Here is a 190,290-nt window from a genome sequence, read left to right as displayed (position 1 = left end):
GGAAACGCCCGGCCCCATTCCGAACCCGGAAGCTAAGCCCTCCAGCGCCGATGGTACTGCACCCTAACCAGTGTGGGAGAGTAGGACACCGCCGAACACAACATCCCACGATGCCCCCGCCTCACGGCGGGGGCATCGTGCTGTTCCGGGGGTTTTTCGGCGCTCGGATCATCGGGTGAGGAAGACACCCCAGGCCGCGATCGACTGGGCATCGACCATCAGGCCGGAGCGGATCGCATCCGTGACCTCGTCCCGTGTCCACCACGTCCACCGCAGGTCCGCCTCGGTGGCATCGCGGGCCGGCGTGCCCACGGCGAGATCATCGGCGAGGACGATCGTGGTGCGCTGCGACGTGAAGCCCGGTGCGACGTCGAGAGTCGCCAGGACCTGGACTGTCGTCGCGACCATGCCCGTCTCCTCGCGGAGTTCTCTGGCTGCCGCTGCGAGTGTGTCGAGCTCATCGACCTCGGCGGTACCGGCGGGGAACTCCCACCGTCTCGCCGCGAGCGGATAGCGGTACTGCTCGACGACGCAGTACGACTCGGTGTCGCCGAAGCGCCGTGCGATCACCACGACACCGGGGCTGCGGTGGACGACCCCGTAGATCCCGGTCGACCCGTCGCTCCTGCGGACGACGTCCTCGGTCACCGTCATCCATGCGTTCCGGTACACCTCGCAGCCGCTCTCGCGCTGTACGGCGGGCGGGTGGGTGTCGTGTCGGGATGGTTCGGTCACGCCACTAGGGTGACACCGTGCGTCTGGTGATCGCGGAATGTCAGGTCGACTACGTCGGGCGGCTGACCGCCCATCTGCCGCGGGCCAAGCGCCTGCTGCTGATCAAGAACGACGGCTCGGTGAGCGTGCACGCGGACGACCGTGCCTACAAGCCGCTGAACTGGATGAGTCCGCCGTGCACCCTCGTCGAGCATCCCGCACCGGAGGACGCCGACGCGTCGGCTCTGTGGATCGTGACGAACAAGGCGGGGGAGGAACTGCGCATCCTCGTCGGAGAGGTCGAGCACGACTCGGCCCATGAGCTCGGCGTCGACCCGGGCCTCGTCAAGGACGGTGTCGAGGCCCACCTGCAGGAGCTGCTCGCCGAGCACGTCGAGACGTTCGGCCCCGGGTACACCCTGGTCCGCCGTGAGTACATGACCGCGATCGGCCCTGTCGACCTCCTGTGCCGGGACCCCGCCGGCGGCACCGTGGCGGTCGAGGTCAAGCGTCGTGGCGAGATCGACGGTGTCGAGCAGCTGACGCGCTACCTGGAACTCCTCAACCGGGACAGCACTCTCGCGCCGGTCGCCGGCGTCTTCGCCGCCCAGGTCATCAAGCCGCAGGCGCGCACCCTCGCCGAGGACCGCGGGATCCGGTGCGTCACGGTCGACTACGACGCGTTGCGGGGCATCGAGAGCACCGAGTTCCGGTTGTTCTGAGCATGCCCCGCCGCAACCGTCGACCGCCCGCGGGTCCCCGCGGCGTATCCGGCGGGACGACGCGCACGGAGAGCGGTCCCGCCGGTCTGGACCGAGACCACTCCGTGCGCCCGATCTCCGCCGACCGTGCCGTGAAGCCCTACCTCTGCCCCGGCTGCAACCAGACGATCGTGCCCGGCACCGCGCACGTGGTCGCCTGGCCCGCCGACGATCGATCGGGTGACGAGCGTCGACACTGGCACACCGGCTGCTGGCGCGGACGGCGGACCCGTACCGGCTTCCGCTGACGCGCCTCAGGACCGCGAGATCTGCGCATCCTCCGACAGGCCCTGGTTGAGCAGGTCGGTGCTGTCGAGTTCGACGAGGTCCTCCTCGCCGTCCAGTTCGGCCAGCAGGCGGGGGAGCTCGTCGAGCTGGGTGCGCACCTCGGTGAGCTGGGCCAGCATGCGACTGCGGAGCTGGCGCGCGCTCTGGACGAGTTCGGCCGATCGGGTGACGCGCTCGGTCGCCAGTGAATGCGACCGCGCGAGCAGGCGTTCGGACTCGGCGCTCGCGTTGTCGATCAGCTCGCGAGCCGTGGCCTCGGAGGTCAGCTCGAGCTCCTTGACCGCCTGCACCGCCTTGTCCCGACGCGCGGCCATGGTGACGTCGAAGTCCTCCTGCGTCCGTTCGCGATCGCGTCGTGCCTGTGCGTCGAGCTCCTCCGCCTCGGCGCGGGCGTTCGCGACGATGCGCTCCGCCTCCTCCTTGGCCGCGGTCATCGTCCGCGTGTGCTCGGCCTCCATCGCCGCGGTGCGCTCGGACACGAACCGCACGTTCTCGTCGTGTGCAGAACGTGCCTCCTCCTCGAGACGGGCGGCCTCGCCACGCAGCCGCTGCGACTCCACCTTCGCCGACGCCAGCTGCGAGTTGGCCTCCTCGGATGCGTCCTCTCGCAGCTGCGCCGCCTCCTGACGTGCGACCGACAGGATCTCGGCCGCCTCGGCCTGGGCGTTCGCACGCATCTCGGAGGCCTCGTCGGCGGCGAGCTGCAGCATGCGCGAGATGCGGTCGCTCATCCCCTGGGCGGTGGTCACCGGTACCGACAGGGAGTCGACCTCGCGCCGGAGCTGCTCGATCTCGTCGCGTGCGTCGTCGAGGTGTTCGGCCAGCTCGCGCGCGTTGGCTGCGGCGGCATCGCGGTCGGCGGCGATGACGCGCAACTCCGCGTCGGATCGGGCGAAGAACTCGGCCACCTGGTCGCGGTCGTACCCGCGCATCGCGATGGCGAACGGGAGTCCGTGCGATGGGCCCTGATCGTGTTCCGGCATGCCGCGTAGCTTACTTGGCCCTCGTACGGTGTCTGCAGGTCCGGCGTGTGGGGATCAGTGCACGTCGGCGGCGGGTTCCACCAGTTCCAGCAGGACACCACCGGCGTCCTTGGGGTGGACGAAGTTGATGCGCGAGTCCGCGGTCCCCCGGCGCGGTTCGGGGTACAGGACACGCAGACCCTGCCCGGTGAGCCGGCGGACGACCTCGTCGACGTCGGTGACCCGGACGGCGAGTTGTTGCAGCCCGGGTCCGTTGCGATCGAGGAACTTCGCGATGGTCGACGAGTCGTCGAGCGGCGCCAGCAACTGGATCTGCGCAGCCCCGGTCCGTCCCGCATCGGCGGGTCCGACCATGGCCTCGACCACGCCCTGATCGGTGTTCGTCTCCTCGTGCAGGCAGACGAAGCCGAGGGTGTCGGCGTACCAGGCCTTGGCCGCCTCGAGGTCGGGTACGGCGATGCCGACGTGGTCGATCGCCGTCACCAGATCGCCGATGGCGGCCGTCGCCGACGACGAGGCCGACGTGGGGGAGGTGGATGCGCTTGTCGACATGCTCTGACGGTACCGTTGTCACCGAGTGATCGCTCGGGCCGGGCCGGTCCCGGTCACCCCAGTGCAGATGCGACCGCGGTCGCCCCGAGAACGAAGAGGTATCCATGTCGTCGGTCATCGTCGCCGGAGCCCGTACCCCCGTCGGACGCCTGATGGGTGCGTTCGCGGATGTCAGTGCCGTCGACCTCGGCGCCACGGCGATCCGCGGTGCGCTCGACAAGGCGGGCGTCCCGGCGTCGGCGGTCGACTACGTGATCATGGGTCAGGTCCTCACGGCCGGGGTGGGGCAGATGCCCGCCCGGCAGACGGCGATCAAGGCCGGCATCGGGTGGGATGTCGCGGCCCTGACGATCAACAAGATGTGCCTGTCGGGTATCGACGCGATCGCGCTGGCCGATCAGCTGATCCGGGCCGGTGAGTTCGAGTGCATCGTCGCCGGCGGGCAGGAGTCGATGTCGCAGGCGCCGCACCTGCTGCCGGGCAGCCGCAGCGGGTTCAAGTACGGCTCGACCGAGCTCGTCGACCACATGGCCTTCGACGGTCTCTACGACCCGTTCACCGATCAGCCGATGGGGGCACTCACCGAGTACGCCAACGACGTCACCTCCGACGTCGCCGGTACGTTCACCCGTGAGCAGCAGGACGAGTTCGCCGCGCGGTCGCACCAGCGTGCCGCGGCGGCGTGGAAGAACGGTGTCTTCGCCGACGAGGTCGTGCCCGTGCGCATCCCGCAGCGCAAGGGTGACCCGGTCGAGGTGACCGAGGACGAGGGCATCCGTGCCGACACCACCGTCGACTCGCTGTCGCGTCTGCGTCCGGCGTTCCGCAAGGACGGCACGATCACCGCCGGCAACTCGTCGCAGATCTCCGACGGTGCTGCGGCCGTGATCGTGATGAGCAAGGAGAAGGCGACCGAGATGGGCCTGACCTGGCTCGCCGAGATCGGGGCGCACGGCGTGGTGGCCGGGCCCGACTCGTCGCTGCAGGCCCAGCCCGCCAACGCGATCGAGAAGGCCTGCGCCCGTGCGGGGATCAGTCCCGCCGATCTCGATCTCCTGGAGATCAACGAGGCGTTCGCCGCCGTCGGACTCGCCTCCACGCAGCAGCTCGGCGTCGATCCGGAGAAGGTGAACGTCAACGGTGGCGCCATCGCGATCGGCCATCCGATCGGGATCTCCGGGGCCCGCATCGCCTTGCATCTGGCCTTGGAACTGCAGCGTCGCGGTGGCGGCACCGGGGCGGCGTCGCTCTGCGGTGCCGGCGGCCAGGGTGACGCCCTGATCCTCACGGTGCCCGCTCGGTCCTGACCTGCACGGTGACCTCTACTACCTCTGGTAGTAGGAGTTGGCGGCATCGGGCACAATGGGGGCCATGAGTTCCGTCCTGGACCCCCGCACCGTCGCCCGCGTCTTCCGCATCGTGGCGATCCTCGAGGCCATCACCTGGCTGGCGCTCCTCATCGCCATGTACTTCAAGTGGGTCGAGGGCCACGCCCAGGCGGTCGCGGTCCCGGGCATGGTGCACGGGATCGTGTTCATCGTCTTCGTGATCGTCTCGCTGGTCACCGCGCGCGTTCTGCGGTGGTCGGTCCCGACGACGGCGTGGGCGCTGTTCTCGAGCATCCCGCCGTTCGGGACGCTGGTTTTCGAGGTCTGGGCCCAGCGCAGCGGTCGCCTCGAGCAGGACGGCGACCGTCGCGCCGTTGCCAAGCGCGCTGCTTCCGTGTGACCGTGGACAGGTGATCGTCGCCTTCAGCCTTGCCCCGTCCGGTGGTTCTGCCGTCGCGGACGACGGCAGCATGAGCGCCGCTGTCGCGGAAGCCGTCCGCGTCGTCCGCGCGTCGGGTGTCAGCCACCAGACGACAGCGATGTTCACCTACCTCGAGGGTGACTGGGACGAGGTGATGGCGGTGGTCAAGGACGCCACCGACGCGGTCCTCGCCCTCGCGCCCCGCGTCTCGCTCGTGCTCAAGGCGGACATCCGGCCGGGCCTCGACGACCAGCTCACCGCGAAAGTCCGTCGCGTCGACGAGCATCTGGCGTGAGCCACCGGCCGAGGATCGGCCGGTGACCGTCTCGGCCGTTCCGTCGACCCCGACGATCCCGTGGCCGGCGCGCCGACGCGCGGTCTCCACCGTCTTCCTCGTCAACGGGCTCCTCGCGGCGATGTGGGTGGCCCACATCCCGATCATCTCCACCACCACCGGCATCGATCACGGCACGCTCGGTGCCCTGCTGTTGTTGTTGGGCGGCTGCGCGTTCCTCGGGATGCAGATCTGCGGGCCGATCATCGACCGGCGGGGGTCCCGCGGCGTCGTCGTCGTGGCGGCCGCCGCGCTCGCGGTCGTCACCGTGACGCCGGTGTTGGCCACCACCGCCTGGCAGCTCGCGATCGCGCTCGGGTTGTTCGGGCTCGCCAACGGTGCGCTCGACGTCGCCATGAACTCGCACGCCGTCGTCGTCGAGAAGGACCGCGGGCGCCCCGTCATGTCGTCGTTCCACGGGTTCTTCTCCCTCGGGGGTGTCGTCGGGTCGGCGATCGTCGCGGCCGGCCTCTTTCTCGGCGTCCCCGTCGTCGCCACGGTCGTGACCGTGGCGGTCGCGTCACTCGGTGCGATCGCCGTGATCCGCAGCTCCCTCACCCCCGGACGACACCGATCCGACCACGACGGTCCCGACCCGGATCCCGCCGACGGGGCTCGGTTCCCCGCCGGCGTACGCGGACGCATCGTCGTCATGGCCGCGGTCGCCTTCGCGCTCATGCTCGCCGAGGGGACCGCGTACGACTGGAGTGCCCTGCACACCACCGAACGGTTCGATGTGGGTGACGGTGTCGGTGCGGTGGCGTTCGGCGCGTTCAGCGCGACGATGCTCGTCGGACGGTTCCTCGCCGACCGTGTGACCGCGCGGTTCGGCCCGGTCGCCGTCGTGCGCGGTGGCGCAGCGGTCGCGGCGGTCGGGATGGCGATCGTGATCGCCGCGCCCGTACCCGCCGTCGGCATCCTCGGGTGGGCCGTGTTCGGGATCGGGGTGGCGGGAGGGGTCCCGCAGTTGTTCACCGCGGCGGGCAACCTCACGGCGCGACCGAGTGGTCGCGTCATCTCGACCGTCGTCGGTTGCGGCTATCTGGGGATGCTCGCCGGTCCCGCCCTCGTCGGGTTCATCAGTCGCGCGACCACATTGGGGACCGCACTGTGGGTCGCCGTCGCGGCGATGGCCTTCGGGTGCGTCGCGGCCGGGGTCGTCGGCCGGGGCGGCTCCCGAGGCGCACGGGCGCGTGGTGACACGCCGACGATCCGTGCCAGACTGGACGTGTGAGCCGACCTCAGAACCGCGCGCAGCCAGGCGCGCTCGCCCGGGCCGCGGCCATGTCCGGGGCCGTCGACCTCTCCGGCCTCAAGGAACGTGCCGACGCCGAGCGCAGCCGGGCCGCGGCGCCTCCGCGTCCACCGCAGCAGCCCACCGATCGACCCGCCGCGGCCGGATCCGTCCCGTCGATCGTCGAGATCACCGAGGCCACCTTCGAGTCCGAGGTCATCGCCCGGTCGGAGCAAGTACTCGTCGTCGTCGACCTGTGGGCCACCTGGTGCGGCCCGTGCAAGCAGCTCTCACCCGTCCTCGAGCGCCTGGCCGACCAGGCCGACGGTCGGTGGATCCTCGCGACCGTCGACGTCGACGCCAACCCCCGCATCGCCCAGGCGTTCGGCGTGCAGTCGATCCCGACGGTGGTCGCCATCGCCGCGGGACAGCCGGTCTCGGCGTTCCAGGGTGTGCAGCCCGAGGCGCAGATCTCGGCATGGATCGACGAGATCCTCGGCAAGGTGTCCGACCGGCTCACCGGTCTGCCCGCAGGGGACGACGACGTGCCCGTCGAGGAGCCCGGCGACCCGCGCATGGACGCGGCCGGCCAGCTCCTCGACGACGGTGACTTCGAGGGCGCCCTCGAGGCGTATCGCGCACTCGCCGAACAGGACCCGCAGAACGTCGAGGCGGCATCGGCTGCCCGGAACATCGAGTTCGTCGTCCGCGCACGCGCGCACGACCCGTCCGTCGTCGACACAACCGATCCGACCGACGTCGACGCGACGCTCGCCGCGGCCGACGTGCTCCTGCTCGACCAGCAGCCCGACGCCGCCTTCGACCGGCTCATCGCCACCATCCGGGCGACCGGTGGCGACGACCGGTCCCGGGTACGGGAACGACTGCTCTCGCTGTTCGAACTGTTCGACCCGGCCGAGCCGTTCGTGACCGCCGCACGGCGGAAGCTCGCCAGCGCGCTGTTCTGACCCCGCGCCGCCCCGCCCGGGTCAGGACTCGGGGACGATCCAGACCGCCCCGTTGGCAGGCAACGTCATCCGCGCCGATGCGGGACGACCGTGCCAACTCTCCCCGGACGCGGTGACCGACCCGAGGTTGCCCTCGCCCCACCCGCTGTAGTGCGGGGAGTCGGTGTTGAGGACCTCACGCCACACACCCGCCCGAGGGAGGCCGACCCGATAGTCGGTGCGGGTCGCGCCGGAGAAGTTGTACACGGCGGCGAGTACGCTGCCGTCGCTGCCGAACCGCAGGAAGCTGATGATGTTGCCCGCGGTGTCGTTCGCGTCGATCCACGAGTAGCCGTTGGGTGTGGTGTCCTGGCTGTAGAGCGCAGGCGTCCGCCGGTAGACGGCGTTCAGATCGGCCACGAGCGACGCGATCCCCGCGTGCAACTCGCCCTCCCACCCGGACCGCTGATCCCAGTCCAGCGACCGCTCCTCCGACCACTCGGCGGTCTGCCCGAAATCCTGCCCCATGAAGAGCAACTGTTTGCCGGGGTGTCCCCACATGTACGCCAGCGCGACCCGCACGCCTGCTGCCTTCGTGCGGGCGTCGCCCGGCATCCGCGACCACAGCGTCCCCTTGCCGTGTACCACCTCGTCGTGGCTGATCGGCAGGATGAAGTTCTCGCTCCACGCGTACATGAGCGAGAAGGTGATCTCGTGATGGTGGTGGCTGCGGTGCACCTGGTCGCGGCCGAGATAGCCGAGGGTGTCGTGCATCCAGCCCATGTTCCACTTCATGGTGAAACCGAGACCGCCCAGAGCCGTGTCGCGGGTGACGCCCGGCCACGACGTGGACTCCTCGGCCGCGGTGACCACACCGGGGAACGTCTTGTGCACCGTCGCGTTCATCTCCTGCAGGAACTGCACCGCCTCCAGGTTCTCGCGACCGCCGTGCACGTTGGGGGTCCATCCGCCGTCGGGGCGGGAGTAGTCGAGGTAGAGCATCGAGGCGACGGCGTCGACGCGCAGGCCGTCGATGTGGAACTCGTCGAACCAGTACAGCGCGTTGGCCACGAGGAAGTTCCGCACCTCGTTGCGTCCGAAGTCGAACACATAGGTGCCCCAGTCGAGTTGCTCGCCGCGTCGGGGGTCGGCGTGCTCGTACAGCGGGGTGCCGTCGAACCGGGCGAGGGCCCACTCGTCCTTGGGGAAGTGGGCGGGCACCCAGTCGACGATCACGCCGATGTCCCGGGCATGCAGTGCGTCGACGAAGGCGCGGAAGTCGTCGGGCGTGCCGAATCGCGAGGTGGGCGCGTAGTAGGACGTCACCTGGTACCCCCACGAGCCGCCGAAGGGGTGCTCGGCGACGGGGAGGAGTTCGACGTGGGTGTACCCCATGTCGGCGACGTAGTCACCGAGTTCGACCGCGAGCTGCCGGTAGTCCAGGCCGGCCCGCCACGAGCCGAGGTGGACCTCGTAGACACTCATGGGCTCGTCGGTGGGCACCGACGCGGCGCGGCGGGTGATCCACGCTTCGTCGCCCCATGTGTGGGTGGAGTCGTCCACGACGGAGGCCGTCGCCGGAGGTACCTCGGTCCGACGCGCCATCGGGTCGGCCTTCTCCCGCACACCGCCGTCCCGGCCGGTGACACGGAACTTGTACTGCGTGCCGACACCGACGTCGGGGACGAAGACCTCCCACACGCCGCTGGACCCGAGCGAGCGCATCGGCGCCGAGCGACCCGTCCATCCGTCGAACGAGCCGATCACGGTGACGCCCACCGCATCCGGGGCCCACACCGAGAACGATGTCCCCGACACCGTCCCGTCCGGGGTCTCGAAGCTGCGGAGATGGGCGCCGAGGATGTCCCACAGTCGTTCGTGACGGCCCTCGGCGAACAGGTGGAGATCGAGCTCGCCGAGCGTCGGCAGGAAGCGGTATCCGTCGGCGACGACGTACTCCGTCGTCCCGCCGGCGGCGTCGCGGTAGGAGACCCGGTAGCGGTAGTCGATCAGGTCCTCGTACTCGACGAGACCGACGAAGACACCGTCGGACTGGTGCGTCAGGGGATGGTCCACCCCGCCGACGACCGCGGACACCGCCACGGCGTCCGGGCGGATGGTGCGCAGTACGGTCCCGCCGGACACCGGGTGGGCGCCGAGGACGGAGTGCGGATCGTGGTGGGTGCCCGACCGCAGCAGGTGCAGGTCGGTCCCGGACACGGTCGGGTCGGGTCGTCGCGCGCTGTCGGTGGTGCTCACCCGGTCGCCTCCTCGGACGGCAGTCGGTACGCCAGACGGGTCGCCGTGACGGGATCGAGCGGCGGCAGCGCCACGATGTGGGCCACCGCGTGCCAGGGTTCCAGACGCACGTAGTTCGCCTGGCCCCAGTGGAAGTGCTCGCCGGTCACCTCGTCGACGCCGGAGAAGCGGTCGTTCCAGTCCTGGCCGATCGCCGGCATGTCGAGCCACAGCGTCGACTCCTCGGCGCCGAACGGGTTCAGGTTCACGACCACGACCACTCGGTCACCGGTGACGGGGTCGATCTTCGAGTAGGCCACGATCGCGTCGTTGTCGACGTGGTGGAAGGTGATCTGGCGGAGCTGCTGCAGTGCCGGGTGGCGCCGGCGTATGGCGTTGAGCGCGGTCAACCACGGTTCGAGCGAATCGCCGCGGGACGAGGCGGCCTTGAAGTCCCGCGGTCGCAGCTCGTACTTCTCCGAGTCGAGGTACTCCTCGCTGCCGTCGCGGACGGGCTGCGACTCGAAGAGTTCGTACCCCGAGTAGACACCCCACGTCGGCGACATCGTCGCGGCGAGAGCGGCGCGCAGTGCGAACATCCCCGGCCCCCCGGTCTGCAGGCTCGCGTGCAGGATGTCCGGGGTGTTGACGAACAGGTTCGGCCGGGCCTCGTCGGCGTGCGCCGCGATCTCGGTGCCGAACTCCGTCAGCTCCCACTTCGCGGTGCGCCACGTGAAATACGTGTAGCTCTGGGTGAACCCGAGCTTGGCCAGCCCATACAGCCGAGCCGGCCGCGTGAACGCCTCCGAGAGGAACAGCACGTCGCGGTCGCGCTTCTTGACCTCGGCGATGAGCCACTCCCAGAAGTCCGGCGGCTTGGTGTGCGGGTTGTCGACGCGGAAGATCTTCACGCCGACCGACACCCAGTGCAGGACCACCCCGAGCACCGCCCGGTAGATCCCGGCACGGTCGTTGTCGAAGTTCAGCGGATAGATGTCCTGGTACTTCTTCGGCGGGTTCTCGGCGAAGGCGATCGTGCCGTCGGGGAGGACCGTGAACCACTCCGGGTGGTCGGTCGCCCACGGATGGTCGGGGGCGCACTGCAGGGCGAGGTCGATGGCGACCTCCATGTCCAGCTCACGCGCCCGCGACAGGAACCATCGGAAGTCGTCGAGTGTGCCCAGTTCGGGGTGGATGGCGTCGTGGCCGCCCGCGGCGGAACCGATGGCCCACGGTGAGCCGGGGTCGGTCGGTGCGGGCGTGAGCGTGTTGTTCGGGCCCTTGCGGTTGATCTCGCCGATCGGGTGGATGGGCGGTAGGTACACCACGTCGAAGCCCATGTCGGCGATTCGCGGCAGATCGGCGGCAGCGGTCAGGAAGGTCCCGTGGACCGGCCGCCCCTCGTCGTCCCACCCGCCCGTCGAGCGCGGGAACATCTCGTACCAGGAGCCGAACAGGGCACGGGGGCGATCCACCCACACGCGATGCCCGCGACTCTTGGTCACCAGCTCGCGCACGGGGTGCTCGGCGAGGACGGCCGCCACCTCCGGCGACAGGGCCGGCCGGACCCGGATCGCCAGGTCGCGATCCTCGCGGAGTGCGGCGGCGGCGTCGTCGAGCAGTCGTCGATCCGACGACGGGACCCCGTCGGCGGCGCGTGCCAGGAGACGCGCTCCGATCTCGAGGTCGTTGGCGAGTTCGCCGGGGCCCTGACCGGCGTCGAGCTTCGCGGTGACCGCGTGGTGCCACGTCGCGTACGGATCGCTCCACGCGTCGATCCGGAAGGTCCAGTACCCGACCGTGGTCGGGACGAAGCCCGCGTTGTACGTGTCGGGCTCGTGAGCGCGCACCATCGGCACCTCGATGCTCGACGCACGCCCGGGACCGTCGACGTGGAGTGTCGCCGCGACGGCGTCGTGACCCTCCCGCCACACCGTGGCGCTGACCGGGACGAATTCTCCGACAACGGCTTTCGCGGCGAACTGCCCGCAGGTGATCACCGGGGCGACGTCGTCGATGCCGATTCGTCCGATCACGCGGGCGCCCGCCTCTCTGCCGTGGAGACGCGGGGACCCCCGCGCTCCTGCTCTGGGCTCAACCGTAGGGGATGGGCGTCCCCGGCGGGGACGCCCCGGCGCGCGGCGTCAGACGGTGGAGCGGTCGCCGAGCCGGGCGAGCGCTGCGCGGACGACGGCGGGATCGGTCGTCTGCCAGTACGGCGGCAACGAGGCGCGCAGGAAACCGCCGTACCGGGCGGTCGCCAGACGCGGGTCGAGGACTGCGATCACACCGCGGTCGTCGGTGCTGCGCAGCAGACGACCAGTGCCCTGGGCCAGCAACAACGCCGCGTGGTGCGCCGCCACCGCGAGGAACCCGTTGCCGCCGCGCGCGGCGACCGCGCCCTGGCGGGCGACGAGAAGCGGATCGTCGGGGCGGGGGAACGGGATCCGGTCGATGAGGACCAACGACAACGACGGGCCGGGGACGTCGACGCCCTGCCACAGCGAGAGGGTGCCGAAGAGGCAGGTCGCCTCGTCGTCGGCGAAGCGTTGCACCAGCTGACCCGTCGGCGCGTCGCCCTGGCACAGGATCGGCAGCGAGACCCGTTCCCGGACGGCGGCCGCCGCATCCTTCGCGCCGCGGGTGGAGGAGAACAGCCCCAGTGTGCGCCCGCCGGCCGCCTCGATCAGCGAGACCATCTCGTCCAGGGTGGCGCTCGACATCCCCGACCGGCCGGGCGGGTCGAGGTGGGTGGCGACGTAGAGGATCCCCGACCGGGCGTGGTCGAACGGCGAGCCGACGTCGACGCCCGTCCACCGCACGGACGCCGCGTCCGACGGGACGGTCTTGCCCGAGGCGGTCAGGTCCGACAGGGCGTAGACGGACTCGTCGGTACCCGGCGGACCGCCGCCCGACGTCGTCGGCGGCACGACCTCGGCGGCGCTGCGACCCGCGATCGGCAGACCCCAGGTGGCGGCCAGTGCGTCGAAGTTCCCGCCGATGGTGAGCGTCGCGGAGGTGAGCACGACCGTCGCGTCGGCGAACAGCGACGACCGCAACAGCCCACCCACCGACAGGGGAGCGACCCGCAGGACCCGGCGGCGGTCGTCCTTGACGGTGTCCTCGTCCACCCAGACGACATCGCGTCGCCGCGACTCGTCCGGGTCGTCGAACGCGCCGAGGATGCGCACCGCGGTGTCGTGCGCCTCGTCGAGTCCGGTCATCGCGGCCGACCGTGCCGCCGCGGCCGCGGAGTCCGTGCCGGCCTGTGCGGGACCGATCGCGGACCGTGCCCGCCACAAGCGGTCGCGGACGGCGGCGAACACCGCGGCGGCCCCGTCGGGAAGACGCGACCACCGCCCCGGCGAGGTCTCGTCGAGCAGACGGGCGAGCAGTTCCCCGGCCCCGGCGACGTCGTCGGCGATCTCGTCGTCGACCAGCTTGCCGCACCGACGGGCGAGCATCCCCAGCGTCGCCGACGCCATCTCGGCGGTCGCGACGGACGTGATCCGGTCGACGAGTTCGTGGGCCTCGTCGACGACGACCACGTCGTGCTCGGGGAGGACGTTGAAGCCGCTGATGGCGTCGATCGCGAGCATCGCATGGTTGGTGACCACCACGTCCGCGCTCCCGGCGCGCCCGCGCGACCTCTCGGCGAAGCAGTCGGCGCCGTAGGTGCACGAACTCGCGCCGAGACACTCGCGGGCACTGACGCTGACCTGGCGCCACGAGCGGTCGATGACCGCGGTCGGCAGGTCGTCCCGATCACCGGTCTCGGTGTCGCTGACCCACTCCCGCAGCCGCACCACCTCCCGCCCGACGCGGGAGGAGGTGAACGGGTCGAAGAGCTCGCCGGTCTCCTCTTGCGCCTCGCCGGAGTGGATCTTGTTCAGACAGATGTAGTTCGCCCGGCCCTTGAGGATCGCGAACACCGGCTCGCGGCCCAGCGGCTTCGTGAGCGCCTTCGCCAGGCGCGGCAGGTCGCGATCGACGAGTTGGCGCTGCAGGGCGATGGTCGCGGTGGACACCACGACGGTCGATCCCGACTCGACGGCGTGCCGGATGGCGGGGACGAGATAGGCCAGCGACTTGCCCGTGCCGGTGCCGGCCTGCACGGCGAGGTGTTCGCCCGTGTCGATGGCGTTCGCGACCGCCGAGGCCATCGCGAGCTGGCCGTCGCGGCGGGTGCCGCCGAGCGCCGTGACGGCGTCGGCGAGGAGGTCGCCGACCGGGGGGATCGCCGTCACGGCAGGAGATACCGCGTGGGGATCGCGGGGTCACCGGACGACAGGCCGAGGCCCTCCCACGGGAGGCTGATCACCGCGTCGGCGAGGTGTGCCCGGGCGTCGGCGAGTGTCGGCAGGCCGCCGACGGGCTCGCCGTCGCGCACGAGCGGGATCTGCAGCGGTCGGACGGTCAGGCCGGGTACCGACGGCGGCTCGGCGCCCGCGGCGTAGACGATCTCCTCGACGATGGTCCCGGTCTCGCGGGCCGAGCGCACCGCGGACTTCGCCCCGCCGCGGGACTCCTTGTGGCTGGCACGTTTCGCGACCCCGATGCCGTCGACCTCGACGAGCTTGTAGACCATCCCCGCGGTCGGCGCGCCGCTGCCGGTGACCAGCTGGGTGCCGACGCCGTAGGCGTCGACGGGCTCGGCGCGCAACGCGGCGATGCCGTACTCGTCGAGATCGCCGGAGACGACGATCCGGGTGCGGTGGGCGCCGAGGGAGTCGAGTTGCGCACGGACCTGCCGGGCGAGCACACCGAGGTCCCCGCTGTCGATGCGGACACCCCCGAGGTCGGTGCCGGCCACCTCGACCGCCGTCGCGACGCCTTGGGTGATGTCGTAGGTGTCGACGAGAAGGGTCGTCCCGACCCCCAGTGCGTCGACCTGGGCGGCGAACGCGGCGCGTTCGTCCGGGCCGTCGGGTCCGGTGTGGGCGAGGGTGAACGAATGGGCGCTGGTGCCGGCCCCGGGGACGCCGTAGCGCCGCGTCGCCTCCAGGTTCGACGTCGACGCCATGCCTGCGAGATATCCGGCCCGGGCCGCGGCGACGGCGGCGGACTCATGGGTGCGGCGCGACCCCATCTCGATGATCGGTCGGCCGGCGGCCGCGCTGACCATGCGTGCGCCGGCCGACGCCACGGCGCTGTCGTGGTTGAGGATCGACAGGATCACGGTCTCCAACACGACCGCCTCGGCGAAGGTTCCGCGGACGGTGAGGATCGGTGACCCCGGGAAGAACAGCTCGCCCTCGCGGTATCCGTCGATGGACCCGGAGAAGCGGTAGTCGCCCAACCAGGTGAGCGTGTCGGGGTCGAGGAACTCGCGCAGCGCCGTCAGGCTGTCGGCGTCGAAGCGGAACCCGGCGAGCGCCTCGACCAGCCGACCGGTGCCCGCGACGACCCCGTATCGGCGGCCGTCGGGCAGACGCCGCGCGAACACCTCGAAGGTGCACCGGCGGTCCGCGGTGCCGTCGCGCAGCGCCGCCGAGACCATCGTCAGCTCGTACCGATCGGTGAACAGAGCCGTGTTCTCGATGCTCACCATCACCTACCCTTGTGGCCATGCGCGGACTGAGGCCGACCGCAGGCGCACGCCCCGACCGGTGTCGTGCGGCCCATTCCGGACCGTCACGGACAGGTGCCGTCGCGGTCGACGGACGGCACGAGGCTACCCCGGGTGGGGCGGCCGTCGCCGACCCCGACACGGCCGATGCGGACACCTCCGACGACCGACCCTGGGTCACGATCGTGTGGGACGACCCGGTGAACCTGATGCGCTACGTCACCTACGTGTTCCAGAAGCTGTTCGGCTACTCCGAGACCCGCGCCGCGGAACTGATGATGCAGGTGCACACCCAGGGCAAGGCCGTGGTGTCCAGCGGCGATCGGGACAAGGTGGAGATCGACGTCCGCAAACTGCACGCGGCCGGTCTGTGGGCGACGATGCAGCGCGACAGCTGAGCCGGTGCAGAACTGGAAGCGACGTGGTCGCGGTGAGTCGATGCGGATCACGAGCCGCCTGGACGGGCACGAGAGCGAGCTGATCGCGTCGCTGGTGGCATCGATGACCGAACTGCTCGACGAACGCGCCTCGACCGCCCCCGACGACGAGCTCGCCGCGATGACCGGGATCACCGTCGGTCACTCGTCGGCCCCGCAGGACGCCACGCTCGGACGGCTGCTGCCCGACTTCCACCGGCCCGACCAGGACCGCCACCTCGCGGCCGACGCCGTCACCGGTGACCTCAACGGCGCACTGCGCAGTGTCCACGAGCCGCACATCATCGAGGCCAAGTCCCGCGCGCTGCGGACCGTCCTCGAGACGTTGCCGCAGGGCGGCGGCGACGTCTCCCTTTCGCGGGCGCAGGCCGAGGAGTGGATGACCGCGATCAACGACGTGCGTCTGGCCCTCGGTGCGATGCTTGGGGTCACCGAGACGACACCCGATCACCTCCCACCCGACGACCCGCAGGCCGCGCATCTGGACGTCTACCACTGGCTCACCGTGGTGCAGGAGCTGCTCGTCGTGGCCGTGATGGGCGCCCGATGACGCGCACCGCGGCCCGGTCGACCACGTGAGCGGACTCGGCGCCGTCACCGACGTCGGGGGCGTCGGTGTCGGCCACGCCCATCGGATCGACCACGACGCCGTGGTGGCGACGCCCGACACACCCGGCTCGGGCTGGGCGACCGGCGTCACCGTGGTGACGCTCCCGTCGGGATCGGTTGCGGCGGTCGACGTCCGCGGGGGTGGTCCGGGCACGCGCGAGACCGACCTGCTCGACCCCGTCAACACGGTGCAGACCGCGCACGCGGTCGTCCTCAGCGGGGGCAGCGCGTACGGGCTCGCCGCCGCCGACGGCGTGATGGCCGGGTTGGAGGACGACGGGATCGGGCTCCGCATGGACGACCGCGGCGGTGTCGTGCCCATCGTTCCCGCCGCCGTCGTGTTCGACCTCCCCGTCGGCGGGTGGCGGAACCGTCCCGACGCCGACCTCGGGCGTGCGGCGCTGGCCGCGGCCGGGTCCGACGCCGGTCGGGGATCGGTCGGGGCCGGTGCCGGGGCCCGCGCCGGCGTGCTCAAAGGCGGTGTCGGCACCGCGTCGGTCACCGTCGACCTCGGCGACGACCACGTGGTCACCGTCGCGGCGATCATGGTCGCCAACCCCGTCGGCGACGTCCTCGACCCGCGGACCGGTCTGCCGTGGGACGCCGCACCCGACGAACTGGCACTGCACGGTCTCGTCCCGCCGTCGCGGGAGGAGATCGCGGCGCTGAGCGAGCTGCGGGCCAAGGCGACGGTCCTGAACACCACCATCGGCGTGGTCGCGACCGACGCCAGGCTCGACCCGGCCGCGACGCGTCGTGTCGCCATGTCCGCCCACGACGGCCTCGCCGAGGCGATCCGTCCCGCGCACTCACCGCTCGACGGCGACACCGTCTTCGCCGTCGCCACCGGCGCCGTCGACCCGCCGTCGCATGCCGACATCCCACCGGGGATGCACCCGGCGGTGGCGTCGGTCGCGCGGATCGGTGCCGCGGCGGCGGTCGTGACCCGGCGGGCCATCGTCGACGCCGTGGTCTCCGCCACCGCCGTGGCGGGGATCCCCGCGTACCGCGACGTGCTGCCCTCGGCAACCCGACACTGAGACGATCGGACGCCGGGGCTCTCGGGTGCCGAACAGCGCACCGAGTCCGCGGCCACGCGTCGGTATCCTCGGGGTACCCGATTCGAGGAGTGCGTGCCCATGGTCTCCACCGGACCGTCCCAGGGCGGTTTCCCACCTGTCGGCGCCGGCACGACCGGTGCGGGCGGCCCCGGTCGGGAGCCGCGCCGGGCGCTGTGGATCCGCTCCGCCGTCGTCATGGCGGTCGTGATCGGTGCGCTCTACGCGATCGAGGCGGTCGACGCGGCGACGAACAACCGCCTCGACGACGACGGCATCCATCCCCGTGACGCGGACCGCTGGTGGGGTGTGCTGACCTCCCCGTTCCTGCACGCCGGGTTCGACCACCTCACGTCCAACGCGGTCCCCGCCGCCGTCCTCGGTTTCCTGCTGCTCCTCGCTCGGCGATTCGTCGTGACGACCCTGGTGGTCTGGGCGTTCTCCGGGATCGGTGTGTTCCTCTTCGGGCCGAGCAACGCGGTGACGATCGGAGCGTCCGGCATCATCTTCGGCTGGCTGACGTTCCTGCTGGTCCGCGGACTGTTCAACCGGTCGCCCGCGCAGATCGGGATCGGACTGCTGCTGCTCGTCGTGTACGGGTCGGTGCTCTGGGGCGTCGTCCCCGGGCAGCCGCAGATCTCGTGGCAGGCGCATCTGTTCGGCGCGATCGGCGGTGTGGTCGCGGCGTGGGCGCTCGCCGGACGCGACCGTCGTCGCCGGCGAGCCGTCACGGCGGGCACCACACCCCTGTCCGAGCACGGCCGGTGACCGGGCCCGTCGTCGACGCACGGCACGACGCCCCGATCGGCATCTTCGACTCCGGTGTCGGCGGGCTCACCGTCGCGCGGGCCATCGTGGACCAGCTCCCGGACGAGGACATCCTCTACGTGGGTGACACCGCGCACGGCCCGTACGGGCCGCTCAGGATCCCCGAGATCCGTAGGCATGCGCTCGCGATCGGCGACGATCTCGCGGACCGCGGGGTCAAGGTCATGGTGATCGCCTGCAACACCGCGTCGTCGGCCTGTCTGCGCGATGCGCGAGAGCGGTATCCGGTCCCGGTCGTCGAGGTGATCCTGCCGGCGGTGCGGCGGGCCGTCGCCACCACACGCACCGGCCGCATCGGGGTCATCGGTACGGCGGCGACCATCGCCTCCCGTGCGTACGACGACGCGTTCGCCGCGGCGGCCGGGATCGAGCTGACCACCGTGGCATGCCCCCGCTTCGTCGACTTCGTCGAGCGCGGCATCACCTCGGGCCGCCAGATCCTCGGGCTGGCACAGGGATACCTCGAACCGCTGCAGCAGGCCCGGGTCGACACGGTGGTCCTCGGCTGCACGCACTACCCGTTGTTGTCCGGGGTGATCCAGCTCGCCATGGGCGACGAGGTCACCCTGGTGTCCAGCGCGGAGGAGACGGCGAAGGACGTCCTGCGGGTGCTCACCGAGCAGGACGCGCTGCGACCCCACGGCGACCGCACCGCTCGTCGCGACTTCACCGCGACCGGCGACCCCGACTCGTTCGCCCGTCTCGCGGCCCGGTTCCTCGGCCCCGCGCTCGGCGCGGTGCACCCTGTCTAGGCCGGTCCGGTCGCACGTGTCGAGCGAGGCTCGTCGCTGTGGTCGGCGTCACGTGGCACAGTGAACGGCATGCGAGTGACCGTCCTGGGGAGCTCGGGGAGCGTGATGGGCCCCGAGAGTGCGGCATCGGGGTACCTGCTCACCGTCGACGGCCACCAGCCCGTCGTCCTCGACTTCGGGCCGGGGGTGTTGGGTGCGCTGCAGCGAGTGCACGATCCCAACGACGTGACCGTGATGCTGAGCCACCTGCACGCCGATCACTGTCTGGACCTGCCCGGTCTGCTCGTCTGGCGTCGCTACCACCCCGTGCCGGCCTCGCTGAAGGTCCCGCTGTGGGGTCCCGAGGGGACGGGGCTGCGGATCGGGGCCGCGTCGTCGGAGTACGCCGGTCAGATCGACGACATCGCGGACACGTTCGACGTCCGCCGTTGGGTCGACGGGGAGGCCGTCGCGGTCGGTCCGCTGACGGTGACCCCCCACCGCGTACTGCATCCGCCGGAGACCTACGGGTTGCGCATCGTCGACCCGGACGGCCGGGTGTTCGCCTTCAGCGGCGACACCGCGGAATGCGACGCCGTGGTCGACCTCGCACGCGATGCCGACGTCTTCCTGTGTGAGGCCTCGTGGACGCACGCTCCCGACGAACGGCCCCCCGGTCTGCACCTGTCCGGTACGGAGGCGGGACGGATCGCGACGCGCGCAGGGGCGAAGTCCCTGATCCTCACCCACATCCCACCGTGGACCGCGGTCGACGACGTGGTCGCCGAGGCGAAGGCCGAGTACGACGGGCCCCTCGACGTGGCACGACCAGGCCAGGTCTTCGAGGTCTGATGACCGGCGTACGGACCCGCACCGGCGGCACTCCCACGGTGCCGTCCGCGGCGTCGTTAGAGTTGGCCGCGTGAGCAGACGAGCAGACGGTCGCACCGACGACGAGATGCGGCCCATCCGGATCACCCGTGGATTCACCGACCACCCCGCCGGGTCGGTGCTCGTCGAGTTCGGACGCACCCGGGTGATGTGCACCGCGAGCGTGGAGGAGGGTGTCCCGCGGTGGCGGCGCGGCTCGGGTCTCGGATGGCTGACCGCCGAGTACGCGATGCTCCCGGCTGCCACCCACACCCGCTCGCAGCGCGAGTCGGTGAAGGGCAAGGTGGGCGGCCGCACGCAGGAGATCAGCCGACTCATCGGCCGCTCGCTGCGCGCCTGCATCGACCTCGCCGCGGTGGGCGAGAACACCATCGCCCTCGACTGCGACGTCCTCCAGGCCGACGGCGGTACCCGCACGGCGGCGATCACCGGGGCCTACGTCGCCCTCGTCGACGCCGTGGCCTTGCTCAACGAGCGCAACCTGCTCGCCGATCCGCAGCCCATCTCGTGCGCGATCGCCGCGGTGAGTGTCGGCGTCGTCGACGGCCGCGTCCGTCTCGACCTGCCCTACGAGGAGGACTCGCGGGCCGAGGTCGACATGAACGTCGTCGCGACCGACGCCGGGACGCTGGTGGAGATCCAGGGGACCGGTGAGGGCGCGACGTTCTCGCGGGCCACCCTCGACAAGATGATGGACATGGCGGCTGTGGGCACCGAGAAGTTGTTCGAGGCCCAGCGGGAGGCCCTCGGATCGCCTCTGCCGACCGCGCCCGGCGTGTGAGCGGTCCCGCCACGACGACGCTGCTCGTCGCGAGCCGCAACGCCAAGAAGTTGACCGAGATGCGACGTCTCGTGACCTCCGAGGGGATCTCGGGCATCGCGATCATTGGTCTCGACGAGGTGCCGCCGTTCCCGGAGACCCCGGAGACGGGCGCGACCTTCGAGGAGAACGCGCTGGTGAAGGCCGTCGACGGATGCGCTGCGACCGGCTTCGCCTGCCTCGCCGACGATTCCGGGCTCGAGGTCGACGCGTTGCGCGGCATGCCCGGGGTGCTCAGCGCCCGGTGGTCGGGGCGACACGGGGACGACGAGGCCAACCTGCGACTGCTGCTGGCCCAGATGTCCGACGTCCCCGACGGGCGGCGTGGCGCGGCGTTCGTGTCCGCGTGCGCACTGGTCACCCCCTCGGGCGGTCGGCATGTCGTGCGAGGGGAGTGGCGCGGTCGAATCGTCGGCGAACCACTGGGCGACAACGGTTTCGGATACGACCCGATCTTCGTGCCCGACGACGACGAGCAATCGGGCGGATCGGTCGCCGGTCGGACCGCGGCGCAACTCTTGCCCGCCGAGAAGGACGCGCTGAGTCACCGCTCGCGCGCACTGGTCCAACTCCTACCCGCCCTCCACGGGCTCGGCGCGGGGTCCTGACAGCACTCCCGCGACCATCACCGTCCGGCGCGACCGTGGGGTCGCGGGGAGGTGGGGCGGTCGCGCGAGGTGCGGTCAGACGTCGAACTGCGCGCGCACCTCGCGGGTGCGGATGTGCTCGAAGTAGAACGACAGGAACGGGATGGTGCCCGCGATGAGGGTCACCACCGTCTTGCCGATCGGCCAGCGGACCCGGATGGACAGGTCGATGGCCATGATCAGGTAGACGAAGTAGACCCAGCCGTGGACCACGGGTACGAAGTCCAGCGAGTCGACACCGAACCCGTATTTCACGATCAGCTCGACGACCAGCAACAGCAGCCAGAGTCCTGTCACCCACGCCAACACCCGATACCGCAGCAGCGCACCGCGGATCTTCGTCGTCGACTGCGTCGCCGGCTCCGAGGTGGTCGTGGTGGTGGGATCCGAGCTGCTCACAGCATCTCCTGGGTCGATCGGCGGATGGATGTCACCGTGCGTCGCGGCGAGCGAGCTCGGACAGGTACCTGTTGTACTCCGCGTGGGCGCGATCCTCCGGGGAGGCGTCGTCGTCGACGTCGACCCGGATGGACCGCTGCTCGGGCCGCGGCGGCATGACGTCCGCGCTGACCTCGGTCGGGCCGTGGCTGCCGGGGTGGAGTTTCGCGACCTCCTCGGGGTCGCTCTCGAGCACGACGAACCGACGGTAGGCGTAGACGAAGAACGCCGCGAACGCCGGCCACTGCAGGGCGTATCCGAGGTTCTGGCCGGAACCCGACGACGACTCGAACCGCGTCCACTGCCACCAGGCCAGGCCCAGGCACACGACGAACGCCACGACCACCAGCACGATCAGTGCCGGTCGGTGTCGACGGGGGCGTGTACTGCTCACGTGTCGACGGTACCGCGAGCCCGATCGCGCCTGGTCGGCCGACCAGGGGTGTGCGCTGCACACGCGGGTAGGGTGTCCCTGCACACGCGCGAGTGGCGGAACTGGCAGACGCGCTGGATTTAGGTTCCAGTGGGGCAACCCGTGGGAGTTCGAGTCTCCTCTTGCGCACCGTTCGACTCGTCACCTCCGATCGTCGCCGTCGATTGTGGCCGGTCCCAGCGATCCTTCGACCCGGTGCCGGATCCCTCATGGCCTGTCAGGCTGCGGTGAGCAGCTGCCGCGGATGCGGCGCGACGGTGAGCGAGGGGGCCGGGTGACGCCGATCGAGGTCGAGGTGGCGATCGTGGGGGCCGGCCTGTCCGGCGTCGGTGCAGCCCACCACGCGCGCGAGGCCGTGGGCGACGGCTTCGTGGTGATGGAATCGCGGGAACGCATCGGGGGTACGTGGGACCTCTTCCGCTACCCGGGCGTCCGATGCGACTCCGACATGCAGAGCCTGAGCTACCGACACAACCGATGGACCGACTCCGACTCCATCGTGTCCGGCGCCCGGATCCGCGACTACATCGAGTCGACCGCCCGTCGCGACGGCACGCTCGACCACATCCGCTTCGGCCATCGGGTGACCGCTGCCGACTTCGACACCGCCACCGCCCGGTGGACCGTCAGCGCGACCGACCGCGACGGCGAACCGGTGGTGATCCGCGCACGCTTCCTCTACCTGTGCACCGGCTACTACGACCACGAACGGGGCCACGAGCCACCCATCCCCGGTCTCGACCGGTTCGACGGACCGGTTGTCCATCCACAACGGTGGCCGGACGATCTCGACCACTCGGGCCGCCGCGTCGCCGTCATCGGCAGTGGTGCGACGGCGATCACGCTGGTGCCCGCACTGGCACGGGCCGCGGAACACGTGACGATGGTGCAGCGGTCACCGACGTACGTCATGTCCTTCCCGAGCCGTGACGCGTCGGACGAGCGGCTCGCGCGTCTCGTCGGGCGGCGCGCGGCCTCGGCCGTCACGCGGGCGAAGAACATCGCCATCGACACCGCGCTCTATCAGGCATGCCGCCGGTGGCCGGACCGCATGCGCGGGGTCATCCGATCGGAGAACGCGGGTCAGTTGCCCGACGACTTCGATCTCGACAGGCACTTCACGCCCCGCTACGACCCGTGGGACCAGCGGATGTGCCTCGCGCCGGACGGGGACCTGTTCGGGGTGCTCTCGGACGGGTCGGCCTCGATCGTCACCGACACCATCGACCATGTCCGCGCCGACGGGATCGTGATGGCATCCGGGGAGGTGGTCGCCACCGACATCGTCGTCACCGCGACGGGCCTGCAGATGCTCGCCTTCGGGCGGATCACGCTCTCCGTCGACGGCGTCGAGAGACCGATCCCGCAGACGCTGTCCTACAAGGGGATGATGCTCAGCGGCCTGCCGAACCTGGTGTTCACGATCGGGTACACGAACGCGTCGTGGACGCTGAAGGCCGACCTCGTCGGCGAACACTTCCGGCGGCTTGTCCGGCACATGCGCAGACACGGTCACGACACCTTCGTCCCGGTCGCACCGGCGGACCTGAACACGCAGCCTCTGCTGGACTGCGAGGCCAACTACATCACCCGGTCGATCGACAGCTTCCCGCGTGCGGGCGGGCGGCGACCCTGGCAACTCGGGATGAGCTACTACCACGACGTGTTCATCCTGCGGAGACGTCGACTGCGCGACCCGGCGCTGCGATTCGGACGGGTGGGCGACCGCGCCGCCGGCCCGCGCGCTCCGGTGCACGCTCGGGTCACCGGGGGCGTCTCATAAGCTGAGGCGATGACCAGCGAGCCCCGCCGGATCGACATCACGTTGCCCGAACTGCGTCTGGCCGCACTGACCTGGGGGCCGCAGGGGGGACCCCTCGCGGTGCTCCTGCACGGCTACCCCGACTCGGCCTGGTCGTGGCGTCATCTCGGCCCCGTCCTCGCGCAGCGCGGGTACCGCGTCGTCGCGCCCTTCAGCCGCGGCTACGCCCCCAGCGACATCCCGGCCGACGGGGACTACCACGTCGGCGCGCTCATGCACGACGTGATCGGCGTGCACCGTGAGCTGGGTGGTGACGAGCGCGCGGTGCTGGTCGGGCACGACTGGGGTGCGGTGACCGCCAACGGCATCGCCGCGTGGCCTCGGTCGCCGTTCCGGCGTGTCGTGTCGATGGCGGTGCCGCCGGTCCCGGCGATGACCCGGTCGGTCGCGTCGCCCGCGGAGACGGCCCGCATGCTCGCGCGCCAGGCCCGGATGAGTTGGTACATGGCGTTCAACCAGATCCCCCGGGTGGCGGAGGCATCACTCGACCGGCTGATCCCGCGCCTGTGGCGCGACTGGTCACCGGGTCACGACCCGAGCGAGGACCTGCCGCATGTCTTCGACTCCCTGCCCGATCGTGACCACCGCCGGGCCGCCCTGGGGTACTACCGCGCGCAGGTCCGGCCACGCCGTCCCGCGGCGCGCTACCGCGAGCTGCAGGACTACTGGCGCAAGGCGCCCGTCGTGCCCCTGCTCTACCTGCACGGTGCCGAGGACGGGTGCATGCAGGTGGGTTACACCGCCGCCGTGGGCGACGTCCTCCCCGACGGCAGCGCGGTCGAGATCGTCACGGGCGCAGGGCATTTCCTGCAGGTGGAACGTCCCGACGAGGTCGATCGGCTGATCGTCGACTTCCTCGGGGCGCCCTGAGTCCCGCGGTGGGCCGGACCGTCAGTCGACCTGCATCTCGCCCATCGGGCCCCAGTCGTCGGCACCGATCTTCTCGCTGATGATCCTCGGGGTGCGGGCGAGGTACCTCGGCAGCTCGTCGACGGCCTTCCGGAAGTGAGCGCTGCCGACGTGCGCCTGCGCGGCATCGTCGGCGAATCCCTCGGTGAGCACGTACTCGGTGGGGTCCTCGAGGCTGCGGGACCACTCGAAGAAGAGGTTGCCGGGCTCCGCGCGTGTGTCTGCGGTGAACTCGGCGACGAGAGACGGCCACTCGTCGGCGTGCTCGGGCTTCACCGGGAACCGGACGACGATGAAGATCACTGAATCCTCCTGGGACGACGGACGTGTGGTGTCGGACGGGCCTGCGGCCGGGCTCACGACAGAGGTGGGTGCCGGACGATGGTCGGGCACCCACCTCGTGGGTCGTGCGGTGTCGCGGCCTACCTCTTGGTGTAGAGCTTCTCGATCTCGGCGCCGTGCGCCTCGTGGATGACGTTGCGCTTCAGCTTCATCGTGGGGGTGATCTCGCCCGACTCGATGGTGAAGTCACTGTCGAGGATGGTGAACTTCTTGATCTGCTCGGCCTTGGAGACCTTGGTGTTGGCCTGCTTGACGGCCTCGTCGATCTCCGCGCGCAGATCCTCGTTGGTCGCGAGATCCGAGATGGAGGTGTCCGCGGGCAGCGAGTGCCGCTCGAGCCATCCCGGCGCCGCCTCGGCGTCGATGGTGATCAACGCCGCGATGAACGGCTTGTTGTCGCCGACGACGAGGCACTGGCTGACCATCGGGTGTGCACGGATGGAGTCCTCGAGCGGGGCGGGGGAGACGTTCTTGCCGCCCGCGGTGACGATGAGTTCCTTCTTGCGGCCGGTGATCTTGAGGTAGTCGTCCTCGAGGGTGCCGATGTCGCCGGTGCGGAACCACTCGCCGTCGAAGGTGTCCTTGGTGGCCTCGTCGTTGTGCCAGTAGCCGGAGAACACCATCGGGCCCTTGAGCAGCACCTCACCGTCGTCGGCGATCTTCACCGCCGCGCCGGCGACCGGGCGCCCGACGGTGCCGATGCGCTGCGCCTCAGGCGAGTTGACGGTCACCGCCGCCGTGGTCTCGGTGAGGCCGTAGCCCTCGTAGACCGGGATGCCGATGCCGCGGAAGAAGTGCCCGAGCCGCTCGCCGAGCGGCGCCCCGCCGGAGATGGCGTCCTCGCACTGTCCGCCGAGCGCGGAACGCAGCTTGGCGTACACGAGCTTGTCGAAGACGGCGTGCTTCGCCTTGAGGGCGAAGCCGGGGGATCCCTTCTCCAGAGCACGCGAGTACTCGATCGCGGTGTCGGCGGCGCGGTCGAAGATCCTGCCCTTGCCGCCGTCGTAGGCCTTCTGCTTCGCGCTGTTGTAGACCTTCTCGAACACGCGCGGCACCGAGAGGATGTAGCTGGGCTGGAACTTCTCGAAGTCGGTGAGCAGGTTCGCGATGTCGTTGGTGTGACCGAGGACCACGCCGCTCTCGATGGCTCCGACGGCCACCATGCGCGCGAAGACGTGCGCGAGGGGGAGGAAGAGCAGGGTGGAGCGACCCTCACCCATGACGTGTCCGAGTGTCTGGCGGACGCTCTCGCACTCACCGAGGAAGTTCGCGTGGGTCAGGGCGACGCCCTTCGGGTTGCCCGTGGTGCCCGAGGTGTAGATCAGGGTCGCCATGTCCGAGGCGCGCATGCCGGACCGGCGACGCTGGAGCTCCGCGTCGTCCACGTCGGCGCCGCGACGGCCGAGTTCACCCAGGATGTCGTCGTCGATGACCAGGGTCTCCCGGAGACCGGCCTCGTCGATCACCTTCTGGTGGCTGTCGCGCTGGGCACCGGACTCGACGAGGAACATCGTCGTGCCCGAGTCGGTGAGGATGTACTTCACCTGGTCCGACGCCGAGGTCTCGTAGATCGCGACCGTCGCGCCACCGGCGCGCCAGATCGCGTAGTCCAGGACGGTCCACTCGTACCGGGTCGACGACAGGATCGCGACACGGTCACCCGCCTCGACGCCCGAGGCGATGAGTCCCTTGGCGGCGGAGTCGACCTGGTCGGCGAACTCGCGGGCGGTGACGTCGTTCCACACACCGTCGACGCGACGCCGGAACAGCCGCAGCGATCCACGCTCCTCGCGCAGTCGCATCGGACGGTCGACGATGATCGTGTCGTCGTCGACCACGATCTCGTGCGGGCTGGTCGCTGCTGCGGTCACTGGGGGATCCTCCGATCGTGAATGGTCGCCCGCCGAGTCGGACAATCCGGTCGGGGCGACGATGTGACCCAGATTACCCGCGGCGTGACTCCCAGAACCGTAGCAACGAGCGATGAAACATTTTCGACAGGGTGTGTCATCGGCCACTCGGGCCGTGGGACGCGTCGTCGCGATGCGTCCGTCCGGGGGGTCGGCGACTAGAGTGCTGTGGGCAGGTCGGACACAGCTCACCGCGGAGTGAAGGGCAACGGTTCGACACGATCGAATCGACGGCCGGGTGGTCGGGAACAGCGGAGTGTGTGGTGGACGGCAGTGAGTCGGGTAGTGGCAACCAGCGTGCGGGAGACGACCCCACGCCGGGGGTGACCTTCGCGGATCTCGACATCGCGTTCCCGGTGCTGCGCGCTCTCGAGGACGTCGGCTACGAGACGCCGTCGCCCATCCAGGCCGAGACCATCCCGCCCCTGATGGCGGGGCGTGACGTGGTCGGACTCGCGCAGACCGGCACCGGCAAGACCGCCGCGTTCGCCGTCCCGGTGCTCTCGCGCATCACCACCGACGGCAAGGCGCCCAAGGCCCTCGTCCTCGCGCCGACACGGGAACTGGCGCTCCAGGTCTCCGAGGCGTTCGGCAAGTACGCGGCGCACCTGCCCGAGGTCCGCGTGCTCCCCATCTACGGCGGCCAGTCGTACTCGGTGCAGCTGTCGGGTCTCCGTCGTGGCGCCCAGATCGTGGTGGGCACCCCGGGGCGTGTCATCGATCACCTCGACAAGGGCACCCTGGACCTCTCGCAGTTGGAGTTCCTCGTCCTCGACGAGGCCGACGAGATGCTCACGATGGGCTTCGCGGAGGACGTCGAACGCATCCTCGCCGACACCCCCGACTCCAAGCAGGTGGCGCTGTTCAGCGCCACCATGCCCAGCGCCATCCGACGGTTGGCCCAGAAGTACCTCGACAAGCCGGTCGAGATCACCGTCAAGTCGAAGACCGCGACCGCACAGAACATCACCCAGCGCTATCTGCAGGTGTCGCACCAGCGGAAGCTCGACGCCCTGACGCGTGTGCTCGAGGTCGAGCAGTTCGACGCGATGATCGTCTTCGTCCGGACCAAGTCCGCGACCGAGGAACTCGCCGAGAAGCTCCGGGCACGCGGGTTCTCCGCCGTCGCCATCAACGGAGACATCCCGCAGGCACAGCGCGAACGCACCATCGCGTCGCTGAAGAGCGGATCGATCGACATCCTCGTCGCCACCGACGTCGCCGCCCGCGGGCTCGACGTCGACCGCATCAGCCACGTCGTCAACTACGACATCCCGCACGACACCGAGTCCTACGTGCACCGCATCGGTCGCACCGGGCGCGCGGGACGGTCGGGCAACGCGCTGCTGTTCGTGTCCCCACGGGAACGCCACATGCTGCGGGCGATCGAGCGTGCGACCCGCCAGCCCCTCACCGAGATCGGGCTGCCCAGCGTCGACGACGTCAACGCCCAGCGGGTGGCGAAGTTCGGGGAGTCGATCACCGAGAACCTCGGTTCCGACGACCTCGACACGTTCCGCAAGCTCGTCGAGGACTACGCCCGCGAGAACGACGTCGCCATGGCCGACATCGCCGCGGCGCTCGCCCTCGAGACGCGTGACGGCGGCTTCTTCCTCCGGCCCGACCCGCCGGCGGGTGAGCGCGCCCAGCGCGGCGATCGGCCAGAACGTCCCCGCCGCGAGGGGCAGCCGCGGTTCGCGACCTACCGGATCGCCGTCGGCAAGCGGGACCGCGTCACGCCGGGCGCGATCGTCGGGGCGATCGCCAATGAGGGCGGCCTCACCCGGGCCGACTTCGGCCACATCAGCATCCGCAACGAGTACAGCCTCGTCGAACTCCCCGACGACCTGGGGCGCGAGACCCTGGAGTCGCTGCGACGTACGCGCATCAACAACAAGGCGATCAACATCGGTCCCGACCAGGGGCCGCCACGCCAGCGGTCGTCGTCGCGGTCCCAGCGTCCCGACGGGCCCGGGCGGCGCGGGGCACCGAAGGTCGCCGGCCGCGGGGCACGTCGCTGACCGTTCTCCTCCGACCGTCGGTCACATCGCCGTAACACGGAGCACGCGTGGTGCGACTCACTGGTGAGACGCCCGCCCCGGTACGGGGTCGGGTCCAGGAGATCGGGACACGAGGATCGGTGAGTCCACATGAGCGTGGTGGATCGCATCTCGGCGACAGAAGCAGCCGAACACACACTGCACGGACAGGCCGTCGTGCTCGACATGCGGCCGCAGGTCGTCCGTCACCAGGGCTCGCTGCCCGGGGCGGTCGTGGTGGAGCCCGGCGACCTCGAGGACCTGCTCGCACCGACGTCCCCGCGTCGGATGGCGTGCATCGCCGGTCTCGACACGGAGATCGCGGTGGTGTCCGTGCGTGCGCACGCCCTGCGGATCGCCGAGCAGATCGCCGGTCTGGGCTACACCAACGTGCGCTGGGTCGACGGCGGGTTCCCGGCGTTCCGCTCCGCGTTGCGGGCGAGCTGATCGAGCGGGGCGACCGGAGCGCCTCGACACCACCGTCGCCGTGGGGTCCGTGCGTTACGTCCTCGCCCAGGTCACCAGGTAGCGTTCTACCTACTCGGGTCGAGTGTCGACCTGAGCTTGACCTCGAGGGAGCGCAACGACCTCGACCGACGGTGGCGCGGGCGAAGAGGACCTGATGACCGAAGCGATGTCCGGGGACGATCGACGGGGCCGTGTCCTGCGTCTCCTGCAGTTCCTGCACGAACTCGTCGCGGCCCGGTCCACCGTCGTCCGCGATGTGAACGACCACCCGTCGGTGCTGTGGCTCGGCGACGACTGGAACCTCCCCGTCACGGCGAAGGCGGCCCCCGGCGGCGCGGTCGTGCAGATCCGCTCCGACGCTCCCGCCACCGGTGCCTACCCGCAGGCCGCGGCCATGCTCGACGATCTGGCCGAGCGGCCGGAGTCACTCGAACTCGTCCTCGCGCAGGGTCTGCTGACCGTCTCCGATCCGGATGCGCCCGACACCGAGCCCACCATCGTCGCGCACCTGCTCACCCAGTCCGTCGTCGCCGACCACGACCACACCGCGGGTGTGATCACCGTCCGGCTGACCGGTGACTCCGTACCCCGACTGCAGGACGGCCTCCTGCTGAGCGGTGTGGACGGATTCGACCTGGGGCGTTCGGCCGCGGTCTCCGACGCGTTGGCCGGGGTCCCGTCGGTGGTGGCGCCGGGTGTCGACGACATCCTCGACACGTGGCGGTCGACGGTCGCCGAGGACGTCGACGGCGTCACCGTGGACTCCCGGCCCGCGCTCGTCCTGCGCGACAGGGGATCGGGTGCGGTGCTCTCGTACTACGAGACGATGATGACCGCGCTGCGGGAGGACTCCGCCGACATCCCGATCGGGCTGGCGCAGCTGGTGGAGCCCATCGAGGCCCCGGAGCGGCTCGACCGCCTCGCGGCGACCGGCGCGATGAGTGCCGGCGAGTTGGTGGAGGACGCCCTCTACCCGCTCCCGTCCAACGTCGAACAGCGCGACATCCTCGCGCAGCTCGGCGTCGACTCCGGTGTCGTGGTGGAGGGTCCGCCCGGGACCGGCAAGACCCACACCATCGCGAACCTCATGTCGGCGCTGCTGGCCAAGGGGCAGCGTGTGCTCGTCGTCAGCGAGAAGGCACAGGCGCTGCAGGTCCTGCGCGACAAACTGCCGGCCGAGCTGCGGGAGCTCGCCGTGGCCATCACCGACGTCACCAAGGACGGATCGGCCTCGCTCGCCGACAGCGTCGCGGCGATCGCCGCGCGCAAGGGCACCTTCTCCGAACGGGTCGCGACGTCGGAGATCAAGAACCTGCGGTCCAAGCGTGACCAGGCACGCGCCAAACGCGAACAGATCCTCCGCGAGATCTGGCAGCTGCGGGAGTCCGAGACCGAGAAGCACGAATGGGTGGCGCCCGGGTACAGCGGGACCGCCGCGCAGATCGTCCGTGCCTGCCAGGACGTGGCCGACCGGTACGACTGGCTGCCCGGCCCCCTCGACTCGGTGCTGCCTCCGCTCGACGCCGACGAGATGACCCGCCTGCTCGGCCTGCTCCGCGAGCGAGACGACTCGTGGGCGCAACGTCTGGGTCAGCGACTGCCCGATCTCGAGGACCATCTGCCCGACTCCGTCGCTCTGGAGTCGATCTGCGCACGCGTGAACGCGCAGCCGCACGAGAAGATGACCGGCAACGGATCGCTGCTCGCGATCCTCTCCGACGTCGACAGCGGGCGGTTGGCGGAGATCAAGTCGCAGTGCGATCGCCTCGCGGCCGCCGTGCGCGAGGTGCGGACATTCGACACCCCGATGCAGGACATGACCGAGCGGTTGCTGTCGGGATCGGCCGCATACCTGTGGAACCGGGTCACCCAGATCTCGGCGGTCATCGACGAGGCCACGCGGCGGGATGCCGCCATCGGCACCCACGACGTGATCGTGGACCCGGTCACTCCCGGTGCGGCGGAGACCTTCGCCGACGCCGCGGACCACCTCCGCGCGGGCGGCACCTGGCGGTCCCGCTTCCGCAAGTCGCCGCAGCAACGCGCCGTGGAGGCGCTCGAGCTCACCGCGACCGTCGACGGCCGCCCCCCGGTCGACGCCGACGCGCTGCAGATGGTCGCCGACCATCTCCGGGTGCTCGAGAACGTCGCCACGGTCCAGTCGGTCCTCGCCGACGTCGAGGTCGACGTCGACACCTCCGGATCGCGGTCGGCGCAGCTGGGTCGTCTCGTGTCGCTCGACGAGCAGCTGGGATGGGTGTCCGAGCTGCTCACCGGACGGGACGCGCTGATCCGTCGGCTCGAGTCCATCAGCCCCGGCGGTCCCCGTCCGAAGAGCATCGACGAGGTCGAGGAGGTGGCCCGCCAGACCGGCGCCATCGCCGCCACCAACGACGCCGTGCTGGCGCGGCGTGAACTCGACGCGGCCGCACGGAGTCTGGCCGCCGAGACCGATCAGGGGCCGTCGGTCGAGGCGGACGCTCTGATCGCCGCGCTGACCGCGGCCGACGGCGACGCGATCAAGGACGCGCGTCGGGCGTTCGCGGTCGCCCGTGCGCAGCGCGAACGGCAGGGCGCCCTCGACCTGTTGGAGTTGCGGCTGAAGCAGAAGGCGCCCGGACTGCACCGAGTCCTGGTCGACACCGCCCAGGAGACGGTCTGGGACGCGCGCCTTCGGGATCTCGGCGACGCCTGGTCCTGGCGCCGGGCCTATGCGTGGGCGCACGACCGCAGCGATCCCGATCGCGAGGCGCGGCTCGCCGCCGACCTCGACTCGGTCGAGGCCGACATCGCGCACTTCACGGCGGGACTGGCCGCCGCGGCGGCCTGGCGTGAGTGCCTGGAACACATGACGGTCACCCAGGTGCAGGCGCTGCAGTCCTACCGCGACCACATCACGAACCTCGGCAAGGGATCGGGCAAGCACGCCGAGCGTTTCCGGACCGCCGCGCGGTCGGCCATGACGCAGGCCCAGGGCGCGGTGCCGGCGTGGATCATGCCGATCTCGCAGGTGCTCTCGTCGATCGTGCCGGAGCAGAACTCCTTCGACGTGGTGATCGTCGACGAGGCGTCCCAGGCCGACATCACGAGCCTGTTCCTGCTCTGGCTGGCGCCGCGGGTGATCGTCGTCGGTGACGACCGACAGTGCGCGCCAGGCGGTTTCGGCGGGGCGGGCCTCGACGAGGTCTTCGCCAAACTGGACAGCTACCTGCACGACGTTCCGCAGTACATGCGAGACAGCCTCACGCCGCGCTCGAGTCTGTTCTCGATGTTGCGCACCCGGTTCGGACACGTGGTCCGTCTGCGGGAGCACTTCCGGTCGATGCCGGAGATCATCGAGTACTCGTCGCGGCAGTTCTATCCCGACTCGCCGCTCGTCCCGGTGCGTCAGTTCGGTGCCGACCGACTGCCGCCGCTGCGGTCGGTGTTCGTCGCCGACGCCGTGGCCACCGGGGACGGGTCGGCGCTGACCAATGTCGACGAGGCCGACGCACTCGTGGCCGAGGTGGTCCGCTGCCTCGGCGACCACCGGTACGACGGGATGACATTCGGTGTGGTCGTCCTGCAGGGGCAGAGGCAGGTCGACGTCATCACACAGAAGTTGCGCGCGGCGGTCGGCGTCGAGGAGTGGCACGCCCGGGCCCTGCGGGTCGGCACGCCGCCCGACTTCCAGGGCGACGAGCGCCATGTCGTCTTCCTGTCGATGGTCGTCTCGATCGACAGGAACCCGGTGTCGTTGACGCGCAGCGAATCCCAGCGCCGGTTCAACGTCGCGGCGTCGCGGGCGATGGAACAGCTGTGGCTGTTCCACAGCGTCTCCTCTCAGGACCTGCGCCCCAACGACCTCCGCTACTCGCTGCTGACCTATCTCGAGCGCACCCAGAACGCGCTGGTCGACCCCATGCCCGTCGACATCGGCACCGACGAGCGGGCCGAACCGTTCGAGAGCCTCTTCGAGCAGCGCATCTTCGGTGAACTCCGTGACCGGGGGTATCACGTCGTCCCGAAGGTCTCGGTGAACAACCGGGTGATCGACCTCGTGGTGACCGGTGCCGACGGCCGACTGGCCGTGGAGTGTGACGGCGACGAGTTCACCAGCACCCCCGAACAGGCCCGGGCCGACATGGAACGCGAGCGCGAACTGCGCCGGTGCGGCTGGCGGTTCTGGCGTGTCCGGGAATCGGAGTATCTGCTCGACCCCGAGCGCGCCCTGTCCGGACTGTGGACCGAACTCGAGACCCGCGGCGTCCGTCCCGACACCGTCGGCGTCCGCGACGGTGTCACGGTCGCCGACCCCTGGGAGCCGATCGACCTCGGCGGGGAGTGATCGTCCGGCGGTCGTCAGTCGACGATCGCCGCGCGGATCGCCGCGGCCGTGCCGTCGGCATCGGGATCGCGTCGGGTCATGAACCCCTTCGCGAACGACAACCTGTCGCCGTGATGTCGCGGCACCACGTGCATGTGGGTGTGGAACACGGTCTGACACGCCGCGCGCCCGTCGTTGAGGGCGAGGTTGACCCCGTCGGCGGCGATCGTCGACGCCCGTAATGCGGCGGCGACACGACTCGCGCCCGCGAACACCGCGGCCGCGTCGTGCGGGGCCAGGCCGACGAGGTCCGGGGTGTGACGCCGCGGGATCACCAGGGTGTGACCGGGTCGCACGGGTCGGATGTCGAGGAACGCGACCACGTCGTCGTCGGCGTACACCTGCCGGGACGGCGCTGTACCGGCCACGATCGCGCAGAAGACGCAGTCCATGGACACACAGTACGAAGCGTCGCCGCGGTCGTCGGACACCGCCGGTTGAGATAACGATCCGATAACAACCGCGGCGGTCCGGGGGATCGTCACGCCGTGGCCGGGGTCGTCGCGCTGACCTGCGGCGGTCCGTTCGTCGCATGACGGCAGGGAGGGGGAGCCGTTTGTTACCCGCGGGGATACCGGTGGGTATACCCACGGGTCGGCCCAGAACATGAGGGATCCCTCATTTTCATGTGCGACGATGAGTCGCGTCCACACGGAGGACGAGGCACGCCGCACCCGGCACGGGGCGCGCTGTCCACCTCCGGGACAACGACTTCCGCCGTCGAACGGCGGAGGGCCGCGGTGATCCACCGCGTCTCGTCGCGATGGTGCCCCACCGGGCCCCGGCGCCGAGATGTCCACCGGCCCGCCCCGACATCGACGTCGACCGCCCGATCGCGCGCAGACGCGCCCGAGCACCCCGCCCCCGAGTCCGCGACACCCGAGGAGATCCCCTGTGACGGTCAACGAGTTCCGCAACAGCACGGACGGCACACCGTCGTCCGGTCGCCACACCGACACGCTCATCGCACGACTGGCGGCCGGCACGCCGTACGCCGTCACCTTCGGCGGTCAGGGGACGCCCTGGCTGCCGGCGCTGGCCGAACTCGTGATCGACGCCGAACTCGACCACTCCCTCGCGCAGACGGTCGACGCCGCGGAGCGTCTCGTCGCACCGGTCCTGGGTGCGATCGACGCCGTCCGCCCCGACGGCTTCGACCCGCTCGCGTGGGTGCACCGCCTCGCCGCCGACCGGACCGTTCCCGCCGCGACCGTCCTCGCCGGTGCCGCCCAGTCGGTGCCGGGCATCCTCCTCACCCAGATGGCCGCACTGGCGGCGCTGGCCAAGCAGGGCCTCGACACCGCGGAGATCGCGCCGCGCGCGGTCGCGGGCCACTCGCAGGGCGTCCTGGCCACCGATGTCGTCGCGGACGCCGGTGGTCGTGGTGCTCTGCTCGCGCTCGCCCACCTGATCGGTGCCGCGGGCGCCACGGTCGCCCGTCGCGTGGGTCTCGGGGCCACGGCGGACGGCACCCCGATGGTGTCGGTCTCCCGGGTCGACCCCGCACGTCTGGACACCATCCTCGACGAACACCGGGCGTCGCTGGTCGGTGACGACGTCGCCATCGCCCCGGTCGTCGCGATCCGCAACGGTCGTCGCTCGGTCGCAGTCTCGGGCGCACCGCGTCAGCTGCGGGCGTTCGAGCAGCGGTGTGCAGCCGTCGCCGCGGCCGAGGCCGCCGACCGCAAGGCCAAGACCACCGGCGGTGCCCCCTTCGCGCCGACGTTCGACCCCGTGGACGTCTCCGTCGCCTTCCATCACCCGGCGCTGCACGCCGCCGTCGACCTGGTCGGGGAGTGGGCACAGCAGTGCGGTCTCGACGTCGACTGGGCCCGCGGCCACGCCCACGCGATCCTGGTGGCGCCGTGCGACTGGGTCCAGCGCCTCGACGACGTCGCCGACAGCGGTGCGCTCTGGCTGCTCGACCTCGGCCCCGCCGACTCCGCGACGCGCCTGTCGGTGCCGAACGTCCGCGGTCGCGGCATCGGGTGCATCCCGGCCAGTTCGCGGGGCGGCCAACGCAACGTCTTCGCCCCCGGCGGCGTTCCGTCGGTACCGGCTCCGTGGGATGTCCACGCGCCGTCCCTGGCCGAGCTCCCCTCGGGGCGCACAGTGGTGGAGACCGCGTTCACGCGTCTCACCGGCCGGTCGCCGATGCTGCTCGCGGGCATGACCCCGACCACCGTCGACCCGGCCATCGTCGCGGCCGCCGCCAACGCCGGCCACTGGGCCGAGCTGGCCGGCGGCGGGCAGGTGACCGAGGCGATCCTCGCCGACAACCTGGACCGCCTGCACACGCTGCTCGAACCGGGCCGGCAGGCACAGTTCAACGCGCTGTTCCTCGACCCCTACCTGTGGAAGCTCCAGCTCGGCGGCAAGCGGCTCGTGCAGAAGGCCCGCGCGGCCGGATCACCCGTCGACGGTGTCGTCGTCTCCGCGGGCATCCCCGAACTCGACGAGGCGGTCGCACTGGTCGACGAGCTCGTGGACGCGGGGATCCCCTGGGTCGCGTTCAAGCCGGGCACCGTCGAACAGATCCGGTCCGTGGTGCGTATCGCCGCCGAGGTGCCCGCGCACCCGGTGATCGTGCACATCGAGGGCGGTCGCGCCGGCGGTCACCACTCGTGGGAGGACCTCGACGACCTCCTGCTGGCCACCTACGCCGAGCTGCGCGCGCGCCCGAACGCCGTGATCTGCGTCGGCGGTGGCATCGGGACACCCGAACGTGCCGCGGACTACCTCACCGGACGGTGGTCGACCGCGCACGGGTTCCCGGCGATGCCGGTCGACGGCATCCTGCTGGGGACCGTCACGATGGCGACCCTGGAGGCGACGACCTCGCCGGCGGTCAAGCAACTCCTCGTCGACACACCCGGATGCGACAGCTGGATCGGCGCCGGAGGCGCCCGGGACGGGATGGCCTCGGGCCGCAGCCAGCTCGGTGCGGACATCCACGAGGTGGACAACGCCGCATCCGCGTGCGGCCGCCTGCTCGACGCGGTCGCGGGCGACGCCGACGCGGTGGCGGAGCGTCGCGACGAGATCGTCGCCGCCCTCGACGCCACGGCCAAGCCGTACTTCGGTGACGTCGCCGCGATGACCTACCGCCAGTGGCTGACCCGCTACGCCGATCTCGCCGTCGGCGCCGACCCCGGCCCGACGCCGGACTGGGCCGACGTCACGTGGCGCGACCGGTTCCGACAGATGCTGCAGCGCACCGAGGCCCGCATGCACCCGTCCGATCGCGGCGAGGTCGCGACGGCGTTCGCCGACGACGCCTCGACCGCAGCCCCGCACACGGCGATCGACGTGCTCGGCGGCCTGTACCCCGAGATCGACTCCGACGTACTGCATCCCGCCGACGTCTCCTTCTTCCTCGGTCTCTGCCGCACTCCCGGCAAGCCCGTCAACTTCGTGCCCGTCGTCGACAAGGACGTGCGTCGGTGGTGGCGCAGCGACTCGCTGTGGCAGGCCCACGACGCCCGCTACGGCGCCGACGAGGTGTGCGTGATCCCCGGACCGGTAGCGGTCGCGGGCATCACCCGCGTCGACGAGCCCGTCGGTGACCTCCTCGACCGGTTCGAGGCGCACCTCGTCGCCGAGCTCGGCGCCCGCGGCGTGACCCCGACCGCCGTGCCCAGCCGTCGAGCCGGGATCGGTGGGCGCGCCGGTGTTCTCGCGACCGTCATCGCGGCCGACTCCGTCGAGTGGGCCGGACGTATGGTGCCCAACCCGATCGGCCGTCTCGGAGACATCCGGCAGTGGGAGTTCCTCGACGACGGCGACGACCGCGCGGAGCACGCACCGACCGGGGCCACCCTCACCCGTGTCGACGGTGGCGTGGAACTCGTCGTGCCGATCGCGACCACCGCGGTCACCATCCCGATGCGCGTGGACGCGTCGTTCCTCGACGGCGGTGTGCCCCGTGTCGATCTCGACGACGCCTCCGCCGCCATGCGGACCATCCTCGGTGTGGCCGCCGGCGATCTCCCCGAGGTCGTCGACGGTGTCGCGACCGTGGCCGCGCGGTGGATGTCCGACCTGCCCGCCGACCACGCCGGCGTGACGGCGCACGGCCTGCCGCAGCGACTGTCGGCGTCGACGCCGTCGGGCAGCGGCGGGTTCGCCGTTCCCGACGCGATCGTCGGTCTGGCCTGGCCCGCGGTGTTCGCCGTCATCGGGTCCGCACGGACACCGTCCGGCCGTCCGGTCGTGGAGGGCCTGCTCGATCTCGTCCATCTCGATCACGCCGTGTCCGTCACCGGGGAGCTGCCCCGGGTCGACACCGACGTCACGATCACCGCCACGCTGCGCTCGACGGACGACACCGCCGTCGGACGTGTGGTCACCGTCGACGTCGAGATCGTCGACGGGTCCGGTGTGCTCGCCGGACTCACCGAGCGCTTCGCGATCCGCGGCCGCAGCGGTGCCGGCGACCTCTCGGACCCCGTGCGCGCCGGTGGCGCCGTCGTCGACGAGCGGCAGGCCACCCGCGCCCTCGTCCGTTCGGTCACGGTCACCGCACCGGCCCGCATGCACGGCTTCGCCGCCGTGTCCGGCGACCACAACCCCATCCACACCGACCTGCGTGCCGCCCGACTCGCCGGGTTGGGGGAGCCGATCGTCCACGGCATGTGGCTGTCGGCGCTCGCCCAGCACGTGGTCACGGCCACCGACGTCGACCGCCCCGTCCCGTCGGCGCGTCCCCTGCTCGGATGGACCGCCCGGTACCTGGGCATGGTCCGCACCGGCGACGAGGTGACCGTCCGCGTCGACCGCGTCGGTCTCGACCGGGGCGCGGAGGTCGTCGAGGTGACCTGCTCGGTCGACGGCGACCTCGTCCTCGCGGCGACCGGCCGTCTCGCGGCACCGCGGACCGTCTACGCCTTCCCCGGCCAGGGCATCCAGAGCGCCGGGATGGGTCTCGCGGCCCGTGCCCGGTCGGCCGCCGCCCGTGACGTCTGGGACCGCGCCGATGCGCACACCCGGTCCGCCCTGGGCTTCTCGATCCTCGCGGTCGTCCGTGACAACCCCACCCGACTGGTCGCCCGCGGGACCACCTACACCCATCCCGACGGCGTGCTGTTCCTCACCCAGTTCACCCAGGTCGCGATGGCGACCCTCGGCGTCGCGCAGATCGCCGAGCTGCGCGAGGCCGGCGGATTCGTCGAGGGCGCGATCACCTGCGGCCACTCTGTCGGCGAGTACAACGCGCTGGCGGCCTGCGCCGGTGTCCTGCCGTTGGAGGCGGTCCTCGAGGTCGTGTTCCAGCGCGGCGAGGCCATGCACCATCTCGTCCCGCGAGACGAGCTGGGCCGCAGCAACTATCGACTCGCCGCCATCCGTCCCAGCCAGTTCGGCGTCGCCGACGACGACGTCGTCGGCTTCGTCGCCGACGTGTCCCGGTCGTGCGGGGAGTTCCTGGAGGTCGTCAACCTCAACCAGCGCGGCACCCAGTACGCGATCGCGGGCACGGTGCGCGGTCTGGAGAACCTCGAGGCGCACATCGAACGCAAGCGCGCCGAGGTCGGCGGCAAGCGCGGGTTCATCGTCATCCCGGGCATCGACGTGCCCTTCCACTCCAGCGTCCTGCGGGACGGCGTGCCGGAGTTCCGCGCGCGCCTGCAGGAACTGCTCCCGGCGCAGCTCGATCCCGAGGTGCTGATCGGGCGGTACATCCCGAACCTGGTCCCGCGTCCGTTCACCCTGGACCGTGACTTCGTCGCCGAGATCGCCGACCTGGTCCCCTCCGAGCCGTTGGCCGAGGTGCTCGCCGACTACGACGCCGCGGCCGCGGACCGGGCGGGTCTCGCCCGGACCATCCTGGTCGAGCTCCTCGCCTGGCAGTTCGCGAGCCCGGTCCGGTGGATCGAGACCCAGGACCTGCTGTTCTCCGGGCGTGAGACCGGCGGACTCGGGATCCAGCGGTTCGTGGAGGTCGGAGTCGCGACCGCGCCCACGCTCGCGGGACTGGCGACGAACACCCTCAAGCTCGACGCGTTCGCCGGCTCGGCGGTGCAGGTCCTCAACGTCGAGCGGGACACCCAGGTGGTGCTCGCGCAGGACGAGGCCCCCGAGGAGATCGACGAGGCGCCCGTCGAGACCGAGTCCACCGAGTCGTCGTCGGCCCCGGTGGCGGCACCGTCTGCGCCTGCGGCGCCGGCTCAGGCCGCCGCGGGTCCGCGTCCCGACGACATCACGTTCGTCCCGGCCGACGCCGTCCGTGCCGTCATCGCGCTGTGGACCAAGATGCGCCCGGATCAGATCGGTGCCGCCGACACGATCGAGGCCCTGTGCGACGGTGTCTCGTCGCGCCGCAACCAGTTGCTCCTCGACGTCGGCGCGGAGCTCGGGCTCGGGGCCATCGACGGGGCGGCCGAGGCGGACATGGCCTCGCTCGCGTCGACCGTGGACTCACTGGCCCGCGGCTACAAGCCGTTCGGGTCGGTGCTCACCGACGCCGTCGGCGACGCCCTGCGCAAGGTGCTCGGCCCGATCAACAAGCGTCCGGCCCACATCGAGGATCGCGTCACGTCGGTCTGGCAGCTCGGACCGGGATGGGCGCGGCACGCGACGGTGGCGCTGGCCCTGGGTACCCGCGAGGGTGCCTCGGTGCGCGGTGGCGACCTCGGCGGCCTCGTCGACGGTCCGCTCGGATCGGTCGATGCGCTCGACGCGGCGATCGACGCCGCCGTCACCGCGGTCGGCGCGCAGCGCGGTGTCGCCGTGAGCAAGCCCGCGGCCGACTCCGGTGGCGGCGCGACCGTCGACGCCGCGGCGCTCGGAGCCTTCACCGAACAGATCACCGGTCGCGACGGGGCCCTGGCCTCGGCAGCGCGGACGGTCCTGCGCAAGCTGGGCCTCGACGAGCCGACCGACGACGCCACCGACGCCGACGCCGACGAGGCGCGTGCGGCCCGGATGCTCTCCGATCGCGTCTCGGCGGAACTGGGAGCCGACTGGTTGCGCACCGTCACACCGACGTTCGACCCGCGGACCGCTGTCCTCGTCGACGACCGATGGGCCACCGCGCGTGAGGATCTCGCCCGCCTGTGGCTGGCCGACGACCACGACCTCGACACCGATTTCGACGCGGTCACCCGCCGGTTCGCCGGCGCGGGTCACACCGTCGCCCAGCAGGCGACGTGGTGGCAGGGCAAGGCGCTGCACGTCGGTGACGGTGTCCGTGCCCGCGTGTACGCACAGATCGCCCATCTCGCCGAGGATCCCACACCCGGCGTCCACACCGGCGAGGTCGCCGTGGTGACGGGTGCGTCCTCGGGCTCGATCGCCGCGGCCGTGGTCGGGCGTCTGCTCGCCGGCGGCGCGACGGTCGTCGCGACGACCTCGCGGCTCGACGGGTCCCGGCTGGCCTTCTTCAAGGAGCTCTACCGCGAGAACGCCCGCGACGGGGCAGCCCTGTGGGTGGCCTCGGCGAACATGTACTCCTACACCGACGTCGACGACCTCGTCGAGTGGATCGGGTCCGAACAGGCGGAGACCGCGGGTGGATCGACCACCGTCGTCAAGCCGGCTCTGCGACCGACACTGCTGTTCCCCTTCGCCGCGCCCCGCGTGGCGGGCGACCTGTCCGACGCCGGCCCCCGCGCCGAGCTGGAGATGAAGGTGTTGCTCTGGTCGGTCGAGCGGTTGATCGCCGGTCTCGGCGAGCTGGGTGCCGACCACGACGTCGACGGTCGGGTGCACGTGGTGCTGCCCGGCTCACCGAACCGTGGCATGTTCGGTGGCGACGGCGCCTACGGCGAGAGCAAGGCCGCCCTCGACGCGCTCGTCGGGCGCTGGTCGGCGGAGTCGTCGTGGAACTCCCGTGTCACCCTGGCCCACGCCATCATCGGGTGGGTGCGCGGCACCGGCCTCATGGGCGGCAACGACCCGTTGGTCGAGGCCGTCGAGGCGGCCGGGGTGCGCACCTGGTCGACCGCGGAGATGGCCGCCGAACTGCTCGCGCTGTGCGGACCGCAGCAGCGGACATCCGCGCGGACCGCGCCGATCGTCGCCGACCTGACCGCCGGTCTCGCCGACGCCGACCTGGACCTGTCCGCGCTCGCCTCGGTGGCCCAGGCCGCTGCGGCGACCGGGGAGACCGACGCCGAGCCCACGGCCCCGACGGTCCCGGCCCTGCCCGCACCCGCTCGCCCCGAGACGGGCACGACGCCTTCGTGGCCGGAGCTGACGGTCGACCCGGCGGACCTCGTGGTCATCGTCGGTGCCGGCGAGCTCGGTCCCTACGGCAGCGCTCGGACGCGGTTCGAGATGGAGGTGTCCGACGAGCTGTCGGCGGCCGGTGTCCTCGAACTCGCCTGGTCGACAGGGCTGGTGCGCTGGGAGGACACGCCCCGACCGGGCTGGTACGACGTCGAGTCCGGTGACGAGGTCGCCGAACACGAGATCGCCGACCGGTACCACGACACCGTCGTCGAGCGGTGCGGCATCCGCCGCTACGCCGACGACGGCGCGATGGTCGACAACGCGGCACCGCTGCTGACGTCGGTCTTCCTCGACGAGGACCTCACGTTCACGGTGGCGTCGGAGGAGGAGGCCCGGGCGTTCGCGACGTCGGACCCCGAGCGCACCAGGGTCCGCGCCCTCGAGTCGGGGGACTGGGAGGTGACCCGCACGGCGGGAACCGAGATCCGTGTCCCGCGTCGTTTCGCCCTGAGTCGCACCGTCGGCGGGCAGATCCCGACCGGATTCGACCCGACCGCGTACGGCATCTCGGCCGACATGGCGTCGTCGCTCGATCGCGTCGCGCTGTGGAATCTCGTCGCCACGGTCGACGCGTTCCTCGGGTCGGGCTTCGACCCCGCGGAGCTCATGCGCTGGGTGCACCCCGGTCTGGTCGCCAACACGCAGGGCACCGGTATGGGCGGCATGGAGTCGATGCGCTCGCTGTACATCGACACCCTGCTGGGGGAGTCGAAGGCCAACGACATCCTGCAGGAGGCTCTGCCGAACGTCATCGCGGCGCACGTCGTGCAGTCCTACGTGGGCAGCTACGGCGCGATGATCCATCCGGTCGCCGCCTGCGCGACCGCCGCGGTCTCCGTGGAGGAGGGCGTCGACAAGATCCGGCTCGGCAAGGCGTTGTTCGCGGTCGCCGGCGGGTTCGACGACCTGTCGGTGGAGGGCATCGTCGGATTCGGTGACATGTCGGCGACGGCGGACTCGGCGGCGATGGCCGCCCGCGGGATCGATCCGCGCCGCTACTCCCGGGCCAACGACCGACGACGCGGCGGGTTCGTGGAATCGCAGGGTGGCGGAACGGTTCTGCTGGCGCGCGGTGACGTGGCCGCCGACATGGGTCTCCCCGTACTCGGGGTCCTCGCATGGGCGCAGAGCTTCGGCGACGGCGTCCACACCTCCATCCCCGCCCCGGGCATCGGTGCGCTGGGTGCGGCGCGCGGTCGCCTGGAGTCGCCGATGGCGCGCGCACTGCGTGATCTCGGTGTCAGCGCCGACGACGTCGCGGTGGTGTCCAAGCACGACACGTCGACCCGCGCGAACGATCCGAACGAGGCGGACCTGCACGAACGCGTCGCCTCGGCACTGGGTCGCCACGACGGTGCCCCGTTGTTCGTGGTGTCGCAGAAGTCGCTGACCGGTCACGCCAAGGGCGGGGCGGCAGCCTTCCAGCTCATCGGGCTGTGCCAGATGCTGCGTGACGGCGTCATCCCGCCCAACCGCAGCCTGGACTGCGTCGACGACGCGATGCGCGAGCACCCGCACCTGGTGTGGGTGACCGAGGCCCTGGAACTGGGAGATCGCTTCCCGCTCAAGGCCGGTCTGCTCACCAGCCTCGGGTTCGGCCACGTGTCCGGCCTGGTCGCCGTCGTGCACCCGGAGGCGTTCGTGGCCTCGCTCGACGCCGATCGTCGTGAGGCGTACCGGACGGCTGCGGCACAGCGCTCCCGCGAGGGTGCGCGACGTCGACTGGCCGCGATGTGCGGTGGTGACCCGCTGTACCAGCGGCCGCCGAACCGCCGTCTCGGTGACGCCGGCGCCGACCCGGACCGGGAGGCCGCGATGCTCCTCGACGAGACTGTGCGCCTCGACGCCGGCGGCGACTACCCGGCCCCGACCGATGCGACGCTGTCGGGCGCGACCACGCGATGAGCGTCATCGGCATCGGCATCGACATCGTGTCGATCCCGGAGTTCGCCGAGCAGATGACGCAGTCGGGCACGACGTTCGCCGACCGGTTCACGGTCGGTGAGCGTCGTGACTCGGCGGCCGGGACCGGTGACGACGCACGGCATCTCGCGGCGCGGTGGGCGGCGAAGGAGGCCGTCGTCAAGGCGTGGTCGGTCAGTCGCTTCGCGCTGCCCCCGGCGATGGCGGCCGTCGAACACGGTGACATCGAGGTCGTCACCGACGCGTGGGGCCGGCCGTCGATCCGTCTCGGCGGGACGATCGGTGAGCATCTCCGGGACACCTGTGTGCACATCTCGCTCACCCACGACGGGCCGTCGGCAGCGGCTGTCGCGGTGATCGAGAGCCGCTGAGCCGGAGCGGGACTCAGGTGGTCTCGGTGTCCTCGAGCAGGAGGTACCCGGCGAGCATCCGCTTGAGCTCGGCGACGGTCCGGGCGTGGTCGTGGCCGTCCTGCACCGAGAAGCTCAGCAGCGAGTAGGCGGTGTGCACCAGCACCTCCGACATCATCGTGCGTCGCCCCCGCTGGCTCGGGGTGAGCGGTGCGATGATCCGCGCCACCATCTGGGCGAGCGCGCGTTCGTGCACGAGCGCGGTCGCCCGCGTGGCCGGTGTCGACTGCACGGCCAACCACACCGCCCGCCGCGACGGGTCGTCGCGCCACAGCGAGGCGAGGTGGTCGAGGAACTTCTCCAGCAGCCGCGGCCAGTCGAGCGACGGGATCTCCTCGCCGAACGCCGCGAGCGCCTCCTGCACGCCGACGGCGTCCTGGCGGTCGAGCTCGCAGACGATGACGTACTTGTTCGCGAAGTACTGGTAGAGGGTCCCGATCGGCACGTCGGCGCGCGCGGCGATCTCCTCGCAGGTCAGTGACTCGAAACCGACCTCGATGAGCAGCGCGCGCGCCTCGACGAGCATCGCCTCGAACCGGCGGCGGCTGCGCTCCTGTGTCGGCCGCTTGCGGGGGACCAGGGGCGTCGCGGGGTCACCCATGAGCGGGTCGACTCACACCGCGATGTCGCGGCGCAGCTTGGCGACGTGTCCGGTCGCGCGGACGTTGTACTGCGCGACCTCGATGGTCCCGTCCGCGTCGACGAGGAAGGTCGAGCGGATGACCCCGGTGACGGTCTTGCCGTACATCGTCTTCTCGCCGAACGCACCCCACTCGGTGAGGACGGTCTTGTCCGGGTCGGACAGGAGCGGGAAGGTCAGTCCCTGCTCGTCGCGGAACTTCGCGAGCTTGGCGGGCTTGTCGGGGGAGATGCCGACGACGTCGATCCCGGCGCCCGACAACTCGGCCAGGTTGTCGCGGAAGTCGCAGGCCTGTTTCGTGCACCCGGGAGTGGACGCCGCGGGATAGAAGTAGACGACGACCTTGCGGCCGGAGTAGTCCGAGAGCGAGACGGGATCACCGTTCGCGTCGGGCAGGGTGAAGGCAGGGGCGGTGTCACCAGGAGCGAGCCGTCGAGTCGTCACGCGTGACACGGTAGCCGAGCGGCCGCGGGGAGAAGGACACGCGACGGCCTTCTCGGGCGGAGGGACATGACCGTCGTGGCGCCCGGTGAACTACGGTTGCTCCGAGAGCGCCCCGACCGTCGCGTCGGAGCCGAGCACCCACCGGGCCCCGATCGTCGACGACGGCCCGGGACGACGATGGAGGACACGTGGCACGCGACCCCGACAGCATCGAGCGCGACATCGTCCGCGCACGCGAGGATCTCGCCTCCACCCTGGACTCCTTGGCCGAGCGCGCGAACCCGCAGCGCCTGGCCGAGGACGCCAAGAACGGGGTGGTCGCGACGCTCAACACCCCGGCCGTGAAGTACCCGCTGATCGGTGTGGGTGTCCTCGTTCTCGCCCTCACCGTCAAGAAGCTCGTCAGCTGACGTCGACGGCGACCAGGCCGTTCACACGCTCTCAGCGGTGAACAGGGCGATCGTCGCCGCGATCGCGCATGCGGTGATGTCGGCCGGTGCCGCGCCCGCCTCGACCTGAGCGGCGATGAGTTCACGCAGGCCGCCCACCAGCAGCACCGCCATCGGTCGGGACGGCGGGCGGAAACCCTCCCGCCGGAGGTCGTCGCTGTCGGCGAGATCGCCGACCAGGTCGACGAAGCCCTCCCGCGTGGCCCGTTCCACCTCCCGCGCCCCTGCACGCAGCGTCGGGGCATCCCGGATCCAGCTGAGCGTCAACGCCGGCTCGGCGGCCGCGCCCGCGATCCACGACTCGATGCCCGCCCGCACCTGATCCCGCCAGGGGGCGGAGCGGTCGACCGCGCGGTAGATCAGGTCCATCTGACCCCGGTTCACGGTGGCGAGCATGGCGGCGAAGCACTCTTCCTTGTCGCCGAACTGCTCGTAGAACGTCCGGCGGGACATCCGCGCGATGCGCACGACGTCGGCCACCGTCGTGTCGCGGAACCCGCGCTCGACGATGGACGTGGCCAACGCGTCGATCAGGCGTCCGCGCACGTCGCCGGTGCGCGCCACCGCCCGCGGCGACGGGAGTCCACCCGGGGCGACCGCGTCGGTGTCCATGGGCGTCGAGAGTATCGGCAGCACCCCGCTCCGCGGTCCGTGACGACTCTTGTGAGCCCGTGGTACGTCTGCGTACCATCGGCTCTGTCGACCCGGGCGCCGGGGCTCGACGCGAACGCAGGAGCGAGGTCCCGATGAGCATCGACACCACCGATCGCGCCGGCCTGCCGGTCGTACCGCCACGGCCACGCGTCCCCCGTGCGCTGATCGCGGCAGCCGCGATCGCCCATCGCCGGGCCGGCCTGGAGTGGCTGCGATCGCGACACGGCTCGGCGTTCACCATCGACATCCCCGTGTTCGGGTCGACGGTCGTCGTCGCCGACCCGGTGGTGGCGCGGGAGGTGTTCCGGGCTCCGACCGATGTCCTGGAGTCCGTGGAGCAGAACCTGGGGCGGGTGTTGGGGCCGAACTCGATGTTCGCGCTGACCGGGGAGCGGCACCGCCGAGAGCGCAAGTTGCTCGCGCCGCCGTTCCACGGTCGACGCCTGCGCGCCTACGCGGACGTGATCACAACCGAGGCTCGCGCGGAGATGGCGACGTGGCCGGTCGACCGTGAGTTCGCGACGATGCCGTCGATGATGCGGATCACCCTGAACGTCATCATCAGGGCCGTGTTCGGGGCCAGTGGCCCGGAGTTCGACCGGCTGCGGATCCTGTTGCCGCGCCTGGTGGAACTGGGCTCATGGCTCGCGCTGGTCCCGATGCCCCACGCCGAGTGGCTCGGTGACCGCGGTCCCTGGGGGCGGATGCGTCGACTGCGCCGGGAGTACGACGCGATCGTCGGTCGACTGATCGACGCGGCACAGCGTGCCGACGACCTCGACGCACGCGACGACGTCCTGTCGATGATGGTCGCCAGCCGCTACGACGACGGCAGCCCGATGACCCGCGACGAGATCGCCGACGAACTGTTGACGATGCTCTCGGCCGGACACGAGACGACGGCCACCACGCTGGCCTGGGCGGTCGAGCGTCTCCGTCGCCACCCCGGGTTGCTGTCGCGACTCGCCGCGGAGCGTGAGGCGGGTGGCAGCGCACTCCTCGAGGCGACGATCCTCGAGGTGCAGCGGTCACGGCCGGTGATCGACGTGACGTTCCGGACCGTCGTCGCCGACGAGGCCCGGATCGGCGACTGGACGGTCCGCCGGGGGCAGTCGGTGATGGTGGGGATCGGTCTGATCCACTCGGACGCGTCCGTGTGGCCCGATCCCAAGCGGTTCGACCCGGGTCGATTCGCCGACCGCAGACCGGATCTCACCGACTGGATCCCGTTCGGCGGAGGATCCCGGCGCTGTATCGGTGCGTCCTTCGCGTCGATGGAGTTGCTGGTGGTCCTGCAGACGATGCTCGACGACCTGGTGCTCGAACCGACGACGGACCGCGGCGAACGGTGGCGACCCCGCGGCGTCGCCTACGCGCCGGCCCGCGGCGGACGTGCCCGGGTCAGCAGGCGTCGCAGCGCCTGACACAGACGCGGGAGCAGGCCCGGTGCGGATGACGACGGCGTCGGGACGTCCTGGGTGACGCCGTCGGCCGCCGACCACCGCAGCGTCGCGTGCTCGAAGTCCTGGCGTCGACCACCCCTGTCGTCGTATTCGTCGTATTCGTCGGATGTCGGCCACCCGAGTGCACCCGCCTGCGCTCCCAGTTCGGCGTACCGTGCACCGATCGCGCCGTGTGTCCAGTGCCCCGCCCGGGATCCGTTCTGTCGGAACAGGACCCCACCCGCGAACCCCTGGACGCCACCGCCGTCGACGACGGCATGCGGGCGGGCCGGGTAGCCCAGCGGGCCGCGTTCGAACCCGAGCGCGGCCCACGCCTCGAACAACCCGTCGTGGGGGATCGGGAGCGCGTGGATGCGGCCGTCGGGGGTACGCGGCATCGTCGGTGACCAGTAGATGTGGGCGTGCTCGAACTCGGCGAAGCGGCCGACGCCGTCGGGGCAGGGGATCTCGCCGACGGTCAGGCGGCGACCGATCCACGCCGCGGCGATCCGTGCGGCCTCGTCGATCTCGTTCAACGAGGGAGGCCCGCCGATGCCACACGCCGCCGCGAATCCCTCGGCGGTGAGACCGTCGGCGGAGTTCATGTCGCAGTTGCCGAACGGGGGAGCGCCCTCGGGCAACCCGCCGCCCCACCCCGACCCGTCGGTGTACTGGTGGGCGATCTGTCCCGGCAGGTTCGGATTGCTCCCGTACCCGGCGCCGATCACCCGCAGCCCGGGAGGGCGCGTGCGCCACATACCGGCGAAGTCGGCGGCGTTCGCGTATCCGATGACCCTGCGGGCGTCGCCGCCGCAGAAGTCGACCAGGTCGGCGAACGTGCGGTTGATCCAGTCCGACCCGTCACCGGGCGGGTTGCCACCGGATTCGACGTCGAGCATGAGGACCACACGGGGGTGCAACCCACCGTTGCGCAGGATCTGATCCCGCATCGTCTCCGCCGTCTCCTGCCAGTTCGGCCGGACATAGCAGTAGACGATCCCGACGGTGAGTCGTCCCGAGTCCAGTGAGCGCCGCACCCAGGCGTAGTTCACGCCGAAGTTCGGGTCGCGGAACGTCCCGTCGTTCGATCGGATGGACAGGATCGGGTACGGATACGTGTCGTCGACGGGCGGCTGGAAGTACGAGACGTCGGCGAAAAGCGTGTCGGGCATCGGAACCCACTGTGCCCGCTGGTCCCGACAGGCCGCGACGGCGCCCCGCCACCACGGGATTTCCGGACGCGCGGGTCCACCTGTTAATGTCTCTTCTCGCGTCACAACACGCGCCATTAGCTCAATTGGCAGAGCAGCTGACTCTTAATCAGCGGGTTCGGGGTTCGAGTCCCTGATGGCGCACCGGAGATCGGCCCCCGCCACGACCATCTGGTCGGGCGGGGGCCGATGTCGTCTGTGGGTGCGGGCGCGCCGTGACGTCGGCGTGATCGGAGTGCTCGTACACTGATCGTGTCTGCCTGAGGGGGTCGGGCGTGAGGGTCGTGATGCGGATGTATGCGCGGCCGCAGCAGCGCAGCGACGCGCACGAGTCGGTGAACAGATGTATTCGGGAGTGCAATGGTGTTCGGACGTACGGGTCGACGTCTCTCGTGGTCGGTGGCGCTCGTCGCCCTGGTGACCGTGGTCGCGACGGCGTGTTCGTCGGGGACGGCCACGCCGACCTACAGCGACCAGGTGGGGACCAACGTCGGCTTCGACGATCTCATCAAGCCGGCGATCTCGGTGACGGGTTTCGCGGGTCAGCCGTTGACCGACCGTGCCGCGGGTGTCCAACCGGGTGCACCGCTGACGGTCACCGCGAAGTCGGGGCGCCTCACCGACGTCCGCATCCCCACGTCCGAGGGGGGTGAGGTCGCCGGCACCTACAACGCCGACCACACGTCGTGGACGTCGACACAGCCACTCGGGTACGGCCGTACCTACACGCTCTCGGCGGACGCCCGCGGCATCGCCGGTGCGTCGGCGACGCAGCTGTCGTTCTCCACGCGCTCGCCGACCAACCTCACCGACGCATATCTCCTGCCGGAGAACAACTCCACGGTCGGCATCGGCCAGCCGGTCGCGATCAAGTTCGACGAACCGATCACCGACCGCAAGGCCGCGCAGAACGCGATCACCGTCCGCACCGACCCTCCGGTGGAGGGAGCCTTCTACTGGCTCAGTGACACCGAGGTGCGCTGGCGGCCGGAGAACTTCTGGAAGCCGGGTACCAAGGTCCACGTCGACGTGAACACCTACGGCATCGATCTCGGTGACGGCGTGTTCGGGCAGCAGGACAAGTCGCTCGACTTCACGATCGGCCGTGCGCTGGTCGCGACGGGGGACGATCGCACCAAGGAGGTGTCGGTGGCGATCGACGGCAAGGTGGTCCGCACCATGCCGGTGTCGTTCGGCAAGGACAGCTCGCCGACCAATCCCGGCACCTACATCGTCGGTGACCGTGTGCCGAGCATCATCATGGACTCGTCGACCTACGGCGTCCCGGTGAACTCGCCCGGCGGGTACCGCGAGACCGTCTACTTCGACACCCAGCTGTCCTACAGCGGCATCTATCTGCACTCCGCGCCGTGGTCGCTCGGGGACCAGGGGAACACCAACGTCAGCAACGGATGTCTCAACGTCAGCCCCGCCAATGCCGAGTGGTTCATGAACACGGCGCTGCGCGGTGACATCGTCATCGTGAAGAACACGATCGGTCCGGTCCTTCCCGGTACCGACGGGCTCGGTGACTGGAACATCCCGTGGAGCGTCTGGAAGAAGGGGAACGCCGGCGGCAACGACTGACCGGCTCCACCACGCTGCCATCGGCCAGTGTTACGCTCCGCGTTGACACGATGGCCGGGGTGATCGGCCGTCTCGAGCGGCGCGACGCGCCCGAGGAAAGGCAGTTCCCCCGATGGCATCTCGTTCCCCCTGGATGACCGACGACCTCGACGACCTGCGCCGCATGGTGCGGGCGTTCATGGAGAAGTCGGTCGCACCGAACGTCGACAAGTACATCGAGCAGCACCACGTCGACCGGGACCTGTGGAATCAGGCAGGCGAGCTCGGGCTGTTGTGCATGTCCATCCCCGAGGAGTACGGCGGCGGAGGCGGGACGTTCGCGCACGAGTCGGTGCTGATCGAGGAGCAGGCCCGGATCGGTGACTCGTCGTGGGGCGTGACCCTGCACAACGGGATCATCGCGCACTACCTGCTGGCCTACGGCTCGGAGGAGCAGAAGACCACGTGGCTGCCGAAGATGGCGTCGGGTGAGGTCGTCGGCGCCATCGCGATGACCGAGCCGGGCACGGGCTCGGACCTGCAGAACGTGACGACCCGCGCCGTCCGCGACGGGGACGAGTACGTGATCGACGGGTCGAAGACCTTCATCACCAACGGATCCCAGGCCGACCTGATCGTCGTCGTGGTCAAGACCAACACCTCGGAGGGTGCCAAGGGCATCTCGCTGGTCCTCGTCGAGGGCGACCGTCCGGGATTCCGACGGGGTCGCGTCCTGGACAAGATCGGTCAGCGCGGTCAGGACACCTCCGAACTGTTCTTCGACGGTGTCCGCGTCCCGACGTCGAACCTGCTCGGCGCCGAGGAGGGGCAGGGCTTCATCCAGCTGATGCAGCAGCTGCCGCAGGAGCGGCTCATCATCGCCGTCGCGTCCATCGCCGGCATGGAGGCGGCGATCGACCACACCCTGCGCTACACCAAGGAGCGGCAGGCGTTCGGGCGTCCCGTGTTCGGTTTCCAGAACACCAAGTTCAAGCTCGCCGAGGCGGCGACCGAGACGCGCATCGGCCGCGTCTTCGTCGACGACTGCATCGTCAAGCACCTCGACGGTCAGCTCGACATCCCGACCGTCGCGATGGCCAAGTGGTGGACCACCGACCGCGCGATGACCGTGCTCGACGAGTGTGTGCAGCTCTTCGGCGGCTACGGCTACATGAGTGAGTACCCCGTCGGCCGTATGTGGGCGGATGCCCGCGTGCAGAAGATCTACGCGGGCACGAACGAGATCATGAAGGAGATCATCGCCCGGTCGCTGTGATGTGACCGCGTCCGGCCCTGACACGACGATGGCCCCCTCCGCACGGAGGGGGCCATCGTCGTCGGGGTGGATGACGGGACTCGAACCCGCGACAGCCAGGATCACAACCTGGTGCTCTACCAACTGAACTACATCCACCATCGGTCCGGTCGCCCGGAACCAGGGTCACACTCTATCCGCACCGGCCTCCGCAAGACCAATCGGTTTGCCCGTCGGCCCCCTCACGCGTCGCCGAGGCCGCGGACGACCTCCTGGATCTCCGTGGTGTCGGGTCCGGGAGGAGCGACGAAGACGGTCTCGCGGTAGTACTTCAACTCGCGGATCGACTCGCGGATGTCGGCCAGGGCACGGTGGGCGAGCCCCTTCTCGGGCTGGCCGAAGTAGATCTTCGGGTACCAGCGGCGCGAGAGCTCCTTGATCGAGCTGACGTCGATCATGCGGTAGTGCAGGTAGGCGTCGAGCGTCGGCATGTCGCGGGCGATGAACCCGCGGTCGGTGGCGATGGAGTTGCCGGCCAGGGGAGCCGCGCCCGAGGAGGTGACGTGTTCGCGGATGTAGTCGAGGACCATCTTCTCGGCGTCGGCGAGCGTCACCGTCGACTCCCGCACCTCGGTGGTCAGACCGGATGTGGAGTGCATCTTCTTGACCACGTCGGGCATGGCGTCGAGATCGGCGTCGTCGGCGTGGATGACGACGTCGACACCGTCCCCGAGGATGGTGAGGTCACTGTCGGTGACCAGCGCGGCGATCTCGATCAGCTTGTCGGATCCGAGCCGCAGACCGGTCATCTCGCAGTCGATCCACACCAGTTTGTCCTGCACCCGACAACCTTAGCGGGCCGTTAGGGTTGGTCCCGGCTCGAGTGGGCGGGACGACGAGGGATGGGGGTCCGGACGATGACGCAGGCTGAGGGATCGCAGCAGGGCGCGGCACAGGAGATCGCGGCCGGGTACGTGGTCGACGGTGCGGCGCTGCAGCTCGGCGCTGTGAGCGTCGACGGTGTCGTCGACGCCGGGGCCCAGGTGCGTATCCCACTTGCCATGATGAACCGCCACGGCCTCGTCGCCGGCGCGACCGGCACCGGGAAGACGAAGACCCTCCAGGTGATCGCCGAGCAACTGTCCACCGCCGGGGTGCCGGTCGTCATGGCCGACATCAAGGGCGACCTCTCGGGGCTCAGCCGCCCGGGCGAGGCCTCCGACCGGGTCAGCAAGCGCGTCGCCGAGATCGGTGACGACTGGGCGCCTGCGGGCAGCCCGTGCGAGTTCGTCTCGGTGGGGACCGGGGGAATCGGCGTGCCCATCCGGGCGACCATCACCTCGTTCGGACCGATCCTGCTCAGCAAGGTGTTGGGTCTCAACGACACCCAGGAGTCGACGCTGCGACTGATCTTCCACTGGGCCGACACCCGAGGCCTGGCGCTGCTGGACCTCAAGGACCTCCGCGCGGTCATCGGTCACCTGACGAGCGACGAGGGCAAGGCCGACCTGGCCGAACTCGGCGGGGTCTCGCGGGCGACGGCCGGTGTCATCCTCCGCGCCCTGACCACCCTCGAGGCCGACGGTGGCGACACGTTCTTCGGCGAGACCGAGATCGACCCCGCCGACCTGCTGCGCACCACACCCGACGGCGCGGGGATCATCACGCTGTTCGAGCTCGGTGACCAGGCCGCGCGCCCGGCCCTGTTCTCCACCTTCCTGATGTGGATCCTGGCCGACCTCTTCGGGTTCCTCCCCGAGGTCGGTGACACCGACAAGCCGAAGCTGGTCTTCATCTTCGACGAGGCGCACCTGCTGTTCGCCGACTCCTCGAAGGCGTTCGTCGAGCAGGTCGAACAGACGGTGAAACTGATCCGATCCAAAGGTGTCGGGGTGTTCTTCTGCTCGCAGCTGCCCACGGACATCCCCAACCAGGTGCTCTCGCAGCTCGGCGCGCGCATCCAGCACGCGCTGCGTGCGTTCACGCCCGACGACCAGAAGGCGTTGTCGAAGACGGTGAAGACCTACCCGACCTCGACCGCCTACGACCTCGAGAAGGCGCTGACATCACTGGGGATCGGCGAGGCGATCGTGACCGTGCTGTCCGAGCGCGGCGCCCCGACCCCTGTCGCCTGGACCGTCGTGCGACCGCCGCGGTCGCTGATGGCCGGTATCGGCGCCGAGGCCATCACTGCCGCCGCGACGGCGAGTCCGCTGCACGCCAAGTACGCGGAGACCATCGACCGGGAGTCGGCCTACGAGAAGCTGAACGCGAAAGTCCTCACGCCCGCGGAGCCACCCGCCGCGGAACCGGCCGCCGCGCCGTCGCCGGCACCCGAGGCGTCCGCGCCCGCGGGCAAGACGGAACCCGGTGTGGTGCAGGAGATCCTGGGCAACCCGGCCGTGAAGAGCTTCATGCGCTCGGCCGGCAGTGCACTCGGCCGCGAGATCACCCGATCGCTGTTCGGGACCGGGCGCCGCCGGTAGCGTTCAGCCGCCCAGCTTGCGGTAGAAGCCGCCGACGATGGGGGCGACGATCGCGCGGGGGGTGTACCCGCCGGCCACCGACATCGCCTTCGACAACGCGCCCGGCACGACGCGCATCTTGTTGCGTGCCAGAGCATCCAAGCTGAGGCGCGCCACGCCCTCGCTGTCGTCCCAGAGGAATCCCGGAACCATCTTGTCGACGATGCTGGCGTCCTCGGGCGACGGCTCCTCGGTGCGGACCGGTCCGGGTGCGAGCAACGTGACATGCACGCCGGCAGAGGCGACCTCTCCGCGGACGGACTCGCTGAAGGTGTTCACGAACGCCTTCGACGCGGCGTAGGTCGCGTTGTTCGGGATCGGCATGTTCCCCGCCGCCGAACCGACCATGAGGATCCCACCCGAACCGCGCCGCACCATCTGCGGCAGCACCGCGAGGGTGAGGTCATGGACTGCTCCCACGTTCAACCGGACCTGCGCGCGCTCGTAGTCGGCGTCGAGGTCGACCAGGGCGCCGAACGTCGCGATGCCGGCGTTGTTGCACAGGAGCGCGATCTCCCGGTCGGCGAACTCCGCGCACAGCACCTCGACCGCGGCGGGGTCGGACAGGTCGGTCGGGCGGACCTCGACGTCGACCCCGTGCGCCGCGCGCAGCTCACCGGCGGTCTTCTCGAGGATCTCACCGCGCCGGGCGACGAGGATCAGCGAGTAGCCACGACGGGCGAGCTCGCGGGCGAGGGCGTCGCCGATGCCGGACGAGGCGCCCGTGACGACGGCGCGGTTGGACTGCGACGGTGCGGTCAGTGCCATGGCGCCGATCGTAACGGTGGACTACAGGGACGCGGCGACCTCGGTGCCCTGACGGATGGCGCGCTTCGCGTCGAGCTCGGCGGCGACGTCGGCGCCACCGATGACGTGGGTGGCGATGCCGGCCACGGTCAACGGGTCGACGAGGTCGCGGACGGATTCCTGTCCCGCGCAGACGACGACGGTGTCCACCTCGAGGACACGCGGGTCACGATCGGAGTCGGGAAAGCTCAGGTGCACGCCCGCGTCGTCGATGCGGTCGTAGCGAGCACCCGAGATCTGCTCGACGCCCTTCATCTTCACCGTCGCGCGGTGCACCCAGCCGGTGGTCTTGCCGAGCGACTTCCCCTGCGATCCGGGCTTGCGCTGCACGAGATAGACCGTCCGGGCGGGAGGCGTCGGGCGCGGCTTCGTGACGAACCCCCGGGTGTCGAGGTCGTCGGTGACACCCCACTCCTGGTCCCATTCCTTGGCGTCGAGGGTGGGGGAGTCGGTGACGGTGAGGAATTCGGTGAGGTCGAATCCGATACCGCCGGCGCCGATCACGGCGACGCGGTCACCGATCGGGCGGTCGCCGAGCACCGCCTCTGCGTAGGTCATCACCGAGGGGTGGTCGATGCCGGGGATCGACGGCACGCGCGGTGTCACCCCGGTGGCGACGACGACGTCGTCGAATCGCTCGGCGATCAGGCGCTCGGCGTCGACCCGCGTGTCGAGCGCGACGGTGACACCGAGGACCTCGAGACGGCGGGTGAAGTAGCGGATGGTCTCGGAGAACTCCTCCTTGCCCGGGATGCGGGCGGCGATGGAGAACTGGCCGCCGATGGTCGGGCCCGCCTCGAAGAGGGTCACGCGGTGGCCGCGTTCGGCCGCGGAGACCGCGGCGGCGAGCCCGGCCGGGCCGGCCCCGATGACGGCGACCCGTCGGGCGGTGCGGGTGGGGGAGAGGACGAGTGTGGTCTCGTGACCCGCGCGTGGGTTGACCAGACAGGACACCTTCTTGCCGACGAAGGCGTGATCGAGGCATGCCTGGTTGCAACCGATGCACGTGTTGATCTCGTCGGCCCGCCCCGCCTGCGCCTTCTCGGGGAGGTGGGGATCGGCGAGCAGCGGCCGCGCCATCGACACGGCGTCGACGCGACCGCCGCCGAGGACCTCCTCGGCGACCTCGGGGGTGTTGATGCGGTTGGAGGCGATCAGTGGGATCGACACCTCGTCGCGCAGGCGCTCGGTGAAGCGCACGAACGCCGCCCGAGGGACAGAGGTGGCGATGGTCGGGACCTTCGCCTCGTGCCAACCGATGTCGGTGTTGATGGCGTCCACGCCGTGGGCCTCGAGAGTGCGTGCGAGCAGGGCGATCTCGTCCCAGGTCTGACCACCCTCGACGAGGTCGGCGATCGACTGCCGCATGATGATCGGGTAGTCGGCACCGACCCGTGAGCGGATCTCGTCGACGATCGCCACGACGATCCGCTGTCGGTTCTCGGTCGACCCTCCCCAGCGATCGGTGCGGCGGTTGGTGCGAGGGCACAGGAAGGTGTTGAGCAGGTAGCCCTCGCCACCCATGATCTCGACCGCGTCGTACCCGGCGGCCCGGGCGAGGGCCGCGCTGCGACCGTAGGAGCGGATGACGTGACGGATCATGGCGTCGGTCATCTTGATCGGTCGGAACGGGTGGATGGGGGACTTCTCCCACTCCACCGACCATTTGAACGGGGTGTAGCCGTAGCGTCCGGCGTGCAGGATCTGCATCGCGATGTGGCCGCCGGCCTGGTGGACGGCCGCGGTCGCGCGGCGGTGGCGCCACACGTCGAACCGGTTGGTCATCTTGGCGCCGAACGGCAGCAGCAGCCCGGTGCGGGTGGGCGCGATCCCACCGGTGATGATGAGGCCGACGCCGCCACGGGCGCGTTCGCCGACGTACGCGGCCAGGCGGCCGCGATCCCAGAAGCGCTCCTCCAGTCCGGTGTGCATCGAGCCCATCACGATGCGGTTGCGGATCGTCATGGTCCCGATGGTCAACGGCCGGAACAGGTTCGGGTAGTCGTCGGTCATCGTCATGCCTCCGCGTGTTCGGTGTGGATGGGTGGGGTGTCGGCGCGGTCTCCCGCGATCTCGTCCTCGAGCGCCGTGATGACCTCGTCGCACCATGCGATGAGTCCCTCCTCGACGCGGATGCCGCCCTGCAGGACGAGGCGCTGATGCAGTCGGCGTCCGTGGGTGGCCGTCCCCTCGGTGAGGTCGGTCTCGGCGAAGCGCCGGTACAGCGTGAGCTGATCGTGGTGGGCATCGCGGTGGCGGCGGAACTCGCTGACGAGGTCGCACAGGTCGCCGTGCTCGGCGGCGCGTAGTCGCACACTCAGCTCGTCCCGCAGGCGGGGGACGGGGGCGGGATCGGAGATCCACGCGCGCAGCGCATCGCGGCCCGATGCGGACAACGTGTAGACCTTCTTGTCCGGGCGACCGTCCTGCGGGACGTCCTCCATGTCGACGAGACCGTCGGCGTGCAGCTTCTTCAGCGTCCGATAGATCTGCTGATGCGTCGCGGACCAGAAATAGCCGATCGAGCGCTCGAACTGACGGCCGATCTCGTACCCCGTCCCGGGGCGTTCGGCGAGCGACACCATGATCGCGTGCTCGAGGGCCATGGTCGAAGGCTAATACGCACTCACGCACAGTGCAACAAGGTGCATATGCGCGGACGAGGTCGGGTGCCTAGGCTCCCGGGCATGACCGACCCCGATGTGCCCGGCCGCGACGAGCCACCCTTTGCCGCAGACGAGGTCACCACCCTGCGGACCTTCCTGGCCTATCAACGCGCGACCTTCGCCTGGAAGTGCGAGGGCCTCGACGAGGCCGGGCTCGCCACGACCGTCGGGGCGTCGTCGATGACGTTGGGCGGCATGCTCAAACACCTCGCGTTCGTCGAGACGCAGTGGGTGATGCACCGGCTTGCCGGACGCCCGTGGGCGGAGCCGTGGGCGTCGGCCGACTGGGCTGCCGACCCCGACTGGGACTGGACCTCGGCCGCCGACGACACCCCGGACGAGCTGTGGGCGCTGTGGCGTGGCGCGGTCGCCGAGGCCGACGGTGTCGTCGACGGGGCGATCGAGACGGACGGTCTGGACGTCGTCGCGCGGCGGCCCCGCGGTGACGGGGCGCTGGTCAGCCTGCGGTGGTTGCTGGTGCATCTGATCGAGGAGTACGCGCGCCACAACGGCCACGCCGACCTGATCCGCGAGGCGATCGACGGTCGCGTCGGGGAGTGATTCCACCGGGACCGCTGCGGGAGTGCCCCCGGCAGGACTCGAACCTGCGACCTAGGGATTAGAAGGCCCTTGCTCTATCCACCTGAGCTACGGAGGCGCGCGGCAAGTGTATCGGTGGACTTCGCCGCGATGAGGACCCCACACTCGCGCGGCCGACGGGGACTCTCGCGGCTGCGACGACCGTCGCGAATGCGCTTCGCCACGGCGGGAGGGTCCCCTCGGCGCGGATAAACTCGCCGCCATGACCGCGCTCGCACCCGACAGGCTCGACCTGCGCCGCAGTGCGGCGGGTGCGGTCGCCTGGGCGATGGGGTGGGGGACCGTCGCGGTCGCGGTGATCGTGACCGCGGTGTCCGCGTCGACGGCCGTCGAACTCGCCGGGATCCCCGATCCGGGCTGGATCACCACCTACGGCATCGCCGCGGTCCAGGGCGTCGGCGAGGTGGCGGCGGCCGTCGCGGTGGGATCCGCGCTGTTCGCCGCCTTCTTCGTCCCGCCACAGCGCGACGGGGTGCTCGACGTCGGCGGATATCGCGCGATGCGGTGGACCGCGGGCGCGGCGCTGGTCTGGGCCGTTGCCTCGGTCCTGATGGTCCCGCTGTCACTGTCCAACGTGTCCGGGCGGCCGCTGTCGGAGGCGCTCGCACCCGATCGGTGGGCGACAGCGCTCGACCAGGTCGCCGACGCGCGGTCGTGGCTGTGGACGGCGATCTTCGCGGTCCTGGCCGCGATCGTCGCCCGGATCGGTCTGCGCTGGTGGACCACCCTCGTCGCGCTGGCCATCGCGGTGCTCAGCCTGATGCCGCTCGCGCTGAGCGGGCACTCGTCGGCCGGCGGCGACCACGATCTGGCCACCAACAGCCTCATCCTCCACATCGTCGGTGCGTCGGTGTGGATGGGTGGACTGTTCGCCGTCGTCGCCTACGCCCGCGGGAGCGGCGGACACACCGCGCTGGCGGTACGCCGGTTCTCTCGCGTCGCGCTGTGGTGCATCGTCGTCGTCGGCGTGAGCGGGGTGATCAACGCCCTCATCCGGGTCCACCTCGACGAACTCGCGACGACGACCTACGGGCGGGTGGTGCTGCTGAAGGTGCTGGCCCTCGTCGTGCTTGGGGCGCTCGGTGCATTGCACCGACGGCGAACCGTCACCGCGTTGACCGCCGATCCGGCCGACCGGGGAGCGTTCATCCGCTTCGCCCTCGTCGAACTCGGCGTGTTCGCGGCCACGTTCGGCCTCGCCGTCGGCTTGGCACGGACGCCCCCGCCCGCCCGCGACACGGCGTCGATCTCGGTGCAGGCGGTCGAACTCGGGTACGACCTGCCCGGCAAGCCGACGCTCGAGACGATCTCGACCTTCTGGCGACCGGACCTCATCCTGGGATTCGCCGCGATCGTCCTCGGCGTGACGTACCTGCGCGGCGTCGTCCGTCTGCGTCGTCGTGGCGACGACTGGCCGGTCGGGCGGACGATCTCGTTCACCCTCGGTGCGGTGTTGCTGCTGGTCACGACGTCGTCGGGGTTGGGTGCCTACTCCGCGGCGATGTTCAGCGTCCACATGATCGCCCACATGATGATGTCGATGCTGATCCCGGTGCTGCTGGTGCTGGGCGGTCCGGTGACGCTGGCCCTGCGCGCCCTGTCCCCGGCCGGGGCGTCCGCGCCGCCGGGACCGCGCGAGTGGATCCTCGCCGCGGTCCACAGCCCGGTGTCACGATTCCTGACGCATCCGTTGGTGGCGTTCCTGCAGTTCGTCGGCAGCTTCTACGTCCTGTACCTCAGCGGCCTGCTCGATGCCGTCGCGACGTACCACTCGGCGCACATCCTGATGAACATCCACTTCCTGCTCAGCGGGTACCTCTTCTACTGGGTGGTCATCGGCATCGACCCGGCGCCGCGGTCGGTGCAACCGCTGATCAAGGTGGCCATGGTGTTCGCCGCGCTGCCGTTCCACGCGTTCTTCGGCGTGATCCTGATGTCGCAGAACACCGTGATCGCCCGCGACTGGTACCGGACCCTGGCGCTGCCGTGGAACACCGATCTGCTTGCCGACCAACGGACCGGCGGCGCGATCGCCTGGGCCGCGGGCGAGGTACCGCTGGTCATCGTGCTGATCGCCCTGTTCATCCAGTGGACGCGCCACGACCAGCGCGTCGCCCGGCGGATCGACCGCCGCGCCGACCGCGACCACGACGCCGAGCTCACCGACTACAACGCGATGCTCGCCGGACTCGCCGGGCAGCAGGCCGGCGCGACGGCCGATCGCCCCGACGCCCCGCTGTCCGACGCCCACCGGTCCGACACCGACCGCTGAGGTGGGTGTCAGGGCGCGTCGAACCGGACGGCCCGACCGCTAAGGTTGATGGCGACCTCTGCCGCATCGGCACGCCGAGCCGCCCACCCGGCGGCACGCCGGTCGCAGCGACGACGGCAGACACTCGACCACATCGCGTGAGCACGACCACCGCGCACGGAAGGACACGACATGGCCGAATTCATCTACACCATGAAGAAGGTGCGGAAGGCGCACGGCGACAAGGTGATCCTCGACGACGTCACGATGTCGTTCTACCCGGGTGCCAAGATCGGCGTCGTCGGCCCGAACGGCGCCGGCAAGTCGTCGATCCTCAAGATCATGGCCGGCATCGACCAGCCGTCGAACGGCGAGGCCTTCCTCGACCCGAACGCGACCGTCGGCATCCTCATGCAGGAACCCCAGCTCGACGAGAACAAGACGGTCCGGCAGAACGTCGAGGACGGTCTGGGCCAGGTCAAGACCGATCTCGACCGCTTCAACCAGATCGCCGAGCAGTTGGCCACCGACTACTCCGACGAGCTGATGGAGGAGATGGGGCAGCTCCAGGAGAAGCTCGACCACGCCGACGCCTGGGATCTCGACTCACAGCTCGAGCAGGCGATGGACGCGCTGCGCTGCCCGCCCGCCGACGAGCCCGTCACCCACCTGTCCGGTGGCGAGAAGCGTCGCGTCGCGCTGTGCCGGCTGCTGCTCTCGAGCCCGGACCTGCTGCTGCTCGACGAGCCCACCAACCACCTCGACGCCGAGAGCGTCCTCTGGCTCGAGCAGTTCCTCGCGAGCTACCCCGGCGCCGTTCTCGCCGTGACGCACGACCGGTACTTCCTCGATCACGTCGCGGGCTGGATCTGCGAGGTCGACCGCGGCAAGCTGCACCCCTACGAGGGCAACTACTCCACCTACCTGGAGAAGAAGGCCGAGCGCCTCGAGGTGCAGGGCAAGAAGGACCAGAAACTGCAGCGGCGCCTCAAGCAGGAGCTGGAGTGGGTGCGGTCGGGGTCGAAGGCCCGCCAGACCAAGAACAAGGCCCGCCTGGCCCGCTACGACGAGATGGCCGCCGAGGCCGACAAGATGCGCAAGCTCGATTTCGAGGAGATCCAGATCCCCACGCCGCCCCGCCTGGGCGACGTGGTGGTCGACGTCAAGAACCTCGACAAGGGTTTCGACGGACGCGTCCTCATCAAGGATCTGTCGTTCACGTTGCCGCGCAACGGGATCGTCGGTGTCATCGGCCCCAACGGCGTCGGCAAGACGACGCTGTTCAAGACGATCGTCGGGCTCGAGGAGCCGGACTCGGGCACGGTGCGCGTCGGCGAGACCGTGAAGCTGAGCTACGTCGACCAGAACCGCGCGAACATCGACCCGAAGAAGAACGTCTGGGAGGTCGTGTCCGACGGTCTGGACTACATCGAGGTCGGCCAGAACGAGATGCCCTCGCGTGCCTACGTCAGCGCGTTCGGCTTCAAGGGGCCCGACCAGCAGAAGAAGGCCGAGGTCCTCTCCGGTGGTGAGCGCAACCGCCTGAATCTGGCTCTGACACTGAAGGAGGGCGGCAACCTGATCCTCCTCGACGAGCCCACCAACGACCTCGACGTCGAGACCCTCGGCTCCCTGGAGAACGCGCTCGACTCGTTCCCCGGCTGCGCCGTGGTGATCTCGCACGACCGCTGGTTCCTCGACCGGACCTGTACCCACATCCTCGCGTGGGAGGGCAACGTGTCCGAGGGGCAGTGGTTCTGGTTCGAGGGCAACTTCGAGGGCTACGAGAAGAACAAGGTGGAGCGCCTCGGACCCGATGCGGCCCGTCCGCACGCCGTCACCCACCGCAAGTTGACGCGGGACTGACGCGGTGAGCCGCGCGGCGGGGGATGTCGGTTCGACGGCGATCTCGGCCGCGGAGGTCGCGCGCGCGTACGACGCGCGGGCCTCCCGTCGCGCGGACGCGTCGACACGTTTCGACGCCGATCGGGTCCGCGAGCATCTCGCGCTCGCCCGGACCCGTTCGCCCGGGCAAGTTCTCGTCGACGTCGTCGAGATCCCTGGTGGCGGTGTCGCGGTACTCGTCGTCGTCGACGACCAGCCACTGCTCGTCGAGGCGGCGGTGGGGGCCGTCGAGCGTGAGGGTGTCACCGTCGACCGCGTGGACCACCCGATCCTGCGGGCGCAGCGCGACGAATCCGGCGTCCTGACCGGCGTCACCGCCGACGCCGGTTCCGACGACGACCGCGCCGGTGTGAGCGAGTCGTGGATCTGCCTCGAGGTCGGCGCCGCCGGTGTCGACGACGCGCCGCGACTGCGTGAGACGGTCGCCGCCGTCATCGACCGGGTGGTCGCCGTCCACGCCGATGCCCAGGCGATGCGCGCCGTGCTCGACGACGCTGCGGACGCCGCGCCGGCCGGACAGACACGGGACCTGTTGCGGTGGTTGAGCGATGGGCACTTCCACCCGATCGGAGTGGTGTCGGCCGGACCCGACGACGCCGAATGGACCGAGGTTCTCGGCGTCTTCGGCGACGCCGCCCTGCCCCGACCGCCGCTCGTACCCGACGACTCCGACGGAGTCGTCGTGGGGCGGATGCACCTGCCCGCAGGCGTCCACCGCACCGCGTACCCGACCGTCGTCCGTGTGGGAGCGGCGCAGGGCGGCGGTGCCCGCGCCGTCGTCGGTGTGTTCGCCACCGCCGGCATCACCGCCGACGTGACCACGGTGCCCGTGCTCCGGGACATCGTCGCGCAGACACTGCAGCACGCCGGGACGAGCCCCGACTCGTACTCGGGTGCCACGATGATCGAACTGGTGCAGAACCACCCCCGCACCGATCTCTTCTCCGCCGAACCCGCCTCGCTGGCAGAGGATCTGGTGGACGCACTCGAGGCCGTCACGGCGCGTGAGGTCCGGGTGTTCCTCCGGTCCGAACCGCAGACCGCGATCGTCTCCGCCCAGATCCATCTCCCGCGCGACCGCTACACGACGCGGCTCCGGGCGACGATGCAGGAACACCTCGCCAACCGTCTCGGTGGGCACGACGCCGAGTACTCCGCGCGGATCACCGACGCACCACTCGCCGCGATCCACGTCCTCATGCGCACCGAGGGTGGGCAGGGTGTGCAACCCGCTGCGGACAGCCCGACCGCCGACATCGACGGGGACGTCCGGGCGTCGATCCAGGACGACCTCGCCGAGGCGGCGCGCAGCTGGGACGAGCACTTCTGTGCACTGGCCGGCCACGCCGACACCGATCTCGACGCCGCGACGGCCGCCGCGTTCGCCCCGATCCTGTCGCAGGCGTACAAGGACCACCGCGATCCCCGCACCGCACTCGACGACACCGCGGTGTTGTCGGCGATGCAGCCCGACGGTTTCGACGTCCGACTCGCCCGGCACGACGATGCCGACCGACGGTGGACGTTCGACCTGTACCTCTGCGGACGGTCGGCGTCGCTGACGGCGGTGCTCCCGATGATCCAGAGCCTCGGGGTCGAGGTGCTCGACGAACAGCCACTCGCGGTCACACGACCCGACGGGATCGACTGCTGGATCTACGAGTTCACCCTCGAGGCCACCGGTGGACTCACGATCTCCGAGGACGGTGGCGACGATCTCGACCACCGGTTCACCGATGCGTTCTCCCATCTGTGGTCCGGCATCGCCGAGGTCGACGAGTTCAACGAACTCGTCCTGCGTACCCGGCTCGACTGGCGGTCGATCGTGATGCTGCGGGCATACGCGAACTACCTGAGGCAGTGCGGGTTCGCCTACAGCACCCACCGGATCGCCTCCGTGCTCGGCGACCACGCCGAGCTCACCGAGGCGTTGATCGAGGTCGTCGTCGCGTCGTTCCACCCCGATCGCGCGGACGACGACACCCGCGATGACGCACTCGCCCGGGTGGACCGCCTGTCGGGGGACGTGATGAGCCTGGACGCGGACCGGATCGTCTCGGCGTTCGTCGACCTGGTGCGAGCGACGGTGCGTACCAACTTCTTCACCGAGGGGGTGTTGCGCCGGGCGCTGGCGATCAAGCTGATCCCGGATCGGATCCCCCAGGCGCCGCAACCCCGTCCGCACCGCGAGATCTACGTGTACTCACCGCGCGTCGAGGGGGTGCACCTGCGTTTCGGAGCCGTCGCGCGGGGCGGCATCCGATGGTCCGACCGCGCCGAGGACTTCCGCACCGAGATCCTGGGTCTGGTGAAGGCGCAGGCGGTCAAGAACGCGGTCATCGTCCCGGTCGGCGCGAAGGGTGGGTTCGTCGTGCGACGTCCCCCGGTGCCGACCGGCGACGCGTCCACCGACCGGGAGGCCACGCGCACGGTCGGCGTCGCCTGCTATCGCGAGTTCATCTCCGCCCTGCTGGAACTCACCGACGACGTCGCGCCCGACGGATCCGTCGTCCCTGCGCCCGGGCTGGTCCGTCGCGACGGCGACGACACCTATCTCGTCGTCGCGGCGGACAAGGGGACCGCCGCGTTCTCCGACATCGCCAACGAGGTCGCCGCCGACCACGGGTTCTGGCTCGGGGACGCGTTCGCCTCCGGAGGATCGGTCGGATACGACCACAAGGCGATGGGCATCACCGCCCGCGGCGCGTGGGAGTCGGTGCGCCGTCACTTCCTCGAACTCGATCTCGACGTCGACACCGACGACTTCACCGTCGTCGGTGTCGGCGACATGAGCGGCGACGTGTTCGGCAACGGGATGCTGCTGTCCGACCACATCGGACTCGTCGCGGCATTCGACCACCGGCACGTGTTCGTCGACCCGACACCCGACCGCGCCGCGGCGACGGAGGAGCGCCGTCGGCTGTTCGGGATGGCGCGATCATCGTGGGCGGACTACGACACCGACGCGATCTCGGCCGGGGGCGGCGTCTGGTCCCGCGAGTCGAAGACGATCCCGGTGAGCCGGCAGATGCGGACGGCGCTCGGCATCGACGACGACGTGGAATCGCTGAGCCCACCGGAACTGATCACCGCGATCCTGCGTGCGCCGGTCGATCTGCTCTGGAACGGCGGTATCGGCACCTACGTGAAGTCGTCGGCCGAGAGCCACGCCGACGTGGGTGACAAGGCGAACGACGCGATCCGTGTCGACGCGCCGTCGGTCCGTGCCCGCGTGATCGGCGAGGGCGGGAACCTCGGCGTCACCGAACGCGGTCGGGTGGAGTTCGACCTGCACGGCGGACGGATCAACAGCGACGCGCTGGACAACTCCGCCGGCGTGGACTGCTCCGACCACGAGGTGAACATCAAGATCCTCCTCGACGCCGCTGTCGCCGCGGGGGAGCTCGACGGGTCGGAACGCGACTCGCTGCTGGCGTCGATGACCGACGAGGTGGCGCGACTGGTGTTGAGCGACAACATCGCCCAGAACACCGCACTCGGCATCGCCCGCGCGCAGAGTGCCTCGATGGCCGAGGTGCACGTCCGGTTGCTCCGTCATCTCGCACGTGAGCACGGCGTGGATCTCGAGCTCGAGGTGCTGCCGACCGGTCGCAGCCTGGCGCGCCGCGGACCGGACCGCGACCGCACCGGACTCACCTCGCCCGAACTCGCGACGACGATGGCGCACGTCAAGCTGGCGGTGAAGGGTGTCCTGCTGGACGGCGACCTGCCCGACAACGACGTGTTCGAGGAGCGTCTGGCCCGCTATTTCCCGGCGCCGCTGCGAGATCGGTTCGCCGAGAAGATCGCCGGCCATCGACTCCGTCGGCAGATCGTCGCCACGACCCTGGTGAACGACGTCGTCGACTGCGCCGGACCCGAGCACGTCTTCTCGCTGACCGAGGGGTCGGGTGCGTCGGAGACCGACGCCGTCCGTGCCTTCGTCGTGGTCTCGGAGATCTTCCGACTCGACGAACTGTGGCGTGACATCGTCGACGCGCAGGCACCCGCGGCGGCTGTCGACGCGATGGTGATCCGCTGGCGCCGCCTGCTGTTCCGTGCCTCACGGTGGATGCTCGCCACCCGCCCGCAGCCACTGGCCGTGTCGGCGGAGGTGACGCGCTACGCGCAGCGGGTGAGTGCGCTCATACCCCACGTCGACGGATGGCTCGGGCCTCGGTCACGTCGCGAGATCGACGCGGTCGCACATGATCTCGGTGACCGGGGCGTCGCCGGCGGTGTCGTCGACGCGGTGGCGGGGTGTCTGCACTGGTTCTGCCTGCTCGACATCGTCGATGCCGCCGAGATCTCCGACCGCGACGAACGCGAGGTCGGGGAGCTGTACTTCGCGATCATGGAGTACCTCGGAGTGGAGGATCTGCTGACCGCGGTGTCCGGTCTCGAGTCCGGCGATCGGTGGCAGTCCCTGGCGCGACTCGCCCTGCGCGACGACCTCTTCGCCGTGATGCGGTCCATCACCCTCACCGTTCTCGAACTCGGTGAGCCCGACGAGACCGCCCAGGAGAAGATCGACGAGTGGCGCATGCACACCGCCAGTCGCCTGACCCGCGCACGGGCGACGTTGGAGGAGATCGACACGTCGGGACACCATGACCTCTCGACGCTGTCGGTCGCGGCGCGGGCGCTGCGGAGCATGATCCGGTGAGCGACAGGGGTTTCACCACCTCGGTGCCCATCCGATGGTCGGACATGGACGTCTTCGCCCACGTCAACCACGCACGGATGGTGACGCTGCTCGAGGAGGCGCGGATCCCGTGGCTGTTCGCCGAGGGACGGCCGACCCGCGACATGCGGAGCGGTTGTCTCGTGGCCGACCTGCACGTGCGCTACCAGGGGCAGATTCGGCACGAGGACACGCCCGTCGAGGTGACGATGTTCACCGTCGCTGTTCGTGCGGTCGACTTCACGGTCGGATACGAGGTACGTCGTCGCGACGAGGACTCGACGGTCAGGCCGTCGGTGGTCGCGTCCACGCAACTGGTCTCCTACGACGTCGACACTCAGGCGCCCCGACGGATGTCCGACGCCGAGAAGGACTATCTGCGTGGCTTCCTGCGCCCGGATGCGCGGGTCCCCGGCCGATGATCGACCTGCCCGACCTCGCCGATCGGTACGACCTGTCGGCCTTCGTCTCCCGGGCACGGGCGCTCGACGAGGCCGCCGTCATCCGACTGCGTCGCCGACCCGACGGTGCGGTCGGTGCGTGGGTGCACACACCGTTCGACGTGCTGGCGACACGATCGGTGCGCGTCGGCATCGACGACCCCGACGTCGTGTTCGACGCCACCGCGCTGCAGACGGCGCTGCGTACACCGGCGGCCGCGCACGAGGGGTCGACCGGCCCGGCGCAGATCGACCCGGGGTTCTCCATGCCGAGCGCGTGGGAATGGGGTGCGCTGCCACCGGACTCCGGCTTCGACCACGTCGACGACGTCCCGGCACGGACCGTCGTCGGCCTGTCGCGCGACGGCGCCGAGGTCGCCCGGACCGAGGGCGGGCCGCAGGGGCCTCCGCCGTCCCTGCTCGATCAGACGGTCCTCGAGGTGAGTGCCGTGCAACCGTCGGGTGGCGGTGTCGAGATCCCCATGCGCGCGGTGTTCGCGGTGACCGCCATGGGCTTCGTCATCGACGGCAGCGGGCGGATGGTCACGGCGACGACGCCGGTCGACGCGATCGACGCCGACGAGCCGGTGCGGGTCCGCGCCTCGTCGACATGGGTGCGCCTCGACGCACGCTTCGGGTCGGTCTGCTTCCGACGGGCAGGCCGGATCCCGCTGACCCCCATCTGACCCCGAGCGGGCCCGCTCGGTGGGGTGTTGCGGCCCGCTCGGCGCGCGGTTGTGGCCCGCTCGCGGACCGGGGTCGGTTCGGTCAGACGAGCCAGGCTGCGGCGTTGGCGGGGAGGCGGCCGTCGACCAGCGGTGCGCTCGACAGGAGCACCTCACCGCCGGGCAGACCGACCGGACCGTCGGTCGCGTTCAGCGCACACACGAGACGCCCGACGGACCGTCGGAACGCGAGACATCCCGGGGGAGCGCCGTACCACTCGACCTCATCGCCCGCGAACTCCGGTCGCGTGCGGCGGAGTTCGATCGCCAGGCGGTAGAGCGAGAGCGTCGAGTCGACGTCCTCGAGCTGGGCCTCGGCGCTCAGCGATGCCCAGTCGTCGGGCATGGGCAGCCAGGTGTCGGGGGAGTCGCTGAACCCGTAGGGAGGCGATTCGCCGGTCCACGGGACGGGGATGCGGCACCCGTCGCGACCACGATTGGTGTGACCGGACCGTTCCCACACGGGGTCCTGCAGGGCAGAGTCGGGCAGGTCGACATTGGGCAGCCCGAGTTCGGATCCGTTGTAGAGGAACACCGTGCCGGGCAGCGCCAGCTCCACCATCACCATCGCCCGCGCGCGGTCGCGACCGATCTGCTCGGTCGTCCCCTCGGCGTAGCGGGTGACCTCGCGCTCGACGTCGTGGTTGGACAGCGTCCACGTCGGCACCCCGCGGACGGAGTCGACGGCGGCGAGGGAGTTCTCGATCGCGTCGCGGACGGAGTCGGCGGTGAACTCGGCCTCGGCGAGGCGGAAGTTGAAGCCCAGGTGCAGCTCGTCGGGGCGTACGTACTCGGCGAAGCGGGCGTTGTCGCGGACCCAGATCTCGCCGACGGTCACCGCGTCGGGGTACTCGTCCATCACCGAACGGATACGGCGGTGGATCGCGTGGACGCCGGGGTTGTTGAACCGTGGATCGTCGTCGTCGTTGATCAGCAGACCGGTCTGCAGCTCCTCGGGCATGTCCGGCAGTCCCGGCGGCTTCGCCATGCCGTGGGCGACGTCGATGCGGAAACCGTCGACGCCGCGGTCGAGCCAGAACCGCAGGGTGGTGGCCAGGTCCTCGAAGACCTCGTCGTTCTCCCAGTTCAGGTCGGGCTGCTCGGCGGCGAAGATGTGGAGGTACCACTGGCCGGGCGTGCCGTCGGGCTCGGTGACCCGTGTCCAGGCCGGCCCGCCGAAGATGCTCGGCCAGTTGTTCGGCGGCTCGTCGCCCTCCTCGCCGAGGCCGTCGCGGAAGATGTACCGCTCCCGTTCGCGACTGCCCGGCTCCGCGGCGAGGGCCTCGACGAACCAGGGATGCTGATCGCTGGTGTGGTTGGGCACCAGATCCATCGTGACCTTGATGTCCCGGGCGTGGGCCTCCTCGATGAGCGCGTCGAGGGCCTCGATCCCGCCGAACAGCGGATCGATGTCGCGGGGATCGGAGACGTCGTAGCCGTGGTCGGCCATCGGCGAGCGCATGACGGGGCTGATCCACAGGGCGTCGACGCCGAGCAGCTCGAGGTATCCGAGCTTGTCGAGGACGCCGGGCAGATCGCCGACGCCGTCACCGTCGCTGTCGGAGAAGGACCGGGGGTAGATCTGATAGAAGACCGCATCCGACCACCACGGGGCGACCGTGTCGGGGTTGTCCGGGTGTCCGTCGGCGACGGAGGCGTCCGGTGACTCGTCGTTCACATCGCCCATCTTGCCTCACACGTCGCACCGTTCCGGGTGTCCGCGACCGTTCGGCGTGGTGTCCATCACACGGACCGGCCGCAGGTGTCCTGCGCCTCATCGCCTGTCCGCGTTGTGGATTCGCTTCTCAGAGTGGGGTGTTCACCATCGACTGCGCGGCCATCTCCATGTACTCGACCAGTGCTCGACGGTGGTCGCCGTCGAGGCGGTCGTCGCCGATCGACGCGATCGCGGTGTGCATGCACCGCAACCAGGCGTCCCGCTCGATCGCACCGATGCGGAACGGCTGGTGCCGCATCCGCAACCGGGGATGGCCGCGTTCGTCGGAGTACGTCCGCGGTCCGCCCCAGTACTGCTCGAGGAACATCCTGAGTCGGCGCTCGGCGCCCTCCAGATCGTCCTCGGGGTAGAGCGGACGGAGGATCTCGTCGCGCGCCACCTCCGCGTAGAACCGCCGTGTCAGGTCGGCGAAGGTGGCGGCCCCGCCGACCGCGTCGTAGAACGTCTCGCTGGCCTCGGTCACCTCACCAGTGTCGCGCATCGACCATGCGCCGACCGCACCACCCGAGGAGTCACCGGGGCGTCACCCGCACGACACCTGGCGTCACCGTCTCGACAGCGTGTCCATGCACTTAAAGGCATGCAGTCGGGCGACGAACGTGGTGCACTGGTGTGCCGAGGGGCATCGGCACCCCCGGACGCTCGGAGGACGGATGGCGCGCACGCGGTCGCAGCAGTCGGAGGTCGTGACCCCACTCGCCGGCGGCGCGCGCCATCATGCCGGGACCGTCACCCCGGATGCGCCCCAGCGCGCCGACGTCGGCCGTGGTGGCCCGGTCTGGGGCAAGCACCGCGTCCTGCTCCTCAACGCCACCTATGAGCCACTGACCGCGATATCGATCCGTCGGGCGGTCGTGCTCGTGCTCCGTGAGCGCGCCGACGTCGTGCACACCGACGAGCGTGGCCCGCACATCCACTCCGCGGACGTCTCGATGGCGGTCCCGTCGGTGATCCGTCTGCGCACCTACGTGCGGGTCCCGTACCGGGCGAAGATCCCGATGACCCGTGCCGCGCTGATGCACCGCGACCGGTTCCGCTGCGGCTACTGCGGCGCGAAGGCCGACACCATCGACCACGTCGTCCCGCGCAGCCGCGGCGGTGCGCACAACTGGGAGAACTGCGTCGCCTGTTGCGCGTCGTGCAACCACAGGAAGGCCGATCGGTTGCTCTCCGAGCTCGGCTGGACGCTGCGCACGGCCCTGACCCCACCGAAGGGGCGTCACTGGCGGCTGCTCGCGACGGTGAAGGAGATCGACCCGTCGTGGTCGCAGTACATCGACGTGGGCGCCGCCTGACCGACCCGTCCACGCAGACAACGACACGGTGTCGTACCCGGCTGGGACACGGCGGTGCGGTTCCGATAGGTTTTCTGCGAACACTCCCGGCGAAGGGTCTCGAGGCTGATGGAAGATCTCATCATCGCGATCGGACTGCCCGTGACGATCATCTGCATCATCATGGTCGTCCTGTGCGTCCTGTCCATGGCGTGGGCCTTCGGATCGGGGCACAAGCCCGCGGTCCGCTACACGCTGGACAAGGAGTGGGACCGTGACCCACTGCTGTTCAGCGCGGTGGATGTGGAGCCCGTCGCGCCGCCCGCCCATCACGAGCCGTCGACCGACGAGCTGACCGGAGGTTCCGCACATGGCAAGTGGTGAGGTCAAGCCGGTCGTCACCGCTCCCGACGCCCTCCCGTTGGGTGCGGTCGTCACGACGAGCGGGCGCATCTCCGCAGCCCGGACCCCCGGGTCGGTCGCCCAGACGCCGCCGTTCGCCCCCGACGAGTTGGTGGCTCTCGACGAGGCGCTGTCCCGGTCGACGGAGCTCGCGCTCGTCCGCTTCTCGGTCTACATCGGCGATCTCGGTGACGATCCGGTCGCCAAGGCGGGCGAGATCCTGCCGCAGGTGCCCGAGCCCGAGCACGCCGCGTTGATCGCGGTGTCGCCGAACACCAAGGACGTCGTCGTGGTCTCCGGTCGCGCCGTCGCCGGCCGCGTCAACGACCGTGTCGCCCAGCTCGGTGTCACCGCGGCCATCGCGGGATTCCGCGAGAACGACCTCGTCGACGGCCTGATCGCCGCGCTGCGGGTCATGGCCACCGCGGTCGCCCGCTCCTGACCACGACGCACTGATCCACACCGCCTCCGGCGCCCGACCTCGCGGTCGGGCGCCGGAGGCGTCTGTGGTCTGCCCCTGGGGGCTCCCCGTCAGCCCTGGTCGCGGTCGGCGCGACGGATCCGCAGCGAGCGCGCGACCGTGTCGCGCCCCTCGAGGACGAGGCGCCGGAGCGCGGGCGGGTGGTCGCCGGCCAGGAACGCGTCCGCACGTTCCAGCGACGCGTCGTCGATGGCCCACTGGGGGTACAGCCCGATGACGACGCTCTGCGCCACCTCGCTGGACCGGCGTCGCCACACGTCCTCGACGGAGTCGAAGTACTTGTCGACGTACGGTGCCAGCAGCTCGTCCTGGCCCGGGCGGGCGAAGCCGGCGATGACGGCCCGTCCGACGGTGTTGGAGAGCGTGTCGTCGGAGACGGTCCGCTCCCAGGCCCGCGCCTTCGCCTCGGCGAGAGGTCGTGCCGCGCGGGCGGTCTCGGCCTTGCGGGCACCGGCGGCGGTGTTGTCGCGCTGCTCTTCGGCGTCGATGACCGGTGTGGTCGTGGGGTCGGTGTCGATGGCACCGGCGGTGGCCAGCGCCGTCACGATCGACCAGCGCAGATCGGTGTCGACGACGAGTCCCGGCAAGCCGACCGACTGCGGATCGTCGCCGTCGAGCAGCGCGCGCAGGACGGTCACCCCCTCGTCGGTGACGAGGCCGGACAGCAGTGCGCCGACGAACGCCAACTGGTGGTCCGATCCCGCGTCGGCGGCGCGCGCCAGTTCGAGCATGCGGTCGGCGAACCGGGGCCACCCCGTCTGCACCGCCCAGTCGGTGTCCGCGTAGCGATCGACGGCGGTCTGCGCCTGCATCAGCACGCGCTGCACCACGGCGATCTCGGTCTCGGCCCCGATCCCGCGCAGCACCATGTCGACGAAATCCCGCGGCCGCATCTGCGCGTCGCGGGTGCGCTCCCACGCCGCGGACCACACGAGCGTGCGGGGGAGGGACTCGGCGATGTCGGCGACGCGATCGGTCGCGACGCGCCACGAGTCGTCGTCGAATCCGATGGTGCAGTAGGTCAGATCGTCGTCGTTGAGCAGGATCATCGCCCCGCGCCGGACCCCCACGAGAGCGGGGACCTCGGTGCGCTCACCGACGACGTCGAGCTCCACGCGGTGGGTGCGGACCAGCTTCCCGTCCGCGTCGTCGTAGACGCCGACGGCGATGCGATGCATCCGCGTCTCACCGGCGCCCGGTTCGGCGCCGGTCTGCACGACGGTGAACGATGCGAACGCACCGTCGTCGTCGACGGTGAACTCCGGCCGGAGACCGGTGATCCCGGTGGTGCGGAGCCACTGGTCGCCCCAGTCCGACAGGTCGCGACCCGAGGACCGCTCGAGCGCACCGACGAGGTCGGCGAAGGTGGCGTTGCCGAACTCGTGCGCGGTGAAGTAGTCCCGCAGGCCGGCGAGGAAGTCCTCGAGACCCACATAGGCGACGAGCTGCTTGAGCACGGATGCGCCCTTGGCGTAGGTGATCCCGTCGAAGTTGACCTCCACCGCCGCGATGTCGGGGATGTCGGCGGCGACCGGATGGGTCGACGGGAGTTGATCCTGGCGGTAGGCCCACGACTTGTCGACGGTGGCGAACGTGGTCCACGCGCTGGTGTACTCGGTCGCCTCGGACTGGCACAGGACCGACGCGAACGTCGCGAAGGACTCGTTGAGCCACAGGTCATCCCACCACTGCATGGTGACGAGGTCGCCGAACCACATGTGCGCCATCTCGTGCAGGATCGTCTCCGCGCGACGCTCGTAGAGCGCCGTGGTCACCTTCGACCGGAACACGTAGTCCTCGAGATAGGTGACCGCACCGGCGTTCTCCATCGCGCCGGCGTTGAACTCCGGGACGAACAGCTGGTCGTACTTGCCGAACGCGTAGGGCACCCCGAAGTTGCGGTGGTAGAACTCGAAACCCTGCTTGGTCTCGGTGAACACCCGATCGGGGTCCATGTGTTCGGCCAGTGATGCGCGGCAGTAGATCCCGAGTGGGATGGTGCCGTGATCGTCGGAGTAGGAGTCCTCCCACCGCGCGTAGGGGCCGGCGACGAGGGCGACGAGATAGGTGCTGAGACGTTCGGTCGGGCGGAAGCGGTGCACCCCCGGCTCCGCGGCGAGTGTCTCCGTCACGGCGGCGTTCGACACCACCTGCCAGTCCTCCGGCGCGGTCACGGTGATCGCGAACGTCGCCTTGAGGTCCGGCTGGTCGAAGCACGCGAACATCCGCTTCGCATCGGCGGTCTCGAACTGCGAGTACAGGTACACCGCACCGTCGGACGGGTCGACGAACCGGTGGAGGCCCTCACCGGTGTTCGAGTAGAGACACTGCGCGACGACGGTCAGCTCGTTGTGCTCCGCGAGATCGGGCAGGGTGATCCCGTCCTCGGCGGCGTAGTCCGAGACGTCGAGTTCGGTGCCGTTGAGTGTCGCGGAGGTGACGCTGTCCGCGACGATGTCCACGAAGGTCGAGGCGCCGACCGTCGCATCGAAGGTGATCGTCGACGTGGAGGCGAACGTGCGCTCGCCCGGTGCGCCGGCGCCGTCGGTGAGATCGAGCTCCACGGAGTAGGCGGAGACGCTGATGGTCCGGGCGCGCTCGACGGCGGCGTCGCGGGTGAGATTGGGTGCGGTCACGATCGGTTCCCCTTCGAGCGGTCGGTGATGCGTTCACACTTACCCCATGTCGGCCCCGGGCCGGGCGGTGGAATGCCGTCGCCGGTGGGAATGCGACGTCGTCGGGCCTGTTGTATCCCTTGAGCACCCGCACGACCGGAGACGACGCCCTCAGCGGCGTAGAACGAGGAGAACACCATGACCGCCACCGACACCGCGCCCGCCGCGTCGGACGCCTCGACCCGTGACCGCGTCGACTTCTGGCTCGACCCGCTGTGCCCGTGGTGCTGGATCACCTCGCGCTGGATCCTCGAGGTCGAGAAGGTGCGTGACATCGGCGTCACCTTCCACATCATGAGCCTGGCCGTCCTCAACGAGGGCAAGGACATCCCCGCCGAGTACGCGGAGAAGCTGAAGGACGCGTGGCGTCCCGTCCGTGTCCTGCAGGCCGCGGTCGACGCGCATGGGCACGAGGTGCTCGACCCGCTGTACACCGCGATGGGCACCCAGATCCACAACCGCGGCGTCTCCGACTTCGACGCGGCCATCGCGGCCGCTCTGGCGGACGCCGGACTGCCCACCGATCTCGCCTCGGCCGCCGACTCCGACCGCTTCGACGAGACGATCCGCGCCAGCCATCACGAGGGCATGGACAAGGTCGGCGACGACGTCGGCACCCCCACCATCCACATCAACGACGTCGCGTTCTTCGGTCCCGTGCTCTCCCGGATCCCGCGGGGCGAGGACGCGGGGAAGGTGTGGGACGGCGCGGTCGCGCTGGCCAACTACCCGCACTTCTTCGAGCTCAAGCGCAGCCGCGACGAGGATCCGCAGTTCGACTGACACCCGGGGGAGTCCCGCGGGCCGCTGACCAGGCGGTCGCGACCCGCGGGGCACCTGTCATGCTGGTCGCCATGCGCGTCTACCTGGGGGCCGATCACGCCGGCTTCGACCTGAAGAACACCATCGCCGACCACCTGCGGACGAACGGCCACGACGTCGTCGACTGCGGCGCCCACGCCTACGACGCCGCGGACGACTACCCGGCGTTCTGCATCGCGGCCGCCGCACGTACCGTCGCCGACCCCGGGAGCCTCGGGATCGTGCTGGGCGGCAGCGGCAACGGTGAGCAGATCGCCGCGAACAAGGTCCCCGGCGCACGGTGCGCGTTGGCGTGGAGCGTCGAGACGGCGCAGCTGGCCCGGCAACACAACAACGCACAGCTGATCGGGATCGGTGGACGGATGCACTCCACCGAGGACGCGCTGGCCATCGTCGACGCGTTCCTGGCGACCCCGTGGTCGGAGGAACCCCGACACCAGCGGCGGATCGACATCCTCGCCGACTACGAGACCACCCACGAGGCACCGCCGGTACCCGAGAGCTGATCGGGGCGGGGAGGAGGACCGATGCCCGAGGGGCACACCGTCCATCGCCTCGCCCGCCTGCACACGCGGCGGTTCAGGAGATCCCCGGTGCGCGTGTCGAGCCCGCAGGGGCGGTTCGTCGCGGAGGCGGAGCGTCTCGACGGCCAGGAGTTCTCCCGCGCGCAGGCGTGGGGCAAGCACCTGATCCACGAATACGCCTCCGGGGACATGGTGCACATCCATCTCGGGCTCTACGGCACGTTCAGCGACGTCCCCGCCCCGATGCCGCCACCCGTGGGCCAGGTCCGTATGCGGATCGAGAACGAGACGCGCGGAGCCGACCTACGCGGGCCGACCGCGTGCGAGTACTTCACCCCGGCCGATCTCGACGCCCTCGTCGCCCGTCTCGGTCCGGACCCGCTGCGATCCGACGCCGATCCCGAGCGGGCGTTCGCGCGCATCCACAGATCGCGGCGCGCAATCGGCGCGATGCTGATGGACCAGAAGGTGATCGCCGGTGTCGGCAACGTCTACCGCGCCGAGGTGCTCTTCCGTGCGGGTGTGCACCCCCTGCGACAGGGCACCCTCGTCGACGAGGCGGTGTGGCGGGACATGTGGGACGACATCGTCGACCTGATGGCCGTCGGCGTCCGCAAGGGGAAGATCGTCACGGTCCGACCCCAGGACGACCACGGCACCCCGGGACGCCGAGGCCGGCCGCGCAGCTACGTCTACCGCCGCCGCGGCGAACCGTGCCGGATCTGCGGGACGACGGTGCTCGGCGAGGTGATGGAGGGCCGCAACCTCTTCTGGTGCCCCACCTGTCAGCCGGACTGACCCGCCCCGGCCGTCGACACACCCGATCGTCACCGTGTTCTTGGGCTTTCCACAAGAAGCACGAGCACCATGGACGTCATGGAGACGATGACGCTGCTCGTCGTGGGTGGGACCGGGGAGGCGACCACCGCCGACCCGCCGACGCCCGTGCGCGGTCTGCTGCGCTGCGTGGTCGACGACCTCGACACCCGTTTCGATCCGCGGTGGGTCGGCTACCCCGCCAGCTACGGCCCGGTGCCGGTGCGTGACGGTCCGAGCTTCGTCGACAGCGTCGCCGAGGGCGTCCGGGCCCTCCGCGCGACGATCGCCGCCATCGACGGACCGTACGCGACCATCGGCTACTCCCAGGGGTGTGTCGTGATCCGGGAAGCTCTCGGCGACAACGCTGTCCGGCCGCCGGCCGCGATCGGCCTCGTGGCCGATCCGCACCAACCCGCCGGGTGTGTGCGGGGATGCGACGGACACGGCGTGGCCGGGCCGGGACGTCCGTTGCCCGCGGTGCCCACCATGTGGATCGGCGACCGCGACGACGTCATCTGCAACGCCAGCCCCGACTCGCTGATCCGCGATGTCGCCGACCTCACCCGCGGTCTGACGGTGGCCACCCCGCGGGTCTGGGTGCGACAGATGCTGCGTGCCGTGCGCACCGGGGCCATGCAGAACGCCCGCGCGACGTCGATCCGACCGTCGCAGTGGCGTCGCGACATCACCCGGTTGGCGGTGGCGGCGCACGAGGCCCGCGGATATCTGCCGTGTTCGTTGCGCATCGGACCGTTCACCGTGCGCAACCCCGTCGGCGGGCGCCATGTCGCCTACGCGACCGATCGCAGCCGGGACCAGGCCGCACTCACCGGATGCGCCGCGCTCGCCGCGTGGCTGCAGGTCGTCGCGACGGTGCATCTCGGTCCCGTCGAGACCGCGGCTCCCAGGGCGTTCACGTCGGTGTCGTCGTCTCGACGCGCGCCGCGAACGGGTCTGGGCGACACTGGCTGAGCCGCCGCACGGCGGCGAACGTCCCCACCGAGCAGCGGAGCGTGCGCGTGGACCATTTCGACCTCGTGGTCATCGGATCCGGCCCGGCGGGTCAGAAGGCGGCCATCGCGGCCGCCAAGCTGGGCAAGCGTGCCGCCGTCGTGGAGCGGCGCGACATGGTCGGCGGCGTCTGCACCAACACGGGGACGGTGCCGTCGAAGACCATGCGTGAGGCGGTCATGTACCTCACCGGCCTCAACCAGCGCGAGCTCTACGGGCAGTCCTACCGCCTCAAGTCCGACATCACCGTGTCCGATCTGTCGGCGCGCACGCACCACGTGATCGGTCGCGAGATCGACGTCGTCCAGAGTCAGTTGGCGCGCAATCGCGTCGCGCTGATGATCGGCAACGCCTCCTTCGTCGACGACCACCAGATCGCGATCCAGGGTCCCGACGGCGACCTGAGGACGGTGAGCGCCGACCACGTCGTGATCGCCGTCGGCACGCGTCCCGCTCGCCCCTCGACGGTCGACTTCGACGGGGCGACGATCGTCGACTCGGACCAGATCCTGGGGATGGATCATGTGCCGCAGTCGATGGTGGTCGTGGGCGCCGGTGTCATCGGCATCGAGTACGCGTCGATGTTCGCCGCACTCGGAACCAAGGTGACGGTGGTGGAGAAGCGGCACACCATGCTCGACTTCTGCGACCGCGAGATCATCGAGGCCCTGCAGTATCAGCTGCGCGAGCGCGGCGTCACCTTCCGCTTCTCCGAGTCGGTGCAGACCGTCGAGAAGCACAGCGGCGGCACGGTGACGATCCTGGAGTCCGGCAAGAAGATCCCCGCCGACACCGTTCTGTACTCGGCGGGCCGACAGGGTGTCACCGACGAGTTGGACGTCGCCGCAGCGGGTCTGGAGTCCGATCCCCGCGGTCGCCTCGCCGTCGACGAGCACTACCGCACGTCGGTCGACCACATCTACGCCGTCGGCGACGTCATCGGGTTCCCGGCCCTGGCCGCGACCTCGATGGAGCAGGGTCGTCGTGCGGCGTACCACGCGTTCGGCGAGCCCGTCGGGAACGGCACCTCCATCCAGCCCATCGGCATCTACTCGATCCCCGAGGTGTCCTACGTGGGACGGACCGAGGACGAACTGACCGCGGACATGGTGCCGTTCGAGGTGGGCGTCGCGCGCTACCGCGAGCTCGCACGCGGGGCGATCATGGGCGACTCGTACGGCATGCTCAAACTGCTCGTCCACGCCGGGGACCGGTCGCTGCTGGGCGTCCACGTGTTCGGCAGCAACGCCGCGGAGCTCGTCCACATCGGGCAGACCGTCATGGGGTGCGGCGGCACCGTCGACTATCTCGTCGACGCGGTGTTCAACTATCCGACCCTCGCGGAGGGGTACAAGGTCGCCGCACTCGACGCTGTCAACAAGATGCGGGCGATCTCGCGGGTGACAGGGTCGGGCTCCGGCGCGGTGCACGACCTCGGCACGGAATGACACATCCCCCGCCGGCCGATGGCCGACGGGGGATGGGGTGCGTGTGCGCGGCCGGTCAGCCGCGCGCGGCGGGTCGCGTCAGCTGCCCTGCACGTACTGGCCGCCGACGGTGCCGCGGACCACGATGGGCGTCCCCTCGGGGAAGTTCTCGTAGGCCCACTTGCCGTTCTCGGTGCTCACGTTGATGCAGCCGTGGCTGACGTTGGTCTTGCCCTGCTGGGCGACCGACCACGGGGCGGCGTGCAGGAAGATGCCGTCCCAGCTCATCCGGATGGCGTACTCGACATAGGTGCGGTAGCCGCCGGGGGAGTCGACCGGGACGCCGTACGTGGACGAATCCATGTACATGTCGCGGTACTTCTCCTTGGTGTAGTACACGCCGTTGGGTGTCGGGTGCGCGTTGGAGCCCATCGAGATGGGGATGTCCTTGCGCGCGATCTTGCCGTTGTGCCAGACGGTCATCGTGTGGGTGGCGTCGTCGGCGAGGGCGACCCATCCGGTCTTGGTGGCGACCGGGGGAGCCGGGTCGGCCGGAGGCGGCGCGGGCTCGGTGCTGGGGACCGTATCGGGAGCCGGTGCGGGCGCGGTGGACGACGGCGGCAGGAAGGGCCGCAGGAAGTCGGGTGCGGGAACGCCGGGCAGACCGGGGATGGTCGGGGCCGGCGACACGGGTGCGGCGCCCGCGGTCGCGGGGATCGCGACGAGCGCGATCGCGGCGCCGGCGATGACCGCGGCGATACGGGTGCGGGCGGAACCCCGGCGGATGTTCGAGGAAGTCGGCACGAGTTCGGACCTGACCTTCGGTGTCGGTGCCCATCGGGCATGAACGGTGGCGGCTGGTGTGTGCGATTTCTGCGCGAGACCCCCGCCGCGCATCGTCATCGTCGCATGAGTACGTCGGGTGTCCAAGACGGACACCCGCCCGCATGTGACCTCTGACAATGGATGTGGCGCATGTGACTCATGAGGCTATGTGGCCTGCGCCGCCCGACGGTGCACCGCGCAGGTGACCGCAGATTCGGTCCGCCGACGCACGCACGGTAGAGTCGCCGAGGCACGCGACGCCGGGGGCGATCCCGCTCGGCGTGGTGTGCACGCGGGTGTAGCTCAATGGTAGAGCCCCAGTCTTCCAAACTGGCTACGCGGGTTCGATTCCCGTCACCCGCTCCACCGCTCCCGACGCGGAGTGGCGGTGGCGTCGTCACCGAGACCGGGATGTGGCGCAGCTTGGTAGCGCATCCGCTTTGGGAGCGGAGGGTCGCAGGTTCAAATCCTGTCATCCCGACGGAAAGTCGTCCCGGCCGTCGGCAGGAGGGCCGCTCGCGGCCCCCGCGATGGCGTCGTCCCGACATCGGCCGGTGGACGACCCACCACAGACCCGGTCCCACAGCAAGGAGTCACAGTCGTGAAGAGCACCGTCGAGCAGCTGAGCCCGACACGGGTGAAACTCAACGTCGAGGTCCCGTTCGAGGAACTCGAGGGTGATTTCGCCCGCGCGTACAAGTCGCTCGCGCAGCAGATCCGCATCCCCGGCTTCCGCCCGGGCAAGGCGCCGGCCAAGCTGATCGAGGCCCGCGTGGGACGCGACTCGGTGCTGGCGCAGGTCGTCAACGACGCCCTCCCCGCGAAGTACTCGCAGGCGGTCGCCGAGACCGAGACCAACCCCATCGGCCAGCCGGAGATCGATCTCGCCGAACTCGAGTACGGCAAGTCGATCACCTTCACCGCCGAGGTCGACGTCCGACCGGAGATCACACTGCCCGACTACTCGACGCTCTCGGTCGAGGTGGAGCCGGTCGAGGCCGACGACGCTGCCGTCGACGAGCAGTTCGAGGCGCTGCGCGCCCGCTTCGGCACCCTCACCGGTGTCGAGCGTCCGGCCGGGGACGGCGACTTCGTCTCGATCGACCTGTCCGCCACGGTCGACGGCGAGCCCGTCGAGGAGGCCTCGACCACGGGCCTGTCCCACGAGGTCGGCTCGGGTCAGCTCATCGACGGTCTCGACGAGGCTCTCGTGGGCATGTCGGCCGGCGAGGACAAGGTCTTCACCACCACGCTCGTCGCCGGGGAGCACTCCGGTGAGGAAGCGGAGGTGACCGTCACCCTGAACTCGGTCAAGGAGCGCGAGCTCCCCGAGGCCGACGACGAGTTCGCCCAGATGGCCAGCGAGTTCGACACCGTCGACGAGCTGCGTGCCGACCTGCGCGAGCGCGTCGGCCGGTCCAAGCGGGCCGAGCAGGCCACCGCCGTGCGCGACGCCGTGCTGGAGAAGCTGCTCGAGGCCGTCGAGATCCCGGTGCCGGAGAAGGTCGTCGAGGCCGAGGCCGACGGTCAGATGCACCAGGTGGTCCACGCCTTCGACCACGACGACGCCAAGGTCGACGAGTTCCTGTCCGCGCAGGGGACCACCCGCGAGGAGTGGGAGGCCGAGGCCCGCTCGGCCGCCGAGACGTCGGTGAAGACCCAGCTGCTCCTCGACGCCGTCGCCGAGCAGCAGGAGACCACCGTCGGCCAGGAGGAGCTGACCCAGCAGATCATCTTCCAGGCGCAGCGCTACGGCATGCAGCCGCAGGAGTTCATCCAGCAGTTGCAGCAGGCAGACCAGCTCGGCGCCATCTACGCCGACATCCGTCGCAGCAAGGCGCTGGCGGGGATCGTCGGCGAGGTCGCCGTCACCGACACCACGGGTGCCACGATCGACACCTCCGAGTTCTTCGGCACCGGTGAGGCGACCGACGAGGCATCGGACAGCGACGACTGAGTCGTCCTCACAGCGGACATCGCTCCGCTGTCAGCGAATGCGGGTGGCACCGAGGGTCGGTTGCCACCCGCATTCGTTAGTGTCGGGGGAGCACCTGAGCCGTGGACCCGATCGCCGGGTGCACGCACCAGTCCTGGAGAAAGTAGGAAGCGTGACCGACCCGAAGAACCTCCTGACCGCGACGGGTTCGCCGATCACCGCGAGCTCCGGCGTCGCGGGCCTGAACCTCAGCGACTCGGTGTTCGAGCGGCTGCTCCGTGAGCGGATCATCTTCCTCGGCACCCAGGTCGACGACGACATCGCCAACCGCCTCTGCGCGCAGATCCTGCTGCTGTCGGCCGAGGACAGCACGCGCGACATCAACCTCTACATCAACTCGCCGGGCGGATCGGTCACCGCGGGCATGGCCATCTTCGACACGATGCAGCTCTCGCAGTGCGACGTGGCGACCTACGCGATGGGCATGGCGGCGTCGATGGGGCAGTTCCTGCTCGCCGCCGGCGCCAAGGGCAAGCGTCACGCCCTGCCGCATGCGCGGATCATGATGCACCAGCCGTCCGCCGGCATCGGTGGCACCGCGGCCGACATCGCCATCCAGGCCGAGCAGTTCGCGCAGACCAAGAAGGAGATGAACCGGCTCAACGCCGAGTTCACCGGTCAGCCGCTCGAGAAGATCGAGGCCGACGCCGATCGCGACAAGTGGTTCACCGCGGACGCGGCCAAGGAGTACGGGTTCGTCGACCACGTCATCACCCGCCCCTGACCGTCTGCCACGCAGGCACACCGACACGCCGCGTCGCGGCACACGAGCTTCGCAGAGAGAGAGCCCATGACCATGTTCGGTTCGTCCAGTCAGACCCCGTCGGGTCTCGCGTCCGCGGGTCCGCAGAGCCGGTACATCCTGCCGTCCTTCATCGAGCACACCCCCAACGGCATGCGCGAGTACAACCCGTACGCGAAGCTGTTCGAGGAGCGCATCGTGTTCCTCGGGACGCCGATCGACGAGACGGTCGCCAACGACGTCATGGCCCAGCTGCTGGTCCTGGAGTCGCAGGATCCCGACCGCGACATCATCATGTACGTCAACTCGCCGGGCGGCAGCGTGCCCGCGATGCTCGCCATCTACGACACGATGCAGTACGTCCACTGCGACATCGCCACCGTCTGCCTCGGTGAGGCCGCGTCCGCCGCGGCGATCCTGCTCGCGGGTGGCACGCCGGGCAAGCGGGCCGCGCTGCCGAACGCGACCGTCCTGATCCACCAGCCGCGCACGGGCGGTGCATACCAGGGTCAGGTCTCCGACCTCGAGATCCAGGCCGCCGAGATCGAGCGCATCCGGCGTCGTCTCGACGAGATCCTCGCCGGCCACACCGGCCAGGACTCCGAGAAGATCCGTCGTGACACCGATCGCGACAACATCCTCACCGCGGCCCAGGCCAAGGAGTACGGGATCATCGACGAGGTGTTCGAGTACCGCAAGAAGTCGGCTCGCACGAGCTGAGGTCCGACACGCCCGGACGCAGCGGATGCGCCGGGCGACGTCGGGCAGGGGCGATCCTGTACGTCCGGGCCGGGAAGCCCGACAGCAGGTCGTGACATCACAGGGGCGGGTCGTCGGCGCCACGCCGACGGCCGGCCGCAGAGCCGGACACGAGGCGTCCGGCATCGTGGTTATCGGTCGAAGTTCGGACGGCCCACGGGTACGGTCAGGGATACTGATCTCCGGGTCGGTCCGCCTGTCGCGAGGCCCCTCACGACAGTGCACGAGGAAGAGGTACAGCACACGATGGCGCGAATCGGTGACGGCGGCGACCTGCTGAAGTGCTCCTTCTGTGGCAAGAGCCAGAAGCAGGTCAAGAAGCTCATCGCGGGACCCGGCGTGTACATCTGCGACGAGTGCATCGACCTGTGCAACGAGATCATCGAGGAAGAACTCGCCGAGTCGAGCGAGGTCAAGCTCGACGAGCTGCCCAAGCCGTCGGAGATCCGCGACTTCCTCGAGAACTACGTCATCGGGCAGGACACCGCCAAGCGCACCCTCGCGGTCGCGGTCTACAACCACTACAAGCGCATCCAGGCGGGGGACCGCAAGGACGTGCGCGGCGGCGAGGCCGTCGAACTGGCGAAGTCGAACATCCTCATGCTCGGTCCGACCGGCTGCGGCAAGACCTACCTCGCCCAGACCCTGGCCAAGATGCTCAACGTCCCGTTCGCCATCGCCGACGCCACCGCGCTGACCGAGGCCGGGTACGTCGGCGAGGACGTCGAGAACATCCTCCTGAAGTTGATCCAGGCCGCCGACTACGACGTCAAGCGCGCGGAGACCGGCATCATCTACATCGACGAGGTCGACAAGATCGCTCGCAAGAGCGAGAACCCGTCGATCACACGCGACGTCAGCGGTGAAGGTGTGCAGCAGGCCCTGCTGAAGATCCTCGAGGGCACGCAGGCGTCGGTCCCGCCGCAGGGTGGACGCAAGCACCCCCACCAGGAGTTCATCCAGATCGACACCACCAACGTGCTGTTCATCGTCGCGGGTGCGTTCGCCGGACTCGAGCGCATCGTGTCCGACCGGATCGGCAAGCGCGGTATCGGTTTCGGCACCGAGGTCGCGAAGAAGAACGACGACGAGGTCGTCGACCACTTCGCCGAGGTCATGCCGGAAGACCTCATCAAGTTCGGGCTCATCCCGGAGTTCATCGGTCGTCTGCCCGTCGTCGCGTCGGTGACCAACCTCGACAAGGAATCGCTCGTGTCGATCCTGTCGACGCCGAAGAACGCGCTGGTGAAGCAGTACGTGCGCCTGTTCGAGATGGACGGGGTGGAACTGGAGTTCACCGGCGACGCCCTCGAGGCCGTCGCCGACCAGGCCATCCATCGCGGCACCGGTGCCCGCGGTCTGCGCGCCATCATGGAGGAGGTCCTCCTCCCGGTCATGTACGACATCCCCAGTCGTGACGACGTCGCCAAGGTCGTCGTCACCGGAGAGACCGTGCGCGACAACGTCCTTCCGACGATCGTCCCGCGCAAGCCGCGTCGCGACGAGCGTCGCGACAAGACGGCCTGATCGATCACCCCACCGCGATGCTCGTCGAGAACGACGTCGCGGAAGGTCCGGCATCGTGTTCCATGATCTGAGGGCGTACGTCGACGCGCCTCGACTCGACGGACTCTCCCTCGCGCCCGACGGCTCCCGCGCCGTGATCGCGGTGGCCGAGCCCGACGACGATCGCGCGCGGTACGTCGTCGCCCTCTGGGACGTCGACCCGGAGGCCCGTCGCCCGGCGACGAGACTCACACCCGGCGACCGATCGGTGCCGAGCCCTGTCCACGACCGCGACGGCACCCTGTGGTTCCTGCAGTCGGGGCTGTCGGGTTCATCGAGGCGTCCGTCACCGGGGACGGACGCCGCGACCGAACTCTGGCGGATGCCCGCAGTCGGCGACGCCGAGCGCGTCTGCACCCGCCCCGGCGGGTTCCACCGGCTGATCGAGGCCCACGAGACGAGACGCGTCCTCGCCTTGGCAGACGTGCTCGGTCCGGATCCCGACGCCGACGCCGATCTCCGATCGCGGCGACGGGACGCCGGGGTCGGCGCGATCCTCCACGACTCGCCGGTCGTGCGGCACTGGGACCACGACCTCGGCCCCGGCGCTCCGTGGCTCCTCGACGTCTCGACCGGAGATGTCCGCGCCGTGCACGGCCCCCCGGGTGCGGCCCTGCGCGAGGCGGGGGTCTCGGTGAGTCCCGACGGGACGACGGCGGTCACGACGTGGACGCTGCGCACTCCCGAGGCCGCACTCCGGAGTGTGCTCGCCCGCGTCGATCTCGACACCGGCACGGTCGAGATCATCGTCGACGACGACGCTGCCGACCTGACTGCACCGGCGATCTCGCCCGACGGGTGCAGGCTCGCCTTCTGTCGGACGTCGACCGCGACGTGTACGCGAGCTCCCGACGTGACGCTGCACGTCCTCGATCTCGCCTCCGGTGCCGTCCGCGAGTGGGCGGCCGGCTGGGATCGTTTCCCGGGCGCCCCGGTGTGGACTCCGGACGGTGCGCGCGTGATCGTCGTGGCCGACGACGAGGGTCGTGCGCCGCTGGTGGAGGTGAGCGACCCGGACGACGAGAGCCTCCCGAACGTCCGGATCATCACCGACGACCGCTATGCGTACTCGCACCACGCCGCGCATCCCGACGGCCTGCGGATCGTCGCACTGCGCTCGGCGATCGACGCACCGCCGCATGTGGTGGTCGTGTCGATCGGTGACGGCGACGTCGTCGTGCCCCCGAACCCGGTCGAGCTGCCTCGTGTGCCGGGCACGGTCGAGACCGTGCGGGCCACGGTCCAGGACGGCACGCAGATCCGCGCATCCCTCGTGCTGCCCGATGATGCCGGCCCGGATCACCCTGTGCCGCTGTTGCTCTGGGTGCACGGGGGCCCGGTCTCGTCGTGGAACGCGTGGTCGTGGCGGTGGAACCCCTGGGTGTACGCAGCTCGCGGGTACGCGGTGCTGCTACCGGACCCGGCGCTCTCGACCGGGTACGGGCACGCATTCGTCGACCGCGGGTGGGGACGATGGGGTGTCGAACCGTTCACCGACCTGATGGCGATCACCGATGTCGTCGTCGCAGACGACCGTGTCGACGACACGCGGGTCGCGATGTCGGGTGGGTCGTTCGGCGGATACATGGCGAACTGGATGGCCGGGCACACCGATCGGTTCCGGGCGATCGTCTCCCACGCGGGCCTGTGGGCGCTCGACCAGTTCTGTGCCACCACCGACACCCCGTACCTCTGGCGGCAGGAGATGACGCCGGCGATGGCACGGGAGAACTCGCCGCACCACTACGTCGCGAACATCGTCACGCCGATGCTGGTGACCCACGGCGACAGGGATTTCCGCGTCCCGGTGGGGGAGTCCCAGCGTCTGTGGACGGACCTGCTCCGATCGTCGGGATGTCCCGCACACCCCGACGGGACGACGGTCCACCGGTTCCTGTACTTCCCCGACGAGCATCACTGGGTGCTGGCGCCGACCAACGCGATCATCTGGAACGAGACCGTCCTGGCGTTCCTCGCCGAACACGTCCTGGACGCGCGGGCGGAGTTGCCGGAACTCCTCGCCGCGCCGGCCGACCCGGTGACGCCGGATCACACGACTCGGTGGCCGCCGGCGTAGACGTTCATCGACTCGCCGCGCAAGAAGCCGACCACGGTCATCCCTAGGTCCTCGCCGAGCGACACCGCCAGCGACGACGGGGCGGAGACCGCTGCGAGGATCGGGACGCCGGCCATCGCCGCCTTCTGTACCAGTTCGAACGACACCCGGCTGGACACCATCAGCACGGTCTCACGCAGTGGGAGCATGCGTTCGCGGACGGCCCAGCCGACGACCTTGTCGACGGCGTTGTGGCGGCCGACGTCCTCGCGGGCGACCAGGAGCGTGCCGTCGGTGCGGAACAGCGCCGCCCCGTGGATGCCGCCGGTGGTGGCGAACGTCGCCTGCGCAGCCCGCAGCGAGTCGGGCAGCGTCGCGAGGACGTCGGTGGTCACGTGGACGTCGTCGGTCCGTAGATCCCAGGGGGTCGCGGTACGGATGCGGTCGATCTCGCCGGTCCCGCACACACCGCACGCCGATGTCGTCGCGAACGACCGCGGTGTCATCGGACGCGGTGTGGTGGTGGCGATGTCGAGGACGTTGTAGGTGTTGCGCCCCTGCTCGTCGACACCGTCGCAGTAGCGCACCGAGGCGATGTCGTCGGCGCCGTCGATCAGGCCCTCGGCGAGCAGGAATCCGTGGACGAGGTCGACGTCGGAACCCGGCGTCCGCATCGTCACCGTCAACGGCGTCCCGGCGACCCGCATCTCGAGCGGCTCCTCGACGGCGAGTGTGTCCGCACGGGTCACCTCACCGGTCGGCCGGATACGACGGACCCGCGTGCGCGCGGTGACGCGCCCCATCAGGCTGCGACCAGCCGGATCGTGATCCCCTTCGACACAGGGGTGTTCGACTTCGCGGCCACGAAGTCGAGCGGCACGAGGGGATTGGTCTCCGGGTAGTAGGCCGCGGCGTTGCCCGGCGGGGTCGGGTACGCGACGACGGTGAAGTCGTCGACTCGACGCTCCTCGACCCCGGTGTCGGTCTCGAACTCGGAGACGATCGATACACGTTGTCCCGCAGTCAGTCCCATCTGCGCGATGTCGTCGGGGTTGACCATCACCACGCGTCGGTTGCCCGAGATGCCGCGGTAGCGGTCGTCGTGGCCGTAGATGGTGGTGTTGTACTGGTCGTGGCTGCGCAGGGTCTGCACGATGAGGCGGCCGTCCGGGGTCGGCAGCCACACCAACTCGTTCGTCGTCACCTGGGCGCGGCCCGATTCTGTGGGGAACTCCCGCGCGTCCCGCGGAGGGTGGGGGAGCAGGAAGCCGTCCGGTTGCCGCACACGGGCGTTGAAGTCCTCGCAACCGGGGACGATCCTCGACACGTGATCGCGGATGCGGTCGTAGTCGTCGGCGAGGCCGAGCCAGTCGACGGGATGGTCGCGGCCCAGCATCACCTCGGCGAGCTCGCACACGATCCCCACCTCGCTGCGCATCTGATCGCTCGACGGCCGCAGCGAGCCGCGGGACAGGTGCACCGATCCCATCGAGTCCTCGACCGAGACCTGTTGCCGCTTCCCGCCCCGTACGTCGCGGTCGGTGCGACCCAGTGTCGGCAGGATCACGTGGGTGGTCCCGTCGTTGAGGTGTGAGGCGTTGAGCTTCGTGCTCACGTGCACCGTGAGACGACACCTCGACAGCGCCGCCCGTGTGGCCTCGGTGTCCGGTGTGGCGGAGAGGAAGTTGCCGCCCATCGACATGAAGACGTCGACCTTGCCGTCCCGCATCGCCCGGATCGCGTCGACGGTGTCCCAGCCGTGGTCGCGGGGGCTGGTGATGCCCATCTCGGCGTCGAGTGCGGACAGGAACGGTTCCGGCATCTGTTCCCAGATGCCCATCGTCCGATCGCCCTGCACGTTCGAGTGACCGCGCACCGGACACACACCGGCTCCGGGCTTGCCGATCATCCCGCGCAGCAGAAGCGTGTTCGAGACCTCCTCGATGGTCGCCACCGCGTGCTTGTGCTGCGTGAGCCCCATCGCCCAGCAGACGATGGTGCGCTCCGACCGTTCCCACAGCCGGGCGAAGGTCTCGAGTTGCTCCATCGTCAGACCGGTGGCCTCGAGGACCTCGTCGAGGTCGGTGTCGGCGACGGCGGCGAGGTAGTCGTCGACCCCGTCACAGTGCTCGGCGAGGAAATCGTGGTCGAACACCGTTCCCGGAGAGCGCTTCTCGTCGCGGAGCAACAATGCGGCGAGACCCCGGAACAGGGCCATGTCCCCGCCGAGGCGCACCTGGAGGAACTCGTCGGCGATGTCGGTGCCGTCGGAGAGGATGTCGCCGACCCGCTGGGGGTCGCGGAACCGCATGAGCCCGGCCTCGGGCATCGGGTTCACCGCCACGATGGTGGCGCCGTTGCGCTTGGCGTCACCGAGGATCGACAGCATCCGTGGGTGGTTCGTCCCGGGGTTCTGGCCGGCGACGACGATGAGGTCGGCGTTCTCGATGTCGAGGACCGTGACCGACCCCTTGCCGATGCCGATCGTCGTCGACAACGCGGCGCCGGACGACTCGTGGCACATGTTGGAACAGTCCGGCAGGTTGTTGGTCCCCATCGAGCGCGCGAACAGCTGGTAGACGAACGCGGCCTCGTTGCTGGTGCGGCCGGAGGTGTAGAACACGGCGCGATCGGGATCGTCGAGTCCGGCGAGTTCGTCGGCGATCACCCGGTAGGCCGAGTCCCAGTCGATGGGCTCGTAGTGCGTCGCATCCCGGCGCAGGATCATCGGGTGGGTGATGCGGCCCTGCTGCGAGAGCCAGTACTCGCTGTGCTCGCGCAGCACCTCGACCGGGTGGGCGGCGAAGAACTCGGGGGTGACCGTGCGCCTCGTCGCCTCCTCGGCGACCGCCTTGGCGCCGTTCTCGCAGAACTCGGCGGGTTTGCGACCGCCGGGCTTCTCCGGCCAGGCGCATCCCGGGCAGTCGAAACCGTGACGCTGGTTGAGCTCCAGGAACGTCTTCGCCGTCCGGAACGGGCCCATCTGGGTGAGCCCCCGCTGCATGGACACCGCCACGGCGGGGATACCGGCCGCGTAGGTCTTGGGTGCCTGGACCGCAGTCGTCTCTGGCTCGCGCACATCGGTCTGCGGGGACGCCGACCGGGGTGGGGTGGTGGTGTGGGTGCCGTCCCCGGGGATGTCCTGTCGGGAACCGGTTGTCGTCATGTTCCCCATAGTGGCCCCGCGCGCAGGCCCCGTCACGCGATACTCGACCGATGTCGCAACCATTGGCCGGGATCGTGCTCGCGGGAGGCGCCTCGCGCCGGATGGGGGAGGACAAGGCCGCGCTCGACCTGGGCGGACAGCCGATGCTCACGCGCATCGTGACGGAACTGCGACGACGATATGATCCGATCACGGTCGTCGCGTCGGCGGACTCGGCCGCGTACACCGCCTTCGCCGCCGAGGGCGGGCTGCGCTGGGTGACCGACGAGCACCCCGGGACCGGTCCGTTGGGTGCGCTCGCCGCGGGACTCACCGACGCCGCCGCGCACGATGTGCGGGTCGCGTTCGTGTGCGCGACCGACATGCCCCTGCTGCGTGCGGATCTGGTCGACGAACTCGTCGCCGGTCTCGGTGCCGACGACGACGCGGTGATCGCGGTGGACGCCCAGCGGCAACATCCGTTGGCTGCGATCTACCGGTCCTCGTGTGCCGGGCGTCTCACCGAACTCGTGGCCGCCGGGGAGCGTCGTCTCCTCGCCGCGCTCGACGAGATGGTCGTCCACCGGGTCAGCGTCAGCGACCCCACCTGGCTGACGAACGTCAACGCACCCGAGGACGTGCACCGGCTGCGCAGGGACAAGATCGCCATTCCCTAGACTCGAACGGTGAGTTCGCCCCCCGAGACCGCTGGAAACACCCCCGACGGCCCCGCTCTGCCCGCGACCTGGGAGCCCGGTGCCCATGAGGCGCGGATCTACCAGAGCTGGGTCGACAGCGGCGCGTTCACCGCCGACCCCGACAGCGGCAAGCCGCCGTTCTCGATCGTCATCCCACCGCCGAACGTCAACGGCTCCCTGCACATGGGGCACGCGTTCGAGCACGTGCTGATGGACGCGCTGAGCCGCCGCCGCCGCATGCAGGGCTACGAGGTGCTGTGGCTGCCGGGCATGGACCACGCCGCGATCGCGATGCAGGCGATGGTCGAGAAGCGACTGGCCGCCGAGGGCACCGACCGCCACACGCTCGGCCGTGAGCGCTTCCTGGCCCGGGTGTGGGAGGCCAAGGAGGAGATCAGCGGCGACATCGGCGGGCAGATGCGTCGCCTCGGCGACGGTGTCGACTGGTCGCGGGAACGCTTCACGATGGACGAGGGTCTGTCGCGCGCCGTGCACACCGTGTTCAAGCGGATGTACGACGACGGCCTCATCTACCGGGCCGAACGGCTGGTCAACTGGTCGCCGGTCCTGCAGACCGCGATCAGTGACATCGAGGTGTCCTACAGCGACGTCGAGGGCGAGCTGGTCAGCTTCCGCTACGGCTCCACCGACGACGCGCAGCCGCACATCGTGGTCGCGACCACGCGTCTGGAGACGATGCTCGGCGACACCGCCATCGCGGTCCACCCGGACGACGAGCGCTACGGCCACCTCGTCGGCACCGAGCTGCCGCACCCGTTCCTCGACCGGGCCGTGCCGGTCGTCGCCGACGACCACGTCGATCCGGAGTTCGGCACCGGCGCGGTGAAGATCACCCCCGCGCACGACCCGAACGACTTCGCGATCGGCCAGCGCCACGGGCTGCCGATGCCGACGATCATGGACGCGACCGGCCGGATCGCCGACACCGGAACGCGTTTCGACGGTCTCGACCGGTTCGAGGCGCGGGTCGCGGTGCGCGAGGCGCTCGCCGCGGAGGGCCGGATCGTGACGGAGATCCGCCCGTACGTCCACAGCGTCGGACACTCCGAGCGCAGCGGCGAGCCGATCGAGCCGCGGTTGAGCATGCAGTGGTGGGTGCGGGTGGAGTCGTTGGCCGCCGCAGCCGGGGACGCCGTCCGTGACGGGTCGACGCAGATCCACCCGTCGTCGATGGAGTCGCGCTGGTTCGCCTGGGTCGACGACATGCACGACTGGTGCATCTCGCGCCAGCTGTGGTGGGGCCACCGCATCCCCATCTGGTACGGCCCCGACGGGGACGTGGTCTGCGTCGGACCCGACGAGCAGCCGCCCGCGGGGTACGAGCAGGACCCCGATGTGCTCGACACGTGGTTCTCCTCGGGCCTGTGGCCGTTCTCCACGCTCGGATGGCCCGACGACACCACCGATCTGCGGACGTTCTATCCGACCAGCGTCCTGGTCACCGGATACGACATCCTGTTCTTCTGGGTGGCCCGGATGATGATGTTCGGCACCTACGTCGGCAGGTCGTTGGATTTCGACGCGCCGGTTCCGTTCCGACATCTGTTCCTGCACGGGCTCGTCCGCGACGAGCACGGGCGGAAGATGTCGAAGTCGAAGGGCAACGGCATCGACCCGCTCGACTGGGTCGACCGCTTCGGCGCGGATGCGCTGCGCTTCACCCTCGCCCGCGGTGCCCGCCCGGGCGCGGACCTGTCGGTGGGGGAGACCAACGCCCAGGACAGTCGCAACTTCGCCACCAAGTTGTTCAACGCGACCCGTTTCGCGCTGATGAACGGTGCTCGGGTCGGCGAGATCCCGGCCGACGCCGACCTCACCGACGCCGATCGGTGGATCCTGCGCCGCCTCGACGAGGTGCTCGCCGAGGCGGACGCGGGCCTGGAGACCTACGAGTTCTCCCGGGCATGCGAGGCGCTCTACCACTTCGCGTGGGACGAGTTCTGCGACTGGTACCTCGAGCTGTCGAAGGTGCAGGTGTCCGGCGCCGCGGCGGACACGACGGCGCTGGTGCTCGGACACGTCCTCGACTCGCTGCTGCGCGCGCTGCACCCGGTGATGCCGTTCGTCACCGAGGTGCTGTGGACCGCGCTCACCGGCGGTGAGACGGTGACCCTCGCCGCATGGCCCGAGGCGAGCGGCGTCCGCGACGACGTGGACTCCGCTGCCACCGAACGGATCTCGGCGGTCCAGCACCTGGTGACCGAGATCCGCCGCTTCCGCAGCGACCAGGGTCTCCCGCCCGGCAAGCGCGTGCCCGCGCAGATCAGCGGGCTCGACGACGCCGGGATCGCCGCGCTGCGGCCCTATGTCGACACCCTCGCGCGGCTCGACCCCGCGGATGACGACTTCACCGCGACGGCCACCGTCGAGGTCCGGGCCGGCGCGGGGACCGTCCGCGTCGCCGTCGACACCTCGGGCGCGGTGGACAAGGACGCCGAGAGACGACGTCTCGCCAAGGATCTCGCCGCCGCGGAGAAGGAGCGTGACCAGACGCGCGGGAAGCTCGACAACGAGCAGTTCCTCGGCAAGGCGCCCGATCACGTCGTGGCGCGGATCCGTGAGCGCAACGCGATCGCACTCGCCGAGATCGAGCGGTTGACGCGCGCCCTCGACGACCTGGGCGACTCGTGAGCGATCCGTCGGGGGAGCCCACCGCCGAGGACCTCGCCGAGTTCGCCGAGGTCGAGAACGAGCTCGACGGTCGGTGGCCGGAGACGAAGATCGAGCCGTCGCTGAGTCGCATCTCGGCGCTCATGGACCTGCTGGGGTCGCCGCAGCGGGGATATGCGTCGATCCACATCGCGGGCACCAACGGCAAGACGTCGGTCACCCGCATGATCGACGCGCTGCTGACCGCGTTGCACCGACGGACCGGTCGCATCACGAGCCCGCACCTGCAGCTCGCGACCGAACGCATCGCCGTCGACGGGGTGCCGATCACGCCGCGGCAGTACGTCGACGCCTTCCGCGACCTCGAGCCCTACGTGACGATGGTCGACGACTCCTCGGTCGCCGCCGGCGGCCCGCGGATGAGCAAGTTCGAGGTGCTGACCGCGATGGCCTACGCCGTGTTCGCCGAGGCGCCGGTCGATGTCGCTGTGGTCGAGACCGGACTGGGCGGCACCTGGGACGCGACCAACGTCATCGAGCCGTCCGTCGCCGTCGTCACCCCGATCGCCATGGACCACGCCGACTACCTCGGTGACACGCTGACGGCCATCGCGGGGGAGAAGGCCGGGATCATCAAGCCGGCCGTGGACGACATCGTCCCCGTCGACCCGGTCGCGGTCCTCGCCGTCCAGGAGCCGGAGGCGGCGTCGGTCCTGATGGCCCGGGTGGCCGAGACCGACGTCGTGGTCGCCCGGCAGGACTCGGAGTTCCGCGTGGTGGAGCGCCGGACGGCCGTCGGCGGCCAGATGGTGGTCCTGCAGGGTCTCGGCGGCGTCTACGACGAGATCTTCCTGCCGCTGCACGGCGCACACCAGGCGTCGAACGCGGTCATCGCGCTGGCGGCGGTGGAGGCGTTCTTCGGCGCCGGCGCAGAACGCCGGCTCGACATCGATGCCGTGCGAGCGGGATTCGCCGCGGTGACCGTCCCCGGGCGACTCGAACGTGTCCGCAGTGCCCCGTCGGTGTTCCTCGACGCCGCCCACAACCCGCACGGCGCCGCGGCGCTCGCACGCGGGCTCACCGAGGAGTTCGACTTCCGCCGGCTCGTCGGTGTCGTGGGGGTGATGGGCGACAAGGACGTCCTCGGGGTGCTGACCGCCCTCGAAGCCGTGCTCGACGAGATCATCGTGACCACCAACGGTTCGCCGAGGGCGCTCGACGCGGACACACTCGGCGACCTGGCGACGACGGTGTTCGGCGAGGACCGGGTGCAGGTCCGCGAGTTCCTCCCCGACGCGGTCGAGGCGGCCGTCATCGCGGCGGAGGAGGTCGACGACGACTCCGACGCCGGCCTGTCGGGGGTGGGTGTGGTCATCACCGGGTCGGTCGTGACCGCCGGTGCGGCCCGCACCCTGTTCGGCAAGGTGCCCGCATGAGCGACCAGGGCGCACCGCGCTTCTCGCCGCCGGCGACCGACCCGTGGCGCGGCCTGCGGGGCGTGATGGCCGGGACGCTGATCCTCGAGGCGATCGTGGTGCTGCTGGCGCTGCCGATCGTGGCGAAGGTCGGCGGGGGGCTCACGGCCGCGTCGACGACGTTCCTGGTCGTCGTGACGGTCGCGATGATCCTCGGTTCCGGACTGCAGGGACGTCGGTGGGCGCTGTACTACGACCTGCTCCTGCAGGTCGTGCTCATCGCCGGGGTCGTCTTCCACTGGTCCATCGGTGCCGTGGGCGTGGTGTTCGGCCTGGTGTGGATCTACATCGCCTACATCCGCCGCGACGTCGCCCGCCGGATGGCCCAGGGGCGACTCCCGGGACAGGTACCCCTCGACGAGGGCGGCCCGCCCGCAGACGTGTCCGATTCGTGACCTGCGCGGGCACGGTGTGCGGGTGACGGCGTCGCGTCCGCCTGACACCATCACGGGCAACCCCCGCACATGCCCGGCGTGGGGTCGTCGATCCACCGAGAGGACACACCACCCCATGCAGTCGGCGCGTATGACCCCCGCCCTCGTCCGCACGGCCGGAGTCGCCGCCGCGGTGGCCGCGACCCTGGCCACCGGCCTCGGTGTCGGGACGGCGGGTGCGGACACGCCGGACGCGGCCACGGTCGAATCGGTGGTCACCGTCCCGCCGGGCCCGCCGGTCCCCGTCTCGCCGCAGGAGTACTCGTACACCGCGACCCACGACCTGACGGTCCGCGCGGACTCCCTCGACCTGGCACGGTTCGTCGCCGACATCCCGGTGCCCGAGCAGTACCGTGCCGCGAACCTCGCCCTGGCGGCACGGTTCGACGCCACCGTCGACGCGGCGTTGACCTCTCCGGGCGGGTGCGTCCAGGTCGTCGTCGACCCGCGAGCGAAGGACGGGAACCTGTTCAACTACGGGTTCTTCCCCGTCGCCGGGGAGTTCTGCGACTGACGCTAGGGTGTCGCCGTGACCGAACGCACCCTGGTTCTCATCAAGCCCGACGGCGTCGCCCGCGGACTCATCGGCGACATCGTCGCCCGTATCGAGCGCAAAGGTCTGCGCATCGTCGCGCTCGACCTGCGCACCGCGACCGACGAGGTGGCGCGCGGCCACTACGCCGAGCACGAGGACAAGCCCTTCTTCGGGTCCCTCCTGGAGTTCATCACCTCCGGACCGCTCGTCGCCGCGGTCCTCGAGGGCCCTCGGGCGATCGCGGCCTTCCGGCAACTCGCCGGCGGCACCGATCCCGTCGAGAAGGCCGTCCCCGGCAGCATCCGTGCCGACCTCGCCCTGGAGACGCAGAACAACCTCGTCCACGGGTCGGACTCGCCGGAGTCCGCGCAGCGCGAGATCGCGCTGTGGTTCCCGAACCTGACCTGACCCGTCCCCCCGACCTCCCACGGCCCGCCCGGACACCGTCCCGGCGGGCCGTCTCGTCGCGAGGCGTGCGCGGGTCTGCGTGACGCGTGTGGGATACTCGCTGTGTCGTCGACAACACACCGTCGACGGTCACGGTGATCGGACCAGTTCACCGCGATCCCTCCGGCCTCCGCGGCTCCCGCCGCTCGCACCCGTCGGTGCGACAGGCGGCCGGATCCAGGGACCGCCGGTCGGGTCCGACGCCACCAGGTGTCGGACGGCTGATCGGGAACCACCGGTCGCCGGCGACGCGAGACCATACAAACTCGGGAGCCTCAGACGGCCCCCGACACACAGCAGAACCCTCGTGCGGCCGCGTCCACCGATGCGCCCGAGGGTCGAGGAGAACACGTGGCCGACACAGGCACGCCGGACGATCGCAACGACGCATCCCCGGCGCAGGATTTCCCGCACAAGATGAGGGTGCACGCCCTCGCACGCATGATCGGGCTGACCAGCCGCGAGGTGCTCGCGCACCTCGCCGAGCTGGGCATCAGTGCACGCAGCCCGCAGTCCAGCATCGACCGCAGTGCGGCGATCGCGGTCCGTGACGCGCACGAGACGACAACGTCGTCGGGTGATGCGGCCGACGGTGCCGGCGAGCAGCCCGCCGCAGACGCTGCGGCCACCGAGGAGACCGACGCCCCCGTCGGGTCCGGCACGCTCTTCTCCGCCGCGCCGGCCGAGGAGGCGGTGTCCCCGACGTCGGCCACCGAGGCCGGGACGTCGCCTCTGTTCCTCCCGCCGCCGGATCCCGACGAGGTGCGCCGCACCCGTCGTCGTCGTCCGGCCGCCGACCGCTCCGAGGTCGCGTCCACGACCGACGAGAGCACCCCGGCCGCCGCACCTGCCGGCGAGGGTGGGTCCGCCTCGACCGACACCGACCAGTACTCGGGCCCCCACAAGTCCACCGACGCCGACAAGTCCACCGACGCCGGTGACTCGGCGGGTGGCGACAGCAAGCAGTCCGACGCGGATTCGAACGACTCGGACGACGACTCCGGGTCCGGCGGTGGTCGACGCCGTCGTCGCGGCCGTCGGGGACGTGGCCGCGGTCGTGGCGACCAGGCCGACGGCGACGGTTCCTCGAACGACTCCGACGACTCCTCGCAGGCGGACGGTTCGGACGGTACGACCGACTCCGAGACGTCCGGTTCGGGCCGGTCGCAGAAGAAGAAGGGTGCGGACACCTCCGGCGACGACGAGTCGGACTCCTCACAGGGCGCGTCCGACGACTCCTCGTCCGGCGACTCGTCGGATGACGACGACGACGACAACTCGTCGGGCACCCGCCGGCGTCGTCGCCGACGCCGACGCAAGGGTGGCGGTGACGCCGACGGCGACGCGTCCGGCGAGGACGACCCGCCGAACACCGTCGTCCACGAGCGTGAGCCGCGGAACAAGTCCCGCAGCCGTGACCGTGACGAGGTGCAGGGCATCTCCGGGTCCACCCGGCTCGAGGCCAAGCGCCAGCGGCGCCGGGACGGTCGCGACGCGGGTCGTCGCCGCCCGCCGATCCTCACCGAGAGCGAGTTCCTGGCACGCCGGGAGTCCGTCGACCGCGTGATGGTGGTCCGGGAGCGGTCCGCGAACACCGCGCTGACCGCCGACGACGCCGACTCGTCGGCACCCACGGAGGACTACACGCAGGTCGCGGTCCTCGAGGACGGCGTCCTCGTCGAACACTTCGTCACCACGTCGACCTCGTCGTCGATGGTCGGCAACATCTTCCTCGGACGCGTGCAGAACGTGCTGCCCGGCATGGAGGCCGCATTCGTCGACATCGGGCGCGGGCGCAACGGTGTCCTCTACGCCGGCGAGGTCAACTGGGACGCCGCCGGACTCGACGGCGGCAGCCGCAAGATCGAGCAGGCCCTCAAACCCGGCGACCACGTCGTCGTGCAGGTCAGCAAGGACCCTGTGGGTCACAAGGGCGCCCGGCTCACGACCCAGATCTCGCTGGCCGGTCGGTACCTCGTGTACGTCCCCGGCGGCTCGTCGACGGGGATCTCCCGGAAACTGCCCGACACCGAGCGCAAGCGACTCAAGCAGATCCTGTCGAAGGTGGTGCCCGCCGACGCCGGCGTGATCATCCGGACCGCCTCCGAGGGTGTGAGCGAGGAGGACCTCGCCGCCGACATCGACCGCCTCAAGGCGCAGTGGGAGAGCATCGAGGCCGCCGCCGACTCCGCCACGGGCAAGAACGGCAAGGGGTCCGGGGCGTCCGGCCCCAAGGTGCTGTACTCCGAGCCCGACCTGCTGGTGAAGGTCGTGCGCGACCTGTTCAACGAGGACTTCTCCTCGCTCGTCGTCGACGGTGACGGCGCCTGGGACCAGGTCCACGGCTACGTCCAGTCGGTCGCCCCCGACCTCGTCGACCGGTTGTCCCGGTTCGAGAAGCCGCACGCCGACGCCCCCGACGCCTTCAGCGTCCACCGCATCGACGAACAGCTGGCCAAGGCCCTCGAACGCAAGGTGTGGCTGCCCTCGGGCGGGACGCTCATCATCGAGCACACCGAGGCGATGACCGTCGTCGACGTCAACACCGGCAAGTTCACCGGCTCCGGGGGCAACCTCGAGGAGACGGTGACCCGCAACAACCTCGAGGCCGCCGAGGAGATCGTCCGGCAGATGCGTCTGCGCGACATCGGCGGGATGATCATCGTCGACTTCATCGACATGGTCCTCGAGGCCAACCGCGACCTGGTGCTGCGGCGCCTGACCGAGGCGCTGTCCCGGGACCGGACGCGGCACCAGGTGTCGGAGGTGACCTCGCTCGGGTTGGTGCAGATGACGCGCAAGCGCCTCGGCACCGGGCTGCTCGAGGCGTTCTCCTCCACGTGCACCTGCTGCAGCGGCCGGGGGATCGTCGTCCACGCCAACCCCGTGGAGGTGTCCGGCGGCTCGGACGACTCGGGCAAGGAGTCCGGCGGCAAGCGGTCCCGCCGCTCCGGCCGGAAGAAGTCCGACGGCGGGTCCTCGGGCGGCGGCGACCAGGCGGAGACCAAGAAGGTCCACCCCGCCGAGCACCCGATGTTCAAGGCCATGGCGGGCCACGGTCCCGACGGCACACCCGATGGCTCCGCGGAGTCCGACCGCGCAGCGGACACCGACGAGACCTCGTCCGACGCAGCCACGGCTGTCGTGCAGACCCCGCCCGCTCCCGACACCCCGGCTGCCGAGTCGGGGACGGACCAGGATGCGGGGGACACCTCGACTCCTGTGGCCGTCGAGTCGGCGTCGGAGACCTCCGTCACCGTCGCCGAGCCGGTCGCCGAGAACGGGACCGAACCGTCGGCGGAGGCGCCCAAGCGACGTCGCCGCGCCGCGCGGCGTCCGGCCGCTGCGCCCGTGGGCGGGACGGAACCCGTCGCGGGCACAGCGGAGACGCTGGCCGTGGAGGTCGCACAGGCCCCCACGACGACCGTTGCCGCGCAACCGACCGTCGAGCCGGTGGTCGCGGTGCGACGGACCGCCCGACGCCGTGCGGCGGGCCGTCCGGCCGGGCCCCCGGTCGACGAATGAGGAGCGGGGGCATCGGTGCCGGTGGTCGCGGTTTGACCCGGTCGTCGCCACTCCCGTAACCTCGAACGGTCGCCTCGACGCGAGTCGGACTGTGCTGTGCGGACCCTGCCGCCCCGGCACGCCGCCGATCGAGGCATCACCGGCCACGTCGGCCGTCGCGCGTGAGCGCGAGACACCCGGCGTGGACGTACCCCGACATGAACGATGCCGGCGCACCCGCGCGGGCGCACGACGACAGTGAGAAGGTGGCTTCGCGATGGCAACGTACGCGATCGTCAAGACCGGCGGTAAGCAGTACAAGGTCGCCGAGGGTGACCTCGTCAAGGTCGAGAAGATCGACGGTGCGGTCGGCGACACCGTCTCGCTGCCGGTGGCGCTCGTCGTCGACGGCGCGTCGCTCACCACCGATGCCGCGGCGCTGGAGAAGGCGTCGGTGACCGGCGAGGTCGTCGAGCACGTCAAGGGCCCGAAGATCCGGATCCACAAGTTCAAGAACAAGACCGGCTACCACAAGCGCCAGGGTCACCGTCAGCGTCTGACGGTCCTCAAGGTCACCGGTATCAAGTAACCCTGCACCTCACCACTGCAGAACCCGTCTCGAGAGGACCGACGACATGGCACACAAGAAGGGCGCGTCCAGCTCGCGCAACGGTCGCGATTCCAACGCGCAACGACTCGGCGTCAAGCGGTTCGGTGGCCAGCAGGTCAACGCCGGCGAGATCCTGGTCCGTCAGCGCGGCACCCACTTCCACCCGGGCGTGAACGTCGGCCGCGGCGGCGACGACACCCTGTTCGCGCTCGAGACCGGCGAGGTCGCCTTCGGCACCAAGCGCGGCCGCAAGACCGTCAACATCGTCCCGGCGCCTGCGCAGGTCTGACCGCGCGGCGTCGCACGACGCACGTCCATCAGGGGCGGGCAGGTCATCGAGACCCTGCCCGCCCCTGATGTCTTCTCGACCACCGACCGATCGTCTCCACCCACCACCGGACAGGACCCCGACCATGTCGCGATTCGTCGACCGCGTGACCATCCACGCCGCGGCGGGCAACGGCGGCCACGGGTGCTCGTCGGTCCACCGTGAGAAGTTCAAGCCGCTCGGCGGACCCGACGGTGGCAACGGCGGCAACGGCGGGGACGTCCTGCTGAAGGTCGACCCGCAGGTGCACACCCTTCTCGACTTCCACTTCCGTCCGCACGCCAGCGCGCAGAACGGCAAGCCCGGAGCGGGATCGAACCGCGACGGCGGACACGGCGAGGCCCTGGTGCTGCCCGTGCCGGACGGCACCGTCGTGCTCGACGAGAACGGCCGGATCCTGGCCGACCTCGTGGGGGAGGGGACCACGTTCGTCGCGGCGTCCGGCGGACGCGGGGGCCTCGGCAACGCCGCGCTCGCGTCGAAGGCCCGCAAGGCCCCGGGGTTCGCACTGCTCGGCGAGGAGGGGCAGACCCGCGAGCTGGTCCTGGAGCTCAAGTCCGTCGCCGACGTCGGACTCGTGGGTTTCCCGTCGGCCGGCAAGTCCTCCCTGGTGTCGGTGCTGTCGGCCGCGAAGCCGAAGATCGCCGACTACCCCTTCACGACCCTGGCGCCGAACCTCGGCGTGGTCACGGCGGGTGCGCGGGTGTTCACCGTCGCCGACGTCCCCGGCCTGATCCCCGGGGCGTCCCAGGGGCGTGGGCTCGGGCTCGACTTCCTGCGTCACCTCGAGCGGTGCGCGGTACTCGCGCACGTCGTCGACTGCGCCACACTGGAACCCGGCCGCGACCCGATCTCCGACATCGACGCGCTCGAGGCCGAGCTGGCGGCCTACACGCCCGCGCTGTCCGCCGACCACGGCCTGCAGGATCTCGCCGACCGTCCCCGGGTGGTCATCCTCAACAAGATCGACGTCCCCGAGGCGGCCGAGCTCGCCGACATGGTCACCCCCGACCTCGAGGCCCGCGGCTGGCCGGTGTTCGCGATCTCCGCGGTCGGCCACGTCGGCCTCGACGCACTGCGCTTCGCGCTGGCACAGAAGGTCGCCGACCACCGCGAGGCGTCGCCGCCGCCCGTCGCGCGACGCCCGGTCATCCGGCCGGTCGCCGTCGACGAGTCCGGCTTCACCGTGTCTGCGGACCCGGCGACGCCGGGCGGGTTCATCGTGCGCGGTACCCGCCCGGAGCGCTGGATCAAGCAGACGGCGTTCGACAACGACGAAGCGGTCGGCTATCTCGCCGACAGGCTCAACCGCCTCGGCGTGGAGGACGAACTCGTCCGTCGCGGAGCCCAGCCCGGCGCCCCGGTCACGATCGGCGACGTCACCTTCGACTGGGAGCCGACGCTGCCCACCGGTGACGCCGTGCCGGTCACCGGCCGCGGCACCGACATCCGCCTCGACCGCACCGATCGCATCGGTGCGGCGGACCGCAAGGTCGCCCGCAAGGCACGTCGCCACCACAGCGACGACGCCCCCGACGACCTGTGGGACGCCGATGGAGACGACTGACCGCCGGTCCCCGTCCGGTGCGACCTCGGCTGTGCGGCAGCAGATCTCCGGTGCCCGCAGCATCGTCGTCAAGATCGGGTCGTCGGCACTGACCGACCTGCACGCCGGCCTCGCCCTGGACCGTCTCGATCACCTCGCGGACGCTCTGGAGACGCGGATGGCCGCCGGCACCGACGTGATCGTCGTGTCGTCGGGTGCGATCGGTGCCGGGCTCGCGCCCCTCGGCCTGCGCCGCCGGCCCACCGATCTCGCCACGAAGCAGGCCGCGGCGAGCGTCGGGCAGCTGGCGCTGGCGCACGCCTGGGGGACGTCCTTCGCGCGACACGGCCGGACCGTGGGTCAGGTCCTGCTCACCGCACACGACATCTCCCGCCGCTCGCACCACGCCAACGCGCAGCGCACCCTCGACCGACTCCGTGCGCTGGGCGCGGTGGCCGTCGTGAACGAGAACGACACCGTCGCCACCGACGAGATCCGCTTCGGTGACAACGACCGTCTCGCCGCGTTGGTGGCCCACCTCGCCGGGGCGCAGGCGTTGCTGTTGCTGTCCGACGTCGACGGCCTCTACGACGGTGACCCGCGCAAGGGCGGCGCCACGCTGATCCCGGAGGTCGCCGGACCCGAGGACCTCGACGGGGTGGTCGCGGGATCCGGGGGTGCGCTGGGGACCGGGGGGATGGCGTCGAAGCTCTCCGCCGCCCGACTGGCCGCCGACGCAGGCGTCCCGGTGCTGCTGGCCGCGGCCGAGGAGGCCGCGGCCGCACTCGGATCCGCCGATGTCGGGACCGCGTTCGCCGCGCGTCCCGCACGGATGACGGCGCGGCGGTTCTGGGTGCGTCACGCCGCCGAGACCCGGGGCCGACTCACCGTCGACGACGGCGCCGTCGCGGCCATCGCGCGGCGTGCGTCGCTCCTGCCCGCCGGTGTGGTGGCCACCGACGGCGGGTTCGCGGCGGGGGACGTCGTGGAGATCGTCGGCGTCGACGGGACGCTGCACGCCCGCGGCGTCACCGCCTACGACGCCGAGGAGGTCGCCCAGATGATCGGGCGGTCGACCTCGTCGTTGCCGGAGGGCCTACGACGCGCCGTGGTGCATGCCGACGACCTCGTCGCCGCTCGCTGACCCGTCGACGCGCCGGACCAGCGACGCGAGGACGTCGGCGCACCGGTGGTCGATCTTCACCGTCGCGCAGTCGTCGCCGCGTGTGGCGCCCCTGTTCACGATCACGACCGGGATCCCGCGTCGGCGTGCACGGCGGACGAACCGCAGACCCGACATCACGGTGAGGCTCGATCCCAGGACCAGCAGCGCGTCGGCGGCGTCGACCATCGCGTAGGCCTCCTCGACGACGGTGCGGGGCACGCTCTCGCCGAAGTAGACGATCGCGGGCTTGAGGGGCCCGCCGCACTCCGGACAGTCGATCATCCGGAAGTCGCGGGTGTCGTCCACGGCGACGTCGGCGTCGGGTGCGACGTCGAGAGCGCCGCGGGAGCGGACGCGGGCCGTGAACTCGACGTTGAGCGGGTCGAGGACGCTCGCCAGACGATGTCGGGAGATCTGCCAGCCGCAGTCGAGGCAACAGACCCGTCCGTAGCACCCATGGAGTTCGAGGACCGGACGAGTCCCGGCCTTGGTGTGCAGCATGTCGATGTTCTGGGTGATCACCCCACTGACCAGTCCGCGACGCTGCAGGGTGGTCACCGCGCGATGCCCGGCGTTGGGTGTCGCGGCGTCGAGGTGCCGCCAACCGAGATGGTTGCGAGCCCAGTAGTGGCGACGGAACTCGGCCGACGCCAGGAATGCGTCGATGGTCATCGGTGTACGCGGTGGCGCGTCGGGGCTGCGGTAGTCCGGGATCCCGGAGTCGGTCGAGATGCCCGCACCGGTGAGCACGACGGTCGACCGGCCGTCGAGGAGGGCATGCACCTGCTCCACCCGTCCGTCGAGATCGTCGTCGACGCGGGTCGGTTCACCCGGTGTCCAGGCGACCTGTAGCCGTGTGCGCATCGGTCTCCAGGCTACCGACGCCCGGCCCGGCGCCGGCGCGGTCGGATTCTGTAGTCCAAAGAGGGGATTTACGGCAGCGGATCGGGGGTGGGTTCGTCGGCACGAGGTCCGGGATGATCTGCTGTCGGGTGGGACGGGGAAGTTCCACCGAGAAGAGTGCAGTGCGGAAGACGACGTACGCGACCGTCGCCGCGTACCGGTCCACCGACCGGACGTGGTGGGTCGGGCGGGTGGATCCCGCCGTCCTGGGCGATGCAGCACGTGAGAACGAGGCCCTTCAGGCGGATTGGCGACGACGCGCGATCCCGGTGTCGGCGGACGACGTCCGTCCGCCGCTGCTCGTCATCCGCGACCCCCGGGGCCGATTCCGACCCGGGTGCTCGACGAACTCGCATTTCGACGCATATGACCGCGCCCACACCGACCCGCATGCGGACTGCGCCCACGGCCGGGCGCTGGAGCGGATCGTGTCGGTGTTGCACTGATCGTGGCTGCACCGACAGTGCCTGCACCGACAGTGCCGACGGAGGTCAGTACCGGGCGTCGGGCCGAACCGTCGAGAGCAGGTCCTCGCCCGCCCGGAACCGCCGGAGGTTCTCGGCGATCCACGGGGCCAACGTCCTGGTCAACCCGGACGACGGGTTGGCGACGTGCGGCGTCACGATGACGCGTGGCTCGTGCACGACGGGATCGTCGGCCGCCGGGGGCTCCGGGTCGGTGACGTCGAGCGCGGCGCCGGCTATCGACCCGGACCGGACGGCAGCCAGGAGTGCGGTCTGATCGACGAGGGTGCCGCGGGCGACGTTGACGACCCACGCGTGCGACGGCAGTGCGGCGAGAGCCGTCGCGTCGATCAGATGGTGCGTCTCGGCTGTCGACGGCGCGGCGACGACGACGTGGTCGACCTGCGACCACACCTCGCCGAGCCGATCGGACGGCAGCGTCCGCACCGCGCCGTCGACGGGACGACCGGAGTGGTTGACGGCGACGACCTGCGCGCCGCAGGCCCGGAGACGGGGGATGAGCGCCCGCCCGATCCCGCCCGCGCCGACCAGCCCCACCGTCGAGCCGTGCAACGAGCGGACCGCGGTGTCGATGCGGTCCTTGTCCCATCCGTCACGCACGGCGTCCGGGACACGGCGTAGCCCGGCGAGCAGAAGCGTCAGGGCGTGCTCGGCGACGTTCTCGGCGTAGAAGCCCGAGGCGTTGGTCCACGTGCGGCGATCGTCGATGATGCCGGCGTCGATGAACTCCTCGATCCCCGCCAGCCGGAGGGCGACCCACGCGACGTGGTCGGGGAGGGACGTCGGGAAGTCGGCGTGTCCGCCGAGCCAGACGAGGACCTGCGCCTCGTCGAGATCGACGAGACGACCACCGGCCGACCGCACCGATGCCGCGATGTGCTCGTCGGCGTGGGGTGCGATCGCGACCGGGGTGTCCGCGCTCATCGCAGATCCGCTCAGTCGTCGACGGTGACCAGCGGGTAGACACCGTTCTCGTCATGCGTCTCGCTGCCGACGACCGGCGGGTTGAACACGCAGTACATGCGCAGTTCGGTGTCGGCGAAGACCGTGTGCCGATCGTGCTTGTCCAGCAGGTACATCGTGCCGGGGGCCAGCGGGTACTCCTCGCCGGTCTCGCGGTCCAGGAGCCGTCCGGTGCCCGAGATCAGCCACACCGCCTCGATGTGGTTGGCGTAGTGGAACTCGTTCTCGGTCCCGGCCTTGATGACGGTCTCGTGGTAGGAGAACCCGACCTTGTCACCGCCCAGGATGATCCGCTTCGACCGCCAGTTGCCGTTCTCGGCGACGATGTCGCGGTCGGTGTCGGTGATCTCGTCGATGGTGCGGACGATCACGGATGTACTCCTTCGGTCGGGGACGGGGGTGCTGCGGTCGAGCTGGTGTGTGTCAGACGACCTTCGCGGTCGCCTCGGCGAGGATCGTCAGACCCTGATCGAGCTCGTCGTCGGTCATCGTGAGCGGCGGGAGCAGCTTGACGACCTGATCCTGCGGGCCGGACGTCTCGGCGAGCAGGTGGCGATCGAAGGCGAGCTGGCACACCTTGCTCGCGTGTTCGGGGGTCTCGAAGACGAGCCCCTGCGCCATCCCGCGGCCGCGGGTGGAGACACCCTCGTGCTCGTCGGAGAGGCGGGCGAACACGTCGTGGATCTTCTGGCCCTTGCGCAGGACGTCCTTCTCCAGGGTGTCGTCGCTCCAGAAGTGGTCGACGGCGGCCTTCGCGGTCACGAACGAGGGGTTGTTGCCACGGAAGGTGCCGTTGTGCTCGGCCGGGCCCCACACGTCGTGCTCGCGCTTGAAGAGCGTGAGCGCCATCGGCAGGCCGTAGCCGCCGATCGACTTGGACAGCGTCACGATGTCGGGGGTGATACCCGCCATCTCGAACGAGAAGAACGGACCGGTCCGGCCGACGCCCATCTGGACGTCGTCCACGATGAGCAGCATGTCGTGACGCGTGCAGAGGTCGGCGAGTCCGCGCAGCCACTCGGGGCGCGCGACGTTGACGCCGCCCTCGCCCTGGACCGTCTCGACGATCACGGCCGCCGGCTTGTTGAAACCACTGCCGGAGTCGGACAGGACCCGCTCGAACCAGCTGAAGTCCTCGACGACACCGCTGAAGTAGTCGTCGTAGGGCATCGGGGTCGTGTGCACGAGCGGCACGCCGGCGCCGGCACGCTTCATCGAGTTGCCCGTCACGGACAGGGCGCCGAGCGTCATGCCGTGGAAGGCGTTGGTGAAGTTGATGATGGCTTCGCGCCCGGTGACCTTGCGGGCCAGTTTGAGCGCCGCCTCGACGGTGTTGGTGCCCGTCGGGCCGGGGAACATCACCTTGTAGTCCAGGCCGCGCGGCGTGAGGATCTTCTCGGTGAAGCTCTGCAGGAACTCGCCCTTGGCGACCGTCATCATGTCGAGGCCGTGGGTGATCCCGTCACGCGAGATGTACTCCAGCAGAGCCTCTTTGAGGACAGGGTGGTTGTGCCCGTAGTTGAGGGCACCCGCGCCGGCGAAGAAGTCGAGGTAGCGCGTGCCGTCCCGGTCGGTCAGCCACGACCCCGAGGCGGTGTCGAAGAGGGCGGGCCACCCGCGGCTGTAGCTGCGGACCTCCGACTCGCGGTCGGAGAAGATGTCGTCGGGAAAACTCATCGGGGGTTCCTCACTGGTGGGGGACTCGGGCATGGTGAACCGATCGGGCGGACGTCACATTCCCGTCAGGCTGTCCGGGAAGGCGCGGACACGCGGCATCGCATGCGTGCATCGACGCATGGCGCCACCTGCGCCCGCACACGACGGCGGACGCGGTCACCGATCGGTCCTCAGCCGCGCGGTGCGATGGTGTAGAGGTCTTCGGGCTCGTGCGAGTCCGGGAAGTCCTCCGGCGCGAAGTAGTCGCGCCGCGTGATCGTCATGTCACGCTTGTCGGCGAACGAGGTGAACAGCTTCTGCGACGCCTCGTTGTCCGGGCTGATCGTGGTCTGCATCCGGGTGATCGCATCCTCTTCGACGCGATCCATCAGAGCGTTGAGCATGCGACCGGCGAGGCCGAGGCCGCGCTGGTCGGCGTCGACCGCGACCTGCCACACCATGACCGTGTCGGGCGCCTGAGGCCGGACGTAGCCGGTGACGAAGCCGACCACACGTCCGTCGACCTCGGAGACGACCGAGGTACGGGCGTAGTCCTGGCACCACAGCACGTATGCGTAGCTGGAGTTCAGGTCGAGGACCTGGGAGTCGCGTGCGATCTCCCAGAGCCGCACCCCGTCGGATACGTCGGGGAGGCGAAACGTGACTTCCGGTGTCGTGGTCAGTGTCGCGCCCATCTGTGCGGTAGTCATGGCACCAGTAAAGTTAACAACGGGTCACAGAGATGTCACCCGAGCGGCGGGCGATGCCGTCGGTCCTGCCGGTAAAGGGGCAGTATATCGGGTGACTGTGAGACGCGTCACGGTAGCGGGTCCGCCACCTGCGGAGACGTGTCGTCGACAGGGGTGAATCGGACGCATGAGGATCATCGCGGGCGTCGCGGGGGGTCGGCTCATCGCCGCTCCGCCGGCCGGCACCCGGCCCACCACCGACCGTGTGCGCGAGTCGGTCTTCGCGATGCTCGACTCCCGTCGTGACCTCCAGGGGGCCACGGTCCTGGACCTGTACGCGGGGTCGGGTGCGTTGGGTCTCGAGGCCCTGTCCCGCGGCGCCCGCCACGCGACTCTCGTCGACGCCGACGCACGCGCGGTGGCGGTCATCCGGGCCAACGCGTCGGCCATCGGTGCCGGGGCCGATTCCGTGACCGCGGTCCGGCGCCGCGTCGAGACGTTCCTGCGGTCGTCGCCCGCGGTACCCGTCGACGTCGTGTTCTGCGACCCGCCGTACGACGTGCCCGCCGACGTCGTCGACGGGCACATGTCGGTCCTGGTGGCCGGGGGATGGCTCGCGCCCGAGGCGACCGTCGTCGTGGAACGCTCTGCGCGCTCGCCGGCCACGACATGGCCCGCAGGTCTGTGCACCGACGGCGACCGTCGCTACGGCGACACCCGCGTGGAGTTCGCGCTGCTAGCGTGACCGGCCATGACGACAGCGGTCTGCCCCGGCTCGTTCGACCCCATCACCAGCGGACACCTGTTCGTGGTGGAGCGCGCGGCGGAGCGCTTCGACGAGGTGGTGGTGCTGGTGACCGTCAACCCGTCGAAGAAGGGCATGTTCGGCGTCGACGAGCGTGTCGCCCTCATCGAGGCGTCGACCGCGCACATCCCCGGGGTCACCGTCGACCGGTGGGAGGGACTCCTGGTCGACTACTGCGTGCACCGGGACCTCACGACCATGGTGAAGGGGCTGCGTGGTCCCGTCGACTTCCAGTACGAGACGCCGATGGCGCAGATGAACCGCGAGCTCGCCGGGGTCGAGACCCTGTTCCTCCTCGGCGACCCCCGGCACGCACACGTGTCGAGTTCGCTGGTGAAGGAGGTCGCACGGCTGGGCGGCGACGTCACGCCCTACGTACCCGCCCCGGTGGCCGACGCGATCGCCTCCGCCCTCACCTGATCCACGATCACCCGATCCGACACACCGATCGCCTCCCACGGAACTCCAGTCACAGACGGCACACTGTTCACACAGTCACCACCCATCCCATCCGGTGGTGCGTCGACAGCCCGAACGAAGTGAGGTAGCCGTGTACCGCGTGTTCGAAGCTCTGGACGAACTGGGCGCCATCGTCGAGGAGGCACGCGGCGTCCCGATGACCGCAGGATGCGTCGTCCCCCGAGGCGACGTGCTCGAACTCCTCGACGACGTCAAGGACGCCATCCCCGCCGAACTCGACGACGCTCAGGACGTGCTCGACCAGCGCGACAAGCTGGTCGGCGACGCCCGGGCGCACGCCGACACCGCGATCGCCGAGGCGACGTCGCAGGCCGACGCGATGGTGTCGCACGCCCGCGCCGAGGCCGATCGGATCCTGTCCGAGGCCAAGTCGCACGCCGATCGCATGGTCGGCGAGGCGCAGTCGCATGCCTCCGACCTGATGGCGGACGCGACCGAGGAGGCCGAGCGCACCGCCGCCGGCGCCGCCCGCGAGTTCGAGGCCGTCACCGGACGTGCGCGCGCCGAGGCGGCCCGCATGATCGAGTCGGGCAACGCCTCCTACGAGAAGTCCGTCGCCGACGGCATCGCCGAGCAGCAGCGACTGGTGTCCGAGACCGAGGTCGTCGCGGCCGCGAAGTCCGAGGCCGACCGCATCATCGACGCGGCGCACGCAGAGTCCGACCGACTGCGCGGCGAGTGCGACGTCTACGTCGACAACAAGCTCGCCGACTTCGAGGAGGCCCTCACCGCCACGATGCGGTCGGTGAGCCGCGGCCGGCAGCAGCTGCGGACCGGCGCCGGCGTGCACGACTACTCCGACCACCCCGTCGACCTGCACGATCGCGAGTTCCCGCACGGGGTCGCGGTCTGAGCGACACCGCGCTGTCGCCCTTCGTCGCCCGCGGGTGAGGACGGCCGACGTGGCGGGTGGGACGAATCGCCCAGTTCACGTATCGTCTCGCGCGTGTCCGACCAGCGAAACAGTTCGACGATGTCCCCCTTCGTCCTCGACATCCGTTCCCTCGGGCGGCGTGCCGGGACGATGACCCAGGTGCACCGCACGGTGTCCTGCGACCACGCCATCGGTCTGGACCTGATCGGCATCCCCGCCGACAGCGACATCGATCTCGACCTCAAGCTCGAGGCGGTGACCGAGGGGGTGCTCGTCACCGGCACGGTCAGCGGCGAGACAGCCGGTCAGTGCGCACGCTGTCTGGAACCCCTCGGCGACACCGTCACCGTCTTCCTCACCGAGCTGTACGCGTACCCGCAGAGCACCACCGACCAGACCTCGGACGCGGACGACGTGCATCGGATCGACGATGACCACATCGACCTCGAGCAGGCCGTGATCGACGCGATCGCGCTCGACCTGCCGATGGCGCCGCTGTGTCGACCCGACTGCGCCGGACTGTGTGCGGAGTGCGGTGTCCGGCTCGACGCCGCCGGCCCCGATCACGGACACGAGGTGATCGACCCGCGCTGGGCCGCCCTGAAGGACATCGCGACGACCGCCGACGAGCCGTCGGATGCCGGGTCGGCGTCGGGGGACGGGTCGGTGGGGGACGGGTCGGGGAGTCCGCGATGAGCGACGAGGCGTCCGTGGCCGATCGCCCGGGCGACCTGCCTGCGCTCCTGACCGATCCGGCGCCGTTGCTCGACGCGCTCGGCGTCGTGATCTCGCAGCAGTTGCTGACCCTGGCGCTGACGCACCGGTCCTACGCCTATGAGAACGGTGGTCTGCCGACGAACGAGCGCCTGGAGTTCCTGGGGGACTCGGTGCTCGGCGTCGTCGTCACCGAGCAGCTGTACCTGACCCATCCCGACCGCCCCGAGGGTGAGCTCGCCAAGATCCGGGCCAGCGTCGTGAACATGTACGCCCTCGCCGACATCGCGCGCGGGTTGGGTGAGGGCGGCCTCGGCCGACACATCCTGCTGGGGCGCGGTGAGGAGATGACCGGGGGCCGGGACAAGGCGAGCATCCTCGCCGACGGGATGGAGTCGATCCTCGGCGCGCTCTATCTCGACCACGGCTTCGAGGTGGCGCGGACCGTGATCCGCGCTCTGTTCGCCGACTCCCTGGACCGGGCCGCGGTGGCCGGCGCCGGACTCGACTGGAAGACCTCCCTGCAGGAGCTGACGGCCGCCCGGGGACTCGGCGTCCCGCAGTACCGGATCACCTCGACCGGCCCCGACCACGACAAGGTGTTCTCGGCGGTCGCACTCGTGGGCGGGGAGGGGCACGGCGAGGGCTCCGGACGCACGAAGAAGGAAGCCGAGCAGAAGGCGGCCTCGGCCGCCTACGCCACCCTGACCGCCGCCGCGGCGTCCACGACGGACGCGTCGTCGACCGCCGACTTCCCGACTCCCGCGACGCCTGCCGGCTGAGGTGCCCGAACTCCCCGAGGTCGAGGTCGTCCGCCGCGGGCTCGACGCGCACGTCGTCGGTCAGGTGATCGAGGCGGTCCGCGTCGGGCACCCTCGTGCCGTCCGACGTCACGTCGGGGGTGCGCGCGATCTCGCCGACGCCCTGACCGGCACGCGGGTCGTCGCCGCACGGCGACGGGGCAAGTACCTGTGGCTCGACGTCGCCGGGGCGCGGAGTCCCCTCGACACACCCCCCGACCTCGCCGTGGTCGTCCACCTCGGCATGAGCGGACAGATGCTGGTGTGCGACGCCGAGACACCCGACCAGAAACACCTGCACATCCGGGTGGGTCTCGCCGACGGACGCGAACTGCGGTTCGTCGACCAGCGCACGTTCGGTGGCTGGTTCCTCGACGAGCTCGTGACTCCCACCGACGGCGGCGTGGACACCGTTCCCGCCTCGATCGCCCACATCGCGCGGGACCCGTTCGACCCCGCCTTCGACCGGCGCCGGGTCGTGACGACATGGCGCGGCAAGCACACCGAGATCAAACGGGCCCTGCTCGACCAGACCGTGGTGAGCGGCGTCGGCAACATCTACGCCGACGAGTCACTGTGGCGCAGCAGGATCCACGGCGCTCGGATGACGGACGCACTCGGGCCGCGGGTGCTGGGCCGCCTGCTCGACGCCGCTCGCGAGGTGATGGAGCAGGCCCTGGCGCAGGGCGGAACCTCGTTCGACGCGCTCTACGTGAACGTCAACGGCGCGTCGGGCTACTTCGACCGCTCGCTGGACGCCTACGGGCGTGAGGGGCGGCCGTGTCACCGCTGCGGCACCCCGATCCGGCGCGAACAGTTCATGAACCGCAGCTCCTTCAGCTGCCCGCGGTGCCAGACGCGCCCGCGCGGCGTCCCCGCCTGACCCGCCCACGTCGTCTCGCGTCGCGAAGGACGGCGTGCCGGGCATCTCGGCGGGCGTAAGGATCCCGTCAAGGCTCTAGGTCAGGGCGTCGAAAGGTCGTTAACGGCGACGATCCACCCCGACATGAGCGGCAGCATCACCGATGCGAGCCGCCCGACCCGGGTGGCGCTGTCCTCAGGAGTGACCGACGTGGCGGACTTCGCCTTCGTGGCAATGATCCTCGTGCTGTTCGCGCTGTGCGCGCTGACCCTGCGGGCCGTCGCGTCCCGGGTGTCGCGGTGACGCTCACCGGCACCATCACCGTGGTGGTGCTCGTCGTCGCGGCTGCGTTGGTTCTGTACCTCGTCACCGCACTCGTGTTCCCGGAGAGGTTCTGACGCCGACGTGGATCCCGCTCTCGCCGCCACCCTCCAGATCGGGGTGGTGGTCGTCGTCCTCGCCCTCGCCTACGTCCCGCTCGGCGACTACATCGCGCATGCCCTGACCTCGCCGCGGCACCTACGGGTGGAGCGGGGGCTGTACCGGCTGGTGCGCGTGGACGCCGCGCGTCCGCAGACCTGGGTCGGCTACGCCGCGGCCGTCCTCGGCTTCTCGCTCGTCGGTGTGCTGTTCCTCTATGCGCTGCAACGTCTCCAGGGCGTCCTGCCGATGTCCGGAGGTCGCCCCGCGGTCCCCGGTGCGATGGCGTTCAACACCGCCGTCTCGTTCGTCACCAACACCAACTGGCAGTCCTACAGCCCCGAGGCGGTGATGGGAAACCTCGTGCAGGCCGGTGGTCTCGCGGTCCAGAACTTCCTGTCCGCCGCGGTCGGGATCGCGGTCGCGGTCGCGCTGATCCGCGGGATCGTCGCGACGACGGGCGCCGGCGAACTCGGCAACTTCTGGGTCGACCTCGTGCGCGCGACCGTGCGGATCCTTCTCCCGCTCTCACTGGTGTTCGCGCTCCTGCTCCTCACCCAGGGTGTGGTGCAGTCGTTCCACGCCGGGTTCGACTTCACGAACCTGGACGGGTCGCACGGTCATGCGGTTGTCGGTCCCTACGCCTCGCAGGAGGCCATCAAGGAGCTGGGCACCAACGGCGGAGGGTCGCTGGGCACGAACTCTGCGCACCCGTTCGAGAACCCGACGCCGCTGAGCAACATCGCCCAGATCATCGCGCTCCTGCTCATCCCGGTCTGTCTCACCCGCACCTACTCGACCATGGTTCGCGATCGCCGTCAGGGGCTGACCGTCCTCGGGGTCATGGCGACGCTGTTCGCGGTGATCGTCGCGATCACCTCGTATTTCGAGCAGCACACCACCGGCGTCGCCGCGCGTGCGGCCGGCGCCATGATGGAGGGCAAGGAGCAACGGTTCGGGATCCCCGCGTCGGTGCTCTACGCGGTCGCGACCACCGGGACCTCGACGGGTGCGGTCAACTCCCAGCACGACAGCTTCTCGGCGGCCGGTGGCGGCGCACTGCTGTGGAACATGCTGCTCGGTGAGGTCGCTCCCGGCGGCGTCGGCACGGGGCTCTACGGGATCCTCGTCCTCGCGGTCATCGCGGTGTTCGTCGGCGGCCTCCTGGTCGGCCGCACACCGACGTTCCTCGGCAAGAAGATCGGGCAACGCGAGATCACCGTCGCGGCACTGTCGATCCTGGTGATGCCGGCGTTGGTGCTCATCGGCACCGGGATCACGATGGCGCTGTCGTCCACGACCGGGTTCCAGGGCAACAGCGGGCCCCCGGGTTCGCCGCAGTCGGTCCACGGCTTCTCGGAGGTGTTGTACGCCTTCGCATCCGCGTCGAACAACAACGGCAGCGCATTCGGCGGACTCACCGTCACCAGCGACTGGTTCCAGGCGGCGCTCGGAACGGCGATGCTGCTCGGCCGCTTCCTGCCCATCGTGTTCACCCTCGCGCTCGCCGGACTCCTCGCTCGGCAACGCCCGGCCGAGTCGTCCACGGCGACCCTGCCCACCCACGGGCTCCTGTTCGGCGGACTGCTCTTCGGCACGGTGGTGCTCGTCGCCGGACTGACCTTCTTCCCGGCCCTCGCGCTGGGACCGATCGCGGAGGCGATGCAGTGACGGCCCCCATCTCCGTCGAGACCGACACCCCCGACGCGTCGTCGGCGGCCCCGGCCGATCTGGCCGGCCGCGGCTCGTTCTCGCCGCGGTCGCTGGTGACCGCGCTCCCGGACGCCGTCCGAGCGCTCACCCCACGCCAGCAGGTCCGCAACCCGGTCATGTTCGTGGTGTTCGTCGGGTCGATCGTCACGACGATCCTGGCGATCGTGCGGCCCTCGGTGTTCGCGTGGGGTATCGCGTTCTGGCTGTGGTTCACGGTCGTGTTCGCCAACCTGGCCACGGCGGTGGCCGAGGGGCGGGGCAAGGCGCAGGCCGAGAGTCTGCGGAAGGTCACGCGCGACACGACCGCCCGTCTGCTCCGGGACGACGGTTCGGTGGTCGAGGTGGCGGGCTCGGACCTGACCGTGGGCGACCGGATCGTCGTCGAGGCCGGCGAGACCATCGCGGGCGACGGTGACGTCGTCGAGGGGATCGCGACCGTCGACGAGTCCGCGATCACCGGTGAATCCGCCCCCGTGGTGCGGGAATCCGGGGGTGACCGCTGCGCGGTGACCGGTGGGACCGTCGTGCTGTCGGACCGCATCGTCGTGCAGATCACCACCCGGCCGGGGGAGTCGTTCGTCGACCGGATGATCGCGCTCGTGGAGGGCGCCTCGCGCACGAAGACGCCCAACGAGATCGCCCTGGACATCCTGCTCGCGAGTCTGACGATCATCTTCCTGCTCGCCGTGGTCGCGATCGGCCCGGTGCAGCAGTACGGCGGGTCGACCCCCGACCCGATCAAGCTCATCGCCCTGCTCGTCTGCCTCATCCCGACGACCATCGGCGCCCTCCTGTCGTCGATCGGCATCGCGGGCATGGACAGGCTGGTGCAGCGCAACGTCCTCGCGATGTCGGGGCGCGCGGTGGAGGCGGCCGGCGACATCGACACGCTCCTGATGGACAAGACCGGCACCATCACCTTCGGCAACCGCCGGGCCACGGCGGTGATCCCCGCGCCGGGCGTCTCCGTCGACGAGATCGCCCTCGCCGCATGTCGATCGAGCCTCGGCGACGACACCCCCGAGGGACGCAGCATCGTCGAGTTCTGCGCGGCCACACACGGGGTCGACGTCGAGGCGGTGCGTCCGGGACCCGGCACGGCGACCCTCGTCCCGTTCACCGCGCAGACCCGGATGAGCGGACTCGATCTCCTCCGGACGCGCAGCGGTCCGGCCGATGTCACCGACGGACTCGCCCTGCGCAAGGGCGCCGCCGACGCGGTGATCTCCTGGGCCCGGTCGACCGGGGCGTCGGTCGAGACGCAGGTGTCCGACACCGTCGAGGAGATCGCCGCCGGCGGAGGCACACCCCTGGTGGTCGGCGATCGCCACGGCGACGGGCCGGTCCGTGTGCTGGGTGTGATCGCTCTGTCCGACATCGTCAAACCCGGTATGGCCGAGCGCTTCGCGCAGCTGCGGGCGATGGGCATCCGCACGGTGATGGTCACCGGTGACAACCCCCGGACCGCGGCGGCGATCGCGGCGCAGGCCGGCGTCGACGACGTCGTCTCCGAGGCGACACCCGAGGACAAGCTCGAGGTCATCCGGTCCGAGCAGGCCGCGGGGAAACTCGTCGCGATGACCGGCGACGGCACCAACGACGCGCCCGCGCTCGCACAGGCCGACGTGGGCCTGGCGATGAACACCGGCACGTCGGCCGCGAAGGAGGCCGGCAACATGGTCGACCTCGACTCGGATCCGACGAAGCTCATCGACGTGGTGGCGATCGGCAAACAGTTGCTCATCACCCGCGGCGCGCTGACGACGTTCTCCCTCGCGAACGACCTCGCCAAGTACTTCGCGATCCTGCCCGCTCTGTTCAGCGGGATCTATCCGCAGCTCGACGGACTGAACATCATGCGGCTGCACTCGGCGCAGTCGGCGATCACCTCGGCCGTCATCTTCAACGCGCTCATCATCATCGCGTTGATCCCGTTGTCGCTGCGCGGTGTCGCCTACCGACCGTCGTCGGCGTCGCGACTGCTCGGGCGCAACCTGCTCGTCTACGGCGTCGGCGGCGTCATCTCACCGTTCGTGGGCATCTGGCTCATCGATCTCGTCGTCCGATTCATCCCGGGAATGGGGTAGTGGTGCTCGTCCTCAGGCAGGTGCTCCGGCAGGCCGTCGTGGGTCTCGCGGTCCTCGTCGCGCTGACCGTCGTCGTCGGCGTCGCCTATCCGGCTGTCGTGTGGGGTGTCTCGCGCATCGCACCGGGCGGCCCGGAGGGATCGCGGGTCACCGATCGTGCGGGCTGCGTCGTCGGATCGGCGCAGCTCGGCATCGACCAGCGGCCGGCTCCGGGTGCGCCCGACCCCTATCTGCACGCGCGGGTCGTCGGATCCGACGACGACCCGTTCGCACCCGGCGACCCGTCGGCGTCCGCTGCGAGCCAGCAGGGCCCGTCCAGCGGAAAGCTCGCCCGGTGGATCACCGAACGCCGTGCCGCGATCGCAGCGCGCGAGGGCGTCGCACCCGATCGGGTCCCGGTCGACGCGGTCACCGGATCCGGCTCCGGCCTCGACCCCGACATCAGTCCCGCCTATGCGGCCATCCAGGTCGACCGGATCGCGCGCGTCACGGGCAGGACACCCGCCGAGGTGCGTGCCGTGATCGCCGCGAACACCTCCGGCCGCCAGCTGGGGTTCCTCGGCCAACCGGTCGTCAACGTGCTGGGCGTGAACCGCGGACTCGGTCTGACCGCGAGCGGGTGCGGGTAGCGCGGCATGACCCCCACAGCGGAAGATCAGGCGGTGTCCGCACCGTCCCCTCGGCATCGCGACGATCCGACCGGTGATCGTCGGGGGACCCTGCAGATCTTCCTCGGCTGCGCACCCGGCGTGGGCAAGACCTACGAGATGCTCGCGCAGGCCAGGACACTGCTCGCCGAGGGATCCGACGTCGTCGCCGCGATCGTCGAGACACACGGCCGCGACGCCACCGCGCAGATGGCGGACGGTCTCGAGACCCTCCCGACGCGGGCCGTCCCGCACCGCGGCACGGTGCTGCACGAACTCGACGTCGACGTGGTCCTCGCCCGTCGTCCCGACGTCGTGCTCGTCGACGAACTGGCGCACACCAACGCCCCGGGTCTGCGCAACACCAAACGGTGGGAGGACATCCGCGACCTGCTGGACGCAGGCATCGACGTGCTCTCGACGGTGAACATCCAACACCTGGAGAGCCTCAACGACGTCGTCGCGGAGATCACTGGCGTCACCCAGCGTGAGACGGTCCCCGACGAGGTGGTGCGGGCGGCGGACTCCATCGAACTCGTCGACATCGCGCCGGAGGCGCTGCGTCGGCGACTGGCCGCGGGAAAGGTGTACCGCGGCGATCGCATCCAGGGCGCCCTGGCCAACTACTTCCGGCAGGGGAACCTGACCGCGCTGCGCGAGTTGGCGCTTCTCTGGCTGGCCGACCGCGTCGACGACGCCCTGGCCGACTACCGCGCGCAGAACGCGATCACGGCCACCTGGGAGACGCGGGAGCGTGTCGTCGTCGCGGTGACCGGGGGACCGGAGTCGGCCACCCTGCTGCGCCGCGCGAGTCGCATCGCGTCGCGGTCCAGCGCCGAACTGATCGCGGTGCACGTCGTCCGCGGCGACGGACTGCTGGACCGACTCTCCGGTGAGCTGCCCTCGCTGTCCGACCTCGCCGAGGGGTTCGGCGCGCGCATCCACACCGCCGTCGGCGACGACATCGCCGAGACCCTGCTCGACTTCGCGCGCGGGGTGAACGCGACGCAGCTCGTGCTCGGGACCTCGCGCCGATCCCGCTGGGAGCGGTTGGTCGCCGAGGGCACCGGGGCGGCCGTCGTCCGCATGTCGGGCAAGATCGACGTCCACATGGTGACCCACGAACAGACCCCTCGCCGCAATCCCCTCGACATCCGACGGAGCCCGTTCCGTCGTCCGCTGACCTGGGTGTTCGCCGTGCTCGTGCCCTCCGTTGCCGCGGCGGTGATGATCTGGGCCGACCGGTGGATGGGGTTGGCCACCGAGACCGCGGTGTTCTTCCTCGTGGTGCTCGCGATCTCGCTGCTGGGCGGTATCGCGCCGGCGGCGCTGACCGCGATCGTCTCCGGTCTGCTGCTCAACTACTTCTTCACCGCCCCCCGCCACAGCTTCACCATCGACAACACCGAGAACGCGTCGACGATCATCGTGCTGCTGGTGGTGGCGGTCGCGGTGGCGGCACTGGTCGACTCGGCCGCGCGCCGACGCCGGGAGGCGTCCCGCGCAGCGGCCGAGGCCGAACTGCTCACCACCTTCGCCGGCGCCGTGCTCAGCGGCACCAGTCCGGGCACGTTGCTCGAGTTGGTGCGCGACACCTTCGACCAGACCGCGGTCTCGGTGGTGCGGCTGGCCGGCGACTCCGTCCCGATCGTCGAGAACGCGGTCGGCACCGATCCCGCGACCCGTCCCGGCGAGGCCGACACCGTCTGCACCGTCGCCTCGGGTGAGTACGCGCTGCTGCTCCGCGGGCCGTCCCCGACAGCGCGCGATCGGCGCGTGCTCACCGCCGTCGCCACGCAGGCGGCCGGGGTCGTCGAACGACGCCGACTCGCCGAGGCGGCATCGGAGGCCCGTGCCCTGGCCGAGACCGACAAACTGCGACGCGCGCTGCTCTCGGCGGTCAGTCACGACCTGCGCACACCGCTCGCCGCGGTGAAGGCGGCGGCGTCGAGCCTGCGCAGCACAGACGTCTCGTTCTCGCCCGAGGACACCGCCGAACTGTTGGCCACGATCGAGGAGTCGACCGACCACCTCACAGCGATCGTCGGCAACCTGCTCGACTCGTCGCGTCTCGCCGCCGGTGTGGTGCGCCCGCAGATGCGTCACGTCTACCTCGGTGAGGTCGTCGGCCGGGTGCTCGTCGGGATGGCCAGTTATGCGACGACCGCGACCGAGCGGGTGCGCGTCGACGGTGGGCACGTCCTGGTCTGGGCGGATCCGGTGCTGCTCGAACGGGTCCTGGCCAACCTCGTCGACAACGCGCTACGTCACTCGGGGGATGCGGCTGTCACCGTGCGCGCCGAACCGCACGAACCCGACGACGACACCGCGACCAGCGCATCCGGCCGGGTCCGGGTGCTCGTCGTCGACCACGGCATCGGGATCGCCGAGGCCGATCGGTCCGTGGTGTTGTCGGCGTTCCACCGGCTGGGCGACCAGAACTCCAGTTCCGGTGTGGGACTGGGCCTGTCGGTGGCCTCCGGGTTCACCGAGGCGATGGGTGGCCACCTCGAGGTGGTGGAGACGCCGGGCGGGGGCTCGACCACGGTGGTCGACCTGCCCGCCGACGGGACGACCGACGGGGACGAGGCCGACGGGGACGGGTCGGACAGGGACGGGTCGGACGGGGACGGGGCCCCACGGGGAGAGGATGTGCGCGGTGTCGCAACCACCGGCACCTGAGTCGGTCCGCGTGCTCGTCGTCGACGACGAGCCGCAGATCCTGCGGGCGCTGCGGATCAACCTGCGGGCCCGCGGATTCGAGGTGACCACCGCGTCGACCGGGGCCGGGGCGCTACGGGCCGCGGCGCAGACCGATCCCCAGGTCGTCATCCTCGACCTCGGTCTCCCGGACATGGACGGGATGTCGGTGCTCTCGGGTCTCCGGGGCTGGACCACCGTGCCCGTGATCGTGCTGTCGGCCCGGGTGGACTCGGCCGACAAGGTCGACGCGCTCGACGCCGGCGCCGACGACTACGTGACGAAGCCGTTCGGCATGGAGGAGCTGCTGGCACGACTGCGGGCGGCGGTACGGCGGGCCGAGGCGCCCACACCCGGCGCCGAGGTGCCGGTCGTCGACGCGGGCTCGTTCGTGGTCGACCTCACGGCGAAGATCGTCACCCGCGACGGCGAACCGGTGCACCTGACCCCGACCGAATGGGGTGTGCTGGAGATGCTGGTCCGCAACGAGGGCAAGCTCGTGGGCCAACGGGAGCTGCTGCACGAGGTGTGGGGACCGTCGTACCACTCCCAGACCCATTATCTGCGTGTGTATCTCGCCGGACTGCGGCGCAAGCTCGAACCCGAACCCGCGCACCCGCGCCATCTGCTCACCGAGGCCGGGATGGGGTACCGGTTCGTGCGGTGACGCAGGTGCGCCGGATGGGCCGGAATCCGCACCGTCAGGGGCGTGTTGACTGCTGGCATGACCGCTGAGAACACCCCTGCCGCCTCCACCGACCTCTGGGTCGAGCGGACCGGGACCCGCCGGTACGTCGGCCACAGTTCCCGAGGGGCCACCGTCGAGGTCGGATCCGTCGACGTCGAGGGGGTCTTCACACCCGGTGAGCTGCTCAAGATCGCCCTCGCCGCCTGCACCGGTATGAGTTCGGACGCCACCCTCGCGCGCCGTCTCGGCGACGACTACGCCGCGACCGTGCGTGTCTCCGGTGACGCCGACCGGGACGAGGAGGTGTACCCGCACCTGCAGGAGTCACTGGAACTCGACCTGACCGGGATGGATCCCGCCGCGCTGGAGCGGCTGCTCACCGTCGTGCGCCGATCGGTCGACGCGAGCTGCACCGTCGGCCGCACGCTGAAGGCCGGGACCACCGTCGACCTCGACATCCCGACCGGGGATCCGGTGTCGTGACCGACGACACCGTCCGGCTGACAGCCTGGGTGCACGGGCACGTCCAGGGAGTCGGATTCCGCTGGTGGACGCGGTCCCGGGCGCTGGAACTCGGCCTCACCGGGTACGCCGCGAACCAGGCCGACGGGCGGGTGCTCGTCGTGGCCGAGGGCGCCGCCGAGGCCACCGCCGCCCTGCTCGGTTGGCTGCGCGGTGGACAGACACCGGGGCGCGTCGACCTCGTCGTCGAGGACACGGGTCCGGCGACGGGGGAGTACACCGGCTTCGTCGAACGCTGAGCCCCGGGGCGATCCGCGGTCGCGCCCACGCCCGGGGCGGTTGTTCACCCGGTGGTCGCCGACGCGATGGGTACTCTCTACCGTCGTGCACCTCAAGAGCCTGACGTTGAAGGGATTCAAGTCCTTCGCGTCGGCCACCACCCTGCGCTTCGAGCCGGGGATCACCTGTGTCGTCGGACCGAACGGCTCGGGCAAGTCGAATGTCGTCGACGCGCTCAGCTGGGTGATGGGGGAGCAGGGCGCCAAGGCGCTGCGCGGCGGGAAGATGGAGGACGTCATCTTCGCCGGCACATCCGGACGGGCGCCGCTCGGACGCGCCGAGGTGACGCTCACCATCGACAACGCCGACGGCGCGCTGCCCATCGACTACTCCGAGGTGTCGGTGACGCGGCGGATGTTCCGTGACGGCGCGGGCGAGTACGAGATCAACGGCAGCACCTGTCGTCTCATGGACGTGCAGGAACTGCTCAGCGACTCCGGCATCGGTCGCGAGATGCACGTGATCGTCGGCCAGGGCAGGCTCTCGGCGATCCTCGAGTCCCGGCCGGAGGATCGTCGCGCCTTCATCGAGGAGGCCGCCGGCGTCCTCAAGCACCGCAAACGCAAAGAGAAGGCCGTCCGCAAGCTCGAGTCGATGCAGGCGAACCTGGCCCGCCTCACCGACCTCACCGACGAACTCCGTCGGCAGCTCAAGCCCCTGGGGCGACAGGCCGAGGTGGCGCGACGGGCCCAGACCGTGCAGGCCGACCTGCGCGACGCCCGACTGCGACTCGCCGCCGACGACCTGGTGACGCTGCGTGCGTCCCGGGCCGACCGGGACGCGGTCGAGGCGGGGATCCGGGAACGCTCCGACGCCGTCGCCGCCGCGCTCGACGCGGCGACCGCGGAGATGGCCGCGCACGAGGAACAGGTCGCCGCGATCGCTCCGGCCGCGCAGTCCGCGGGGGCGACGTGGTTCCGTCTGTCCGCACTGGCCGAACGCATCGACGCCACCCGTCGCGTGGCGGCCGAGCGCTCGCGCCACCTCGCCGAACCCGTGGCGGTCGAGACCGGCCGCGATCCGGAGGAACTCGAGGCCGCCGCGGAGGCCGCCGCCGAGGACGAGGCCATCCGCGCGGAGGCCGTCGAGGTCGCCCAGGACACCCTCGAGAGTGCTCGCGCCGCGCTGCAGGCCGCCGAGTCCGTCGCCTCGGAGGCCGATCGCGCCCACATGGCGGCGGTGCGTGCGGTCGCCGACCGGCGGGAGGGACTCGTCCGCCTCGAGGGACAGGTGACCACACTCGCCGCGCGCGTGGAGTCCGCCGAGGCCGAGGACACGCGGCTGTCGGAGGCGATCGTCGAGGCCGGCCAACGCGCCGACGAGGCGCAGCGTGAGTTCGACGCCGTCCAGGAGCGGGTCCCCGAACTCGACGCCACCGAACGCGGACTCGACGAACACCACGAGCGCACCGTCGCCGCCCTCGACGCCGCGAACGACCGGGTCACCGAGCTGCAGGCCGCCGAACGCGCCGCCGAACAGCAGATCGCGTCGCTGACGGCACGCATCGACGCGCTGTCCACCGGCCTGAGCCGTCGCGACGGTGGTGCATGGCTGCTGTCGGAGGCCGACAACGGCGTCGACGGACTGCGCGGCGCACTCGCCGACGTGCTGCGGGTCGAGCCCGGTTTCGAGACCGCCGTCGCCGCCGCGCTCGGCCCCGCCGAGGACGCGGTCGCGACCACCGATCACGCCGCCGCCCACACCGCGCTCCGGCGGCTCAAGGACGCCGACGCGGGCCGGGCGGCCCTCGTCGTCGGTGGACTCCCGCGTCACCGTGCAGCGCGCGCGGTGACACTGCCGGCCGGCGCCCGCTGGATCGCCGACCTCGTCCACGCCCCCGACGACCTGCAGGGCGCGATGGACCTCGTGCTCGCACAGACCGTCGTCGCCGACGACCTCGACATCGCGGGACGGGTCGCGAGCGACGCCGCCGACGGGGGCGAACGACTGGTCGTCGTGACCCGCGACGGCGACGTGGTGGGCCCGGGATGGCTGACCGGCGGCTCGGACCGCCGCCCGTCGGCGCTGGAGCTGCAGGCCGAGATCGATTCGGCCGAGGCCGATCTCGTGATCGCACGACACCGGTGTGAGGAGCTGTCGGCGGCGCTGTCCGGTGCCCTGGCCGACCAGGAGGCCCGTCGGCGGGCGGCCGACGACGCGGTCACCGCGTTGCACGAGTCCGACGCCGCGGTCGGGGCCGTCTACGAGCAGCTCGCGCGCCTGGGGCAGGCCGTCCGCGCCGCCCACGGTGAGGCCGAACGCCTCAGCGTGCGCCGGGCCGCGGTGGAGTCCAACCGCGCCACGGCCGTCGCCGAGCTGGCCGAGATGGAACGACGCCTGCAGGCCGCCCGCGTCGACCCCGACGACCACGTCACCGACACCGGCGCCGACGCCGAACGCGCCGCAGCCGCCTCGGCTGTCGCCGACGCCCGGTCGGAGGAGACCGACGCACGCCTCGCACTGCGCACGGCCGAGGAGCGGCTCGCGTCGATCCGGGGTCGTGCCGATCAGCTGCGCCGTTCGGCGGCCGCCGAACGCGAGTCCCGCGCCCGTGCCGAGCGGCAGAACCGCTCACGCATCCAGGCCGCCGAGGTGGCCACCGCGGTGGTCGCGGCCTGCGACGAGATCGACCGTCGGCTCCGGGTGTCCGTCGCCGCGGCGCAGTCCGTCCGCGACCGGCTCGAGGCAGCGCGGACGCACCGCTCGGCGCAGCTCGACGCCGTCCGGCGTCGCGTCGCCGAGCTCACCGCGGAACTGTCCACGCTGCGCGAGGAACTGCACGCCGACGAGGTCGCCGGCGCCCAGCTCGCGCTCCGCGTCGAACAACTCGAGGCGCAGATCCTCGAGACGTGGTCGATCGGACCCGACGACCTCGTCGCCGAGTACGGACCCGACGTGCCGTTGCCGCCGAGCGCTCTGGAGATCGCCGAGTACGAGCAGGCGAAGGAACGGGGCGAGATCGTCGTCGCGCCCGCGCCGATGCCCTACGACCGCGCCACACAGGAACGTCGGGCGAAGGCGGCGCAGAAGGACCTCACCGCGCTGGGCAAGGTGAACCCGCTCGCGCTCGAGGAGTTCGCGGCGCTCGAGGAGCGCTACACCTTCCTGTCCACACAGCTCGAGGACGTCCGCAGCGCCCGTCGGGACCTGCTCGACGTGGTCGCCGATGTCGACGAGACCATCCTGCGGGTGTTCACCGAGGCCTACGCCGACGTCGAGCGTGAGTTCGTCGAGGTGTTCCGGACGTTGTTCCCCGGCGGCGAGGGTCGTCTCGTCCTCACCGACCCCGGCGACATGCTCGCGACCGGCATCGAGGTCGAGGCGCGCCCACCCGGCAAGAAGGTCAAGCGTCTCTCGCTGCTGTCCGGTGGCGAGAAGTCGCTCACCGCGATCGCCATGCTGGTGGCCATCTTCCGGGCCCGGCCGTCGCCCTTCTACGTGATGGACGAGGTCGAGGCCGCCCTGGACGACACCAACCTGCGTCGCCTGATCCGACTGTTCGAGCAGCTCCGCGAACGATCGCAGCTCATCGTCATCACCCACCAGAAGCCGACGATGGAGATCGCCGACGCGCTCTACGGCGTGAGCATGCAGGGGGACGGGATCACCACGGTGATCTCGCAGCGGCTGCGCGGTGTCGACACGGGTGTCGCGGCTCGGTGACGGACACCGGCGTGCCCGCCCGCCGACCCCGACCACCGGTCGCGGTTGACACAATGGGTCGGTGAGCACCGAACTGATCGTCGTCATCGTCGTCGCGGTCGTCGCGGTCCTGCTGATCGCCCTCGTCGCCGGCCTGGTGATCGGTCGACGACGCCGCGTGTCGCTGCGCGAGGCCGACACGGACCCGACACCGCGTGAGGTCGACCGGTCGGGTTCCTACACGGCCGGCGGGGGGTTCTCCTTCACCCACGGCGGCGGGGACACGGCGACCGTGGAACCGCCCGTCCTGCCCGAACGCACCGACACCGACGGACAGCCGGGCGTCGGCGACGACGCCGCGGTCCCGCGCGACTCACCCCGCCGTTCCTTCACGGACCTGTCGCTGCCGGAGACCGACGTCCCCCCGGCGGGGCCGACGGATCCCGAGATCGCCCGGCCGCTCCCGGAGACCCCGCCGGTCGTCGAACGCCCGTCGGCACTCGACGAGACCGTCGCGGTCCCCGACGACGCGGCGACCATCGACGAGCAGATCCCGCGCCACGACGTCATCGAACCCGTCGAGGGACGTCTGACCCGCCTGCGCGGGCGCCTGGCGCGCTCACAGTCCACGTTCGGCAAGGGGATGCTCGGTCTCCTCGGCGGTGGCGACCTCGACGAGGAGTCGTGGGAGGAGGTGGAGGACCTGCTGCTCTCCGCCGACCTCGGCGCCGCCACCACCACCGCCATCGTCGACCGCCTGCGCACCGGCCTCGCCGAGTCGTCGGTGCGGACGTCGGCGGGTGCCCGCGAGGTCCTGCGCACCGTGCTGATCGACGAGCTGCTGCCCGAGATGGACCGGTCCATCCGCGCACTTCCGCACGCGGGGAACCCGGCGGTTCTCCTCGTGGTCGGAGTCAACGGCACCGGCAAGACCACCACCGTGGGCAAGCTCGCCCGGGTCCTCGTCGCCGACGGTCGCCGCGTGCTCCTCGGGGCGGCCGACACCTTCCGCGCTGCGGCGGCCGATCAGTTGCAGACCTGGGGGGAGCGCGTCGGCGCGACCACGGTGCGCGGCAAGGAGGGTGCCGACCCCGCGTCGGTGGCCTTCGAGGCCGTCGCCGACGGTGTCGCCGACGGCGTCGACGTCGTCGTGGTGGACACCGCCGGGCGTCTGCACACCAAGACCGGCCTCATGGACGAGCTCGGCAAGGTCAAGCGCGTCGTCGAGAAGAAGACGGTCGTCGACGAGGTGCTCCTCGTGCTCGACGCCACGACCGGTCAGAACGGGCTCACCCAGGCGAAGGTGTTCGGCGAGGTCGTCGACATCACCGGCGTGGTCCTGACCAAGCTCGACGGCACCGCCAAGGGCGGCATCGTCTTCCGCGTGCAGCGCGAACTCGGCGTCCCGGTGAAGCTGGTGGGGCTCGGCGAGGGCGCCGACGATCTGGCGCCGTTCGAGCCCGCCGCGTTCGTCGACGCACTCCTCGGCTGACACCCGTCGGCGGGTGCCCGAACCCGCTGCTTAGCCGCACAAATGGGTTGATGACCTGCGGCGATACATGGATGTCATCTACGGGCCCGTCCCGTTCACACCGGGGAAACATGGCATAGCCATCGACGAAACATGGGAATAGCAACCTCGTCGCAGATCGAAGCCGGACGGCCAACGTCGTGCCGTGTGGTGTGACACGAGGAGGAATTGGTGGCTTACCCCGTAATGGGTGTCCCGGATACCGGAGACACCGCCTGGATGCTCGCGAGCGCCGCGCTCGTGTTGCTCATGACCCCAGGGCTCGCGTTCTTCTACGGCGGCATGGTGCGCGCCAAGAACGTCCTCAACATGATCATGATGAGCGTCTCCTCCATGGGCATCGTCACCGTCCTGTGGGCCCTCTACGGCTTCTCCTTCGCCTTCGGTGAGGACAAGGGCGGCGTCATCGGCGACCCCGGCCAGTACTTCGGCCTCAAGGGCGTCATCAGTGGCAACGGTGCGGCGGCGGTCGCCGCCGACGCGGCCACCGGCACCGAGGCCTCGGACGCGATGAACATCCCGCTGTTCGGCACGATCCCGCTCTCGGTGTTCGTGATGTTCCAGCTGATGTTCGCCATCATCACCGTGGCGCTCGTGTCCGGCGCCGTCGCCGACCGCATGAAGTTCAGCGCCTGGGCGGCCTTCACCGTGCTGTGGTCGAGCATCGTGTACTTCCCGGTCGCGCACTGGGTGTTCGACTTCGACGGCTACACCGGTGAGACGGGCGGCTGGATCGCGAACAAGCTCAAGGCGATCGACTTCGCCGGTGGTACCGCGGTCCACATCAACGCCGGTGTCGCGGGCCTGGTCCTCGCGATCCTCCTCGGCAAGCGTCGCGGCTGGCCGCAGACGCCCATGCGTCCGCACAACCTCCCGTTCGTCATGCTCGGCGCCGGTCTGCTGTGGTTCGGCTGGTACGGCTTCAACGCGGGGTCTGCGGTCTCGTCGAACGGCATCGCGGGCTCCACCTTCCTCGCCACCACCGTCGCCACCGCCGCCGCGATGCTCGCGTGGCTCGTGGTCGAGATCATCCGCGACGGCAAGGCCACCTCACTCGGTGGCGCGTCGGGCATCGTGGCCGGTCTGGTCGCCATCACCCCGTCCTGTTCGTCGGTCAACGTCCTCGGTGCGCTCGTCATCGGCGTGGTCGCCGGTGCGCTCTGTGCCCTGGCGGTCGGTCTGAAGTTCAAGCTCGGCTTCGACGATTCGCTCGACGTCGTCGGTGTCCACCTCGTCGGTGGTCTCATCGGCACCCTGCTGGTCGGACTGGTCGCCACCCACCAGGCGCCGGCCGCGGTCGACGGCCTGTTCTACGGCGGCGGATTCGACCAACTGTGGCGTCAGGCAGTCGGCGCGTTCTCCGTGCTCGCGTACTCGGCGGTCGCAACTGCCATAATCGGACTGATCATCAAGTTCACCATCGGCCTTCGGATCGATCCCGAGGGTGAGGCCGAGGGAGCCGACGAGTCGCAGCACGCAGAATCCGCCTACGACTTCGCGGCGCTCGGCGGGAGCTCCGGTAGCAGCGCATTGAGCCAGAGCGGCGTCGCTCTCGGCAAGGAGGGATGAGCAAGTGAAACTCGTCACAGCAATCGTCAAGCCGTTCACACTCGAGGACGTCAAGACGGGACTCGAGCAGGCCGGTGTGTTGGGCATGACGGTGAGCGAGGTCCAGGGCTACGGCCGCCAGAAGGGTCACACCGAGGTCTACCGCGGTGCGGAGTACTCGGTCGACTTCGTCCCGAAGGTCCGCGTCGAGGTGGTCGTCGACGACGCCGCCGTCGACAAGGTCGTCGACGTGATCGTCGAGGCCGCTCGGACCGGCAAGATCGGTGACGGCAAGGTGTGGGTGTCCCCGGTCGACTCGGTCGTGCGTGTGCGCACGGGCGAGCGCGGCGCAGACGCGCTGTAGGAGGACCCGACCACAGTGCCGTTCGTCACCTCCGGTGGCGCCGGGTCGCACGGCGACGACGCGACAGGCCCCGACCCCGGCCCCGTGCCGGGAACGGGGCCTGTCCCGTCCGCAGCCGCCGCCGATCTCGTCGACGCCCGCCGTCAACTCCTCACCCGCACCGACTCGGGTCAGCGCGCCGATGCCCCCGGCCTGCGTCAGGTGCTCGTGGACCTGCACGACTTCTGGCTCACGACGAAGGGTGCGGAACTCGGGATCCGGCCCGACAGCGGCTTCGCGATCGTGGCGGTGGGCGGCCTGGGACGGCAGGAACTCCTGCCGCACTCCGACCTCGACCTGATCCTGCTGCACGACGACATGGATCCCGCCCGGGTCTCGGAGGTCGCCGACGGCCTCTGGTACCCGTTGTGGGACGCCCACATCAAGCTCGACCACAGTGTGCGGACCGTCCCGCAGGCGTTGCAGGTCGCCGCCCAGGACATGAGTGCTGCTCTCGGCCTGCTCGAGGCCCGACACATCGCCGGTGACGAGGCGCTCACGACGTTGTTGATCAGCGGTGTCCGTCGCCAGTGGCGTTCGGACATCCGCGACCGCTTCCCGCAGTTCGTCGACTCCGCCCGCGACCGCTGGCGGCGCAGCGGCGACATCGCCCACCGGGCGGAGCCGGACCTCAAGAACGGGCGGGGCGGTCTGCGTGACGTGCAGATGCTCGGTGCGCTGGCCACCGCGCAACTCACCGACGGGATGGGCACACTGCGCCCGGACTCGCCCGGCGCCGGCCTGCAGACGGCATACGGCCGCCTCCTCGACATCCGTACCGAACTGCACCGGATCGCCGGACGACCGCGGGAGCAACTGCGCGCCCAGGACGCCGACGAGATCGGCGCCGCGCTGCGCATCGGAGACCGATTCGACCTCGCGCGGGTGATCAGTGACAGTGCCCGCACCATCAGCTACTCGGTCGACGTCGGCCTGCGCACCGCGGGCAACGCACTTCCCCGCCGGGGCCTGGCCAAGCTGCGGCGCTCGCCGGTGCGGCGTCCGCTCGACGAGGGTGTCGTCGAACACGCCGGTGAGGTGGTGCTGGCACGTAATGCCCTGCCCAGCAAGGACCCCGGGCTGATCCTGCGGGTCGCCGCCGCGTCGGCCCGCACCGGGTTGCCGATCAGCGCCTCGACGCTGACTCGTCTGGCAGATCACGCCCCGGAGCTCCGGGAACCGTGGCCGACCGAGGCGCTCAGCGACCTGCTCGTGCTCCTGGGAACGGGGCGCCACATGGTCGCTCCGATCGAGGCGCTCGACCGCACCGGACTGTGGGGTCGGCTGCTGCCCGAGTGGGGTGCCGTCCGCGACCTGCCGCCCCGCGACGCGATCCACACCTGGACCGTCGACCGCCATCTCGTCGAGACGGCCGCGTACGCGTCGACGATGACGACGCGTGTGTCGCGGCCCGACCTGCTGGTCCTCGGTGCCCTCCTGCACGACCTCGGCAAGGGACGCGGCGCCGACCACAGCGTCGTCGGGGCCGAGCTCGCCACCCAGATCGGCAACCGGTTCGGTCTGTGGCCCCAGGACGTCGCCATCCTGTCGGCGATGGTGCGCCACCACCTGCTGCTGCCCGCCACGGCGACCCGCCGCGACCCCGACGACCCCGCCACCACCCAGTACGTCGTCGACACGCTCGGCGGCGACCGGGTCCTGCTCGAACTCCTCGCCGCGCTGGCCGAGGCGGACTCCCGCGCCACCGGGCCCGGGGTGTGGGGCGACTGGAAGGCGTCGCTCATCACCGAACTCGTGCGACGGTGCCTGAAGGTGATGGACGGCGAGGAACTCCACCGGCCCGCGCCGCTCACCGACGAGCAGCGTGCCAGGGCGGAGGCCGGAGGTGTCCACGTCGACATCGCCGCCGTACCCGGCTCGCACACACGGGTCGTCACCGTGATCGCCCCCGACGGTCCGGGGCTGCTCTCGACGACGTCGGGTGTGCTCGCGCTCAACGGGCTCCGCTGTCACGCCGCCACAGTGCAGTCGCACGCCGGCAGCGTCGTCAACACGTTCCGGGTGATCCCGGCGTTCGGCGATCCCCCCGACCCCGGGCTGGTGCGTCAGCAGGTGCTGCAGGCCACGGCGGGCACACTCGACGTGATCCGGCGCCTCGACGCCCGGGAGGCGGAGTCGCCGGTGCCCGTCGCGTCACCACCCGAGGACGGCACGCCCGTCGCGGTGCCCGCGCTGTTCGCCCTCGCCCCGCCGCGCGTGCTGTGGGTCTCCGACGACGACGGGTCCGCGACCGGCCCGGTGCTGGAGCTGCGGGCGGCGGATCGTCTGGGTCTGCTGAGCCGCGTCTCCGCCGTCCTCGAGGCACACCACGTGGACGTGGTGTGGGCGACGGTCGAGACACTCGGGGGCACGGTGGTCGACACCTTCTGTCTGCGCATCCCCGACGACTCACCGCAGCGGCGGTCCGAGCTGGCCGATGCGGTCGTCGCGGTGGTCCCGCCGGCCGAGCCGGTCCGCGAGGCCGACCCCGCACCACCGCCCGCTGACAGCGCCCGGGGCGGGGTCCCCGGCGCCTGAGTCCGGCGCCTGGGACGAAGCCGGGGCCCGGGTCGAATACGCTGGTGCTCATGTTCGATTCCCTGTCCGACCGGTTGACCGGCGCCCTCAAGGACCTGCGCGGCAAGGGCAAGCTGTCCGACGCCGACATCGACCGGACCTGTCGGGAGATCCGGCTGGCCCTCCTCGACGCCGACGTCTCGCTGCAGGTGGTGCGCGGGTTCATCGCACGCGTCAAGGAACGGGCCAAGGGCTCCGAGGTCTCCGGGGCGCTCAACCCCGCACAGCAGATCGTCAAGATCGTCAACGAGGAACTGGTCGCCGTCCTCGGTGGCGAGACACGGCGGATCGCGTTCGCCAAGACCCCGCCGACGGTCATCATGCTCGCCGGCCTCCAGGGCGCCGGCAAGACGACCCTCGCGGGCAAGCTCGCCGCATGGCTGCTCAAGCAGGGGCACACACCGCTACTGGTGGCCTGTGACCTCCAGCGCCCCGGCGCCGTCGAACAGCTGAAGGTCGTCGGCCAGCGGGCCGGCGTCCCCGTGTTCGCGCCGCATCCCGGCACGTCGGTCGGGGGAGAGGGCGTCCTCGGGGTCAGTGCGGCCGACCCGATCGCGGTCGCGCGTGACGGCATCGACAACGCCCGCGCCCGCCAGCACGACGTCGTCATCGTCGACACGGCCGGTCGTCTCGGCATCGACGCCGAGCTGATGGCCCAGGCCAAGGGGATCCGCGACGCCGTCTCACCCGACGAGGTGCTGTTCGTCGTCGACGCGATGATCGGTCAGGACGCGGTCACCACGGCCGAGGCGTTCGCCGAGGGCGTCGACTTCACGGGTGTCGTGCTCACCAAGCTCGACGGCGACGCCCGCGGTGGCGCCGCGCTGTCGGTCCGTGAGATCACCGGCCGCCCCATCATGTTCGCGTCGTCCGGCGAGAAGCTCGAGGACTTCGACGTCTTCCACCCCGACCGGATGGCCGGCCGCATCCTCGGCATGGGCGACGTGCTCTCGCTGATCGAGCAGGCCGAGGAGCACTGGGACACCCAGCAGGCCGAGGCCGCCGCCGCGAAGATCACCCAGGGTGACCTGACCCTGGAGGACTTCCTCGAGCAGATGCTGATGATCCGCAAGATGGGTCCGATCGGGAACCTGCTCGGGATGCTCCCCGGCGCGGGACAGATGAAGGACGCGCTGAGTCAGGTCGACGACAAGCAGCTCGACCGGGTGCAGGCGATCATCCGCGGCATGACACCCGCCGAGCGCGACAACCCGAAGATCATCAACGCCTCCCGCCGGCTGCGCATCGCCACCGGTTCCGGCGTCACCGTCAGCGACGTCAACCAGCTGGTCGACCGGTTCTTCGAGGCGCGGAAGATGATGGCGCAGATGTCGGGCCGGATGGGCATGCCCGGCGGCAACCGGCGCACCAACCGCAAGAAGGGCGGCAAGAAGGGAAAGAAGGGCAACAACCGGGGGCCGACACCGCCGAAGGTGCGTGGCGGCATGCCCGGCATGCCCCCCGGCTTCCCGGACCTGTCGACCATGCCCGCCGGTCTCGACGAGCTGCCCCCGGGCCTCGAGGGCATCGACCTGTCGGCCCTGCAGCCCAAGAAGCGCTGAGCCACCGCGGCGTGACCCGTCCGGACTGCCCGCCGCTGCACCTTCGCGGCCATGACGCCCTGACGGGTGAGCCCGTCGAACTGTGGACCGACGGCGGCGTGATCCGCCACGATGCGGTGCCCGGTGCGGTGACCGTCGCCGACGACGCCTGGGTCCTCCCAGGCCTGGTCGACGCGCACAACCACGTCGGCATCGCACCGGGGTTGGGTGTCACCATCGCCCAGGCGCGGGGGTTCGCCCTCGCCGACGCGCGCGCCGGGGCGCTGCTGATCCGTGAGGTGGGTTCGCCGCTCGACACCCACCCGCTCGACGACGACCCGCGATGCCCGCGATTCCTGCGTGCCGGCAAGCACATCGCGCGGCCCAAGCGGTACCTGCGTGACTACGGGGTCGAACTCGACGATCCCGACTCCCTCGCCGACGAGGTCCGTCGGCAGGCGCGCGCCGGCGACGGCTGGGTCAAGCTCGTCGGCGACTGGATCGACCGCGAGGTCGGTGACCTCGCTCCGCTCTGGACCGACGAGCAGGTGGCGGCCGCGGTGCGCGCAGCCCACGACGAGGGTGCCCGCATCACCGCGCACGTGTTCGGCACCGACGCGCTGCACGGGCTCATCGCGGCCGGTGTCGACTGCATCGAACACGGCACCGGTCTCACCGACGACCTCGTCGCGCAGATGGCCGAGCAGCGGATCGCGTTGGTGCCCACCCTCATCCAGGTCGACAACTTCCCCGGGATCGCCGACTCCGCCGACCGGTTCCCGACCTACGCCGCCCACATGCGGTCGCTGCACGCCGGGGCGCCCCACGTGGTCGCCGCCGCCGTCGAGGCCGGAGTGCCGGTGTTCACCGGCACCGACGCGGGCGGTTTCGTCGAGCACGGCCGCATCGTCGACGAACTCGTCGCGCTCACGGGTGTCGGCCTGCCGCCCGAGCGTGTGCTGGCGGCCGCGACCGTCGAGGCGAGGGACTGGCTGTCGGCGGGTGCGCTGCGTGACGGCGACCGCGCCGACCTGCTGGTCCTGGCGGCCGACCCCCGCAGGGACCTCGAGACGCTGCGCGCACCCGCGGCCGTCGTCGTGGGCGGCGCCGTCCTCTGAGGGCGGGACGCACGATTTCGGGGGTGGGCGAGCCCTCTGGCACAATGGCGCGCTGGTACGTCGGATCCGGTCATGCGCCGCCCGACGGTCACGCCACACCAACCGCGAAACCGGGCCCACCACACCGGGTGGGTCGCTGAATCGCGCTGTGACCCGACGAAGAGAGAACTCATGGCAGTCAAGATCAAGCTCACGCGCCTCGGCAAGATCCGCAACCCGCAGTACCGGGTGATCGTCGCCGACGCCCGCACCCGCCGGGACGGCCGCGCCATCGAGACGATCGGCAAGTACCACCCCAAGGAAGAGCCGAGCCTGATCGAGATCGACTCCGAGCGCGTGCAGTACTGGCTCGGCGTGGGCGCCCAGCCCACCGAGCCCGTCCAGGCGCTGCTGAAGATCACCGGCGACTGGCAGAAGTTCAAGGGCCTGCCGGGCGCCGAGGGCACCCTCAAGGTGAAGGAGTCCAAGCCGAGCAAGCTCGACCTGTTCAACGCGGCGCTCGCCTCCGCCGACAGCGAGCCCGCCGGCGAGGCCACCACGCCGAAGAAGCGCGCGCCGAAGAAGGCCGACACCGCCGACGAGACCCCGGCCGAGGCCACCGACTCCGCCGGGACCGCCGAGTGAGTGCTGTCGTCGCCGACGCCGTCGAACACCTCGTCCGCGGGATCGTCTCCAACCCCGACGACGTGCGCGTGGAGTACATCACCGGTCGTCGCGGCCGGATGGTGGAGGTCCACGTCAACCCCGAGGATCTCGGCAAGGTGATCGGCCGTGGCGGTCGCACCGCGACCGCCCTGCGGACCCTGGTCGGCGGGATCGGCGGGCGTGGCGTCCGTCTGGACATCGTCGACACCGATCGCTGACACCGCGCCGCCGATGGATCTCGCGGTCGGCCGGATCGTCAAGTCACACGGGGTGCGCGGCGAGGTCGTCGTCGACGTCCGCACCGACGACCCCGACGCGCGCTTCGCGCCCGACACCGAGCTGCGTGGACGTCTCCCACGGGGCGGCGGTGAACGACGCCTGACCGTGGTGTCCGCCCGCGAGCACGGTGATCGCCTGCTGGTCCGCCTCGACGGGGTGGACGACCGGTCCGCCGCCGACGACCTCCGCGGCACGGTGCTCGTGGTCGACACCGACTCGGTCTCCTCCGGCGACGACCCCGACGAGTTCTACGACCACGAACTGATCGGTGTCACGGTGCGCACCGTGACCGGCGAGGACGTCGGCACGGTCGCCGACGTCCTGCACCTCCCCGGCGGTGACACCCTCGTCGTCGCGGTCGGTGAGGGCGACGCGCGTCGCGAGGTGCTGGTCCCGTTCGTCACCGAGATCGTCCCGACCGTCGGCACCGACCTCGTCGAGATCGACCCGCCCGACGGACTTCTCGACCTGTGACGGCGACGGCCGGCCCCCGGATGCGGATCGACGTCGTCTCGATCTTCCCCGACTACCTCGAACCGCTGCGGTTGTCGCTGTTGGGGCGCGCAGCCGAGCGCGGCATCGTCTCGCTGTCGGTGCACGACCTCCGGGACTGGACGCACGACGTGCACCGCGCCGTCGACGACTCGCCCTACGGCGGCGGCCCGGGGATGGTCATGAAGCCCGAGATCTGGGGTCCATGCCTCGACGAGGTGTGCCCCGACGACGCGATCCTCGTGGTGCCGACACCGGCGGGGGTCCCGTTCACGCAGGCGATCGCAGAGGAACTCTCCGCGGCGTCGCACGTGGTGTTCGCGTGCGGCCGGTACGAGGGGATCGACCAGCGGGTCGTCGACGACGCCGCCCGCCGCGTCCGTGTGCTGGAACTGTCGATCGGTGACTACGTCCTCATCGGGGGAGAGGTCGCGACGATCGTCATCGTCGAGGCCGTGGTCCGGCTGATCGACGGTGTCCTGGGCAACGCGGAATCGCATCGGCAGGACTCCTTCTCCGACGGACTCCTCGAGGCGCCCGCCTACACCCGGCCGGCGACCTGGCGCGGTCTGGCGGTGCCGGAGGTGTTGCGCGGCGGCGACCACGCCGCCATCACCGCGTGGCGTCGGGAACAGTCGCTGGAACGCACGCGGGAACGGCGACCCGACCTGCTGCCCGACGAACCGGACACGGCGCCGGACCGGCGGGGATAATCTCTGCTGGTGCACCACTGGTACACCCACGACATCGTCGCCGGCGGGAAGCTGCCGCTGCTGCTGTTCTTCGCGGGCTTCGTCGGTGGGTTCGTCGTCACCCGCGTCAGCGTCCGGCTCATCCGCGCCGACGTCCGGTGGTGGTTCCGCAACGTCAGCGCCGGACAGACCCACGTCCACCACATGGTGTTCGGCGTCGTGCTGTCGTTGGTGTCCGGGGTGTGGTTGATCGCCGTCTCGCCGACGGCGACGCAGGCGCAGTTGTCCTGGCTGGCGTGTGCGTTCGGCGTGGGCGCCGCCCTCGTCCTCGACGAGTTCGCGCTGATCTTCTATCTGCGCGACGTCTACTGGGCGGAGGAGGGACGTACCTCGGTCGACGCCGTCTTCGCGATGGTGGGCGCCACCGGTATGGCGCTCCTCGGGTTCCGGCCACTCGAACTGATCAGCGTGTCCGACGCCTTCGACGACACCTGGACCGAGACCCTGCTGACGGTGGCGTTCGGGCTCGCCGGGCTGCTCGTCGCGGCGGTCGTCGTCGCCAAGGGCAAACCGTGGACCGCGCTCATCGGGATCTTCGTGTTCCCGGTGCTGCTCGTCGGCGCCATCCGGTTGGCCGACCCGTCGTCGCCCTGGGCCCGCTGGCGCTACACCGCGCGGCCGAAGCGGATGGCGCGCGCGGTCCGCCGGGAACGGCGTCAACGGCGCCCGCTGGTGCGGGCGAAGATCTTCCTGCAGGACCTGATGGCGGGGCGACCCGACGTCTCGCACGCGATCGAGGCCGCCGAGACGGAACTCGACCGCGTCGTGCACCCCGCACCGGCCCCGGATCCCGCCGGCCCCCGGGGCCTGCGGCGGATTTCGTCACCGCAGGGGGGCTCTGGCACAATGGTCGGGTTGCCGCTCGACGGTCGCATGCCGGTGTCCACCGTGACACCCGCGCCGGGTGTCCCATCCGGGTCGTCGAGAAGCGAACCAACGACTGGAGCATGAACCGGCGTCGGAGCCCATCGGAGACGATGAGCGCGCCGGGTCCTCTGTTCACGCCTCGTACTCAGATTGGACACGACCGATGAACACCCTGGACTCCCTCGACCAGAAGTCGCTGCGCGACGACATCCCCGACTTCCGCCCCGGTGACACGCTCGACGTGCACGTCAAGGTCATCGAGGGATCCAAGGAGCGTGTCCAGGTCTTCAAGGGCGTCGTGATCCGTCGTCAGGGTGGCGGCATCCGCGAGACGTTCACCGTCCGCAAGGTCTCGTTCGGCGTCGGTGTCGAGCGCACCTTCCCGGTGCACAGCCCCACCATCGCCAAGATCGACGTCGTCACCCGCGGTGACGTGCGTCGCGCCAAGCTCTACTACCTCCGCGATCTGCGCGGCAAGGCCGCCAAGATCAAGGAGAAGCGCTGACGGCAGGCGTCGTCGGCGCTCGGCTAGGCTGACGGCCGTGTCCGACACCCCTCGCCACCAGCGCCCCGACCCCGGGTCCGGTCCCGACGACGGCGTCGACCCCGATCGCGTCGATCCCGATCGCGGGGACGACGCGGATGCGACGGACGAGAAGCCCTGGCAGACCACGCCTCCGAAGAAGGAGGGACGCGGTCGGTCGGCGTTGCGGGAGACCGCGATCATCATCGTCAGCGTCCTGGTGCTGACGTGGGTGTTGCAGACGTTCGTCGGCCGGCAGTACGTGATCCCGTCGGAGTCGATGGAGAACACGCTGCACGGGTGCACCGGGTGCACCAACGACCGCATCGTCATCGACAAGCTGACCTACCGCTTCGGTGATCCCACGCCCGGCGACGTCGTGGTGTTCAAGGCCCCGACGTCGTCGTGGGACGAGGGGTGGAGTTCACCCCGGTCGAGCAACACGATCGTCCGCGGACTCGAGGACGCGCTGTCGTGGTTCGGATTCGCGCCGCCCGACGAGAACGATCTCGTCAAGCGCGTCATCGCCACCGGCGGGCAGACGGTGCAGTGCCGCAACGCGGACAAGAAGGGCGTCACCGTCAACGGGAAGCCGTTGACCGAGCCGTACATCGACATGGCCCTGCAACGGCAGGACGCCACCATCAACCCCGGCCTCGACGCCGGCGGCAACGGCACCCTGTCGAGTTGTCTCGGACCGGATTTCGGACCGGTGACCGTCCCGCAGGGCAACGTCTGGGTGATGGGTGACAACCGCGGCAACTCCGCGGACTCGCGCTACCACATCACCGATCGGCTGCACGGAACCGTCCCGATCTCCGACATCCGGGGCAAGGTGCGCTTCATCATCTATCCGTTCTCCCGGATGGGCGGTGTCGGCTCCTTCGATCCGCAGAGGTGAGCGGCGCGGTCGGAGGCGTGCGATCACGCAGGTGGCCACCTCGGCCCTCGGTCCGTCGGGCCGCGAGCCTGCGCACCTACGAGTTCGTCCTGAACAACAGCGGTCTGGGGCCCGTCGCCGGTGTCGACGAGGCGGGACGCGGTGCGTGTGCGGGCCCGCTCGTGGTGGCCGCGTGCATACTCAAGCCCACCCAGCCGGTGTCGCTCGCCGAACTCGACGACTCCAAGAAGCACACCGCCGCGATGCGGGAGACGTTGTACCGCTCGGTGATCCGGCACGCCGTCGCGAGCAGTGTGGTGGTGATCGACTCCGCCGAGGTCGACCGCATGGGCATCCACGTCGCGAACATCGAGGGGATGCGACGGGCGATCGCCACGCTGTCCGTCCGCCCCGGCTACGTCCTCTCCGACGGCTTCCGGGTCCCCGGCCTGACGGTGCCGTCGCTGCCGGTGATCGGTGGTGACGGCGCCGCGGCCTGCATCGCCGCGGCGAGCATCCTGGCGAAGGTGACACGCGATCGCATCATGGTCGCGATGGACGCCGACGTGCCCGGCTACGAGTTCGCCGTACACAAGGGGTACAGCACCGAACTGCACATGGCGTGCATCGATCGGCTCGGTCCGTCGCCGCAGCACCGGATGTCCTATCGCAACGTCCGTGAACGCTCCCGGCCGGGAGCGGGGTCGGCGTCGGACGCCACTGGCTAGGCTGAGCGCATGAGTGCGGAGGATCTCGAGAAGTACGAGACAGAGATGGAGCTGTCGCTGTACCGCGAGTACAAGGACGTGGTCGGCCAGTTCACCTATGTCGTCGAGACCGAACGGCGCTTCTACCTCGCCAACACCGTGGAGATGGTGCCGCGCAACGCCGACGGCGAGGTCTACTTCGAGGTGCGGATGTCCGACGCGTGGGTCTGGGACATGTACCGTCCCGCGCGGTTCGTCAAGCAGGTCCGGGTCATCACGTTCAAGGACGTGAACATCGAGGAACTCGAGTCCTCCGAACTCAGACTGCCGGAGGACGGGGCCCTGCCGACCTGATCGGCCCCGGGGTGGCCCGGCCGAGGGCCAGGCACGCCGCCGAGAGCACCGCCGCGATCGCGGCGATCGTCCACAGGGTGACCACGAACGCCGACAGGAACGCCCGCGCCGCGGCATCGTGTGCCGCCTCCCGCAACGCCGGGGCCGCCGCGGCCAGCACGCGGGCCCGCGGCCCGGACCCCGCGTCAGCGGCGGTGGAGCACCCGGGTGGGGCCACCTCGGGACGAGGTGAGGACAGTTGACGTCGCGCGCAGTCGGCGAACGACCCGGCGACGAACGGGGCCACCTCCGCCGGGACCGTCGTCGCCCGCAGTGCCGTCGTGAGGCGCTGCGTCGACTGCTCGGTGGCGGTCGGCGCGGCCGCCGCGAGTTGCGCGAAGAAGAAGACGCCCACCACCGCGAGGCCGACGGAGGCGCCGATCTGCTGGACGGTGGGCACCATCCCCGACGCCGAGCCGACGGTGTCGTCGGTGGTTCCCGAGACGATCGTCGCCTGCAGGGGCGCGACGAACAGCCCGACACCCACCCCGCCGAGAACGAGGGCGGGGACGAGCGGCGCGAGGTCGAACGCCCCCGACGACGGGTCGAGCACAGCCGCGGTCCACGCGACGGATGCCGCGAACACGACCATGCCGAGCGCGAGGGTGCGCGCGTGCAGCACACGGACCACCCAGGACGAGCCCACCGACCCGAGCGCGGCGCCGATCGCGAACGGCAGCGTGATCACGCCCGTTCGCAGAGCGGAGTACCCGAGCCCGAACTGTGCTGTCACCGACATCGCGAAGAAGAACGCTCCGAACACACCGAAGAACGCGACCGACAGCAGGCACCCGACGGCGAAGGCGCGGCTGCGGAAGAGATCGACCCGCATCAGCGGGTCCCCGCCGCGGGCCAACAGCGCGCGTTCGTGGACGACGAACCCGGCCAGCACGACCACCGCGACGCCGATGAGGACCCACGTCCACGTGGGCCAGCCCTTCTCACGTCCGACGGCCAGCGGATAGATGAGGGCGAAGAGCCCCACCGAGGACAGGCCGACGCCGGCGGGGTCGAACCGGACGGTCCGGGCGGTGCGCATCACCGGCAGGCACCGCCACGCGATCACGCAGGCCACCACCCCGAACGGCAGGTTGACCAGGAAGATGCTGCGCCACCCCAGCCCGGCGACGTCGGCCGAGATGAGGGCGCCGCCGACCACCGGCCCGCAGATGGCCGCGACACCGGCGGTCGCCCCGTAGACGCCGAAGACGAGGGCGTGCCGTGCCCTGGGGAACATCGCGGCGATCACGGCGATCGTCTGCGCCGAGGCGCAGGCCGCGCTCACGCCCTGCACACCACGCAGCACGATGAGCTCCGTCGGACCGGTCGCGGTGCCGCACAGGACCGACGACAGGGTGAAGGCGGCGAGAGCACCGACGAACACGCGGTGACGGCCGACGCGCTCGCCGATCCGCGAGCCGGTCATCAGTGTGCAGGCGAACGCGAGGGTGTAGACGGTCAGCACGAGCAGCTGATCCGACGACGTCGCTCCCAGGTCCCGGGCGAGGTCGGGCAGCGCGATGTTGACGATCGTGGTGTCGACCATCTGCATGAACACCGCGATCAGACACGCCGCGAACGCCGCCCACGCCGCAGCCGGACCGGGCTGCTGCCACGGCGGTGCGACAGCCCCCTCGCCGTCGGCGCCGGTGCTGGGCGAGTCGACGGCCGGCAGGTCCGCCATCGGACTCAGTGGGTGAGCGAGGTCGACGACGGGACGTGGTCGCCGACCGCGGCGATGTCGGCGAAAATCTCGGTGAACCGCTCGACGTAGCGGTCGATCGACTCCGCCGCGGTGACCGTGTCGGGGTAGAGCAGTGTCAGCACCGTGTAGTCGGGGAACCGGTTGACCCACATGTAGACCTCCTCGGAGGACCCGCGGTTGCCGTAGACACCCCCGTTGATGTGGTCGAACATCTGCGCTCCCGGCAGCTTCCGCACGTCGATGAAGCTGACCATCGGCACCACCCAGCCGTCGGGGACCTCGATGCCGGAGTCGGCCGGGATGAGCTCGACGACCCGGTGCAGCGACACCTCGGACAGCGTCTTGCCGGCGTCGAACGACCGCTGCGTCGGACCCACGAGCGACGTGAAACTGCTGTCCTCGGCGAAGTCGGTCGTGACGGGGATCAGGTTGGTGAACCAGCCGACCGAGTTGAACTCCTCGGGCGTGGTGCGCGTGTTCTTCGGGGTGAAGCCGAGGTAGCGAGAGGTCCCGGTGATCTCGTGCGCGAGGATCCCGGCGGCGGTCAGCACGCCGGCGGTGAACCCGGCGCCGTTGGCGCGGCAGACCGCCTCGACGCGATCGGACGCCGGGCCGTCGAGGAGCGGCACCGTCCGGACGCGACTGCGGGTGTAGCCGTCCTCGGCGACGCCGAGGTCGAGGGGGAACCGGGGGAGGGTGCCGCCGTTCGCCGACAGCAGCGACAACCACCGTCCGACGCGCTCGTCGGAGAGGTCGAGCGCGGCCCCGGTGGTCCGCTCACGGGTGCAGTAGTCGAGGTAGCTGCCGGCCGGCGCCACCGCCGGCGTCGTGTTCGACACGAACGCGCCGTACAACGCGATGAGGTCGACGCAGGCGAGTGCCTGGGACACGCCGTCGGAGTTGAGGTGATCGACGGCGAAGTAGACGGTGAAGTCGTTCTCGTGCTCGATGACCCCGACACTCATGCAGTCCCAGTCGAACGGGCCGGGTGTCGTGTGCTGGACGTGGGTGAGGATCGCAGCGCTGTCGGGGAGGTCGCCGTGGTCGGTGGGTGCGAAGTCGACGTCGTCGGCGTCGAGGACATGCCGGGTGACGCTGCCGTCGGTGTCGATGTCGAACCAGCTCAGGAACGTGTCGTGCCGACGCAGGAAGGCGTTGACCGTACGGGTCATGGCCTCGACGTCGAGGCGTCCGCCGATGTCGAACGAGATCAGGCACAGTCGGGAGAAGCGGAAACCGGAGGCCTCGTTGCGGCGTGCCGCGCGCAGATACGACTGCTGCTGGTAGGACGGCGGGACGGGATGGGGCGGGGCCGCCGCGGCGGCGGCGACCGCTGCCGGCGTCGCCCGCCACGTCGTGACCCGGCCGGGGGTCGGTGTCCACTCGTCGATGAGCCCGAAATCGATCATGTCCGACATCCCTCCGGCGCGACGACGCGCGCCCGTACCCACGACCACACCCCACCCGCGCCGGTGGGTGTACACGTGCCTGCGCCCACCTCGAATCGGGTGATGCGTGACCAGCGGGAGTCCTTGTGCCACAACGAGCGTTGAGACGTGACGGGCCCCACCCCGCGGCGACGGTAACGCGCACGCATGAGCGGGGGCAACTCGCGCGAGTCGCCGGACGGTGCTGTGACCTGCATTACCGTCAGGTATGGTCGCCTGCGCACCGTGGCGATGGGGGTCGTCCGGTTCGTGTTCGGACAGCCCGGTCGACGACTGCGCGGGTTCCGGCAGGTCGACGAGGGGATGAGGGGTGTGAGAGTTCGACGCGCGATTCCGGCGGTGTTGGTCTCCGTCGTGACGGTTCTGACGGCCGGCCTGCTGGCCGCCGCCCCGACGGCGTCGGCGGAGCCCGCCGCGACCGTCCTGTCCGAGAGGCCCGGGCCGCCGGGGACCCTCTCGCTCACCGTCTCGTCACCGGCGATGCGCGCCGACATGCGTGTCGACGTCATCCCGCCCCGGGACCCTTCCGCGCCGCATCCGACCGTGTACCTGCTGAACGGCGCGCAGGGCGGCCTGAACGGCAGCAGTTGGCTCGACCAGACCGATGTCGTGCGGTTCTTCGCCGACAAGAACGCCACCGTGGTCATCCCGCTCGGCGGGGCGGCGAGCTACTTCGCCGACTGGCGCGCCGACGATCCCGTGCTCGGACACCAGAAGTGGGCCACCTTCCTGACGCGGGAACTCCCGCCGGTGATGGACTCCCGGTTCGGCGGCGACGGCCGCAACGCACTGGCCGGGATCTCGATGGCGGGGACGTCGGTCCTGCAGCTGGCCATCGACGCGCCCGGGCTGTACCGCGCTGTCGGGTCCTACAGCGGGTGCGCACAGACGTCCGACCTCGTCGGGCAGGCCTATGTCCGGTTGACCGTCGCCCGCGGAGGCGGCAACGCCGACAACATGTGGGGTCCCGTCGGCGATCCGGACTGGGTGCGCAACGACCCGTACGTCAACGCCGAGAAGCTGCGCGGCACCGCGCTCTACATCTCTGCGGCGACAGGTGCGCCGGGCCCGTACGACCGGATCGACGGGCCCGGGATCGACGGGAACGTCGCCGAACTGGTCTCGCGGATCGGCGTGGGGGCTGTCATCGAGAGCTCGGTGCGACGGTGCACCGTCGCACTGCAGGCCAAGCTCGACCGGCTGGGGATCCCCGCGACCTTCTCGTTGCCGCCGGCGGGGACCCACAGCTGGCCCTACTGGCAGGACAGCCTGCACCGCTCGTGGCCGCTCTTCGCCCGCGCACTCGCCGTCGACTGACCATCCCCAGTTCCCGGCACCCTCACAGGACGTCGGGTCCGCGGTGGTCTGATCCGCCCCGGCGACGGCGGCGGGCGACACAGTTGCCGTCGTGGAGGACAGCCGACGGCCACCGAGCCGACAACTGATCGGACGTCGTGGCGAGGACGCCGCGACGGAACACCTCGTGCGGCAGGGCTATTCGGTGCTCGCGCGCAACTGGCGATGCCGCTGGGGAGAGCTCGACATCGTCGCGTGCGAGGATTCGACGCTCGTCGTCGTCGAGGTGAAGACCCGCACGGGGACACGCTTCGGCACGCCGGCGGAGGCGGTGACCGCGGCGAAGCACCGGCGACTGCGTCGACTCACCGGCCTGTGGCTGGACACGCAGGCGCGGGGGTTCGCCGCGATCCGCGTCGACGTCATCGCCGTCCTGCTGGACCTCCGGACCGACGCCGTGGCCGTCGAGCACATCCGGGGGATCTCGTGAGCGGCCTGGGTCGGGCGCGATCGGCCGCGGTCGTGGGGGTGTCGGGCAGCCCCGTCGAGATCGAGGCATTCGTCAACCAGGGCCTCCCGGGGGTCGCCCTGGTGGGACTCGCCGACGCCTCGTTGCGGGAGGCGAAGGACCGGGTGCGGGCGGCCGTGACGAACTCGGGGTGCAAATGGCCCGACGGCCGGGTGGTGCTGAGCCTGTCGCCGGCCACGATGCCGAAGAGCGGTTCCGCCTACGACGTCGCCATCGCGGTCGCCGTTCTGGCGGCGAGCGAGAAGGTGCCACCACATCTGCTCGACGAATGCCTGTTCCTCGGCGAACTCGCCCTCGACGGGCGGATCCGACCTGTGCACGGTGTGCTGCCGTCGGTGATGGCCGCGGTGGCCGAGGGGCTCACCCGGGTCGTCGTCCCGCGTCGCAACGCCGCCGAGGCCGCGCTCGTCCCCGGTGTCGAGATCGGCGCCGCCGACCACCTCCGTGACGTCATCGCATGGTTGGCCGGTGAGCGCGCGCTCGACTCGGTCGACACGACCGACCCCGTCGCCGTGGCGCCGTCCCGCGGCGACGCCGTCGACATGGCCGACGTCGTCGGACAGGACGAGGCCCGCCGTGCGCTCGAGATCGCCGCGGCCGGCGCGCATCACGTGTTCATGACGGGCCCGCCGGGTATCGGCAAGACCATGCTTGCCCGGCGACTCCCGGGGATCCTGCCGCCGCTGACCGAGTCCGAGGCGTTGGAGGCCACCGTGATCCACTCCGTTGCGGGCACGCTCCCGCCCGGTGGTCCGCTCCTGACGGAGCCGCCGTTCATCGCGCCGCACCACTCCACCTCGCACACCGCGCTGGTCGGGGGTGGCACCGGGATGGCTCGCCCCGGCGCGGTGTCCCGCGCGCACCGCGGGGTGCTGTTCCTCGACGAGTGCGCAGAGATGGGGGTGAAAGCCCTCGAATCGTTGCGGACCCCCCTCGAGGACGGACAGACGCGCGTCTGGCGCCGCGACGGCGTCGCGACGCTGCCCGCCCGGTTCCTGCTGGTGCTCGCGGCCAATCCCTGTCCGTGTGCCCCCGCGCACGACGTCGACTGCGTCTGCACCTCCCAGGCGCGGCGTCGCTACCTGGGCAGGTTGTCCGGCCCGCTGATGGATCGGGTCGACCTCCGCGTCCGGATGGACCCGCCGGGGACGGCGGCGCTCACCGGTGGTGTCGGTGAGTCGAGCGCCGACATCCGGCTCCGGGTGATCGCCGCCCGCAGCGCTGCCCGCGAGCGGTGGTCCGACAACGGGTGGACGAGCAACGCCGAGGTGCCGGGGTCCGCCCTGCGCACACGGTTCGCGTTGCCGTCGGTGGTGACACGGCCCATCGGGCTGTACCTGCGCGACGGCCGCGTCACCGCACGCGGTGCGGACCGGGCCCTGCGTCTGGCCTGGACGTTGTGCGATCTGCGCGGCGGTGTCACGCCCTCGCAGGACGAGGTGGCGCAGGCGTTGATGTTCCGTGATCGGGAGCGGGTGTGAGCGCCCCGCCGTCCGGCCCCGACACCCGCCGCCTCCGGGCGTGGGCCTATCTGTCCCGGGTGGCCGAGCCGCCGTCGGCGGCACTGGGCCGACTCGTCGACGACATCGGGGTCGAGGAGGCGGCCCGGGCGGTCCGGGCGCGATCGGTGCCGCCGGCTCACAGCGGTGTGCTGCGGTCGACGGCGGCGCGGTGCGAGACGGACTCCGCCGCAGACGATCTGCGCACCCTCGACCGGCTCGCCGGCCGACTGCTGACCCCCGACGACGACGAGTGGCCGGGGTGGGCACTGCATGCGTTGCAGACCGCCGACACCGCCTCCCGCGGTGGACCGCCGCTGGCGCTGTGGGTCCGCGGTCCTGCACGCCTCGCAGACATCGCAGACGCGGCGGTGGCGGTCGTCGGCTCGCGGGCGGCGACGTCGTACGGGACGCGGATGGCCTCGGTGGTGGCCGGAGGTCTCGTCGAGCGGGATCGCGCGGTGGTCTCCGGCGGCGCCTACGGCATCGACGGCGCGGCGCACCGCCGGGCTCTCGCCGACGGCGGTGTGACGGTGGCGGTGACCGCGTGTGGTCTCGACATCGACTACCCCGTCGACCACGGTGCGTTGTTCGCCGAGATCGCCCGGACCGGTGCGGTGGTCACCGAGTACGCGCCGGGGACGACCGCTGCCCGCCACCGGTTCCTGGCGCGCAACCGGCTGGTGGTGGCGCTCACGGGAGCGGTCGTCGTGGTGGAGGCGGGTCGACGCAGCGGAGCGAACAACACCGCCGCGTGGGCGCGTGTCGTCGGTCGACCGATCGGCGCGGTACCCGGTCCGGCCACATCGGCGATGTCGGTGGGGTGTCACGCGCTCATCGCCGACGGGTACGCCCAACTCGTCGACGGGCCGGCGGCGGTGGAGCGTCTGGTCGCCCCCGACGGCGGGGGAGCGACCGCGAACCCCCGCACGGTCGTCGACGGGCTGGATCCGACCGTGGCCCGTGTGCGGGAGGCGGTCCCCGCCTCCGGGGGATCCACCGTCGCCGAGATCGCCTTCTCCGCCGGCGTCGACGTCGCCACGACGCGAGCGGCTCTGGCCACCCTCGACATGCTCGGCCTCGTCGACGGCGACGGCGCCACATGGGCATTGCGACGAGCCGCGGCGAGCCGGGGGAACGGGGGTGGGCAGGCGCCGAGACTCCTGTGACGGGGACGTGTCCGAAGTGTCTGGTTAGGCTTACCTAACGTCGGGTGTAGGCTCTGGTGCATGGCCAAGCGACTGAACACGATGGAGGTCCGCCGCACGGAGTGGATCACCCCGCACATGGTGCGCGTGCATCTCGGCGGCCCCGGTTTCGCCGACTTCGCACGGACCGACGACACGGACGCATATGTGAAGTTCGTGTTCGGTGCGCCGGGCGTCACCTACCCCGAGCCGTTCGACCTCGACCGCATCCGCGCGGACTTCGCTGCGGAGGACCAGCCGGTGCTCCGGACCTACACGGTGCGGTCCGTCGACACCGAACGCGGCGAGATCGCCGTCGACTTCGTCGTCCACGGGGACGTCGGTGTGGCGGGGCCCTGGGCCGCCTCGGTGCAGCCGGGGGAGGTCGTCCGCTTTCTCGGGCCGGGAAGCGGCTATCGCCCCGATCCCACCGCGCCGTGGCACCTGCTGGCCTCGGACGAGGCGGGCCTCCCTGCGCTCGCCGCCGCCCTCGCCGCCCTGCCGCCGGATGCGACGGCGCAGGCATTCATCGAGGTCGCGGGCCCCGAGGACGAGATCGCCCTCGACGCCCCGCACCGGGCGACCATCACCTGGGTCCACCGTGGTGCCTGTTCCGACGCCGCCGACGACTCGGTCGCCGGCGACAACGCCCCGCTCGTCGAGGCGGTTCGCACCGCGCGATGGCTCCCCGGGGAGCCGCAGGTGTTCATCCACGGTGAGGCCCAGGCGGTCATGCACAACCTGAGGTCCTACGTGCGCAAGGAACGCGGTGTCCCCGCGGCGAAGGCGTCCATCTCCGGGTACTGGCGCCGTGGCCGTACCGAGGAGGGCTTCCGACAGTGGAAGGCCGAGCTCCGGCGGGCCGAGGAGTCGGTCCCCGCGAGCTGACCCGACGCATCGCTTCGGTCACGACGGGGCGCGTCGCGTGTCCGTCGGTTCGCGCGCGGGTGAGGCTGGGTCCATGCACGACACCGGGCGCCTGGCCGATTTCGAGGCGTACCTGCGCCACGAGAAGGGGCACAGCGAACACACCGTGCGCGCCTACTGCGCCGACGTGCGGTCGCTGGTGGCCTTCGCCGGGTCCCGGGAGATCGCTCTCGCCGACATCGATCTCGACCTGCTGCGCGCCTGGCTCGCCCAGACGGCGCGTCGCGGCGCGGCGCGGACCACCGTCGCCCGCCACGTCTCGTCGGCGAAGACGTTCTGCGCGTGGGCTGTCCGCGAGGGCGTCCTGGCGGGGGACCCGTCGGCACGTCTGCAGGCGCCGCGCGCGCACCGGACGCTGCCGCCGGTGCTCACCGCAGACCAGGCCGCGGCCGCGGCCCGATCCGCACCCGGTCCCGACGAGGGATCGCCGCTCGCCCTGCGTGACACCGCCCTCGTGGAGATCCTCTACGGCACCGGCATCCGCGTCGGCGAGCTCTGCGGTCTCGACCTCGACGACGTCGACGACGACCGCCGCGTGCTGCGGGTGGTCGGCAAGGGCGACAAGGAGCGCAGCGTCCCGTTCGGTGTCCCGGCCGCGCGTGCTCTCGACGGGTGGCGGCGGCGCGGTCGTCCGGAACTGGCCGTGTCCGCGTCGGGTAGAGCGCTGTTCCTCGGGGTCCGCGGCCGACGACTCGACCAGCGCGCAGCACGCCGGGTGGTGCACGCCGCGGTCGCCGCGGTCGACGGCGCACCCGACATCGGCCCGCACGGTCTGCGGCACTCCGCGGCGACACACCTCCTCGAGGGCGGCGCCGACCTCCGCGTGGTCCAGGAACTGCTCGGGCACTCCTCGCTCGCCACGACGCAGCTGTACACCCACGTCGGCGTCGACCGCCTGCGCGCGGTACACCGTCAGGCCCACCCGCGGGCCTGACGAGGTCATCCGGTCGCGAGGGGCAACAGCCGGACCCGTACCGCCCCCACGAGTGCGCGGGGATCGAGGTAGGTGGCCGACCGTCCGGTGCCGCGGCGCGCACCCCAGTGCAGACACGGTGTCGCGCAGCCCGGGTGCCCGGCGATGAGGACCCCGATCGGCGACCCGCGGGCGACCGCCGCGCCCGCGGACACCGTCGGCTCCACCGGTTCGTAGGTGGTGACGATGCCGTCGGCGTGCAGGATCGACACCACCTCCTTGCCGCCCACGGCACCGGCGAACCGGACCGTCCCCGCCCCGGCCGCCAGCACCGGCCCGATGCCGACGAGATCGACGCCTCGGTGTCCGGCGAGCCATCGCTGCGCCGGTGGGTCGAATCCGCGCGCCACGGTCGGTCGGGGGAGCAGGGGCCACCCGTAGCCGCCCGGGATGCGTCCGTGCGCGGGCCCCGTCTCGCCGAGTGCGACGCAGATCGCGATGGCGACGACGATCACGATCCGCCCCACCGACGTCGTCGGCCCGCCGTGAGTCCCCATGTCCATGGGACGCAGCCCGGACCCGATCGGTTCCGCGGGATTTCGTCCGCCCGGCGGGCGCGGCTACACTGGCCGACGCACTCCACCTCCGGGTGGGGTGACTTCGCACGCCTGGACACGGTGAGCACCCCGGAGGGGCTCGGTCATCGGACACATCCCGGTCAGGCGGTCCCGGAACGCACGCGCGTGCCGGGTTCTGACCGGAGCAGGCGTCAGGGTCGGCCGCACCCGCGGTCGACGTCGAACTGCACACGAGAGAAGACACGACATGGCTGTCGTCACCATGAAACAGCTGCTGGACAGCGGCGCCCACTTCGGCCACCAGACACGACGGTGGAACCCGAAGATGAAGCGGTTCATCTTCACCGACCGCAACGGCATCTACATCATCGATCTGCAGCAGACGCTGACCTACATCGATCGCGCCTACGAGTTCGTCAAGGAGACGGTCGCCCACGGCGGCACGATCCTCTTCGTCGGCACCAAGAAGCAGGCTCAGGAGTCCATCGCCAGCGAGGCGACGCGCGTGGGGATGCCCTACGTCAACCAGCGCTGGCTGGGCGGCATGCTGACCAACTTCTCCACCGTCCACAAGCGTCTCCAGCGCCTCAAGGAGCTCGAGACCATGGAGCAGACCGGTGGCTTCGAGGGTCGCACCAAGAAGGAAATCCTCATGCTGACGCGTGAGATGACCAAGCTCGACCGGACCCTCGGTGGTATCCGGGACATGGGCAAGGTGCCGTCGGCCATCTGGGTGGTGGACACCAACAAGGAGCACATCGCCGTGGGTGAGGCGCGCAAGCTCAACATCCCGGTCATCGCCATCCTCGACACCAACTGCGATCCCGATCTCGTCGACTACCCGATCCCGGGCAACGACGACGCGATCCGCAGCGCCGCGCTGCTGACCCGTGTGGTCGCCTCCGCCGTCGCCGAGGGCGTCCAGGCACGCGCCGGCCAGTCGGGCGACGCCGACGCCAAGCCCGAGGCGGGTGGCGGCGAGCCGCTGGCCGAGTGGGAGCAGGAGCTGCTCACGCAGGCCTCCGCGCCCGCGGGCGACGCCCCGGCCGCCCCTGCGGGTGACGCCCCGGCCGCGCAGGCCTGATCGTCTCTGCTGCACAGGCCCGATCGACCCGGCCGTTCTCGGCCGACCGCCGATCGACACATCACCGCGCTGCCCGTCCCGCCCCGAGTCGTCCTCGGCGGTGGGGCGGGCGTCGCACCATCTGAGAAGGAGGCTCGCCACCGATGGCGAACTACACCGCCGCCGACGTGAAGCGGCTCCGTGAGCTGACCGGCTCGGGGATGCTGGACTGCAAGAACGCCCTGGCCAACAACGACGGCGACTTCGACAAGGCCGTCGAGGAGCTGCGTATCAAGGGCGCCAAGGACGTCGGCAAGCGTGCCGAGCGGTCCACCGCCGAAGGGCTCGTCGCCGCACGCGACGGGGTCATGGTCGAGATCAACAGCGAGACCGACTTCGTCGCGAAGAACGCGGAGTTCCAGGCGCTCGCCGACTCGATCGTCGACGCCGCCATCACCTCGAAGGCCACCGACCTCGACTCGCTGGCGGCCGCCGAGATCGACGGCCAGACCGTCGCCGACGCCGTCGCCGCGCTGTCGGCGAAGATCGGCGAGAAGCTCGAGCTGCGCCGCATCGCTGCGTTCGACGGCAGCGTGGCCAGCTACCTGCACAAGCGGGCCTCGGACCTGCCGCCCGCGGTGGGTGTGCTCGTCGAGTACACCGGCGACGGCCCGGATGCGGCCGAGGCCGCCCGCGGTGCCGCGATGCAGGTCGCCGCGCTCAAGGCCCGCTACGCCACCCGCGAGGAGGTGCCCGCCGACATCGTCGAGAACGAGCGGCGCATCGCCGAGCAGACCGCCCGCGAGGAGGGCAAGCCCGAGCAGGCGCTGCCGAAGATCGTCGAGGGTCGCGTCAACGGCTTCTACAAGGACGTCGTGCTGCTCGACCAGTCGTCGGTGCAGGACTCCAAGAAGACGGTGAAGGCCCTCCTCGACGAGGCCGGCGTCACCATCACCCGCTTCGCACGGTTCGAGGTCGGGCAGGCCTGACCCGCCGCCTCGCACCACCAGACGCCGACCCCGGGGCCATCGCCCCGGGGTCGGCGTCTGCCGTCGGGGCGGGGGAGCCGACGGTGACCACATAGGATTGTCCGCGGCGAGGCCCGTCGGCCCGCCGATCTCGACATCCACGACCCTGAGGAGCGCTGGTGACCGACGGTTCTGTCCAGACACCCGAGGCGACCGACACCCCGGCGCGGCACGGCTTCTCCCGTGTCGTGCTGAAGCTGGGCGGCGAGATGTTCGGGGGCGGCAAGGTCGGCCTCGACCCCGACGTCGTGTCGACCGTCGCCGCGCAGATCGCCGAGGTCGTGCGGACCGGCGTGCAGGTCGCCGTCGTCATCGGCGGCGGCAACTTCTTCCGCGGCGCGGAACTGCAGCAGCGCGGTCTCGAACGGTCCCGCTCGGACTACATGGGCATGCTCGGAACGGTCATGAACTGCCTTGCGCTGCAGGACTTCCTGGAGAAGGAAGGAATCGTCACCCGCGTGCAGACAGCGATCACCATGGGGCAGGTGGCCGAGCCCTACATCCCGCTGCGGGCGCAGCGCCACCTCGAGAAGGGGCGGGTGGTCATCTTCGGCGCCGGCATGGGCATGCCCTACTTCTCGACCGACACGACGGCGGCGCAGCGAGCGCTGGAGATCAAGGCGGAGGTCGTCCTCATGGCCAAGGCGGTCGACGGGGTCTACAGCGCCGACCCCCGCAGCGACCCCGACGCCACGCTGTACCGCGAGGTCAGCCACCGCGAGGTGCTCGAGAAGGGCCTGGCCGTCGCGGACTCGACGGCGTTCAGTCTCTGCATGGACAACGACATGCCCATCCTGGTCTTCAACCTGCTGCAGGAGGGCAACATCGCCCGCGCCGTCGCGGGTGAGAAGATCGGCACACTGGTCATGTGAGTTGTCCGACCGCTTCCCCCTCGGACGCGGCACGACCCACCAACGACGATCGACGACGAAGGGCGAGACCGTGATCGATGAAGCACTCTTCGACGCCGAGGAGAAGATGGAGAAGGCGGTGAGCGTCGCGCGCGACGACATGGGGTCGGTGCGCACCGGGCGCGCGAACCCCTCGATGTTCAACCGCATCGTCATCGACTACTACGGCGCCACCACGCCGATCACGCAGCTGTCCTCCATCAGCACCCCGGAGGCCCGGCTCGTCGTCATCAAGCCGTACGAGGCGTCGTCGCTCGGCGCGATCGAGACCGCGATCCGCAACTCCGACCTCGGCGTGAACCCGACCAACGACGGCTCGATCATCCGGGTGGCGGTCCCACAGCTCACCGAGGAGCGGCGTCGTGAGCTGGTCAAGCAGGTCAAGTCCAAGGGCGAGGACGCGAAGATCTCCATCCGCAACGTCCGCCGCAAGGCCCTCGACGAGCTCAAGCGCATCCAGAAGGACGGCGAGGCGGGCGAGGACGAGGTGACCCGCGCGGAGAAGGACCTGGACAAGACGACGTCCGGCTACGTCGCCCAGGTCGACGACCTGGTGAAGAACAAGGAAAGCGAGCTGCTGGAGGTGTGAGAGCCGGCGGCGAGGGTGTGCAGATGACGGAGAAGTCGGGGGCCGAGCCGTCCGGGGTGGGCGGAGCGCAGGAGCCCGCGAAGAAGACGTCGCGTGCGGGTCGGGACCTCCCGGCCGCGTTCGCCGTCGGGGGTTCCCTCGGCGTCGGTGTCATCCTCGTGCTCGTCTTCGCGCCGCTGGTCTGGATCCCGGTCGTCGCGGTGTCGATCGCGGTCGCGACGTGGGAGGTCGCCAAGCGTGTCCGCGACGGCGGATACGCCGTCGGGATCATCCCGCTGATGGTCGGTGGGCAGGCCATCATGTGGTCGGCGTGGCCGTGGGGCCCGACGGGGGCGCTCGTCGCCTTCGCCGCGACCGTGCTCGTCGCGATGGTGTGGAAGCTGCTGAGCGGCGGCCGGACCGAGGCCCCGGTGAACTATCTGCAGGATCTGGCGGTGACGGTCCTGGTGCTCGCCTGGCTGCCGCTGTTCGCGTCCTTCGCCATCATGATGGTGACCCAGGATCACGGCTGGGCGCGGGTGCTGACGCTCATGATCGTCGTGGTCTGCTCCGACGTCGGCGGCTACACCGCCGGCGTCCTTTTCGGACGCCACCCGATGGTGCCGGCCATCAGCCCGAAGAAGTCGTGGGAGGGCATGGCCGGATCCCTGGTCTTCGGGACGGTCGGTTCCGTTCTGCTCGCCTTGTTCCTGCTCGACGCGCACTGGTGGATCGGGCTGGCCCTCGGCCCGGTGCTCGTGATCTGCGCGACCCTGGGCGATCTCGTCGAGTCGCAGGTCAAGCGCGACCTCGGCATCAAGGACATGGGGACGCTGCTGCCGGGACACGGCGGGATCATGGACCGGCTGGACTCGATCCTGCCGTGCGCCTTCGTGGTGTGGGCGATCCTCGGCGCACTGCTCTGAGACGACGCCCGCCGTACCCGCGGCGGGTACGGCGGGATCCGCCGATCAGGCCTTGCGCACCGCGCGTCGCACCTGGAACATCCGTGCACCGCCCACGACGGCGGTGATGAGCGCACCGGCGATCGCGGCGATCAGGAGGCTGACACCCTGCGGCAGGTTCACCTGCCAGAAGAAGAGCTGGATCTCCTGCTTGTCCAGGTTCTGGACGATGAACACCAGCAGCAGGATCAGCACGATCGCCCCGACGATGAGACCGACCCACGCCGACTTGGTGCGCGTGTGCCGTACGTCGGCGAGTGCCCGCTTCACCGAGTCGGGCTGTGCACCCGACGAGTGGGCCGCCGGTGGGCCGTCGTGGTGGACCGGACCGTCGTCATGGACCGGGTCGTGATCCGATGCGTCTGTGGACTCGGGATTCGTCATGCGGGTCATCATCCACCGTCACGCCCACGCACGCGGCGACTCGCGGGGGAGTGAGGACCGATCGTGACCGGGTGCCCCGAGTCGGTGACGATTGGATTTCCGGCGGCGGGTGCGGGACCGTTGTCGCATGCCCGGTCCCGACCTGCCTCTGGTGTTCGACGCGCCCAAGCGCGGCCGGCCGCCGACGCATCTGGCCGACCTCGACCGTGCCGGTCGTCGTGCCGCGGTCGAGGCGCTCGGGCTGCCCGGATTCCGCGCCGACCAGCTCGCCCGTCAGTACTACGGACGTCTGTGTGCCGATCCCGCCGAGATGACCGACCTCCCCGCGGCGCTGCGGTCGACGGTGGCGGAGTCGCTGTTCCCGACCCTCATGACACCGGTGCGCCACATCGCCTGTGACGACGGCACCACCCGCAAGACGCTGTGGCGTCTGCACGACGGCACCATGCTCGAGTCGGTGCTGATGGGATACGCCGACCGCACCACCGTGTGCGTCTCGAGTCAGGCGGGGTGCGGCATGGCATGTCCGTTCTGCGCCACCGGTCAAGGCGGACTCGACCGCAACCTGTCCACGGCGGAGATCGTCGACCAGGTCCGGGCCGCCGCGCGTGCCGTCGCCGACGGCGAGCTCGCCGGGGCGCGTCGACTCTCCAACGTCGTGTTCATGGGGATGGGTGAGCCGCTGGCGAACTACACCCGCGTGCGGGATGCCGTGCACCGCATCACCGCCCCCGCGCCGGAGGGGCTGGGCATCTCGCAGCGCTCGGTGACGGTGTCGACGGTCGGGCTGGCCCCGGCGATCCGCCGCCTCGCCGACGAGCGGATGCAGGTCCGGCTCGCGGTGTCCCTGCACACCCCCGACGACGAACTGCGCGACACCCTCGTGCCGGTCAACAACCGGTGGTCCGTGGAGGAGGTGCTCTCCGCGGCGCGGTACTACGCCGACGTGTCCGGGCGACGTGTCTCCATCGAGTACGCCCTGATCCGCGACGTCAACGACCAGCCGTGGCGTGCGGATCTGCTGGCCAAGCGGCTCCGCGCGCACCTCGGGCATCTCGCGCACGTCAACGTCATCCCGCTCAACCCCACCCCGGGCAGCGAGTGGGATGCCGCCCCCAAGGCGGTGGAACGTGAGTTCGTCCGGCGGGTCAACGACGGCGGGGTGCCCTGCACCGTGCGTGACACCCGCGGACAGGAGATCGCCGCGGCCTGCGGTCAACTCGCCGCCGAGGGCTGAGCCCGTGCCCGACGGCACCGACCACGACGTGGTGGTCGTCGGCGCGGGGGTGTCCGGTCTCGTCGCGGCACGCGACCTCCGTCGATCCGGGGTCGACGTCGTCGTGCTGGAAGCGTCGTCGCGCTGCGGCGGACGGACGCTCACCGTCACCTCGTCGCTCGGCTCTGCGATCGACCTCGGCGGGCAGTGGATCGGGTACGACCACCACCGGTTCCGCGCTCTCGCAGACGATCTCGGTGCCGCGCGATTCCCGATGCGCACCGCCCCCATGCCGACGATCGTCGCGGGCGGTCGACCACGTTCGGCCCTCTCACCCGTCACGCTCCTGGCCGCCGCCCTGCTCGGGCTGATCGAGATCGGTCGCCGCCGACACCCGCCGCGACGGTGGTCGGACCGCTCGATCGCCGATCTGCTGCACAAGATCCCTGCCGCGCCCCGTCGTGTGCTGGAGGTGACCGCGGCCATCTCCTGGACGGCCGACCCGCACCGGATCTCGATGCGCACCGCCGCGCAGATGATGGCCGGACAGGGTGGGCTGGCGACGATGCTGGCGACGAGGGGCGGGGCGCAACACGAGTTGCTGGTCGACGGTACCGGCGCGCTGGTCGACGCCCTGGCCGCCGAGCTGGGTGACGCGATCCGCCTCGACACGCCGGTCACGACGCTCGACCGCGACGACCTGGGTGTCACGGTCCATGACGCCTCGGGTGTGCGTCGGGCCCGGGCGGTGGTGATCGCGGTCCCGCCCCCGGTGGCCGCGCGGATCACACACAGGCCGTCGTTGCCGACGGCGCGCGCGGTCGTCGAGCAGGGCATGGAGATGGGTTCGGTGTTCAAGGCGATCGCCGTCTACCCGACGCCGTTCTGGAGAGGGCACACGAGCGGCGAGCTGCTCGTCCTGGACCGTCCCGGATGTGCGGTGTACGACACGTCGGCACCCGGGGGTCCGGGACACCTCTGCCTGCTCGTCGGGGGGCCGGAGGCGCGCGATCTCGACGCACTGTCGCCCCGGGCGCGGCGAGACCTGCTGTTGTCCCGGCTGGTCGGTCGTCTCGGGCCGCAGGTGTCGACGCCGGCGGACTGGCACGAGAAGTCGTGGCACACCGACGCGATCGTCGGTGGCGGGTACGGCGCGCTACCCGTCCTGGGTGGAGGCGTCGACCTCCCGCTGCCGACCCGACCTGTCGGGCGGGTGCACTTCGCGGGCTCGGAGACGGCCCGCGATCACCCGGGGTACATCGACGGGGCGATCGAGGCCGGTGAGCGGGCGGCGCGTGAGGTCCTCGCCGCGGACCTCAGGTGAGCGTCAGTTCTTCCACTTGCCGCGGGACAGGACGAGATCACGGATGAGGACGAGCCACAGCGCGGCGGTGAAGCCGACCAACCACCAGTCCTCGACGTGACCCTTGTGGTTGCCGATGATCATCGCCAGCAGGATCAGGCCGGAGATCCATCCGCTGACACGCATGGTGGTCTTCGACTCGCCGTGCCACCCGAATCGCGCCGACGGGGCGTCGGTCGGCTCGCGACGCCACCCGGTGTCGGCGACCTCCAGGTCGTGCGAGTGGTCGTCGGTCTTGGCGATCTCGGTGTCGGCCACGGATCCTCCTGGCTCGGCGCACCGGCCACGCGGGCAGGGCGTCAACGATGGCGTGTAGTAGCGACAGCATATCGGGGGGCACAATGACCGTCGTGCCATCACCCCCGCGCCCGGACGACCGCCCGGACCCCGCCCCCGGTGACAACGGCCGCACGCGGGTCGCCGTCCTCGGTTCCACCGGGTCGATCGGGGTCCAGGCACTCGAGGTGATCGCCGAGCACCCGGACCGCTTCGAGGTGGTGTCGCTCGCCGCCGGCGGAGCCGACCCGCACGCGGTCGCCGAGCAGATGGCGGCGGTGGGTCTGACGTCCGACCGGGTCGCCCTGGCCGACCCGCTCTCCGCGCGACGTCTCGACGACCTGATCGCGGACGGTCCCCACGCGGCGGGGCCGGTCCGCTCCGGCGACGACGCGCTCGTCGACCTCGTCACGTCGGTGGAGGCCGACGTGGTCCTCAACGGCGTCGTCGGGTCGCGCGGACTGCGACCGACACTCGCCGCGCTCGGCACCGGCGCGCGCCTGGCCCTGGCGAACAAGGAGTCCCTCGTCGCCGGGGGCGCGCTGGTCCTCGCCGCCGCGTCACCGGGACAGATCGTCCCCGTCGACTCCGAACACTCCGCGATCGCGCAGTGCCTGCGCGGGGGCACCGCGGCCGAGGTCGACCGGCTGGTCCTGACCGCCTCCGGCGGGCCGTTCCGCGGCTGGACGGCCGACGAGGTCGCGACCGTCACCCCCGAGCAGGCGGGCAAGCACCCGACGTGGTCGATGGGACCGATGATCACCCTGAACTCGGCGACGCTGGTGAACAAGGCGCTGGAGGTCATCGAGGCGCACCTGCTGTTCGGCGTGCCCTACGACCGCATCGACGTCACGGTGCACCCGCAGTCGATCGTCCACTCGATGGTCACCTTCGTCGACGGGGCGACCATCGCCAAGGCGTCACCGCCGTCGATGAAGCTGCCCATCGCGCTCGCCCTCGGCTGGCCCGACCGCGTCCCCGGCTCGTCGACCGCCTGTGACTTCTCCACCGCGTCGCGGTGGACCTTCGAACCCGTCGACGGCGACGTCTTCCCGGCCATCGACGTCGCCCGCGCGGCCGGCTCCCGCGGCGGCTCGCTGACCTGCGTGTTCAACGCGGCCAACGAGATCGCGGCGCAGGCGTTCCTCGACGGCGCGATCCCGTTCCCGAGGATCGTCGGCATCGTGTCGGACGTGCTGGCGCGAGCAGACGAGTGGTCGGCGCAACCGGGTACCGTGGACGACGTCCTCGCAGCCGACGCATGGGCTCGGCGCAGCGCAGAGGACCTGGTGTCGGCGCAGTCGCGCTGACCACATCTCACGGCGACCCCGGGTAGGAGGACACGGTCAGGTGGGCTTCATCATCGGCGTCCTCGTGTTCGCGCTCGGGCTGTTGCTGTCGATCGCGTGGCACGAGTGCGGGCACATGTGGGCCGCCCAGCGCACCGGCATGGCGGTCCGTCGCTACTTCGTCGGGTTCGGACCCACCCTGTGGTCGACCCGCCGCAACGGCACCGAGTACGGCGTGAAGGCGATCCCGCTCGGCGGATTCTGCGACATCGCCGGGATGACCACCTACGACGAGATCGCCCCGGAGCACGCCGATCGCGCGATGTTCCGGCAGAAGCCGTGGAAGCGGTTCGTGGTGCTGCTCGCCGGTCCCGCCCAGAACTTCATCCTCGGGTTCGTGCTGGTCGTGATCCTGGCGATCGGTTGGGGGCTGCCGAACCTGAACCCCGCCCCGCCACCGGCGAAGGTCGGTGACACGGACTGCGTGTCGACGACGATCGCCGGGGACGGGACCGCGTCGCCGTGCAGCGGCTCGGGCCCCGCGGCCGCCGCCGGACTGCGTCCCGGCGATCGGATCCTGTCCGTCAACGGCGCGAACGTCAGCACGGCCGAGCAGATGACCCCGCTGATCCGGTACACCTCGGGTCCGCTGGACCTGCGTGTGCTGCGCGACGGCGTGGTCCGGCAGGTCGTCGTCACCCCGCAACTCGCCACCTACGAGCCCGGGAAGGCCACCGATCTCGACGAACCGCTGACCGTGCGGCAGATCGGCATCACGTACCCGCAGGACACGCACAAGGACTTCACCCTCGCGGGTGCCGTCCCCGGTGCGGTGGTCTTCACCGGACAGTTGGCGCACGCCACGTGGGATGCGCTGATCTCGTTGCCACAGAAGGTGGGAGCGTTGTGGACCGCGGTCACCGGGGGACCGCGCGCCGCCGACACGCCGGTCAGCGTCTACGGCGCGACGGTGATCGGCGGTGACGCCGCCGAGGCCGGGCAGTGGCAGACCTTCGTGTTGCTGCTGGTGAGCATCAACTTCTTCCTGGGTCTGTTCAACCTGGTGCCGCTGCTCCCGCTCGACGGCGGCCACATGGCGATCGTCGGCTACGAGAAGCTGCGGGACGTCATCCGTCGGCGTCTCGGCAAGTCGCGTGCCGGACCCGTCGACTACCTCAAGCTCATGCCCGCCACCTACGCCGTGCTCGCGGTGATGGGCTGCTACATGGTCCTCACGCTCACCGCCGACATCGTCAACCCGCTGAAGTTCTTCTAGAAGGTGACCAGATGACCTCCGAATCCTCCGCTCCCACGGTCGGTCTCGGCATGCCCGCCCCGCCGGTCCCCGTCCTCGCGCCGCGCCGGAAGACGCGGCAGATCATGGTCGGATCCGTCGGCGTCGGCAGCGACCACCCGATCTCGGTGCAGTCGATGACCACCACGAAGACCCACGACATCAACGCGACGCTCCAGCAGATCGCGCAGCTCACCGCGAGCGGATGCGACATCGTGCGCGTCGCGTGCCCCCGGCAGGAGGACGCCGACGCCCTCGCGACGATCGCGTCGAAGAGCCAGATCCCGGTCATCGCCGACATCCACTTCCAGCCGCGGTACATCTTCGCCGCGATCGAGGCGGGATGCGCCGCCGTCCGTGTGAACCCCGGCAACATCAAGGAGTTCGACGGCCGCGTCAAGGACGTCGCGCTCGCGGCGAAGGACGCGGGCATCCCCATCCGTATCGGCGTGAACGCCGGGTCGCTCGACCCGCGTCTGCTCGCCAAGTACGGTCGTGCGACCCCCGAGGCGCTGGTCGAGTCGGCGCTGTGGGAGGCGAGCCTGTTCGAGGAGCACGGCTACGGCGACATCAAGATCTCGGTCAAGCACAACGACCCCGTCATCATGGTCGAGGCGTACCGGCAGCTGGCCGCGCAGAGCGACTACCCGCTGCACCTGGGCGTCACCGAGGCGGGACCGGCCTTCCAGGGGACCATCAAGTCCGCCGTCGCCTTCGGGTCGCTGCTCGCCGACGGGATCGGGGACACCATCCGCGTGTCGTTGTCCGCGCCGCCCGCGGAGGAGGTGAAGGTCGGTGACCAGATCCTGCAGTCGCTGAACCTGCGCCCCCGCAAGCTCGAGATCGTGTCCTGCCCGTCGTGCGGCCGCGCACAGGTCGACGTCTACTCGCTGGCCGATCAGGTCACCGCGGGCCTCGAGGGCATGGACGTGCCGCTGCGCGTCGCGGTCATGGGATGCGTCGTGAACGGGCCCGGCGAGGCGCGTGACGCCGACCTCGGGGTCGCCTCCGGCAACGGCAAGGGACAGATCTTCGTCAAGGGTGAGGTCATCAAGACCGTCCCCGAGGCGCAGATCGTGGAGACCCTGATCGAGGAAGCACTTCGCATCGCCGAGGAAACAGGGGACACTGGCGAGGGGACCACCAGCGGGTCGCCGGTCGTCAGCGTCGGATAACCGACGCCGGCTCCTCGCGACCGCTGCGCCGTCCTCCTCCGCCCCGCCGACCGGCAGGACGGCCCCTCCGATGCCGCGCCAGGAGAGACGGTGCTGAAGCTCGTGGGCGACAAGCCGCTCGGTGCGCGTGACGCGCAGGCGGTGAGCCGTGCGCTCGAGTCGGATCCCGTCGCGATGTGCATGGTCGCGGCGCGGGTCGAGGAACACGGCATGTCGCCGCGACTGCTCGGCGGGGAGCTGTGGACCGCCGGTGACCCCGCCACGTCGCTGTGCTTCTCCGGTGCCAACCTGATCCCCCTGCTCGGCGATGCCGCCGACATGGCAGGGTTCGCGGCCCGCGCCACCCGCGCGCCGCGGCACTGCTCGTCGATCGTCGGACGTGCCGAGCGCGTGCTGCCGTTCTGGGAGCACGCCCAGGAGCAGTGGGGCCCGGCTCGCGAGGTGCGTGACCACCAACCACTGCTGGCGATGTCGGGTCCACCGACGATCGCCCCCGACCCCCGCGTCCGGCGGGTGCGCCTGCCCGAGATCGACGCCTACCTCCCCGCCGCCATCGAGATGTTCCGCGGCGAGGTGGGGGTCGATCCCTGCGCCGGGGACGGCGGCCGGTCGTATCGACGGCGGATCGCGGCCCTGATCTCCGCGGGACGTGCCTTCGCCCGATTCGAGGACGGCGAGGTCGTGTTCAAGGCCGAGATCGGGTCGATGTCCTCCCGCGTCGGGCAGATCCAGGGCGTCTGGGTGGCCGAGCACAAGCGCGGCCGCGGGCTCGGTGCAGCGGGGACGGCCGCCGTCGTGGCGGCTATCTGCGCCCAGGGGCGGATGTCGAGTCTGTACGTCAACGACTTCAACTCACCCGCACGCGAGGTCTATCGCCGGGTCGGACTGGCCGAGGTCGGGTCGTTCGCCACGATCCTCGTCGACTGACCCGCCGTCGCACACCTCACACCGAGTTCACAGGTCCGCGCACTGCGTGGCACCCGCATCCCGGATGGTGCGCGCCCTAGCATCGCAGGCGCGATGTGGAGAACTGGGTGTCGAGGCGGCCGACGACGTGTGCTCGTCGTGCTGGTGGCCGCAGGTCTGTCCGTGCCGCTCGCCGTCGCCTGCAGTTCGGCCGACGACGGGCCGCGGGCGGCGGCGACGTCGTTCCTCTCGGTGGTCGCCGAACGACACCTCGACGACGCCGCGGGACGCACCGACTCGCCCGGCCGGGCCCGGACCGACCTCGACGCCGCATGGAGCGGACTGCAGGCGACGGGGCTGCGGACCGAGGTCGGCCGCAGCCGGATCGACGCGGACACCGCGACCGTGGACGTGCGATGGTCGTGGCAGCTGCCCCGAGCGCAGACGTGGACCTACGACGGGCGCCTGGACATGTCGCGCACCGACAGCGGGTGGCGCGTGCGGTGGACCTCCACCGACATCCATCCCGATCTCGGATCGACACAACGGATGTCGCTGCAGGCTCTGCCGGCGCCGGTCGCGTCGGTCAACGAAGCGGACGGGTCGTCGGTGCTCGTCCCGGGCTCGGTCTACCGAGTCGGGTTGAACGCGCAGGAGGCGGCACAGACGGGGTCTGCGGCCTACTCCGCCACCCAGCTCGCCGACGTCCTGCGGCGCTTCGACCCGACCGTCGACCCGCAGGCGATCGCCGAGGAGTCGACCGCGACGCCAGGGGTCTACGCGGTGATGACGCTGCGCCGCGACCAGTACGACCAGGTCAGCGACCTGCTCGCGGCGATCCCGGGTGTCAGCACCGCCGATCTGGCCGATCTGGTCCCCACCGATCCCACCTTCGCGCCCGAGCTGATGTCGCAGATCAAGAAACAGGTCGCCTCCGACCTCGACGGCAAGGCCGGGTGGCGTGTGGTGGCGCTCAACCCGAACGGCGCCACGGCCGGCGTGTTGGCCGAGGTGGATCCCGCCCCGGCGCCGTCGGTGTCGGTCAGCCTGTCGCGGGCGGTGCAGACCGCCGCCCAGCGTGCTGTCGACACCGCGTCGCGGTTCAAGACGATGATGGTCGTGATCCAGCCGTCCACCGGTCGGATCCTCGCAATCGCGCAGAACCCGTTGGCCGACAAGGACGGACCGCTGGCGACCATCGGTCTCTACCCGCCGGGGTCGACGTTCAAGATGGTCACCTCCGCAGCCGCGATCGGCACCGGGCTGGCGAAGCCGTCGACGATGCTCGGGTGTCCGGGAACGGTGACGATCGGTCCGCGCACCATCCCCAACTACGACGAGTTCGCGCTGGGGACCGTACCCATGCAGACGGCCTTCGCACGGTCGTGCAACACGACGTTCGCCAAGCTCGCCAGCGAGATGGGGCCGTCGGACCTGGCCGCGGCCGCCGCGAAGATGGGGATCGGGCCGCACTACGACGTCCCGGGGATCCCCGTCGACTCGGGATCGGTGCCCATCGCCCCGGACCTCGTCCAGCGCACCGAGGACGGGTTCGGCCAGGGCAAGGTGCTGACCAGCCCCTTCGGCCTGGCCATGGTGGCCGCGACCGTCGCACACGGTTCCACCCCGGTCCCGCAGCTGATCCTCGACCGCGCCACCACCGTCACCGGCCCACATCCCACGATCGATCCCGCCGTCGTCCGGCAGCTGCGTCCGATGATGCGGGCCGTGGTCGTCGACGGCACCGCCGACCGCATCAAGGACCAGGGGCAGGTCTACGGCAAGACCGGTGAGGCGGAGGTCCCCGGCGGATCGCACGCCTGGTTCGCCGGCTACCGCGGCGACCTGGCGTTCGCGACGCTGGTCGTGTTGGGCGCGAGTTCCGACAACGCCGTCGCGGTGACACGGGACTTCTTCGAGGACCTCCCGACGGATTTCCTCGCCGACCCCCGCTGACCGCCGAGGGGGCGGAAACCCGCCGCCGAACGGGCGGAAACCCGCCGCCGAGCGTGCACGAAAACGTCTGCTGAGCGCCCGCGATAGGCTGGACGACATGTCCGTCCGCACCGCACTCGCGCCCGGCGTGGTCTCGCCGACCCTGCCGGTCCCGTCGTCGATCCCGCGTCCGGAGTACGCGTGGCGGCCCACGGTGAACGAGGGCAGCGAGCCCTGGGTGCAGACACCGGAGACCATCGAGAAGATGCGCGTGGCGGGCCGGATCGCCGCAGACGCCCTCGCCGAGGCGGGCCGGGCGGTGGCGCCCGGGGTGACCACCGATCACCTCGACCGGATCGCCCACGACTACATGATCGACCACGGTGCCTATCCGTCCACCCTCGGTTACCGCGGATTCCCCAAGTCCTGCTGCACCTCGCTCAACGAGGTGATCTGCCACGGCATCCCGGACTCGACGGTGATCGAGGACGGCGACATCGTCAACATCGACGTGACCGCCTACATCGACGGCGTCCACGGGGACACCAACGCGACGTTCCTCGCCGGCGACGTCAGCCAGGAACACCGCGACCTGGTGGAGCGCACCCACACCGCGACCATGCGGGCCATCAAGGCGGTCCGGGCGGGACGCGAGCTCAACGTGGTCGGTCGTGTCATCGAGTCCTACGCGAACCGCTTCGGCTACAGCGTCGTCCGCGACTTCACCGGACACGGGATCGGCGAGACGTTCCACAACGGTCTCGTCGTCCTGCACTACGACCAGCCCAACGTCGACACCGTCCTCGAACCGGGGATGGTCTTCACCATCGAACCGATGATCAACCTCGGGACGCTGCCGTACGAGATCTGGGAGGACGGCTGGACCGTCGTCACCCGCGACCGGAAGTGGACCGCCCAGTTCGAGCACACGCTCGTCGTCACCGAGGACGGCGCGGAGATCCTGACGCTGCCGTCGGAGTAGTCCGGGCGTGCGGGGAGCGCTGCTCGTCGGCGGCACCACATCCGACGCGGGCAAGAGTCTCGTCGTCGCGGGTCTGTGTCGATCTCTGGCCCGACGGGGCGTCTCGGTGGCCCCGTTCAAGGCGCAGAACATGTCGAACAACTCGGTCGTCACCGCCGACGGCGGGGAGATCGGTCGCGCGCAGGGCATGCAGGCGCAGGCGTGCGGACTCGAGCCGTCCACCCGCTTCAATCCGGTCCTGCTCAAACCCGGCAGCGACCGGCGCTCGGCGGTGATCGTGCGGGGCCGCCCCGACGGATGGATCGGCGCGGCCGACTACCACGAGCGACGGGCCGCGCTGGCGAGGATCGTGAACGACGAACTCGCGGCGCTGCGTGCCGATTTCGACGTGGTGGTGTGCGAGGGCGCGGGATCGGTCGCCGAGATCAACCTGCGCGACACCGACATCGCGAACATGGGTCTCGCCGCGGCCGCGGACATCGGGGTCGTGGTGGTCGGTGACATCGACCGCGGCGGGGTGCTCGCCCACCTCATCGGCACGATGGCGTCGCTGTCCGACGACGACCAGCGACGGGTCGCGGGCTTCGTGGTCAACAAGTTCCGCGGCGCCCGCTCGATCCTGCAGCCCGGACTCGCCGCACTCGCGCAGCGGACCGGGCGCCCCACGCTCGGCGTCCTGCCGTACATCGACGACCTGTGGCTCGATGCCGAGGACTCGCTGTCCTCACCGATCGGGCGTCCGGTCGGCCCGTCGACCCCGGCACTGGGCGACGACCGCTTGTCCGTCGCGGCGATCCGCCTGCCGCGGTTGTCGAATTCCACCGACCTCGAGGCACTGGCCTGCGAGCCCGGCGTCGACGTCCGCTGGGTCGACGACATCGCGAGCGTCGCGGCCGCCGACCTCGTCGTGGTGCCCGGCACACGTGCCACCGTCGACGACCTCGACTGGCTCAGGGCGCGCGGCCTCGGCGACGCGCTGCGCGACCGCGCGCGGGCCCGTCGGCCGATCGTCGGGATCTGCGGGGGCTATCAGATGCTCGGCGAGACCATCGTCGACGGCGTCGAGGCGGCACGGTCGGGAAGCGGTGCCCGCGTCGTCGACGGACTCGGGATCCTGGATCTCACCGTCCGGTTCGAGGTGGAGAAGACGGTCCGCCCCGTGACCGGAACGTGGGGTCCACATCCGGTGCAGGGCTACGAGATCCACCACGGACGTGTCGTCGACAACGGTCACCGTCCGTTGCTCGTCGACCACGTCCACGGGCCCGAGGGCAGTGTGGGGGAGGCGGTCTGGGGTACGCATTGGCACGGTCTGCTCGCCAACGACGCCGCGCGTCGGGCCCTGCTGGACGAGGTCGCCGTCGCGGCCGGGCGTGCGGACTTCCGCGTCGCGCCCGACACCGATGTCGAGGCCGCGCGGGTGTCCCAGCTCGATCGACTCGCCGACGCCGTCGACGAACACCTCGACCTGGCCGCGATCGAGGCGATCATCACCGACGGTCCGCCGACGTCGGCATCGGTCGTCCGTACCACCGTCGCGCCGAGCGCGACGTAGGCTGACCGCGATGGACGTACAGACCCAGACCGTCGCTGTCGGCGACCTCGAGTTCACCGTCCGCACCGGTGGCCCGGCGACCGGACCCGCGGTGCTCCTCCTGCACGGATTCCCCAACGACGGAACGTGTTACGACGGCGTCGTCGCGCGCCTGCACGATTCCGGGCTGCGCACGATCGTCCCCGACCAGCGTGGGTACTCGCCCGGCGCACGCCCCGCCGAGGTCGACGCCTACCGGATCGAGCACCTCGTCGCCGACGCGATCGGTGTACTCGACGCGCTCGGTGTGCACCACGCGCTCGCCGTCGGCCACGACTGGGGTGCACTGGTCGCCTGGCATCTCGCCGGCCGGCACTCCGACCGACTCACAGGCCTTGTCGTGGCGAGCGTGGGCCACCCGTCGGCGATCGCGGGGTCGCTCGCCGAGGACGACGACCAGCGGGAGCGGTCGTCCTACATCCCGGGATTCATCGACCCGTCCGCCGAGGACAGGCTGCTCGCCGACGACGGCGCCACGCTGCGGGCACTCGTCCCCGACGACTCGGTGCTGCCGCTGCTGGAACGGTCGGCGCTCACCGGCGCGCTGAACTGGTACCGCGCGAACTTCACCGGCGACATCGCCGGCAATCTCGCCTGCCCGCCCATCGAGGTGCCGACCACGATGGTGTGGAGCGACGGCGACCCCGCCCTGGGTCGGGCACAGGCCGAGGCGAGCGGCCGCTTCGTCTACTCCGACTACCGGTTCTCCGAACTCCACGGTGTCGATCACTGGGTGCCGCAGAACGCCGCCGCGTCGCTCGCGAGCGAGATCGCCCTGCGGTCGTCGACGTGGTGAAAATCGCCCGATCGGTCGTGGCGGCTCGCCCGTGACCGCATCCGACGCGGTCGACACCCGGGTCGTCACGACGCCGGCGGGTCGGTTCCGTGTCCGTGTCGCCGACGGTGTCCTGCACGCGGCCGGCATCCGGTACGCGCGTGCCGACCGGTTCGCGCCGTGCCGCCGCCTCCCACCGGCGGACGACGTCGTCGATGCGACACGTCCCGGACCCGCCTGCCCGCAGACCGCCGCCCGGGTGGAATCGGTGACCGGCCCCGTCGGCGACGAACTCGAGCAGTCCGAGGACTGTCTGGTGCTGTCGGTGTTCGCGCCGGACGGAGCCGACGAAGGCTCTCTGCCGGTGCTCGTCTGGATCCACGGTGGTGCCTACGTGTCCGGCGGGGGAGAGGCGGCCGTCCACGACTTCACGACCATGGCCGCCGAGCAGGATGTCGTCGTCGTGTCGGTCACCTACCGCCTCGGGATCCTGGGGTTCCTGCCGATCGACGGCATCGCCCCGGCGAATCTCGGCCTCGGCGACCAGATCGCCGCGCTGGAGTGGGTGCGCGACACCATCGCGCCGTTCGGAGGTGACCCCACCCGCATCACCGCGATGGGACATTCGGCCGGGGCCGACGCCATCCACGCCCTGCTCGGCGTCGAGGAGGTCACCGAGCTCCTCGCGGGGGTGGTGCTGCAGAGCGGACCGTTCGAGTTGCGGCGTGACGTGGAGGCGATGACCGCGGCGATGTCACGCGCCGCGTCGGAGGGCCTCGGCGACGATCCGCGCGGGATGCCGGTCGACGACGTGCTGCAGGTCCACGTCGCCGCGCTCGCCGCGGCCCAGGGGCACAGCGGCGCCGGCGTCGCCTTCGGTCCGCTGTACGGTCACTCGCCGCTGCCGTCGCCGGAGAAGGCCGCCGCGACCCGTGCGCGGGTGGCCGCGCGGATCCCGATGCTCGTGGGGTGGGCCGCCGACGACGGGTCGCCGTATGTCGACCTCGTGCCACCGCTCGCCCGGATCGCGGGACTGCCCGTGGTCGGGGGAATCGCCCGCGCCGTCATCGTCCGGGCCATCACCCGTCGGGTGTTCTCCGGCCCGGCCCGGCGCGTCGCATCCGAGCACCGTCGTGCCGGCGGCCGGGTGCAGACCTATCGGTTCACCTGGCGGGCACCGGGGTTCGTCGAGGGCGCCTGCCACAGCATCGAGCTGCCCTTCCTGATGGGGCGTCACGGTTCCTGGTCGCGGGCGCCCATGCTGGGGTCGGAGGGGGAGTCGGCGATCGCCGAACACGGCCCGACGATGCGCCGACGGTGGGCGGCCGTCGCCCGGGACGGGATCGATCCCGGCGAACCCGACCACCTCGAACTGCCCTGACCGCACCACGCGATCCCCGCGGTCTCAGATGTCGAGGCCGAGCAACGCGTTCTCGAGGACCTCGGGCATGGCGGGGTGGATCCAGTACTGACCGCGCGCCATGGTGTTCGCGTCGAGGCCGAACGACATCGCCTGGATGACCGGCTGGATGACGGTCGGCGCCTGCGGGCCGAGGATGTGGCACCCGACGATGCGCCCGGTCCCGCGCTCGGCGATCACCTTGCACAGTCCGGTGGTGTCCTCCATGGCCCAGCCGTAGGCGACGTCGCCGTAGGCCTGGACCTTGACGGTCACGTCGATGCCCTCGTCGCGCGCCTGCTGCTCGGTGAGACCGACGGACGCGATCTGGGGGTGGGTGAAGACGGCGGACGGGACGACATCGTGGGGGAAGGTCTGCAGGTCCTCGGAGTCCCAGCCGCGCAGCAGGTTCGCCTGGACGACCCGCGCCTCGGCGTTGGCGACGTGCTTGAGCTGGTAGGGCGAGCTGACGTCACCGAGCGTCCACACGTCGCGAGCCGCGGTGCGTCCGTGACGATCGCACTCGACCCGGCCCGCGTCGTCGAGGTCCACCCCGATGGTGTCCAGCGCGAGCCTGTCACCGTTGGGGGCGCGCCCGGTGGCGACGAGGATCGCGTCGCCGGTGACCGAACTGCCGTCGGAGAGTTCGAGGATCACCGCGCCCTCGTCGCCGAGGCGCGCCCGCGTGACCTCGACGCCCGTGCGGACGTCGTGCCGGTCGCGGGCGATCTCGGTGAAGCGGGCGGCGATGTCGGCGTCGTGGGAGCGCAGCAGCTCGTCGCCGCGGACGATCATGGTGACCTTCGTGCCGAGCGAACCGAAGACGTGTGCCATCTCGGCGGCGATGTACCCACCGCCGATCACGAGGAGATGGTCGGGCAGGTTCGCCAGACGCATGATGTCGTCGTTGGTGTGGTAGGGCACACCGGAATCCGCGATCGCGGGCGGGATGACGGGTCGCGACCCCGCCGCGATCACGACACGGCGCGCGATGATCTCGGTGCCCCCGTCGGAGTCGGTCCCTGAGCTCCCGTCGGCGAGCAGTCGGTACCCCTCGTCGGTCCGTCCGGCGAACCGGACGTGCGATCGGACGACGGTGACGTTGTCGCAGCGGTTCTCGCGATAGTCGAGGCCACCCTGCGAGATGGGGTCGATGCGACCGAACACCCGGGTGACGATGTCGCGCCATCGGACGCCGTCGACGTGGCCGTCCACCCCGTACTGCGACGCCTCCGCGATGGTGGTGGCGACCTCACCGGCGTAGACGAACGTCTTCGACGGGATGCAGCCGACGTTCAGGCAGGTGCCGCCGAAGACGCCCTGGTCGGCGATGACCACCGACCAGTCGTCGAAGTTCTCGTCGACGATGGAGTTGCCGCTCCCGGAACCGATCACGGCGAGGTCGACGACGGTCATGTGTGTTCTCCTGAGGGGGTCTCGGATCCGACTGTCGGCGCCTGCACCGAACGTCGGGTGGACAGGGTGGGTGTCGCCGAGGTGAGCCACTGCGACAACTCGGCATAGGCGTGATCACGCGCCGGGGTACGCGAGAGGAACACGTCGTGGCGGGCGCCCGGGATCGGCACCACGGTGACACGGTTGCCGAGGCATCCGCTCCACCGCGCGATCTGGTCCACGTCGAGAACGGCGTCGGCCGTGTCGATCTCGGACCGGTACGGGCCGCCGAGGACGGATCGATCCGACCGCAGCACCAGCGACGGCACACCGACGTCGACACCGCGGTGGAGCGCGGCGTGGCCCCGGCGGACGGCGGACAGGAACCCGAACGTCACCGGGAACCCGCCGAGCGGCTTCAGGTCGAGGTCGTACTCCCACTCACCGTGCGCCGAGCGGTGCAGGCTCTCGCCGTATCCGCCGGGGAGCCGTTGGGGCAACACGCGGGTCGGCGCCACGGCCGCGACGGCGTGCACCAGCACCGTCCCGTACGACCGCAGCGCCGGAGGCCCCTGCAGGTCGAACCACGGGCTGTTCAACGCCAGCCCGGTGACGCGGTCGTGGCGGACGGGGTCGGTACGGCGCAGGCGATCGAGCCACAGCGGGGTGATCAGCCCGCCGGTCGAGTGCGCGGCCACGACGACGGCCGCGCCGCCGGTGGCCTCGTCGACGATGTCGAGCGCCGCGTCGAGTTCGGCGTCGTAGGCGGTGAGGTCGGTGATGTGGTGCGGGGTGTGGCCGGGACGCCGTGACCGCCCGCACTTGCGCAGGTCGAGGGCGAAGAAGTCGAAGCCGGCGGCCGCGAACGCCTCGGCGAGCGGAACCTGGAAGAAGTAGTCGGTGAACCCGTGGACGTAGAGCACGGCCGCCCGCTGCTCGCCGGGCGGTGGTGCGTCGGGACGATGGCGGACCAGCGTCGCCACGATCGGGGCCTCGCCGTCGGGGTCGGCACCGAGGTCGATGGTGGTGCAGGTGAAGCCGTCCCCGAGGAGGTCGGGGGACCAGTCGACACCGGATGCGGCGGACAGGTCGCGATCGCTGCGGGGCACGACGCCGACTGTAGTCGGCGGCTCCCCGGCCCCCGGGCGCCGCGGCGGGGGTGACCCATCCCACCTGCGGGATGTGCCACACCGGCTTTGGCCGACACCGGGTCGGAGGTGGACAATGAGTTCACGACCGTCCCGACCGGGGGCGGGAGCCGACCGCCGTCGGACGCCGGGACGACCCCGGACGACACGCGGTGGGACTCGAACGACGCAGGACGGCACACAGGGGTGTCGTCCGAGAAGGCGACAGGGGTATTCCAGTGGCTGGCGACACCGCAGGATCTGCGACCACGACGACCGACGTCGTCCTCATCGGGGCGGGCATCATGAGCGCGACGCTCGGCGCGCTCATCCGTCAGCTGCAGCCGGACTGGTCGATCGAGGTCTACGAGCGCCTCGACGCGGCGGCCGCGGAGAGCAGCGACCCGTGGAACAACGCCGGCACCGGCCACTCGGCGCTGTGCGAGTTGAACTACACCCCGCAGAACGCCGACGGCGGCGTGGACATCGCCAAGGCGCTGACCATCAACGAGCAGTTCCAGGTGTCGCGGCAGTTCTGGGCGCACTCCGTCGAGAAGGGTCTGCTCCACACACCCGCCGAGTTCATCAACCCCATCCCGCACGTCAGCTTCTGCCACGGCGCCGACGGGGTCGACTACCTGCGCAAGCGGTACGACGCGCTCGCCGCGCAGCCGCTGTTCGCCGACATGGAGTACATCGACGACGACGCCGAGTTCTCCCGTCGTCTGCCGCTGATGTCGGCGGGCCGTGACTTCTCCGACCCGGTCGCGCTCAACTGGTACCAGAACGGCACCGACGTGGACTTCGGCGCGCTCACCCAGAAGCTGCTCAACATCGTCGCCGAGGGCGGCACGGTCAACTTCGGTCACCAGGTGACCAACCTCAAGCAGCAGTCGGACGGCAGCTGGGTGGTGAAGGCGCAGAACCTGCGGACCAAGCGCAAGACGTCGGTCCGGGCGAAGTTCGTGTTCGTCGGCGCCGGTGGCGGTGCGCTGCACCTGCTGCAGAAGTCGGGCATCCCCGAGGCGCGTCAGTTCGGCGGCTTCCCGGTCTCCGGCGCGTTCTTCCGCTGCACGAACGCCGACCTCGTCGACGAACACCAGGCGAAGGTCTACGGCCGCGCCGCCGTCGGTGCGCCCCCGATGTCGGTGCCGCACCTCGACACCCGCGTCATCAACCACAAGCCCGGCCTCCTGTTCGGGCCGTACGCGGGGTGGTCGCCCAAGTTCCTCAAGGAGGGACGCAACACCGATCTGCTGACCTCGGTGACGCCGTTCAACGCGTTCCCGATGGCCAGCATCGCGCCGAAGGAGTTCGGCCTGCTGAAGTACCTGATCAGCGAGCTCGCGGCCGGACCGGCCGACCGCGTCGACACGCTGAAGGAGTTCGTGCCGCGCGCCGTCGGCAGCGACTGGGAACTGATCACCGCCGGCCAGCGTGTCCAGGTGATCCGCAAGAAGAGTGCGTTCAACGGCGCACTCGAGTTCGGCACCGCGGTCGTCAACTCCGCCGACGGCACCATCGCCGGCCTGCTGGGTGCCTCGCCGGGCGCCTCGACGGCCGTGCCGGCGATGCTCGACGTCCTCGAACGGTGCTTCCCGTCGCAGTTCGACGCCTGGAAGCCGCGACTGACCGACATGATCCCGTCCTTCGGGAAGAAGCTGAACACCGAGCCGGGTCTGTTCCGCGAGGTGTTCGAGTGGAGCTCCCGCGTCCTGGAACTGGCCGAGACGCCCGCCGACGACTCCGTCAGCCGGGGTGATCACCGGATGGCGGCGCCCTCGGCCGTGTGATAGCCATGGGACCCATGACCGCCTCCGCGTCCCTGCACCGCAGTTGGGCCCTCGACCTCGACACGGCCACGCTGTACAAGATCCTGAAGCTGCGGGTCGACGTCTTCGTCGTCGAGCAGTCCTGTCCCTACGCGGAACTCGACGGCCGTGATCTCTCCCAGGAGACACGTCACCTGTGGCTGGAGGAGGACGGTCAGGTGGTGTGCACCCTGCGTCTGCTCGAGGAGCACGACGACGGCAAGTCGTTCCGCATCGGTCGCCTGTGCACCGAGCGCGCCCACCGGGGACAGGGTCACACAACGCGACTGTTGCGGACCGCTCTGGCCGAGGTCGGCTCGCACGCCTGCCGCATCGACGCGCAGACCTACCTCGTCGACATGTACGCCAAGCACGGGTTCGCGCCCGAGGGCCCGGAGTACCTCCTCGACGGCATCCCGCACGTGCCGATGCGGCGCGGCGGCGGGGAGCCCTGGCAGCCGGCGTGACGTCGACCGACACCGCACCGGACGACCGACCCGCACAGTTCCCGTTCGGTGCCGTCGTCGGTCAGGACCGCCTCAAGCTCGCACTCGTCCTGTGTGCGGTCGCGCCCGAGATCGGCGGGGTGCTGATCCGCGGGGAGAAGGGCACCGCCAAGTCGACCGTCGTCCGGGCGCTGGCACCGCTTCTCCCCGTCGACGCGGCCTCGGGACGCGAGGGCCGTGTGGTGGAACTCCCGATCGGTGCGACCGACGACCGCGTCGTCGGGTCGCTCGACGTGCAGAAGATCCTCGGTGAGGGTCGGACCGCGTTCACACCGGGCCTCCTCGCCGACGCCGACGGCGGTGTCCTCTACATCGACGAGGTCAACCTCCTCGCCGACCACCTCGTCGACCTCCTCCTCGACGCCGCCGCAATGGGACGGGTCACGGTGGAACGCGACGCCGTCTCCCGCTCGTACCGCTCGCGGTTCGTGCTCGTCGGCACCATGAACCCGGAGGAGGGTGAGCTGCGACCGCAGCTGCTGGACCGCTTCGGGCTCGCCGTGTCCGTCGCGGCGTCGCGGGATGTCGACGAGCGCGTCGAGGTCATCACGCGCCGCATGGACTACGACGCGGACCCCGCCGCGTTCGCCGACCGGTGGCGTTCGGCGGACGAGGCTGTGGCGCAGTCGATCCGCGACGCGCGAAAGGTGTTGCCCGATGTGCGCACGCCGCACTCGGAGCTGCGGCGGATCGCCGCCGCGTGCACCGCGCTCGGTGTCGACGGTCTGCGCGCCGACATCGTCGTCGCCCGTACCGCCCGGGCACACGCCGCGTGGCGTGGCGCGCGGGAGGTCACGGCCGACGACATCCGTGTCGCCCTCGAGCTGGCCGCGCCGCACCGCCGTCGACGCGACCCGTTCGACGACGCGGACCTGTCCGACGACGACCTCGACGCGGCGCTGCAGGCCGGGGACGACGCCGCCGACGGCACCCCACCGCCCGCCGCCGATCAACCGCATGACGCCGACGACCCCACCACCGGTGACGGGCCGCAGACCGGGTCCGGTCGGGCCGCCCCCGACAACGGCCCGGGTGACGACGGTCCGGACGGAGGTCGCCCGGACGACGGTGGCCCGGGTGACGACGGTCCGGACGGCGGTGGCCCCGACGACGGTGGCGGCCCCGACGGCCCGGGATCCGGTGGTACCGACCCCGCCTCACCGCCGCCCACGCGGTCGTCCTCGACGCCGCCGACACGGACCGGGCCGCTGTTCGTCGACACCGGATCGGCGACGGTACGGCCCGCGGTCTCGCGGACCGTGCGGGCGACCGGCATCGGTGACGGGGACCCCGGTCGACGGTCCGCGGCGTGGAGCCGGCGCGGGGCCTCCGTGGGGAGCACGGCCTACGACGGCACCGGTGTGCACGTCGGCGCGACGGTGCTCGCCGCCGTGGCCGACACGTCGTCCCGCACCGACGGCCCCGGCACCGCGACAGGGGTCGCCGTCCGGCCGGATCACCTGCGCTCGCCCGTGCGGGTCGGCCGCGAGGGCAACCTCGTCGTGTTCTGCGTCGACCTCTCCGGATCGATGACCGCCCGCCGCCGTCTCGACGCCGTCGGCTCCGCGTGCGCCTCGCTGTTGCGTGACTCCTACCAGCGTCGTGACCGGGTGGCGGTCGTCGCCGCACGCGGTGACGACGCCGAGGTCGTCGTGCCACCGACACGGTCTGCCCACATCGCCGCCCGTCGGCTCTCCGGCGCGCGCACCGGCGGCCGCACACCGCTCGCCGAGGGTCTCCTGGCCTCGCTGGCGGTCGTCGACCGCGCCCGTCACACCGACGCCCGCCGTCGACCACTGCTCGTCGTCGTCACCGACGGCCGCGCCACCGCAGGGGCCGACGCACCCGGGCGGGCGTGGGACGCGGCCGCACGGGTCCGGACGCGCGGCATCGACGCCGTGGTGGTCGACTGCGAGTCCGGCATGGTGCGACTCGGACTCGCCCGCACACTCGCCGGTCACCTCGACGCCACCTGGATGCCCCTGGCGGAGATCACCGGGGACGCGATGGCCGGTATCGTCCGCTCGGCCGCCTGAGCGGACAGAAGGAGAGAGATGCCGCAGGGAGTCCCCGCCACCGTCCCCGACGACGGCCTGACGACGCGTCAGCGTCGCAACACCGCCGTGCTCGCCGTCCACACCGGTGACGGGAAGGGCAAGTCGACCGCGGCGTTCGGGATGGCGATGCGCGCGTGGAACGCCGGGATGGACATCGGTGTCTTCCAGTTCGTCAAGAACGCGAAGTGGCGCGTCGGCGAGGAGACCGCGTTGCGGGCGCTCGGTGACGTGCACGCCGGCACCGGCACAGGTGGCCCCGTCGAGTGGCAGAAGATGGGATCGGGCTGGTCGTGGATCCGCCGGGACGAGGCGGAGACCGACCACGCCGAGCAGGCGCGCGCCGGGTGGGCCGAGATCGCGCGAAGGATCGCCGACCAACGCCACGACTTCTACGTGCTCGACGAGTTCACCTACCCGCTCGGCTGGGGGTGGATCGACGTCGACGAGGTCCTCGAGGTCCTCCACGACCGACCGGGGAAGCAGCATGTGGTGATCACCGGGCGACGGGCACCGGCGGCGCTCGTCGAGGCCGCCGACCTCGTCACCGAGATGGTGAAGACCAAGCACCCGATGGACGCCGGGCGCAAGGGCCAGAGGGGCATCGAATGGTGAGCACACCCGCGATCGTCATCGCCGCGCCGGCGTCCGGCAGCGGGAAGACCACGGTCGCAACCGGTCTCATCGGGGCGCTCGCCGCGGCGGGCCACCGGGTCGCCCCGTTCAAGGTCGGACCGGACTTCATCGACCCCGGCTACCACGCCGTGGCCGCCGGACGTCCCGGCCGCAACCTCGACCCCAACCTCGTCGGTGCCGATCGCGTGCCGGCTCTGTTCGCCGCGGGCTGCGCGGGTGCCGACATCGCCGTGGTCGAGGGCGTCATGGGCCTCTTCGACGGCCGCATCTCCGACGACCCCGACGCCGTCGAGCCCGACGAGATCGCGCACGGCTCCACCGCGCACGTCGCGGCACTCCTCGGCGCGCCGGTCGTCGTCGTGATCGACGCGGGCGGCCACGGTCAGACGCTCGCCGCGATCCTGCACGGCTTGCGGGGCTTCGATCCCCGCGTCGACATCTGCGGGGTGGTGCTCAACCGCGTCGGGTCGGCCCGACACGAGCAGGTCCTGCGCGCGGCGTGCCGTCGCGTCGGGTTGCCCGTGTTCGCGGTGTTGCGCCGAGCGCCCGAACTCGCCGTGCCCTCACGGCATCTCGGTCTCATCCCCGCCGTCGAACACGGTCACGCCGCCCACCTCGCGGTGGAGCGGATGGCGGAGCTGCTGACCGTCGACGCCGACCTCCCGGCGATCGTCGCCGCCGCGCGCGGGCGGGGCATGCCCGACGCGAGCCCCTGGTCGGCGGTCGACGAGATCGCCGCCGCGCGTGCACGTCCCGATCAGCCCGCGCCCGAGGGGCGGCCTGTCGTCGCCGTGGCCGGGGGAGCGGCGTTCACGTTCGGGTACGCCGAACACGCCGAGATGCTCGCCGCGGCCGGGGCCACGGTCTGCACCGTCGACCCTCTCCACGACACCGACCTCCCGCGCGACACCGCGGCCCTCGTCGTCGGCGGCGGGTTCCCCGAGGAGCACGTCCACGAACTCGCCGCGAACACCGGCCTGCTGGACGCGGTCCGCGCCCACGCCCGCGCCGGCCGCCCCATCGCGGCCGAATGTGCCGGCCTGCTGTACCTCGCCCGCGACCTCGACGGCCACCGCATGGCCGACGTCGTGCCGGTGTCCGGCCACTTCGGGCCGACGCTGACACTGGGGTACCGCGACGCGCTCGCCCCGACCGACTCGGTCCTGCATGCGCTCGGGGACCGCGTGACCGGACACGAGTTCCACCGCAGCACCGTCACCCCGATCGGCGACATCACGCCCGCGTGGCGGTGGCGGAAGGGGGACATCGCGGTCGCCGACGGCGTCGTCACCGGCTCCGTGCACGCCTCCTACCTGCACACCCACCCCGCCGCCGTCCCGGCCGCGATCGCCCGCCTCGTCGACCGGGCGGCCGCGACCGCCCGACCCGCCGGGACGCGCCGATGACGGGCGCGGGCACCGGCGAGGAGCGGGGCACCCCGCGCGGCGGCGACGCGCACTACCTCGTCGGACTGGATCTGCGCGGACGCAAGGTGGTTCTCGTCGGAGGCGGCTCGGTGGTGTCCCGACGCCTGGGCACGCTCGCCGCGGCCGGCGCCGACATCCATGTCGTCGCGACGGAGACCACGCCGACGGTCGAGTCCTTCCCCGGCATCACCGTGACGACCCGGCCCTACCGCGACGGCGACCTCGACGGGGCGTGGTACGCGCTGGCCTGCACCGACGACCCGCAGGTCAACGCCGCCGTGGTCGCCGAGGCGGAGGCACGGCACATCTTCTGCGTCCGCGCCGACGACGCCAGTCGCGGATCCGCGGCGACACCGGCGACGGTGCACCACGACCAGCTCACCGTCGGCGTCCTGGCCTCCGGCGACCACCGGCGTTCGGCCCGGATCCGTGGGGAGATCGCCGACGGACTGCTCGACGGGACGCTCGGCACGCCCAGCCGGGGCGCACATCCTGCCGGTGTGGCGCTGGTCGGCGGCGGCCCCGGCGACCCCGACCTCATCACCGTCCGAGGACGACGACTCCTCGCCGCCGCGGACGTCGTCGTCGCCGATCGACTCGCGCCGCCGGCGCTCCTCGCCGAACTCGCCCCCTGGGTGCAGATCGTCGACGCCGCCAAGGTGCCGTACGGCCGCGCCATGAAGCAGGAGGCCATCAACGCCGCACTGGTGGAGCACGCGAGTGCCGGCAAGTTCGTCGTACGTCTCAAGGGCGGGGACCCCTACGTCTACGGACGCGGCTTCGAGGAGGTCGTCGCCTGCGTCGAGGCCGGTATCCCCGTCACCGTCGTACCGGGGGTGTCGAGCCCGCTCGCGGCGCCCGCGGCGGCAGGGATCCCGGTCACCCACCGGGGTGTGACGCACGAGGTCGTGATCGTGTCCGGGCACATCCCGCCGGATCATCCCGACTCGCTCGTCGACTGGGACGCGCTCGGCCGACTCCGCGGGACGATCGTGCTGATGATGGCGGTCGAGCGGCTCGAGGTGTTCGCCGACGCCCTCGTCACGGGTGGACGGGACCCGAGCACGCCGGTCTCCGTCGTCGAGAACGGGTCCATGCCCGGCCAGCGCCGTCTCACCGGTGACCTCGCGTCGATCGGCGAGGTCGCGCGGGCCGCGGGTGTACGGCCCCCGGCGATCGTGGTGATCGGTGAGGTCGCCGCCTTCGACGCGCTGTCGGGCTCGCTGGGCCGCGTGTCCTCGTGACCCGCGTCGCGCCCCGAGGATTACGCCCCGGGGTCACGGCCCGGTAGCGTCGAGCAGCGTGTCCACCCTTTCCCCGACGTCGGCGGCCGCAGGCGGAGCAACACGCGTGTTCGGGTGGCCGATATTCGTGCTCGGTGGCATGCAGCTGCTGGTCGTGCTCGACGGCACGGTCGCGGCGCTCGCGCTGCCGCGGATCCGCGACGCACTCGACCTGACCGAGGCCGGCAGCAACTGGATCATCACCGCGTACGTCATCGCGTTCGGCGGCCTCATGCTGCTCGGTGGACGACTCGGCGACGCGTTCGGCCGCAAGAAGATGTTCGTCTTCGGCGTCGCCGCGTTCACGCTCACCTCGCTGCTCTGTGGCCTGGCCTGGGACGAGTCCAGCCTCGTCATCGGGCGTGCGTTGCAGGGGGCGTCCGCGGCCGTCGCCGCTCCCACCGCGATGGCCCTGGTCACCACCACCTATGCGCCCGGGCAGCCGCGCAGTCGCGCCTTCGCCGTGTGGGCCGCCATGAGCGCCGTCGGATCGGTCGCGGGTCTCATCGCCGGTGGTGCACTGACCGAGATCTCCTGGCGTCTGGTGTTCCTCATCAACGTGCCCATCGGCGTCGTCATCGTGGTCGGCGCGCTGGCGGTGTTGGGCGAGTCGCAGGGCGATCGCCTGCCGCTCGACGTCCCCGGCGCCGTCTCCGCCACGCTCGGCGCGTCGCTGCTCGTCTTCGCCGTCAACGAGGGCCCGGGCGGATGGGGCCGGCCGGTGGTGTGGATCCCGGCGCTGCTCGCGGTCATCGCCTGGGTGACGTTCGTCGTCGTCGAGCGCCGCGCCCAGCACCCGATCGTGCCGTTCAGTCTGTTCCGTAACCTCAGCCGCGTCGCCGCGCTGGTGTCCATCCTGCTCGCGGGCGCGATCCTCATGTGCATGGCGGTCTACATCGCACTGTTCCTGCAGGGGATCATCCGGTACTCACCGCTGCAGAGCGGGCTCGCCGTGGTCCCCTTCGCGTTCGGGCTGGGGTTCGCGGCGCTCGTCGCGTCCAAGGCCGCGCAGTGGGTGCAGTGCCGCTGGCTGGTCATGGTCGGCGGTGTCTGCATCATCGCCGGCTGCCTCTGGGCCGCGCACATCGCGACCGCCTCACCGTCCTACTTCCCGGCGATCTTCCTGCCGGTCATCGTCATCGGGTTCGGCGTCGGTGCCGCGTCGGTGCCGTTGACACTCGGCGCGGTCGCCGGGGTCGGACCGAACGAGGTCGGTCCGATCACCGCGATGGTCCAGGTCGCCCAGAACCTCGGTGGCGGCATCGGACTGGTCGTCGTCGGTGCCTTCGTGACCTCGCGGACCCTGTCCGAGGGGGGTGTCACCGGGCCGGTCGAGGACATGACGCCGCCCCAGATCGACGCCCTCGCCAGCGGATACGGGCTGGCGTTCCTGTGCGCGGCCGGGATCGCGGTCGTCACCGGCATCGTCGTGTTCTTCATGCGGTTCACTCCCCAGGAGGTGGCCGAGGGACAGCTGGCGCAGAAGGCCGCCAACGAGGGCGACCCCGTGGTGGAACCGAGCCTCTGAGGTCCGCGCCGGCCGTCGACCGTCGTCGGGCCGTCAGTCGGTGACGACCGTGAGCGCCGTGGGGGAGTCCACCTCGACGCGCTGACCGCCGTCTGCGATCACCGCGGCGACACCCTCGACGTCGCGGACCGCCCGTCGCGTGGTCACGAGGCTGCGTGCCGCCAGCCCCTTGTGGTGCTTGTTGAAGTGGCTCACCACCGACCGTGAGCCGTCCGCGGCCTCGTGCACCACGTCGACCCGCACGGCGTCGGCGATCGGCCCCAGGGCGCGGTATCCACCCGATCTCAGGTCGACGACCACGTCGTCCTCGAGTGCGGCGAGCGCGGGTGTGAGCACCGGTTTCCAGACGGATGCGAGCGTCCCCGTGCCGGGCAGCTTCGACGACGCGGAGAGCCGGTAGGCGGGGATCGGGTCGTCGGCGCGCACCACGCCGAACAGCGCCGAGCCGACGGCAAGACGCTCCGAGGCCTTCCGCTTGCCGGCCCGCGTGAGCCCACCGTGGTCGAGCGCGTCGTAGAGGACGCCGGTGTAGCGCTCGACGGCCGGACGGGTCGGTGAGGTGAACAGCGCGGCGTTGCGATCGATCTCGTCGAGTTGTGACCTGCCGATGCCGAGCGCCGCGACGCTGGCCTCGGTGTCGGCCGCCAGCGCGACGAGAGCCTCGGCGATCCGCCGACGCACGTCGGTCAACTCGCGGAAGGAGAGGGCATCGAGATCCAGGGGTGCTCCTGACCCGCCGTCGGACTTGGTCTCGGAGGGCGGCAGCACGATCAGCACGAGGGCCCACGCTAACAACCCGGCGACGACCCACCCGCGCCTGCGGTGCCCGCCGCCGGGCCCCACTAGGCTGGCCGATCGTGATCACCCGCATGTCGAGCCTGTTCCTGCGCACCCTCCGCGACGACCCGGCCGACGCCGAGGTCCCGAGCCACCGGCTCCTCGTCCGCGCCGGCTACGTGCGCCGCGTGGCGCCGGGTGTCTACAGCTGGCTGCCGCTGGGGTTGCGGGTCCTCCGCCGCGTCGAGCAGATCGTGCGCGAGGAGATGGACGCCATCGGCGGCCAGGAGATCCTCCTGCCCGCGTTGCTGCCGAAGGAGGCCTACGAGGCCACCGGGCGGTGGACCGACTACGGCCCGAACATGTTTCGGCTCACCGACCGCAAGGGTGTGCAGATGGGACTCGGTCCCACGCACGAGGAGTTCTTCGCCCAGCTGGTGAAGAGCGAGTACTCGTCGTACAAGGACCTGCCGGTCACGCTCTACCAGATCCAGACCAAGTACCGCGACGAGGAACGGCCGCGCGCCGGCATCCTCCGGGGCCGCGAGTTCGTCATGAAGGACTCCTACAGCTTCGACCTCGACGACGCGGGCGCGAAGGCGTCCTACGCCGCCCACCGCGAGGCCTACCAGCGGATCTTCGGCCGGCTCGGTGTGCGGTACGTGATCGTCGCGGCCACCTCCGGCGCGATGGGCGGCTCCGCCTCGGAGGAGTTCCTGGCCGAGAGCGAGATCGGCGAGGACACGTTCGTGCGGTGTCCCGAGTCGGGTTACGCGGCCAACGTCGAGGCGGTGGTGACCCCGGCGCCGCCGGCCCGTCCGATCGACGGACTGCCCGAGGCGGTGGTGCACGACACCGAGAACACCCCGACGATCGCGACCCTGGTCGACTGGGCGAACCGAACCCTCGATCGCACCGTCACCGCGGCCGAGACCCTGAAGAACGTGATGGTCAAGGTCACCGAACCCGGGGCGCGGCCGCAGATCGTCGGGATCGGGCTTCCCGGCGACCGCGAGGTCGACATGAAGCGTCTGGAGGCGTCGTTCGAGCCGAGCGTCGTCGATCTCCTCGACGACGCCGACTTCGCCGCCAACCCGTTCCTGGTGAAGGGGTACATCGGTCCGCGGGGGCTGCAGGCCAACGGGATCCGCTACCTCGTCGACCCCCGTGTCGTCGACGGCACGGCCTGGATCACCGGCGCCGACGAGCCGGGTCGCCACGTGGTCGACCTCGTCGCCGGCCGCGACTTCACCCCCGACGGCACCGTCGAGGCCGCCGAGGTCCGTGACGGTGACACCTCCCCGGACGGGATGGGGACCCTCGTCAGCGCACGCGGCATCGAGATCGGCCACATCTTCGCGCTCGGGCAGAAGTACACCGACGCGTTCGAGGTCGACGTGCTCGGTGAGAACGGTGCGCCCGTCCGCCTCATCCAGGGCTCCTACGGGATCGGGGTGTCGCGCATGGTCGCCGTGATCGCCGAGCAGACCCACGACGAGAAGGGGCTGAGCTGGCCGGCGGCCATCGCGCCGTTCGACGTGCACGTCGTCATCGCCAACGCCAAGGACGCCGCGCTCGTCGACGGCGCGGGACTCGTGGCCGCAGCTCTGGAGGCATCCGGTCGGAGCGTCCTGCTCGACGACCGCAAGGCGTCGCCGGGCGTGAAGTTCAAGGACGCCGAACTGCTCGGGATGCCCGCGATCGTCGTGGTCGGTCGCGGCTATGCCGGCGGACTCGTCGAGGTGCGTGATCGCGCCTCGGGTGAGGTCGCCGAGGTCGCCGTCGAGGACCTCGTCGCCGCGCTCGACGCGCGACGCGGACAGCTGTAGCTGCTCAGGTCGTGACGCCGGGCAGGGCGACGGTCGACGGGGACACCTGCAGGACCAGCCGCCACCGTGCGGCCCGGACCGCTGCGTCCGACAGTGCGTCGACGCCGACCCTGCGGACCGACTCGCCGTCGGCCTTCTCCAGCAGCACACGGTAGGCGCGGGTGCAGTCCTCCTCCGCGACGAGCATCGCCCGGACGGCCGTCGCCGGATCCGTCACGGCGACCGGCAGCACGTAGCCCACGGCAGCCTCCGGTGCCGTGGCCCCCGCTGTCGTCATGAGGCGGGTCAACTCCGCGCGACGGGCCCGGTGGTCGGCGGTGTACTCGGCCACCGTCTCCTGACGGGTCGACGCCGCGTAGGCGGCGGCGATGCCGTAGGCGAAGATCGCCGCGTTCTCCGCGTCGACGGCGGATCCCAGGGCATCGGTCGTCGTGCTCATCCGAGCTGCACCTCGACGAGCCCGGCCAGGGACGCCGTGATCGATCCGAGCAGTCCCGCGCGATAGCCGTCGGAGGACACGGCGAGCGTGCCGGTCGCGGTCCGCGCACCGGACAGCCGGGTGCGCAGGGCGTCGACCGTGGTGACCACCGGCGGGGTCGCGGCGGACGGAGCCGCCGACGACGTCGGGGACGCGCTGGGCACGAGATCCGCCGACAGCCGGCTGATCTCGTCGGTGAGCGCGCGCAGGTGCACGGTCCGTTCGTCGGCGATCACCCGCAGCGCGGCGGCACGGTCGGGGACCTGTGCGGACAGCGCGCGGGCGGCGACCGCGTCCTCGCCGGCGGCGCGGGCGAGAGGGACCAACTGCTGCGCGGTACGGGTCGCCGCATCCGGACCCGACGAGGTGGAACACCCCGCCGCGACCCCGACCCCGCCCAGGAGGCCGGCCACCGCGACGCCCCGCGCCAGCGCGACGCGACGGGTCATCCCCGCGGTCCGGTGCGGGGAGATCGGGGAGAGAAGGGTCACGTCGGACGTCTCGCGCAGGGCCACGGTCGACCATCGTGCCAGGTGCCCGGACCCACGGCGCGCTGCCGCGCACCGTGTCGGGGGTGGTGCGGGACCGGGGCGGTCTCGGGTGGCGGAGACGCGTGGTGCGGGAGGGTAAACTCCGTCGAGCACATCGCCCGCCGACGCCGTGCGATCCACACAGGACGGTCGGTGACGGGAGCGGCGACGCGGGTCGACAACTGCAGACGAGGAGGCACCGGTGATGGCGGGCGACGGTCGGTCGGGACACGGGACGCACTCCTCGGGCGCAGGATCCCCGGGCCACGGGGATCGGGCCGGGGCGGGGGGACCGGGCGATCTGTTCGCCGCGGTCGTCGGTCCCCACGTTCGGGCCCGCGGCCTCGACCTCGAGGCTGTCGAACTCTCCGGTGCAGGCGACGCCACCGTCGTCCGTGTCGTCGTCGACGCGGATGCCGGGACGGTTCTCGACGACCTGGCCGACCTGAGCCGCGAACTCTCCGACGTCCTCGACGCCGCCGACCCCGATCCACTCGGCGACCGGCAGTACACGCTCGAGGTCACCTCGCCCGGCGTCGACCGGCCGCTCACCGAACCCCGCCACTGGAGGCGCGCACAGGGGCGGAAGGTCACCGCGTCACTCCGCGACGACGGCTCGTCACGGGATGAGCAGATCGTCGCCCGGGTGGGGCGGCTCGACGAGGCCGCGGGCACCGTCGAGGTCGTCGTCACCACCCGCCGGTCCGCGCCCGAGGTCCGCACCATCGCACTGGCCGACGTGGTCACGGCGGTCGTCGGTGTGGACTTCTCGCCGCCCGGCCCGGCCGAACTCGAACTCTGTGGACTCGACGGCGCGGATGCGCGCCGGGAAGGCAACCGATGAACATCGACATCGGCGCTCTGCGCATGATCGAGGCGGACAAGGGCATCCCGACCGACACGGTCATCACCGCGATCGAGACGGCCCTGCTCACCGCCTACCGGCACACCGACGGGTTCGCGCCGCATGCGCGGATCGACGTCAACCGGAAGACCGGTCTCGTCCGGGTGATGGCCCAGACGCTCGACGAGGACGGCACCGTCATCAGCGAGTGGGACGACACCCCCGAGGGCTTCGGGCGCATCGCGGCCACCACCGCGCGTCAGGTCATCCTGCAGCGTCTGCGCGACGCCGAGAACGAGAAGAGCTTCGGCGAGTACGTCACCCACGAGGGGGAGATCGTCGGCGGTGTCGTCCAGCAGGACTCGCGGGCGAACGCGCGTGGCCTCATCGTCGTGCGGATCGGCAGCGAGTCGACCGGTGCGGAGGGCATCCTCCCGCCGGCCGAGCAGGTCCCCGGCGAGACGTACCGCCACGGCGACCGCATCAAGTGCTACGTCGTCGGGGTCACCCGCGGCACCCGCGGACCGCAGATCACGCTGAGCCGCACCCATCCCAACCTCGTACGCAAGCTGTTCTCCCTCGAGGTGCCCGAGATCGGCGACGGGTCCGTCGAGATCGTCGCGGTCGCCCGCGAGGCAGGTCACCGCTCCAAGATCGCGGTGCACACCGGCGTCGCCGGACTGAACGCGAAGGGCGCGTGCATCGGCCCGATGGGGCAGCGCGTCCGCAACGTGATGAGCGAGCTGGCGGGGGAGAAGATCGACATCATCGACTACAGCACCGACCCGGCGGTGTTCGTCGGCAACGCGCTCTCGCCGTCGAAGGTGGTCTCGGTGACCGTCGTCGACCTCGCCACCAAGGCGGCGCGCGTGGTGGTCCCCGACTACCAGCTGTCGTTGGCCATCGGCAAGGAGGGCCAGAACGCGCGTCTCGCGGCGCGCCTGACCGGGTGGCGCATCGACATCCGCTCCGACGCCGAGACCCACGAGACCGACGGTGCCGACGATCCCGCGGCGTCCACCCCGTCGAGTGGCGGGTGACGACACGCGGTGGTGTCCGGCTCGGTCGGACACATCGGATTTGCGACGGGCGGTAGACTGCTCGATGGTTGACAGAGCGCTGGCGACCACCGGCCCCGTGCGAACGTGTGTCGGGTGCCGACAGCGCGCCGCGGTCACCGAACTCATTCGGTTCGCTGCGGTGGTGTCCGCAGATCCGACGACCGAGTCCGTCCCCGCGAGGGTGACACTGGACCGCACGTCGGATCTCGCAGGACGAGGTGCCTGGCTTCATCCCGACCGCGGTTGTCTGCGGTCGGCGGTGCGGCGCAGGGTCTTCGCCCACGCACTGCGGACACCCGACGTGCGAGTGGACGAGTCGGTCCTCGGAGACGAGATCGACGCGCTGCTCGCAGACCGCGAGGGACGACCGGCCACCGACGGTGGCCGGGGAGCGTCGAGGGCAACCCAGCCCACGACAGGACAGGTAGCAGAAGACATGAGCACACCGTGAAGTTCCCACGATGAGCACGTTTCGGACGTAATCCGAGGCCGTAGCGGGCAGCCCGCTCGGCCTCACCAGTGAGGAGAGCAGTGGCAGGCAAGGCCCGCGTGCACGAGTTGGCCAAAGAACTCGGTGTCACCAGCAAGGAAGTCCTGGCTCGTCTGAGCGAGCAGGGCGAATTCGTCAAATCGGCGTCGTCGACGGTGGAGGCCCCCGTCGCCCGACGCCTCCGGGAGTCCTTCCCGGCCGCCGGCGACGGCGGCAAGTCCGGTGGTTCGAACGGCAACGGCGCGGCGCGCAACGGCGGCACCCCGTCGTCCACCGCCCCCAAGCCGGGTGCGACCCCCGGTCCTACGCCGGGTGCGTCGCAGTCCGGCGCCCCCAAGCCCGGTGCGCCCAAGCCCGCGGCTCCCGCCGCCCCGACCCCGGCGGCCCCGGCTGCGCCCACCCCGGCCGCCGCGTCGGCACCGGCTCCGGCCGCACCGACGCCGTCGGCTCCCGCCGACGCGCAGCCCAGTGCCCCGGCGTCCACGGATGCGCCGGGCGGGACACCGCCCGCCGCCGGTGGCGCCTCGGCACCCCCGCAGGCCCCCGGCCCGCGTCCGGCCCGTCCCGGTCCCAAGCCGGGCCCGCGGACCCCGCGTGTCGGGAACAACCCGTTCTCGTCGACCCCGGCGCCGCGTCCGGCGGCCCGCCCGGCCCCGGGTCAGCAGCCCGGCGGTGCGGCTCGTCCCGGTGCCCGCCCCGCGGCTGGTCCGGGCGGACCTCGCCCGGCCCCCGGCCAGGGTGGTCCCCGCCCGAGCCCCGGCAGCATGCCTCCCCGCCCGAACCCCGGTGCCATGCCGGCCCGCGCGGCGCGTCCCGGCCCCGGTGGAGCGGCCGGTCGCGGTCGTCCCGGCGGACCCGGTGGTCGTCCCGGTGGTGGCGGCGGTGGATACCGCGGTGGCGGTGCCCCGACGGCGTCGCCGGGGGGTCCTCCCGGTGGCTTCCGCGGTCGCGGTGGCGGCGGTGGCCGTGGTCGCGGCGGTGCCGCGGGTGCGTTCGGTCGTCCCGGTGGCGCCCCGCGTCGTGGGCGCAAGTCGAAGCGGGCGAAGCGCGCCGAATACGAATCGATGCAGGCACCCGCCGTCGGCGGCGTCCGTCTGCCCCGCGGCAACGGTGAGACGATCCGTCTCGCCCGCGGCGCGTCCCTGGTCGACTTCGCCGACAAGATCGACGCCAACCCGGCAGCCCTGGTGCAGGCGTTGTTCAACCTCGGCGAGATGGTCACGGCGACCGAGTCGGTCAACGACGAGACGCTGGAGCTGCTCGGCGGCGAGATGAACTACGTCGTCCAGGTCGTCAGCCCGGAGGACGAGGACCGCGAGCTGCTCGACAGCTTCGACCTCACCTACGGCGAGGACGAGGGCGGCGAGGAGGACCTCGAGCAGCGTCCGCCCGTGGTCACCGTCATGGGTCACGTCGATCACGGCAAGACCCGACTGCTGGACACGATCCGCAAGGCCAACGTCCGCGAGGGCGAGGCCGGTGGCATCACCCAGCACATCGGCGCCTACCAGGTCGACACCGATCTCAACGGCGAGCACCGTCTCATCACGTTCATCGACACCCCGGGTCACGAGGCGTTCACCGCCATGCGTGCCCGTGGTGCGAAGGCGACCGACATCGCGATCCTCGTGGTCGCGGCGGACGACGGCGTCATGCCGCAGACGGTGGAGGCGCTCAACCACGCGCAGGCGGCCGAGGTGCCGATCGTCGTGGCGGTCAACAAGATCGACAAGGAAGGTGCCGACCCGGCCAAGATCCGTGGTCAGCTCACCGAGTACGGGCTGATCCCCGAGGAGTACGGCGGCGAGAGCATGTTCGTCGACATCTCCGCGCGGGAGGGCACGAACATCGACGCCCTGCTCGAGGCCGTCCTGCTCACCGCGGACGCCTCGCTCGACCTGCGCGCCAACCCGGACATGGACGCCCAGGGTGTGGCCATCGAGGCCCACCTCGACCGTGGCCGCGGCCCGGTGGCGACCGTGCTCGTCCAGCGCGGCACGCTCAAGGTCGGCGACTCGATCGTCGCGGGCGACGCCTACGGGCGTGTGCGCCGCATGGTCGACGAGCACGGTGACGACGTGGCCGAGGCGACCCCGTCGCGGCCCGTGCAGGTCATCGGGTTCACCTCGGTGCCCGGCGCCGGCGACAACCTGCTCGTCGTCGACGAGGACCGGATCGCCAGACAGATCGCCGACCGTCGCAACGCGCGCAAGCGCAACGCGATGGCCGCGCGCAGCCGCAAGCGCATCAGCCTCGACGACCTCGACGCCGCGCTGAAGGAGACGTCGCAGCTCAACCTGATCCTCAAGGGCGACAACTCCGGCACCGTGGAGGCCCTCGAGGAGGCGTTGCTCAACATCGACATCGGCGACGAGGTGCAACTGCGCGTCATCGACCGCGGTGTCGGCGGCGTCACCGAGACCAACGTCAACCTGGCGACGGCCTCCGATGCGATCATCGTCGGCTTCAACGTCCGTGCGGAGGGCAAGGCCACCGAGCTGGCCAACCGCGAGGGCGTCGACATCCGGTACTACACGGTGATCTAC

The 190,290-nt window shown here is 70.8% G+C and carries 164 protein-coding genes, 6 tRNA genes, 1 rRNA gene and 1 pseudogene (1 of these 172 running past the window's edge); 128 read left to right on the top strand and 44 right to left on the bottom strand.

Features of this window, described 5'->3' with window-relative positions:
- Positions 1–97 (top strand): 5S ribosomal RNA (gene rrf / locus ACXVUM_RS19390); the annotation flags it as partial.
- Between the two features lie 71 nt (positions 98–168).
- On the opposite strand, the gene ACXVUM_RS19385 is transcribed toward rrf, so the two are convergent.
- Positions 169–654, bottom strand: coding sequence for an NUDIX domain-containing protein (locus ACXVUM_RS19385; protein WP_458523575.1), 486 nt, complete (start codon positions 652–654; stop codon positions 169–171).
- A 98-nt stretch (positions 655–752) separates the two neighbouring features.
- On the opposite strand from ACXVUM_RS19385, the gene nucS reads away from it, so the two are divergent.
- Positions 753–1,436 (top strand): endonuclease NucS, encoded by a 684-nt coding sequence (nucS, locus tag ACXVUM_RS19380; RefSeq protein ID WP_458523528.1) that lies wholly within the window; start codon positions 753–755, stop codon positions 1,434–1,436.
- 2 nt (positions 1,437–1,438) lie between these two features.
- Positions 1,439–1,723, top strand: a complete 285-nt coding sequence (locus tag ACXVUM_RS19375; RefSeq protein WP_458523527.1) for an ATP/GTP-binding protein — start codon at positions 1,439–1,441, stop codon at positions 1,721–1,723.
- Positions 1,724–1,729: 6 nt separating this feature from the next.
- Here the strand turns inward: ACXVUM_RS19375 and ACXVUM_RS19370 are convergent, their stop codons facing one another.
- Positions 1,730–2,746, bottom strand: coding sequence for a DivIVA domain-containing protein (locus ACXVUM_RS19370; protein ID WP_458523526.1), 1,017 nt, complete (start codon positions 2,744–2,746; stop codon positions 1,730–1,732).
- 54 nt (positions 2,747–2,800) lie between these two features.
- Positions 2,801–3,298 carry a methylmalonyl-CoA epimerase gene (mce, locus tag ACXVUM_RS19365; RefSeq protein WP_458523525.1) on the bottom strand — a complete coding sequence of 166 codons (498 nt, stop codon included), beginning with the start codon at positions 3,296–3,298 and terminating at the stop codon, positions 2,801–2,803.
- 104 nt (positions 3,299–3,402) lie between these two features.
- On the opposite strand from mce, the gene ACXVUM_RS19360 reads away from it, so the two are divergent.
- The 5 genes from ACXVUM_RS19360 to ACXVUM_RS19340 are packed head-to-tail and all read left to right on the top strand — an operon-like array spanning position 3,403 to position 7,583.
- Positions 3,403–4,605, top strand: coding sequence for an acetyl-CoA C-acetyltransferase (locus tag ACXVUM_RS19360; protein ID WP_458523524.1), 1,203 nt, complete (start codon positions 3,403–3,405; stop codon positions 4,603–4,605).
- 55 nt (positions 4,606–4,660) lie between these two features.
- Positions 4,661–5,026, top strand: a complete 366-nt coding sequence (locus ACXVUM_RS19355; protein ID WP_458523523.1) for a DUF3817 domain-containing protein — start codon at positions 4,661–4,663, stop codon at positions 5,024–5,026.
- Between the two features lie 10 nt (positions 5,027–5,036).
- Positions 5,037–5,342, top strand: a complete 306-nt coding sequence (locus ACXVUM_RS19350) for a thiamine-binding protein (RefSeq protein WP_458523522.1) — start codon at positions 5,037–5,039, stop codon at positions 5,340–5,342.
- A gap of 22 nt (positions 5,343–5,364) precedes the next feature.
- A complete protein-coding gene (locus ACXVUM_RS19345) occupies positions 5,365–6,615 on the top strand; it encodes an MFS transporter (protein WP_458523521.1) in 1,251 nt (416 codons plus the stop codon).
- 50 nt (positions 6,616–6,665) lie between these two features.
- Positions 6,666–7,583 (top strand): tetratricopeptide repeat protein, encoded by a 918-nt coding sequence (locus ACXVUM_RS19340; RefSeq protein WP_458523574.1) that lies wholly within the window; start codon positions 6,666–6,668, stop codon positions 7,581–7,583.
- A 21-nt stretch (positions 7,584–7,604) separates the two neighbouring features.
- On the opposite strand, the gene glgB is transcribed toward ACXVUM_RS19340, so the two are convergent.
- The 4 genes from glgB to ACXVUM_RS19320 form a co-directional block, all read right to left on the bottom strand.
- Positions 7,605–9,821, bottom strand: a complete 2,217-nt coding sequence (gene glgB, locus ACXVUM_RS19335; protein WP_458523520.1) for a 1,4-alpha-glucan branching protein GlgB — start codon at positions 9,819–9,821, stop codon at positions 7,605–7,607.
- Entirely contained in the window at positions 9,818–11,836 is a 2,019-nt protein-coding gene (locus ACXVUM_RS19330; protein ID WP_458523519.1) for an alpha-1,4-glucan--maltose-1-phosphate maltosyltransferase, read from the bottom strand. Before ACXVUM_RS19330 ends, glgB begins: the two co-directional genes overlap by 4 nt.
- Before the next feature lie 108 nt (positions 11,837–11,944).
- A complete protein-coding gene (locus ACXVUM_RS19325) occupies positions 11,945–14,047 on the bottom strand; it encodes an ATP-dependent DNA helicase (RefSeq protein ID WP_458523518.1) in 2,103 nt (700 codons plus the stop codon).
- Positions 14,044–15,348 (bottom strand): nicotinate phosphoribosyltransferase, encoded by a 1,305-nt coding sequence (locus tag ACXVUM_RS19320; RefSeq protein ID WP_458523573.1) that lies wholly within the window; start codon positions 15,346–15,348, stop codon positions 14,044–14,046. Before ACXVUM_RS19320 ends, ACXVUM_RS19325 begins: the two co-directional genes overlap by 4 nt.
- A gap of 20 nt (positions 15,349–15,368) precedes the next feature.
- Here ACXVUM_RS19320 and clpS point away from each other — a divergent pair, with 20 nt between their 5' ends.
- From clpS to ACXVUM_RS19280, 8 genes are all read left to right on the top strand, one after another.
- The gene (gene clpS, locus ACXVUM_RS19315) at positions 15,369–15,767 is read left to right on the top strand and encodes an ATP-dependent Clp protease adapter ClpS (protein ID WP_458523517.1); all 399 of its coding nucleotides are present in this window, start codon (positions 15,369–15,371) and stop codon (positions 15,765–15,767) included.
- Positions 15,768–15,771: 4 nt separating this feature from the next.
- Complete coding sequence (gene aosR / locus ACXVUM_RS19310; RefSeq protein WP_458523516.1) at positions 15,772–16,356, top strand: oxidative stress transcriptional regulator AosR; 585 nt, start codon at positions 15,772–15,774, stop codon at positions 16,354–16,356.
- Positions 16,357–16,381: 25 nt separating this feature from the next.
- Entirely contained in the window at positions 16,382–17,455 is a 1,074-nt protein-coding gene (locus ACXVUM_RS19305) for a P1 family peptidase (RefSeq protein WP_458523515.1), read from the top strand.
- 99 nt (positions 17,456–17,554) lie between these two features.
- Positions 17,555–18,241: a rhomboid family intramembrane serine protease gene (locus tag ACXVUM_RS19300; protein WP_458523514.1), complete on the top strand. Its 687-nt coding sequence runs from the start codon at positions 17,555–17,557 to the stop codon at positions 18,239–18,241.
- Complete coding sequence (gene murI, locus ACXVUM_RS19295) at positions 18,238–19,053, top strand: glutamate racemase (protein WP_458523513.1); 816 nt, start codon at positions 18,238–18,240, stop codon at positions 19,051–19,053. The genes ACXVUM_RS19300 and murI overlap by 4 nt, the downstream gene beginning before the upstream one ends.
- Positions 19,054–19,122: 69 nt before the next feature.
- Positions 19,123–19,884, top strand: a complete 762-nt coding sequence (locus ACXVUM_RS19290) for a cyclic nucleotide-degrading phosphodiesterase (protein ID WP_458523512.1) — start codon at positions 19,123–19,125, stop codon at positions 19,882–19,884.
- 70 nt (positions 19,885–19,954) lie between these two features.
- Entirely contained in the window at positions 19,955–20,704 is a 750-nt protein-coding gene (gene rph / locus ACXVUM_RS19285) for a ribonuclease PH (protein WP_458523511.1), read from the top strand.
- Entirely contained in the window at positions 20,701–21,351 is a 651-nt protein-coding gene (locus ACXVUM_RS19280; protein WP_458523510.1) for a non-canonical purine NTP pyrophosphatase, read from the top strand. Before rph ends, ACXVUM_RS19280 begins: the two co-directional genes overlap by 4 nt.
- A 75-nt stretch (positions 21,352–21,426) precedes the next feature.
- On the opposite strand, the gene ACXVUM_RS19275 is transcribed toward ACXVUM_RS19280, so the two are convergent.
- Together ACXVUM_RS19275 and ACXVUM_RS19270 are read right to left on the bottom strand one after the other, a co-directional pair.
- A complete protein-coding gene (locus ACXVUM_RS19275; RefSeq protein ID WP_458523509.1) occupies positions 21,427–21,789 on the bottom strand; it encodes a DUF3817 domain-containing protein in 363 nt (120 codons plus the stop codon).
- 31 nt (positions 21,790–21,820) lie between these two features.
- Positions 21,821–22,222, bottom strand: coding sequence for a transcriptional regulator (locus ACXVUM_RS19270; RefSeq protein WP_458523508.1), 402 nt, complete (start codon positions 22,220–22,222; stop codon positions 21,821–21,823).
- 86 nt (positions 22,223–22,308) lie between these two features.
- Between ACXVUM_RS19270 and ACXVUM_RS19265 the strand changes: the two genes are divergently transcribed.
- From ACXVUM_RS19265 to ACXVUM_RS19255, 3 genes are all read left to right on the top strand, one after another.
- Positions 22,309–22,390: transfer RNA gene (locus ACXVUM_RS19265), tRNA-Leu, on the top strand.
- 145 nt (positions 22,391–22,535) lie between these two features.
- Positions 22,536–24,044: a flavin-containing monooxygenase gene (locus tag ACXVUM_RS19260; protein ID WP_458523507.1), complete on the top strand. Its 1,509-nt coding sequence runs from the start codon at positions 22,536–22,538 to the stop codon at positions 24,042–24,044.
- 9 nt (positions 24,045–24,053) lie between these two features.
- On the top strand, positions 24,054–24,953 hold the full coding sequence (locus ACXVUM_RS19255; RefSeq protein WP_458523506.1) for an alpha/beta fold hydrolase: 900 nt from the start codon (positions 24,054–24,056) through the stop codon (positions 24,951–24,953).
- A 21-nt stretch (positions 24,954–24,974) separates the two neighbouring features.
- Here ACXVUM_RS19255 and ACXVUM_RS19250 read toward each other — a convergent pair whose 3' ends face one another.
- Entirely contained in the window at positions 24,975–25,295 is a 321-nt protein-coding gene (locus ACXVUM_RS19250) for a putative quinol monooxygenase (protein ID WP_458523505.1), read from the bottom strand.
- A gap of 119 nt (positions 25,296–25,414) precedes the next feature.
- On the bottom strand, positions 25,415–27,205 hold the full coding sequence (locus ACXVUM_RS19245; protein ID WP_458523504.1) for an AMP-dependent synthetase/ligase: 1,791 nt from the start codon (positions 27,203–27,205) through the stop codon (positions 25,415–25,417).
- Positions 27,206–27,507: 302 nt separating this feature from the next.
- Here ACXVUM_RS19245 and ACXVUM_RS19240 point away from each other — a divergent pair, with 302 nt between their 5' ends.
- The 3 genes from ACXVUM_RS19240 (at position 27,508) to ACXVUM_RS19230 (ending at position 34,078) form a co-directional block, all read left to right on the top strand.
- Positions 27,508–29,265 (top strand): DEAD/DEAH box helicase, encoded by a 1,758-nt coding sequence (locus tag ACXVUM_RS19240; RefSeq protein WP_458523503.1) that lies wholly within the window; start codon positions 27,508–27,510, stop codon positions 29,263–29,265.
- A 129-nt stretch (positions 29,266–29,394) separates the two neighbouring features.
- Positions 29,395–29,730, top strand: coding sequence for a rhodanese-like domain-containing protein (locus ACXVUM_RS19235; RefSeq protein ID WP_458523502.1), 336 nt, complete (start codon positions 29,395–29,397; stop codon positions 29,728–29,730).
- A gap of 175 nt (positions 29,731–29,905) precedes the next feature.
- Positions 29,906–34,078 carry an AAA domain-containing protein gene (locus ACXVUM_RS19230; protein ID WP_458523501.1) on the top strand — a complete coding sequence of 1,391 codons (4,173 nt, stop codon included), beginning with the start codon at positions 29,906–29,908 and terminating at the stop codon, positions 34,076–34,078.
- A gap of 14 nt (positions 34,079–34,092) precedes the next feature.
- Here ACXVUM_RS19230 and ACXVUM_RS19225 read toward each other — a convergent pair whose 3' ends face one another.
- Positions 34,093–34,509, bottom strand: a complete 417-nt coding sequence (locus ACXVUM_RS19225; protein WP_458523500.1) for an HIT family protein — start codon at positions 34,507–34,509, stop codon at positions 34,093–34,095.
- A gap of 502 nt (positions 34,510–35,011) precedes the next feature.
- Here ACXVUM_RS19225 and ACXVUM_RS19220 point away from each other — a divergent pair.
- Together ACXVUM_RS19220 and acpS are read left to right on the top strand one after the other, a co-directional pair.
- Complete coding sequence (locus tag ACXVUM_RS19220) at positions 35,012–44,251, top strand: fatty acid synthase subunit beta domain-containing protein (protein ID WP_458523499.1); 9,240 nt, start codon at positions 35,012–35,014, stop codon at positions 44,249–44,251.
- Positions 44,248–44,640, top strand: coding sequence for a holo-ACP synthase AcpS (gene acpS, locus ACXVUM_RS19215; protein ID WP_458523498.1), 393 nt, complete (start codon positions 44,248–44,250; stop codon positions 44,638–44,640). The genes ACXVUM_RS19220 and acpS overlap by 4 nt, the downstream gene beginning before the upstream one ends.
- Before the next feature lie 13 nt (positions 44,641–44,653).
- Here acpS and ACXVUM_RS19210 read toward each other — a convergent pair whose 3' ends face one another.
- Together ACXVUM_RS19210 and bcp are read right to left on the bottom strand one after the other, a co-directional pair.
- Positions 44,654–45,280 carry a TetR/AcrR family transcriptional regulator gene (locus ACXVUM_RS19210; RefSeq protein ID WP_458523497.1) on the bottom strand — a complete coding sequence of 209 codons (627 nt, stop codon included), beginning with the start codon at positions 45,278–45,280 and terminating at the stop codon, positions 44,654–44,656.
- 12 nt (positions 45,281–45,292) lie between these two features.
- Entirely contained in the window at positions 45,293–45,763 is a 471-nt protein-coding gene (bcp, locus tag ACXVUM_RS19205) for a thioredoxin-dependent thiol peroxidase (protein ID WP_458523496.1), read from the bottom strand.
- 188 nt (positions 45,764–45,951) lie between these two features.
- Here bcp and ACXVUM_RS19200 point away from each other — a divergent pair, with 188 nt between their 5' ends.
- Positions 45,952–46,173 carry a DUF3618 domain-containing protein gene (locus ACXVUM_RS19200; RefSeq protein ID WP_458523495.1) on the top strand — a complete coding sequence of 74 codons (222 nt, stop codon included), beginning with the start codon at positions 45,952–45,954 and terminating at the stop codon, positions 46,171–46,173.
- A 21-nt stretch (positions 46,174–46,194) separates the two neighbouring features.
- Here the strand turns inward: ACXVUM_RS19200 and ACXVUM_RS19195 are convergent, their stop codons facing one another.
- Positions 46,195–46,824 (bottom strand): TetR/AcrR family transcriptional regulator, encoded by a 630-nt coding sequence (locus tag ACXVUM_RS19195; protein ID WP_458523494.1) that lies wholly within the window; start codon positions 46,822–46,824, stop codon positions 46,195–46,197.
- Positions 46,825–46,958: 134 nt separating this feature from the next.
- Between ACXVUM_RS19195 and ACXVUM_RS19190 the strand changes: the two genes are divergently transcribed.
- Complete coding sequence (locus ACXVUM_RS19190) at positions 46,959–48,290, top strand: cytochrome P450 (RefSeq protein WP_458523493.1); 1,332 nt, start codon at positions 46,959–46,961, stop codon at positions 48,288–48,290.
- Here ACXVUM_RS19190 and ACXVUM_RS19185 read toward each other — a convergent pair.
- Together ACXVUM_RS19185 and ACXVUM_RS19180 are read right to left on the bottom strand one after the other, a co-directional pair.
- Positions 48,236–48,844 (bottom strand): LGFP repeat-containing protein, encoded by a 609-nt coding sequence (locus ACXVUM_RS19185; RefSeq protein ID WP_458523572.1) that lies wholly within the window; start codon positions 48,842–48,844, stop codon positions 48,236–48,238. The two genes, ACXVUM_RS19190 and ACXVUM_RS19185, sit on opposite strands and share 55 nt — an antisense overlap.
- Before the next feature lie 6 nt (positions 48,845–48,850).
- Positions 48,851–49,480 (bottom strand): annotated as a pseudogene (locus ACXVUM_RS19180) (hypothetical protein); the annotation flags it as partial.
- Between the two features lie 110 nt (positions 49,481–49,590).
- Here ACXVUM_RS19180 and ACXVUM_RS19175 point away from each other — a divergent pair.
- The 3 genes from ACXVUM_RS19175 (at position 49,591) to ACXVUM_RS19165 (ending at position 52,361) form a co-directional block, all read left to right on the top strand.
- Positions 49,591–49,663 (top strand) — tRNA-Lys (locus ACXVUM_RS19175).
- Between the two features lie 216 nt (positions 49,664–49,879).
- The gene (locus tag ACXVUM_RS19170; RefSeq protein ID WP_458523492.1) at positions 49,880–51,106 is read left to right on the top strand and encodes a L,D-transpeptidase; all 1,227 of its coding nucleotides are present in this window, start codon (positions 49,880–49,882) and stop codon (positions 51,104–51,106) included.
- Positions 51,107–51,218: 112 nt separating this feature from the next.
- Positions 51,219–52,361: an acyl-CoA dehydrogenase family protein gene (locus ACXVUM_RS19165; RefSeq protein ID WP_458523491.1), complete on the top strand. Its 1,143-nt coding sequence runs from the start codon at positions 51,219–51,221 to the stop codon at positions 52,359–52,361.
- 65 nt (positions 52,362–52,426) lie between these two features.
- On the opposite strand, the gene ACXVUM_RS19160 is transcribed toward ACXVUM_RS19165, so the two are convergent.
- A tRNA-His gene (locus ACXVUM_RS19160) sits at positions 52,427–52,499 on the bottom strand.
- A gap of 83 nt (positions 52,500–52,582) precedes the next feature.
- Positions 52,583–53,182 carry an oligoribonuclease gene (gene orn, locus ACXVUM_RS19155; RefSeq protein ID WP_458523490.1) on the bottom strand — a complete coding sequence of 200 codons (600 nt, stop codon included), beginning with the start codon at positions 53,180–53,182 and terminating at the stop codon, positions 52,583–52,585.
- 75 nt (positions 53,183–53,257) lie between these two features.
- Here orn and ACXVUM_RS19150 point away from each other — a divergent pair, with 75 nt between their 5' ends.
- Positions 53,258–54,826 (top strand): helicase HerA-like domain-containing protein, encoded by a 1,569-nt coding sequence (locus tag ACXVUM_RS19150; RefSeq protein ID WP_458523489.1) that lies wholly within the window; start codon positions 53,258–53,260, stop codon positions 54,824–54,826.
- Positions 54,827–54,829: 3 nt separating this feature from the next.
- On the opposite strand, the gene cmrA is transcribed toward ACXVUM_RS19150, so the two are convergent.
- The 3 genes from cmrA to ACXVUM_RS19135 are packed head-to-tail and all read right to left on the bottom strand — an operon-like array spanning position 54,830 to position 58,278.
- Positions 54,830–55,633, bottom strand: coding sequence for a mycolate reductase (cmrA, locus tag ACXVUM_RS19145; RefSeq protein WP_458523488.1), 804 nt, complete (start codon positions 55,631–55,633; stop codon positions 54,830–54,832).
- A 21-nt stretch (positions 55,634–55,654) separates the two neighbouring features.
- Positions 55,655–57,685, bottom strand: a complete 2,031-nt coding sequence (locus tag ACXVUM_RS19140) for an FAD-dependent oxidoreductase (RefSeq protein ID WP_458523571.1) — start codon at positions 57,683–57,685, stop codon at positions 55,655–55,657.
- Positions 57,686–57,687: 2 nt separating this feature from the next.
- Positions 57,688–58,278, bottom strand: coding sequence for a PadR family transcriptional regulator (locus tag ACXVUM_RS19135; protein WP_458523487.1), 591 nt, complete (start codon positions 58,276–58,278; stop codon positions 57,688–57,690).
- Between the two features lie 81 nt (positions 58,279–58,359).
- Between ACXVUM_RS19135 and ACXVUM_RS19130 the strand changes: the two genes are divergently transcribed.
- Entirely contained in the window at positions 58,360–58,899 is a 540-nt protein-coding gene (locus ACXVUM_RS19130; RefSeq protein ID WP_458523486.1) for a DinB family protein, read from the top strand.
- A gap of 23 nt (positions 58,900–58,922) precedes the next feature.
- On the opposite strand, the gene ACXVUM_RS19125 is transcribed toward ACXVUM_RS19130, so the two are convergent.
- Positions 58,923–58,996, bottom strand: a tRNA-Arg gene (locus ACXVUM_RS19125).
- A 144-nt stretch (positions 58,997–59,140) separates the two neighbouring features.
- Here ACXVUM_RS19125 and ACXVUM_RS19120 point away from each other — a divergent pair.
- The 5 genes from ACXVUM_RS19120 (at position 59,141) to ACXVUM_RS19100 (ending at position 68,904) form a co-directional block, all read left to right on the top strand.
- Complete coding sequence (locus ACXVUM_RS19120) at positions 59,141–61,210, top strand: cytochrome c oxidase assembly protein (RefSeq protein WP_458523485.1); 2,070 nt, start codon at positions 59,141–59,143, stop codon at positions 61,208–61,210.
- Positions 61,211–61,381: 171 nt separating this feature from the next.
- Positions 61,382–63,055 (top strand): energy-dependent translational throttle protein EttA, encoded by a 1,674-nt coding sequence (gene ettA, locus ACXVUM_RS19115; protein ID WP_458523484.1) that lies wholly within the window; start codon positions 61,382–61,384, stop codon positions 63,053–63,055.
- A 4-nt stretch (positions 63,056–63,059) separates the two neighbouring features.
- The gene (locus ACXVUM_RS19110) at positions 63,060–67,760 is read left to right on the top strand and encodes an NAD-glutamate dehydrogenase (protein WP_458523483.1); all 4,701 of its coding nucleotides are present in this window, start codon (positions 63,060–63,062) and stop codon (positions 67,758–67,760) included.
- Positions 67,757–68,200 (top strand): acyl-CoA thioesterase, encoded by a 444-nt coding sequence (locus tag ACXVUM_RS19105; RefSeq protein WP_458523482.1) that lies wholly within the window; start codon positions 67,757–67,759, stop codon positions 68,198–68,200. The genes ACXVUM_RS19110 and ACXVUM_RS19105 overlap by 4 nt, the downstream gene beginning before the upstream one ends.
- The gene (locus ACXVUM_RS19100; protein ID WP_458523481.1) at positions 68,197–68,904 is read left to right on the top strand and encodes a hypothetical protein; all 708 of its coding nucleotides are present in this window, start codon (positions 68,197–68,199) and stop codon (positions 68,902–68,904) included. The genes ACXVUM_RS19105 and ACXVUM_RS19100 overlap by 4 nt, the downstream gene beginning before the upstream one ends.
- 82 nt (positions 68,905–68,986) lie before the next feature.
- On the opposite strand, the gene ACXVUM_RS19095 is transcribed toward ACXVUM_RS19100, so the two are convergent.
- Together ACXVUM_RS19095 and ACXVUM_RS19090 are read right to left on the bottom strand one after the other, a co-directional pair.
- Positions 68,987–70,630: a glycoside hydrolase family 13 protein gene (locus ACXVUM_RS19095; protein WP_458523480.1), complete on the bottom strand. Its 1,644-nt coding sequence runs from the start codon at positions 70,628–70,630 to the stop codon at positions 68,987–68,989.
- 118 nt (positions 70,631–70,748) lie between these two features.
- Positions 70,749–71,144 (bottom strand): globin, encoded by a 396-nt coding sequence (locus ACXVUM_RS19090; RefSeq protein ID WP_458523479.1) that lies wholly within the window; start codon positions 71,142–71,144, stop codon positions 70,749–70,751.
- A gap of 190 nt (positions 71,145–71,334) precedes the next feature.
- Here ACXVUM_RS19090 and ACXVUM_RS19085 point away from each other — a divergent pair, with 190 nt between their 5' ends.
- The 3 genes from ACXVUM_RS19085 to ACXVUM_RS19075 all read left to right on the top strand — a co-directional run bounded on the left by ACXVUM_RS19085 (position 71,335) and on the right by ACXVUM_RS19075 (position 72,799).
- On the top strand, positions 71,335–71,976 hold the full coding sequence (locus tag ACXVUM_RS19085; protein WP_458523478.1) for an HNH endonuclease: 642 nt from the start codon (positions 71,335–71,337) through the stop codon (positions 71,974–71,976).
- 108 nt (positions 71,977–72,084) lie between these two features.
- Complete coding sequence (gene ctaJ / locus ACXVUM_RS19080; protein ID WP_458523477.1) at positions 72,085–72,339, top strand: aa3-type cytochrome oxidase subunit CtaJ; 255 nt, start codon at positions 72,085–72,087, stop codon at positions 72,337–72,339.
- On the top strand, positions 72,326–72,799 hold the full coding sequence (locus ACXVUM_RS19075) for a DUF5130 family protein (RefSeq protein ID WP_458523476.1): 474 nt from the start codon (positions 72,326–72,328) through the stop codon (positions 72,797–72,799). Before ctaJ ends, ACXVUM_RS19075 begins: the two co-directional genes overlap by 14 nt.
- 89 nt (positions 72,800–72,888) lie before the next feature.
- On the opposite strand, the gene pepN is transcribed toward ACXVUM_RS19075, so the two are convergent.
- On the bottom strand, positions 72,889–75,474 hold the full coding sequence (gene pepN, locus ACXVUM_RS19070; protein WP_458523475.1) for an aminopeptidase N: 2,586 nt from the start codon (positions 75,472–75,474) through the stop codon (positions 72,889–72,891).
- Positions 75,475–75,651: 177 nt separating this feature from the next.
- Here pepN and ACXVUM_RS19065 point away from each other — a divergent pair, with 177 nt between their 5' ends.
- The 5 genes from ACXVUM_RS19065 to sthA all read left to right on the top strand — a co-directional run bounded on the left by ACXVUM_RS19065 (position 75,652) and on the right by sthA (position 80,137).
- Positions 75,652–76,296 carry a mycothiol-dependent nitroreductase Rv2466c family protein gene (locus ACXVUM_RS19065; protein WP_458523474.1) on the top strand — a complete coding sequence of 215 codons (645 nt, stop codon included), beginning with the start codon at positions 75,652–75,654 and terminating at the stop codon, positions 76,294–76,296.
- Between the two features lie 71 nt (positions 76,297–76,367).
- The gene (locus tag ACXVUM_RS19060) at positions 76,368–76,841 is read left to right on the top strand and encodes a ribose-5-phosphate isomerase (RefSeq protein ID WP_458523473.1); all 474 of its coding nucleotides are present in this window, start codon (positions 76,368–76,370) and stop codon (positions 76,839–76,841) included.
- Between the two features lie 21 nt (positions 76,842–76,862).
- Positions 76,863–77,657, top strand: a complete 795-nt coding sequence (locus ACXVUM_RS19055; protein ID WP_458523472.1) for an Fpg/Nei family DNA glycosylase — start codon at positions 76,863–76,865, stop codon at positions 77,655–77,657.
- Positions 77,658–77,735: 78 nt separating this feature from the next.
- A complete protein-coding gene (locus ACXVUM_RS19050; RefSeq protein WP_458523471.1) occupies positions 77,736–78,650 on the top strand; it encodes a PE-PPE domain-containing protein in 915 nt (304 codons plus the stop codon).
- Between the two features lie 47 nt (positions 78,651–78,697).
- A complete protein-coding gene (gene sthA / locus ACXVUM_RS19045; protein WP_458523470.1) occupies positions 78,698–80,137 on the top strand; it encodes a Si-specific NAD(P)(+) transhydrogenase in 1,440 nt (479 codons plus the stop codon).
- A 78-nt stretch (positions 80,138–80,215) separates the two neighbouring features.
- Here the strand turns inward: sthA and ACXVUM_RS19040 are convergent, their stop codons facing one another.
- Positions 80,216–80,920: a L,D-transpeptidase family protein gene (locus ACXVUM_RS19040; RefSeq protein WP_458523469.1), complete on the bottom strand. Its 705-nt coding sequence runs from the start codon at positions 80,918–80,920 to the stop codon at positions 80,216–80,218.
- Between the two features lie 313 nt (positions 80,921–81,233).
- On the opposite strand from ACXVUM_RS19040, the gene ACXVUM_RS19035 reads away from it, so the two are divergent.
- The 7 genes from ACXVUM_RS19035 to ACXVUM_RS19005 all read left to right on the top strand — a co-directional run bounded on the left by ACXVUM_RS19035 (position 81,234) and on the right by ACXVUM_RS19005 (position 88,081).
- Positions 81,234–81,307, top strand: a tRNA-Gly gene (locus ACXVUM_RS19035).
- A gap of 41 nt (positions 81,308–81,348) precedes the next feature.
- A tRNA-Pro gene (locus tag ACXVUM_RS19030) sits at positions 81,349–81,422 on the top strand.
- A gap of 120 nt (positions 81,423–81,542) precedes the next feature.
- Positions 81,543–82,898, top strand: a complete 1,356-nt coding sequence (gene tig / locus ACXVUM_RS19025) for a trigger factor (protein WP_458523468.1) — start codon at positions 81,543–81,545, stop codon at positions 82,896–82,898.
- Between the two features lie 151 nt (positions 82,899–83,049).
- Entirely contained in the window at positions 83,050–83,661 is a 612-nt protein-coding gene (locus tag ACXVUM_RS19020; protein ID WP_458523467.1) for an ATP-dependent Clp protease proteolytic subunit, read from the top strand.
- Positions 83,662–83,727: 66 nt separating this feature from the next.
- Positions 83,728–84,399, top strand: a complete 672-nt coding sequence (locus tag ACXVUM_RS19015; protein ID WP_458523466.1) for an ATP-dependent Clp protease proteolytic subunit — start codon at positions 83,728–83,730, stop codon at positions 84,397–84,399.
- Between the two features lie 285 nt (positions 84,400–84,684).
- Positions 84,685–85,965 carry an ATP-dependent Clp protease ATP-binding subunit ClpX gene (clpX, locus tag ACXVUM_RS19010; RefSeq protein WP_458523465.1) on the top strand — a complete coding sequence of 427 codons (1,281 nt, stop codon included), beginning with the start codon at positions 84,685–84,687 and terminating at the stop codon, positions 85,963–85,965.
- A gap of 55 nt (positions 85,966–86,020) precedes the next feature.
- Entirely contained in the window at positions 86,021–88,081 is a 2,061-nt protein-coding gene (locus tag ACXVUM_RS19005; protein WP_458523464.1) for a S9 family peptidase, read from the top strand.
- Here ACXVUM_RS19005 and fdhD read toward each other — a convergent pair.
- Both fdhD and ACXVUM_RS18995 read right to left on the bottom strand, forming a co-directional pair.
- A complete protein-coding gene (gene fdhD / locus ACXVUM_RS19000) occupies positions 88,054–88,863 on the bottom strand; it encodes a formate dehydrogenase accessory sulfurtransferase FdhD (protein ID WP_458523463.1) in 810 nt (269 codons plus the stop codon). The genes ACXVUM_RS19005 and fdhD overlap by 28 nt on opposite strands.
- A complete protein-coding gene (locus ACXVUM_RS18995; RefSeq protein WP_458523462.1) occupies positions 88,863–91,226 on the bottom strand; it encodes an FdhF/YdeP family oxidoreductase in 2,364 nt (787 codons plus the stop codon). The genes fdhD and ACXVUM_RS18995 overlap by 1 nt, the downstream gene beginning before the upstream one ends.
- 50 nt (positions 91,227–91,276) lie before the next feature.
- Between ACXVUM_RS18995 and ACXVUM_RS18990 the strand changes: the two genes are divergently transcribed.
- The 11 genes from ACXVUM_RS18990 (at position 91,277) to proB (ending at position 104,557) form a co-directional block, all read left to right on the top strand.
- Complete coding sequence (locus ACXVUM_RS18990; protein WP_458523461.1) at positions 91,277–91,882, top strand: molybdenum cofactor guanylyltransferase; 606 nt, start codon at positions 91,277–91,279, stop codon at positions 91,880–91,882.
- A gap of 9 nt (positions 91,883–91,891) precedes the next feature.
- On the top strand, positions 91,892–94,555 hold the full coding sequence (locus tag ACXVUM_RS18985) for a valine--tRNA ligase (RefSeq protein ID WP_458523460.1): 2,664 nt from the start codon (positions 91,892–91,894) through the stop codon (positions 94,553–94,555).
- On the top strand, positions 94,552–95,970 hold the full coding sequence (gene folC, locus ACXVUM_RS18980; RefSeq protein ID WP_458523459.1) for a bifunctional tetrahydrofolate synthase/dihydrofolate synthase: 1,419 nt from the start codon (positions 94,552–94,554) through the stop codon (positions 95,968–95,970). Before ACXVUM_RS18985 ends, folC begins: the two co-directional genes overlap by 4 nt.
- Positions 95,967–96,404, top strand: coding sequence for a DUF4233 domain-containing protein (locus ACXVUM_RS18975; RefSeq protein WP_458523458.1), 438 nt, complete (start codon positions 95,967–95,969; stop codon positions 96,402–96,404). Before folC ends, ACXVUM_RS18975 begins: the two co-directional genes overlap by 4 nt.
- Before the next feature lie 130 nt (positions 96,405–96,534).
- Positions 96,535–96,957, top strand: coding sequence for a hypothetical protein (locus ACXVUM_RS18970; RefSeq protein WP_458523457.1), 423 nt, complete (start codon positions 96,535–96,537; stop codon positions 96,955–96,957).
- A 15-nt stretch (positions 96,958–96,972) separates the two neighbouring features.
- Entirely contained in the window at positions 96,973–97,386 is a 414-nt protein-coding gene (gene ndk, locus ACXVUM_RS18965; protein WP_458523456.1) for a nucleoside-diphosphate kinase, read from the top strand.
- Between the two features lie 390 nt (positions 97,387–97,776).
- Positions 97,777–100,950: a translation initiation factor IF-2 N-terminal domain-containing protein gene (locus tag ACXVUM_RS18960; protein ID WP_458523455.1), complete on the top strand. Its 3,174-nt coding sequence runs from the start codon at positions 97,777–97,779 to the stop codon at positions 100,948–100,950.
- A 256-nt stretch (positions 100,951–101,206) separates the two neighbouring features.
- The gene (rplU, locus tag ACXVUM_RS18955; RefSeq protein ID WP_458523454.1) at positions 101,207–101,518 is read left to right on the top strand and encodes a 50S ribosomal protein L21; all 312 of its coding nucleotides are present in this window, start codon (positions 101,207–101,209) and stop codon (positions 101,516–101,518) included.
- 46 nt (positions 101,519–101,564) lie between these two features.
- Positions 101,565–101,828 (top strand): 50S ribosomal protein L27, encoded by a 264-nt coding sequence (gene rpmA, locus ACXVUM_RS18950; protein ID WP_299574056.1) that lies wholly within the window; start codon positions 101,565–101,567, stop codon positions 101,826–101,828.
- A 124-nt stretch (positions 101,829–101,952) separates the two neighbouring features.
- Positions 101,953–103,434, top strand: a complete 1,482-nt coding sequence (obgE, locus tag ACXVUM_RS18945) for a GTPase ObgE (protein ID WP_458523453.1) — start codon at positions 101,953–101,955, stop codon at positions 103,432–103,434.
- Positions 103,421–104,557, top strand: a complete 1,137-nt coding sequence (gene proB / locus ACXVUM_RS18940) for a glutamate 5-kinase (protein ID WP_458523452.1) — start codon at positions 103,421–103,423, stop codon at positions 104,555–104,557. The genes obgE and proB overlap by 14 nt, the downstream gene beginning before the upstream one ends.
- On the opposite strand, the gene ACXVUM_RS18935 is transcribed toward proB, so the two are convergent.
- Positions 104,510–105,442, bottom strand: a complete 933-nt coding sequence (locus ACXVUM_RS18935; protein ID WP_458523451.1) for a Sir2 family NAD-dependent protein deacetylase — start codon at positions 105,440–105,442, stop codon at positions 104,510–104,512. The two genes, proB and ACXVUM_RS18935, sit on opposite strands and share 48 nt — an antisense overlap.
- Before the next feature lie 161 nt (positions 105,443–105,603).
- Between ACXVUM_RS18935 and ACXVUM_RS18930 the strand changes: the two genes are divergently transcribed.
- Positions 105,604–105,927 (top strand): hypothetical protein, encoded by a 324-nt coding sequence (locus tag ACXVUM_RS18930; RefSeq protein ID WP_458523450.1) that lies wholly within the window; start codon positions 105,604–105,606, stop codon positions 105,925–105,927.
- A gap of 45 nt (positions 105,928–105,972) precedes the next feature.
- Here ACXVUM_RS18930 and ACXVUM_RS18925 read toward each other — a convergent pair whose 3' ends face one another.
- From ACXVUM_RS18925 to ectA, 4 genes are all read right to left on the bottom strand, one after another.
- Positions 105,973–106,890 carry a D-isomer specific 2-hydroxyacid dehydrogenase family protein gene (locus ACXVUM_RS18925; protein WP_458523449.1) on the bottom strand — a complete coding sequence of 306 codons (918 nt, stop codon included), beginning with the start codon at positions 106,888–106,890 and terminating at the stop codon, positions 105,973–105,975.
- Between the two features lie 11 nt (positions 106,891–106,901).
- Positions 106,902–107,300, bottom strand: coding sequence for an ectoine synthase (locus tag ACXVUM_RS18920; RefSeq protein WP_458523448.1), 399 nt, complete (start codon positions 107,298–107,300; stop codon positions 106,902–106,904).
- Positions 107,301–107,352: 52 nt separating this feature from the next.
- Positions 107,353–108,606 carry a diaminobutyrate--2-oxoglutarate transaminase gene (gene ectB / locus ACXVUM_RS18915; RefSeq protein ID WP_458523447.1) on the bottom strand — a complete coding sequence of 418 codons (1,254 nt, stop codon included), beginning with the start codon at positions 108,604–108,606 and terminating at the stop codon, positions 107,353–107,355.
- 170 nt (positions 108,607–108,776) lie between these two features.
- Positions 108,777–109,295 carry a diaminobutyrate acetyltransferase gene (gene ectA / locus ACXVUM_RS18910; protein ID WP_458523446.1) on the bottom strand — a complete coding sequence of 173 codons (519 nt, stop codon included), beginning with the start codon at positions 109,293–109,295 and terminating at the stop codon, positions 108,777–108,779.
- Between the two features lie 166 nt (positions 109,296–109,461).
- On the opposite strand from ectA, the gene rsmD reads away from it, so the two are divergent.
- From rsmD to ACXVUM_RS18755, 31 genes are all read left to right on the top strand, one after another.
- Positions 109,462–110,019, top strand: coding sequence for a 16S rRNA (guanine(966)-N(2))-methyltransferase RsmD (rsmD, locus tag ACXVUM_RS18905; protein WP_458523445.1), 558 nt, complete (start codon positions 109,462–109,464; stop codon positions 110,017–110,019).
- Positions 110,020–110,025: 6 nt separating this feature from the next.
- Positions 110,026–110,499: a pantetheine-phosphate adenylyltransferase gene (gene coaD, locus ACXVUM_RS18900; RefSeq protein ID WP_458523444.1), complete on the top strand. Its 474-nt coding sequence runs from the start codon at positions 110,026–110,028 to the stop codon at positions 110,497–110,499.
- Between the two features lie 130 nt (positions 110,500–110,629).
- On the top strand, positions 110,630–111,412 hold the full coding sequence (locus ACXVUM_RS18895; RefSeq protein WP_458523443.1) for a DivIVA domain-containing protein: 783 nt from the start codon (positions 110,630–110,632) through the stop codon (positions 111,410–111,412).
- A 120-nt stretch (positions 111,413–111,532) separates the two neighbouring features.
- Positions 111,533–112,129 carry a YceD family protein gene (locus ACXVUM_RS18890; protein WP_458523570.1) on the top strand — a complete coding sequence of 199 codons (597 nt, stop codon included), beginning with the start codon at positions 111,533–111,535 and terminating at the stop codon, positions 112,127–112,129.
- On the top strand, positions 112,126–112,929 hold the full coding sequence (rnc, locus tag ACXVUM_RS18885; RefSeq protein WP_458523442.1) for a ribonuclease III: 804 nt from the start codon (positions 112,126–112,128) through the stop codon (positions 112,927–112,929). Before ACXVUM_RS18890 ends, rnc begins: the two co-directional genes overlap by 4 nt.
- 1 nt (position 112,930) lies before the next feature.
- Positions 112,931–113,830, top strand: a complete 900-nt coding sequence (gene mutM, locus ACXVUM_RS18880) for a bifunctional DNA-formamidopyrimidine glycosylase/DNA-(apurinic or apyrimidinic site) lyase (RefSeq protein ID WP_458523441.1) — start codon at positions 112,931–112,933, stop codon at positions 113,828–113,830.
- 123 nt (positions 113,831–113,953) lie between these two features.
- A complete protein-coding gene (locus ACXVUM_RS18875; RefSeq protein WP_458523440.1) occupies positions 113,954–114,112 on the top strand; it encodes a hypothetical protein in 159 nt (52 codons plus the stop codon).
- Complete coding sequence (locus tag ACXVUM_RS18870) at positions 114,109–114,207, top strand: potassium-transporting ATPase subunit F (RefSeq protein ID WP_458523439.1); 99 nt, start codon at positions 114,109–114,111, stop codon at positions 114,205–114,207. The genes ACXVUM_RS18875 and ACXVUM_RS18870 overlap by 4 nt, the downstream gene beginning before the upstream one ends.
- A gap of 7 nt (positions 114,208–114,214) precedes the next feature.
- The gene (kdpA, locus tag ACXVUM_RS18865) at positions 114,215–115,900 is read left to right on the top strand and encodes a potassium-transporting ATPase subunit KdpA (protein WP_458523438.1); all 1,686 of its coding nucleotides are present in this window, start codon (positions 114,215–114,217) and stop codon (positions 115,898–115,900) included.
- Positions 115,901–115,908: 8 nt separating this feature from the next.
- Positions 115,909–118,029 (top strand): potassium-transporting ATPase subunit KdpB, encoded by a 2,121-nt coding sequence (kdpB, locus tag ACXVUM_RS18860; RefSeq protein ID WP_458523569.1) that lies wholly within the window; start codon positions 115,909–115,911, stop codon positions 118,027–118,029.
- Positions 118,030–118,031: 2 nt separating this feature from the next.
- Positions 118,032–118,658: a potassium-transporting ATPase subunit C gene (locus tag ACXVUM_RS18855; RefSeq protein WP_458523437.1), complete on the top strand. Its 627-nt coding sequence runs from the start codon at positions 118,032–118,034 to the stop codon at positions 118,656–118,658.
- Positions 118,659–118,664: 6 nt separating this feature from the next.
- The gene (locus tag ACXVUM_RS18850; protein ID WP_458523436.1) at positions 118,665–121,358 is read left to right on the top strand and encodes a DUF4118 domain-containing protein; all 2,694 of its coding nucleotides are present in this window, start codon (positions 118,665–118,667) and stop codon (positions 121,356–121,358) included.
- The gene (locus ACXVUM_RS18845) at positions 121,336–122,043 is read left to right on the top strand and encodes a response regulator (protein ID WP_458523435.1); all 708 of its coding nucleotides are present in this window, start codon (positions 121,336–121,338) and stop codon (positions 122,041–122,043) included. The genes ACXVUM_RS18850 and ACXVUM_RS18845 overlap by 23 nt, the downstream gene beginning before the upstream one ends.
- 57 nt (positions 122,044–122,100) lie before the next feature.
- Positions 122,101–122,547, top strand: a complete 447-nt coding sequence (locus ACXVUM_RS18840) for an OsmC family protein (RefSeq protein WP_458523434.1) — start codon at positions 122,101–122,103, stop codon at positions 122,545–122,547.
- Positions 122,544–122,825 (top strand): acylphosphatase, encoded by a 282-nt coding sequence (locus ACXVUM_RS18835; RefSeq protein ID WP_458523433.1) that lies wholly within the window; start codon positions 122,544–122,546, stop codon positions 122,823–122,825. Before ACXVUM_RS18840 ends, ACXVUM_RS18835 begins: the two co-directional genes overlap by 4 nt.
- 85 nt (positions 122,826–122,910) lie before the next feature.
- Entirely contained in the window at positions 122,911–126,528 is a 3,618-nt protein-coding gene (gene smc, locus ACXVUM_RS18830; RefSeq protein WP_458523432.1) for a chromosome segregation protein SMC, read from the top strand.
- Between the two features lie 61 nt (positions 126,529–126,589).
- Positions 126,590–127,999: a signal recognition particle-docking protein FtsY gene (gene ftsY / locus ACXVUM_RS18825; RefSeq protein ID WP_458523431.1), complete on the top strand. Its 1,410-nt coding sequence runs from the start codon at positions 126,590–126,592 to the stop codon at positions 127,997–127,999.
- A gap of 225 nt (positions 128,000–128,224) precedes the next feature.
- The gene (locus tag ACXVUM_RS18820) at positions 128,225–129,607 is read left to right on the top strand and encodes an ammonium transporter (RefSeq protein ID WP_458523568.1); all 1,383 of its coding nucleotides are present in this window, start codon (positions 128,225–128,227) and stop codon (positions 129,605–129,607) included.
- Positions 129,608–129,611: 4 nt separating this feature from the next.
- Complete coding sequence (locus ACXVUM_RS18815; RefSeq protein ID WP_253652573.1) at positions 129,612–129,950, top strand: P-II family nitrogen regulator; 339 nt, start codon at positions 129,612–129,614, stop codon at positions 129,948–129,950.
- A gap of 15 nt (positions 129,951–129,965) precedes the next feature.
- Complete coding sequence (locus tag ACXVUM_RS18810) at positions 129,966–132,527, top strand: [protein-PII] uridylyltransferase (protein WP_458523430.1); 2,562 nt, start codon at positions 129,966–129,968, stop codon at positions 132,525–132,527.
- A 50-nt stretch (positions 132,528–132,577) separates the two neighbouring features.
- Positions 132,578–134,128, top strand: a complete 1,551-nt coding sequence (gene ffh, locus ACXVUM_RS18805) for a signal recognition particle protein (RefSeq protein WP_458523429.1) — start codon at positions 132,578–132,580, stop codon at positions 134,126–134,128.
- 11 nt (positions 134,129–134,139) lie between these two features.
- Positions 134,140–135,225 carry an amidohydrolase family protein gene (locus ACXVUM_RS18800; protein ID WP_458523428.1) on the top strand — a complete coding sequence of 362 codons (1,086 nt, stop codon included), beginning with the start codon at positions 134,140–134,142 and terminating at the stop codon, positions 135,223–135,225.
- A 171-nt stretch (positions 135,226–135,396) separates the two neighbouring features.
- The gene (gene rpsP, locus ACXVUM_RS18795) at positions 135,397–135,849 is read left to right on the top strand and encodes a 30S ribosomal protein S16 (protein ID WP_458523427.1); all 453 of its coding nucleotides are present in this window, start codon (positions 135,397–135,399) and stop codon (positions 135,847–135,849) included.
- Positions 135,846–136,088, top strand: a complete 243-nt coding sequence (locus ACXVUM_RS18790) for an RNA-binding protein (RefSeq protein ID WP_458523426.1) — start codon at positions 135,846–135,848, stop codon at positions 136,086–136,088. The genes rpsP and ACXVUM_RS18790 overlap by 4 nt, the downstream gene beginning before the upstream one ends.
- 13 nt (positions 136,089–136,101) lie before the next feature.
- A complete protein-coding gene (gene rimM, locus ACXVUM_RS18785; RefSeq protein ID WP_458523425.1) occupies positions 136,102–136,623 on the top strand; it encodes a ribosome maturation factor RimM in 522 nt (173 codons plus the stop codon).
- A gap of 20 nt (positions 136,624–136,643) precedes the next feature.
- Positions 136,644–137,354 carry a tRNA (guanosine(37)-N1)-methyltransferase TrmD gene (gene trmD / locus ACXVUM_RS18780; protein ID WP_458523567.1) on the top strand — a complete coding sequence of 237 codons (711 nt, stop codon included), beginning with the start codon at positions 136,644–136,646 and terminating at the stop codon, positions 137,352–137,354.
- A gap of 9 nt (positions 137,355–137,363) precedes the next feature.
- Positions 137,364–138,344, top strand: coding sequence for a hypothetical protein (locus tag ACXVUM_RS18775; protein WP_458523424.1), 981 nt, complete (start codon positions 137,364–137,366; stop codon positions 138,342–138,344).
- Positions 138,345–138,423: 79 nt separating this feature from the next.
- On the top strand, positions 138,424–138,765 hold the full coding sequence (rplS, locus tag ACXVUM_RS18770) for a 50S ribosomal protein L19 (protein WP_253652581.1): 342 nt from the start codon (positions 138,424–138,426) through the stop codon (positions 138,763–138,765).
- A gap of 37 nt (positions 138,766–138,802) precedes the next feature.
- Positions 138,803–139,684, top strand: a complete 882-nt coding sequence (gene lepB, locus ACXVUM_RS18765; protein ID WP_458523423.1) for a signal peptidase I — start codon at positions 138,803–138,805, stop codon at positions 139,682–139,684.
- Positions 139,685–139,701: 17 nt separating this feature from the next.
- Entirely contained in the window at positions 139,702–140,391 is a 690-nt protein-coding gene (locus ACXVUM_RS18760) for a ribonuclease HII (protein WP_458523422.1), read from the top strand.
- Positions 140,392–140,400: 9 nt separating this feature from the next.
- Positions 140,401–140,724, top strand: a complete 324-nt coding sequence (locus ACXVUM_RS18755; RefSeq protein WP_458523421.1) for a DUF2469 domain-containing protein — start codon at positions 140,401–140,403, stop codon at positions 140,722–140,724.
- Here the strand turns inward: ACXVUM_RS18755 and ACXVUM_RS18750 are convergent.
- Positions 140,690–142,447 (bottom strand): MFS transporter, encoded by a 1,758-nt coding sequence (locus ACXVUM_RS18750; RefSeq protein WP_458523420.1) that lies wholly within the window; start codon positions 142,445–142,447, stop codon positions 140,690–140,692. The two genes, ACXVUM_RS18755 and ACXVUM_RS18750, sit on opposite strands and share 35 nt — an antisense overlap.
- 5 nt (positions 142,448–142,452) lie before the next feature.
- Entirely contained in the window at positions 142,453–143,877 is a 1,425-nt protein-coding gene (locus ACXVUM_RS18745; protein ID WP_458523419.1) for a condensation domain-containing protein, read from the bottom strand.
- A 342-nt stretch (positions 143,878–144,219) separates the two neighbouring features.
- On the opposite strand from ACXVUM_RS18745, the gene ACXVUM_RS18740 reads away from it, so the two are divergent.
- The 6 genes from ACXVUM_RS18740 to ACXVUM_RS18715 all read left to right on the top strand — a co-directional run bounded on the left by ACXVUM_RS18740 (position 144,220) and on the right by ACXVUM_RS18715 (position 150,288).
- Positions 144,220–145,233, top strand: coding sequence for an alpha/beta hydrolase (locus ACXVUM_RS18740; protein ID WP_458523566.1), 1,014 nt, complete (start codon positions 144,220–144,222; stop codon positions 145,231–145,233).
- A gap of 91 nt (positions 145,234–145,324) precedes the next feature.
- On the top strand, positions 145,325–145,702 hold the full coding sequence (locus ACXVUM_RS18735; protein WP_458523418.1) for a YraN family protein: 378 nt from the start codon (positions 145,325–145,327) through the stop codon (positions 145,700–145,702).
- Positions 145,699–147,222, top strand: coding sequence for a YifB family Mg chelatase-like AAA ATPase (locus tag ACXVUM_RS18730; protein ID WP_458523417.1), 1,524 nt, complete (start codon positions 145,699–145,701; stop codon positions 147,220–147,222). The genes ACXVUM_RS18735 and ACXVUM_RS18730 overlap by 4 nt, the downstream gene beginning before the upstream one ends.
- Positions 147,219–148,409, top strand: coding sequence for a DNA-processing protein DprA (gene dprA, locus ACXVUM_RS18725; RefSeq protein ID WP_458523416.1), 1,191 nt, complete (start codon positions 147,219–147,221; stop codon positions 148,407–148,409). The genes ACXVUM_RS18730 and dprA overlap by 4 nt, the downstream gene beginning before the upstream one ends.
- A gap of 60 nt (positions 148,410–148,469) precedes the next feature.
- Entirely contained in the window at positions 148,470–149,315 is an 846-nt protein-coding gene (locus tag ACXVUM_RS18720) for a siderophore-interacting protein (RefSeq protein WP_458523415.1), read from the top strand.
- A 73-nt stretch (positions 149,316–149,388) separates the two neighbouring features.
- Positions 149,389–150,288 carry a tyrosine recombinase XerC gene (locus ACXVUM_RS18715; protein ID WP_458523414.1) on the top strand — a complete coding sequence of 300 codons (900 nt, stop codon included), beginning with the start codon at positions 149,389–149,391 and terminating at the stop codon, positions 150,286–150,288.
- A 5-nt stretch (positions 150,289–150,293) separates the two neighbouring features.
- On the opposite strand, the gene ACXVUM_RS18710 is transcribed toward ACXVUM_RS18715, so the two are convergent.
- Positions 150,294–150,830: a M23 family metallopeptidase gene (locus tag ACXVUM_RS18710; protein WP_458523413.1), complete on the bottom strand. Its 537-nt coding sequence runs from the start codon at positions 150,828–150,830 to the stop codon at positions 150,294–150,296.
- Between the two features lie 262 nt (positions 150,831–151,092).
- Between ACXVUM_RS18710 and rpsB the strand changes: the two genes are divergently transcribed.
- The 5 genes from rpsB to ACXVUM_RS18685 all read left to right on the top strand — a co-directional run bounded on the left by rpsB (position 151,093) and on the right by ACXVUM_RS18685 (position 155,341).
- Positions 151,093–151,929 carry a 30S ribosomal protein S2 gene (gene rpsB / locus ACXVUM_RS18705; RefSeq protein WP_458523412.1) on the top strand — a complete coding sequence of 279 codons (837 nt, stop codon included), beginning with the start codon at positions 151,093–151,095 and terminating at the stop codon, positions 151,927–151,929.
- 143 nt (positions 151,930–152,072) lie between these two features.
- Positions 152,073–152,897 (top strand): translation elongation factor Ts, encoded by an 825-nt coding sequence (gene tsf, locus ACXVUM_RS18700; protein WP_458523411.1) that lies wholly within the window; start codon positions 152,073–152,075, stop codon positions 152,895–152,897.
- Positions 152,898–153,055: 158 nt separating this feature from the next.
- The gene (gene pyrH, locus ACXVUM_RS18695; protein ID WP_458523410.1) at positions 153,056–153,808 is read left to right on the top strand and encodes a UMP kinase; all 753 of its coding nucleotides are present in this window, start codon (positions 153,056–153,058) and stop codon (positions 153,806–153,808) included.
- Positions 153,809–153,878: 70 nt separating this feature from the next.
- Entirely contained in the window at positions 153,879–154,436 is a 558-nt protein-coding gene (gene frr, locus ACXVUM_RS18690) for a ribosome recycling factor (protein ID WP_458523409.1), read from the top strand.
- Positions 154,437–154,459: 23 nt separating this feature from the next.
- Positions 154,460–155,341: a phosphatidate cytidylyltransferase gene (locus tag ACXVUM_RS18685; protein ID WP_458523408.1), complete on the top strand. Its 882-nt coding sequence runs from the start codon at positions 154,460–154,462 to the stop codon at positions 155,339–155,341.
- Between the two features lie 45 nt (positions 155,342–155,386).
- On the opposite strand, the gene ACXVUM_RS18680 is transcribed toward ACXVUM_RS18685, so the two are convergent.
- The gene (locus ACXVUM_RS18680) at positions 155,387–155,764 is read right to left on the bottom strand and encodes a LapA family protein (protein ID WP_458523407.1); all 378 of its coding nucleotides are present in this window, start codon (positions 155,762–155,764) and stop codon (positions 155,387–155,389) included.
- 127 nt (positions 155,765–155,891) lie between these two features.
- Between ACXVUM_RS18680 and rlmN the strand changes: the two genes are divergently transcribed.
- On the top strand, positions 155,892–157,001 hold the full coding sequence (gene rlmN / locus ACXVUM_RS18675) for a 23S rRNA (adenine(2503)-C(2))-methyltransferase RlmN (protein ID WP_458523406.1): 1,110 nt from the start codon (positions 155,892–155,894) through the stop codon (positions 156,999–157,001).
- A 4-nt stretch (positions 157,002–157,005) separates the two neighbouring features.
- A complete protein-coding gene (locus ACXVUM_RS18670; protein WP_458523405.1) occupies positions 157,006–158,304 on the top strand; it encodes a flavin monoamine oxidase family protein in 1,299 nt (432 codons plus the stop codon).
- Positions 158,305–158,307: 3 nt separating this feature from the next.
- Here ACXVUM_RS18670 and ACXVUM_RS18665 read toward each other — a convergent pair whose 3' ends face one another.
- Positions 158,308–158,601 (bottom strand): DUF2631 domain-containing protein, encoded by a 294-nt coding sequence (locus ACXVUM_RS18665; RefSeq protein ID WP_458523404.1) that lies wholly within the window; start codon positions 158,599–158,601, stop codon positions 158,308–158,310.
- A gap of 92 nt (positions 158,602–158,693) precedes the next feature.
- Here ACXVUM_RS18665 and dxr point away from each other — a divergent pair, with 92 nt between their 5' ends.
- The 9 genes from dxr to ACXVUM_RS18620 all read left to right on the top strand — a co-directional run bounded on the left by dxr (position 158,694) and on the right by ACXVUM_RS18620 (position 169,950).
- Positions 158,694–159,929 carry a 1-deoxy-D-xylulose-5-phosphate reductoisomerase gene (gene dxr, locus ACXVUM_RS18660; RefSeq protein WP_458523403.1) on the top strand — a complete coding sequence of 412 codons (1,236 nt, stop codon included), beginning with the start codon at positions 158,694–158,696 and terminating at the stop codon, positions 159,927–159,929.
- A 40-nt stretch (positions 159,930–159,969) separates the two neighbouring features.
- Positions 159,970–161,184 carry a M50 family metallopeptidase gene (locus ACXVUM_RS18655; protein ID WP_458523402.1) on the top strand — a complete coding sequence of 405 codons (1,215 nt, stop codon included), beginning with the start codon at positions 159,970–159,972 and terminating at the stop codon, positions 161,182–161,184.
- Positions 161,185–161,195: 11 nt separating this feature from the next.
- Positions 161,196–162,377: a flavodoxin-dependent (E)-4-hydroxy-3-methylbut-2-enyl-diphosphate synthase gene (ispG, locus tag ACXVUM_RS18650; RefSeq protein ID WP_458523401.1), complete on the top strand. Its 1,182-nt coding sequence runs from the start codon at positions 161,196–161,198 to the stop codon at positions 162,375–162,377.
- Between the two features lie 90 nt (positions 162,378–162,467).
- Positions 162,468–163,304 (top strand): GNAT family N-acetyltransferase, encoded by an 837-nt coding sequence (locus tag ACXVUM_RS18645; protein ID WP_458523400.1) that lies wholly within the window; start codon positions 162,468–162,470, stop codon positions 163,302–163,304.
- A 93-nt stretch (positions 163,305–163,397) separates the two neighbouring features.
- Positions 163,398–165,239: a penicillin-binding transpeptidase domain-containing protein gene (locus ACXVUM_RS18640; protein WP_458523399.1), complete on the top strand. Its 1,842-nt coding sequence runs from the start codon at positions 163,398–163,400 to the stop codon at positions 165,237–165,239.
- A gap of 97 nt (positions 165,240–165,336) precedes the next feature.
- On the top strand, positions 165,337–166,200 hold the full coding sequence (gene map / locus ACXVUM_RS18635; RefSeq protein WP_458523398.1) for a type I methionyl aminopeptidase: 864 nt from the start codon (positions 165,337–165,339) through the stop codon (positions 166,198–166,200).
- A 7-nt stretch (positions 166,201–166,207) separates the two neighbouring features.
- Positions 166,208–167,755 carry a cobyric acid synthase gene (locus ACXVUM_RS18630; protein ID WP_458523397.1) on the top strand — a complete coding sequence of 516 codons (1,548 nt, stop codon included), beginning with the start codon at positions 166,208–166,210 and terminating at the stop codon, positions 167,753–167,755.
- A 10-nt stretch (positions 167,756–167,765) separates the two neighbouring features.
- A complete protein-coding gene (locus ACXVUM_RS18625; RefSeq protein WP_458523396.1) occupies positions 167,766–168,590 on the top strand; it encodes an alpha/beta fold hydrolase in 825 nt (274 codons plus the stop codon).
- A gap of 31 nt (positions 168,591–168,621) precedes the next feature.
- Positions 168,622–169,950 carry a carboxylesterase family protein gene (locus ACXVUM_RS18620; RefSeq protein WP_458523395.1) on the top strand — a complete coding sequence of 443 codons (1,329 nt, stop codon included), beginning with the start codon at positions 168,622–168,624 and terminating at the stop codon, positions 169,948–169,950.
- 24 nt (positions 169,951–169,974) lie between these two features.
- On the opposite strand, the gene ACXVUM_RS18615 is transcribed toward ACXVUM_RS18620, so the two are convergent.
- Complete coding sequence (locus tag ACXVUM_RS18615; protein WP_458523394.1) at positions 169,975–171,384, bottom strand: mycothione reductase; 1,410 nt, start codon at positions 171,382–171,384, stop codon at positions 169,975–169,977.
- A complete protein-coding gene (locus ACXVUM_RS18610) occupies positions 171,381–172,472 on the bottom strand; it encodes an alpha/beta hydrolase (protein WP_458523393.1) in 1,092 nt (363 codons plus the stop codon). The genes ACXVUM_RS18615 and ACXVUM_RS18610 overlap by 4 nt, the downstream gene beginning before the upstream one ends.
- Positions 172,473–172,729: 257 nt before the next feature.
- Here ACXVUM_RS18610 and mqo point away from each other — a divergent pair, with 257 nt between their 5' ends.
- From mqo to ACXVUM_RS18575, 7 genes are all read left to right on the top strand, one after another.
- Entirely contained in the window at positions 172,730–174,283 is a 1,554-nt protein-coding gene (mqo, locus tag ACXVUM_RS18605) for a malate dehydrogenase (quinone) (protein WP_458523392.1), read from the top strand.
- 14 nt (positions 174,284–174,297) lie between these two features.
- Complete coding sequence (locus tag ACXVUM_RS18600) at positions 174,298–174,768, top strand: GNAT family N-acetyltransferase (protein ID WP_458523391.1); 471 nt, start codon at positions 174,298–174,300, stop codon at positions 174,766–174,768.
- Complete coding sequence (locus ACXVUM_RS18595) at positions 174,765–176,843, top strand: VWA domain-containing protein (RefSeq protein WP_458523390.1); 2,079 nt, start codon at positions 174,765–174,767, stop codon at positions 176,841–176,843. Before ACXVUM_RS18600 ends, ACXVUM_RS18595 begins: the two co-directional genes overlap by 4 nt.
- An 18-nt stretch (positions 176,844–176,861) precedes the next feature.
- The gene (gene cobO, locus ACXVUM_RS18590; protein WP_458523389.1) at positions 176,862–177,476 is read left to right on the top strand and encodes a cob(I)yrinic acid a,c-diamide adenosyltransferase; all 615 of its coding nucleotides are present in this window, start codon (positions 176,862–176,864) and stop codon (positions 177,474–177,476) included.
- Positions 177,470–178,903, top strand: a complete 1,434-nt coding sequence (locus tag ACXVUM_RS18585; RefSeq protein ID WP_458523388.1) for a cobyrinate a,c-diamide synthase — start codon at positions 177,470–177,472, stop codon at positions 178,901–178,903. The genes cobO and ACXVUM_RS18585 overlap by 7 nt, the downstream gene beginning before the upstream one ends.
- Positions 178,900–180,168 carry a uroporphyrinogen-III C-methyltransferase gene (gene cobA / locus ACXVUM_RS18580; protein ID WP_458523387.1) on the top strand — a complete coding sequence of 423 codons (1,269 nt, stop codon included), beginning with the start codon at positions 178,900–178,902 and terminating at the stop codon, positions 180,166–180,168. Before ACXVUM_RS18585 ends, cobA begins: the two co-directional genes overlap by 4 nt.
- Positions 180,169–180,307: 139 nt before the next feature.
- Positions 180,308–181,735 carry an MFS transporter gene (locus tag ACXVUM_RS18575; protein ID WP_458523565.1) on the top strand — a complete coding sequence of 476 codons (1,428 nt, stop codon included), beginning with the start codon at positions 180,308–180,310 and terminating at the stop codon, positions 181,733–181,735.
- Positions 181,736–181,768: 33 nt separating this feature from the next.
- On the opposite strand, the gene yaaA is transcribed toward ACXVUM_RS18575, so the two are convergent.
- On the bottom strand, positions 181,769–182,512 hold the full coding sequence (gene yaaA / locus ACXVUM_RS18570) for a peroxide stress protein YaaA (RefSeq protein ID WP_458523386.1): 744 nt from the start codon (positions 182,510–182,512) through the stop codon (positions 181,769–181,771).
- An 80-nt stretch (positions 182,513–182,592) separates the two neighbouring features.
- Between yaaA and ACXVUM_RS18565 the strand changes: the two genes are divergently transcribed.
- Entirely contained in the window at positions 182,593–184,341 is a 1,749-nt protein-coding gene (locus ACXVUM_RS18565) for a proline--tRNA ligase (RefSeq protein ID WP_458523385.1), read from the top strand.
- Positions 184,342–184,345: 4 nt separating this feature from the next.
- Here the strand turns inward: ACXVUM_RS18565 and ACXVUM_RS18560 are convergent, their stop codons facing one another.
- Positions 184,346–184,780: a ferritin-like domain-containing protein gene (locus ACXVUM_RS18560; RefSeq protein WP_458523384.1), complete on the bottom strand. Its 435-nt coding sequence runs from the start codon at positions 184,778–184,780 to the stop codon at positions 184,346–184,348.
- A complete protein-coding gene (locus tag ACXVUM_RS18555) occupies positions 184,777–185,334 on the bottom strand; it encodes a hypothetical protein (RefSeq protein WP_458523383.1) in 558 nt (185 codons plus the stop codon). Before ACXVUM_RS18555 ends, ACXVUM_RS18560 begins: the two co-directional genes overlap by 4 nt.
- 220 nt (positions 185,335–185,554) lie before the next feature.
- Between ACXVUM_RS18555 and rimP the strand changes: the two genes are divergently transcribed.
- The 4 genes from rimP to infB form a co-directional block, all read left to right on the top strand.
- Entirely contained in the window at positions 185,555–186,193 is a 639-nt protein-coding gene (gene rimP / locus ACXVUM_RS18550) for a ribosome maturation factor RimP (protein ID WP_458523382.1), read from the top strand.
- The gene (nusA, locus tag ACXVUM_RS18545) at positions 186,190–187,233 is read left to right on the top strand and encodes a transcription termination factor NusA (RefSeq protein WP_458523381.1); all 1,044 of its coding nucleotides are present in this window, start codon (positions 186,190–186,192) and stop codon (positions 187,231–187,233) included. Before rimP ends, nusA begins: the two co-directional genes overlap by 4 nt.
- A 64-nt stretch (positions 187,234–187,297) precedes the next feature.
- On the top strand, positions 187,298–187,705 hold the full coding sequence (locus ACXVUM_RS18540; protein WP_458523380.1) for a YlxR family protein: 408 nt from the start codon (positions 187,298–187,300) through the stop codon (positions 187,703–187,705).
- 80 nt (positions 187,706–187,785) lie between these two features.
- Positions 187,786–190,290 carry the 5' portion of a translation initiation factor IF-2 gene (infB, locus tag ACXVUM_RS18535; protein ID WP_458523379.1) on the top strand. Its footprint extends 351 nt past the window's final position, so the window shows 2,505 of its 2,856 coding nt (coding positions 1–2,505); its start codon is at positions 187,786–187,788; its stop codon lies off the right edge, out of view.

The organism is Williamsia sp. SKLECPSW1, from assembly GCF_054332755.1.
Note: the sequence above shows the minus strand (reverse complement) of the source record. Positions and strands in the feature narration are given on the sequence as shown.

Coding starts and splice junctions, on each gene's coding strand:
- ACXVUM_RS19385 (WP_458523575.1), bottom strand. CDS start 654: ATGACGGTGACCGAGGACGTCGTCCGCAGGAGCGACGGGTCGACCGGG.
- ACXVUM_RS19375 (WP_458523527.1), top strand. CDS start 1,439: ATGCCCCGCCGCAACCGTCGACCGCCCGCGGGTCCCCGCGGCGTATCC.
- ACXVUM_RS19370 (WP_458523526.1), bottom strand. CDS start 2,746: ATGCCGGAACACGATCAGGGCCCATCGCACGGACTCCCGTTCGCCATC.
- mce (WP_458523525.1), bottom strand. CDS start 3,298: ATGTCGACAAGCGCATCCACCTCCCCCACGTCGGCCTCGTCGTCGGCG.
- ACXVUM_RS19360 (WP_458523524.1), top strand. CDS start 3,403: ATGTCGTCGGTCATCGTCGCCGGAGCCCGTACCCCCGTCGGACGCCTG.
- ACXVUM_RS19355 (WP_458523523.1), top strand. CDS start 4,661: ATGGGGGCCATGAGTTCCGTCCTGGACCCCCGCACCGTCGCCCGCGTC.
- ACXVUM_RS19340 (WP_458523574.1), top strand. CDS start 6,666: ATGTCCGGGGCCGTCGACCTCTCCGGCCTCAAGGAACGTGCCGACGCC.
- clpS (WP_458523517.1), top strand. CDS start 15,369: ATGCGCGGACTGAGGCCGACCGCAGGCGCACGCCCCGACCGGTGTCGT.
- ACXVUM_RS19300 (WP_458523514.1), top strand. CDS start 17,555: ATGGTCTCCACCGGACCGTCCCAGGGCGGTTTCCCACCTGTCGGCGCC.
- ACXVUM_RS19290 (WP_458523512.1), top strand. CDS start 19,123: ATGCGAGTGACCGTCCTGGGGAGCTCGGGGAGCGTGATGGGCCCCGAG.
- ACXVUM_RS19255 (WP_458523506.1), top strand. CDS start 24,054: ATGACCAGCGAGCCCCGCCGGATCGACATCACGTTGCCCGAACTGCGT.
- ACXVUM_RS19235 (WP_458523502.1), top strand. CDS start 29,395: ATGAGCGTGGTGGATCGCATCTCGGCGACAGAAGCAGCCGAACACACA.
- ACXVUM_RS19230 (WP_458523501.1), top strand. CDS start 29,906: ATGACCGAAGCGATGTCCGGGGACGATCGACGGGGCCGTGTCCTGCGT.
- ACXVUM_RS19225 (WP_458523500.1), bottom strand. CDS start 34,509: ATGGACTGCGTCTTCTGCGCGATCGTGGCCGGTACAGCGCCGTCCCGG.
- acpS (WP_458523498.1), top strand. CDS start 44,248: ATGAGCGTCATCGGCATCGGCATCGACATCGTGTCGATCCCGGAGTTC.
- ACXVUM_RS19210 (WP_458523497.1), bottom strand. CDS start 45,280: ATGGGTGACCCCGCGACGCCCCTGGTCCCCCGCAAGCGGCCGACACAG.
- ACXVUM_RS19195 (WP_458523494.1), bottom strand. CDS start 46,824: ATGGACACCGACGCGGTCGCCCCGGGTGGACTCCCGTCGCCGCGGGCG.
- ACXVUM_RS19190 (WP_458523493.1), top strand. CDS start 46,959: ATGAGCATCGACACCACCGATCGCGCCGGCCTGCCGGTCGTACCGCCA.
- ACXVUM_RS19170 (WP_458523492.1), top strand. CDS start 49,880: ATGGTGTTCGGACGTACGGGTCGACGTCTCTCGTGGTCGGTGGCGCTC.
- ACXVUM_RS19165 (WP_458523491.1), top strand. CDS start 51,219: ATGGCATCTCGTTCCCCCTGGATGACCGACGACCTCGACGACCTGCGC.
- ACXVUM_RS19150 (WP_458523489.1), top strand. CDS start 53,258: ATGACGCAGGCTGAGGGATCGCAGCAGGGCGCGGCACAGGAGATCGCG.
- cmrA (WP_458523488.1), bottom strand. CDS start 55,633: ATGGCACTGACCGCACCGTCGCAGTCCAACCGCGCCGTCGTCACGGGC.
- ACXVUM_RS19140 (WP_458523571.1), bottom strand. CDS start 57,685: ATGACCGACGACTACCCGAACCTGTTCCGGCCGTTGACCATCGGGACC.
- ACXVUM_RS19135 (WP_458523487.1), bottom strand. CDS start 58,278: ATGGCCCTCGAGCACGCGATCATGGTGTCGCTCGCCGAACGCCCCGGG.
- ACXVUM_RS19130 (WP_458523486.1), top strand. CDS start 58,360: ATGACCGACCCCGATGTGCCCGGCCGCGACGAGCCACCCTTTGCCGCA.
- ACXVUM_RS19120 (WP_458523485.1), top strand. CDS start 59,141: ATGACCGCGCTCGCACCCGACAGGCTCGACCTGCGCCGCAGTGCGGCG.
- ettA (WP_458523484.1), top strand. CDS start 61,382: ATGGCCGAATTCATCTACACCATGAAGAAGGTGCGGAAGGCGCACGGC.
- ACXVUM_RS19100 (WP_458523481.1), top strand. CDS start 68,197: ATGATCGACCTGCCCGACCTCGCCGATCGGTACGACCTGTCGGCCTTC.
- ACXVUM_RS19095 (WP_458523480.1), bottom strand. CDS start 70,630: ATGGGCGATGTGAACGACGAGTCACCGGACGCCTCCGTCGCCGACGGA.
- ACXVUM_RS19085 (WP_458523478.1), top strand. CDS start 71,335: ATGGCGCGCACGCGGTCGCAGCAGTCGGAGGTCGTGACCCCACTCGCC.
- ctaJ (WP_458523477.1), top strand. CDS start 72,085: ATGGAAGATCTCATCATCGCGATCGGACTGCCCGTGACGATCATCTGC.
- ACXVUM_RS19075 (WP_458523476.1), top strand. CDS start 72,326: ATGGCAAGTGGTGAGGTCAAGCCGGTCGTCACCGCTCCCGACGCCCTC.
- ACXVUM_RS19065 (WP_458523474.1), top strand. CDS start 75,652: ATGACCGCCACCGACACCGCGCCCGCCGCGTCGGACGCCTCGACCCGT.
- ACXVUM_RS19060 (WP_458523473.1), top strand. CDS start 76,368: ATGCGCGTCTACCTGGGGGCCGATCACGCCGGCTTCGACCTGAAGAAC.
- ACXVUM_RS19055 (WP_458523472.1), top strand. CDS start 76,863: ATGCCCGAGGGGCACACCGTCCATCGCCTCGCCCGCCTGCACACGCGG.
- ACXVUM_RS19050 (WP_458523471.1), top strand. CDS start 77,736: ATGGAGACGATGACGCTGCTCGTCGTGGGTGGGACCGGGGAGGCGACC.
- ACXVUM_RS19015 (WP_458523466.1), top strand. CDS start 83,728: ATGACCATGTTCGGTTCGTCCAGTCAGACCCCGTCGGGTCTCGCGTCC.
- clpX (WP_458523465.1), top strand. CDS start 84,685: ATGGCGCGAATCGGTGACGGCGGCGACCTGCTGAAGTGCTCCTTCTGT.
- fdhD (WP_458523463.1), bottom strand. CDS start 88,863: ATGGGGCGCGTCACCGCGCGCACGCGGGTCCGTCGTATCCGGCCGACC.
- ACXVUM_RS18995 (WP_458523462.1), bottom strand. CDS start 91,226: ATGACGACAACCGGTTCCCGACAGGACATCCCCGGGGACGGCACCCAC.
- ACXVUM_RS18990 (WP_458523461.1), top strand. CDS start 91,277: ATGTCGCAACCATTGGCCGGGATCGTGCTCGCGGGAGGCGCCTCGCGC.
- ACXVUM_RS18975 (WP_458523458.1), top strand. CDS start 95,967: ATGAGCGACCAGGGCGCACCGCGCTTCTCGCCGCCGGCGACCGACCCG.
- ACXVUM_RS18970 (WP_458523457.1), top strand. CDS start 96,535: ATGACCCCCGCCCTCGTCCGCACGGCCGGAGTCGCCGCCGCGGTGGCC.
- rplU (WP_458523454.1), top strand. CDS start 101,207: ATGGCAACGTACGCGATCGTCAAGACCGGCGGTAAGCAGTACAAGGTC.
- rpmA (WP_299574056.1), top strand. CDS start 101,565: ATGGCACACAAGAAGGGCGCGTCCAGCTCGCGCAACGGTCGCGATTCC.
- obgE (WP_458523453.1), top strand. CDS start 101,953: ATGTCGCGATTCGTCGACCGCGTGACCATCCACGCCGCGGCGGGCAAC.
- proB (WP_458523452.1), top strand. CDS start 103,421: ATGGAGACGACTGACCGCCGGTCCCCGTCCGGTGCGACCTCGGCTGTG.
- ACXVUM_RS18935 (WP_458523451.1), bottom strand. CDS start 105,442: ATGCGCACACGGCTACAGGTCGCCTGGACACCGGGTGAACCGACCCGC.
- ACXVUM_RS18925 (WP_458523449.1), bottom strand. CDS start 106,890: ATGAGCGCGGACACCCCGGTCGCGATCGCACCCCACGCCGACGAGCAC.
- ectB (WP_458523447.1), bottom strand. CDS start 108,606: ATGAGTTTTCCCGACGACATCTTCTCCGACCGCGAGTCGGAGGTCCGC.
- ectA (WP_458523446.1), bottom strand. CDS start 109,295: ATGACTACCGCACAGATGGGCGCGACACTGACCACGACACCGGAAGTC.
- rsmD (WP_458523445.1), top strand. CDS start 109,462: ATGAGGATCATCGCGGGCGTCGCGGGGGGTCGGCTCATCGCCGCTCCG.
- coaD (WP_458523444.1), top strand. CDS start 110,026: ATGACGACAGCGGTCTGCCCCGGCTCGTTCGACCCCATCACCAGCGGA.
- ACXVUM_RS18890 (WP_458523570.1), top strand. CDS start 111,533: ATGTCCCCCTTCGTCCTCGACATCCGTTCCCTCGGGCGGCGTGCCGGG.
- rnc (WP_458523442.1), top strand. CDS start 112,126: ATGAGCGACGAGGCGTCCGTGGCCGATCGCCCGGGCGACCTGCCTGCG.
- ACXVUM_RS18875 (WP_458523440.1), top strand. CDS start 113,954: ATGAGCGGCAGCATCACCGATGCGAGCCGCCCGACCCGGGTGGCGCTG.
- ACXVUM_RS18850 (WP_458523436.1), top strand. CDS start 118,665: ATGACCCCCACAGCGGAAGATCAGGCGGTGTCCGCACCGTCCCCTCGG.
- ACXVUM_RS18840 (WP_458523434.1), top strand. CDS start 122,101: ATGACCGCTGAGAACACCCCTGCCGCCTCCACCGACCTCTGGGTCGAG.
- ACXVUM_RS18820 (WP_458523568.1), top strand. CDS start 128,225: ATGGGTGTCCCGGATACCGGAGACACCGCCTGGATGCTCGCGAGCGCC.
- ffh (WP_458523429.1), top strand. CDS start 132,578: ATGTTCGATTCCCTGTCCGACCGGTTGACCGGCGCCCTCAAGGACCTG.
- rpsP (WP_458523427.1), top strand. CDS start 135,397: ATGGCAGTCAAGATCAAGCTCACGCGCCTCGGCAAGATCCGCAACCCG.
- rimM (WP_458523425.1), top strand. CDS start 136,102: ATGGATCTCGCGGTCGGCCGGATCGTCAAGTCACACGGGGTGCGCGGC.
- trmD (WP_458523567.1), top strand. CDS start 136,644: ATGCGGATCGACGTCGTCTCGATCTTCCCCGACTACCTCGAACCGCTG.
- rplS (WP_253652581.1), top strand. CDS start 138,424: ATGAACACCCTGGACTCCCTCGACCAGAAGTCGCTGCGCGACGACATC.
- ACXVUM_RS18755 (WP_458523421.1), top strand. CDS start 140,401: ATGAGTGCGGAGGATCTCGAGAAGTACGAGACAGAGATGGAGCTGTCG.
- ACXVUM_RS18750 (WP_458523420.1), bottom strand. CDS start 142,447: ATGGCGGACCTGCCGGCCGTCGACTCGCCCAGCACCGGCGCCGACGGC.
- ACXVUM_RS18745 (WP_458523419.1), bottom strand. CDS start 143,877: ATGATCGATTTCGGGCTCATCGACGAGTGGACACCGACCCCCGGCCGG.
- ACXVUM_RS18740 (WP_458523566.1), top strand. CDS start 144,220: ATGAGGGGTGTGAGAGTTCGACGCGCGATTCCGGCGGTGTTGGTCTCC.
- ACXVUM_RS18720 (WP_458523415.1), top strand. CDS start 148,470: ATGGCCAAGCGACTGAACACGATGGAGGTCCGCCGCACGGAGTGGATC.
- ACXVUM_RS18715 (WP_458523414.1), top strand. CDS start 149,389: ATGCACGACACCGGGCGCCTGGCCGATTTCGAGGCGTACCTGCGCCAC.
- ACXVUM_RS18710 (WP_458523413.1), bottom strand. CDS start 150,830: ATGGACATGGGGACTCACGGCGGGCCGACGACGTCGGTGGGGCGGATC.
- rpsB (WP_458523412.1), top strand. CDS start 151,093: ATGGCTGTCGTCACCATGAAACAGCTGCTGGACAGCGGCGCCCACTTC.
- tsf (WP_458523411.1), top strand. CDS start 152,073: ATGGCGAACTACACCGCCGCCGACGTGAAGCGGCTCCGTGAGCTGACC.
- ACXVUM_RS18685 (WP_458523408.1), top strand. CDS start 154,460: ATGACGGAGAAGTCGGGGGCCGAGCCGTCCGGGGTGGGCGGAGCGCAG.
- ACXVUM_RS18680 (WP_458523407.1), bottom strand. CDS start 155,764: ATGACGAATCCCGAGTCCACAGACGCATCGGATCACGACCCGGTCCAT.
- rlmN (WP_458523406.1), top strand. CDS start 155,892: ATGCCCGGTCCCGACCTGCCTCTGGTGTTCGACGCGCCCAAGCGCGGC.
- ispG (WP_458523401.1), top strand. CDS start 161,196: ATGACCTCCGAATCCTCCGCTCCCACGGTCGGTCTCGGCATGCCCGCC.
- ACXVUM_RS18640 (WP_458523399.1), top strand. CDS start 163,398: ATGTGGAGAACTGGGTGTCGAGGCGGCCGACGACGTGTGCTCGTCGTG.
- map (WP_458523398.1), top strand. CDS start 165,337: ATGTCCGTCCGCACCGCACTCGCGCCCGGCGTGGTCTCGCCGACCCTG.
- ACXVUM_RS18625 (WP_458523396.1), top strand. CDS start 167,766: ATGGACGTACAGACCCAGACCGTCGCTGTCGGCGACCTCGAGTTCACC.
- ACXVUM_RS18615 (WP_458523394.1), bottom strand. CDS start 171,384: ATGACCGTCGTCGACCTCGCCGTGATCGGTTCCGGGAGCGGCAACTCC.
- ACXVUM_RS18600 (WP_458523391.1), top strand. CDS start 174,298: ATGACCGCCTCCGCGTCCCTGCACCGCAGTTGGGCCCTCGACCTCGAC.
- cobO (WP_458523389.1), top strand. CDS start 176,862: ATGCCGCAGGGAGTCCCCGCCACCGTCCCCGACGACGGCCTGACGACG.
- ACXVUM_RS18585 (WP_458523388.1), top strand. CDS start 177,470: ATGGTGAGCACACCCGCGATCGTCATCGCCGCGCCGGCGTCCGGCAGC.
- cobA (WP_458523387.1), top strand. CDS start 178,900: ATGACGGGCGCGGGCACCGGCGAGGAGCGGGGCACCCCGCGCGGCGGC.
- ACXVUM_RS18575 (WP_458523565.1), top strand. CDS start 180,308: ATGCAGCTGCTGGTCGTGCTCGACGGCACGGTCGCGGCGCTCGCGCTG.
- ACXVUM_RS18560 (WP_458523384.1), bottom strand. CDS start 184,780: ATGAGCACGACGACCGATGCCCTGGGATCCGCCGTCGACGCGGAGAAC.
- rimP (WP_458523382.1), top strand. CDS start 185,555: ATGGCGGGCGACGGTCGGTCGGGACACGGGACGCACTCCTCGGGCGCA.
- nusA (WP_458523381.1), top strand. CDS start 186,190: ATGAACATCGACATCGGCGCTCTGCGCATGATCGAGGCGGACAAGGGC.
- ACXVUM_RS18540 (WP_458523380.1), top strand. CDS start 187,298: ATGGTTGACAGAGCGCTGGCGACCACCGGCCCCGTGCGAACGTGTGTC.